Source organism: Novosphingobium sp. KN65.2 (genome assembly GCF_001368935.1).
In the GTDB taxonomy this organism is placed as follows: domain Bacteria; phylum Pseudomonadota; class Alphaproteobacteria; order Sphingomonadales; family Sphingomonadaceae; genus Novosphingobium; species Novosphingobium mathurense.
This window is the reverse complement of the sequence record NZ_CCBH010000143.1, coordinates 1-164,679: the sequence shown is the minus strand read 5'-3', so window position 1 is coordinate 164,679 and position 164,679 is coordinate 1. Positions and strand designations below refer to the sequence as shown.

General features: G+C 63.4%; 184 protein-coding genes, 2 tRNA genes, 1 pseudogene and 1 riboswitch. Of the genes and pseudogenes, 115 read left to right on the top strand and 72 right to left on the bottom strand.

Annotated elements, in window-relative coordinates; translation table 11 throughout:
- Positions 1-33: 33 nt before the first annotated feature.
- The gene (locus SPHV1_RS24935) at positions 34-696 is read left to right on the top strand and encodes a hypothetical protein (protein ID WP_156367295.1); all 663 of its coding nucleotides are present in this window, start codon (positions 34-36) and stop codon (positions 694-696) included.
- Here SPHV1_RS24935 and SPHV1_RS26135 read toward each other — a convergent pair.
- Positions 613-1,101 (bottom strand): biosynthetic peptidoglycan transglycosylase, encoded by a 489-nt coding sequence (locus SPHV1_RS26135; RefSeq protein WP_197277689.1) that lies wholly within the window; start codon positions 1,099-1,101, stop codon positions 613-615. The two genes, SPHV1_RS24935 and SPHV1_RS26135, sit on opposite strands and share 84 nt — an antisense overlap.
- Positions 1,102-1,475: 374 nt before the next feature.
- Here SPHV1_RS26135 and SPHV1_RS09145 point away from each other — a divergent pair, with 374 nt between their 5' ends.
- Positions 1,476-1,778 (top strand): lysozyme inhibitor LprI family protein, encoded by a 303-nt coding sequence (locus SPHV1_RS09145; protein ID WP_197277688.1) that lies wholly within the window; start codon positions 1,476-1,478, stop codon positions 1,776-1,778.
- Positions 1,779-2,848: 1,070 nt separating this feature from the next.
- On the opposite strand, the pseudogene SPHV1_RS09140 reads toward SPHV1_RS09145, so the two are convergent.
- Positions 2,849-3,866, bottom strand: a pseudogene (locus SPHV1_RS09140) (IS110 family transposase); the annotation flags it as partial.
- A gap of 903 nt (positions 3,867-4,769) precedes the next feature.
- Between SPHV1_RS09140 and SPHV1_RS09135 the strand changes: the two are divergent.
- The 6 genes from SPHV1_RS09135 (at position 4,770) to SPHV1_RS24375 (ending at position 9,695) form a co-directional block, all read left to right on the top strand.
- The gene (locus SPHV1_RS09135) at positions 4,770-5,378 is read left to right on the top strand and encodes a hypothetical protein (RefSeq protein WP_054945716.1); all 609 of its coding nucleotides are present in this window, start codon (positions 4,770-4,772) and stop codon (positions 5,376-5,378) included.
- Positions 5,365-5,859, top strand: coding sequence for a sigma factor-like helix-turn-helix DNA-binding protein (locus SPHV1_RS09130; protein WP_197277687.1), 495 nt, complete (start codon positions 5,365-5,367; stop codon positions 5,857-5,859). Before SPHV1_RS09135 ends, SPHV1_RS09130 begins: the two co-directional genes overlap by 14 nt.
- Before the next feature lie 100 nt (positions 5,860-5,959).
- Complete coding sequence (locus SPHV1_RS09125; RefSeq protein WP_054945714.1) at positions 5,960-6,181, top strand: hypothetical protein; 222 nt, start codon at positions 5,960-5,962, stop codon at positions 6,179-6,181.
- Between the two features lie 21 nt (positions 6,182-6,202).
- On the top strand, positions 6,203-7,924 hold the full coding sequence (locus SPHV1_RS09120; protein ID WP_082430918.1) for a recombinase family protein: 1,722 nt from the start codon (positions 6,203-6,205) through the stop codon (positions 7,922-7,924).
- 1,016 nt (positions 7,925-8,940) lie between these two features.
- Positions 8,941-9,231 carry a hypothetical protein gene (locus tag SPHV1_RS24380; RefSeq protein WP_082430926.1) on the top strand — a complete coding sequence of 97 codons (291 nt, stop codon included), beginning with the start codon at positions 8,941-8,943 and terminating at the stop codon, positions 9,229-9,231.
- On the top strand, positions 9,228-9,695 hold the full coding sequence (locus SPHV1_RS24375; protein WP_082430917.1) for a PIN domain-containing protein: 468 nt from the start codon (positions 9,228-9,230) through the stop codon (positions 9,693-9,695). The genes SPHV1_RS24380 and SPHV1_RS24375 overlap by 4 nt, the downstream gene beginning before the upstream one ends.
- Positions 9,696-9,785: 90 nt before the next feature.
- Here SPHV1_RS24375 and SPHV1_RS09115 read toward each other — a convergent pair whose 3' ends face one another.
- Together SPHV1_RS09115 and SPHV1_RS09110 are read right to left on the bottom strand one after the other, a co-directional pair.
- The gene (locus tag SPHV1_RS09115) at positions 9,786-10,826 is read right to left on the bottom strand and encodes a phage portal protein (RefSeq protein WP_197277686.1); all 1,041 of its coding nucleotides are present in this window, start codon (positions 10,824-10,826) and stop codon (positions 9,786-9,788) included.
- A 1-nt stretch (position 10,827) separates the two neighbouring features.
- Complete coding sequence (locus SPHV1_RS09110; protein ID WP_054945735.1) at positions 10,828-12,645, bottom strand: terminase large subunit domain-containing protein; 1,818 nt, start codon at positions 12,643-12,645, stop codon at positions 10,828-10,830.
- A 237-nt stretch (positions 12,646-12,882) separates the two neighbouring features.
- Between SPHV1_RS09110 and SPHV1_RS09105 the strand changes: the two genes are divergently transcribed.
- The 7 genes from SPHV1_RS09105 to SPHV1_RS09075 all read left to right on the top strand — a co-directional run bounded on the left by SPHV1_RS09105 (position 12,883) and on the right by SPHV1_RS09075 (position 17,742).
- Positions 12,883-13,761, top strand: coding sequence for a GPO family capsid scaffolding protein (locus SPHV1_RS09105; RefSeq protein WP_082430915.1), 879 nt, complete (start codon positions 12,883-12,885; stop codon positions 13,759-13,761).
- A gap of 54 nt (positions 13,762-13,815) precedes the next feature.
- Positions 13,816-14,844: a phage major capsid protein, P2 family gene (locus SPHV1_RS09100; protein ID WP_054945712.1), complete on the top strand. Its 1,029-nt coding sequence runs from the start codon at positions 13,816-13,818 to the stop codon at positions 14,842-14,844.
- A gap of 172 nt (positions 14,845-15,016) precedes the next feature.
- Positions 15,017-15,745, top strand: coding sequence for a phage terminase small subunit (gene gpM / locus SPHV1_RS09095; RefSeq protein ID WP_054945711.1), 729 nt, complete (start codon positions 15,017-15,019; stop codon positions 15,743-15,745).
- Positions 15,746-15,841: 96 nt separating this feature from the next.
- Positions 15,842-16,315 carry a head completion/stabilization protein gene (locus tag SPHV1_RS09090; RefSeq protein ID WP_197277685.1) on the top strand — a complete coding sequence of 158 codons (474 nt, stop codon included), beginning with the start codon at positions 15,842-15,844 and terminating at the stop codon, positions 16,313-16,315.
- 232 nt (positions 16,316-16,547) lie between these two features.
- Positions 16,548-16,766 (top strand): tail protein X, encoded by a 219-nt coding sequence (locus tag SPHV1_RS09085; protein WP_054945709.1) that lies wholly within the window; start codon positions 16,548-16,550, stop codon positions 16,764-16,766.
- Between the two features lie 4 nt (positions 16,767-16,770).
- Entirely contained in the window at positions 16,771-17,262 is a 492-nt protein-coding gene (locus SPHV1_RS09080; RefSeq protein WP_054945708.1) for a phage tail protein, read from the top strand.
- A 6-nt stretch (positions 17,263-17,268) separates the two neighbouring features.
- Complete coding sequence (locus SPHV1_RS09075; RefSeq protein WP_054945707.1) at positions 17,269-17,742, top strand: phage virion morphogenesis protein; 474 nt, start codon at positions 17,269-17,271, stop codon at positions 17,740-17,742.
- A 98-nt stretch (positions 17,743-17,840) separates the two neighbouring features.
- Here the strand turns inward: SPHV1_RS09075 and SPHV1_RS24930 are convergent, their stop codons facing one another.
- The 10 genes from SPHV1_RS24930 to SPHV1_RS09030 all read right to left on the bottom strand — a co-directional run bounded on the left by SPHV1_RS24930 (position 17,841) and on the right by SPHV1_RS09030 (position 24,854).
- The gene (locus SPHV1_RS24930; protein ID WP_156367294.1) at positions 17,841-18,695 is read right to left on the bottom strand and encodes a hypothetical protein; all 855 of its coding nucleotides are present in this window, start codon (positions 18,693-18,695) and stop codon (positions 17,841-17,843) included.
- A 401-nt stretch (positions 18,696-19,096) separates the two neighbouring features.
- Entirely contained in the window at positions 19,097-19,495 is a 399-nt protein-coding gene (locus tag SPHV1_RS09065; RefSeq protein ID WP_054945705.1) for a hypothetical protein, read from the bottom strand.
- Entirely contained in the window at positions 19,495-19,944 is a 450-nt protein-coding gene (locus SPHV1_RS09060) for a D-Ala-D-Ala carboxypeptidase family metallohydrolase (RefSeq protein ID WP_054945704.1), read from the bottom strand. Before SPHV1_RS09060 ends, SPHV1_RS09065 begins: the two co-directional genes overlap by 1 nt.
- Positions 19,945-19,948: 4 nt before the next feature.
- Entirely contained in the window at positions 19,949-20,110 is a 162-nt protein-coding gene (locus tag SPHV1_RS24925; RefSeq protein WP_156367293.1) for a hypothetical protein, read from the bottom strand.
- Positions 20,107-20,466 (bottom strand): hypothetical protein, encoded by a 360-nt coding sequence (locus SPHV1_RS09055; RefSeq protein WP_054945703.1) that lies wholly within the window; start codon positions 20,464-20,466, stop codon positions 20,107-20,109. Before SPHV1_RS09055 ends, SPHV1_RS24925 begins: the two co-directional genes overlap by 4 nt.
- Positions 20,467-20,477: 11 nt before the next feature.
- Entirely contained in the window at positions 20,478-20,804 is a 327-nt protein-coding gene (locus SPHV1_RS09050) for a hypothetical protein (protein ID WP_054945702.1), read from the bottom strand.
- A 14-nt stretch (positions 20,805-20,818) separates the two neighbouring features.
- The gene (locus SPHV1_RS09045) at positions 20,819-22,405 is read right to left on the bottom strand and encodes a hypothetical protein (protein WP_054945701.1); all 1,587 of its coding nucleotides are present in this window, start codon (positions 22,403-22,405) and stop codon (positions 20,819-20,821) included.
- A gap of 3 nt (positions 22,406-22,408) precedes the next feature.
- Complete coding sequence (locus SPHV1_RS09040; RefSeq protein WP_156367292.1) at positions 22,409-23,290, bottom strand: hypothetical protein; 882 nt, start codon at positions 23,288-23,290, stop codon at positions 22,409-22,411.
- A gap of 44 nt (positions 23,291-23,334) precedes the next feature.
- Positions 23,335-23,964, bottom strand: coding sequence for a phage tail protein I (locus SPHV1_RS09035; RefSeq protein WP_054945699.1), 630 nt, complete (start codon positions 23,962-23,964; stop codon positions 23,335-23,337).
- Positions 23,961-24,854, bottom strand: coding sequence for a baseplate J/gp47 family protein (locus SPHV1_RS09030; protein WP_054945698.1), 894 nt, complete (start codon positions 24,852-24,854; stop codon positions 23,961-23,963). Before SPHV1_RS09030 ends, SPHV1_RS09035 begins: the two co-directional genes overlap by 4 nt.
- Before the next feature lie 114 nt (positions 24,855-24,968).
- On the opposite strand from SPHV1_RS09030, the gene SPHV1_RS09025 reads away from it, so the two are divergent.
- The 9 genes from SPHV1_RS09025 (at position 24,969) to SPHV1_RS08990 (ending at position 31,210) form a co-directional block, all read left to right on the top strand.
- Entirely contained in the window at positions 24,969-25,505 is a 537-nt protein-coding gene (locus SPHV1_RS09025; protein ID WP_082430925.1) for a phage baseplate assembly protein V, read from the top strand.
- Positions 25,502-25,864: a GPW/gp25 family protein gene (locus tag SPHV1_RS09020; RefSeq protein ID WP_054945696.1), complete on the top strand. Its 363-nt coding sequence runs from the start codon at positions 25,502-25,504 to the stop codon at positions 25,862-25,864. The genes SPHV1_RS09025 and SPHV1_RS09020 overlap by 4 nt, the downstream gene beginning before the upstream one ends.
- Before the next feature lie 10 nt (positions 25,865-25,874).
- On the top strand, positions 25,875-26,999 hold the full coding sequence (locus SPHV1_RS09015; protein WP_054945695.1) for a phage tail sheath subtilisin-like domain-containing protein: 1,125 nt from the start codon (positions 25,875-25,877) through the stop codon (positions 26,997-26,999).
- 39 nt (positions 27,000-27,038) lie between these two features.
- Positions 27,039-27,548 (top strand): phage major tail tube protein, encoded by a 510-nt coding sequence (locus tag SPHV1_RS09010; protein ID WP_054945694.1) that lies wholly within the window; start codon positions 27,039-27,041, stop codon positions 27,546-27,548.
- Between the two features lie 83 nt (positions 27,549-27,631).
- On the top strand, positions 27,632-27,964 hold the full coding sequence (locus SPHV1_RS09005) for a phage tail assembly protein (protein ID WP_054945693.1): 333 nt from the start codon (positions 27,632-27,634) through the stop codon (positions 27,962-27,964).
- A complete protein-coding gene (locus SPHV1_RS25970) occupies positions 27,961-28,101 on the top strand; it encodes a GpE family phage tail protein (protein WP_369817887.1) in 141 nt (46 codons plus the stop codon). Before SPHV1_RS09005 ends, SPHV1_RS25970 begins: the two co-directional genes overlap by 4 nt.
- Before the next feature lie 6 nt (positions 28,102-28,107).
- Positions 28,108-29,814 (top strand): hypothetical protein, encoded by a 1,707-nt coding sequence (locus SPHV1_RS09000; protein WP_054945692.1) that lies wholly within the window; start codon positions 28,108-28,110, stop codon positions 29,812-29,814.
- Positions 29,814-30,188: a phage tail protein gene (locus SPHV1_RS08995; RefSeq protein ID WP_054945691.1), complete on the top strand. Its 375-nt coding sequence runs from the start codon at positions 29,814-29,816 to the stop codon at positions 30,186-30,188. The genes SPHV1_RS09000 and SPHV1_RS08995 overlap by 1 nt, the downstream gene beginning before the upstream one ends.
- Positions 30,188-31,210 (top strand): contractile injection system protein, VgrG/Pvc8 family, encoded by a 1,023-nt coding sequence (locus tag SPHV1_RS08990; protein ID WP_054945690.1) that lies wholly within the window; start codon positions 30,188-30,190, stop codon positions 31,208-31,210. The genes SPHV1_RS08995 and SPHV1_RS08990 overlap by 1 nt, the downstream gene beginning before the upstream one ends.
- Positions 31,211-31,375: 165 nt before the next feature.
- Here SPHV1_RS08990 and SPHV1_RS08985 read toward each other — a convergent pair whose 3' ends face one another.
- The 3 genes from SPHV1_RS08985 to SPHV1_RS08975 all read right to left on the bottom strand — a co-directional run bounded on the left by SPHV1_RS08985 (position 31,376) and on the right by SPHV1_RS08975 (position 33,402).
- Complete coding sequence (locus tag SPHV1_RS08985) at positions 31,376-32,077, bottom strand: class I SAM-dependent methyltransferase (protein ID WP_054945689.1); 702 nt, start codon at positions 32,075-32,077, stop codon at positions 31,376-31,378.
- Positions 32,078-32,306: 229 nt separating this feature from the next.
- Positions 32,307-32,726, bottom strand: coding sequence for an HIRAN domain-containing protein (locus SPHV1_RS08980; protein WP_156367291.1), 420 nt, complete (start codon positions 32,724-32,726; stop codon positions 32,307-32,309).
- Between the two features lie 4 nt (positions 32,727-32,730).
- Entirely contained in the window at positions 32,731-33,402 is a 672-nt protein-coding gene (locus tag SPHV1_RS08975) for a S24 family peptidase (RefSeq protein WP_054945687.1), read from the bottom strand.
- A gap of 83 nt (positions 33,403-33,485) precedes the next feature.
- On the opposite strand from SPHV1_RS08975, the gene SPHV1_RS24365 reads away from it, so the two are divergent.
- The 20 genes from SPHV1_RS24365 (at position 33,486) to SPHV1_RS08885 (ending at position 43,978) form a co-directional block, all read left to right on the top strand.
- Positions 33,486-33,833 (top strand): YdaS family helix-turn-helix protein, encoded by a 348-nt coding sequence (locus SPHV1_RS24365; RefSeq protein WP_082430914.1) that lies wholly within the window; start codon positions 33,486-33,488, stop codon positions 33,831-33,833.
- Positions 33,830-34,306, top strand: a complete 477-nt coding sequence (locus SPHV1_RS08965) for a hypothetical protein (RefSeq protein WP_054945685.1) — start codon at positions 33,830-33,832, stop codon at positions 34,304-34,306. The genes SPHV1_RS24365 and SPHV1_RS08965 overlap by 4 nt, the downstream gene beginning before the upstream one ends.
- A gap of 3 nt (positions 34,307-34,309) precedes the next feature.
- Entirely contained in the window at positions 34,310-34,702 is a 393-nt protein-coding gene (locus tag SPHV1_RS08960) for an ogr/Delta-like zinc finger family protein (RefSeq protein ID WP_082430913.1), read from the top strand.
- A gap of 92 nt (positions 34,703-34,794) precedes the next feature.
- Positions 34,795-37,518, top strand: a complete 2,724-nt coding sequence (locus tag SPHV1_RS08955; RefSeq protein WP_054945683.1) for a toprim domain-containing protein — start codon at positions 34,795-34,797, stop codon at positions 37,516-37,518.
- Positions 37,518-38,024: a hypothetical protein gene (locus SPHV1_RS08950; RefSeq protein ID WP_054945682.1), complete on the top strand. Its 507-nt coding sequence runs from the start codon at positions 37,518-37,520 to the stop codon at positions 38,022-38,024. The genes SPHV1_RS08955 and SPHV1_RS08950 overlap by 1 nt, the downstream gene beginning before the upstream one ends.
- Positions 38,024-38,215 carry a hypothetical protein gene (locus SPHV1_RS08945; protein ID WP_054945681.1) on the top strand — a complete coding sequence of 64 codons (192 nt, stop codon included), beginning with the start codon at positions 38,024-38,026 and terminating at the stop codon, positions 38,213-38,215. The genes SPHV1_RS08950 and SPHV1_RS08945 overlap by 1 nt, the downstream gene beginning before the upstream one ends.
- Positions 38,216-38,232: 17 nt before the next feature.
- Positions 38,233-38,442, top strand: coding sequence for a hypothetical protein (locus tag SPHV1_RS08940; protein WP_054945680.1), 210 nt, complete (start codon positions 38,233-38,235; stop codon positions 38,440-38,442).
- A complete protein-coding gene (locus tag SPHV1_RS08935) occupies positions 38,439-38,666 on the top strand; it encodes a hypothetical protein (protein WP_054945679.1) in 228 nt (75 codons plus the stop codon). Before SPHV1_RS08940 ends, SPHV1_RS08935 begins: the two co-directional genes overlap by 4 nt.
- On the top strand, positions 38,663-38,866 hold the full coding sequence (locus SPHV1_RS08930) for a hypothetical protein (RefSeq protein WP_054945678.1): 204 nt from the start codon (positions 38,663-38,665) through the stop codon (positions 38,864-38,866). The genes SPHV1_RS08935 and SPHV1_RS08930 overlap by 4 nt, the downstream gene beginning before the upstream one ends.
- A 5-nt stretch (positions 38,867-38,871) precedes the next feature.
- Positions 38,872-39,171 (top strand): hypothetical protein, encoded by a 300-nt coding sequence (locus SPHV1_RS08925; protein ID WP_054945677.1) that lies wholly within the window; start codon positions 38,872-38,874, stop codon positions 39,169-39,171.
- Positions 39,171-39,497 carry a hypothetical protein gene (locus SPHV1_RS08920; RefSeq protein ID WP_054945676.1) on the top strand — a complete coding sequence of 109 codons (327 nt, stop codon included), beginning with the start codon at positions 39,171-39,173 and terminating at the stop codon, positions 39,495-39,497. The genes SPHV1_RS08925 and SPHV1_RS08920 overlap by 1 nt, the downstream gene beginning before the upstream one ends.
- Entirely contained in the window at positions 39,494-39,745 is a 252-nt protein-coding gene (locus SPHV1_RS08915) for a hypothetical protein (RefSeq protein ID WP_054945675.1), read from the top strand. Before SPHV1_RS08920 ends, SPHV1_RS08915 begins: the two co-directional genes overlap by 4 nt.
- Complete coding sequence (locus SPHV1_RS08910; RefSeq protein WP_054945674.1) at positions 39,742-40,263, top strand: hypothetical protein; 522 nt, start codon at positions 39,742-39,744, stop codon at positions 40,261-40,263. Before SPHV1_RS08915 ends, SPHV1_RS08910 begins: the two co-directional genes overlap by 4 nt.
- A complete protein-coding gene (locus tag SPHV1_RS08905; protein WP_054945673.1) occupies positions 40,260-40,532 on the top strand; it encodes a hypothetical protein in 273 nt (90 codons plus the stop codon). Before SPHV1_RS08910 ends, SPHV1_RS08905 begins: the two co-directional genes overlap by 4 nt.
- Entirely contained in the window at positions 40,529-40,777 is a 249-nt protein-coding gene (locus SPHV1_RS24920) for a hypothetical protein (protein ID WP_156367290.1), read from the top strand. The genes SPHV1_RS08905 and SPHV1_RS24920 overlap by 4 nt, the downstream gene beginning before the upstream one ends.
- Positions 40,774-40,980 carry a hypothetical protein gene (locus SPHV1_RS08900; protein WP_054945672.1) on the top strand — a complete coding sequence of 69 codons (207 nt, stop codon included), beginning with the start codon at positions 40,774-40,776 and terminating at the stop codon, positions 40,978-40,980. Before SPHV1_RS24920 ends, SPHV1_RS08900 begins: the two co-directional genes overlap by 4 nt.
- Entirely contained in the window at positions 40,973-42,793 is a 1,821-nt protein-coding gene (locus SPHV1_RS08895) for a DNA cytosine methyltransferase (RefSeq protein WP_054945671.1), read from the top strand. The genes SPHV1_RS08900 and SPHV1_RS08895 overlap by 8 nt, the downstream gene beginning before the upstream one ends.
- Entirely contained in the window at positions 42,790-43,056 is a 267-nt protein-coding gene (locus SPHV1_RS24915; RefSeq protein ID WP_156367289.1) for a hypothetical protein, read from the top strand. The genes SPHV1_RS08895 and SPHV1_RS24915 overlap by 4 nt, the downstream gene beginning before the upstream one ends.
- Positions 43,044-43,793, top strand: coding sequence for a DNA methyltransferase (locus SPHV1_RS08890; RefSeq protein ID WP_231634598.1), 750 nt, complete (start codon positions 43,044-43,046; stop codon positions 43,791-43,793). The genes SPHV1_RS24915 and SPHV1_RS08890 overlap by 13 nt, the downstream gene beginning before the upstream one ends.
- Entirely contained in the window at positions 43,790-43,978 is a 189-nt protein-coding gene (locus SPHV1_RS08885; protein WP_054945670.1) for an AlpA family transcriptional regulator, read from the top strand. The genes SPHV1_RS08890 and SPHV1_RS08885 overlap by 4 nt, the downstream gene beginning before the upstream one ends.
- A gap of 3 nt (positions 43,979-43,981) precedes the next feature.
- Here SPHV1_RS08885 and SPHV1_RS08880 read toward each other — a convergent pair whose 3' ends face one another.
- Positions 43,982-45,355: an integrase arm-type DNA-binding domain-containing protein gene (locus SPHV1_RS08880; protein ID WP_054945669.1), complete on the bottom strand. Its 1,374-nt coding sequence runs from the start codon at positions 45,353-45,355 to the stop codon at positions 43,982-43,984.
- A 120-nt stretch (positions 45,356-45,475) separates the two neighbouring features.
- Positions 45,476-45,566: transfer RNA gene (locus tag SPHV1_RS08875), tRNA-Ser, on the bottom strand.
- Positions 45,567-45,642: 76 nt separating this feature from the next.
- Between SPHV1_RS08875 and SPHV1_RS08870 the strand changes: the two genes are divergently transcribed.
- The gene (locus SPHV1_RS08870; protein ID WP_054945668.1) at positions 45,643-46,569 is read left to right on the top strand and encodes a peptidylprolyl isomerase; all 927 of its coding nucleotides are present in this window, start codon (positions 45,643-45,645) and stop codon (positions 46,567-46,569) included.
- Positions 46,566-46,907 carry a DUF1905 domain-containing protein gene (locus SPHV1_RS08865; RefSeq protein WP_054945667.1) on the top strand — a complete coding sequence of 114 codons (342 nt, stop codon included), beginning with the start codon at positions 46,566-46,568 and terminating at the stop codon, positions 46,905-46,907. The genes SPHV1_RS08870 and SPHV1_RS08865 overlap by 4 nt, the downstream gene beginning before the upstream one ends.
- Positions 46,908-46,949: 42 nt before the next feature.
- Here the strand turns inward: SPHV1_RS08865 and SPHV1_RS08860 are convergent, their stop codons facing one another.
- Positions 46,950-49,043, bottom strand: a complete 2,094-nt coding sequence (locus tag SPHV1_RS08860) for a bifunctional (p)ppGpp synthetase/guanosine-3',5'-bis(diphosphate) 3'-pyrophosphohydrolase (RefSeq protein ID WP_054945666.1) — start codon at positions 49,041-49,043, stop codon at positions 46,950-46,952.
- A gap of 307 nt (positions 49,044-49,350) precedes the next feature.
- Between SPHV1_RS08860 and SPHV1_RS08855 the strand changes: the two genes are divergently transcribed.
- Positions 49,351-49,680: a PilZ domain-containing protein gene (locus tag SPHV1_RS08855; RefSeq protein ID WP_054945665.1), complete on the top strand. Its 330-nt coding sequence runs from the start codon at positions 49,351-49,353 to the stop codon at positions 49,678-49,680.
- 20 nt (positions 49,681-49,700) lie between these two features.
- On the opposite strand, the gene SPHV1_RS08850 is transcribed toward SPHV1_RS08855, so the two are convergent.
- On the bottom strand, positions 49,701-50,189 hold the full coding sequence (locus SPHV1_RS08850) for a MarR family winged helix-turn-helix transcriptional regulator (RefSeq protein ID WP_054945733.1): 489 nt from the start codon (positions 50,187-50,189) through the stop codon (positions 49,701-49,703).
- A gap of 310 nt (positions 50,190-50,499) precedes the next feature.
- Here SPHV1_RS08850 and SPHV1_RS08845 point away from each other — a divergent pair, with 310 nt between their 5' ends.
- Positions 50,500-51,747 carry an MFS transporter gene (locus SPHV1_RS08845; protein WP_054945664.1) on the top strand — a complete coding sequence of 416 codons (1,248 nt, stop codon included), beginning with the start codon at positions 50,500-50,502 and terminating at the stop codon, positions 51,745-51,747.
- Complete coding sequence (locus SPHV1_RS08840; RefSeq protein ID WP_054945663.1) at positions 51,747-53,066, top strand: MFS transporter; 1,320 nt, start codon at positions 51,747-51,749, stop codon at positions 53,064-53,066. The genes SPHV1_RS08845 and SPHV1_RS08840 overlap by 1 nt, the downstream gene beginning before the upstream one ends.
- 58 nt (positions 53,067-53,124) lie before the next feature.
- Here the strand turns inward: SPHV1_RS08840 and hemF are convergent, their stop codons facing one another.
- On the bottom strand, positions 53,125-53,991 hold the full coding sequence (hemF, locus tag SPHV1_RS08835) for an oxygen-dependent coproporphyrinogen oxidase (RefSeq protein ID WP_054945662.1): 867 nt from the start codon (positions 53,989-53,991) through the stop codon (positions 53,125-53,127).
- 59 nt (positions 53,992-54,050) lie between these two features.
- Between hemF and pdeM the strand changes: the two genes are divergently transcribed.
- The 3 genes from pdeM (at position 54,051) to SPHV1_RS08820 (ending at position 57,121) form a co-directional block, all read left to right on the top strand.
- Complete coding sequence (gene pdeM / locus SPHV1_RS08830) at positions 54,051-54,743, top strand: ligase-associated DNA damage response endonuclease PdeM (protein ID WP_054945661.1); 693 nt, start codon at positions 54,051-54,053, stop codon at positions 54,741-54,743.
- Positions 54,744-54,907: 164 nt separating this feature from the next.
- The gene (gene infC / locus SPHV1_RS08825) at positions 54,908-55,429 is read left to right on the top strand and encodes a translation initiation factor IF-3 (RefSeq protein ID WP_054945660.1); all 522 of its coding nucleotides are present in this window, start codon (positions 54,908-54,910) and stop codon (positions 55,427-55,429) included.
- A 276-nt stretch (positions 55,430-55,705) separates the two neighbouring features.
- Positions 55,706-57,121 carry a DASS family sodium-coupled anion symporter gene (locus SPHV1_RS08820; protein ID WP_054945659.1) on the top strand — a complete coding sequence of 472 codons (1,416 nt, stop codon included), beginning with the start codon at positions 55,706-55,708 and terminating at the stop codon, positions 57,119-57,121.
- A 116-nt stretch (positions 57,122-57,237) separates the two neighbouring features.
- On the opposite strand, the gene SPHV1_RS08815 is transcribed toward SPHV1_RS08820, so the two are convergent.
- The gene (locus SPHV1_RS08815; RefSeq protein ID WP_054945658.1) at positions 57,238-57,771 is read right to left on the bottom strand and encodes a J domain-containing protein; all 534 of its coding nucleotides are present in this window, start codon (positions 57,769-57,771) and stop codon (positions 57,238-57,240) included.
- A 140-nt stretch (positions 57,772-57,911) separates the two neighbouring features.
- On the opposite strand from SPHV1_RS08815, the gene SPHV1_RS08810 reads away from it, so the two are divergent.
- Positions 57,912-58,103 (top strand): hypothetical protein, encoded by a 192-nt coding sequence (locus SPHV1_RS08810; RefSeq protein ID WP_054945657.1) that lies wholly within the window; start codon positions 57,912-57,914, stop codon positions 58,101-58,103.
- 5 nt (positions 58,104-58,108) lie between these two features.
- Here the strand turns inward: SPHV1_RS08810 and pal are convergent, their stop codons facing one another.
- The 14 genes from pal to hisB all read right to left on the bottom strand — a co-directional run bounded on the left by pal (position 58,109) and on the right by hisB (position 66,974).
- Positions 58,109-58,597, bottom strand: coding sequence for a peptidoglycan-associated lipoprotein Pal (gene pal / locus SPHV1_RS08805; RefSeq protein WP_054945656.1), 489 nt, complete (start codon positions 58,595-58,597; stop codon positions 58,109-58,111).
- A 162-nt stretch (positions 58,598-58,759) separates the two neighbouring features.
- Positions 58,760-60,148 (bottom strand): Tol-Pal system beta propeller repeat protein TolB, encoded by a 1,389-nt coding sequence (gene tolB / locus SPHV1_RS08800; protein WP_054945655.1) that lies wholly within the window; start codon positions 60,146-60,148, stop codon positions 58,760-58,762.
- Positions 60,145-61,002 (bottom strand): hypothetical protein, encoded by an 858-nt coding sequence (locus tag SPHV1_RS08795; protein ID WP_054945654.1) that lies wholly within the window; start codon positions 61,000-61,002, stop codon positions 60,145-60,147. Before SPHV1_RS08795 ends, tolB begins: the two co-directional genes overlap by 4 nt.
- A 15-nt stretch (positions 61,003-61,017) precedes the next feature.
- Positions 61,018-61,473, bottom strand: a complete 456-nt coding sequence (locus tag SPHV1_RS08790) for a biopolymer transporter ExbD (protein ID WP_054945653.1) — start codon at positions 61,471-61,473, stop codon at positions 61,018-61,020.
- Positions 61,474-61,485: 12 nt separating this feature from the next.
- Complete coding sequence (gene tolQ / locus SPHV1_RS08785) at positions 61,486-62,196, bottom strand: protein TolQ (protein ID WP_054945652.1); 711 nt, start codon at positions 62,194-62,196, stop codon at positions 61,486-61,488.
- Complete coding sequence (locus SPHV1_RS08780) at positions 62,193-62,705, bottom strand: YbgC/FadM family acyl-CoA thioesterase (RefSeq protein ID WP_054945732.1); 513 nt, start codon at positions 62,703-62,705, stop codon at positions 62,193-62,195. Before SPHV1_RS08780 ends, tolQ begins: the two co-directional genes overlap by 4 nt.
- 122 nt (positions 62,706-62,827) lie before the next feature.
- A complete protein-coding gene (locus SPHV1_RS08775) occupies positions 62,828-63,205 on the bottom strand; it encodes a histidine triad nucleotide-binding protein (RefSeq protein WP_054945651.1) in 378 nt (125 codons plus the stop codon).
- Between the two features lie 44 nt (positions 63,206-63,249).
- Entirely contained in the window at positions 63,250-63,606 is a 357-nt protein-coding gene (locus SPHV1_RS08770) for a phosphoribosyl-ATP diphosphatase (protein ID WP_079731191.1), read from the bottom strand.
- Positions 63,607-63,655: 49 nt separating this feature from the next.
- Complete coding sequence (locus tag SPHV1_RS24360) at positions 63,656-63,829, bottom strand: PEP-CTERM sorting domain-containing protein (protein WP_231634596.1); 174 nt, start codon at positions 63,827-63,829, stop codon at positions 63,656-63,658.
- 133 nt (positions 63,830-63,962) lie between these two features.
- Complete coding sequence (hisF, locus tag SPHV1_RS08765) at positions 63,963-64,724, bottom strand: imidazole glycerol phosphate synthase subunit HisF (protein ID WP_054945650.1); 762 nt, start codon at positions 64,722-64,724, stop codon at positions 63,963-63,965.
- A gap of 4 nt (positions 64,725-64,728) precedes the next feature.
- Positions 64,729-65,457 carry a 1-(5-phosphoribosyl)-5-[(5-phosphoribosylamino)methylideneamino]imidazole-4-carboxamide isomerase gene (hisA, locus tag SPHV1_RS08760; RefSeq protein WP_054945649.1) on the bottom strand — a complete coding sequence of 243 codons (729 nt, stop codon included), beginning with the start codon at positions 65,455-65,457 and terminating at the stop codon, positions 64,729-64,731.
- Between the two features lies 1 nt (position 65,458).
- Positions 65,459-66,082 (bottom strand): imidazole glycerol phosphate synthase subunit HisH, encoded by a 624-nt coding sequence (gene hisH, locus SPHV1_RS08755; protein ID WP_054945648.1) that lies wholly within the window; start codon positions 66,080-66,082, stop codon positions 65,459-65,461.
- A complete protein-coding gene (locus SPHV1_RS08750; RefSeq protein ID WP_054945730.1) occupies positions 66,079-66,372 on the bottom strand; it encodes a YciI family protein in 294 nt (97 codons plus the stop codon). The genes hisH and SPHV1_RS08750 overlap by 4 nt, the downstream gene beginning before the upstream one ends.
- Positions 66,372-66,974, bottom strand: coding sequence for an imidazoleglycerol-phosphate dehydratase HisB (gene hisB, locus SPHV1_RS08745; RefSeq protein WP_054945647.1), 603 nt, complete (start codon positions 66,972-66,974; stop codon positions 66,372-66,374). Before hisB ends, SPHV1_RS08750 begins: the two co-directional genes overlap by 1 nt.
- Positions 66,975-67,150: 176 nt before the next feature.
- Here hisB and SPHV1_RS08740 point away from each other — a divergent pair, with 176 nt between their 5' ends.
- The 7 genes from SPHV1_RS08740 to SPHV1_RS08710 all read left to right on the top strand — a co-directional run bounded on the left by SPHV1_RS08740 (position 67,151) and on the right by SPHV1_RS08710 (position 71,026).
- Complete coding sequence (locus tag SPHV1_RS08740) at positions 67,151-67,654, top strand: SspB family protein (RefSeq protein WP_054945646.1); 504 nt, start codon at positions 67,151-67,153, stop codon at positions 67,652-67,654.
- Positions 67,655-67,687: 33 nt separating this feature from the next.
- The gene (locus SPHV1_RS08735; RefSeq protein ID WP_054945645.1) at positions 67,688-68,179 is read left to right on the top strand and encodes a hypothetical protein; all 492 of its coding nucleotides are present in this window, start codon (positions 67,688-67,690) and stop codon (positions 68,177-68,179) included.
- An 87-nt stretch (positions 68,180-68,266) separates the two neighbouring features.
- The gene (gmk, locus tag SPHV1_RS08730) at positions 68,267-68,935 is read left to right on the top strand and encodes a guanylate kinase (RefSeq protein ID WP_054945644.1); all 669 of its coding nucleotides are present in this window, start codon (positions 68,267-68,269) and stop codon (positions 68,933-68,935) included.
- A gap of 90 nt (positions 68,936-69,025) precedes the next feature.
- Positions 69,026-69,862 (top strand): 2,3,4,5-tetrahydropyridine-2,6-dicarboxylate N-succinyltransferase, encoded by an 837-nt coding sequence (gene dapD, locus SPHV1_RS08725; RefSeq protein WP_054945643.1) that lies wholly within the window; start codon positions 69,026-69,028, stop codon positions 69,860-69,862.
- Between the two features lie 105 nt (positions 69,863-69,967).
- Positions 69,968-70,183 carry a hypothetical protein gene (locus SPHV1_RS08720; protein ID WP_054945642.1) on the top strand — a complete coding sequence of 72 codons (216 nt, stop codon included), beginning with the start codon at positions 69,968-69,970 and terminating at the stop codon, positions 70,181-70,183.
- A gap of 91 nt (positions 70,184-70,274) precedes the next feature.
- Positions 70,275-70,694, top strand: a complete 420-nt coding sequence (locus tag SPHV1_RS08715; protein ID WP_054945729.1) for a DUF1810 domain-containing protein — start codon at positions 70,275-70,277, stop codon at positions 70,692-70,694.
- Positions 70,695-70,822: 128 nt separating this feature from the next.
- The gene (locus SPHV1_RS08710; protein ID WP_054945641.1) at positions 70,823-71,026 is read left to right on the top strand and encodes a hypothetical protein; all 204 of its coding nucleotides are present in this window, start codon (positions 70,823-70,825) and stop codon (positions 71,024-71,026) included.
- A gap of 52 nt (positions 71,027-71,078) precedes the next feature.
- Here SPHV1_RS08710 and SPHV1_RS08705 read toward each other — a convergent pair whose 3' ends face one another.
- Positions 71,079-72,347, bottom strand: coding sequence for a dipeptidase (locus SPHV1_RS08705; RefSeq protein WP_054945728.1), 1,269 nt, complete (start codon positions 72,345-72,347; stop codon positions 71,079-71,081).
- A 449-nt stretch (positions 72,348-72,796) separates the two neighbouring features.
- On the opposite strand from SPHV1_RS08705, the gene SPHV1_RS08700 reads away from it, so the two are divergent.
- The 3 genes from SPHV1_RS08700 (at position 72,797) to SPHV1_RS08690 (ending at position 76,010) form a co-directional block, all read left to right on the top strand.
- A complete protein-coding gene (locus SPHV1_RS08700; RefSeq protein WP_054945640.1) occupies positions 72,797-74,383 on the top strand; it encodes a GMC family oxidoreductase in 1,587 nt (528 codons plus the stop codon).
- An 18-nt stretch (positions 74,384-74,401) separates the two neighbouring features.
- Positions 74,402-74,842 carry a cupin domain-containing protein gene (locus SPHV1_RS08695; protein WP_054945639.1) on the top strand — a complete coding sequence of 147 codons (441 nt, stop codon included), beginning with the start codon at positions 74,402-74,404 and terminating at the stop codon, positions 74,840-74,842.
- Between the two features lie 67 nt (positions 74,843-74,909).
- Positions 74,910-76,010, top strand: coding sequence for a TrkA family potassium uptake protein (locus SPHV1_RS08690; protein WP_054945638.1), 1,101 nt, complete (start codon positions 74,910-74,912; stop codon positions 76,008-76,010).
- Between the two features lie 15 nt (positions 76,011-76,025).
- On the opposite strand, the gene SPHV1_RS08685 is transcribed toward SPHV1_RS08690, so the two are convergent.
- A complete protein-coding gene (locus SPHV1_RS08685; protein ID WP_054945637.1) occupies positions 76,026-76,232 on the bottom strand; it encodes a Rieske 2Fe-2S domain-containing protein in 207 nt (68 codons plus the stop codon).
- A gap of 954 nt (positions 76,233-77,186) precedes the next feature.
- Between SPHV1_RS08685 and SPHV1_RS08680 the strand changes: the two genes are divergently transcribed.
- Together SPHV1_RS08680 and SPHV1_RS08675 are read left to right on the top strand one after the other, a co-directional pair.
- Positions 77,187-77,615: an OsmC family protein gene (locus tag SPHV1_RS08680; RefSeq protein WP_054945636.1), complete on the top strand. Its 429-nt coding sequence runs from the start codon at positions 77,187-77,189 to the stop codon at positions 77,613-77,615.
- Positions 77,616-77,693: 78 nt separating this feature from the next.
- Positions 77,694-78,233 (top strand): hypothetical protein, encoded by a 540-nt coding sequence (locus tag SPHV1_RS08675; RefSeq protein WP_054945635.1) that lies wholly within the window; start codon positions 77,694-77,696, stop codon positions 78,231-78,233.
- Here SPHV1_RS08675 and SPHV1_RS08670 read toward each other — a convergent pair.
- A complete protein-coding gene (locus SPHV1_RS08670; protein WP_054945634.1) occupies positions 78,230-78,685 on the bottom strand; it encodes a COG3650 family protein in 456 nt (151 codons plus the stop codon). The genes SPHV1_RS08675 and SPHV1_RS08670 overlap by 4 nt on opposite strands.
- A 314-nt stretch (positions 78,686-78,999) precedes the next feature.
- On the opposite strand from SPHV1_RS08670, the gene SPHV1_RS08665 reads away from it, so the two are divergent.
- Positions 79,000-79,272 carry a hypothetical protein gene (locus tag SPHV1_RS08665; RefSeq protein ID WP_054945633.1) on the top strand — a complete coding sequence of 91 codons (273 nt, stop codon included), beginning with the start codon at positions 79,000-79,002 and terminating at the stop codon, positions 79,270-79,272.
- A 121-nt stretch (positions 79,273-79,393) separates the two neighbouring features.
- Here SPHV1_RS08665 and SPHV1_RS08660 read toward each other — a convergent pair whose 3' ends face one another.
- From SPHV1_RS08660 to SPHV1_RS08650, 3 genes are all read right to left on the bottom strand, one after another.
- A complete protein-coding gene (locus tag SPHV1_RS08660) occupies positions 79,394-79,795 on the bottom strand; it encodes a hypothetical protein (protein ID WP_054945632.1) in 402 nt (133 codons plus the stop codon).
- 112 nt (positions 79,796-79,907) lie between these two features.
- Entirely contained in the window at positions 79,908-80,309 is a 402-nt protein-coding gene (locus SPHV1_RS08655; RefSeq protein ID WP_054945727.1) for a DUF4440 domain-containing protein, read from the bottom strand.
- Positions 80,310-80,485: 176 nt separating this feature from the next.
- Entirely contained in the window at positions 80,486-80,872 is a 387-nt protein-coding gene (locus SPHV1_RS08650) for a DOPA 4,5-dioxygenase family protein (protein ID WP_231634594.1), read from the bottom strand.
- 126 nt (positions 80,873-80,998) lie between these two features.
- Between SPHV1_RS08650 and SPHV1_RS08645 the strand changes: the two genes are divergently transcribed.
- Entirely contained in the window at positions 80,999-82,021 is a 1,023-nt protein-coding gene (locus tag SPHV1_RS08645) for a sulfotransferase (RefSeq protein WP_054945630.1), read from the top strand.
- Between the two features lie 140 nt (positions 82,022-82,161).
- Here the strand turns inward: SPHV1_RS08645 and thiC are convergent, their stop codons facing one another.
- A complete protein-coding gene (gene thiC / locus SPHV1_RS08640) occupies positions 82,162-84,042 on the bottom strand; it encodes a phosphomethylpyrimidine synthase ThiC (protein ID WP_054945629.1) in 1,881 nt (626 codons plus the stop codon).
- A gap of 39 nt (positions 84,043-84,081) precedes the next feature.
- Positions 84,082-84,189: riboswitch (TPP riboswitch) on the bottom strand.
- A 45-nt stretch (positions 84,190-84,234) separates the two neighbouring features.
- On the opposite strand from thiC, the gene SPHV1_RS08635 reads away from it, so the two are divergent.
- Complete coding sequence (locus SPHV1_RS08635) at positions 84,235-84,861, top strand: SOS response-associated peptidase family protein (protein ID WP_231634593.1); 627 nt, start codon at positions 84,235-84,237, stop codon at positions 84,859-84,861.
- A gap of 6 nt (positions 84,862-84,867) precedes the next feature.
- Here the strand turns inward: SPHV1_RS08635 and SPHV1_RS08630 are convergent, their stop codons facing one another.
- Both SPHV1_RS08630 and SPHV1_RS08625 read right to left on the bottom strand, forming a co-directional pair.
- Entirely contained in the window at positions 84,868-85,266 is a 399-nt protein-coding gene (locus SPHV1_RS08630; RefSeq protein ID WP_054945628.1) for a hypothetical protein, read from the bottom strand.
- A gap of 144 nt (positions 85,267-85,410) precedes the next feature.
- Positions 85,411-87,051 (bottom strand): DUF4261 domain-containing protein, encoded by a 1,641-nt coding sequence (locus tag SPHV1_RS08625; protein ID WP_054945627.1) that lies wholly within the window; start codon positions 87,049-87,051, stop codon positions 85,411-85,413.
- Between the two features lie 126 nt (positions 87,052-87,177).
- Between SPHV1_RS08625 and SPHV1_RS08620 the strand changes: the two genes are divergently transcribed.
- Positions 87,178-87,765 (top strand): uracil-DNA glycosylase family protein, encoded by a 588-nt coding sequence (locus tag SPHV1_RS08620; RefSeq protein WP_054945626.1) that lies wholly within the window; start codon positions 87,178-87,180, stop codon positions 87,763-87,765.
- A 3-nt stretch (positions 87,766-87,768) separates the two neighbouring features.
- Here the strand turns inward: SPHV1_RS08620 and SPHV1_RS08615 are convergent, their stop codons facing one another.
- Positions 87,769-88,614, bottom strand: coding sequence for a MipA/OmpV family protein (locus SPHV1_RS08615; protein WP_054945625.1), 846 nt, complete (start codon positions 88,612-88,614; stop codon positions 87,769-87,771).
- Between the two features lie 84 nt (positions 88,615-88,698).
- Positions 88,699-89,256, bottom strand: a complete 558-nt coding sequence (locus tag SPHV1_RS08610) for a GNAT family N-acetyltransferase (protein WP_231634592.1) — start codon at positions 89,254-89,256, stop codon at positions 88,699-88,701.
- Between the two features lie 62 nt (positions 89,257-89,318).
- Here SPHV1_RS08610 and crtY point away from each other — a divergent pair, with 62 nt between their 5' ends.
- The 5 genes from crtY to SPHV1_RS08585 are packed head-to-tail and all read left to right on the top strand — an operon-like array spanning position 89,319 to position 94,028.
- The gene (crtY, locus tag SPHV1_RS08605; RefSeq protein WP_054945624.1) at positions 89,319-90,545 is read left to right on the top strand and encodes a lycopene beta-cyclase CrtY; all 1,227 of its coding nucleotides are present in this window, start codon (positions 89,319-89,321) and stop codon (positions 90,543-90,545) included.
- Entirely contained in the window at positions 90,542-92,020 is a 1,479-nt protein-coding gene (locus tag SPHV1_RS08600; RefSeq protein WP_054945623.1) for a phytoene desaturase, read from the top strand. Before crtY ends, SPHV1_RS08600 begins: the two co-directional genes overlap by 4 nt.
- Positions 92,021-92,028: 8 nt before the next feature.
- Positions 92,029-92,454, top strand: a complete 426-nt coding sequence (locus tag SPHV1_RS08595) for a T6SS immunity protein Tdi1 domain-containing protein (RefSeq protein ID WP_231634591.1) — start codon at positions 92,029-92,031, stop codon at positions 92,452-92,454.
- Between the two features lies 1 nt (position 92,455).
- Positions 92,456-93,037, top strand: coding sequence for a TIGR00730 family Rossman fold protein (locus SPHV1_RS08590; protein WP_054945621.1), 582 nt, complete (start codon positions 92,456-92,458; stop codon positions 93,035-93,037).
- Positions 93,038-93,074: 37 nt separating this feature from the next.
- Entirely contained in the window at positions 93,075-94,028 is a 954-nt protein-coding gene (locus tag SPHV1_RS08585; RefSeq protein ID WP_054945620.1) for a phytoene/squalene synthase family protein, read from the top strand.
- A 246-nt stretch (positions 94,029-94,274) separates the two neighbouring features.
- Here the strand turns inward: SPHV1_RS08585 and SPHV1_RS08580 are convergent, their stop codons facing one another.
- Entirely contained in the window at positions 94,275-95,549 is a 1,275-nt protein-coding gene (locus SPHV1_RS08580; protein WP_054945619.1) for a multidrug effflux MFS transporter, read from the bottom strand.
- Between the two features lie 80 nt (positions 95,550-95,629).
- Here SPHV1_RS08580 and dinB point away from each other — a divergent pair, with 80 nt between their 5' ends.
- The gene (dinB, locus tag SPHV1_RS08575) at positions 95,630-96,754 is read left to right on the top strand and encodes a DNA polymerase IV (RefSeq protein WP_054945618.1); all 1,125 of its coding nucleotides are present in this window, start codon (positions 95,630-95,632) and stop codon (positions 96,752-96,754) included.
- Between the two features lie 41 nt (positions 96,755-96,795).
- On the opposite strand, the gene SPHV1_RS08570 is transcribed toward dinB, so the two are convergent.
- The 7 genes from SPHV1_RS08570 to SPHV1_RS08540 all read right to left on the bottom strand — a co-directional run bounded on the left by SPHV1_RS08570 (position 96,796) and on the right by SPHV1_RS08540 (position 102,537).
- Complete coding sequence (locus tag SPHV1_RS08570) at positions 96,796-97,233, bottom strand: NUDIX domain-containing protein (protein WP_054945617.1); 438 nt, start codon at positions 97,231-97,233, stop codon at positions 96,796-96,798.
- 59 nt (positions 97,234-97,292) lie between these two features.
- Positions 97,293-97,913, bottom strand: a complete 621-nt coding sequence (locus SPHV1_RS08565) for a 6-phosphogluconolactonase (RefSeq protein WP_054945616.1) — start codon at positions 97,911-97,913, stop codon at positions 97,293-97,295.
- A gap of 116 nt (positions 97,914-98,029) precedes the next feature.
- Positions 98,030-98,488, bottom strand: coding sequence for a Dps family protein (locus SPHV1_RS08560; RefSeq protein ID WP_007011987.1), 459 nt, complete (start codon positions 98,486-98,488; stop codon positions 98,030-98,032).
- 83 nt (positions 98,489-98,571) lie between these two features.
- Positions 98,572-99,129 carry a hypothetical protein gene (locus SPHV1_RS08555; RefSeq protein ID WP_054945615.1) on the bottom strand — a complete coding sequence of 186 codons (558 nt, stop codon included), beginning with the start codon at positions 99,127-99,129 and terminating at the stop codon, positions 98,572-98,574.
- A 57-nt stretch (positions 99,130-99,186) separates the two neighbouring features.
- The gene (locus SPHV1_RS08550; protein ID WP_054945614.1) at positions 99,187-99,939 is read right to left on the bottom strand and encodes an HAD-IIB family hydrolase; all 753 of its coding nucleotides are present in this window, start codon (positions 99,937-99,939) and stop codon (positions 99,187-99,189) included.
- 118 nt (positions 99,940-100,057) lie between these two features.
- A complete protein-coding gene (locus SPHV1_RS08545) occupies positions 100,058-101,098 on the bottom strand; it encodes a mannose-1-phosphate guanylyltransferase (protein ID WP_054945613.1) in 1,041 nt (346 codons plus the stop codon).
- 140 nt (positions 101,099-101,238) lie between these two features.
- A complete protein-coding gene (locus SPHV1_RS08540; protein ID WP_054945724.1) occupies positions 101,239-102,537 on the bottom strand; it encodes a mechanosensitive ion channel family protein in 1,299 nt (432 codons plus the stop codon).
- Positions 102,538-102,711: 174 nt separating this feature from the next.
- On the opposite strand from SPHV1_RS08540, the gene otsB reads away from it, so the two are divergent.
- The 4 genes from otsB to SPHV1_RS08520 all read left to right on the top strand — a co-directional run bounded on the left by otsB (position 102,712) and on the right by SPHV1_RS08520 (position 107,318).
- A complete protein-coding gene (gene otsB, locus SPHV1_RS08535; protein ID WP_054945612.1) occupies positions 102,712-103,569 on the top strand; it encodes a trehalose-phosphatase in 858 nt (285 codons plus the stop codon).
- Positions 103,566-105,380 carry a glycoside hydrolase family 15 protein gene (locus SPHV1_RS08530; RefSeq protein ID WP_054945611.1) on the top strand — a complete coding sequence of 605 codons (1,815 nt, stop codon included), beginning with the start codon at positions 103,566-103,568 and terminating at the stop codon, positions 105,378-105,380. The genes otsB and SPHV1_RS08530 overlap by 4 nt, the downstream gene beginning before the upstream one ends.
- A 47-nt stretch (positions 105,381-105,427) precedes the next feature.
- On the top strand, positions 105,428-106,852 hold the full coding sequence (otsA, locus tag SPHV1_RS08525; RefSeq protein WP_054945610.1) for an alpha,alpha-trehalose-phosphate synthase (UDP-forming): 1,425 nt from the start codon (positions 105,428-105,430) through the stop codon (positions 106,850-106,852).
- A gap of 211 nt (positions 106,853-107,063) precedes the next feature.
- Positions 107,064-107,318: a hypothetical protein gene (locus SPHV1_RS08520; RefSeq protein WP_054945609.1), complete on the top strand. Its 255-nt coding sequence runs from the start codon at positions 107,064-107,066 to the stop codon at positions 107,316-107,318.
- 66 nt (positions 107,319-107,384) lie between these two features.
- Here SPHV1_RS08520 and SPHV1_RS08515 read toward each other — a convergent pair whose 3' ends face one another.
- Positions 107,385-108,398, bottom strand: a complete 1,014-nt coding sequence (locus SPHV1_RS08515) for an SDR family NAD(P)-dependent oxidoreductase (RefSeq protein WP_054945608.1) — start codon at positions 108,396-108,398, stop codon at positions 107,385-107,387.
- A gap of 200 nt (positions 108,399-108,598) precedes the next feature.
- On the opposite strand from SPHV1_RS08515, the gene galE (SPHV1_RS08510) reads away from it, so the two are divergent.
- Both galE (SPHV1_RS08510) and SPHV1_RS08505 read left to right on the top strand, forming a co-directional pair.
- On the top strand, positions 108,599-109,600 hold the full coding sequence (galE, locus tag SPHV1_RS08510) for a UDP-glucose 4-epimerase GalE (RefSeq protein WP_054945607.1): 1,002 nt from the start codon (positions 108,599-108,601) through the stop codon (positions 109,598-109,600).
- A gap of 612 nt (positions 109,601-110,212) precedes the next feature.
- Positions 110,213-110,288 (top strand) — tRNA-Thr (locus SPHV1_RS08505).
- 91 nt (positions 110,289-110,379) lie between these two features.
- Here SPHV1_RS08505 and SPHV1_RS26040 read toward each other — a convergent pair.
- Together SPHV1_RS26040 and SPHV1_RS08490 are read right to left on the bottom strand one after the other, a co-directional pair.
- Positions 110,380-110,952 (bottom strand): DnaJ domain-containing protein, encoded by a 573-nt coding sequence (locus tag SPHV1_RS26040; protein WP_054945606.1) that lies wholly within the window; start codon positions 110,950-110,952, stop codon positions 110,380-110,382.
- A 694-nt stretch (positions 110,953-111,646) separates the two neighbouring features.
- Positions 111,647-112,849, bottom strand: coding sequence for an AraC family transcriptional regulator (locus tag SPHV1_RS08490; protein ID WP_054945604.1), 1,203 nt, complete (start codon positions 112,847-112,849; stop codon positions 111,647-111,649).
- A 479-nt stretch (positions 112,850-113,328) separates the two neighbouring features.
- Between SPHV1_RS08490 and SPHV1_RS08485 the strand changes: the two genes are divergently transcribed.
- The 7 genes from SPHV1_RS08485 to SPHV1_RS08455 all read left to right on the top strand — a co-directional run bounded on the left by SPHV1_RS08485 (position 113,329) and on the right by SPHV1_RS08455 (position 117,573).
- Positions 113,329-114,357, top strand: coding sequence for a hypothetical protein (locus SPHV1_RS08485; protein WP_197277684.1), 1,029 nt, complete (start codon positions 113,329-113,331; stop codon positions 114,355-114,357).
- 95 nt (positions 114,358-114,452) lie between these two features.
- Complete coding sequence (locus SPHV1_RS08480) at positions 114,453-115,103, top strand: hypothetical protein (protein ID WP_054945603.1); 651 nt, start codon at positions 114,453-114,455, stop codon at positions 115,101-115,103.
- Between the two features lie 57 nt (positions 115,104-115,160).
- Positions 115,161-115,982: an META domain-containing protein gene (locus SPHV1_RS24355; RefSeq protein WP_156367288.1), complete on the top strand. Its 822-nt coding sequence runs from the start codon at positions 115,161-115,163 to the stop codon at positions 115,980-115,982.
- Between the two features lie 16 nt (positions 115,983-115,998).
- Positions 115,999-116,277: a hypothetical protein gene (locus tag SPHV1_RS08470; protein ID WP_054945602.1), complete on the top strand. Its 279-nt coding sequence runs from the start codon at positions 115,999-116,001 to the stop codon at positions 116,275-116,277.
- Positions 116,278-116,296: 19 nt separating this feature from the next.
- A complete protein-coding gene (locus SPHV1_RS08465; protein WP_054945601.1) occupies positions 116,297-116,839 on the top strand; it encodes a hypothetical protein in 543 nt (180 codons plus the stop codon).
- Positions 116,840-116,873: 34 nt separating this feature from the next.
- Entirely contained in the window at positions 116,874-117,137 is a 264-nt protein-coding gene (locus tag SPHV1_RS08460) for a GlsB/YeaQ/YmgE family stress response membrane protein (protein WP_054945600.1), read from the top strand.
- Between the two features lie 226 nt (positions 117,138-117,363).
- Positions 117,364-117,573 (top strand): hypothetical protein, encoded by a 210-nt coding sequence (locus SPHV1_RS08455; protein WP_054945599.1) that lies wholly within the window; start codon positions 117,364-117,366, stop codon positions 117,571-117,573.
- A gap of 8 nt (positions 117,574-117,581) precedes the next feature.
- Here the strand turns inward: SPHV1_RS08455 and SPHV1_RS08450 are convergent, their stop codons facing one another.
- The 3 genes from SPHV1_RS08450 to SPHV1_RS08440 form a co-directional block, all read right to left on the bottom strand.
- Complete coding sequence (locus SPHV1_RS08450; RefSeq protein ID WP_054945598.1) at positions 117,582-118,757, bottom strand: acyltransferase; 1,176 nt, start codon at positions 118,755-118,757, stop codon at positions 117,582-117,584.
- A gap of 193 nt (positions 118,758-118,950) precedes the next feature.
- Complete coding sequence (locus SPHV1_RS08445; protein ID WP_054945597.1) at positions 118,951-119,259, bottom strand: hypothetical protein; 309 nt, start codon at positions 119,257-119,259, stop codon at positions 118,951-118,953.
- Entirely contained in the window at positions 119,250-119,642 is a 393-nt protein-coding gene (locus tag SPHV1_RS08440) for a hypothetical protein (protein WP_231634590.1), read from the bottom strand. Before SPHV1_RS08440 ends, SPHV1_RS08445 begins: the two co-directional genes overlap by 10 nt.
- A gap of 320 nt (positions 119,643-119,962) precedes the next feature.
- Here SPHV1_RS08440 and SPHV1_RS08435 point away from each other — a divergent pair, with 320 nt between their 5' ends.
- The 10 genes from SPHV1_RS08435 (at position 119,963) to galE (SPHV1_RS08390) (ending at position 130,663) form a co-directional block, all read left to right on the top strand.
- The gene (locus tag SPHV1_RS08435) at positions 119,963-120,718 is read left to right on the top strand and encodes a methyltransferase domain-containing protein (RefSeq protein ID WP_054945595.1); all 756 of its coding nucleotides are present in this window, start codon (positions 119,963-119,965) and stop codon (positions 120,716-120,718) included.
- On the top strand, positions 120,718-121,710 hold the full coding sequence (locus SPHV1_RS08430) for an NAD(P)-dependent oxidoreductase (RefSeq protein ID WP_082430910.1): 993 nt from the start codon (positions 120,718-120,720) through the stop codon (positions 121,708-121,710). The genes SPHV1_RS08435 and SPHV1_RS08430 overlap by 1 nt, the downstream gene beginning before the upstream one ends.
- Positions 121,711-121,763: 53 nt before the next feature.
- Positions 121,764-122,972, top strand: a complete 1,209-nt coding sequence (locus tag SPHV1_RS08425; RefSeq protein WP_139384035.1) for a hypothetical protein — start codon at positions 121,764-121,766, stop codon at positions 122,970-122,972.
- Between the two features lie 492 nt (positions 122,973-123,464).
- A complete protein-coding gene (locus SPHV1_RS08420; protein ID WP_054945592.1) occupies positions 123,465-124,424 on the top strand; it encodes a glycosyltransferase family 2 protein in 960 nt (319 codons plus the stop codon).
- The gene (locus SPHV1_RS08415; protein ID WP_054945591.1) at positions 124,421-125,389 is read left to right on the top strand and encodes a glycosyltransferase; all 969 of its coding nucleotides are present in this window, start codon (positions 124,421-124,423) and stop codon (positions 125,387-125,389) included. The genes SPHV1_RS08420 and SPHV1_RS08415 overlap by 4 nt, the downstream gene beginning before the upstream one ends.
- The gene (locus SPHV1_RS08410; protein ID WP_054945590.1) at positions 125,389-126,525 is read left to right on the top strand and encodes an FAD-dependent oxidoreductase; all 1,137 of its coding nucleotides are present in this window, start codon (positions 125,389-125,391) and stop codon (positions 126,523-126,525) included. Before SPHV1_RS08415 ends, SPHV1_RS08410 begins: the two co-directional genes overlap by 1 nt.
- Positions 126,522-127,283 carry a hypothetical protein gene (locus SPHV1_RS08405; protein ID WP_231634589.1) on the top strand — a complete coding sequence of 254 codons (762 nt, stop codon included), beginning with the start codon at positions 126,522-126,524 and terminating at the stop codon, positions 127,281-127,283. Before SPHV1_RS08410 ends, SPHV1_RS08405 begins: the two co-directional genes overlap by 4 nt.
- The gene (locus SPHV1_RS08400) at positions 127,280-128,473 is read left to right on the top strand and encodes a glycosyltransferase family 4 protein (protein ID WP_054945589.1); all 1,194 of its coding nucleotides are present in this window, start codon (positions 127,280-127,282) and stop codon (positions 128,471-128,473) included. Before SPHV1_RS08405 ends, SPHV1_RS08400 begins: the two co-directional genes overlap by 4 nt.
- Before the next feature lie 187 nt (positions 128,474-128,660).
- Positions 128,661-129,638 carry a UDP-glucuronic acid decarboxylase family protein gene (locus SPHV1_RS08395; protein WP_054945588.1) on the top strand — a complete coding sequence of 326 codons (978 nt, stop codon included), beginning with the start codon at positions 128,661-128,663 and terminating at the stop codon, positions 129,636-129,638.
- The gene (gene galE / locus SPHV1_RS08390; RefSeq protein ID WP_054945587.1) at positions 129,635-130,663 is read left to right on the top strand and encodes a UDP-glucose 4-epimerase GalE; all 1,029 of its coding nucleotides are present in this window, start codon (positions 129,635-129,637) and stop codon (positions 130,661-130,663) included. Before SPHV1_RS08395 ends, galE (SPHV1_RS08390) begins: the two co-directional genes overlap by 4 nt.
- Here the strand turns inward: galE (SPHV1_RS08390) and SPHV1_RS08385 are convergent.
- Genes SPHV1_RS08385 through SPHV1_RS08375 form a run of 3 tightly spaced genes read right to left on the bottom strand, consistent with a single transcriptional unit; the run spans position 130,660 to position 135,606 of the window.
- The gene (locus tag SPHV1_RS08385) at positions 130,660-132,453 is read right to left on the bottom strand and encodes an ABC transporter ATP-binding protein (protein ID WP_054945586.1); all 1,794 of its coding nucleotides are present in this window, start codon (positions 132,451-132,453) and stop codon (positions 130,660-130,662) included. The genes galE (SPHV1_RS08390) and SPHV1_RS08385 overlap by 4 nt on opposite strands.
- Positions 132,437-134,455 (bottom strand): glycosyltransferase, encoded by a 2,019-nt coding sequence (locus tag SPHV1_RS24350; protein WP_082430909.1) that lies wholly within the window; start codon positions 134,453-134,455, stop codon positions 132,437-132,439. The genes SPHV1_RS08385 and SPHV1_RS24350 overlap by 17 nt, the downstream gene beginning before the upstream one ends.
- Positions 134,452-135,606 carry a glycosyltransferase family 2 protein gene (locus tag SPHV1_RS08375; RefSeq protein WP_054945585.1) on the bottom strand — a complete coding sequence of 385 codons (1,155 nt, stop codon included), beginning with the start codon at positions 135,604-135,606 and terminating at the stop codon, positions 134,452-134,454. The genes SPHV1_RS24350 and SPHV1_RS08375 overlap by 4 nt, the downstream gene beginning before the upstream one ends.
- Positions 135,607-135,757: 151 nt before the next feature.
- Here SPHV1_RS08375 and SPHV1_RS08370 point away from each other — a divergent pair, with 151 nt between their 5' ends.
- A complete protein-coding gene (locus SPHV1_RS08370; RefSeq protein WP_231634588.1) occupies positions 135,758-136,747 on the top strand; it encodes a glycosyltransferase family 2 protein in 990 nt (329 codons plus the stop codon).
- Here the strand turns inward: SPHV1_RS08370 and SPHV1_RS08365 are convergent.
- On the bottom strand, positions 136,708-138,036 hold the full coding sequence (locus SPHV1_RS08365) for a glycosyltransferase family 4 protein (protein WP_054945583.1): 1,329 nt from the start codon (positions 138,034-138,036) through the stop codon (positions 136,708-136,710). The two genes, SPHV1_RS08370 and SPHV1_RS08365, sit on opposite strands and share 40 nt — an antisense overlap.
- Before the next feature lie 332 nt (positions 138,037-138,368).
- On the opposite strand from SPHV1_RS08365, the gene SPHV1_RS08360 reads away from it, so the two are divergent.
- The 7 genes from SPHV1_RS08360 to SPHV1_RS08335 all read left to right on the top strand — a co-directional run bounded on the left by SPHV1_RS08360 (position 138,369) and on the right by SPHV1_RS08335 (position 145,454).
- Complete coding sequence (locus tag SPHV1_RS08360) at positions 138,369-139,679, top strand: UDP-glucose/GDP-mannose dehydrogenase family protein (protein ID WP_054945582.1); 1,311 nt, start codon at positions 138,369-138,371, stop codon at positions 139,677-139,679.
- A gap of 242 nt (positions 139,680-139,921) precedes the next feature.
- A complete protein-coding gene (locus SPHV1_RS24910) occupies positions 139,922-140,116 on the top strand; it encodes a hypothetical protein (protein ID WP_139384033.1) in 195 nt (64 codons plus the stop codon).
- 263 nt (positions 140,117-140,379) lie between these two features.
- The gene (locus SPHV1_RS08355) at positions 140,380-141,435 is read left to right on the top strand and encodes a hypothetical protein (protein ID WP_054945581.1); all 1,056 of its coding nucleotides are present in this window, start codon (positions 140,380-140,382) and stop codon (positions 141,433-141,435) included.
- Positions 141,436-141,803: 368 nt separating this feature from the next.
- Positions 141,804-142,958, top strand: a complete 1,155-nt coding sequence (locus SPHV1_RS08350) for a glycosyltransferase family 4 protein (protein WP_054945580.1) — start codon at positions 141,804-141,806, stop codon at positions 142,956-142,958.
- 41 nt (positions 142,959-142,999) lie between these two features.
- The gene (locus tag SPHV1_RS08345; protein WP_231634587.1) at positions 143,000-144,163 is read left to right on the top strand and encodes a glycosyltransferase; all 1,164 of its coding nucleotides are present in this window, start codon (positions 143,000-143,002) and stop codon (positions 144,161-144,163) included.
- 29 nt (positions 144,164-144,192) lie between these two features.
- Positions 144,193-144,768, top strand: coding sequence for a polysaccharide biosynthesis/export family protein (locus tag SPHV1_RS08340; protein ID WP_231634586.1), 576 nt, complete (start codon positions 144,193-144,195; stop codon positions 144,766-144,768).
- Between the two features lie 5 nt (positions 144,769-144,773).
- Complete coding sequence (locus tag SPHV1_RS08335; RefSeq protein ID WP_054945578.1) at positions 144,774-145,454, top strand: serine O-acetyltransferase; 681 nt, start codon at positions 144,774-144,776, stop codon at positions 145,452-145,454.
- Positions 145,455-145,512: 58 nt separating this feature from the next.
- On the opposite strand, the gene SPHV1_RS08330 is transcribed toward SPHV1_RS08335, so the two are convergent.
- Genes SPHV1_RS08330 through SPHV1_RS08320 form a run of 3 tightly spaced genes read right to left on the bottom strand, consistent with a single transcriptional unit; the run spans position 145,513 to position 148,756 of the window.
- The gene (locus SPHV1_RS08330; RefSeq protein ID WP_231634585.1) at positions 145,513-146,856 is read right to left on the bottom strand and encodes an outer membrane beta-barrel protein; all 1,344 of its coding nucleotides are present in this window, start codon (positions 146,854-146,856) and stop codon (positions 145,513-145,515) included.
- Complete coding sequence (locus tag SPHV1_RS08325) at positions 146,853-147,827, bottom strand: glycosyltransferase family A protein (RefSeq protein ID WP_054945576.1); 975 nt, start codon at positions 147,825-147,827, stop codon at positions 146,853-146,855. The genes SPHV1_RS08330 and SPHV1_RS08325 overlap by 4 nt, the downstream gene beginning before the upstream one ends.
- Positions 147,828-147,844: 17 nt before the next feature.
- Positions 147,845-148,756 carry a glycosyltransferase family 2 protein gene (locus SPHV1_RS08320; RefSeq protein ID WP_054945575.1) on the bottom strand — a complete coding sequence of 304 codons (912 nt, stop codon included), beginning with the start codon at positions 148,754-148,756 and terminating at the stop codon, positions 147,845-147,847.
- Between the two features lie 136 nt (positions 148,757-148,892).
- Between SPHV1_RS08320 and SPHV1_RS24905 the strand changes: the two genes are divergently transcribed.
- From SPHV1_RS24905 to SPHV1_RS08305, 4 genes are read left to right on the top strand one after another with little or no spacing between them, the layout of a single operon-like run.
- Complete coding sequence (locus SPHV1_RS24905; RefSeq protein WP_156367286.1) at positions 148,893-149,051, top strand: hypothetical protein; 159 nt, start codon at positions 148,893-148,895, stop codon at positions 149,049-149,051.
- A complete protein-coding gene (locus tag SPHV1_RS08315) occupies positions 149,044-149,793 on the top strand; it encodes a glycosyltransferase family 25 protein (RefSeq protein ID WP_054945574.1) in 750 nt (249 codons plus the stop codon). Before SPHV1_RS24905 ends, SPHV1_RS08315 begins: the two co-directional genes overlap by 8 nt.
- Positions 149,783-151,309: a lipopolysaccharide biosynthesis protein gene (locus SPHV1_RS08310; RefSeq protein WP_054945573.1), complete on the top strand. Its 1,527-nt coding sequence runs from the start codon at positions 149,783-149,785 to the stop codon at positions 151,307-151,309. The genes SPHV1_RS08315 and SPHV1_RS08310 overlap by 11 nt, the downstream gene beginning before the upstream one ends.
- Positions 151,306-152,313 carry a polysaccharide pyruvyl transferase family protein gene (locus SPHV1_RS08305; protein ID WP_054945572.1) on the top strand — a complete coding sequence of 336 codons (1,008 nt, stop codon included), beginning with the start codon at positions 151,306-151,308 and terminating at the stop codon, positions 152,311-152,313. Before SPHV1_RS08310 ends, SPHV1_RS08305 begins: the two co-directional genes overlap by 4 nt.
- Here the strand turns inward: SPHV1_RS08305 and SPHV1_RS08300 are convergent.
- The 3 genes from SPHV1_RS08300 to SPHV1_RS08290 all read right to left on the bottom strand — a co-directional run bounded on the left by SPHV1_RS08300 (position 152,306) and on the right by SPHV1_RS08290 (position 158,089).
- A complete protein-coding gene (locus SPHV1_RS08300) occupies positions 152,306-153,703 on the bottom strand; it encodes an O-antigen ligase family protein (protein WP_054945571.1) in 1,398 nt (465 codons plus the stop codon). The genes SPHV1_RS08305 and SPHV1_RS08300 overlap by 8 nt on opposite strands.
- A 32-nt stretch (positions 153,704-153,735) precedes the next feature.
- Positions 153,736-155,910, bottom strand: coding sequence for a polysaccharide biosynthesis tyrosine autokinase (locus tag SPHV1_RS08295; protein WP_054945570.1), 2,175 nt, complete (start codon positions 155,908-155,910; stop codon positions 153,736-153,738).
- 685 nt (positions 155,911-156,595) lie between these two features.
- The gene (locus SPHV1_RS08290; RefSeq protein ID WP_054945721.1) at positions 156,596-158,089 is read right to left on the bottom strand and encodes a globin-coupled sensor protein; all 1,494 of its coding nucleotides are present in this window, start codon (positions 158,087-158,089) and stop codon (positions 156,596-156,598) included.
- A gap of 597 nt (positions 158,090-158,686) precedes the next feature.
- On the opposite strand from SPHV1_RS08290, the gene SPHV1_RS08285 reads away from it, so the two are divergent.
- The 5 genes from SPHV1_RS08285 (at position 158,687) to SPHV1_RS08265 (ending at position 164,627) form a co-directional block, all read left to right on the top strand.
- A complete protein-coding gene (locus SPHV1_RS08285; protein WP_054945569.1) occupies positions 158,687-160,630 on the top strand; it encodes a PrkA family serine protein kinase in 1,944 nt (647 codons plus the stop codon).
- A 35-nt stretch (positions 160,631-160,665) separates the two neighbouring features.
- Complete coding sequence (locus SPHV1_RS08280) at positions 160,666-161,976, top strand: YeaH/YhbH family protein (RefSeq protein ID WP_054945568.1); 1,311 nt, start codon at positions 160,666-160,668, stop codon at positions 161,974-161,976.
- Positions 161,973-163,511, top strand: coding sequence for a SpoVR family protein (locus SPHV1_RS08275; RefSeq protein ID WP_054945567.1), 1,539 nt, complete (start codon positions 161,973-161,975; stop codon positions 163,509-163,511). The genes SPHV1_RS08280 and SPHV1_RS08275 overlap by 4 nt, the downstream gene beginning before the upstream one ends.
- 186 nt (positions 163,512-163,697) lie before the next feature.
- The gene (locus SPHV1_RS08270; RefSeq protein ID WP_054945566.1) at positions 163,698-163,916 is read left to right on the top strand and encodes a hypothetical protein; all 219 of its coding nucleotides are present in this window, start codon (positions 163,698-163,700) and stop codon (positions 163,914-163,916) included.
- Positions 163,917-164,102: 186 nt separating this feature from the next.
- Complete coding sequence (locus tag SPHV1_RS08265; protein WP_231634584.1) at positions 164,103-164,627, top strand: aminoacyl-tRNA deacylase; 525 nt, start codon at positions 164,103-164,105, stop codon at positions 164,625-164,627.
- The last annotated feature ends 52 nt before the right edge of the window (positions 164,628-164,679 follow it).

Genomic DNA, 164,679 nt, shown 5'->3' with positions numbered 1-164,679 from the left:
GGTGAATAAGGCGGGCTAGGAGGTAGGTATTTGATGGCAGCAATTGTGCCCGTCCTTGTAGGCGCTTTGGTGACAGCCATTGCTGGCAATTTCCTGGTTCAAAGATGGCAGATGCGCAACTGGCGCGAACAGCAGCGTCAGCTAGGTTACAAGGCTGAATTGGATGACCTCAGGAAGCTAATTGAGGAGATTTCTACCAAGTACGCCGATCGTCACAATGCGATGCGTAATGTGATTAGTTCCCTTGCCCCTAACTCTCATCTTGTTCTTGAGGAGGCCCTCGATGCCTATAGGGGGCAAGTTGTAATCTGGAACGGCGCCCTCAATTCATTTTATGTTCGGCTCCGAATTTCGATAGATTATGCAAGTGCTATTCGTCTTGAACACGATGTGCACGAACCATTTGCACTTGCGGGCAGAAAAATTGAGGCTGTGGTTCGCGCCAAGCGTCAGGGTGAAGAAATATCGTGGCGAGACTTGTCAGAGGCGAAGGAGCTCCTGAATAAGCTCCAAGGGACATCCTACGGTTTTTTAAGAGATTTAACTACTGATTACTCAGATCGACGTTCTGAAATATTTGAAGGAAGAAAAATATTTTACCGCGACGGTGTTCTAACTGAATATTCTACCTTCGATCTTATTAAAGCGATTTTCGCACTTCCAATAGACAAATTCTATATAATTAGAACGTCGTAGATGCTTCTTTTCCCATTCCGCGCTAGGGGTTCTTGGTTTTGGAAATACCAGCATCGCCGCCACCTGTGCGGCTTCATGCACTTCAAGCTCGCTACTACGTTTGCCAAACATTTCCATTGAGGCTTCTTCACATCCTTTTATTCCGGTCCCAAAATAAGCGATACTAAGATAAGATCTGAGGATTTCCAATTTAGAATATCTAAATTGAATCATATATGAGAGAAGAATTTCATAAGACTTTCGATATATATTTCTATTTCTGTATCCGGTTGCAGTGCGGACCAACTGCATATCAATTGTACTGGCGCCTCCGTGCTTTCGGAATGTCATGGCTTTAAATGCTTCACGAATTAGCCTGCGCCAATCGATGCCTACATGGTCAAAGAAACGCCGATCCTCAAGCACGAGAACGAGACGCTCAAACTGACTTAGTCGCTGAGGATATTGGGCATGGTGAGGCAGGATCGCCCAATGAATCTTTAGAAGATCGCTATGGAGCCGAATTAATGCTCGGCGAAGCGACGGCAGTCTAATTCTGGGTCCCTTCACTGATCCACCTTGTCATTCAACTTATGTGACGACTGCCCTGGAAGGAGATTGCGTAAGCCTTGCAAACCTGAAGCCAATCCTTCTGTTCGACCGGATGATTTTTACGCATTAATCGGCATTTCCTACAAGATGGCCGAGATGATAACGGTGGATTGGTCCTTCGTGATTGAAAAATCATGCGGGCCAAAAATCTTGGAATTCTCGGGAAGGTGAATCCTATGGCAGAGCCAATGACCAATTACGAAATGAAGGTGGCTCAGGGCGAGCAATTGGCCGTTGCCGAGACGCAGCTCCAGTCCGTCCTTACTGATCTTGAATCCGAACTTTCGTCACTGGAGATCGAAGCCTTGCGGCAAGTTCAATCACAATGGCGCGCTTACCGAGATGGTTTGCGCAATTTTGCCATGCGGCGATATGATGGGGGGACGAATGCATCACTTGCAGGCATTGCGGCTGCACTACAAGAAACGAGACGCCGGACGAACGAATTGCTTCAGGAAATATCAGATCGAACAATCGAGCGCAGGCCATAAAATCCTTCTTACATCCCATCCGAGGCGTCTTTGGTCCGTCAGGCTGTAGTCTGACGGACCAAATCAGCATCCGTTGCCGCATGAGCCCGCCTCAAGATCCCAGCGTCGTCAACTGGTCTTGCCTTCATGGTCGCCACCAAACTGAATCTTGGATGTCGAGTAGAACTCACGTTGCAAAGCATTGGCACGCCATCATCCGATTTTCTACCGGACTTGACCTCACCACGCTCAGTAAGGGACGGGGATGATATGTCTGTTGAGCCAAGCGAACCCAGCGAAGATGACATCATCCTGACACCCGAACTCTATCGCGTTGGGCGGCGGGACTACCACAAGTTAGTTGGTCATGTCGTTTCGCGATCGGTTGAAATTGGCGGCGCCCCGAGCGAGAACGGCCGGAGCTACTGGTGGACGAATCAGAGACCGCTGCGAACACCGGAACATGGCCTTGGACATGACAGAAAATGGGGCAAAAAAATGTGGCCATACGGATTTTCAGCGCAAGAAGGCCGCAATTAGGAAAGGCGTATGGCCGCACTAATCCGTGGCCATACGCGCAAAGCCAGCAAAACCAACCACTACGCGAGGCCCGGCTGGCCGCGCTTTTATCTCGCGCTCTTATTTGGGGTCGAGTTTCTGCCAGTCTTCGCCATCGTCGTTTCTCCTCCATAGCATGTAATCGTGCCCTATTCGACGCCAGCGTGCGAAGTAATGCGAAGCAGAAAAGGTCCGGTACGCCGCGCACTCTTCCGCGCTCATCGACGGCAGGTTGATGCTGCTCACGGGCAGCATGGCGGCCGTCGCGGCGCATGTCGCTATCGGATTGACGGGGCAACGTCACAGGCAATTCAGCGTGGTCCGGTCCGTTCTTTCGAACGGCCAGCCACACGCGAGATATCGTGCTTCCCGTTTTCCTGGACTGTACCATTCCATGTGCCGCTTTCGCGGACCTCCGTGTGCTGGTCGGCCGTCAATTGGCCGGTAAGAGAAAGGGGGCGGTCATGAGTTCGCGAGGCTCAGGCGCTGCACCTTGGCGGCGTTCCAGGCGGCGACATCCTGCGCCGAAGCATCGGGATCGCCGGTGTAGAAGGTTCCGTCGCGCCACATCGCGTGCATCACCACGGCCAGCTTGCGCGCCACCGCGACGCGCGCCTTGGCGTGGCACTTGGTCTTGGCCAGGCGCAGCCCCCATGCCTTGATCGTGTCATTGCCCTTGAAGCGGGTGAGCATGGCGGACGCCGCTTCGTAGAGCGCGCGGCGAACATCGGCGTCGCCCGCCTTGCTGATGCGCCCCTTCACGTCGATCGAGGTGCCCGACTGCCATCGCTTCGAGGTCAGGCCGAAGTAGGCAGCGACATCGCGCGAACGGCGGAAGCGCGTGGGATCGTCGATCGCGCTTCTGAAGCTGAGCGCGGCGATCGGGCCGATGCCCGGGATTTCCATGAAGCGGCGGCACAACTCGTCGCGCATCGCGATCTGGGTGACCAGCTTGTGCAGTGTCAGGTATTCCGCCCACAGCGCCGCCCGCGCACGCAGCATGCAATCCATCAGGCCTGCGGTCATCACGTCGTCGGCGACTGCTTCGCGCACGGCCTTCTCCATGCCGCCCCGGCTGACCTTGCCGAGGCGGATGCCGAACACGTTCAGGGAGTGCCGGATCGCGTTTTCAAGGTCGAGGAACTTGCGCTTCAGGTTGCGCCGCTGGACCAGCAGCAAGCGCAGCCGGTAGCAGTTCTCCGACTTGATGTGCGCCTCGCGGAACCAGCCCGTGCGCATGATATGGGCGATCCCGAGCGCATCGGCGGCGTCGGTCTTGTTGCGCTGGGCCGACAGCGCCGCGCGCACATGTCGCGTTTCCAGGCACACCGCAGGAACGCCCAGTGCGCGCAGGCCAGGGTGCAGCCAGGGCGACAGCGATCCCGCTTCATGGCCGACGCGGCGCAACCGCTCGGCGTAGCGCTCAAGCGCATTGGCGATCGCGGCGGGATCGGTTTCCACAGCGGTTTCCAGCACCACCTTGCCGTCGTCACCGACGACGCAGATGGCGGTTTCCTCGATCGAGACGTCCAGGCCGGCAAAGTATTCCATCACACGACTCCTGCGCTTGCGTTTGATGGAAGCGAGGGTCGCGCCGGACGCCGGTTCGCCGCAAGACAGGGGATTTGCGCCATCAGAAGGGACCGCTGATGCGGGCCGCAAGTGCTCGCCAAATACAGCGGCAATATCCCCGCTACCCCTTTCCGGCCACCGAAACACCCCCCTCAAAGCTCGCACCACCTCAGCCGCGAAACACACGCCGCCAAAGCGCAGCTGACTTGTAGCCGTGCTGCAATGCGGTTGCTGGAATGTTGCGGCGGTGGCACAGGCCGATGTCATGGATGACCGGACGAAAGAGATCATCGCGGCAACCGTTGCGCGCATGCCCGAGTGGATCAGGCACGATCTGGTTGCGAAGGATGCGCGCGGAGGAAACTTTGGCTGCAATGATTGCGAGCGCGCTGGAACCTGATGCGGAAGCCGAAGGCTGATCAGCGCGCTTTGCTTTCCAGCAGGGTAGGCGTTCGGTGCAGACGGAGTGAACGCGCGGCCAAGTTCCTCGACCTGCTCGCCCAGCCACTCCAGTTCTTCCTTCGTGATGCGGTGGTGCTGCAAGTAGCCTGATCTTGGCACGATGCGACCCCGCATTGCCCCAATCCAGTCAATAACTTGGCGCGAGGACTCCGGTCTGCTAATCTCTGCGGTGCGCCTGCGCAAACGGCAGCGCCGGGACTGGTAATCCCGAACGGTTGAAATCGCCTTCGAAAACAGATCGTTTTCGGGGTGTCGTCGCATATGTCCAGGCCCTCGGGCTAAAAGCGGCGGCGGGTGTACAACCGTTCACCTTACCAGCCCCGGGGCTCCCGCCCGCTCAGCGTGCGGGAGTTCGGGACCGTCTCCGCATCCGTCTCGCCTTCCGCGTCACCGCCTCAATGCGGAAACGGAAAGGTGCATATGGACCACATTGCCCCCAATCCCTCGCGCCGCGCGATCCTCGGCGCCTTGACCACCATCCCAACAGCGGCGCTCGCCATGCCCGCCGTGCTGCCGGGAAAGTCCGCGCTGGCAGCGCTCTGGAAAGTCTATGGCGACGAACCTGTTGCGCTACTGCGCACCCGCGAAGGCCGAAGTCTCAGCCGCGAACGCTATCATCGAGCGCGGGAGTTCTTGCCCCGGTTCTGGGGGGAGAGGCCCGGCAACTGGCCTGACTTCCTCTACCACGCCGGCATTACCGCCCAACTGGCTCTGTCTTCTCATCTTCTCGATGTCGGGTTTCCCGATCGCTGGTGCGCTCGCCACATCGGCCTGCAAGTCGCAAGGTCACTGACCTATGCCAACGCCACCGGCTTCGGGCACGAATGCCCCGACATGGCCCGGCTCGCCTTGGTGCTCACTCCTTACTGCAAGTGGAACCGCATCAGCCTGCTTGATGGGATGCCGCATGACGATGGCTTCACGCCGGAAGCCGTCACGGCGGTGCTGGATAACTTGCTTGTGCAGGTCGGGCAGGTCACGGGCCATGCCCTGCCGCGCGGCCGGACAGCGCGCCGTGTGCGCGGATAGGGCGCGCCTGCTGACAGCCTATGAAGCCGCTGTCCTGGCCCTGACGCCGCTGCCCCGCGCCGTGTTCCTGATGTGCCGGATCGACGGACTGACATATCCGCAGATCGCCGGGCGTCTGGCGATCCATGAAACGGTGGTTCCCTGCGCTCTGGCCCATGCGCTGAGTACGATCACGTGGTGCATGGAGGGCATGCGCCCCAACCGGCGCATGCCCTCCATGGTCATCGCGGCGGAAACCGAACTGTTCCGCCGCTACCAGATGCACTGCGTCCGGACGATCAGGGCGCTTGGACCGCTGCGGCGAGAACCACGCGGCGGTTCGAATGGGTATGGTCTGCATCAAAGGGTATGGCGCTGGCTCTGCGGGTGGTGGGGCCGATGGTCCCGTCGCAGGCCACGGCCCGCGCCTCCATCATTCGACGAATGGCTGAGGTCAGGAATGGGCCATTCATCCTGCGCGCAGATGGCCCAATGCCCGTGATCGAACGCCATGACCTGTCTTTCTGCGCCAGCGCGCGGTGCAAACTCTGGCGAAAACAAAGGCCGTTCTGCTCAGCGCTTCGTTCTGCGACTCTCGGCGCATGGCCCATCCACGCAAACAACGAGAGCCCAGCGTCTCCGAGCAGCTTGAAGCGCTGCTGGGTCATCCGTGGCCGACCGGGAGGCCGCCCAAGCATGACCTCTCGGCATGGTCCGTTACCGACGACTGGCCTGATCCAGTACCCGTCACCGACAGCGAAGTCGCCGCGTTCGAACGCTGGTTCGGCGACGTGTTCGATGACCTGTTCGGTCCCGACCCCTAATCCGATTACAAGGAACCTGCCATGACCATACCGCCCACAACCACCGGAGGGCGGGCAGCCCTGTACCTGCGCGTCTCGACCGCGCGGCAGGCCGAACACGATGTCTCCATTCCCGATCAGAAGCGGCAAGGCGAGGCCTATTGCGCTTCGCGCGGCTTCAAGCTGGTGGAGACCTATGTCGAACCCGGCGCTTCCGCCACCAACGACCGCCGCCCCGAGTTCCAGCGGATGATCGAGGCAGGCACCAGTAATCCCGCACCCTTCGATGTGGTCGTGGTCCATTCCTTCTCCCGCTTCTTCCGCGATCACTTCGAACTGGAGTTCTACGTCAGGAAGCTAGCCAAGAACGGGGTCAAGCTGCTCTCGATCACCCAGGAGATGGGTGATGATCCCATGCACGTCATGATGCGCCAGATCATGGCGCTGTTCGACGAGTACCAGTCCAAGGAAAACGCCAAGCACGTCATGCGCGCGCTTAAGGAGAATGCCCGTCAGGGCTTCTGGAACGGCTCGCTTCCCCCCATCGGCTACCGCGTGGTTGCCGCCGAGCAGCGCGGAGCCAAGACCAAGAAGAAGCTGGAAATCGATCCGCTGCACGCCGACACCGTGCGGCTGATCTACCGCCTTGCACTGGAAGGCGACGGCACCACCGGCCAGATGGGCGTCAAGAACATCGTCTCCTACCTCAATGTGCGGCGCATCTTCACCCGCGACGGCGGGCGCTGGGGCATCGGTCAGGTCCACCGCATCCTGACGCGCCGCACCTACATGGGCGAACATGAGTTCAACAAGCGGACCAAGACCAAGGAACTGAAGCCCGTCAGTGAAGTGGTCACCGTGCCGGTGCCGCCGATCATCGACACGGAAACCTTCGATGCCGTCCAGAAGCTCTTGAAGGCGCGCAACCCCAAGGTGATGCCCGCCCGTGTCGTCAGCGGGCCGACCATGCTTACCGGTCTCATTCACTGCGCCAAGTGCGGCGGGGCCATGACCATTCGCACCGGCAAGGGTGGACGCTATCGCTACTACGCCTGTTCGATGAAGGCGCGGCAGGGGCCGACTGCCTGTTCGGGCATGGCGGTGCCGATGGAAAAGCTCGACGACCTCGTTGCCGATCATCTGGAAAAGCGGCTGCTCCAGCCCGAACGCCTCGAAACCATTCTCGCGCATGTGCTCGACCGGCGTCAGGAGCAGAGCCAGCGCAAGCGCGACCACATCGCCGAACTGAGCAAGCGTGCTGTCGAATCGGACCTGCGGCTCAAGCGGCTATACGATGCCATCGAGGCGGGGATTGCTGATCTTGATGACCCGGCGCTCAAGGACCGCATCGACGGTCTCAAGGCCATCCGCGATTCCGCCAAAGCCGATGCCGAACGCGCGCAGGCCATGCTCGACAGTTCAGGGGCGAAAGCGATCACCCCGCAGATGGTGCGCACCTTCGCCAAGGCCGCACGGCAGCGCATTCGCATGGAAGGCGGCGGCTACCGCCGCGACCACTTGCGCGCGCTCGCACAGCGCGTCGAGGTCGCCGAAGGAGAAGTGCGGATAATTGGATCGAAGTCCCGGCTTCTCCAGACATTGCTGGGAAAACCGGGCGTAGGAGCAGTGCCCACTCAAGGACTGAACTGGCGGAGCGGGAGACCGTCGATTAGCCACCCTAACGTACTGATTCTAATAGTGGCAATGAGACCGAAGACGGTCACATGCCATAATTCATACCATATCCTGCAGCGCCTTCGGTAATCTGGCCTTCGCATTGGAAGGCTTGTGTGCGCGCATATTTAGCTCAGAGTTCATGGGGGGTGTCAGGGATCGCCTCACCTTCATTACATTGGCGGATTTCTGCGGGTTTGCGGCATTACTTTTCACCTTACCTATCCATTACCATGTAATCTCAATCTCTCATCACATTGAAGTGTCTAGAAAAGGCGGAATTCTGCCGTTTCTAAAAAAGGTAATGCCAGAGGTAATGAGAGGTAATGTTCGGCACATTACATTTTTAACATGCAAAATCAGTGAGTTATGATCGAATTTCGCGTGATGTAATGAAGGTAATGCGATCCCCGACACCCCCTGCTCCCTTAGGACTTGCAGCCCTAACGCTGCCACATATCCCGATCGCCGGTTCGTTCGCCAATTCGCGTCAGACGCCCACTTGGTTCGAATCCTGACATGTCCGCCATTTTTGGGGACTTCGGCATGCGTTTAGATCGCCGGGTCTGCGTAATTTCCATGCAGAGAGCGAGCAGGCGAGGCGTGGGGGCAAGCGCGGCGCGCGGGGGCTAGGTGGGGCAATCGGGAGATACGTGGATGCAAAAGGGGCCGGAGATCGCTCCCAGCCCCTCCGGACGGCCCCGCAGACCGGTCACCCCGCGATGGTCACCTCGCCCAAAGCCTGAGCCTTGCTGCTGCACCCTAACAAGCACCGAGCGGGCAATGCGTGACGCTTATCGATTAGCCGATCCAGTCCAGCGCCCAGCCATTCTCGGTTCCGCCATCGCACCGCCTCGCGCCAAAGACATCGACTAAGCAAGATTTCCATGCGGTGTTTGCCGCCTAGAAGAATGATCACAGCCTGGTCCACGGACAGGGGATAAGGATCCCTCGGCATCGAACCTTCACGCCTCATAAGATTGGGGCGAAAGGAATCGTCACAGCAAAGGGACAGGTAATCGAAGATCTTGGGGGAGAAGAGACCTTGTGCATCCGAGCATATGTGAGCAATGAAGCTTCTTCAACGCATGAGCTGGAGGTTGCGCATGGATGTTAAAGAAGCGATCTCAATCGCAAAGAGTTATATCGCTGATGTATTCGCAGACGAAGGCGTTTTTAACATTGGCTTGGAAGAAGTCGAATTCAACGGCCCAAAATGGGAAGTGACAATAGGTTTCTCCAGAAAATGGGACAAACCTCCGCGCAATCCATTTTCTTCTCTAGCGTCGGTCGAACAACCTGATTTACGCGCAATCAACCGCACTTACAAAATAGTTGAGGTAGATGACGAAACTAAAGAAGTCTTAGGAGTTCGGAACCGTGTAGGTCTAGTGTGAGCAGGATACTGATCGACGCCAACCTCTTATGCCTAATTGTTGCGGGGTTTAGCGCTCCAAAGGCCATTGGTCGGCATAAAAGGCTTAAAGCATATGGTGTCGAAGATTTTGAACGCGTTAGGGAGCTAATCACACCTTTCGACAAGGTCATCACTTGCCCTCATATTCTGACGGAAACGTCAAATCTGCTCGCAAATACCAACGACGTGGAAAAGCGCGATCTGTTGGAAGGGCTAAAGGTCCTGCTCCAAAATATGGAAGAGGTGAGGCCTCCATCTCTGTTGGCTTGCGATCATCAGGCCTATCATCGGCTCGGCCTAACCGACGCGGTATTGTTATCCATGGAACTGTCAGGAGCACCGCTATTAACAGCCGATCTAGATCTTATGCTAGCAGCCTCAAAAGAAGGGCGAAAAGCAATCAACTACAATTGGTATCGCGATGCTGGCAATCAAATCTATTAGATTCATTAAATCGATTCACAGTCACGTTACCCCAATCCTCATGGATTATTGGCGCGCCCCGGTCCCCCGCTAATCGACGGGGCAATTTCATCAACCGGCAGGCAGCTGCATCGCGATGGCCGGCCGTTCGAACTTCACCGCCTCCACGCCCAGCCAGTCGTTGACCTCGAGCATGCGCTGCTGGATCGGAATGATCTCCATCTCGTAGAAGACGGCCGCGGCGTCGGTGACGTTGCCGAAGCCGCCGGTGTTCTTCGGCACGATGCCGAGCAACTGAGGCGGCACGCGGTGCGCGGCGAGCAGATCCTGCGCGGTCACGTCCTTGATATTGAGGAACTCGTCCTTCGCGCCCACCTCGGCGATCGGGATCACCTTGACCCCGTTTTCCTTGCCCTTGGGGATATGCAGGTAGAGGTTGCGGAAGTTGCCCGGCCCCTTGGCATCGCGCATCGCCTTGCGGATCATGTCGCTGTCGGCGTTCTCCAGCATTTCCTCGGAGATATAGAGGATGAAGCCCGCATGGCTGCCGTTGAGGTAGTAGCGGCGGCGAAACAGGGTCGCGCTCTCGTTGAGCAGGCCCGACTGCAGCGCCGAGAGGTACTCGGGCATGCCGTAGATCTCCTGCATCGGATCCGGCTCGAGCAGCTGATGCACGCGCCCCGCCGCGAACTCCTTCGCATCGGACAACGACCAGGTCCTCGGCGCCCAGAAGTACTGCCCAGACTTGAGCCCCTTGCGCATGTAGGCGGCGGGCAGCGGCGTGATCGCCAGCGCCTTGCCGCCGATGCTGTCGAGCCGCTCGAGATAGGCATTGCCCATGATCAGCCAGTCAAGCGCCCAGCGCGCAAAGTCCGACCGGCTGAAAATCTTGCCCGGCACGAAGCTCGCCGCCAGCAGGTTGCGCTTGAACAGGATCGCGCTCTGGTGATGCGGCGCCATGCGGTAGGCCCGGCCGAGCCCGGCCAGCGAGATCGGCGGTTCGTACCACTTGCCGTTGTGCGCCACCTCGAACAGGTCGAAGATCTCGCGCCGGTCGATCACGCTTTCCGGATCGCCGAAGGTGAAGGCCTGCGCCGAGGGGACGGCCCCGCTGTCGTTCGCCGCCATCGGCAGCGTCGTCTGCTCGGTCATTTCAGGAAATCTCCACGGTAGAGCCCCCGCCGACAGGTTCGGTGATGTCGAGCGGTTCGAAGAAAAGGGCGTGCATGATCGCCCAGGCCAGATCGGCATGGCCAACGCCCCCGGCGCGGCTCGCCACGTATGTCACTTGCGTGCCGCCCTTGGTGATCTCGGGCCGGATCGCCATGAAGGCCTGCATCACGTCCAGCCATCCGGCGTCGAACTCCAGGCGGCCGGTGCTGATGACGTTCTTCGCCTTCAGCACCATGCTCGTCTTGGTCTGGACCGAGTAGGTGATCGCCTGCGCCATCGGGAACCACTTGGACACGAGCTGGTGGACGGCCTTGCCGGCGCCAGTCGTATCGATGCCGATGCGCGTGACATTGTACTTGGCGGCCATTTCCTTGATCGCGTCAGCCTGCCCCTGAAAGTCCCTGCCCTTCAGGCGCTTCTTCTCCAGCACGCGGAACTTGCCGCCGGGCCTGGTCGGCGCGGCGACGGCGACCAGCGCGGCATCGTCGCCCGTCCCGCTCTCGCTGGCGTTGGGATCGTAGCCGATCCACACCTCGCCCGCGTAGGGCCGCAGGGCATAGGGCTGGTAGTCCTTCCACACGTCCCAGCTGTCGACCATGCAGCGGCGCATGATCTGGAACGGGAACATGGACTGGCTGTCGTCCAGGAAGATGCAGCGGAACAGGTTGTCGAATTCATCGAGCGCGTACTCGAGCTGCAGCTCCTCCACGTCGACCAGGTCAAAGCCCCCGGCGATCGCGTCGAAGACGGTGACGATCTGGCGCCAGATCCCGTCCGTGCCCAGCGCGCCGCCCTTCAGCGCGTCATGCCCGACGTCGATCTTGATCCGGTCGGCCTTGGCGCGGCGGCGGTTGAACCGGTCGCCCGTCCACATCGGATAGGCCTCGTGCGCCAGCGTCGAGGGTGTCGAGAACAGCGTGCGCGTGTACTGCTTCTGGGTCGCCATCGCGCTGGCGACCTTGAACAGCTCCTCGAAGCCGTAGATCCAGAAGCACTCGTCGATGATGACGTCGCCGTGATAGCCCTGCGCCGTGCGGTAATTGGTGCCGAGGAAGTACAGCTCCACCGGCTCGAGGACTTCGCCCTCCTCGCCTTCGCCGCGCTGGATCACGATGGGATCGCCCTTCAGCGTGATCCCGCAGACCTTCTGCACCCACTGGACGATGTAGTTGCGGAAGATGTTCGCCTGGGCGCGGCTTGCCGAAATGAAGATCTGGTTCTTGCCGGCCTCAAGCGCGACCAGCAGGCGCTCGCGGGCAAAGTACCAGGTCGCGCCGATCTGGCGTGACTTCAGGATCATGCGCGTGCGCAGGCTGGTCGTGTTCAGCCAGACCGACTGATGCCCAAACAGCGAGCTGCGCATGTCCTCGCGTAGCTTGTCGGCCATCTCGGGCGTGATCAGGTTCTTGGTCTTCTCCTTCTTGGCGTTGGTCGCCTTGGCCCCGTTCGCCCGATCGGGATTGAGGTCAGCCTCGTTGCCGCCGTCGACGTACTTCGCGACCCGCGCGAGCCGCTCGAACTGGCGGCCAAGCAGGTCGATCTCCTTGAAGTCGCCGCCGGTTTTCCTGTCCTTGGCCAGAAGCTGCAGGTAGCGCTCGAGAGTACCCTCCTCGGCGCGCATGATCGCGGGGGCATCGTCCCACTTGTGCCGGGTCTTCCAACTCGAAACGGTCGAATAAGGCAGGTCCAGCTCTTCGGAGATCTGGCTTACCGTCCAGCCCCGCCAATAGAGCGATCGCGCTTTCGTGCGCTGCGCGACGATCGCGGGTACGCGCGCCTCATCGCCGCCGCCATCCATGCCGGCGCCGTCCTGGTCCTCGGTTTCGATCTCGGCCGCCAGCGTCATGACCGCCACGCTATGGGCGATCTGCCGCCCCGGCTAAGGGGCTGCGGTTGTAAGCCCCGCCCTTCACAACGCGCCCGCGTTGCGAAGAAGCCTGCATGCCTGTCCTTTGGCGTTCATCAAGTCGGTGCGTTCCCGCCAGGCGCAAGATCCGACCCGCAAGACGACAGACCCAAGGACCGGAGCTTACCAATGGCGAAGACGCGATTTTTCCGAGTGGCCCTCGAAGGCGCCACCACCGATGGGCGCCAGATCGAGCGCCAGTGGCTGACCGACGCCGCCGAGACGTACAACCCGGAAACCTACACGGCCCGGGTCAACATGGAGCACATCCGGGGCTTCAGTCCGGAAGCGCCCTTCAACGGTTACGGCAGCATCGTCGCGCTGAAGACCGAGGAAGTCACGGTCAAGCTTGGCGGCAAGGACGTGAAGCGCCTCGCCCTGTTCGCCCAGATCGACGCGAACGACCAGCTCGTCGCGATCAACCGCAAGGGCCAGAAGCTGTTCTCCTCGATCGAGATCGCGCCCGAATTCGCGGGCACCGGCAAGGCCTACCTCGTCGGCCTCGCCGTCACCGACAGCCCGGCCTCGCTCGGCACCGAAATGCTGCAGTTCGCGGCCAAGCAGGGCGACAATTCCCCGCTCGCCCACCGCAAGCAGGACAAGGCCAACCTCTTCACCGCCGCCGAGGAAGTCTCGATCGAGATCGAGGAAGCGAAATCGGTCGATCCCGACCCCACCGGCATCTTCGCCTCGATCAAGGGCATGCTCGACAAGATGACCGGCCAGAGCGGCGGCCAGCAGGCCCAGCAACACGCGCAGGAACAGCAGCAGGAAGAACCGAACGCACCGCAGGCGGACGGCAACGCCCTTGCCGCCTTCGGCGTCATGATCGGCCAGCTTTCCACCGCCGTGCAGGCATCGACCAGGGAAACCCGCGAACAGGTCACCAAGCTCACTGCCGACCTCGCCGCGCTGACCACCAAGGTCGAGGCAGCCCCGGCCGGCACCTTCACCCAACGCGAACTGGCGCTTGGCGGCGGCGAGAACGCCGTTCGCACCGACTGCTGATCCACCCTCCCATCGCCCGCGCATCCCAGCCCTCCCACATTTGAGGACCTACCCATGAAGAACAGCACCAGGGCCAAGTATCTCGGCTTCGTGTCGCAGATCGCGATGCTCAACAGCGTCGATCCGGCGATTGCGTCGAGCGCCAAGTTCACCGTCGATCCCTCGGTCCAGCAGAAGCTCGAAGAGCGCATGCAGGATACGAGCGAATTCCTGTCCAAGATCAACGTCGTGCCCGTCGACGAAATGTCGGGCGCCCTGCTCGGCCTCGGCGTTTCGGGCACCATCGCAGGCCGCGCCGACACCGCCAATGCCGAAGAGCGCAAGGGCATCGACCCCACTGCGCTCGACAGCCGCGAGTACACCTGCAAGCAGACCAACTTCGACGTCGCGCTCAGCTACGCCAAGCTGGACATGTGGGCGAAGTTCCCGAACTTCGAGACCATGTGGCGCGACGTGGTCCTCAAGCGCCAGGCCCTCGATCGCATCCTGATCGGCTTCAACGGCACCAGCGCTGCCGCTTCGACCAACCGGGCGACCAATCCGCTGCTGCAGGACGTCAACATTGGCTGGCTGCAGAAGATGCGCAGCGAAAACGCCGCGCGCGTCATGACCGAAGTGGTCGCTACCTCGGGCAAGGTCACCTACGGCGCTGGCGGCGATTACGAGACACTCGACGCGCTGGTCTGGGATGCCAAGGAATCGATGCTCGCCGAATGGGCGAAGAACGATACCGAGCTGGTCGTGATCGTCTCCGGCGATCTGCTGCACGACAAGTACTTCCCGATGATCAACAAGACGGAAGTACCGACCGAGCAGATCGCCCGTGACATCATCACGTCGACCAAGCGCCTCGGCGGCCTGCCCGCGATGCGCGTGCCGGGCTTCCCGAACGGCACGGTCTTCATCACCCGGCTCGATAACCTCTCGATCTACTACCAGGACGGCAAGCGCCGCCGCCTGCTGCTCGACGAGCCCAAGCTGGACCGCGTGACCGACTACAACTCGTCGAACGAGGCCTACGTGATCGAGGATCTCGAATACGCCTGCCTCGTCGAGAACATCGAGGAATACGTCGCCCCCTAACTGATACCCGAGAGGCTTTGACCGGGTGACCCGCCGGGACCGGCATCATCTGCGAGCCAAGAGAAAAAAGGCGGTTGGTCCCATGGCCGCCTTCCCTTCCCCCTCCCAAGGCGCCTGTGACGGGCCTGAAAAATGGGAGGGGGCAAGGTTCCCAACCTGAAGGAGCCCCGCCATGGTTTCACCCGCCCGAGCCAACTTCCAGCGCAAGCTCGCTGCCATGACCGCAGGCCGTCCCGCACAGGGCGCCCGCGCTATGCCAACCGATGGCCCGGTCGCCAGTGAGTACCAGCTGCTCCTCGCCGCCCTCGGCCAGGACCTGAACACGCTCAGCAACACCCAGTCGACCGAGCGCAAGATCGAGGCCAAGTGCGATATGATCGCGAACTACCGGCCATGGGTCGAAGGCGCGGCCGATGCCGGTGCCGGCGCGCAGGACGAAATCGTCTCGACCATGCTGGTCTGGGCGATCGACGTGCAGGACTGGCCGCTCACGCTCAAGCTCGCGCACTACGTCCTCGGCGCGGGCATCGAACTTCCCGAACGCTACAAGCGCACGCCTGCCACCCTCGTCGCTGAGGAAGTGGCCGAGATCGGCGTGAAGTCGCCCGGCACCGTCCCGCTCCATGTGCTGCAGGACGTCTCCCAGCTGGTGGTGGAAGCCGACATCTTCGACCAGGTGCGCGCCAAGCTGGAAAAGGCCCTCGGTCTCGATTTCAAGGCCAAGGCCGAGGCGTTCGAACCCGGCGCCGAGAATGCCGTGGCCGGCGGCAAGCCCGCCCTGCTCTCAGCCGCACTGACGCACTTCGAGCGCGCCCTCGCATTGCATGACAAGTGCGGCGTCAAGAAACTGATCGAAGGCATCGAGCGCGAGCTGAAGCAGCTTGCCGACGCTGCCGGATAACGAGCTGCGCCACCCGCGCCGGGGGGCGGAAAAGGACTGGAGGCATCTGCTGCAAGGTCCGTTTCCCCACCCCCCACTTGAATGAAGGAACCGACGATGTCGTTCATCGCCCTGCCGCCCGATCCCGCCTCGCCTGACGGGTCCACCGTGGAAGGCGATGGCTGGTACCCGGCGATCGACCGCAACAAGATGCGTGATGCCCTTCGCATCAGCACGATCGTCACCGACACGCGCCTGGTCGCGGCTATTATGGGCGGGCAGCTGACGATCGAGCGCGAACTGGTCAACTGGCGCGCGGCGCGCGAGGACGAAGGTGCAGCCGCCATGACCGAGGTGGAGCCGACCCGCACGGTCGGTGGCGAGCATCGCCTGTCCGTTCTCTACACCCGCGCCGTGCGCTTCGCCGCCGCTGCCGAACTGGCAGAGTTGCACCGCGACCTGACTGCGACCGAGGACGGCCAGGCACGCGCCGATACCGAGGCTACGACTGCGCAGGAGTATCACCGCCTCGCCACCAATGCCGTGCGCGATATCCTCGGCACCGGCCGCGTGGCCGTGGAGCTGATCTGATGAAGCTCTGCCGGGACTGTAATCATCGTTGGGGCCAAAACGGATGCTCGGCGGTTCGAGGCGTATCGATTGATGTCGTTACCGGCAGGATAAGGGCGAATTGGCCCGTAAACGCAACGGCAGAGCGCAGCGGACATCGAACGCTTCTCACGCGGCGATTGAAGTGTGGACCGGACGGGATGTTCTTTGAGCCGATCCCCAAACCAAAAGGTCCCGCTCCGATGGTGACGCGATGACCCGCACTGCCACCGCACAACAAGGCGACACGCTCGACGCGATCTGCTGGCGCGAACTGGGCACGACCGAAGGCAACGTGGTCGAAGACGCGCTCGCGCTGAATGAAGGCCTCGCCGCCGCCGGCACCGTCCTGGCCGAAGGCACCGTCGTCACCCTGCCGGATCCGCCATCGGCTGCCGCCGCGACACTCGAAACCGTGAACCTGTGGGACTGAGCCGATGAAGAAGCCCGCTTCCCTGCGCGCCGCGATCGCCGCCCTACTGCCCGACATAGCACGCGATCCGGACAAGCTTGCCATGTGGGTGGAGCGTGGCCGGGTGCGCGCACCGCAGACCGTCCAGCGCGGCTTCGCCTGGGAATATGAACTCACCCTCGTTGCCGAGGACTACACGCACGATCCGGCGGTAATCTTCTTCCTCGTTGTCGAATGGCTGCGCGACAACCAGCCTGATCTGCTGGCAGCCAACACCGATGGCTTCGCGTTCGAGGTCGACGTGATCGACGACAAGACGTTCGACGTGAAGATCACGCTGCCCCTGCGCGAAATTGTGACGGCGCAGCAGCTCGCCGAAGGCTGGCAGCTGGAAGTGCTGGCCGAACCCGTGCCCCACTTCCCAGACGCCGTCCCGCTGCGGGGCAATCAAGGTCCGATCACCTCGATCTGGGTCCAGTCCGACGAAGGCACCTTCCAGGTCGCCCCCGACGAGTAAACCGCCATGGCCGAAACCTTCGCCGAGATGGAGTCCTACTTCGCCGCCTATCTCAACCGGCTGAGTCTTGCCCAGCGCCGCAAAGTGTATCGCAAGATCGGTATGGAACTGCGCAAGGCGAACGCCAAGCGCATCGCCGCCAACGTCCAGCCAGATGGTTCACCGATGCAGGCGCGAAAAGCGCGCCCTCGCATGAAGGACGCCAAAGGCAGGATCCGCCGATCGGGCAAGATGTTCCGAAAGCTGCGCCAGGCGAAGAACCTGAAGGTCCGCACGGCGGCCGAGGGCGTGTCGGTCGGCTACGAAGGCTCTGTCGCGCACACCGCCCGCATCCATCAATATGGTTTACGGGGTTTTGTGGGGCGTACTATCGACGACAGGATTGTGCGCGCCAAGTACCCGGCCCGTGTCTTGCTTGGCTTCGGTCCGGACGAGCTGGAACAGATCACCGACCTCGCGCTCGGCCTCCTTCATAAGTGATGGATGCTGGATAATATGGCAAGCACACGCACGCGCGATGAACTCCGATCCAACGCGGTGGAAAATACCATCACTCTTGTGAGGTGGATAGGTTGGACTCAACTTTCAATGGCATCAGTGATCCGCGCCATTTTAACTTCGATTAGGCGTGAAGCGCCATTCCCGCTGGGATAAAACTTTACCGATCTAAATTGATCTGAGACTCTCTCAATCTTATTAAATACAGTTCGGTAAGTTCCGTTCATATCGACCAAGATGGTGACATCACCTCTGGAAATGGCGTCTTCATAACCAGCGAACGATAATTCACGGAAGTGCGCATGGGCACCCGCTTTATCACTCGGATCGATTCTGACTGCTCCGCATTCCTCATTGGCATGAAAAAGGGTGCTGAAAATGACTTCCCCACTACGCAGAGTGGCCAACAACCTATATTCGACCTCAAAATCAAAAGCAGGCGTGTTCCCCACGTTTCTCCAGTCACAATTGATAATTGCGGAAAATGGAGGGTTACTAGCGGCACTCAATTCCAGTCTTATGCCATCATTGGCAAGGTAGGCTTTGGTCTGAGCTTCTCCCATCCGTCGGGAAATATTATTGGCCTGGTAAGTCAAACCGATGGCGGCAAATACACCAACAAGGCTCAAAGTGCCCACGACGCCACTAACCCATGCCCACGTCGCGCTTACGGATGCCGCATCGGCGGCTTTCCATTGAGCGCACAAATCGGAATACCTGCGATCATCGCCAGGCTCGCATGGCTCTGTCTGCCTGTCGGGGCTGTGCGATCGTTCAGCTTCTTGGCGATACGTGGCCGCGATACTTTCAAGCCTGTCGGCTATTTCAGCCTGAGCCTCAGCCTGTTTACGTTCACTGGCAAGATTGGGGTGATCTGCGCCAACTAGGATTAGTCCTGCAAGTGCACAGAAGAACAGCCGATAAACTCTAGACATTTTATTCGCAACACCGACGTAAGTTAGTCCCAGCCCATCTTTTTCATGATATTCTGATAGGAGTCCATCATGCCGACATGCGCCGGCGATCTTAATATGGCCGGCCTAGGTGACGGATCGGCTTTTCGGCTCGCCTTTGAGCATCCCGGCTACAGAAATCCCTATTTCATGATTCTCGAACGGACCCGGCTCAGGGGAGGTCGTGCAGGCGTGCGTACCGCTCAGAAGACGTTTCGCCGCATGAAAATTTTCCGCCGCGCTCGTTCATCCAGCGGCAGGAGCGCACGGCCGCATCGTGGACCCGGTCGCCCCATGCCTCGACTTCGATGTTGTAGGCTTCTCGCGCGATCTCATCGGTCGCGATCTCGGTGGTCGGGCGGGGCTTTGCCTGCTGAGACTGCTCAACGTCCGCCGCAGGCGGGAATTGCGGTCGTATCCTGCCCGTCGTGACGCAGCCGCTCACAAGCAAGGCGCACGCCAGCATCGTCGCTGTCCCCGGGAGCCGGGCGTTCCACTGCATCATGGTAGTCGTCCTCCTGGGCGCGCTGCGCCCGGTCATCCTTGAGCCGCTGATCGGCCGCACGGGCGTCGGCCTTGGCCTGTCCTTGGAGCGCCTCGAGGTCAGAGGCTGCGCGATCCTTCTTCACGGCATCCGCCCGGATCGCGCTGACAGCCAGCGTGAAAACGGCAACAACGAGCAGGCAGAGCGCGAAGCCCGCGATCCATGGAGCGGCCTTTGTGCCTGCGCTTCGGGAAAGCCCCAGGCCAACAAGGCAGCGAGCGATCCAAGCGAACAGCATCAGGCCGCGAGGCCCGGCAAATACTGCACCCGCCCACCGCGCCGAACGGCAGTCAGCTCCATGTTACGCTGGCGGTGCGCGTTGAAGCTGGCATGGATCCAGCCATTCTCGCCGAATTCATAGATGAGCTGATCGTAATCTAGATTGTGCCAGATCCACTTGAACACGATGATGTTTGACTGGCCAAGAACCCGAAAGTCCGCCGCCTCGCCATTACAGTGCTGGCTCGTCTTGGATCCGCCGATCGCAATGTTGAGCTGCGGGCAGCGGTAGCCGCTGCTCACGATCACCGGGCTGTTGAAGTGCGCCCGCACCGGTTCGAGGACATGGACGCACAGTGCCTTGAGGTTAGCCACGACTTCAGGCGACGGGCTATTGTCGATGCCGACGCGGGCAGCAGTTTGCGAGCGGACCATCTCCTCGAGCGTGAAGTGTTCTGACAGTTGCATCGGGTCAGTCCTTTCGGGTGGGCCGTCGCGTGTAGGCATGGGTGCGCAGCAGCGGGCAGTGCGGGTCGATCTCGCGGGCGCGGGCATGAAAGTGAAGCGCACGCCAATAACCAAATGCAGCGCCAGCGCAGGAAACCAAGACGATCAGGACGAATGGCCAGGTCATGCGGCACCGTCCTTGCCATCTTCCCTCAACCCGAGACGGCGACGGAAGACGGTCTGAAGGGCATCGAGGGCGAAAGCGAACCCCAGCGCACCCAGAACCATGGTGAAGATAACTACGCCCCAGTCAGGCCAACCCTTGAGCCTCCCGACTCCCACCGCGATGGTTGCAAACGCCGGCAGGGCCGAGAATTCAGAGAATATCAGCCAGCGCCGCTTGCGTTCCCACAGGCCCAGCGCGGCCGGGTCTGCCGGTGGTTCCGGCGCCACGCCATAGAGCAGCCAGCCCAAGCGGGCGCCCACCATGGCCATGCTAGCCAAAAGCGAGCAGATCCAGAGAACGACGTCTTCAAGTTTCATGGCAGCACCGATCAGATTTCATTGCCCGCGTCAGGCATCGAAAGAGCTTCCGCGAGAAGCTGCCTTGCATATTCTTCGGTGTCCGGAGCCGGGATACGCTCCCCCTCCTCATCCACCTGGTCTTCAGGCAGGAACTGCGGCAGCGCCACCATCTGGCCCTCAATCGACCAGAGCCGCTCGTCCATCTTCCGAGTGGGATGAAATTCATGCCGCCCTTCGTGCATCTGCGTCAGCAGCACGTTGAGCACGTCGACATCAGAGTGATCCGGGTCCGGCATGACGACTTTGTACATGCCGCCAACACGATATTCGTTCTCGCCCGTCTGTTCGATTTTCATGCTAAACCCCTTGCCTAGCCGTTTCGCGACTTGTTGAAGAAACTGATGGTTTTCGCGGCACCCAGCCTGTTCTCGAAATAGATCTTCCCATCGGACCCCACGAATACGTTCATCTTGTCTACGGGGCCGGTCGCGCCCGTGGGGATGCCTGTCTGGAAGCTGATTGCGGAGAGAACAGTCGTGCGCGGTGTGCACAGCGGCGACGCGTTTGCCCGATAGTTGAAGTCGCCAGACGCCTGCGCCGTCAGTTCGACCCAGACGTCCATGTTGCCCGTCGGGTTCGGGGGCGTGAAAGACCAAACCGTGTCATTCGCGAGCGTAACGGCCCCCGAGCAAGCCGACTTGACCAGCATTCGCGCTAGGCGATCAACGATGAAGGCAAATGTCAGATCAGTGTTCGACACATAGCCCGCGAACATATGGCCGGTACCGCCACCGTGTGCCTGATACTGCGCTACGGTGGGCTTGGCCGGTTGCCCGGTCCCGGTGCGCACGCTGTAGGCGAAAAAGACCGTACATTCCTCGCCCGCCTTCGCACCCGCCGCCTGGAACATCCCGGTGCATCCGGCATCTGCGTGGCCGCGCACGCCAAAGCTGTCGCCGTTAGTGTTGGAGTTCCCGCTGTTCTTGTAAGCGGTGCCGATAACACCAGTCAGTGAGCCATCGTGGTCACTTCCATCAATGCTTTCGGCGAAACCGTAAATCGCGCGATAATTGCCATCTCCTCCGTTCCCAGCGACACGTCCCTTCATCCCGCGAACAACATCGACGATCGAGCCTTGGTTGGAAACTAGATCGAAGGAATAGGCGCGCGCTTCGAGTTCAGCCGGCGACCCGGGAACGTGTTCAAGGTAGCCTTCGATATGGATCGCGTATTGGCGAGTGCTCGCCGTGGCGGCAATGTTGCCCATCTTGCGATAATCATGCACCCGCACAGTCCGGTTGGACTGGACCGAAGATTCTGGCAGGCTGACCGTGCCAGAGGTCAGGACTACCCCAGGCATACCCGCCGGAAGCACAATTGCCCCGTCGCGCCGCCAGCTTACCGCTTTCGAACCGACCGAAAGACTGTCCGCGACGAGATTGGAATAATCGCCATCCGGAACGACAACAGTCCCTCCGATCGAGGGAAGCTCATCGATCGCCGCCTGAAACGCCGCCAGTAGGTTCCCCGCCGTGTCGCCGCTCACCGCGCCCTTGTCACAAACAGAGAGCGATTCCTTCAACTTCGCTTCGACGGTCCTGCCAACGTATCCGATGCGGCCGGCGCCTTGCTCCGCTGCCAATGCCTCGCCGCTAAGGACAGTCCTGACGAAGTCCGATCCGGATGCTGTGCGCAGGTAGACCTCGACAATGCCCGGCGTGACGGTCGAAACGGCGAAACCCTGACCTTCCGCAGTCGCGGCTTCGCCCTCCGCCTGACTGGCAAAGGCGGTCAGAGCCGCGGCGGCCTCGGACAGGGCGACGTAAGGCCCCGCAAGCTTGTCGACGAAGGGCGCAGCTGCGGTGCGCCGGGTCACGCCACCCTTGACCACAGGCATGGTCTCGGTGCCGTCCACGTCCTCAGTCGCGAGGGGATCAAGATTCGTAATCTTTGCCATGCGCTATGATGCCAATCCGATTGCAATCCAGTGGAGAGTGAGAACGCCCGAGGTTCCGTTTGTAAGGTTGCACTCAATGAGCGATGCGGCACCAGCAGCCGGATAAGCGCGGATCGTTTCGGACGAATTCACGTCCGTTGTCCCGCCGCCCTGGAAGACGCCGTAGCAGATCGAAAATGGAGCCTCGAAACTGTCGGTGGTCGCCGTCTTCGCCGCGACATCCTTCTTTCCCCAGTTCACGCGGAAAGTCTGGCCCAATGCGGGAACCGGGATGTCGAGATGACCCTTCGCGGCGAACGTCGCGGTACTGGCCTGGGCGTCGATCGCGTCCGACAAGGTGCTGTCATCCGCTTCCCTCGTGACCGCTTCGGCGGCAATGGCGGCGCTGATCGGGGCAAGCAGGGCATCAAGCCGCACGCCCAGTTTGGCCGGGGTGACGATCTTTTCATCATCCGCCTGAGCATCGACTTCATCCTGGGTGGCGATCTCGGCTACGCCTCGGGTCTCCTCCGTGGCGGGTGGCCATGTGAATATCGCGTCGCCGAAAGCGATGCTGCCGGCGAAGTCCGACGCAAAGACGATATCTTGCACAAATAGCGCGAAGGCCAGACCAGCCTTTGTCTGAACCGGCGTTTCCTGCGTGTAGGCAGCAAAGAGCGTACCGTCATCCAGGTACAGCGCGAAGCCGGTAGCTTCCCACACCTCAGCAGAGGTGTCGTAAGCGGTCAGATGAACAATGTTCGGTGCAGCGGCAAGACCGGACTGGATATCCAAACGCTTGAATTCGCCTGGCAGGGCCGTGAGCGTGGGCGCAAAGTCGAAGGGCGTAGCCGTCAGCCCCAGCTCAGCGATGACGGTAGGGTCGGATCCGGATGCGGCCTGCACGGCAGCGAGGCCCGCGTCGGTAAGCTGCAGGACAAGCGGGTCCATCAGGCAGTCTCCAGGTAATCGGCCCCGTCCTCGGTCAGGATCGGCTCACCGTCTTCGGTCTGCAGGACGAGCGACCAGTCCCGGCTTGTGTCATGTTCTGCGTGGTAGTCAGCGCGGTGAAGCGATCCGGCCATTCCGCCGGCGGCCATGTAGATCTTTGCCTGCGCTTCCAGGGACTGCACGAAATCGAAGTGCGCGCGTAGCGGCTTGGCCGCGGCGACGTCGCGAATGATGGCGTCAGCCGTCTCCGGTGTCAGAAAATCGACAGGAATCTCGAGCGAATTCGCACGTACCTCGAACGTGTGTGGTTCGCGGGCCGGGCTTGTCTCCCACCATTCGACAATGGAGAGCAGTGGATGGAACCGGGCGAGAACCTGCTCGACCGCAGCGCGCGTACCCTTGATCTGGTGAAAGGGGATCGCCCCGGCCACGGCAGCACGCTTTTCCGCTTCCGTCCAGGTCGTGTCCCAATGGCTGATTGCCAATCCCCACGCGAGGAAGGGCAGGTCTTGGGCAGGGCAGGTTGCCGGATCCCAGCTCCTGCCGACCTTCGACAGATCGATCTTCGCGAGCATGGCCTCTTCAAGCGCACGCTCAGCCGCCGTGGCGTTGGTGGGAAGCAGGCTCACAGTTCGGTCCCCGCGATCGAGACGGTGACGGACGTCGGATTGCCGACCTGCGAGGAGGAAATCGGTATATCGGCCAGAGGCTGGATCAGTTCGACGCGCTGGACGTTGCCGACGTGAAGCGCGGCGATCAGCGCCGAGCGGGCGATGTCGCGGTCCAGTTTGCGTACCTCAGCCAGATGCGCGTCAAGCGCATCCTGCGCGGTCTGCAGGATCAGCGCCTGGTCGGGACCGGCAAAGACGTAGAGCTGCGCCTCGATCGGGAAGTCAACCAGCTCGGCCGCCTGCACCGTGACATGGTCGGTAAGCGGGCGGACGTCGCCCTGCAGCACGGTATCCACCGCCTCGAGCACCTCGGCCGAGGGGACGCCATCACCGCTGCGCGCCATCACGGTCACGACCACTTCGCCAGGCGTGGGCGAAACGGCAGTGGCATCGCCCACGTCGCCATGGGCCGAACGGGCATGATAGACGTAGGCCAGTTCGGGACCGGCCACCGAGAAGCTATGCGGGGCAAGCTGGATGCGCTGGCGAAAGGCACTGTCGCTTTCCATGACGGCGGCCTCGGTCTCGGTCGCCTCAGTGATCGTGAGGCGCGGGACATCGTAAAGCGCTGCCAGCTGATCGAGGTTGCTGCCCTTGGCAAACGCCAGCAGCATCCCGCGCGCGGCATCGTTGCAGGCCTGGGCCAGCACCAGCTCATCGTAGCTGTCCGCCTCGAGCAACTTCATCGCCGGGTCGCTCTCCAACAGTGCGGAGAACGCCGGGTACTGCGCTATCAGGCTCGCCAGCTTGGCGGCAAAGCGCGTCTCGAAGCTGGGCTGATCGACCAGCGTCGGCGCGGGCAGCACCGATAGATCGACGGCGGGGGAGGAAGCGATGGATCCGACCATGGGGCAAGCTATCGGCCAGCCCACGGCTATTCTGCCACCCGTGCGCGTTGTGAAAGCGGCGTCCTACAACCCCAGCGGGTGGCGGGTTTTCTCGGCATCGGCATTTTCGCTGCCATGCGAACCCCACAGGACACGCCTACCGATCCCGACGCGCTGCTGCGCTATGTGACGATCGCCTCGGTCGACCTTGCCGCCGCGCGCTGCACGGTCACGATCGATGAAGGCGTGGAAAGCCCTCCCCTGCCCTGGCTGGCGCCGCGCATGGGCGAGATCAGCGCCTGGCTGCCGCCGAGCGTGGGCGAGCAGGCCCTCCTGCTCTGCCCCGGCGGCGAGATCGGCGCGGGCATCATCGTGGGCGCCCTGCCCAGCACTGCCAACCCTGCGCCGATCGACGAACCGGTCGCTTTGATCCGCTTCAAGGACGGCGCGAGCCTCTCCTACGATCCCGATGCGCACGAGCTGCTGCTGCAGCTGCCTTCGGGCGCCACCACTGTCCTCGCCTCCGATGGAGGGATCGACGTGATCGGCGACATCAATCTCACCGGCAAGCTCACCGCCAGCGATGATGTAGTCGCGGGCGGGATAAGCCTGACCGGCCACAAGCACGCCGGAGTCCAGTCGGGCGCCAGCCAGTCCGGAACGCCAGTATGAGCGGCGAAAGTCTGACCGGCATGGCCCGCGATACAGGCGCTGCGCTTTCGGGCGACGAGCACCTGGTGCAGTCGATCGGCGACATTCTCACGACCCCGATCGGCAGCCGCGCGATGCGCCGCGACTATGGCTGCCTGCTCTTCGACCTGCTCGACCGACCTACCAACCGCGCCACCCTGCTCCTTTGCACCATGGCGATCGCCACCGCCCTTTCCCGCTGGGAACCACGCATCGCGGTCAAGCAGGTCACCTTCGACGGCGACCTCTTCTCCGGACAGGCCAATGTCCTGATCACCGGCAACCGCACTGACGTTGCCGGAAACGCTCTCACCCGCCTGACCATCCCGCTCACCCGATAGGAGCCGCACCATGCACGGCATCAAGACCAACATCCTTACCACCGGCACCCGCGCGATCGCGGCCCTCGCCAGCGGCGTGATCGGCCTCATCGCCACCGCCGACGACGCGGACGCCGTGACCTTCCCGCTCGACACACCGGTCCTCATCACCGACCTGCGCGCTGCACTGGCGAAAGCCGGGACCACCGGCACGCTGCTCGCCGCGCTGGAAGCGATCTACGACCAGGTCAGCCCGTACATGATCGTCGTGCGCGTGGCCGAGGACGATCTCGACCAGGACACGGCCGTCATCGGCAACGCCGGAACCTACACCGGCCTCTATGCCCTGCTCGCGGCCGAAGCTCAGACCGGCTATCGCCCACGCGTGATCGGCGCGCCCGGCCTCGATACGCAGGCCGTCACCACCGCGCTTGCCACGGTCGCAAAGAAGCTGCGCGGCCGCGTATATGCCGCAGGCGTCGGCGATGCGATTGCGGATGTCGTCACCTACCGCGAGAACTTCGCGGCCCGGGAACTGACCCTGATCTGGCCGAACTGGTCGAACGCCTTTGCGGGCGATGCCGTCGCCCGCGCGCTCGGCCTGCGCGCCCAGATCGACGAGGATACGGGCTGGCACAAGTCGCTCAGCAACGTCGCGGTGAACGGCGTCACCGGGATTTCGGAGAGCCTGTTCTTCGATATCCAGGACGAGACCACCGACGTCGCCGCGCTCAATGATGCTGACATCGTCACGCTGGTCCGCTCGCCCGCCGGTGGCTTCGTTTACTGGGGCAACCGCACCTGTTCGGACGAACCGCTCTTCGCCTTCGAGCCTGCCGTGCGCACCTCGCAGATCCTGCAGGACGAGATCGCCCAGGGCCTCGTCTGGGCCAGCGACAAGCCGCTGACCAAGTTCCTGGTCAAGGACGTGATCGACACGATCAACGCGCGCGTCCGCAGCCTGGTCACCGCCGGGCGCCTGATCGGCGGCAGGGCATGGTTCGATCCGGCCCTCAACTCCGACGCCGATCTCGCTGCCGGCAAGCTGGTGATCGACTACGAGTTCACCCCTGCCGCTCCGCTGGAGGGCCTGACGCTCAATCAGCGCATCACCGACAAGTACTACGCCGACCTCGCCGCCGAACTGGCTGCCTGATCGCCCCCCGCCTGAAGACGGATCCGCAGGAGAAAGACAATGGGTTTCCCCTCCAAGCTCAAGAACATGAACCTCTTCGGCAATGGCGAGAGCTATCTCGGCGTTGCAGGCGAAGTGACTCTCCCCAAGCTCACCTTGAAGCTCGAGGAATGGCGAGGCGGCGGCATGCTCGGCCCGGCGCCGATCGACCAGGGCCTCGACAAGCTCGAGCTGGAATTCAAGGTCGGCGGCATCCTTGCCGGTGCCTTCCGCCAGTTCGGCGCGCCGGGCTATGCCGCCCAGCAGAACCGCTTTGCCGGGGCCTACCAGGACGACAACACCGGAGCCGTGGTCGCCCTCGAAACGGTCACGCGCGGCAAGATCTCCGAGATCGACATGGGCACCGCGAAGCCGGGTGACGACACCGAGCATACCTTCAAGGTCACCTGCACTTACTACAAGCTGACCGTCGATGGCGTGGACTGGATCGAGATCGACTTCGTCGCCGGTGTCTTCACCGTCTTCGGGGTCGACCGCTACGCCGAGATCCGTGCCGCCATCGGCACGTAAGCCCTCTTCCTCCCGGTGGTCTGGCGGGCACACCGGGAGGAAGAACCCCTGCCCGCACCCACTGATAAATAAGGACGCCCGCCATGGCTGAGACCGATATCCCCGAACCGAAAACGCCCCAGACCGTCACCATCACGCTCTCCGAACCGATCTCCCGTAAGGGCGGCGACATTACCGAGCTGACCCTGCGCAAGCCCAGGACTGGCGAACTGCGCGGCCTTAAGGTCGAGGATCTCTTCGCTACCGACGTCAACGCGCTGATGCTTCTCATTCCGCGCATCAGCAGCCCTGCCCTGATCGGCGACGAAGTCGGCCAGCTCGAGACCGAGGACCTGATCGAGGTCGCAGGCACGGTGAAGGGTTTTTTTATGACGGCGGCGATGAAGGCGGCGGTGGCCAAAGCGTTCGGGGGCTGACGGAAGAGCTGATCGCGAACGTTGCTGCGATCTTCCATTGGCCGCTCTCCGAGCTGCTCGCGATGGATCTTGAAGAACTGATCATGTGGAGCGGCCTCGCGATCGAGCGCTGGAACACGATGAACCGCGTGGAGTGACACGACATGGCCGACAACAAGCTCAACCTCTTCGTGAAGTTCACGGGCGTCGACAAGCTCTCAGGGTCGATCAAGAACATCATCGGCACCAGCAAAGGGGCCACGCGCTCAATGCGCGACATGCGCAAGGAAGTGAAGGAGAACGAGAAGGAGCTGGCGCGCGTGCGCAAGCTGCTCTCGTCAGGCTCCACCAGCTACGGCCTTGTCATTGCTGAGCGCTCGCTGTCCGACGCGATCGCCAATACCAATCGGGAGATCGACAAGCAGAAGGCCAAGCTCGAGCGGATCAGCAATATCCAGACCCGCGCCTCGAAGGTCGCATCGGCCGCGGGCAAGGCTGGTGCGATCATGTCAGTCGGCATCACCGCGCCAGTCGTCGCGCTCACCGGCTCGATCGGCAATCTCGCCCAGCGATCGAAGGAACTGCAGAACGCGGCCGCCGTCGCCGGCACCACCTTCGACGCCTTCCAGCGCGGTGCCTACGCGGCCCGCACGGTCGGCATCGAGTTCGACAAGTACGGCGACATCCTCAAGGACACGCAGGACAAGATCGGCGACTTCAAGGCGACGGGCGGCGGCGAAGTCGCGGACTTCTTCAAGAACATCGCGCCCAAGGTAGGCGTAACCACAGACAGCTTCGCCAAGCTCTCCGGAGCGCAATCGCTGCAGCTCTACTACGATTCCTTGGTGAAGGCCGGGGTCAGCCAGAAGGAAATGGTCTTCTATCTTGAAGCCATCGGCGATGAGGCCAGCGCCCTTGCACCGCTTCTGGCGAACAACGGCGCGGCGATGAAGGAGATGGGCGCGAACGCGGCCGTCATCAGCGAAGGCGACGCAGCCGGCCTCAAGGAATATGCCGATGCGCAGATCCAGCTCGGCAACGCGACCCAGAAGCTGCAGATCGCGCTCGCCAAATCCGGCTTGCTGGATGTGATGATCATGCTGGCCGAAAAGGGCACGGCGGCGGCCCAGTGGTTCGGTTCGCTATCGCCCGGGGTCCAGAAGTTCACCGTCGTGCTAGGCATGATCGCTGCCGTCGCAGGCCCGGTCCTGATCTTCTTCGGTGCCATCGCCTCGGCAATCGCCACCCTTGCCCCCATTCTCGGTGTCGTGGCCGGTGCCTTCGCGGCCGTACCCATCGCGATCGCGCTGGGCGTCGCCGCGATCGCCGCGCTCGGCTACCAGATCTACGCCCACTGGGACACGATCGTGCAGAAGTTCGACGAAGGCGTGGCAAACGTCAAAGGCATCTTCAACGCCTTGCCCGACTGGCTGAAGAACGTCGGATCGATGATGATGCAGGGCCTGCTCATGTCGCTCAACCCTGCCCTCCTGGTCGCCAAGCTGATCGGCATCGCCAAATCGGGTGTCACAGCGTTCAAGAACTACTTTGGCATCAAGAGCCCTTCGCGCCTGTTCATGGAAATGGGCGGGCACATCAACGACGGGCTCGGCATCGGTATAGAGCGCGGTCAGGGCAGGCCCATGCGGGCGGTGGGCAAGATGGCCGGTGCAGTGGCGGGTGCGGGCGCCCTCGCCTTCTCGCCCCCCGCCTCGGCCCGCACGCCAGCCCCTGCCGCCACAGGGAAGGTCGAGATCCATGTCCACCAGCAACCCGGCGAAGACTCCGAGGCGCTCGCCCGGCGCCTCCTCGACCTGGTCGAAAGGGCCAAGGCGCAAAAGGACCTGCGCAGCTACGGGGATGAATTCTGATGCTCGCCGCACTTGGCATGTTCGTCTTCGAAACCAACTCGCTGCTGCCCGATCGTATCGGCCGCGATCGTGACTGGCGCCATGAACGCACGCCGCGCTTCGGCGCGCGCGCGGCCAGCCAATTCACCGGCCCGGGTGAGGACCGGATCACCCTTGCCGGCATGCTCGTGCCGGAAATCGCGGGATCCTACTCGGCAATCGAGAAGATTGCGGAAATGGCCGACGCGGGAGAGGCCTGGCAGCTCGCCGACGGCAGCGGCAAGATCTACGGCACCTACACAATCGAGCGGCTGAGCGAGGACAAATCCAACCTGATCGACGACGGCCGCCCGCGCCAAACCGGCTTCACGATCGAACTCTCGCTGGTCAGCTGATGGCCGGATCCAGCTACATGCAGGCCAAGGCCGCGTGGAAGGTTACGCTCTCCGGCGAAGACCTGACCGACAAGCTCTCCCCGCGTCTGATCTCGCTGCGCCTGTCGGAACGGAACGGCGAAGAGGCTGATGAGCTGGAGATCGTTCTGCACGACACGGACGGCAAGGTCGCTATCCCGCCCGAAGGGGCGGTCCTGCGGGTCCAGCTGGGCTGGGAGCGCGGCAGCGAAGTGACGCCGGGCCTCGTCGAAAAGGGCAGCTTCACCGTCGATGAGGTAAACTGCAGCGGCCCTCCCGATATCATCTCGATCCGCGCACGCTCGGCCGACCTGAAGAACAGCTTCCGTAACCGGCGCAACAAGACCTGGGCGGACACGACGATCGGCGTCATCGTCACCGAGATTGCCGGGAGGCACAGCCTCACCCCCCGCTGCCATGCGGACCTGTCAGGCAAAGCGATCGTGGCGGCCGAGCAGGGCAACAAGAGCGACATGCAGTTCCTGCGCGACCTTGCCCGTCGCCATGATGCGACCGCCACTGTGAAAGCCGGCGCGCTCATCTTCACCCCGATCGGCGCGGCGACCACGGCCACGGGGGCAACGATCCCCGCATCGACAATCACCCGGGGGCAATGCTCGAGCCACTCCTGGCGTCGGGCCGCGCGCGAAAAGGAACAAGACGGCGTCGAAGCCCAGTGGCATGACAAGGACGGCGCAACGCGTAGGACGGTCAGTACCGGCGGACCGAACCGAAAGCGGCTCAAAAAGGTGTACGGCAGTGAGGCTGACGCCAAAGCCGCAGCAGAAGCCGAATCGAAGCGTCTCAAGCGCGCGGCCGCGAATCTGGATCTGACGCTCGCCTATGGCGATCCCCGCTTGGCACCGGGCGTGAAGATCACAGTGTCGGGCTTCAAGGCAGGGATTGATGGCACGCAATGGCTTATCACTAGTGCCGATCACGACATGGGCGATCGCGGCCTAATGACTAGAATTTCAATGGAAACAGCCGGCAAGGCTGAATGACACCGCCGGGGGAGGGATCCAACAGCACCCCCCCTGGGGCCGGGGTAAAAATCCATCAACTCAACGTCGGCTAGGCTGGAAAAATCGACATATTCCTGCGCATCGACTTCTCGAATTGAGGGCCTTTCACCCCTGCCTTGAGCACGCGAAATTTGACTACGCCGCCTAAGCCGCGGGCGGAAAAGCTGCATCTGCGGAGTCTGGCGTTAGCACTTCGCGATTTTTGTACTTGGCCTTTAGTCGAAGCATCCAGGCTTTCTTGCAATCGTCTATAACGAGGTTTTTTTCGCCCCAGAAATACACACTGTCATACACAATGGGCTTGGTCCATTTCTCCGTCAGCCTTTCAAGGCTGACCTCGCCGCGTTTGATCAGCACGTCTGGCGCTTTGGCCCGAGCATGAGCATATGCGGTTTGAGCAAAGGCTGAAAACCAACGCTGCGCACCCGCTGAAATGCCACTACTGATTTCGGTGAAATCTTGCATCAAAATGCGAATACCTTCTCGCGTCCAACGCTGGAAGTCGAAAGGATGCCCGTGCTCGCTCTGCAAGAACGGCACTTCGACCCATATATTGCCGCCGGGTTTTAAAACTCGGTGCATTTCGAAAACGGCCAGGTCGGGATAAGGAACATGTTCCAGAACCGCGTTGCAGACGATGCAATCAACTGTCCCGTCATCAAGCGGCAGATCCATAATATCCCAGTTATGATCAATAATCGTAGATTTATCGAATAAATCTATCGCGATCCAATCTGGACCAAACTTTGCGCCGCGCGCCCCAACTTGAATTTTTACGTCGTTTTGCTTTGTAATATGCCCGAACTTAGTTCGCTCGATGTCTCGCAATCTCTTGAAATCTTGCATGCCTAATCTTTGCACTCCTTACGAGCCTAATCCGATCTTAATATTCGCTATGCATTTGGCGGGCTTTACCTGTGAACACACCACAACCGCCAAGAATTTCCGCTACGGCAAGAGCAGAAGTGGTCGCAATTGGAAGTCTCAAGCTAATCCCTCCAGAATGGGTTTGCGCGACCCTCGTTTGGAGACGCAGAACATCGCAGTTAAATTCCTGCAAGGCTGGTCCGCTATCTCAATCGTCTGGCCAGACTTCATCGGGATAGAAGTCAGGATCGGCATCGACCCCTCCCGGTTCATTCCTGTCTGAGACGTCAACCGGCTCCTCGACCGAAACAATGGGAACCTCACCGTCAAAAGCTATGCGGATCCAAGCTCCGAATTGCGCCTGGCGTTGGAACACGGCCTGCACCTCCCGGCCTTCCCGGATTAGTTGGCCGATGCGCCCACAGCGCTCGGCTGTCAGATAACCGATCTGGACGCCCCGGCAGGAAAACACTGCGACCGCCCGCTGGTCGAATGTATTTGTCGGTTCGGGGATCAGGTCGATCGGCTCGCCGGGTTCGCACATCAGGATTTCGAACTGACGGTTCGAATTGTCGGCGTTGAGGTGCCGCGCGCCGACAACGGCGAGGGACATGGCAGGCAAACTCACTTGCTTACATCCTGCGCCCGATCCAGATCACACGACCGATCACGCGCAGCTCGTCTTCGTAGGCCTCGATCGGCGACACATTCACATTGTCGCTCAAAAGCTGGAACACTCCGCTTGCAAGTCGGCGCACACGCTTGATCGAGACCAGGTCACCATAACCCAGCGCCCAGATGCGATCCTGCTTCGTGATGATACGGTCTGCCCGGTTCACGACGACATCGTCGTCGTCAAGGATCGTCGGCATCATCGAATCGCCGTCGCCACGCGTCAGAAACACGTCTGCAGGAGCAGGAGATCCGCGTGTGATACGATCGAGCCAGTCGGTTCGATATGGCACGAGGCTGGACGTGACATGGCCATCCACGAAACTCCCGCCGCCCAGCGCAAAGTGCAGGTCTATCTCGGGAATCAGCGTCATGCCGAGCTGTTCGGCGATCATCTGTGGCGTTGGAGCTGGCAGCGCGCCTTCAGAGGGATCGTCAGTCTCCCCCGTCAGGTAGGCCGCTGTTGTTCCGAGTTCCTTCGCAATCTTGTGAAGATGGCTAGAACCACCGGATCCACGCTTAATCAAGTTGCTGATCGCTGGCTGCGTGATCCCAACGCGGCGCGCAAGCTCGGTTTGCGACAGGCCCGTCGCTTCAAGTCGTTCGAGAATGCGAATGCCGAGTTCAGCCACGGCGGGACCCTATAACCAAAGGAATAACTGTCCACCAAAGTTTCGTGATTGACCAACTATAACATTGGTGATACTTCGCTGTTATGGACACAGCACCAACACCGTTCGAAGCTCTCCAAAAAGCCGTAGAGGCCGCAGGATCACAATCCGAACTCGCGCGAATCTGCGGCGTTTCTCAGCCAGCCATCTGGAAATGGCTGCAGAGTTCAAAGCGCATGCCCGCTGAATTTGTCCTGCGTGTCGAGGCCGCAATCGGCATTTCCCGTCATGATCTCCGCCCCGACATTTACCCAATTGACCTGCCCCCTGCACCTCAATCGCGTTGGTCCGGCGTCGATCATCGCGCCGCCCCCCGGTTCGTAGGGGCCGACCGCCGCCCCCGATACGGCAATCAACATTCTGATTTGGACAGCGCGGGAGCAGCCCGATGACCAAGATTCGTCGCCCCCTTACTCCGTACCGCGCCCTCTCCCGGATCGCCGATCTCTTGGGATGGGACGGCTGCGCAGAGGTGATCGAGAAGTCCGAATGGTCCGTCCGCAAGTTCAGCGACCCGGATGCGGGTCGCGAAATCAGCCTGCAGGATGCCATTCGCCTCGACGCTGCCTTTCGCCGCGCCGGCGGCAAAGGCGCGCCCTTGTTCGAGTGCTATGCCGCGCGCCTGGAGCTGATGACCGATTCCAACGTCGATCATGCGGCGCTGCTGCTCGATTTCTCAGGTAAGGCCGCGAAGGAAACGGGCGAGGCCATTTCGGCAGCGCTTGAGGCCGCCGCAAACTCCAGGAACCCCGCCACCCGCATGCGTGCCATCACGGAGGTCGAGGAAGGCATGGAGGCCCTCCAGGCGCTTCACGTTCGCCTTAGCATGATGGGCACGGCAAACGGCGCTGCAGAGGAAGCCTGATCGATGCCTTTGGGGGGAAACTTGCAGGCTCAGCCACCAAATACGCAGCCGATCGTCGCCGATGGCGATGCCGGCCGCTTCGCTCCGCTCTACTGCCCGCACTGCACGGCGCGTGGCCTGATCCGCTCCAGCAAGCAGGTCACCGGCCAGCACCGCGACATGTACTACCAGTGCAGCAACATTGCCTGCGGTCATACCTGGCATGCCTCGCTGTCATACGATTACGGGATCGTCCCCAGCGCGATCCCCGACCCCCGCGTGAACCTGCCGCTGCGGCAAATGACCCGCCAGCAGGCCCTAGACGCCATGCGCGAACGGGATCCGGATCAACCGGACATGTTCGACGCCAATCCGGATCCGCCACCAGAAGCGAACAACGAGAATATCGCAGGCTGACCTAGCCCGCCCTCAATGCCCGCCAGCACCGAACCCGAAGCCGGACGCGATTCCGGACGCGCCCCCCCTTTGCCTGAAAGCTCTCATTTTCCATGCGTGACGACATCCGCTCAGAGGTCCTGACCAACATCAAGCGCGACTACGGCTTCGGCGAGCCGCGCGGTGATTGGCTACAGAAGGGCCGCTGCCCCCAGTGCAACAAGAAGGAGCTGTTCACCTCGGCCAGCAAGCCGTGGGTGCTGCGCTGCGGCCGCGCCAACCGCTGCGGATGGGAAGGCGAGGTCAAGGAACTCTACCCCGAGATTTTCGACAACTGGTCGAACCGGCATCAGGTCACCGAACAGAACCCTAACGCTGCCGCCGATGCCTACCTCTCCCATGCGCGCGGACTTGACCTGCGCCTGCTGCGCGGCAGCTACACGCAGGAGAACTACTTCGATCGCCAGCGCAGCATCGGCAGCGCAACGGTCCGCTTCGATCTGCCCGGCGGCAGCTGGTGGGAACGCCTGATCGACCAGCCCGGCCGGTTCGACAAGAAGGCCCGCTTCAAGTTCGGTGCGTCCTATTCCGGCCAGGTCTGGCAGCACCCCGCAAACTCGATCGACGAGCTGGCCGCCGCCAAAGAAATCTGGATCGCCGAGGGCATCTTCGATGCTTGCGCCCTTGCGCAGGCCTTCCGGGGCGATGAGCTGAAGGACGCAGGCCTAGCCGCTGTGTCGGCGATGTCGGTCAACAACTATCCCGACAAGTTCCTCGATGCCCTGCGCAAGGCCATCGCCAATGGCGCGTACCCGACGCACCAGCCCCGCCTGATCTTCGCCTTCGATGTGGGCAAGGCCGGGACCGACTACACCCGCAAGTACGTGAAGCGGGCGCGCGACGAAGGCTGGACAGCATCGGCAGCGCAGCCCCGGCCCGAGGGAGAGGACGACAAGCTCGACTGGAACAACCTGCTCGTGCGCGAGCGGCTGACCGCCAAGCACCTCGACGACTATCGCAGCCACGGCAAGATTCTGGTCGCAGGAGACGCCTTCGAAAAGGCGTGGATGCTCTGGCAGCGCAAGCAGTCCAACAGCTTTCCCCTTACCTTCAACTCGGAAATTTACTGGGCCACCTTCAGCCCGAAGAAGCTGGACGAGATCGTCGCCGAGCTTCGCGAAAATCAGGAATGGTCCGACCGCCCCATGGAGGAGCTTCGGGCCGAAGCAGCCGAGCAGGCTGGCGCCATAGAGCGGATCTGCAATGCCAGCTTCCGCACTCTCTATTTCCAGCGCAACCCCGCGACCAACGAGAACGCCTATTACTTGCGCGTCGACTTCCCGGTCGATCGCCCGGCGGTGAAAGCCGATTTCAGCGGCGGCACGATGACCTCGGCCGGTGACTTCAAGAAGCGCATGATGTCGGTCGCCGCAGGCGCGCTGTGGCGCGGAACGACCGATCAGCTGGACCGCCTGGTCGAACAGCAGACCCGTCGCATCAAGACGGTCGAGACGCTCGAATTCACCGGCTACGACCGCAAGCGCGACGTCTATGTCCTGGGCGACTTCGCTGTGCGCCGTGGCCGCGTCATCCGGCTCAACGACGAGGACTTCTTCGACTTCGGCGACTGCGCCCTGAAGCTCGCCACGACCGAACGCCTGCTCGAGATCGAATACGACGCGCAAGTCGTGCCGACCGATTGGTTCCCGATCGTGATCGAGGCCTTCGACATGAATGGCCTGGTCGTGGTCGCCTACTGGATGATGACGCTCTTCGCCGAGCAGATCCGCGCCGAGACCAAAAGCTTCCCCTTCCTCGAAGGCACCGGCCTGCCCGGCACCGGCAAGTCCACCCTCCTCGAATTCATGTGGAAGGCCTCGGGACGCGAGAACTACGAAGGCTTCGACCCTACCAAGGCGACCACCGCCGCGATCGCACGCAACTTCGGCAAGGTGTCCAACCTGCCGGTCGTCCTGATCGAGGGCGACCGCGCCGAAGGCGTCCCTCACTCCAAGCGCTTCGAATGGGAAGAGCTGAAGAGCCTCTACAATGGCCGCGCCACCCGCAGCCGGGGCGTGAAGAACGGCGGCATGGAGACATTCGAGCCGCTCTTCCGTGGCTCGATCATCATCGCCCAGAACGATCCCGTCAGCGCCAGCCCGGCAGTGCTGGAACGCATCATGTCGCTCCACTTCGACAAGTCGCGCTTCTCACCCGAAACGCGCGCGGCGGCAGAGAAGCTTGAACGCTGGCCGGTTGAAGAACTCTCGGGCTTCCTGCTCCACGCCCTGCGCCGCGAAGCCGATTTTCTGAAGATCTGGCGCGAGTGTTATAGCCGCTACTTCGACGAGCTGCAGAACGCCACCGGCGTCAACAACATCCGCCTGCTGCGCAATCATGCCCAGCTCGCGGCAGCGCTCACCGCGATGCGCTGCATCCTGCCTGTCAGCGACGGTCTGCACCGCGCTGGCCTCGAATACATCGCCGAGATGACCAAGACGCGCCAGCGCCTCGTTTCCAGCGAGCATCCGGTGGTCGAGAAGTTCTGGCAGATCTTCGACTACCTGCAGGAAACGGAAACCGAATCGCAGGCCACGGATCGTCCGATCAACAACAGCCGCAAGCCGGAAACCGAGATCGCGATCAGCCTGCCGCAGTTCTTCGAGCGGTGCCGCGAACGCGGCCAGACCCCGCCTACCGAGGACGAGCTGCGCCGCCATCTGAAGACGAGCAAGACACGCAAGTTCGTCGCGCAGAAGACGGTCAACAACCCGAAGGGCAAGCACCTCTATTGCTGGGTCTTCACGCGCCCTGTCACCGAACAGGCGGTGATCTGATGCGCGCGCATGATCCCTTCGAACCCGTTGTCATCTGGCAAAGCCCCGACTGGCGGCCAGATGGCAGCGAGGACGCACCGGCCTCCCGTCATGACTGGGACGAACTGCTCGAGCAGTGCCGCTCTGCCGTGGCTCGCCGCGAACGGGCCTATCCGCAGCTCGTGCGCGACGGTCGCATGGAAGCTGCCGACGCGCGCCGCGATCTCGACGCGTGGCTCCAGCTCGCCGCTGAATGGCACTGGATCATCAGCGGCGAAGGCGAAGCCCCCGGCCTACATACCCTCGCCAACCGCATCGCTGCCGTTCGCCTCGCAACAGAACGCCTCGAGGGCGAACTGGCGCGCGGCCGGCGCACCGAAGCCAACCTCTACCAGCACCAGCTGCTACGCGCCCTCGCCTGGCACCTTGGCGACGGCACCGCGCAGCCGGCCATCCACCACACCGCCCGTCTCAACCACGCCTGGCGCGCCGATCAGGCCGCCAGCGCCATGAGGAGTGCCGCCTGATGTCCAAGATCATCATCCACCCCCAGCACTGTAGCTGCGAATGCTGCGCGCCCAACCACCCGGACAGGCCCCGCTACCCCGGCGCCTTCAGCTTCGCAGTCCTGGTCGCGATCGCGACGGCCGGATGGATCGCCCTTTTCTGGGCCGCCAGCGCGCTGCCCGACCTCCTCACCACCTGGACGGCCATCTGACGGCCCGGAGACTATCCATGCGCACCGAAAAGCAAACCCGCACCAAAGGCCCGACGATCAAGCCGTTCGCCACTCCGTTCACCTTCCAGTGCACCGCATGCGGCGCTGTCGAGCATCGCCGCACCCCTGCCCTCCCGGAAGGCTGGGCGACCGAACAGATCGGCGATGACATCTACGCTTACTGCCCCGACGACGCGATCGACCTTCCTCAGGAGTCGGTGCAGTGAGTGCGCCCTTCCCGATTGAGGATCTGCGCACGCTGCAGGCGCAGTGGGATGCAGAGGCCGAGGCGCAAGGCGAAGCAGGCGTCCCTGCCATGATGGACGAAGCAGCCCTGCGCCTGTTTGCCCGTCGCACCGAGCGCGTCTTTCTGCCTATCCTGCTTGGCACCGCCGCCACGCTTGGCGCGGTCTGCGTCATCGCCCAGGTTGTGAAGTGGATCGGCGCATGATCAGCAAGCCGACCCGCCGCCCCCATCGCCGCATCCCCCTTCCCGACCAGCTGCGCCGACGCCGGGAACTGGACGACATTCGCATGAGGCGCGCCCTCACTGCCGAGGAACGCGCCGAAGACGATGATCTGGCTGAGCGCGCCTACCAGCGGGCCTATCGACAGTCTTTCGCGCCCAGTCGCGTCTCGGCCTCACGGTAGCCGCCATGGTGCAGGTCCTCGTCTCCGATCTCGCCGTAGATCGCTTCTGCGAATGCCTCGGCGGAACCCCGGCCAAGGCTTTCGAAGTCCTGTCCGGTCCCGCCGTCCGCTGCGCGGCCGACTTCGGCGCGCGCGTCATTCGGATGGGGAGAGCCCGCGCCCTGCTCAAGTTCGCGCCCAACGGCGCTGTCGTCGTCACCGTCATGACGCTCGAGCGCCTGCCTTTCCAGCTCATCCCCGAGACTTGGGGCGGTCCGCCGCCGTCCCGCGTCGACTACGCCCTCATGCAAAAGGAACCGTGCTGATGGACATCCAGATCCCGGCGCTAACCGAAGTTCCCGCATCGGTCCTTGCCGTTCTGGCAGAGCGCCTGCGCCAACATACGCGCTACGGCCACACCCCCGATGCGGACGACGCGGCGCCGCCCGCCCACCTGATGCGCCGCGCCCACGTCCTGGCGCTCGATGCAGCCGACATCCGCTGCCGCTCGAGCAACCCGGCCGACCTCGAGCGCGCCCGCCGCAAAGCCATCCAGACCGCCGCCCTCTGCCTCGCCGAGATCGAACGCATCGACCGCGAGCTGAAGCCGGCCGCCGATCAGTCTTTCAACCAAGGAGTGCCCCGCCAATGACCCATGCCGCCATTCAGGCAAAACACCGCGAAAAGATGAACGCGATCGCCAATACCTTGGACGGGACGTTCAACCTGCCCGGACTGCCCAAGCGCATCGGCTTCGTCTTGCTCATCGCCGAATTCGGCCAGATCGACAACGGTCGCGTCAACTACATCTCCAACGGAGAGCGCGCCGACATGCTTGCCATGATGAAAGAATTCATCGCGCGAGCCGAAGGCCGCTACACGGAAGGTGGTGCAGCATGAAGTCGCCCAGCATCTTTCCGGAAAATGGTCGCCTCTTCGGGATTAACTGGCAGGCTGCCGACGAAGTTTCCGTCGCCTCTTGCGGACACCGGGACAAGCCAAATGGGCGCATGAAACGCTCCGTACTTTTGCGTTTGGCCAACAGCGCTACCGAAACCGGCCTCAACATGTCGATAAGCCGGATTAGGGCTCGCCAAATCGCCATCGCACTCGCGCAGGCATCTGGCATGGAATTTCAGCGCCCGGCGCCGTTTCGTCGCCTCCCCAAGCGTCTCTCGCGTCTGTTGACTGAACACACCTCGGTGGAAAACCGATCAGATCTGGTTCTCATCTGGTCGGGCGAACACCATGCATACTGGCGGCCAGAGGCTTCAGGCTACACCTCCCGCGCCACGAAAGCCGGTATTTATACCCGAGAAGTGGCCATCTCGCTCACCAGCCATTGCGGGCCGGAAAAGCGAATTGAACTGGAACCCCTGCCGTCTGATTGGCTCACCCACAAAGGCGGTGCGGCATGAAGACCTTCCAGATCGAGATCGTCCAGGTCGTCACCGTAAAGCTCGACGAGACGAAGTTCGACGAAACATTCATGTCCGAGTTTCGCGACAGCTTCTTCCAGTTCGACAGCATCGAAGAGCATGCCGAACACATCGCCCAGCTCGAGGCACGCGGCCTGATAGCCGACTATAAGCCCTTCATCGAAGGCTATGGCCCTGCCGAAGACATGGGCATCACGACCAAGGTCGAGACCGTCGACACGGACATCATTCGGGGAGGTGGCGCATGATCCGCTGTCGCTTCCAGCAACCGGTCGACGATCCTCGGCCAGTCAAGTGGCCGATAAAACACCCGTATTGGGTGTCGGGCGAGGGCGACGACTATCACATCATTGTCGCTTACGCTGATAATGAGGCCGAGATTCTCACCAATTGGCCCGAAGCGAGGCAACTCGATTCTGAGCAAGCGGTTGAATATCGCTTTAGCGATCGCTTCCCGAAGCCGGACTGGTTCGATCAGGGAGGCAAGGCATGAAACCCTTCCTCCTGCAGCAGGCCACGGACTGGGCGAACCAGACGCACGAGGAGCGCCTGCTCCTCTGCCTCGAGGCCGCCTACACGCATGACCTGATCAACGAGAAAACCTTCAACCAGGCGACGGCCAAGCTACGCGCCCGCGCCGATATCCAGCGCGAGCAGCTCGCTTCATCCAACAACAAGGAAACCGACCATGGCTAATGGCCTCATCGTCGATAACTTCGCCGGCGGCGGCGGTGCATCCACCGGCATCGAAGCCGCGCTCGGCCGCGCCGTGGACATTGCCATCAACCACGATCCCGAAGCGGTCGCGATGCACGTCGCCAATCACCCTGAGACGAAGCACTTCTGCCAGTCGATTTGGGCGGTCGATTGCCGGGATGCCTGCACCGTAGACGGCGAGTTGATGAAGATCGACCTCGCTTGGTTCTCGCCGGACTGCAAGCATCACTCCAAGGCCAAGGGCGGGAAGCCCCGAGACAAGGGCATTCGCGACCTCGCCTGGGTGGTCGTGGAATGGATTGAGCGCCTGCAAAAGGAATGGGAGCGGCGCGGGCACGATCCGAAGACCGCGATCCGTGTCATTGCGCTGGAGAACGTCGAGGAGTTCCGCAAGTGGGGGCCGCTCGACGAGCATGGCAAACCCATCAAGGACCGCGAGGGCGAAGAGTTCGACCTGTTCGTGCGCCGCATCAAGCGCCGCGGCGCCCGTCTCGAGTACAAGGAACTGATCGCCTACGAGTATGGCGTCCCCACGATCCGCAAGCGCCTCTACATGGTCATCCGCTTCGATGGCCTTCCTATCGTGTGGCCTGAAAAGACCCACGGCAAACCCAGCACGCCCGAGGTCGAGAACGGCACGCTCAAGCGTTGGCGCACGGCGGGAGAGTGCCTTGACTGGTCGATTCCCTGCCCGTCGATCTTCGACCGACCGCGCCAGCTCAAGGACGCGACGATGCGCCGGATCGCACACGGCACCATGCGCTATGTCGTAAATGCCGAGAAGCGGTTCTTCGTCCCGGTTACGAACAGTGGGTGGAATCCGGAGCGAGCATGGTCCAGCGATGAACCGCTGCGCACCATCACGACTGCCAAGGGAGGGGAGTTCGCTGCGGTAGAGGCGCAGATCGTCCCGCACATCACGAAGTTTCGCGGCGGCGCCATCGGGAGCGATGCCGGACACCCGATGCCTACGATCACTGCAAACGGCAACCCGGCGCGTCCAGCAGGCGCACAGCCGCTCGCCCTTGCCAGCGCTACACTAGTGCAAACCGGATATGGCGAACGCAAGGGGCAGGCTCCGCGCGCGGTCGATCCTGACGCGCCTCTCGGCACGATAGTCGCGGGTGGCGGCAAGCACGCCGACGTTGCCGCGTTTCTCTCGCAGTTTAGAGGCAGCAACCGCACCGGCAGCGGCGGCGATACCGACGTGCCGGCCAAGGTCATCACGGCAGGCGGTCAGCACCAAGCGGTCGTGTACGCGCATATCGAGCAGGCGAATGGGGGGCCACGGAACGACAATCTCGCCGGCCGCAGCGCCGATGCGCCGCTCTCGACCGTCACCGTCTCAGGCTCTCAGCAGCGTATCGTGCAGACCACGCTTCTCGAGGAAGGCGACCTGCCGCCCGAATTGATGGAGAAGGCAACGCGTGTCGCAGCTTTCCTCATAAAATACTATGGGGCAGCGCAGCATGGTCAGTCGCTCGACGAGCCGCTGCACTCGGTCACGGCTTTACCGCGCTTCGCTGTCGTCACGGTGACGATCGATGCCAAGACCTACGTGATCGTCGACATAGGAATGCGGATGCTCACGCCGCGCGAGCTGGCCCGGTGCCAGGGCTTCCCCGATGACTATGTGCTCGATCCCATCGGACCCAGCGGCAAGCCGCTTAGCAAGGCCGCACAGATCCGCATGATCGGCAACAGCGTATGCCCGGGCGTAGCCGAGGCAATCGTGCGCGCGAACCTGCCGGAGTTTTTCGAACAGCGGGAAAGTGAGGTCCAGGCAGCATGACCTATTTGGCCCAAAAATACACGCGCCGATCGTTCCCGGGGCTTTCACTTCGCGATGCGATGATCTGCCGCACTCACTGGCTCAAGATCGATGTTCGGGTGCGGCTGAGACTATACGCGTTTCACCCCGACAATGACCGCGAACTGCGCCTCTGGTGGAACAAATCGCTACGCTCTCCGCGTGAACGCCTGCTTCGAAAGAAGCGGGAAAACCTCGCCGCCGAGCGCGCGCATGAAAGAAAGTACGGCCCGTGGCCATTCTGACACCGCAACAACCACTCTTCGTCGGCATCGACTGCGGCGCCCCCAGCGGCGACGTCGGCATGGTCCAGATCGGTCCTCACACGCTCTACCATGCCGACGCCTACCATCTCCGCCCAAAACTCGGCTTCTTCGAAGCCGAGTTCATGGATCCGCCGTACCGCTTCGACAACAGCGGCGGCGGAGCCTTCCGTAAGGCACGCGGCGCCAGCGACCAGATCGTCCAGGAGGAACTCGATCAGGGTTTCGACATGGGTATCATCAACCCGCTACTCGCGGGCGCCCTGGTAGTATTCTGCCACAACGACCAGCTGCCGGAGCTGCTCGACTACATCAACCGGCGCTACCAGCGGTTTTGCCTGCTGGGCTGGATCAAGAAGAACCCCAGCCCCATGCGGAACAAGCATTACCTTGCAGACGTGGAACCCTACATTCACGCTTGGAACAAGGGTTATCATCCCATCGGCGATCACCACGACATGCATCGGTGGGTTTCGTCGGGGACGATGCCGGCAAAGGTCTTCGGCCATCCGACCGTCAAGCCGCTCGACGTGATGGACAAGATCCTGCGCAACCTGACCGGCCGCACCGTTATCGATCCCTTCATGGGAACCGGCAGCACCGGCGTCGCCGCGATCCGCAACGGCAAGATATTCACTGGCATCGAACGCAACCCAAAACACTTCGCCACCGCTGTCGAGCGCGTCACGGCCGCGTGGAAAGATCAGGAGAACATATGAGCGCGAAACAAGCAGAACGCCTGCTCAAGATTGGCGAGGTCATCGAGCGCACATCGCTCTCGCGATCGCACATTTACGCTCTCATCGAGCGGGGCGATTTCCCCGCGCAAAGGAAGCTCGGCTACAAATGCTCGCGCTGGGTCGAGCGTGAAGTCGATGCCTGGCTGGAAAAAGCCGCGGCTTGAATCTCAACGACCGGGCTTCCCCGGCCCGGTCGCCGCCCACCTGATGGGCTGCCCGATATGCACTTCCGGCGGCCACATCGATCCGACCAGAAGGTCGGCCCAGTCATTGGCGATCTCCCTACGTCGAGGCATGTACGCCGCCCGATTGTAGGCCCCTTCGACCTTGTTCTCCGGAACATGAGCCAGCATCAGGTCGATGATTGCCCGGTCCGGTGACGCTCCCTCGTGCCCAGCTGCTCGCCATTGGCGCTCGACCCGTTCATTCATGATCGTCGAGAACGCGGATCGGAAACCGTGCGGGACATGCCGCTGATAATACCCGGCTCTGATAAGCAGCGCTCGCAGCGTGTTCTCGCTCATTGGACGATGGACGTGCCGATCGGAGGGAAAGACAAGCGGCAGGTCGCCAGTCAATGACTGCATCGCCTTGATTATTGCCACAGACTGGGGCGCCAACGGCACCAGGTGATCGCCGTCATCCTCAGCCTTGCGATCAAGATCACCTTTCATGCGCGTTGCCGGAATGCGCCATAGCGGTTCGTCCCCGTCCAGATCCTCGAACTCGCTCCAACGGGCGCAATGCAATTCATTCGGCCGCAAAGCCGTCAGAGCGAGAAGCCGCAAGGCCAACTTGGTCGGCGCACGGCAACGCTCGGCTTCGCAAAGCACAATCATCTGCCTGAGTTCGTCAATCGCTGTGATCGCTGGCTGTGGCTTCGCCTTCGGCTTCTTCGGCAGCGCGACCGCCAGACTGGCCGCCGGATCGCGGGACGCCTCGCCTTTCGCGATACCATAGACAAAGATCGCGCTGATCCTCTGCCTGGTACGGTGTGCCGTTTCGATCGCTCCACGCTCCACAATACCTTGCAGTAACGTCAGGACTTCAGGAGCCTGTATGTCTTCGATTGCTTTGCTTCCCAAAGGAGGAAAGACGTCTGTTTCCAGATTTTCGAGAACGTCCTTGGCATGGACGGTCGACCAACGGTTCTTTTGCAACCCATGCCACGCCAATGCCACCGACTTGAACGTAGCCCGATTGTCGACCGGCGCGATCGCGCGCTCGAACAGATCTGCAGGCTTGGGCTCGATTCCTTTGGCGAGCATAGCCTTGGCAACGTCCCGGGCTTCCCGTGCATCTTTCAACGATATCGCCGGGTAAGCGCCGATCGTCAGCGTTTTTTGCCGGGGCTTGCCCTTATCGTTACGCCCGAACTGATAGTTCATGCGCCAGATTCGCCCACCAGCCGGTGAAATGTGAAGGTAGAGCTGCTCGCCGTCAGAGAGCTTGTAGGCCTTTTCGGCAGCTTTTGCCGTCCGCACCTTGGTGTCCGTCAGCGCCCCCATACCATAGCCCCCGAATCGCATACCATAGATCATGCCATATGGCAGACCGGCAGCATGAGAACAAATCAGGACAATTGAGGACGAATGAAGCGCGAGGAAATGCCGGAAAACCGGGCGTTTCCGGACTTTTGAGGTGAAATCAGGATAGATGAATGGCGGAGCGGGAGGGATTCGAACCCTCGATACGGGGTTACCGTATACACACTTTCCAGGCGTGCGCCTTCGACCACTCGGCCACCGCTCCGCATCGCTGGTGAGCGGGCGCCCTAGCGTGGGTTCACGGGTTTCGCAAGACGTCAGGTGATGGCATTAGGCACTTCATGCGCAAATACTTGCTGGCCGGCATCGCGGCCCTCATCCTGCCCGCTTCCGCATTCGGCCGAGATGCCGAAGTTCCGGCCACGCCCAATGGCATCGTCGATGCCGCGCCCGCGGCGGATTGGATCGCGATCGCCCCGCGCGATCTGCTGGTCATGGACCTTGCGCCCGGTTCGTCAGGCATCGCCAGGCGCGTCGTGATCCAGCTTGTCGGGGCGACTTATGCGCAAGAATGGGTGAGCAATATCCGGACGCTTGCAGCGCAGCACTGGTACGACGGCCTCGCCATAGTGCGCACCCAGGACAACTACGTCGTGCAATGGGGCGATCCGGATGGGGAGAACCGGCACAAAGCCAAGCCCCTGCCCGAGGGGCTGCGAATCATGACCGAGGGCGACTATGCCGTGCCAGCCGCCGCCACAGACATCGGCAAAGGCACGAGGCTGCTCGCCGATGCCTATGCCAGCGGAGCCGGCTTCGACCGCGGCTGGCCGGTGGCGAGCGACGGCTCGAGCGTATGGCCGGTGCACTGCTACGGCTCCGTCGGGGTCGGGCGCAACCTGTCGCCCGATACCGGCACGGGCGGCGAACTCTACGCCGTCATCGGACAGGCCCCGCGCCAGCTGGACCGCAACATCGCCATTGTCGGCCGGGTGATCGAGGGGATGGAATACCTATCCGCCCTGCCCCGCGGCACCGGCCCCATGGGCTTCTATGCCACGCCGCAGGAGCGCACGCCCATCGCCTCCGTGCGCACGGGCGAAGCCGTCACCGACCTTGCGCGCTACGAGTACCTTTCCACCACCAGCGCCAGCTTCGCCGCCTATCTCGACAAGCGCGCCAATCGCCGGGACGCCTTCTACATCCACCCCGCCGGCGGCGTGGACGTGTGCAATGTGCCCGTGCCGGTCAGGCGGGCAGCGCAGTGAAGGAGCGCAACACCGTCCCGCTCGTCGAAACCCTGACGCATGTCGCGCAACTATGGCGCTGGACCGGTGCATCGGGCGCCGGCACCTGGCATTTCCTGACGATCGACGGCGAGGCCGGCGACGCACTCTCGGGCACGGCGGTCATGCGCAAGCTGGAAGGCACGGCGCGCGGGTTCGGCTCGCTCAAGGTCAAGGCCCGTATCGGGGCGAGCGAGTTCGCGACCTCGGTCTTCCCGTCGAAGAGCGACGGCGGCTGGCTGCTGCCGATCAAGGCAGCCGTGCGCAAGGCAGAGGGCCTTGCCGAAGGCGACAGCGTCGAGGTGATGCTGGAGTACTAGGCGCAGGTGCAGCGCGTCACGCTGCCCCTGCCCATGACGGCTCTAGATGCGCTCGGCTTCGGCGACTGCCTGACTGGCGCGCAGGGTGCCGATGATGCGGGTCAGGTGCGCAAGATCGGCCACTTCGAGATCGACCTCGTAGGTGCCGAATGGCTCGTCGCGGTGGATCATCTGGATATTGACGACGTTGGCGCGGTTGGTCGCGAACGTCTGGGTCACATCGGCCAGTGTGCCCGGCCGGTTGTAAAGCACGAGCCGCAGGCGACCGACCGCACCGGTAGTTCGCGATCCCCACGAGAGGTCGAGCCAGTCCGCATCCACGCCATTGGCGAGCGTGAGGCAGTCGATGGTGTGGACTTCGACCTTATGGTCGGGACGGCGCAGGCCGACGATACGGTCGCCAGGAACCGGGTGACAGCAATCGGCCAGTTCGAAGCCCATGCCCGGCGTCAGGCCCTTGATCGAAATGGAGACCTCGCTGCGGGACCATTCCGAATCGTCGGGGAGTTCGGCGGTACTGCCGGGGACGAGCGCTTCCATCACCTCGCGGTCGGACAGGCGCGCCGAGCCGATCGCGAACATCAGGTCTTCCTCGTCGCGCAGCTCCAGCCGGCGCACCGCCGCCTCGATTGCCTTCTTGCCGATGCGCGTGGGCAACTGCCCGGCGATCGCATCGAACAGCTTGGAGCCGATCGTGGCGATTTCCTGGTGTTCCTTGGCGCGCACCGCACGGCGGATCGCGGCCCGGGCCTTGCCGGTAACGACGAAGCCCAGCCAGGACAGCTGCGGTTCGGAAGACGTGCTCTTGATCACTTCGACCACGTCGCCATTGGCCAGCTGGGTGCGCAGCGGCACGTGGCGGCCATTGATCTTGGCACCGACCGCGGCATTGCCGAGATCGGTGTGGACGGCATAGGCGAAGTCGACCGCGGTCGATCCCTTGGGCAGCTGGTGAAGCCGTCCCTTCGGGGTGAAGGCGAAGATGCGATCCTGGTAGATCGCCAGCTTCGTATGCTCGAGCAGTTCTTCGGCATCGTGGCTGGCATCGACGATCTCGATCAGGTCGCGCAACCAGCCGACCTGCCCGTCCGGCCGCGTGCCACCCTGCTTGTAGGCCCAGTGCGCGGCAAGGCCGAACTCGTTGAGGCGGTGCATCTCGCGGGTGCGGATCTGCACTTCCATGCGCATCGAGTTTTCATAGATCAGCGCGGTGTGCAGCGACTGATAACCGTTCGACTTGGGCGTCGAGATGTAGTCCTTGAAGCGGCCCGGGATCATCTGCCAGTGCTGGTGCAGCACGCCGAGCGCGCGGTAGCAGTCGTCCGGCGTCTCGGTCAGGACGCGGAAAGCCATGATGTCGGTGATCTGCTCGAAAGTGACGTGGCGTTCGGCCATCTTGCGCCAGATCGAGTAGGGATGCTTTTCGCGGCCGGTCACTTCGACCTGGATGTCCGCCTCGGCGAGCGCCTGCTTGATGGCCAGGGCGATGGCATCGACCTGCCCACCCTCCTGGCTGCGGATCTGCGCGAGGCGGCCTGTGATCGTGGCATAGCCCTCGGGCTCGAGCTGCTCGAACGCCAGCAGCTGCATCTCGCGCATGTACTCGTACATGCCCACGCGCTCGGCGAGCGGGGCATAGATGTCCATCGTCTCGCGGGCGATGCGCTTGCGCTTGTCCGGGTTCTTGATGAAGTGGAGCGTGCGCATGTTGTGCAGCCGGTCGGCCAGCTTGACGAGCAGGACGCGCAGGTCTTCGCTCATCGCCAGCAGGAACTTGCGCAGGTTCTCCGCCGCGCGCTCGTTCTCGGTCATCACCTCGATCTTGGAGAGCTTGGTGACGCCGTCGACCAGCCGGGCGATGTCGGCCCCGAACAGCTTTTCGATCTCGTCGATCGTGGCCAGCGTGTCCTCGACCGTGTCGTGCAGGAGCGCAGTGATGATCGCCTGCTGGTCGAGCTTGAGCTCGGTCATCAGGCCTGCAACTTCGACCGGATGGCTGAAATAGGGGTCGCCGCTTGCCCGCTTCTGCGTACCGTGTTTCTGCACGGTATAGACATAGGCGCGATTGAGCAGGGCCTCGTCGGCCTCCGGTGCGTATTCCTTTACGCGTTCAACGAGTTCATACTGACGCAACATGCCGGAGGATCCTTGTCAGGATTTTGTGTGCTGCGGCAAGTGCCTCGTTAACTTGATGCAATCTTTGCAAGTGATAACTGCGGGTAAACCATGGCAAACAGGCGAGTGTCCGACGCACCGGTGCAGATCGGGCTCTCCTGTCAGGCCCTGATTTTCCGCGATGCAATGCCCGGCACCGACAATTTCGGAAATGGCGCAATTCAATCGATGACATGCGGCTTCCCACGGGTCGCGCGTTAAGATCTCGGCAACTTCGCTTCCGCACAATCCTCGATAGCGTACCTCGGCCCACCGGGAGGCGATTTCGATGAGCATGCATACCCCCCTGCACGGCGCGGAATTTGCGCCTCGCTCGAAAGTAGAACGTGAACCGCGCCTGCGCACACTGATCGGCGCCAGCATGGATTGTGCCGGCCTGCCCGATCAGGATGTGTTCGTGCGCAATATCTCCGAACACGGCATGGGCCTTGTTTCCCATGCGATGACGCCCCGCTGCGGCGAGGTCGTGCACCTCAGGCTGCGGGGCAGCCATGTCTTGCGCGCGCAAGTGCGCTGGGCCGAGGGTGACGACTTCGGCGTCCTGCTGGCCGATCCGCTGGACATGGCCATGCTGGGCCTGTCCGGAGAGCCGCACTAGGTACGCTCGGACAAGGGGCTTCAGCCCTGCAACTTGCGATCGATCGGCCCCACGTCCAGCAAGGGCGCGGCATCGATGTCCGATGCATCCAGCAGATGACAGAGCCGCTCCAGCCCGGCGAGGATCATCGCCTGCTCCCAAGCCGGCAACTGCGAATAACGGTCGCGGAAGCGTTCCTGCAGCATGTCCGGCGCGCGTGACATGACAAGACGGCCATCCTCGGTGATCCGCAGGAGCACCTGACGCTTGTCGCGATCGCTGCGCTGGCGGGTCACCAACCCCAGCACGACGAGACGGTCGACCAGCGTCGTGATCGTTGCCTGGCTGAACTGGAGGGCACTGGCGACCGCGCTGGGAATGGCTTCGCCGCGCCGCTCGATCTCCTGAAGGACGAGCAATTGCGATGTCGTCAGGCCGGTCGCGGCGGCGAGCTGCCTGCCGCCGCGTTCCGTGGCGCGCTGAAGGCGCCGGAGCGAACGCAGGGTTGGATTCATGAAATCGGTGTCCACGGCCAATTCCTACTTTCTGATGACGGCCTCGACAATGGATTTTCTCTTCGTAAATCGAAGTATATCTTGAGACGCCTTTGACTGACCGCACCACTGAACAGCCCCATTCGGGTTGATAAATCAGCGATAATGCGCAAATACCCTGCCCTCACGCTCAGGCACACCCGCACGAGCGCCGGAAACTTTCCTTTGGGAGGCGAATTATTTCCAATCAGGCGACCGAAGCGATCTTCCGGGCGCAAGCGCAAACCTCGACGGCCTGCCCGCAGCGCTGCGTGGCGGCCTGACGACAAGGCTGGAGAAGCGTCACATGCTCACCGCGATCCTTCCGGTCCGCAGCCTGCTGGCCGCCATCTTCGTCCTGATGGCCGGAAGCGGGTTCCTGTCCACCCTGATCAGCATCCGGCTGGAACGCGCCGGAGAAGGCACCCTGCTGATCGGCCTCGTCGCCACCGCCTATTTCGCGGGGCTGGCGATCGGCGCCCTGCGCGCCGGTCCGCTGGTGCGCCGGGTCGGCCACATTCGCGCCTTCGCCGCCTTCGTTTCGGTCTTTTCCGCCAGCACGCTGGCCTACGCCTTCTGGCAGCAACCGCTGTTCTGGGCGCTCCTGCGCCTTGCCGACGGCTTCTGCGTCGCAGGCGTCTACGTCTGCATCGAAAGCTGGCTCAACGAACGGGCGGAGCCGCAGACGCGCGGCAGCGTCCTTGCCGGGTACATGATCTGCCTCTACCTCGGGCAGGCCGCCGGGCAGTACCTGCTCAACCTCGACGATACCCGCCCCTCGATCCCGTTCCTCGCCTCCTCGGTGCTGGTCTCCCTGGCCTCTATCCCGGTCCTGCTGACCCATATCGCCGCGCCGGAAACCGGCGATGCCCCGCCCTTCTCGCTTCGCCGCCTCTACGACACTTCGCCGCTCGGCGTGATCGGCTCGATCCTGACCGGCATGATGCTGGGGGCGTTCTACGGCCTTGCCGCGGTGAGCGTGCGGCGCATCGGCCTCGACATGGGCGCAACTGCAATGTTCATGTCCGCGGTGATCCTTGGCGGCGTCGCGCTGCAATGGCCTCTCGGCCAGTTATCCGACCGCTATGACCGCCGCCGCGTGATCGTCCTGACATTCGCCGGGGCAACACTGGTCTGTGCCGGACTGACCGGCACCCAGCACAACGGCATCCAGCTCCTCGGCCTGGGCGCCCTGTTCGGCGGCTTGACCTTCGCGCTCTATCCGCTGTGCGTGGCGCACACCAACGACCGCCTCGAAGCCGACGAACGCGTCGGCGCGACCGGCGGACTGGTCCTGCTCTATTCGGCGGGCGCCGCGCTCGGCCCGATCCTCGGCTCGGCAGCGATGACCCTGCCCTTCGAGAGCGGCCTCTTCGCGTTCATCACGCTTTGCGCCGGCGGCGCACTTGCCTTCGGCCTGTGGCGCCAGACCGCCACTCCGCCCGTTCCTTCAGAAACGCAGCACGCCTACCAGATCCTGCCGCGCACCACCCCGGTTGCTGCCATGCTCGATCCGCTCGGCCCCGATGACATTCCAGCCACGGAAGATTCCTGATGCAGACAGACCCAGCAACCCTGCGCCGCGCCATTGCCGCTTCGGCGATCGGCAACGCCACCGAATGGTTCGACTACGGAATCTATTCCTACGGCGTCACGTATATTTCGGCAGCGCTGTTCCCCGGCAACACCGAGGAAGCCGTGCTTTTCGCGCTGGCGACGTTCGCCATCTCGTTCCTGGTGCGTCCGCTGGGCGGAATCTTCTGGGGGCCGCTGGGAGACCGGCTGGGCCGCAAGTCGGTGCTGGCGATCACCATTGTCGTCATGTCGGGGGCGACCTTCTGCGTCGGCCTCTTGCCATCCTATGCCACCGCCGGGTTCTGGGCGCCGCTGCTGCTGATCGTGCTGCGCATGATCCAGGGCTTCTCCACCGGCGGCGAGTACGGCGGTGCGGCGACCTTCATGGCCGAATACGCACCGGACGAGAAGCGCGGCTTCTGCGGCAGCTTCCTCGAATTCGGCACGCTGGCCGGCTTTTCGCTCGGCGCGCTGCTGATGCTGGGCTTCTCGCTGCTGCTGGGAGAGGCGGCGATGCACGACTGGGGCTGGCGCATCCCCTTCCTCGTCGCCGGACCGCTCGGCGCCGTGGGTGTCTACTTGCGTTCGCACATGGAGGACACGCCGGTCTTTCGCGAGGAACACGAGAAGGCCGAGCGCGTCTCGCACGGCCTGCCCTATCTCATGGCCCATTACTGGCGGCCGATGCTGGTGATGGGCGGCATGGTGATCGCGCTCAACGTCGTGAACTACACGCTGCTCAGCTACATGCCCACCTACCTGCAGCGCCGCCTCGGCCTGACCGCCGACGAAGCGCTGGTCGTGCCGATCCTGGGCATGCTGTTCATGATGGTCCTGCTGCCGATCACCGGAGCGCTGTCCGACAGGATCGGGCGCAAGCCGCTCTGGTGGTTCTCGCTGATCGGTCTCTTCATCGGCGTGGTGCCGCTCTACATGCTGATGGGCACGGGCCTGTCCGGGGCCGTGATCGGCTTCCTGGTCCTCGGCCTGCTCTACGTCCCCCAGCTGGCGACGATTTCCGCGACCTTCCCGGCCCTGTTCCCGACCGCGGTGCGCTTTGCCGGCTTCGCGATCTCCTACAACGTGGCAACCTCGATCTTCGGCGGCACGGCACCGGCAATCGGCAGCGGACTGATCTCGGCCACCGGCGACCCGCTGATGCCCGCCTACTACATGATGGCCGCCTGCGCGGTGGGCGCAGTCGCGCTGCACTTCATGAAGGAAACGGCCGGCCAGCCCCTGTCCGACGCCCCTCCGGTCAAGGGCGCTTCGCGAGGCGTGAAAGTCGAAGCGATCTAAGGACCACTGACGCCTCCCGATAGCTGCTCAATTTCCAGGCGCGCACTTTGCCCACAGCCTAGCTCCAGGTCGCCTCGGGCGGCAGGCTCATCAGGATCGCGTCGATGTTGCCGCCGGTCTTGAGGCCGAACAGCGTGCCGCGGTCATAGACGAGGTTGAATTCGGCATAGCGGCCGCGCCATTCGAGTTGCTGCGCCTTGTCGGCGGGCGTGAAGTCCATGCCCATGCGACGGCGCACGAGGCGCGGAAACACGGCCAGGAACGCTTCGCCAACCGCCATGGTGTAGGCGAAGTTCGCTTCCCACGCAGCCTCGTCCGCGCACTCCAGGTGGTCGTAGAAGATCCCGCCGACACCGCGGTGGACATTGCGGTGGGGGATGAAGAAGTACTCGTCCGCCCAGGCCTTGTAGCGCTCGTAATAGTCGGCGCCGTGGGCATCGCAGGCGGCCTTGAGTTCCGCGTGGAATTCCGCGGTATCCTCGTCGTAGGGCAGCGGCGGATTGAGGTCTGCGCCACCGCCGAACCACGCCTTGGTCGTCGTCAGGAAGCGGGTATTCATGTGCACGGCGGGCACATGCGGATTGGCCATGTGCGCAACAAGGCTGATGCCGGTTGCGGAAAAGGCGTTCTGTTCGGCCGAGGCCCCGTTGATCGAGGCGGCGAAGTCCCTGGACAGCGAGCCGACCACGGTCGAAACGTTGACGCCGACCTTCTCGAAGACCTTGCCCTTCATCAGGCCGCGCGTGCCGCCGCCCGTCTCGCCTTCGGCCCCGCCTTCGACCGCCGAGCGCTTCCACGGGGTATAATCGAAGGCAGCCGACGAGCCGGCCTCGCGTTCGATCGCCTCGAATTCGGCGCAGATCCTGTCACGCAGGGTCTCGAACCAGGTGCGGGCGCGCAGGGTGTAAGGGGTCCAGTCGGTCATGCCTAATCCTTGTTTGCGCGCCGCTTGCCAAATCGAGCCGCCTGCGGCAAGGAAAAGCCATGGTTCCCTTTTCGTTCCAGTCCGAGGAAATGCACCTCGTCGGCGCTGCCGGAACGCGGGGCAGCGCGATCTACTGGCCGCGCGAACAGGCCCTGCTGGTCGCCGATCTCCACCTCGAGAAAGCCAGCTACTACGCGCAGGGGGGCCAGATGCTGCCCCCCTACGACAGCCGCGAAACGCTGGAGCGGCTCGCCCATGCGGTGCGGCAGACAGGTGCCCGGCGCGTCTTCGCGCTGGGCGACAATTTTCACGACAGCGAAGGGACCGGACGGCTCGATCCCCATGCCCGGGGCATGCTCGATGCCCTTACCCGCGCGCTCGACTGGGTGTGGATCATGGGAAATCACGATCCTGAGCTTGGCGCCGAAGCCGGGGGCACCCGCCTTGCGGAAGTCGAAATCGCCGGGCTGGTGCTGCGCCACAAGGCGCAGGGAGCGACGCACCTTCCCGAACTGTCCGGGCACTATCACCCGCGCCTGATCGTGTCCGCACGGGGCCGCAGGATCGCCCGCCCTTGCGCGGTGCGCAGCGACAACCGATTGATTTTGCCTGCTTTCGGCGCCCTCACCGGCGGCATGGACGCAGCCCATCCGGCGATCCTTGCGGCGATGCAACCAGCCTCTGCGATCGATGCGCTGGTGCCCGCCACAGGGCGATTGATTGCATATCCCCTCTGGCGCGCGGCGGCCTGAAGGCCCATATAAGCGGGCATAAGCCGTGCATTCGGCTGGGGCTCTATGTTAATCTTGCGAATTCCCGCTTTGCTTGGCGGGTCAAATCGCACTATTGAGCGCCCCATTCGCACGTAAATCGAAGACGACTCAGGAGAACGCTTATAGCACCCCCACCCCGGCGCATGATGACGCCACCGGTCAAGAGCGGACCGCGCTACAACAATTTCATCCAAGCCGACAAGGTCCGCGTGATCGACGAGAACGGCGAGAACATTGGCGTCATGTACACCCGTGAGGCTATCGAGCAGGCGGCCGAAGTCGGCCTTGACCTGGTAGAAGTCTCGCCCAACGCAGACCCGCCGGTGTGCAAGTTCCTCGACGTCGGCAAGTATCGCTACGAGGCCCAGAAAAAGGCCAATGCAGCGCGCAAGACGCAGAAGACGCAGGAGATCAAAGAGATCAAGATGCGTCCGAACATCGACGATCACGACTACGACGTGAAGATGCGCAACGTGCAGCGCTTCATCGGCGATGGCGACAAGGTGAAGGTCACCCTGCGCTTCCGTGGCCGCGAACTGTCGCACCAGCAGTTGGGCATGGACCTGCTGCGCCGCGTGCAGGCCGATGTGGAAGAGATCGCGAAGATCGAAGCCTATCCGCGCATGGAAGGCCGCCAGATGCTGATGGTGCTGGCGCCCAAGTAAGCGCTGACCGGCATTGCCAAAGAAAAAGGGCGTACCCGCCGGGTGCGCCCTTTTTCTTTGCTGGCAAAAGCGTGTGCTGTCAGTCCTTGGGCACGCGACTGCCTGCCACAGGCCGCCATCCCGAACTTGATCCGGGGTCCACGCGCTCCGGTGATAACCCGAAGCAAATGCGCCGGGTTAACCGCCAGGAAGTACGCCAACCTGCTTCTCCCCCTCGCATCATCCTGAGATTTGTGGCTTAAGTCCCTCAAACGGGAATGGGGGGATGACATCGGCATGGATGCCAAGCGGATCGGATTGATCGCGGGACTGGTGCTGTTCGGGGCAACGCTGATCCTGCCCGAACCGGCAGGAATGCCGCCGCAGGCATGGACCGTCGCGGGCCTCGTCGCCCTGATGGCCTGCTGGTGGATGACCGAGGCCCTGCCGCTGACCGCGACCGCGCTGGCCCCTTTCCTCGTCCTGCCATTTGCCGGGGTCATGACGGCGGGCGAGACGGCCTCCAGCTACTATTCCCCCACCCTGTTCCTGATCCTGGGCGGCGCCTTCATCGCCCTTGCCATCGAGCGCACCGGACTGCACCGGCGATTGGCTCTGTCCCTGCTCGACGGGCTGGGTTCCAAGGGCGGCGCGGGTCGCCTGCTGTTCGCCTTCATGATGGCTGCGGCGATCCTGTCGATGGCAATTTCCAATACGTCCACGGCGCTGATCATGATGCCCATGGCCCTTGCCGTGATCGAGGCCGGCGGCATCGCGGACGACGAACGCCAGGGCCTGGCCGGCGCCCTGCCCATGGGCATCGCTTTTGCCGCATCGATCGGCGGCCTCGGCACGATCGTCGGCTCGCCGACCAATGCCATCGCGGTTGCCCTGCTCGATTCGATGATCGGCCTGCACATCAGCTTTGCCCGGTGGAGCCTTATCGGCATTCCCCTCGTCCTGGTGGGCATTCCACTGGCTGCTTTCATCGTTGCCCGCATGCAGGCGGTCGCCACGCATCCTTTCGACGTTCGCGCCGCGCGCGAGGCGATTGCCGTCCATCACAAGTGGACCGAGCCGGAACGCCGTCTCGTCCCGCTCGTCGCAGTGGCCTTCGCGCTGTGGATGCTGACGCCGTTGATCGCACCGCTTCTGCCCAAGGGTTCGCTGACCGACGGCACGATCGCGGTGGGCGTCGGCCTGCTGCTCTTCGTGGTGCCGGACGGAACCGGACGCCCCCTGCTCAACTGGGATGAAGCCAATCGCGCGCCCTGGGGCGTCATCATGATGTTCGGCGGCGGCCTTGCGCTGGCCGAAGGCATGGGCGCCTCGGGGCTCGCCGACTGGCTGGGCCGGTCGCTCCTGCCGCTGTCCGCCGTCCCATTGCCCGTCGTCGCGCTTGCGATCACCGCCATGGTCATCGTCATCACCGAGTTCGCCAGCAACGTCGCGACGGCCAGCGGCATCATGCCGGTCGTCGCCAGCCTGGCGGTCGCGCTGGGTGCCGATCCGATCCTGCTGGCCATGCCCGCAGCGCTCGCCGCAAGCTGGGGCTTCATGCTGCCCGCAGGCACCGGACCCAACGCCATCGCCTGGGCAACCGGGCGCATCGAACTGCCGCGCATGATCAAGTCGGGCCTGCTGCTCGACATCGCGGGCGCACCGCTGATCGTCGGCGTGGTCTGGCTGGTCTCGCTGCTGATCGGGAGATAGCGGGCCGGACATAGGGGAGTGCCCCCGCCGCCGCCTCAGGCCCCTTCCGCACCTTTCGTCATCGCCGCACAGGCGGGGCTGACGCTTGCTCTACGCGCAAATCAGTAGGGACACGATCAACCGTGCCATTCGCGCCGCTCTTCGGCGGCACGCAGGACTTCGTAGGCAAGCTGGTAGGTCTGGAATGCCTTGGCAGCCTCGGCATCGCCCGGCCGGACGTCGGGATGCACTTCCTTGGCTTTCGTGCGCCAGGCCTTGCGCACTGCGTCGAAGTCCGCATCGGGTTCGAGGCCAAGGGCTTCGAGCGCGCGCAGTTCATCGCCGCTGCGGCTGCCGTCACCCGACCCGGCCCAGCCGTAGTGCGCCGATTCCTGGTAGCCTTCGTGGGTCTGGCGCTCCTTCTTTTCACGCGCCGCGGCCTCTTCCTTGGTGAGGCCGGCGAAATAGTCCCAGCCGGCATTGTACTCGGCCGCGTGCTTCTGACAGAAGTACCAGCGGTCCGGGCTGCTGGGGCTTTTCGGCGCGGGGCAATCGCCCGGTTCGGAGCAGCCATGGCGATCGCACAGGCGGACCTGCGCGGCTTCGCGCGCGGACTCGTAGCCGCGCCAGCGCGGGAATCCCCAGTCCATGGATCTGCGTACGCGGCTCATTGACTTAGCGATACGCTGCGACTCGAAATGGATGCAAGTCTTGTAAATCGCAGGAAACCGCCTAACGCTCCCGCCGTCGTTGCATTGCAGCAGTAGCCCGAAGCAATTATACTAACCTGGCTTAGTATTGTGAGGCGCCCATGAGCAAACGGCTGGCCCTATCCGCATGCTTCTCCATCCTGATGATGGCGATCTACGTGCTGTTCGGCGAAAACGTCGCGCGCGAGCCGTTGGGACCGCCCCGGTTCATGACGGGACAGGGCTACGGAGCCAGCGTGAAAACGCCCGAGCTGCTGGGCAGCCCGGGCGATCTTCTCAAGTTTGGTCAGTAAGCCGATCAGTCGATCGTGACAGTGACCGCGCGGCGGTTCTGCGCCCAGGCCTGCTCGTTCGAACCGAGCGCAACCGGGCGTTCCTTGCCATAGCTGACGGTCGAAATACGCGCAGCATCCACGCCGAGGCTCACGAGATAGTTCATCGCGGCATTGGCGCGGCGTTCACCCAGCGCAAGGTTGTACTCGCGCGTGCCGCGCTCGTCGCAGTGGCCTTCGATGGTGGCGCGCTTGTTGGGATACTGGAGCAGCCATTGCGCCTGCTTGGCCAGCGCGTCCTGATCCATCGCGTCGATGTCGTACTTGTCGGTGTCGAAGTAGATCGTGTCCGACCCGCTCATCTTGGCAAGGAAGTCGGCCTGGCTACCCGGAGTCGGGCCAAGATCGGCGGGCGGAGCCTGCGTCGTGGTGGCCGGGCCGGGCTCGGGCGGAAGTTCCTTGGGCGCCTTGGAAGCGCAAGCCGAAATGGCCAATGCCCCGGCAAGGAGAAGCATCGTCGAAGCGGACTTCGAGAAGCGAGGAGTCTGTAAGGTAGAAGACATGGGGCAATCTCCTGTGCTGCACAGCCAAATGAAATGGCTGGCATCGGCTATAGTTCCGATCATTACTTAACAAAGGTTTCCTGAGTGCGCACCCGTAAACGGTGCAAATTACACTCAGGGTCGGACCGGACCCCACGCAGGGTCCGACGCGCCCACTGGCGTGGGCAATTTACGTTCGTTCCGGCCCGTCAGGTCAACTTGCCAGATCGAAGTAATTCCGGAGTTCTTCTCGGTGCGGAAGAACTGGACGATGCGACCGTTGGGAGACCATGTCGGCGCTTCGTCCTGCCACGAATCGGTGAGATAGCGCATGCCCCGCCCGTCCGGGCTCATGACCGCGATACGCAGGTTTCCGGCAATGTGGGTGAAGGCGATCTGGTCGCCGCGCGGGCTCCATTCCGGCGTTGCCGCACGGCCGCCGAAGAAGCTGATGCGGTGCTGGTTGGAACCGTCGGCGTTCATCACGTAGACCTGCTGGCTGCCCGAACGGTCGCTCTCGAACACGATCCGGCTGCCGTCGGGCGAGTAGCTGCCGCCGATGTTGATGCCCGGACCGTTGGTCAGGCGCTGCGGCGTGCCACCCCCTGCCGAGGAAATGCGGTAGATGTCGGTGCGGCCGCCCGTCGACATAGAATAGAGCACCCACTTTCCGTCCGGCGACCAGCGCGGCGCCATCGTCGGATTGCCGGTACGCACGATCAGCTTCTGGCTGTTGGTCGCCAGATCGTAGGAATAGATGCTCGGCTGGCCGTTGAGGTACGAGAGGTAGAGGATCTTGGAATAGTCGGGCGAATAGCGCGGGGTCAGCGCGGTCGCCTGCCCACTCGTCAGATAGCGGTGGTTGGCGCCGTCCGAATCCATCACCGCCAGCCGCTTGATGCGGCGGTCCTTGGGTCCGGTCTCGGCGATGTAGGCGATCTTCGAATCGAAGAACGGGCTTTCGCCCGAAAGGCGCGAATAGACCATGTCGGCGCACTTGTGCGCGGCGCGGCGCCAGTCGGCCGGGCCGACCTGCCAGCCGCCCTTGGCCAGCTGCTGCTTGAGCGCGACGTCGTAAAGGTAGCAGCCCACGGTAAGCTGCCCGCTCGCCGCGGCGCGGACATAGCCCTGCACCAGCATGTCGGTACTGCGGACCGACCAGATCGGGAAGTTGGGCGTCTGCACTTCGGAGAAAGCCGGCTGCGGCAGGCCCGCCGGGCCCGAGGGCTTGAACAGGCCGTTGTTCTTGAGGTCCGCCGCGACAACCTGCGACAGGGCCCGGCCCAGCGCCGCGGTGGAGCCTGCATTCGTCTGCGTGGGAACGTCCGCGTCGGTGGCGAACGTGGTGATCGCGATGCCCAGGTCCTGCCAGTCGCTGTCGTCGGAGACCGAACCGGTCAGGCCGCCGTCGTCCGAGACGAGCCCGCCCCCGGCATCCGGGACAGGCGCGGTGTCCTGCGCGGCGAGAGGGGCTGCCGCGCAAAGCGCAAGAACCGAGACGAGCGAAAGTATCCGGGGGGTCATTGCGATAGCCTCTTGTCGAACTTGAACGACGATACGCGTTTCCACGCATCGTAGTAATCCGCGGGAAGATTGAAAGGCGCAGCCAGCTGCACCGCCCTGATCGCCTGTTCGGCGTGGCGCGGGGCCTGGTTGCGGTTGACGTCGGTAATGCCGGTCTGGCGCACCACGGTGGGGCGACCGTCGAGCGTTCCGTCCTTGTTGAGGTTGAAGGCAAGGTAAGTCACAAGATCCTCCGCCTCCGGCCCCTGCGGGGCCTGCCAGTGGGGCTTGAGCTGGCGCGTGATCGCCGCGGAAAGCGCGGAACGCACCGCCGGGCCGATCTCGGCCGCGGGCGCGCCCTTCCCCTGCGTCGCTTGCGCGCCGCTCACGCCTTCGAGAAAGTTCGAGCCGACACGGCTGCCGCCGGTTTTCTTCGTGGTGGTCGCGCTCGCCTTCGATGGGGAACTACTCGGGCTGGAGACGATCTTGTCGATCGCGCTGCTCTTGCGGCTGGGCGGAGACTTGGTCTCGGTTTTCTTCTTTTCCGGCGCCTTCTTGGTCTCTACCGGCTTGGCCTTGGGTTCGGGCGGCAGCGGCGAAGGCGAGGGCTGGATTTCGGGAACCGGAGCAGGAGCCGGCGCGGGCGCTGCCTCACCGATGGTCGGAGCCACATCGGCCGCGGCCTGGCTGTTGGGATCGGGCGAAGTCGATGTCAGTCCGTAGTCATCGCTGATATTCACTTCGATCCGTTCGGGCGGACGGACGACCTGATCGGTATGCGGGTCGAGAAACATCGCGCCCAGAACCGCGGCATGAAGCGCGATTGCCAGTGCAAGTCCGTATTTCTCATCCCTGCGCAGCCCGAGGATTGCCATGATGCGAACCCTAGCTCAGCCGCCTGAACGGCTGCTGACGCCGGTCACCAGCGAGATCGAGGTGAAGCCGGCATGGTTGAGTTCGCCCATCACGCCCATGACGGTGCCGTAATCGAGCGCCTTGTCCGCGCGCAGGGTCACGAGCGGCTTCTTGCCATCGGGGCCCGGCGTCACTGCGGCGAGGCGATCGGCCAGTTCTCCCGGAGCGAGCGCCTCTTCCTCGAAATAGATCACGCCGTCACGCTTGATGCTCAGCGTAATCTGCGCGGCTTCCTCCGACATCGCCTTGGCCCGGCTGTCGGGCAGCTCGATCGGCACGGCGGCCTTTAGCAAGGGCGCCGTCACCATGAAGATGATGAGCAGGACGAGCATGACGTCGACCAGCGGCGTGACGTTGATGTCCGCCATCGGCGCACGGGTCCCGCGTCCCCGCCGATTGCGACCACCGCCTCCTGACAGTCCCATTGCCATGTCCGGGCTCCGTCAGCGCTGTTCGAGCTGGCGCGTGAGCGCCGCGTGAAGCTGGTCGGCAAAGCGCTGCATGCGCGCTTCGAACGAATTCACCCGGTGCGAGAAGCGGTTGTAGGCGATGACTGCCGGGATCGCCGCGAACAGGCCGATCGCGGTGGCGAACAGCGCTTCGGAAATGCCGGGCGCGACGACCGCCAGCGAGGAGTTCTGCTGCTGGCCGATCTGGAAGAAGCTGTTCATGATGCCCCAGACGGTACCGAACAGGCCGACGAAGGGCGCGACCGAACCGACGGTGGCGAGGAAGTTGAGACGATCCGAAAGGGCGTCCGCCTCTTCGCCGAGCGAAGATGTCATGGCGAGCGCAATGCGCTGGCGCGCACCTTCGTGGTCCACGTTGCGCGCCTGGGCATTGCGGCGCCATTCGGCCAGCCCGGCTCCGGCCACCTTGCCCAGCGGCACGTTCCGGCGCGCGCGGTCCTTCTGGAACGTCTCAAAGTTCTCGGCCTCCCAGAAGCCGTCCTCGTACTCGTCGCAGCGGCGCTGGATGCCGCCCATGCGCATGGTGAAGGTGATGATGATCATCCAGACCCAGATGCTCGCCAGCAGCAGGCCGAACATGATGGCCTGAACGACGATGTCCGCGTCAAGGAACAGCTTGATCGGGTTGAGCCGATCGGATTCGCCGCTGATCGCTACGGCAGAAGCAAGCAGGTCGAGAGTCATTCTAGTCCTTCCGGGCCGGATTCAAGGCCAGAAACAGGGCCTGTGGCGGGAGATTGAGAAAGCATGCGCCCGTCAACGAGCGAATCGAACGCATGTTGCCAGGCGGCAGGTTGTTTGCGCGGTCGTCCATCAGGACCGATGAACCCTACCTTGACGATGGCTTCGCACAGCCGCGTTTCACCGCGCCGGGCCACCTGCCTGAGCGTGCAGGCGACGCGGCCGACCGTCTCGGGAAATGTCTCGATGACGACGGCATCGCCCAGTCGGGCCGGAGCGCGGTAGCGCAGCGAAGCCTCGGCCACGGTGTAGAGCCCCTCTCCCGATTCCAGCGCGGCGCGCTGGTCGATCCCGAGCAACTCGAGAAGGTCGGAACGGGCGCGCTCGAACCAGCGCAGGTAATTGGCATGGTACACGATCCCGCCCGCGTCGGTGTCTTCATAGTACACGCGCAGGGCATAGCGGTGGACACCGAGGTCGATCGCGCCGCAACTGGGTTCGGGAATGGCCATCATGCAGCGCGGATGTGTAGCGGGGCCTTCCCCCACTGCAAAGGGACAGACGGCAGCTTACCGCCCGTCAGCCACGCCACATCGGCCCGATGGGTGTGGATATCTCTCCGTCAGGCGCCGGTTCAGTCGCAGATCATGTGGAAGAACTGGCGGCCGCCGAAAATGTGGACGTGCAGGTGCGGCACTTCCTGATGGCCGTTGTTGCCCATGTTGACCATCAGGCGATAGCCCGGCCCGTCCAGCTCGAGCTGGCGCGTGACATTGCCGACCGCGCGCATGAAGGCGGCGATCTCGGCATCGTCGGCCTTGGCGGTAAAGTCGTCCCAGGAGACATAGGCGCCCTTGGGGATCACCAGAACATGGATCGGCGCCTGCGGACGGATGTCGTTGAAGGCCAGCGCGTGGTCATCCTCGTAGACCTTCGTGCAGGGCAGCTCGCCGCGCAGGATCTTCGCGAAGATGTTGTTCTCGTCGTAGGGCTGCTTGGGATCGATGGGCATTCTCAGGGCTCCCGCGGAAGGCGTTGATCGTCTTGAGGGAAAGGTCAGTCCTTGGGGCGCGATGCCTTTTCGGCGATGCCCGAGACGCCTTCGCGGCGGTCGAGTTCTGCCAGGACATCGGCGAAGGGTACGCCCTTGGCGCCGAGCAGGACCATGAGGTGGAACAGCAGGTCGGCGGATTCGCCGATCAGTTCCTTGGGGCCCTGCGCCAGTGCGGCGATGATCGTCTCGGTCGCCTCTTCGCCCAGCTTCTGGGACATCTTGCCCAGCCCGCTGGCATTGAGTTTTGCGACATAGCTGGATTCGGGATCGGCCGCGCGGCGCGCCGCGATCGTGGCTTCGAGGCGGGACAGCGTGTCCCCGCTCTGGGATTGCGGACTCGTCATGATGCGCCAAGCCATGCGGCGCGGCGCCTTCGCGGTCAAGCCGCCGTGAAAGTTCCGGGCAAATTCAGTCCCTGGACCGGCGCGATGACAGGCGCCGCCCCAGGGCCAGGCCGGCAAGGCCGATGCCCAGCAGGGCCAGTCCGCTCGGCTCCGGCAACGGCACGCTGGTCGCGGCGAAGACGGGGACCGGAAGGACAATCAGTATGGCAAGCGAAATGCAGTGACCGGTGTAACGCACGGGGGGAAGAGCCTCACGGAGTCGAAGTGTCCTGCGCCCATCCGATCATCCGGAGGGGGCAGCAAGCACCTATCGGCGCCTGTCCCGATGTGGATCACTGCCGGCGCGAAAGCTCAACGCGCGAAGGCCGGTGTCAGGCCCGTGCCGGAAGTCCCGCAGAGCGCAGCGCAGCGTGCGCCTCGGCGATCGAATGCTTGCCGAAGTGGAAGATCGAGGCGGCCAGCACGGCGCTCGCATGGCCGCGCGTCACACCCTGAACAAGGTGATCGAGCGTGCCCACGCCGCCGCTGGCGATGACCGGGACCGAGACCGAGTCGGCAATCGCGCGCGTAAGTTCGAGGTCGTAGCCGCTCTGCGTTCCATCCCCGTCCATCGAGGTGACGAGCAGTTCGCCCGCGCCGAGGTCCGCCAGCTTCAGCGCGTGCTCCAGCGCATCGATGCCGGTCGGGCGGCGACCGCCGTGGGTGAAGATTTCCCAGCGCCCCTCGCCCACCTTGCGCGCATCGACAGAGGCAACGATGCACTGCGAGCCGAACTTGTGGGCGATATCGGCGACCACTTCGGGCCGCGAAACGGCTGCGGAGTTCACTGCAACCTTGTCGGCACCCGCCAGCAGCAGCGCGCGCGCATCCTCGGCGGTGCGTACGCCGCCGCCCACGGTCAGCGGCATGAAGCAGACTTCCGCGGTACGCTGGACGATGTCGAGCAGCGTGCCGCGTCCTTCATGGCTGGCCGAAATGTCGAGGAAGCACAGCTCGTCCGCACCGGCCGCGTCATAGGCACGCGCCTGTTCGACCGGATCGCCCGCGTCCTTCAGGTCGACGAAGTTGACGCCCTTGACCACGCGGCCATCGGCGACGTCGAGGCAGGGAATGACGCGGACGCGCACGGTCATGGCTTCAGCCTTTCTGCGCCATCTGGATCGCGGTGGCGAGATCGAGGCGGCCGTCATAGAGCGCGCGCCCGGTGATGACGCCCTCGATGCCGTCCTTCTCGTGCAAGGTGAGCATGCGGATGTCGTCGAGGCCCTTGACACCGCCCGATGCGATCACCGGAAGGTCGGTCTGGCGCGCGAGATCGACGGTCGCCTGCACATTGCAGCCCTTGAGCAGGCCATCGCGGCCGATATCGGTGAACAGCAGCGAGGCGACGCCGGCGTCCTCGAACCGGCGGGCCATGTCGACGATCGAGACGTCGGAAACTTCGGCCCAGCCCTCGGTCGCGACCATGCCGTCGCGCGCGTCTACGGCCACGACGATGCCGCCCGGGTATTCCTTCGCCATGTCCTTGACGAACTGCGGGTCCTTGAGCGCGGCAGTGCCCATGACGACGCGGCTGACGCCCAGCTCGAACCAGCCCGCGACCGCCTCGGGCGTGCGGATGCCGCCGCCGAGCTGCACGTGGCCGGGGAATGCTTCGAGAATCGCCTCGACCGCTTCGCGGTTTTCAGCCTTGCCCGCGAAGGATCCGTCGAGATCGACGACATGGAGGAACTGCGAGCCTGCATCGGCGAAGAGCATCGCCTGCGCGGCCGGGTTGTCGCCATAAACGGTCGCGCGCGCCATGTCGCCTTCGGCGAGACGGACGACCTGGCCCTGCTTGAGGTCGATGGCGGGGAATACGATCATTTCAGGGCTTCCAATCGAGGAAACGGGAAAGCAGCGCGAGGCCGAATGCCTGGCTCTTTTCGGGGTGGAACTGCACGCCCACGACATTGTCGCGGGCAACGGCAGCGACAAGTCCGCCGCCATGGTCGGTCATCGCCGCCACGTCTTGCCCTTCATCGGGCACGAAGTGATAGGAGTGCAGGAAGTAGGCCTCGCCCGCCTCGACCAGCCCGTGCGCCGGGTCCTTGCGGCCGAGCGAGACGTCGTTCCAGCCCATGTGCGGGATCTTGATCGCCGGATCGGTGCGCTCGATCAGGCGAACTTCGCCCGCAATCCAGCCCAGCCCCTTGGTGGAGCCATGTTCCAGACCGCGGGTGGCGAGAAGCTGCATGCCTACGCAAATGCCCAGGAACGGCGCGCCACCGACGTGCACCCTCTCGTTCATCGCTTCGACCATGCCGGGGATCGCCCAGAGCCCCTTGGCGCAGGCCTTGAATGAGCCCACGCCAGGCAGGACGATGCGGTCCGCAGCACGAACGACGGCGGGATCGGCAGTGGTCTTGACGTCTTCGGCCCCGGCCGCGCGCAGGGCATTGGCTACCGAATGGAGATTGCCCGCACCGTAATCGATCAGGGCCAGCGTCATGCGGCCAGTCCCTCGAGCCCGGCCGACAGGAAGGTGGGCGCCCATTCTATCACGTCGACTTCGGCAACGCCGCCTTTGACGAAGGGATCGTCCTGGGCCAGCGCAACAATGGACTCGCGGCTTTCGCCCCTTGCGAGAATGACGCCGCCTTCGCGCGGGACCTTGCGGCCCCAGCCGATCAGGTGGCCGGCTTCATGCCCCGCCTTGAGCCAGTCGATATGGTCGGCCAGCAGCGCATCCACGGCCTCGACCGGGGCGATGTAGCGCAGCGAGAGAATGAAGCTCGCCATCACAGCGTGTCCTGTCCGAGGATCCCCTTCGTCGACGGAATCGCCCCGCCCTTGCGCGGGTCCAGTTCCACCGCGGTGCGCATGGCGCGGGCGAAGCCCTTGAACAGCCCCTCGCAGATGTGGTGGTTGTTGGTGCCGTAGAGCAGTTCCATGTGCAGGGTGATACCAACCGCCTGCGAGATCGAGTGGAACCAGTGCTCGACCAGCTCGGTATCGAACTCGCCCAGCTTTTCCTGCGTGAAAGCGGCCTTCCACACGAAATAGGGACGCCCGGAGATGTCGAGCGAAACGCGGCACAGCGCCTCGTCCATCGGCGAGTGAACGTCGCCGTAGCGGCCGATCCCGGCCTTATCGCCCATGGCGCTGGCAATCGCCTGGCCGATCGCGATGGCGCTGTCTTCCGTGGTGTGGTGCTGATCGACGTGCAGATCGCCCGCGATCTTGCAGGTGATGTCGATCAGCGAATGGCGCGAAAACTGCTCGATCATGTGATCGAGAAAGCCAATGCCGGTCGAAACGTCGTAGGAGCCCGTACCGTCGAGGTTCACTTCGACGGCGATGTCGGTCTCGTGAGTCTTGCGATTGATCGAAGCTGTGCGCATGGGATGCGCCTATAGACCTGTATCTGCGGGAATCAATCACGCGCGAACACTCAGGGGCGAGTCCGCAAGATTTCCCTGTGGCGCAGACGGTTTACCTTGGAATAAGTGCGCCGAACAGTTAAAAAGGCGTGTCAACATGCTTGACCGCAAGATGAACGATGCGCACGTAGGGCGCGATGAACGATACGCCACCAGACAGCATGATCCCATACGACGAGATCGTACAGGAAGCCCTGCGCGCCGTAGTCGGACGCGTTCTGGGCCAAGTGGAAGCCTCCAACGGCGTTCTGCCGGGCAGCCATCATTTCTACATCACGTTCAAGACGACAGCCCCCGGCGTCAGCATTCCCGACGACCTGCGCGCGCGTTTTCCGGACGAGATGACGATCGTCCTCCAGAACAAGTTCTGGGACCTGGGCGTGCGCGAAGACGGCTTCACGGTGAGCCTGAGCTTCAACCAGCTTCCCGCGAAGCTGGACATTCCCTTCTCGGCGATCACCGCCTTCGTCGACCCGGCAGTCGATTTCGGCCTGCAGTTCCAGGCCATGGCCGACGACGAGGAAGAAGACGTCCCGGGCATGGCCGGTAACGACGCCGCGGAACGCGACGTCGCCTCGCGCATTACTCCCAGCGAGGATGGATCGAACGTCGTTTCGGTCGATTTCGGCAAGAAGAAGTAAGCGGGGCCAGCGGGCCCCGGGAAAGCAGGCTCGATGGTCACGAAGACTGGGCAGGACGAAGGCGAGGCGGTCATCGAAGCTGCTGATGCCCCTGTCGTGCCCGCTGCCACCGCTCCTGCCGGTCCCGACGAAGCCGCCGCCAGCGGGAAGAAGCGCAAGCGCAAGCTGCGCCCTTCCCCGCGCGAACTCGTCGGCCCGAGCCCCAACGACCATACCAACCTGGCCATTGCCGACATCGCCCTGCGCGGTGGCACCTTCCTGGCGCGACGCGCAGTGGAGAAAGCCCTGCTCGGCAAGAAGTATGCGCCCAGCAAGGCCAGTGCGATCCTCAAGGGGCGCACGATGGGCGAAACCATGCTCCACCGCACGCTCGCCCGGGTGGCCATGACCTCGGTCCCCGGCGCGATTCTCGTGGGCGGCGGACTGATCGCCAAGACGCTCTACGATCGCAGCAAGGCGCGCACCGCGAAGGCCGCAGGCGACGAAAAGCTCGCAGACATGGCCAAGGACGGCGAAGAGTCCTGATTGCACCGGACGCGCCGCCGGCCCGAGCAACCCGCCGCAAATGCGCAGCCCTCTTGATTTGCAGCGTCGCGCCCGCCATCGGGGGGCATGGACAGCGCATCCCATCCCATCCAAGACGCGGCCGCCGGCGGATCCCTCGCCAGGCGCGGCCTCATGTTCATCATGTCTTCGCCCTCGGGCGCAGGCAAGACGACGATTTCGCGCATGCTGCTCGAACGCGACGCGCACATCTGCATGTCGGTTTCCTGCACGACCCGCCCGCCGCGCCCCGGCGAAGTGGATGGAAAGGACTATCACTTCGTCAGCCAGGCCGAGTTCGACCGCATGGTCGCCGACGAGGAATTCCTCGAATGGGCGACGGTGTTCGGCAACAGCTACGGCACCCCCAAGGCGCAGGTGAAGGCGGGGCTGAAGGAAGGACAGGACTACCTGTTCGACATCGACTGGCAGGGCACCCAGCAGCTTTACCAGAAGCTTGAGCGCGACGTCGTGCGCGTGTTCCTGCTGCCGCCCAGTATCGACGAACTGCGCCGCCGCCTGACCGGGCGCGGCACCGACAGCGAAGACGTGATCGCCGCACGCATGGAACGCGCCCGGTCCGAGATCAGCCACTGGGACGGCTACGACTATGTCGTCGTCAACGACGATATCGACGCCTGCTTCGACAAGGTGCGCGAGATCCTCGCCGCCGAGCGGATGCGCCGCGCCCGCCAGACCGGCCTGATCGGCTTCGTGCGCGAGTTGATGACGCCCTGACGACCCACTTTCCGCGCCTCAATCGACTTGTCCTGCGCGCGCGCAGGCTCTAGGCGCGCCTCGAACGTACCCTTGCCGGAGAATACCACGATGTCCGAACTCGAATCCGCGATCGAAGCCGCCTGGGAAGCGCGCGACACCGTCACCCCCAAGAGCGACGACGTTCGCAAGATCGTCGACGAAGCGCTCGGCCTGATCGAATCGGGCGCAGCCCGCGTGGCAGAACCCGACGGCCAGGGCGGCTGGAAGGTCAACCAGTGGCTGAAGAAGGCCGTGCTCCTGAGCTTCCGCCTCAACGACAATGCCCCGGTTCCCGGTGGCGCCGCCGGTTCGCCCGCCTTCGACAAGGTGCCGGTAAAGTTCGACGGATGGGATGAAGCCAGGTTCCGCGAAGCCGGCTTCCGCGTCGTCCCCGGCGCCGTCGCCCGCCGCGGCACCTACATCTCGAAGAACGTCGTGCTCATGCCGAGCTTCGTCAACATCGGCGCCTACGTCGGTGAAGGCACGATGGTCGACACCTGGGCGACCGTCGGTTCATGCGCCCAGATCGGCAAGAACGTCCACATCTCGGGCGGCGTCGGCATCGGCGGCGTGCTCGAGCCGCTGCAGGCCGGCCCGGTCATCATCGAGGACAACGCCTTCATCGGCGCGCGTTCGGAAGTGGCCGAAGGCGTCATCGTCGGCGAAGGCGCAGTGCTCTCCATGGGTGTGTTCCTGGGCGCCTCGACCAAGATCATCGACCGTGCCACCGGCGAAGTCCACATCGGCAAGGTCCCGCCCTACGCCGTCGTCGTGCCCGGCTCGCTGCCCGGCAAGCCGCTGCCCGATGGCACCCCCGGACCGTCGCTTTACTGCGCCGTGATCGTCAAGACCGTCGACGCCCAGACCCGCTCGAAGACCGGCATCAACGAGCTGCTGCGCGACTGATCCACGCCCCCGGCGCGACAATCGCGCCGGAACGGTGTTCGCCATGGTGCGTTGCCTAGGGAAAGGGCCTCAGGAAAGGCCCCGACCCGATACAGGAGACGCACCGTGGAAACCCGTGGCGAAGAAATTCATATCGACAAGGACGAAGCCCGCGCCGGCGATACGCCGAACATCGTGCGCTACGTCCTGCTCATCAGCCTGGCCCTGGCGATCGTCGCACTCTCGGCGATCTGGATTACCGGCGCGCTGACCGACGACAATCCCGAAGGCAACAGCAGCGCAACGGCAGCAGCCTCCGTACAGGGCGACAGCATGAGCTGACATCGCCCGCGACAGATCGGTCCCGATTCAGTATCATGCCCCCGGCTCCCGCGCCCCGTACAAGCGGCGGAGCCATGATGGGGAGATGTGCGTGGCCGACCTTGAACGCTTCGTCGATGCCCAGCGGGCCTTCTATGCCCAGGCGCTCAGTGAATTGCAGAACGGCACCAAGTTGAGCCACTGGATGTGGTTCATCTTCCCCCAGATCGACGGTTTGGGCACCAGCCAGACCGCCCGGCTCTACGCCATATCCGGGATTACAGAGGCCCGCGCCTATCTGGCGCACGAGATTCTCGGCCCGCGGCTCGCCACCTGCACCGAAGCGATGCTGACGTGGGCCGGAAAGCGCAGCGCGACTTCGATTCTTGGCGAAGTCGACGCGATGAAATTCTGCAGTTGCATGACCCTGTTCGAAGCAGCCGGCGGCGGCGAATGCTTCGCCCATGCGCTCGACGCCTTCTGCCAGGGCCGCCGCGACGATCGCACGCTGGAATTGCTGAACCTGCGATAGACGCCCCGCCCCGGGACCCGCCCGATTCGCGCCTTGCGGGAACAGGCCTGCAGGCCTACATTCCAGTAGTAGGCCCGATATCCATAAGCGGCGCCAGACAGTCGCCGGGCCTGCGGGAGAGAGCGACTATGCAACGCATTGGCGATGAAGTTCATCTGGACACCGAGGAAGCGCGGGGCGGTTCCACGCCCCATATCGTGCGCTACGTGCTGCTTGCCAGCCTGGCCCTGGCAATCCTGGCCATGTCGGCGATCTGGATCACCCGCGCCGTATCCGAACGCCCCGATCAGGGCTGGCCGGTTACGGCCGAACAGCACGCGCTGGGCGGATAAGTCCGGCACGCGTCCGGCGGACGAGGCCTCGCCCGCCGGATCGCAGGCGCAATCAGAACGTCGTCGGCGATTCGATGGCCGGATCGTCGCGGTGGGCTGACGCGTAAGCTTCGGCTTCCTTCATCACCCGCATCATGTTGCCGCTGGCAATTTTTTCCAGTTCCGCTTTCGACAGGCCCCGCCGCGCCAGTTCGGTGAACAGCGCGGGATAGGTCGAGACGTCTTCCATCCCCTCGACCGTGACGTCGACTCCGTCGAAATCGCCGCCCAGCCCGACATAGTCGATCCCGGCGACCCTGACGATATGCACGATGTGGTCGGCAACGTCGTTCAATGAACCGTGCGGCATCGGGTTTTGCTGTTCCCATGCCTTCAGAGCCGCCTCCGCGCCCGCAGGATCGCCCGGATGCAGGGATTCCTGACGCGCCTTCTCGCCTGCCTGCGCCGCCAGCCACTGACGGGTGGGCTCGACCACGTAAGTCGGGAACACATTGACCATGACGATCCCGCCGTTCTTCGCCAGCAGTCCGAGAACGCCCTCCGGGACATTGCGGGTATGGCCATTGATCGCCCGCGCGTTGGAATGGCTGAACATCACCGGCGCGCGCGCCACTTCGAGCGCATCGCGCATCGTCGCCTCGCTCACGTGGCTGAGATCGACGAGCATTCCGATACGCTGCATCTCACGCACGACATCACGGCCGAAGTCGGTAAGGCCGTCATGCTCGGGCTTGTCGGTGGCGCTGTCGGCCCAGGCGGTGTTCCTGAAATGGGTGAGCGTCATGTAGCGCGCGCCCAGCGCATACATCTGCCGCAATACGCCCAGCGATCCGCCGATCGAATGGCCGCCCTCCATCCCCAGCAACGAGGCCACCTTGCCCGCCTTCATCGCCCGCGCGACGTCGGCGCTGCTTGTCGCGAACATCAGATCCTTGGGATAGGCGGCGATCAGGCGCCTGGCGACGTCGATCTGCTCCAGCGTCGCCTGCACGGCATGCTGGTCGTCCAGCCTGGCCGAAACGTAGACCGACCAGAACTGCGCGCCGACATGTCCCTTGCGCAGGCGGGTAATGTCGGTCTGCATTGCCTGCAGTTTGCGCTCGGGATCGACGGTAGCGCTCGTGTCGGTAAAGTCGAAACCGCCAAGGATGTCCTTGCGCCTTTCACGCAACTGCTCGGGCACGTCGTTGTGCCCGTCCCACACCGGGGCTTCGCGCAGGGCCGAAAGCGCGACCTGCCGCGGATCGGGCGCGGCCATGGCAACGACGGGCGACAGGGCCAGTGCAAGGAGCAGGCTTGTGCGCAAGGCTTTGTATCGCATGGCTTCCCTCATTCGACCGACGAATGCGCCGAACAGACGCGATCGCGCCGCAAAGCACAAGGCCCCGGCGGAAATTGCAGTCCCGATGTCTGTAAACGGTTGACGAAGAAGCCGCCGGCGGAGGCGGATGCCGAACGCGACCTTACCGGTCGCGATCCCCCCCGACCAAGCTTCGCCCCCGAGCGCCGGCGGCTTCTGTCAAAAATGGCGACAGAGCCGCCATCCCCCTGATGGCTGAAGGATTAGGTACAACCCATTGCTAAAGTGTTAACAAAACCGAAAGTCGAAGAAATGCGCGGGCTTCATGCTTAACATCGACCGCATACTGTTAGTTTTCGCACGGCGTAAAGAATTCCGACAGCATCGGGCCGGCCTGCATCGACCGAATTGGCGGTGCCTACTCACTTTGCTGGTAGATTGCGGCGATCGGGCGGCTTAACTGCATTGTCATGGGAGAGTTCGACTACATCATCGTCGGCGGCGGCAGCGCCGGTTGCGTGCTTGCCAATCGCCTGAGCGCAGACCCGGGAAACCGGGTCCTCCTGCTCGAGGCAGGCGGCAAGGACGACTACATCTGGATCCGCGTGCCGGTGGGCTACCTCTACTGTATCGGCAATCCGCGAACCGACTGGTGCATGTCGACGCAGGCGGAGGCGGGCCTGAACGGGCGCGCGCTGAAATACCCGCGCGGGCGTGTGCTGGGCGGCTGCTCCTCGATCAACGGCATGATCTACATGCGCGGGCAGGCGGCCGACTATGACGGCTGGCGACAGGCCGGAAACCCCGGCTGGGGCTGGGACGACGTACTGCCCTACTTCAAGCAGGCCGAAGACCACTTCGAAGGTTCGAGCGGCTTTCACGGCAGCGGCGGGGAAATCCGCGTGGAGAAGCAACGCCTGCGCTGGGAAATCCTCGAGGCGTTCCGGCAGGCCTGCAGCGAATACGGGATCGCTGCCGTGGACGACTTCAACCGGGGCGACAATGAAGGGACAAGCTTCTTTCAGGTCACCCAGCGCAAGGGATGGCGCTGGAGCGCCGCCGATGCCTTCCTGCGCCCGGTCCGCTCACGCGCGAACCTGAAGATAGAGACCGGCGCTCTCGTCGACAAGGTGATCGTCGAGGACGGGCGCGCGGTCGGCATTGCCTATTGCGTCGGCGGCGAGCAGCGCACCGCCAGGGCATGCGGCGAAGTCTTGCTGGCGGCGGGTGCAATCGGCTCACCCGCGATTCTCGAACGCAGCGGAATCGGCGACGCGGCTCACCTGTCGTCGCTGGGCATCGCCCCGCTCGTGAACCGCCCGGAAGTGGGCGGCAACCTGCAGGACCACCTGCAACTGCGCTGCGCCTGGAAAGTCTCGGGCGTGGCCACGCTCAACCAGCGCGCCGCCAACCTGTTCGGCAAGGCGCTGATCGGGCTGGAATATGTCCTGCGCCGCACCGGGCCCATGGCAATGGCTCCCAGCCAGTTGGGCGTCTTCACGAGAAGCGACGCCCGCTATGCCACGGCCAACCTGGAATATCACGTCCAGCCGCTCAGCCTCGAAGCCTTCGGCGGCGCGCTGGACCCCTTCCCCGCCTTCACCGCCAGCGTATGCAACCTGCGACCGGAGAGCCGCGGCACTACGCGCATCGCCAGCGCCGGTCCAGCTCAGGCGCCGGACATCCGCCCCAACTACCTCTCCGCCGAGGAAGACCGCCGCGTGGCAGCCCAGGCCATCCGCGTGACCCGCAGCATCGTCGCCCAGCCCGCCCTCGCCCGCTACGACCCGCAGGAAGTGCGCCCCGGCGCCGCCTATCAGAGCGAGGAAGACCTGCAGCGCGCGGCAGGCGACATCGGCACGACCATCTTCCACCCGGTCGGTACGGCGGCGATGGGCTCGGTCGTCGATGCCGGGTTGCGCGTAATCGGACTTGATCGCCTGCGGGTGATCGATGCATCGGTCATGCCCACGATCACATCGGGCAACACCAATGCGCCCACGATGATGATTGCCGAAAAGGGCGCCGCCATGATCCTTGCCTCCGCGCGGGCCTGATCGAGGGGAGCACGACAGATGAGTGACGCCGGTAGCGCCGCAGGGCAGATCATCGCACGCCTCGGCCTCGAGCCGCACCCCGAGGGCGGATGGTACCGCGAGACCTGGCGCGCCGACGCCGCGCCCGGGACGCGCGCCTGCGCCACTGCCATCCATTTCCTGCTCGAGCCCGGCCAGCGCTCGCACTGGCACCGCGTCGATGCCGCCGAACTGTGGCTGTGGCATGCCGGAGCCCCGCTGACGCTGGAGATCGCGACCGATCAAGCCGGTCCGGTCAGCCTGACCGTGCTGGGCGGGGATGTCCTGTCAGGCGAAGCCCCGCAGGTGCTGGTGCCACCGGGACACTGGCAGGCCGCGGCCCCGATCGGCGGATGGACACTGGTAAGCTGCGTGGTCGCCCCCGGGTTCGAGTTCTCCGGTTTCGAACTGGCCCCGCCCGACTGGTCGCCGCGCAGCTGACGGGCGCTGGACAAGTCCGGCCCGCTCGCGCAGTCTCCCATCCGGGGAATATCGGGGGTCTGGCCGCATGGCAGGCGAGTATGACAGCATCGACGAAGCCGCTCGCCGCGTGCTCGGTTCGCCGCTTCAGAACCTCGTTCGCGCGGCGATCTTCGTGCTCGCCGTCTTCGTGCTTGCCACCGCGGGCTTCGTCGCGTCCGGATGGAGCTTCGGCGACGCCGCCTACATGGTCATCCTCACGATCTTCTCGGTCGGATACGGCGAAGTCCACCCGATCGACACCGGCTGGCTGCGCGCGCTCGATATCGCGACGATCGTGCTGGGCTGTACCGGCATGATCGTGCTGACCGGCGCCCTCGTCCAGGTCTTCGCGCATTACCAGATACGCAACATTCTCGGGATCGACCGCATGCAAAGCCAGATCGACCGCCTCACGAACCACGCCATCGTCTGCGGTTACGGCCGCATCGGCAAGCAGCTTGCCATCGAGCTGCAACGCGCGCGAACCCCGTTCATCGTCGTCGACCGCAATCCGGCCAAGATCGCCGAGGCCGAAGCGGCCGGCCACCTGACGCTCAAAGCCGACGCCACCGATGAAGCCTCGCTCAAGACCGCCGGGATCGAGCGCGCCCGGGTGCTGGCGACCGTACTGCCCGACGATGCCCTCAACGTGTTCATCACCCTTTCGGCCCGCAACCTCAACCCGCGGCTGGAGATCATCGCGCGCGGCGAATATCCCACGACCGAAGGCAAACTGATCCACGCCGGGGCCAACAAGGTGGTGCTGCCCACCCACATCGGGGCCGAGCGGATCGCCGAGATGATCGTCTACCCCACGACTTCGCGGTTCCTGGGCGAAGCCCCACAGGTGCGCGACCTCAAGCGCGGCCTGCATGAATTCGGGCTGGAGATCGAAGCGGTAACGGTGCCGGAAAAGTCGGCGCTGGCAGGGGCAACGGTCGGAGAAGCCGAACGCCGGGCCTGCGGCGCGTTCTTCCTTGTGCAGATCGACCGCCCCAATGGGCAGAGCTACGTCCACCCCGCCGAGGATACGCGGATCGAGGCCGGTGACACGGTCGTCCTCGTTCTGCGCGGCACACGGATGACGGCAGGCTCGATCTTCACCGAACCACGGCAGCCCTTCAAGATGGGGCGGGGTTACGTCTGACGGCAAGCACCGCGATCAGGCGCGGTGCAATTCGCAAGTGAGCTTGCCGTGCTCAAAATTGCCGCGACAGACCCCGAACCCAAGATGCGGGCACTTGCGCTGCGCGCCAAAGCGGCTGCCCCGCGACTTCGCCACAGTCAGGCCAAGACCATGCGCCCCCTTGCCTGCAACCGCTGGGCTGCCATGTCCCTGCCCGCTTTCCATCATCGTCACGAATGCCATCGCCACCCCCCTGATCGGCTGAAGACCGCCATGTCCGGCCCATCCCGATTTCAACACCGGTATCGGAACAGGCGCCGGAAAACTTTGCGCTAGCGCAACAAGGCGCGGCAGTTTCCTGCCACGCCTTGCGCTTCTCCCCGTTCCTTCGGCCTACGGCGCGACCCGAATGGCTCTGCGGGTTTTCGATCGAACCAGCGTTACCTGCTTGTATCCGACCTATGCATCTGGACTCCCGGTACTCCGCCGCTATGCGCGCGCTGGACTGCCCGATCGACGATCCGCCCCGCCCCCGACGCAAGGGCCGACCGCTGCCTGCCGGTCTGCAATCCGGCAGGTGCGCAAAATGGCCTTGTCGAGAGCAGGACCAGATCGTCTGCTCGGGGAACCGATATGTCGCTGGTAGAAATGGTGCCTGTCATCGTAGCAGGCTCGCTCCCTCAGGCGCCAAGCCGGACACGATGGCCCGAACGCCAGCGCCTGGAGCGAAGCCTTTTTGCCGATCCGTCAAGAATTGCTTCAAGACAACATCCTCTTCCCCGGCAATGCCGTCCTAAGCGGCCTGCCTTATTGGTAAAGATGCACATACCATTGCAATAGGCAATTCCAAAGTCCCCAATGGTATTAAGGCCAGTCCAACCGCGTTTTTGCACTGCAAAGCACCGGATTGACGCTGGGAGACGCCGTTACTGTCCTGACGCAAGCCCCGCCGACCGCAGCAACGCCGCCGATCTTGTGCCGGTTATGGCTCGATTCTCTGGGCTTGCAGGCAAGAGCGCCCTTGCAGCCGGTCACCCGCCCGCCTCCATCGGGCTTTGCAAGCCGGAGCGCCGTTGCGGGGCGATGCTGCGTCGCGCAATGCATTGCAGTGGCCGTTTTCGGGATTTTGCACGGGAACATCCACAGGTTTGTCAACGTTACGTGCCCGTACTTTCCACCCGAACGAAAGGTCCGGCTATGACCACCAACTCCGCATCCGCGCGCTACGAAGGCTTCGGCAAGAACGGCATGGGCGCCATCAGCACCCGTTCCGGGGTCCTGAGCGACCAGCCTTATGGATTCGGCACCCGTTTCGAAGGCCAGCCGGGTACCAATCCCGAAGAACTCATCGCCGCCGCCCATGCCGCCTGCTTCACCATGGCGACGAGTTTCGCGCTGGCATCGGCAGGCCACAGCGACGGCACGCTGGAGACCGACTGCGTGGTCACGCTCGACAAGGAAGATGCCGGATTCAAGGTGACCAAGTCCGCACTCTCGCTGACCGCGACGATCCCCGGCATCAGCGAGGAGGACTTCGCCAGGATCGCCGACGATGCCAAGGCCAACTGCCCGATCTCCAAACTGCTCAATTGCGAAGTGACGCTGGAGAAATCGCTGGCAGGCTAAGCGCGCAGGCCATTGCGCCGGAACGCTCCGGGCAATGGCGCGTTATGGCATTCCGAGGGGGCATCCGGAGTCAGCGAGTTGCCTGGTACGACACAGATCCTTGGCGCCCTGTTCGGCGCCGTCACCTTGGGAACGCTGGCAGGCGCCTCGATCCCCACGACGATGAAGCCGGCCTTCGGCCCTGACTGGCGCGAACGCTACGGCGTGCGCTTCAACCCGTCCGCAGCGACATACTACGTCGAGCCGGGGCCACAGGACCTCAGCCCCCCGTCCGACACCACGCCGCGCTGGGCCGTTTCCTATTACCCGCCGATCCCCGATTCGATGAATGACGATCGCGACTGGCTCGAAGGCCCCGGCGCCGATTTCCTGCAATATGCCTCATATACCCGCGATCCGGCTGCGGATTACCGCGATGCCGTCTCCTACGCCGATGAACCGGCACCGCAGGACAGCCCGACCCTGGCCGACATCGCAGGAGCACGCGTCATCGAGCCGGTGCGCGCCGCCGTGCGCGAACTCAAGGTAGACACCAAGGCCGAAGCAGCCGTCGCCGCTGCCGTTCGCGCAGCCAGCGTTTCGGCAATCCCCATGCCGCGCGCGAGCGAGGGGCTCTAACCCTGCTCACCGCCTGTCCTGGGATTACCCTTGGTCCAGGCGCAGCCCTGACGGACTTCATTGCCTATGCGCAAGGTCACGCCATAGGGATAGGCAGCGTCGGACATGCCGTCGCTGCATTCGCCCGGTGTGATGGCGAGCGTCATTTCGCCGCCGGACAGATTGCCGCTGAACGAAAGACCGCCGCGACCGGCAAAGCGCGAAACCGTGATCGTTTCGCCTTCCGGATTTTCCGGCGTCGTATAGGTCAGGAGAGTTCCTTCGGCATGGCCGCCCCAAAACGGTTCCGTCCCGAGGAAATGGACGACTTCGTCCTTGCCAATACCGCTCCATGGCTTGTGATCGTTGCTGTCGCCCGGAACGTTGGAAGCTCCCGACTGGCATCCGGCGAGAAGCAACGATGCGAGAAGGAAAGCCCGGCGGGCGACGAACGGGGCAAGTGAACCGACCATGACCCGCGCCTACGCTGACCGTCGCGGTCTAGCAAGCGCCTGCAGCACGACTGATTCGACGCAGAACGTTCGCACCCGCAGCATTCATTTACTCGCCTGGCGAACATTTTGGCCGACTCGTAAAGCGCCTCGATCTTCGGCGATCTGCGAATGATCGCTGCTTTTCAGCCTCTTTTCGGGTAATTGCAAATAGTGCAACTACGGCTGCAGCAATCGAATTTGCCAACCTGAAACCGCCTCGACATGCTGCAATGCAACAGAACACAAGGGTGCCCGAGGCAAACTCCTGCACTCCGACGAATAAGGACTTTGCCATGTTCAAGACTGTTTTCACTGCCGCTGCCGTTCTCCTCGCCGTTCCGGCTGCCGCTCACGCCGAAGATGCCCGCAACTTCTCGCACGAAGGCGTCGACTACGCCTACACCGCCGAGCAGAAGGGCGACGTCACCGTGATCAAGGGCACCGCTTCGGGCGGCGTGCCGTTCCGTCTTTACGTTTCGGGCGACCGCGTGACCGGCACCTACAACTACCGCAACGTGAACTTCAAGGTCACCGACGCCGACCAGGCTCTCGCCAAGTTCAAGTAAGGCCTTACGGCCGGCCGCAAGGCCTGCACCACAAGCACGAAAAAGGGCGCCATCCTTCGGGATCGGCGCCCTTTCTATTGGCAGCGGGATGATCGGTGCCCCCCGGCATGGAGGACGAAGGTCAGTGCAGCCGGCGCGTACCGCCCTGCCCTTGCACGAGCCGCACCTCGATTGTGCCTGCTGCTTCCTCGACTTCATGCTTCTCGCAGATATCCGCCAGGAGACCCGCGACCTCCTCGTCGCTGGCGTCACGATCGATGGGATAGCGGGCGATCACCATGTCATCGATGACGTCGACGACGCTGAAGTGGCGGTTGCGGCCAGCCTCGGCAAGGGCATCGAGGTCGAAGCCATCGGCAAGATCCCAGGTCTTGCCACCGCGCGACTTGATCGGCCGCTGGCAATAGCGGCAGGTACAGTGAAGAACCCCGTCTTCCTCGCGATGCTTGCGACCTGCCGGTACGTGTTTGCGCAAGTACCAGCACTGGGCGAGTGGGACCGAAGCGTTCATCTTGCTGAGCATTGCCGTACCTGTTTTCGCGATCTTCAACCTGGCACAGCAGCCCTGCAGAGCTGCCGTCCTGAAGATAAAAACGGTCGTTAGCTGTCGAAGTTAAGCGGCTCTGTCCGCGGCATCAGGCGAGGGTAACGTAGATCTCCGCCACGATAACCCACTCGCCCAGGACCTCGCGCCATTTTGCGGTGTAGTTGCCGCTGCCCAACGACTTGCCGGAACGGTCCTCCACGCCTTGCCAGCGCCCGTACTCCAGTGCGATCGGCTCGACGGCGGAAACGACCACCCGATCAGGCGTGCGCGTGTAGATCGCCCGGGCCGGACTGGCGAATTCGCGCTTCCAGACCTTGAGCTGGGCATTGCGGCCGGAGACCACGGCGCTGTCCGATCCTGTCACCATCACGCAGTCCCGCCCGAGGATGGGCGAAATGGCGGCCAGGTCGCCATTCTCGATCGCATGATTGAAGGCGGCGCGGCGCGTGCGCACGGCAAGTTCGGCGGCGGAATTGGCAAACTGGTTCATGACATCCCTTTGCGGCCCGCTGCGATGCATAACGGTTTGCGCGGCGGGCGCAATTTGCCGCGCGCTGCCTATCCGCGTCTTTTTGCCACCCATGTTGCATGGCCAAGCCCGGAATTCGGCCGCAGCCGTAGGCTGCATGCCATTGCGCGCAGACGGTCCCGAAGGATTCGCCTGCCTTACCTGAACTGCGAAAGGTTCAGTTCCTCGGACGGGCCGAACCAGATCACGTGGCCGGTGTGATCTATCAGATCGTTGCCGGTTTCGGCATGACCGAATATGGTCAGCGCACCGCGGTTGACGGCGGCCCAAGTGGTGAAGTCGCCGAATATCTCTCCCGGAACGGTCAACTGGCAACTGCCGCGCGGATGCGGCCCAACCGGACGCAGGTGGAAGCGTCCGACCCTGACGCCGAAACGCGCGCGGACGCGCTCGGCAAGCGCCTGGGCCTGCTCCAGTTCGGCAGGATCGAAGTAGATATGGGCGTGAAACACATCGGGCCGGTTCATCGCGCGAAGCTGGGCACTGTATATCCTCCGGTCAAGAGCCGGCCGCATACCGTCCATGCCATTTCGGCCCCGCCCCGGCCGGTCCGCCTGTCCCCGACCGGGACGCACCCCAAGGGATTAATCCGGCCACACCGTTGAAACAGCCGAACTTTCCCGCGAACCTGATAATTTCCCGCATCATCCATGCGGCAAGGGAGGAAGGCCATCAATTCCGAAGCACCGATCCTCATTTTCGGCGCCCCACGCTCGGGTACATCCCTTCTCAGCCGGTTGATCGACGCCCATTCGCGCATTTCCATCCCCTTCGAATCCCACCTGTTCAACCAGTGGCTGCCGAGGCTGGAAAGTTATGGCGACCTGTCCGATCCCGCGCGTCAGAAGCGCCTCGTTTCGGACATCGTGCGCCTCGGCGTCGTGCGGGACTGGAGCCCCCGCCCAACGCCGGAAGACGTTGCCAGGCACGTCACCGGACCGGGCTTCGGCGCGGTCGCCCATGCCGTCATGGAATGGGCAGCCAGGACGGCCGGCAAACCGCGCTGGGGGGAAAAGACGCCGCAGCACACGATGCTGCACGACGAAGTGCTCTCCACCTGGCCCAAGGCCCAGGTCATCATGATCGAGCGCGATCCGCGGGCGGTCGCCATGTCTTGGAAGCAGGCACGGTTCCACGGCAATCACGTGCTGCCCTTCGCCAAGGCCTGGGTACGCCATTCGCAGGCGCTCGACGCAGTCGAACGCAAGCTACCGCCGCACCGGCGCATCCGGGTCAGCTACGAGGCTCTCGTCCGCGATCCCGAAACCGAACTTCGCCGACTCATGGACTTTCTCGGCGAGGACTTCGAAGCGCAGCAGCTGGAATTCCACCGCAAGGACAGCAGCTACGACACCGACCAGCGCAACCTAAAGCGCCTCAAGACCCCGGTGTCGGCCGACAGCATCGACCGCTGGAAATCGGGTCTTTCGAAATACGAGATCCGGCTGGTTGAAACGATCTGCGGCGAGACGATGGCGCAGCGCGGCTACGATCCCAGCCCGATCGGCGCCAAACCCGTATCCGAAGCCCGCCTCAGTTTTGCACGCCGGGTGGAAGTGCCGGCGCAGCGGGTTGCCGGCGCGTTCAAGAACCTCAAGGGCTTCGTCTATCTCAGCCGCGACCTGCAGTGGACGGTCGAGCAGCTGCTCTCCGGAGTCTTCCCAGAACTCTAGAGCTGGGCGCAAATACGCTTCCGCCGGGATGCAGGCATCGAAAAAGGGGCACGGACTGCGCGCCCATGCCCCTTGTTTCATGACTTGGCCATCTCCAGATCGCGCTGCCGGCAGCACGGACGGGACGCTGTCCGGGCCGATTACTCCGCCGGGTCGGCGGCCCCTTCGGCGGGCAGGTACAGTTCGTTGCCCTTTTCCCTGTAGACCTTGGACATCTCTTCCATGCCCTTTTCCGCTTCGTCGGCCGCGAGGAAGCCGGTACTCGGCTGGTTCTGCTTGGCGGCGAAGTCGCGCACTTCCTGGCTGATCTTCATCGAGCAGAACTTCGGGCCGCACATCGAGCAGAAGTGGGCGGTCTTCGCGCCTTCGGCCGGCAGCGTCTGGTCGTGGTACTGCTCTGCCGTGTCCGGATCGAGACTGAGGTTGAACTGGTCGCGCCAGCGGAACTCGAAACGGGCCTTCGACAGGGCATCGTCGCGCACTTGCGCGGCCGGATGGCCCTTGGCGAGGTCGGCCGCGTGGGCCGCCAGCTTGTAGGTGACAACACCGACCTTCACGTCATCGCGGTCAGGCAGGCCGAGGTGCTCCTTGGGCGTGACATAGCAGAGCATTGCCGTGCCGTACCAGCCGATCTGGGCGGCACCGATGCCGCTGGTGATGTGGTCGTAGCCCGGCGCGATGTCGGTGGTGAGCGGCCCGAGCGTGTAGAACGGAGCTTCGCCGCAGCTTTCCAGCTGCTTTTCCATGTTCTCCTTGATCTTGTGCATCGGCACGTGGCCGGGGCCCTCGATCATGACCTGAACGTCCTGCTCCCAGGCCTTCTTGGTCAGTTCGCCCAGCGTATAGAGCTCGGCGAACTGCGCCTCGTCGTTGGCGTCGTAGATCGAGCCGGGACGCAGGCCATCACCCAGCGAGTAGGCAATGTCGTAGGCCTTCATGATCTCTGTGATCTCGTCGAAGTTCTCGTAAAGGAACGACTCCTTGTGGTGGGCAAGGCACCACTTGGCCATGATCGAACCGCCGCGGCTGACGATGCCGGTCATGCGCTTGGCCGCCAACGGGATATAGGGCAGGCGCACGCCGGCGTGGATGGTGAAGTAGTCGACGCCCTGCTCGGCCTGTTCGATCAGCGTGTCGCGGAAGATCTCCCAGGTCAGTTCCTCGGCAATGCCGCCGACCTTTTCCAGCGCCTGGTAGATCGGCACGGTGCCGATCGGAACCGGGCTGTTGCGGATGATCCATTCGCGCGTGTCGTGGATGTTGCGGCCCGTGGAGAGATCCATCACGGTGTCCGCGCCCCAGCGGATCGACCAGACCATCTTGTCGACTTCGCTGGCAACGTCCGAAGCCACCGCCGAATTGCCGATGTTGGCGTTGATCTTGACGAGGAAGTTGCGGCCGATCGCCATCGGCTCGCTTTCCGGGTGGTTGACGTTCGAAGGGATGATCGCACGGCCGCGCGCCACTTCGTCACGCACGAATTCGGGCGTCACGTAGTCGGGGATCGAGGCACCGAAGCTCTCGCCAGAGCGGTTGTACTCGGCAAGGCGCGCCCGGCCCAGGTTCTCGCGCTCGGCGACGTATTCCATCTCGGGCGTGATGATGCCCTGGCGGGCGTAGTGCATCTGCGAGAGGTTCTTGCCGGCCTTGGCGCGCAGCGGCCTGCGCAGCGCGGTCGGGAACGGGGGCACGCCGCCCGAACGGTCAGGACCGAGCTGGCCGTTGTCTTCCGGCTTCACTTCGCGCGGTTCGTATTCCTCCACGTCGCCGCGGGCGAGCTGCCATTCGCGGCGAAGGGCGGGAAGACCGGCGGCAATGTCGATCACCGCATCGGGATCGGTGTAGGGACCGGACGTGTCGTAAACACGCACCGGTGGCTCGCCGCTCGACGGTTCGAGGTATATCTCGCGCATGGCGACCCTGACCGAAGGGTTCGACTGAGCCGGGACGTAGATCTTCTTCGAGCCGCGGATGGGCCCGGTGGTTACGCCGATTTCCAGTTTGGAATTGATGTCGGCCATAAACGCTTCTCTCCAGTAAGCGGATAGGTCGCGGATGTGCCGATGCGGCTGTCCACTCCCTCCGCCCGTGCTAACGGGTTCAGGTTCAACGGGTCTTGTGGAGCATACCCACAACTCTCAGCCTTGCTGGCTCCCCGGGGGTAGTTGGACAATAGACGGGTGCGGTGCGCCCGTCTAGGGACCGATCGACCGATGCCCATGCTTTATCGTCTCGACGCGCCTGCCCAGGCGGTTGCGCGCCAGTTCGGCGCCCGCGCGAACGACGACCCCTGGGCGGGCGGCCATGTAGCGCCCGGCCAGTTCGCGCCGGTCATCACCGCCGGGCGGGAAACGATCGCCGGGCCGCGCCCTTCGGGCAGGCAGCCACGCCGCATGGTGCCGCGCCTGTGGGGCGTACCGCCCCCGCCTTCGGTCCACGACGCCCCGCGCTACGGCATCCTGTCGGTGCGCAATCCGGAAAGCCCGTTCTGGATCGGCAATCTCGGGAACAGCGAATTTCGCTGCGTCGTTCCCTGCACCGCATTCATGGAATGGGGCAGCACGCGTGACCGCGAAGGCAAGCGCCGCCAGTGCTGGTTCGCCCTGGAGGATCAGCCGATCTTCGCGATGGGAGCTGTTTGGAAGGACAGCGAGATTCCCGGCTTTGCGCTGCTCACCTGCGAGCCCAATGCAGCGCTGCGTTTCGCAGGGCGCGATTCGATGCCGGTGATCCTGCCACCCGACCCGGCCGCCCTCGACCTGTGGCTCAACGGCAGCTGGGACCGGGCAAGGGAACTGGTCGCGCCCTACTCGTCCTCGCTCATGCGCGAACGCGGCTAGTCCGGCTCAGAAGTGTGGAATCGCCACAGCGATTGCCGCGACGCCAATGAGGATCGAGAGCCAGGCCCACAGTTTGGACAGCGGCCCGAACCGCCGCAGCCAGAAGGCCATGTAGACATCCGAGAACGCCAGCACGACAAGGGCCTCGATGATCATCAGCCCGCCCAGCACGCTCATCGCACCGGACAGCCAGTCCGCCGAAGCCCAGGGATTGACGATGTAGATGGCCGCGCCGAGGAACAGTTCCAGCAGCGCCGCGATCAGCTGGAGTGCGGGCGAAGCGCCGATTTCCTCGAGCATCTTCTGCCAGTGGCCGGCCTGCCGCAGCTCACCGATTCCGGCGAAAAGCGCGAACAGCCCCAGGAACAGCGCAGTCCATGCCGGCGCAAGCGATAGATCGGTCATTCAAATCCTCCATCCCAAAAGCCGATCCCGCCAGCACGATGGACCTCGACCGGGGCACAGTAAAGGCATCAATGACTTGGCCTGTTCCGGCTGGCCCCGGGACGCGTAACCGACGAGGCCGAAACCGCCGCCAGCGGAGGGGCTTCAAAGGCCCTTGCGACCGAAACCGCCGGGCACCCGGCGCGGCGCGGCGAAGCCGATGGGTGGCTGGCGACTGTGGAGGGCTGTGGCGGGCCATGTGCCGGGTACGGCGTCGGGATGGGGCGCATCCGAGACCGGTGGGCCTGCCAGTTCCATCAACAGCACCGGCACCGGATTCTGGCGCGAAGGCTCCCCGCTTTCATCGTGCCAGATCCGCACCGACAGGTCGCCCGCATCGTCGCCAAAAGTATCGCCGTGGCGGATCACCGGCCCCTCGAGCAGCAGGTAGCGCATGACCTCGTTCAGCTTTCCGGCGACGAAATCGAGCGTTCCCGGCGCGTTCCATGCTTCCACTTCACGACCGACAAAAGGCAGCATTCCCGCCGTCGAGAGGGACACGGCATCCGGCTCGGTCGAATGAAAGGCGGTCCAGAGGAACAGGCGAATCGGCACTTCGTCGCTTGCCAGCGGGCTGACGAGAGTCGGCAGGTCACCGAAGGTGTAGGCGCACGAATGAGCCGGCAGATAGACGCCGCAAAAGGCATCCTGCGCCAATGCCCCTTGCGCGACGACAGCCAGCACCATCGCCATGACCTTGGCGCTCTGCCGGATGTCGACGAATTCGCCGATCTCGGTGTCGAGGTCGCAGGCGATGACGCCATGGCCGGCATGGCGGCGCAAGGTTCGCAGCCCCTCGCCCGGCTCGCACCAGAAACTGCGATAGAGCGCACGCTCCACCATCCATGCAGGCAGCGGCACCGATGTGTGCGACACCGATATCGTACAGCCACGACCGGCGATCCGGCCGCGATCCGGGCCTTCCGGAAGGACCTGCCACGCGCCCTCGTCGTCGATCGAGGCGACGCCCTCGGCCAGCACGTCCCAGTCGATATCCAGACCCTGCGCAGCGAAGAGCGGGACAATCGTCGGCAGGCGGTCACGCCGGGGCAATTCGCGGAAGAACGGGGGCGGCAGCGACTGGTCGAGCAGGCGCGCCAGGTGCTCGGACGGATCGCCCGACATCGCCTCGGCGATCCCCGCCTCGATCTCGGCCAGCCCGATGATGTCGAACCCGAGCCGTTCCGAACGCTGATAGGGCAGCAAATCGTCATAGGGAAGATCGGCAAGGTCCGCTCTGCCCGCAGCAGCAAGCGCGTCACCGGAGGACGGAGGCCGGCACGGCATGGCAAGGGCTGTGGCCGCCACGGCGATTGCCTGTCCTTCATGTACCTTCCGGTCGAGCCGCGCGATTCCTTCGGCGTCGAGCCAGGGCATGCCTTCACCGAAGCGGGCGACGGCGGTATCGGCCTCGGTCTCGACAAGGGCCAGGGCCACTGCGCAGACGATTCGCTCGCACAGCGCCTGATCCTCGCTCGTCGGCGTTCCGATCATGATGGCACAGCCCTGTCGCGGGGCGCCGGGAATCGGCTCATCGCCGAGCAGGCGCAGCGGCACGATCACGACTTCTCCGGCGCTGCGGCCGATCAGCAGGACTTCGCGTCCGAAGGCGGTCGAGCAATGGGCGCTGCCGTCGTCGTGATCGCCGCAGGTCCAGCCGAACCGGGGCGCGGCCCGCATGAGCTGCGTGCGCAACTCGCCCGCGGGGAGGCTGGGTCGGGCGCTCAGGATGACCGTGACCGTCATGCCGCTCCCTTTCTTCCTGACGTGTCCAGACGGCGAGTCCTACGCCGCATTGGTTAAGACCGGGTACCGCAAATCGACCGGGAAAAATATTGCGCCGCTGCGCAACTCGTCCCATCCCTGTGGGAAATGTCGCAAGCGCTCACAGATCTCCTGTCCGAAATCGCCGCCTGTCGCGTCTGCGAAAAGGCCCTGAACCACGAACCGCGCCCGGTGGTGCAAGCCGGGGAAAGCGCGCGCATCGTGGTGATCGGGCAGGCACCGGGCAGCAAGGTCCACGCCAGCGGCCGGCCATGGGACGACGAGAGCGGCGACCGCCTGCGCGACTGGACGGGGATGACGCGCGAGGTCTTCTACGACCCGGCATGGGTCGCGCACATGCCTTCCGGCTTCTGTTATCCGGGCAAGGCCAGCGGCGGCGACAAGCCCCCGCGTCCGGAGTGCGCGCCGCTATGGCATGCCCGCCTGCTGGCCCGATTGCCGCAGGTGCGCATCATGCTGCTCGTCGGCCAGTACGCGCAGAAGCTCTATCTGCCGCGCGGCTTCGCGCCCAACATGACCGAAGCGGTGCGCCGGTGGCATGACGCCCCGACCGGCGTGTTCCCCTTGCCCCACCCGGCCTGGCGCAGCCGGCTGTGGATGGCGATGCACCCCTGGTTCGAGGATCAGGTCCTGCCGGACCTGCGCCGCCGGATCAGCGACGCCCTTGCCGGCTGAGCATCAGAAACTGTAGGCGACGCCCAGACCCAAGAGCCACTGGTCGGCATCGCCGCGCAGCGAGGTATAGGGCGTATCCTTCGAATCGTTGACCATGCGCGAGTAGCTGGCGATCGAGAACAGCGCGAAGCCGCCATCGCGCAAGTCGCCGGACAGGTCATAACCGACCAGCATCGTCGCGCTCACGCTTTCCCAGCCGCCCTTGGCCTGGAACTGCGGCAGGCCGCTGGCATCGGACTGGGTCGGGCTGACCGAATAGTAATAGTCGGCATAATCGTCGTCGATGTGCTTGGCGCTGAGCGCCAGCGTCACCAGCGCCGCCTTGCTGACCGGCGTCATGTAGGTGATCGAAGGTGCCCAGGTCATGCCGCCATAGGCGCCTGCCACATCCCACTTCACGTCGGCGCTCAGGCTCAGCGAGTCATAGGGATTGAGCAGGCGATAGGCCGAAACGCCCCCGCTGGCCCCCAGTTCAACCGCTGTATCGAGCTTGCCTGCCGCACGCACGACCGGGTCCTTGATCTGGTTGACGCGGTTGCGCGAGATCGTTGCCACCGGGCCGAGCGCGAAGCCGATCCTGGCATCGGGCGCATCGGGAATGAGGTCGAGCGCAAGGCCCGCCGGACGCGGCGAGATGGTGATGCCCTTCACGCGCCCCTGCACGATCGGGATTGGCGAGACGACATAGTCGTCCGAACCATCGTAGCTCGGCCCGTAGATGGCGCCGACGCCCACCGTGATACGGTCGCGCGTCATGGCATCCCGGTCCTGCGCCTCATCGGCGAAGGCAGGCGTCGCAGGCAGAACGGCGGCGGTGGCCAGAAGCGCGAGGCTTCGCGAAATACTCATGGGTTTCCCTCCAATTTCGCTTTCGCAACGCATAGTTACGCCCGATGTTTCATCCGGGCGTCGATCATGCATCCGAAACCGATGTTACTCTGGCGGGATCTCACCGGGAAGGCTGTCCGCCCCCTCGCCAAGCTGTCGCTGCATCACGAAGACATCGAGCCACTGCCCGTGCTTCCAGCCGGCACCCGCCAGTGTTCCCACCGGCCGATAGCCCGCCCGGGCATGAAGGACAACCGAAGCCGGTTCACTCTCGGCGATAACCGCGAAGGCTTGCCTGAAGCCGCGCCTTTCGCATTCCTCGACAAGCGCGCTCAGCATCCGCCCGCCGACGCCGCGGCCCAGACTGTCAGGGCGCACGAAGATGGTGGTCTCCACACTGTAGCGATAGCCGACGCGCGGCCCGTAGCGGTGGGCGTAACCGACACCCAGTACGCGCCCGGCCGCATCGCGACTGACTAGCACCGGATAGCCGGCATCGACGATCTCTGAGAGACGACGCGCGATCTCGACCTCGTCGGGAGGGTCGGTTTCGAAGGTCGCAGTGCTTTCCAGCACATAGTGCGCATAGATCTCTGCTATGCCCGCGGCGTCGGCCGGCGTCGCTTCGCAGACGTTCAGTTCGTCGTCCATCATGCTGAACATGACGCAAAGCAGCATTCATGCCAAGTTGCGGAAAAGACACGCTGTGCCTAAACGTGCCAGCGATGCAGCAAAGCTCCAGCCATCCGACCGACTGCGATCTGGCGATTCTCGGCGGGGGCCTGGCCGGGGGCCTGATCGCCATGGCCATGGCCGAAAAGCGCCCGGACTTGCGCGTGATCCTGATCGAACAGGGCGAAAGGCTGGGCGGCGCGCACGTATGGTCGTTCTTTTCCAGTGACATAGCCCCGGCGCACGATTTGCTGGTGGAACCGCTGATCGCCGCCAGCTGGCAAGGGTATTCGGTCCATTTCCCGAACCGCTCGCGCAATCTCGGCACGGGGTACAACAGCATTACCAGTGCGAAGCTGGACGCAGCGGTGCGTGCAGCGCTGCCGCCCGAGGCGATCCTGACCGGCACACCCGTACGCGCCGCGGGCCCCGAAATCGTGGAAATGCAGGACGGCCGCACGATTGCCGCAGGCGCGGTGATCGACGCGCGCGGTGCCTCGGGCATGGCGCACCTCGCCGGCGGCTGGCAGAAATTCATGGGTCAGCGCCTGCGCCTGCGCCATCCGCACGGGCTTGACCGGCCGATCGTGATGGACGCGCGGGTGGAGCAGTTCGACGGCTATCGTTTCGTCTATTGCCTGCCCTTCTCCGATACCGAGGTCTTCGTCGAGGATACCTACTATTCCGACACGCCGAACCTAGACCTGCCCTTGCTCCGCGGCCGCATTGCCGACTATGCGGCATCCCAAGGCTGGGAAACGGCCGCTGTCGCTTACGAGGAAACCGGTGTTCTGCCGGTGATCGCAAAGGGGAATTTCGAGGCGTTCTGGCGCGAAAACGAAAGCGGATCGGCACCGGACATCGCCCGCGCCGGCGCCCGTGCCGCCCTTGTCCACCCGCTCACTTCGTATTCCGTTCCCGATGCTGTAGACTTCGCCATGTATCTTACGACACTCGACAATCTCTCCGGCCTGCGCCTAGGAAGGGTCAGTCATGCATGGGCAGCACAGCACTGGCGCAAAGGACGCTTCTACCGGATGTTGACACGCATGCTTTTCGGCGCGGCGCGGCCGCATGAGCGCTGGCGAATGCTGGAGCGCTTCTACGGCCTGCCCGAAAGCCTGGTCGAGCGCTTCTACGCCGGGCGCTCCACGCCCGCGGACATGATCCGCATACTGGCCGGCAAGCCGCCGGTTCCCATCGGCGCGGCGATCGCCAGCCTTGCCGGTGCCGGACGCCCGCTGGCCGACCTTTCCCCCCGTGATGGAGCGCAAGCATGAAGAAAGCCTGCGTTATCGGCGCCGGGTTCGGCGGCCTGGCCCTTGCCGTTCGCCTGCAGAGCGCGGGGATCGAGACGACACTGGTCGAAGGCCGCGACAAGGTAGGCGGCCGCGCCTACGTCTGGGAACGCGAAGGCTTCACGTTCGATGCCGGCCCGACGGTCGTGACCGACCCCGACTGCCTGCGCGAACTGTGGGCGCTGTCGGGCAGCGACATGGCCGACGACGTCGAGCTGATGCCGGTGATGCCCTTCTACCGCCTCAACTGGACCGACGGGACGGTGTTCGACTATTCGAACGACGAAGTGGCCCTGCGCCGCGAGATCGCCCGCGTCTCGCCCCATGACCTGAGCGGCTACGAGGAATTCCTGCGCTACGCCGCAGGCGTCTACCAGGAAGGCTACGTCAGGCTGGGGCACGAGGCATTCCTCGACTTCTCCAGCATGATCAAGGCCGCCCCCGCGCTGGCCCGCTACCAGGCGTGGCGTTCGGTCTATTCGATGGTTTCGGCCTACGTGAAGGACGAACACCTGCGTCAGGCGCTTTCGTTCCACACCCTGCTCGTCGGTGGCAACCCCATGACCACCTCGGCGATCTACGCCCTGATCCACAAGCTGGAGAAGGACGGCGGCGTCTGGTGGACGCGGGGCGGCACCAACAAGCTGGCCCAGGGCATGACGCGACTTTTCGAGCGGCTGGGCGGCAAGGTGCGACTGGGCGACAAGGTCGTGCAGGTCCTGACCGTCGGTGACCAGGCCACTGAAGTCATCACCGAAAGCGGCTGGAAGGAACACTTCGACGCGGTCGCCTCGAACGGCGACATCATGCACACCTACCGCGAGTTGCTGTCCGATTCCATGCGCGGCAAGACCATGGCAAAGAAGCTGTCTACGAAGCGCTTCTCGCCCAGCCTGTTCGTCGTCCATTTCGGGCTCGAGGGGACATGGCCAGGCATTCCGCACCACACGATTCTGTTCGGACCGCGCTACCGCGAACTCCTCGCCGACATCTACGAACACGGCGTGCTGCCGCGCGATTTCTCGATCTACCTGCACCACCCGACCGTCACCGATCCCTCGATGGCGCCCGCGGGCAAGAGCACGTTCTACGCGCTGGTGCCGGTCGCGCACATGGGCAAGCTGCCGATCGACTGGGACGAAGTGGGCCCGATCCTCGAACGCCGCATCCTCGACGAAGTCGGCCGCCGCCTGATCCCGGACATCGACGACCGCATCGTCACCAAGTTCCATTATGCGCCCAAGAACTTCGAAACAGACCTTTCCGCGTTCCACGGCAGCGCCTTCAGCCTTGAGCCGATCCTGACCCAGAGCGCGTGGTTCCGCGGCCACAACCGCGACGACCAGCTCAAGAACTTCTATCTCGTCGGCGCCGGAACCCATCCCGGTGCGGGCATTCCCGGCGTCGTCGGCTCTGCCAAGGCGACGGCCAAGCTGATGATCGAGGACCTGCGATGAATCGCGTGATGAACGCCCTGCGCGGAGACTGGGGATGGACCGGCGTCGATTTCGCCGAGATCATCGCCGTCAGCCGCATGGGGCACCTGCTGTTGTCCGACACCTCGGGCACGATCCACTACCTCGACCCGGAAACCCGCGAACTGATCTGTCTGGGCGGCGAGGAACAGGCGCGCCAGTACCTGGCCGATCCCGAAGTCTCGCTGGTCTGGCAGGCAGAGAAACTGGTGCAGGCAGCGCAGGAACGTCTGGGGCCGCCGGAAGCCGAGGAAGTCTATACCCTCACGCCCGATGCGCTGCTGGCCGGAGACTACGACGTCGAGAACCTGACCGTGATGCCGCTGGCCGAGTTGATCTCCTTCGCCGGACAAGTGGCATGGCAGACCCGCGACATGCCGGACAACACCGCGATCAAGCTGAAGAGCAACGACTGACATGCAACGCCTTGCCGTTTACTGCGGCTCCGCTTCCCCCTCCGATCCGCGCTATCTCGCCCTCGCCCACAGCGTCGGCGAGGACCTTGCCCGCCGCGGCATCGGCGTCGTCTATGGCGGCGGGCGGCTCGGCCTGATGGGCGCGCTTGCCTCTTCCGCGCTGGCGGCGGGCGGCGAAGTCATCGGCGTGATCCCCGAGGCGCTCGTCAGCGGCGAAGTCGCGAACTACGACTGCACCGAGCTGCAGGTGGTTTCCACCATGCACGAACGCAAGGCGGCCTTCACCCGCCTGTCCGACGGCTTCCTCGTCCTGCCCGGCGGCGTAGGCACCATGGACGAGTTGTGGGAAGCGGTGAGCTGGGCCCAGCTCGGCTATCATGGCAAGCCGGTCGGCGTGCTCAATGCCTTCGGTTTCTACGACGGCTTGCTCGCCTTCAACCGCCACATGGCCGAAGTCGGCTTCGTGCGGCCCGCGCATCAGGGCATCATCATGGCCGAGAGCGAGCTCGACCTGCTGCTGGAACGCATGCACGCGCATGAGCCGATCACGCCCATCACCAAGATGCACCCGGATACGCTGTGACCTGCGCTCCGACCGACAACGCCGCCGCCATCCCGGCATGACCGCCACGCGCAGCGAACTCGTCGCGGCGGCGCGCAAGTCGATCCGCAAGGGCTCGAAAAGCTTTGCGGCCGCCAGCCGCCTGTTCGACCGCACCACGCGCGAACGCGTCTGGCTGCTCTACGCCTGGTGCCGCGCCTGCGACGACATTGCCGATAATCAGGACCACGGTCACGCGACTGTCGCCGGCGCCTCCCGGCTCGATCCCGATGCGCGGCTGGCGACGATCCGGACCCTGACCGAACTGGCCATCGCCGGGGAGGAAACCGGCAGCATGCCTTTCGACGCGCTGGCCCAGCTCCTGCGCGAAGTGCCCCTCACCCGCACGATGATCGAGGATGTCATCGCCGGCTTTGCGCTCGACGCAGCCGAATGGCGGCCGCGCAGCGAAGCCGACATGCTGCGCTACTGCTATCACGTTGCGGGCGCCGTCGGGGTGCTGATGGCCGCCGTCATGGGCGTCGCTCCCGATGACGACGACACGCTGGATCGCGCCTGCGACCTGGGAATTGCCTTTCAGCTCGCCAATATCGTGCGCGATGTCTGGGAAGACGATGCCGCCGGGCGCTGCTACCTGCCGGTCGAATGGCTGGCCGAGGCCGACATTCCGCCCGGAGAAGTCACCAAGCCGCACTACCGTCATGCCCTCGTGCCGATGGTTGCACGGGCCTGCAAGCTCGCTCGCGGCTACGAGGCATCGGCCCGCGTCGGCGCTGCCCGCCTCGCCTTTCGCCAACGCTGGGCGGTACTGTCCGCGACCAACATCTATGGCGGGATCGCGCGCAAGGTGGAAGCGCTGGGCGCGCACGCCTGGGACCACCGGGTCACGACTACGCGACCGGAAAAGCTGGGGATGTTGCTCAAGGCGCTCGGCGAAGCGCGGCGCGCTCCGGTTCCAGCCGAGAACCCTGCGCTTTCGCGCAGGGAACTGGCCGCACTGGCACGACGCTAGATCGGCGCGCACCGGTAGCCGTGTACTCGTCGAAGCGTGTACCCTAACGTCCCATCGACCCGTGCCGCCACAAGGTAGCGGAGGGGATTCTTTAAAGGACGAACCCGAAGGGCCGCAGCGCGATTTGCAAAGGGGCAATTCGCAATTGCAGGTGGACAGTGCCTGCCCCGAAGCGGGCCAGCAACCGTGTTGCTGTCGAGCGCTCCTCGTGTGCGATGACCTGCGAGGGCTATCCCAAGGCGCCTGTCAGGGGCGCTTGCCCGGAGAGTAGTAGCCCGGCGGATAGTTGAGCCGGCGGAACAGCTTTCCGCGTTCCGAATAGAGAACGGCCGCGAAGGACACGATGCCGGCCACCAGCATCGAGGCGAAGATCGGCCTCGCCGTCCCGTCGTATGCCTGACCGATCAGGGAGCCGAGCGAGGCACCGACCAGCAGGCGGATGAAGGACATGATCGATGATGCTGCCCCGGCAGTGCGGGCGAAGGGCTGCAGGCTGATCGACTGGAAGTTGGCGCCGATGAACGACATCATGCAGATGCTGAAGGTCATCAGCGGTACGAAGACCCACAAGGTATCCGAGCCGCTCATCGCAATACCTAGGTGAACCGCCGCGGCGACGATGTAGGCAATCAGCGCGGACTGCGAGACGCGCCGTGCACCGAAACGTTCGACGATGCGGGAATTCGCAAAGTTCGCCACGGCCATCACCAGCGCCATGCCGCCAAAGATCATCGGAAACATCAGGCCTGCCCCGAAATGCTCGCCGACCAACTGTTGGGCGCTGTTGATGTAGCCGAACATCGCCGACTGGACGAGCGCCATGCCAATGACATAGCCGATCGATTCGCGCACGGTCAGTGCCGAGCCCATGTTGCGCAGGATGACGACGGGGCGCAGTTCCTGCCGATGCGCAGGATCGAGCGTCTCGGGCAGGCGCAGCAGCATCCAGATCATCACGGCCGTACCCAGCACCGCCATGATTCCGAAGATCCAGCGCCACCCGGCGAAGATCATGACCGTCTGGCCCAGCATCGGCGCGATCATCGGGATGACCATGAAGGTCATGGCCACCAGCGACTGCATTCGCGCCATCTGGTCGCCTTCGAAGCGGTCGCGGATGATCGTCATCGGCATGACCATCAGGGCAGCGCTCAAGGCGCCCATGAGACCGCGCGCGACCAGCAGCATCGTGAAGTCCGATGCTACCGCACAAGCGAGCGATGCCAGAACGTAGGCGCACAGGGAAAAGGCAAGCACCGGCTTGCGGCCGTAACGGTCGGCCATCGAGCCGGGAATCAGCGAACCCAGGCCGCTGCAAATGAGAAACACGCCGACGATGAGCTGGCGATCGTTGGGATCGGTCAGCTTGAGATCGGAGGAAATCGCCCCGAGCGCCGGCAGCATGACGTCGATCGCAAGCCCCTGCAGCGCCTGAAAGGAGGCGAGCAGCACCACGAATTCCACGCCGGAGATCGGGACCTGATCCGATTTTGCCTTGGGGGTCGACATAGCATTGCGCATTGCAGCAAGAATTTTCTCCTTGCCAGCAAATTCTAACGGACGATGGCATCCTGCCCGTTATCGGGCCTATATCGTCCCCCATGTCATCGCATGAAGGAGAATCGGCAGACGGCGAGGAAGAGGCCGACGGGCTTCGCAAGATCATCCACGTCGACATGGATGCCTTCTATGCCAGCGTCGAACAGCGCGACGACCCGGATCTGCGCGGCAAGCCGGTCGCGGTCGGCGGTTCCTCCGGACGCGGCGTGGTGGCGGCGGCCAGTTACGAGGCCCGCAAGTTCGGGGTACGCTCCGCCATGCCCTCAGCGCGGGCGGCAAGGCAATGCCCCGGCCTGATCTTCCGCAAACCCCGCTTCGAGGTCTATCGCGCGGTAAGCCAGCAGATCCGGGCGATTTTTCACGAGTACACGCCGCATGTCGAACCGCTCTCGCTCGACGAGGCCTATCTGGACGTCACTGCCGACCTCAAGGGCCTGGGCTCGGCCACGCGCATCGCCGAGGAAATCCGCCGCCGCATCAAGGCCGAAACCGGACTGACTGCCAGCGCCGGGGTTTCCTACAACAAGTTCCTCGCCAAGCTCGCCAGCGACCAGAACAAGCCCGACGGCCTGTGCGTGATCCGTCCCGGCGAAGGTGCCGCCTTCGTCGCCATGCTGCCAGTGCGGCGCTTCCATGGCGTGGGGCCGCGCGGGGCCGAGAAGATGGCGCGACTGGGCATCGAAACCGGTGCAGACTTGCGCGAAAAGGACATCCACTTCCTGCGCCAGCATTTCGGCAGCTTTGCCGAATACCTCTACCGCGCCGCCCGCGGCGTCGACCTGCGGCAGGTTCGCGCAAATCGCCCGCGCAAGTCGGTCGGCGGCGAACGCACCTTTTTCGAGGACATAGCCCGGTCTGATGCGCTGCGCGAGACGATGGATTCGATCATCGACATCGTCTGGGATCGCATCGAACGGGCCGAGGCGCGCGGACGCACGGTGACCCTGAAGCTGCGCTACGCGGATTTCCGGACGATCACCCGCGCCCGATCACTGCCCCATTTCGTGACCGGAAAGGAAGAGTTCGGACAGATCGGTCGCGCCCTGCTGGAAGACCTCATGCCCCTGCCCCAGCCGATCCGGCTGATGGGCCTGACCCTCTCCGCCCTCGAACGCGAAGAAGCCGTCGCGAAGGAAGCGAAAGACGGGCAGTTGTCATTTCTCTGAAATCCCGAGGCTGACCCTCTTACCCCGGCCCATCCGGGGAATTACTTTAAGGTCGGTGTGCCCTGACCGGATGCCCGCCTGTAGGTTTCCATCCAGACCTGCAGGCCCTGCCGCAGGTCCTGCGTCATCGGCTCGGGCAGTGCATCGAGGGGGAAGAAACCCGCCTCGATGACTTCGCGACCGTCGGGCACAGGCGTGCTGTCGGTTCGCCCGATCACGACATGGACGATATTCGTGGCGCCGAACAGGTCCTCGACCACCGTCTGGATCTCCCGCGCACCGGTGAGCCTGCAGCCGGTTTCCTCACGAAGCTCTCGTTCGGATGCGGCAAGGGGATGCTCACCCCTGTCCATGCCGCCGCCGGGGAACATCCAGTCGTCCGAGCCATACGAGTGGCGCTGCATCAGCAGGTGCCCCTGGGCATTGAACGCCAGCACGCGAACACCCTCCACCGTCGGTCGGCGAAGCGTCCAGAGCATGCGCCGCACGCCATGCGCCAGCCGGTATAGTCCGCGGTGCAGCGGCGCCGGCAATCGCGTCAGCAAAAGCAGGTCACCTTGTGACGGGCAGCACCCAACAGGCGAGCGACCGGAAGATCGTGCTCCCCCTTTATCGCGCCGTCGAGGACCGCTCGCTTGTCGGCACCGCGGATGACGAACATGATCTCATCGCTGTCGAGCAGCGCGGGGATCGTCAGGCTCACACGATCGAACGGGGCTTCGGGCGGAAGCGGGTCGGGCGTCAGGCGGCGAACGGCATGGCGATCGTTCACCTGCGGATCGGTGTTCGGAAACAGCGAGGCGATATGCCCGTCACCGCCCATGCCAAGCCAGGCGATGGCGAAATGCGGCGGCTGGGCGTCTTCGGTCAGCGGCACGATCTGCGCCCCGACCGGTTCGAGACGGGCGCGGATCTTGCCGATATTCGAAGCGGGGTGTTCCTCCTCGACGATACGGTCGTCCCCCGGCCAAACGGCGATGCGGTGCCAGGGCAGGTCCATCTTCGCCAGCAGGTCGAAGATCGGAAACGGCGTCGATCCGCCCGGCACGGTGATGGCGATTTCATCGGAGGTGAGCGACAGTGCCGCCAGCAGGCGCTGCGCGAACCACTCGGCAATCGCCTTGTCGTCGGCGTTCTCGATAATCTGGATCTTGGGCATGGACGCGCTCTAGCAGCGCGCGAGTAATTTGTCGTGGGGGTAGAAGGAGCTTTTGTGCTTCCCGGAAAAGGACTGCCTGCGGGCGGCGACCTGGAGCGCCGCCCGCCAGCGTTCCGTCAGGCGAGGATTTCGCGCAGGAACCAGGCGCGTTGCTCGGCCTGATCGGTCCAGTCGTCGACGATGCCGTCGGTGGCATTGTCGCCCGCTTCGCCGGCAGCGGCCTTCACTTCGCGCAGTCGCTCGACATAGGCGAGATTGTCGTCACGCAGTTCCCTGACCATCGCCATCGCGTCGAGGTCGGTCGAATCCTGCGGCTTGATGCGGGTCTTTGCCGAGATCGCATCGGGACTGGTCAGGGTCTTGCCGCCCTGCTTGCGCACGCGTTCGGCCACGAGGTCGGTCAGCGCGAAGATTTCCGTCGCATGTTCGTCGAACAGCAGATGCAGGTCGCGGAACTGGGGACCCTTCACATGCCAGTGGAAGTTCTTGGTCTTCACGTAGAGCGCGAAAGTATCCGCCAGCAGCCCGTTGAGGCTGTCGATGAGAGCGGCCTGTACGTTGTCCTTGGAAGTCATGGTTGTCCCTCGTGCTGGTATGTTGGACACAATGTATAATCCAAAACGCGTATTAAAAGACTTGGTTCAATCGGATATTCCGATCACAGTAGCCCGAATTCCCTCAGGAAAACGACAAGGGCAACAAGCACCAGAACGGCTCCGACTATACGGCGCCCGCGCATCGCCAGTGGTCGATCGAGGACGCCGGGCGCCGCCCATGCAAGGATGGACAGGACAAGGCCGCCAAGCAGGCCGCCGGAGCCTGCCGCCAAGGGGGCGCCCAAGCCTACGGCGAGGCCGAATATCAGGAACCGAACCGCGTCCGTCACTTGCGCAGCGGCCAGCACAAGGCCGAGCGCACCGAGCGAATTGGTCGGTTCTTTCGGCTTGCGACGCGGCGACAGGATCATCGATTCCAGACCGGCGAGACCGATCGCGATCCCCGCAAAGATCGCGCGCGCCGGCGGCGGCAGGACGGGAAGCGTCTTCGAAGCCGCCCATGCCGCCAATGCCGAAGTCAGGCCGGTGCAAACCAGGGTGACCAGCAGGACACCCGGACGTTGCCCCTGCCGTGCCGTGAGCCCGGCGATCGTGACCTGGTCCCGCGCACCGAACCCCGCGAGGAGAACACCCAGGAATGTCAGGTAGAATGCCGGCATCGGGCCTCCGCGTTCACGGCCGCAGCCGCCCTTGACCGGTCATCCTGCCCGGCGCTGTCAGATCGCCTTCTGGCAGGACACGATGGCGGCAATGACATTGGCGGTATCGGCCGGATCACGCACGCAGATCGTGTCGAGCCCCATGGCCTTGGCCGGATAGTCGTTGCCGCCCGGGAAGATGGCATCGCCGATGAAGAGGATGTCGCGCTCCTCAACGCCGCTATGTTCCGACAGGCGCCGCAGGCCCCAGGCCTTGTCGACGCCCGGCTGGGTTACGTCGACGGATGTCGCGCCGCCGAGATTGATCGAAACGCCGGGCAGGCGTTGGATCAGGTCGGCCTGGATCACCTTGCGCTTGGCGAAATCGGGATCCCAGACTTCCTTGGCCTCTAGCGGAGCCTGCTGGCCGAGCGCGGAAAAGGTAATCTGGCTGCCGCGATCCTCGATCCGCTCACCCCAGGTCTGTTCGGGCACGAATCCGGTCGCTTCGAGTGAGGCATCGAAGGCATCAAGGATGGCCTGCTTCTGCTCGTCGCTGAAGAGTTCGGCATAGACTGCGTTCCAGCCACCTTCGCGATGGACATAGAGCTTGGCACCGCTCGTCGGCAGCATCCACAGGCGCGAGAGGTCGGCATGACCGGGCAGGCGGCTGGCCACCTGCTTGTCGAACTGCGGCCAGTCACCGCCCGAAATCACCGCAACCTGGGCGACCTCGAGAAGATCGGCCATGGCCTGCGCCATCTCGTCGGTAAGCGGCTGCTTGCTGAGGGCCAGAGTCCCGTCGAGATCGAAAGCCACGATTTTCTTCATCTCAAACCTTTCATGGTCCGGCCTTCGCGCAGGCGCGATTGAACGCCATGCCGGAACAGGGTGTCATGTGCATGGCGCAGCGCGATTGCGTCCGCAAGCGCACCATGGGAGTACTCGACTATTGGTTGACCGCGCCCGAAAGCTTGCCGACTTTCTGCACGCCTGCGGCCGTCGTGATCACGATGTCGTCGCCATCGACGACGACGATCACATCCTCGAGCCCGATGACCGAGACCCGCGGGCCATCGCTGTCCACCAGGACATTGCGGCAATCGACCAGTTCGGCAACGGCGCCGCGCACGGTGTTGCCGTTGCCGTCACGCTCCAGCGCATCGTGCAGGGCCTGCCAGTTGCCGATGTCCGACCACTCCATGTCGGCCGGGACCATGGCCGCACGGTCGGTGTTTTCCATCACCGCGTAGTCGACGGAATCGCTTTGCGTCGCAGCGAACGTTTCGGCGTCGGGGTGGAAGCGTGCCCCCTCTTCCCGGCCCTTGGCGACGGATTCGCGCACTGTCTGCGCGATCTGCGGGCGATGCGCCGCCAGTTCGGCGAGGAAATCACTCACCCGGAAGGCAAAGATGCCTCCATTCCAGGCGTAACTGCCGTCTGCCAGGAAGGCCTTGGCCCGCTCCAGATCCGGCTTTTCGACGAACTGCGCTGTCCTGAAGCCCCTCTCGTCGATCGGTTCGCCCCGCTTCAGATAGCCGAAGCCGGTTTCCGGCGCGGTCGCCTCGATCCCGAAGGAGACCAGCCAGCCCTCTTCCGCCAGCGCCGCGGCCTTGAGCGCCGCTTCGGCAAAGACCTGCGGCCTGCCGATATGATGGTCGCTGGGGCATACCAGCATGATCGCGTCCTGCGGCAGGCGATGGGCCGCGAGCGCGATGGCCGCAGCCGTGTTGCGCGCCGCCGGCTCGACGATGACCCGGGCATCGGCGCGCCCACCGAGCTGCGCCTCGACATGATCGAGGTGCTTCACGCCGGTGACGACGATAGGCCCGGCGAAACCGGCGGCTGCGGGGCATCGCGCGACCGTGGCTTCGAACAGGGTCTGCTCGCCTACCAGCGGCAGGAACGGCTTGGGCTTGGCGGCACGGCTGCGCGGCCACAGTCGCGTACCGCTGCCTCCGCACAAAATGACTGGAACGATCGTGGGCATGGGCCTCTGAAATGACGGAAAAGCGTGTGTCGCGAGTAAAGCCGGTCCTAGCAAGGTTGCAACCGGCGCATTGGAATTACACTTGCACCTTGCGCAGGGAAAGATCCGGTAAACTACTCAGCGGCACACTCAAGCGTCATTTATTCCATCGATAATGGCGCCATCCGTTCCCGCAACGGCTCTCCCAGCCCGGCGAGGTCCCGGCCGCTCGGATGCTGGAACAGGCGCAGGCCGAATTGCGGCAGGATTGCAAGGAGATGGTCGAAGATGTCGCCCTGGATGCCTTCGTACTCCGCCCAGTCGACGGTGTCGGTGAAGCAGTAAATTTCCAGCGGCAGGCCCTTCTCGGTCGGCGCGAGCTGACGAACCATCGTCGTCCCCCGCCTGGCAATGCGCGGGTGGGCTTCGAGATAGGCGAGCATATAGGCACGAAAGGTACCGACATTGGTCGGGCGGCGGCGGTTGACCGGGCGGTCATCCTCCCCATCGCGTACGGCATTCTGCGCGTTCCATTCGGCCAGCTCCCTGTCCTTGGCGGCCATGTAGGGCTCGAGCAGCATGAAGCAGCGCAAGTCCTCCCACTGCTCGCGACCGAGGAAATCGATGGTCGTCTGGTCGATCAGCAGGGAACGCATGATCCGCCGCCCGCCCCATTCGCGCATGAAACGCCAGTTGCGGTAGGAGTCGGAAATCAGCTTGTGCGTCGGGATCGTCGTGACGGTCTTGTCGAAGTTCTGCACCTTTACGGTGTGCAGCGCGATGTCGATCACGTCGCCGTCGGCATTGAGCTGCGGCATCTCTATCCAGTCGCCCACGCGCAGCATGTCGTTCGAACGCAACTGCACCGAGGCGACGAGCGAGAGGATCGTGTCGCGGAAAATCAACATGATCACGGCGGCTAGCGCGCCAAGACCGGACAGCAGCAGCAGTGGCGACTGGCCGATCAGCGCCGCGACGATCAGGATCGAGGCAGCGGCATAGATCAGGATCTTGGCGACCTGCAGATAGCCCTTGATCGGCCGGCTCGCCGCCTCTGGCTTCAGTTCATAGGCATCGTTGGCCAGTTCCAGCAGATCGCACAGCGCCCGCGCCAGGGTGAAGATGATGAAGGCTTGCGACAGGACCTGCACCAGCACGACTGCCTGCTCCGGCAGGCCCGCGATGACCGCGATTCCCTGATGCAGGATGACGGCCGGCACGACGTTCGCGAGGTGGGTGACGAGCTTGCGCACGTCGTTTGCCTCGTTGCGCAGCGGGGTGCGCGCTATCATGATCGTCACCGGCCGCACGACCAGCTTCTTGGCCAGCCAGTTGGCGAACCAAGCGACAAGAAGCAGTCCGGCCAGCGAGACGAGAGCATAGGCGGCCGGCTGGCCTGCAAAGAACGTACTGATGGTCTCGAGCGTCTGGATCGGTGCCTCCCCGCGTGTCTTTGGCATGAATGGACAGAAGAACCGGATCGGCGCCGCCCGGTTCGCAGCGCGCGGACAATGGCGACCGCGACCGGGCATTTCAACCGGGGAACCGGCCTTTCGCCCGATCGTTGCTGCAAAGCGGCATTTTTGAGGAGCTGGGGGTTGGCCTGTGTGCCAGATGATGCAAAGGTCATAGCGATGACAGACGAAAGCGACAGCCTGAAGCTGGCGCTGCGCGGATCGTCGCCCGACGACCTGTCCCAGCCGCCCCCCTTGCGCCTTTCCTCGAAGGCCGCCCTTTTCCTCGATTTCGACGGAACCCTCGTCGATATCGCTGCCCATCCCGACCATGTCGAGATCGCCAAGGCCCTGCCCACCCTGATCGAGACGCTGGGCGAGAAACTCGAAGGCCGCCTGGCCCTCGTCAGCGGCCGTGCGCTCGAGGCGCTGGACCGCCTGCTGGGCCCGGTCGACGTCGCCATGGCCGGCTCCCACGGCGGCGAGTTCCGTCCTTGCCGCAGTGCCGAAATCCACCCGCTTGCCGATCCGCTGCCCGAAACGATCGCCCGCCCGCTCGGCGCTTTCGCCCGCGACAACGGCGAACTGCTCGTCGAGCGCAAGCCCTTCTCGATGGCTGTGCACTATCGCGGGCGGTCCGATATGCGCACCCCGCTTCTCGCCCTGGCGCGCGAGCTTGCCGAAGCCCATGGCGCCGACGTCAAGGACGGCAAGATGGTCGTCGAAGTGGTCATGCCCGGATCGGACAAGGGCAGCGCCGTCGCCCGCTTCATGGAAATGCCGCGCTTTGCCGGCGCGACGCCCTATTTCATCGGCGACGACGTTACCGATGAAGATGCCTTCAGGGCCGTCACCGCAATGGGCGGCGAAGGCATCCTGGTCGGCCCGATGCGCGAAACGGCGGCCAGTTGGCGGCTCGAGAGCGTAGAGCAGGTCCACGCGTGGCTCACCCGCGCCCTCGCCGAAGGTCCGGCCGGCACAGCCGGAATGACACCCGATGCCGAAAATGCAGGAAAAGCAGGAGAACGCCCCGCATGAGCTCGCTGGAACTGTGGCCGATCGGCAATTGCCAGGTCAGCGGTCTGATCGACGAATCCGGCGCCATCGTCTGGGGCTGCGTCCCGCGGGTCGACGGCGACCCGACCTTCTGCGCGCTCCTGCGCGGTGACGAGGGGCAGGACGCGGGCACCTGGCGTTTCGAACTGGAGGAACAGGTCTCCATCAGCCAGCACTACATGCGCAATACGCCGATACTGGTGACCCGGCTGGAGGACGTTCACGGCGGCGTCGTCGATGTGATCGACTTCTGCCCGCGGTTCCAGCGCTCCGGGCGCACCTACCGCCCGGTGGCCTATGCCCGCATCGTGCGTCCGGTCCACGGCTCCCCGCGCATCAAGGTCGTGCTCACGCCGATGAGCGGCTATGGTGCCCAGCTGGCCCAGATCACCCATGGCTCCAACCACATCCGCTATCTGGTCGAACGCAACACCCTGCGCCTCACCACGGATGCGCCGATCGGCTACGTCCTCGACGAACGCTACTTCCGCCTCGAACGGCCGATGCACTTCTTCCTCGGCCCGGACGAACCCTTTGCCGGGAACGTCCAGCACGAGCTGGAAACCATGTGCCAGCTGACCGAGGCCTACTGGGCCAACTGGGTGCGCGGCCTTGCCACCCCGATGGACTGGCAGGATGCGGTGATCCGCGCCGCGATCACCCTCAAGCTGTGCCAGCACGAGGAAACCGGTGCGATCGTCGCGGCTCTCACCACCTCGATCCCCGAAGCGCCGAACAGCCAGCGCAACTGGGACTACCGCTATTGCTGGATCCGCGACGCCTACTACACCGTGCAGGCGCTCAACCACCTGGGCGCGCTCGACGTGCTGGAAAAGTACCTCGCCTACTTGCGCAACATCGTCGACGACGCCGAGGGAGGTGCGATCCAGCCGCTCTATGCCGTGAGCGGCGCCAAGGAAATCATCGAGTGGGAGGCCAAGGACCTCTCCGGCTATCGCGGCATGGGCCCGGTGCGCGTCGGCAACGCCGCCTACTACCAGATCCAGAACGACTGCTACGGCCAGATCGTCCTGCCATCCATCCAGGCCTTCTCCGACCGCCGCCTGCTGCGCATGGCGAACATGGACGATTTCGAAAGCCTCGAGGAAGTGGGCGAGATGGCGTGGAAGACCCACGACCAGCCCGACGCGGGCCTGTGGGAGCTACGCACCCGCACCGCAGTCCATACCTATTCGAGCGTGATGAGCTGGGCCGCCTGCGACCGCCTTGCCAATGCCGCCCAGCACCTTGGACTCGATGAACGGCACAAGCTCTGGCGCGAACGGGCCGACACGATCCGCAAGAACATCGACGAAGGCGCGTGGTACAGGCTGGAAGGCCCCGACCTCGACGATGGCGGCGCGGGTGGGTACTATGTCGCCAGTTTCGGCGGCGACCAGCTCGACGCCAGCCTGTTGCAGATGGTCGAACTGCGCTTCGTGCATGCCAACGACCCCAGGTTCCAGTCGACGCTGCAGGCGGTCCAGAAGTCCCTGCGCCGGGGCGAACACATGTTGCGCTACGCCAACGAGGACGACTTCGGCCTGCCCGAGACGGCGTTCAACATCTGCACGTTCTGGCTGATCGAGGCCCTGCACCGCAGCGGCCAGGACGAGGAAGCCCGGCGCCTGTTCGAGGCCATGCTCGGCCATCGCACCAAGTCGGGCCTTCTGTCGGAGGACATGGATTTCGAGACGAGCGAGCTCTGGGGGAACTTCCCGCAGACCTATTCGCTTGTCGGTATCATAAACTGCGCCGGGCAACTGTCGCGGTCATGGCGGGACTGGCGCTGACGCGTCGCGACCGATCGGCGCCCGGGGGCGTCACAGGGGACTGAAGTATGAGCAGGCTGATTGTCGTATCGAACCGGGTTTCGGTGCCCAAGGCGGCAGGTGCTGCGGGCGCCCAGGGCGGGCTTGCCGTGGCGCTCAATTCGGCGCTGCGCGAACATCGCGGCATCTGGTTCGGCTGGTCCGGGCAGGAGACCGAGGAATTCACCGGTCACCTCAACATGCAGCGGATCAGCGATGTCACGACCGCGACCATCGACCTCGAAACGCAGGACATCGACGAATACTACAACGGCTACGCCAACCGCACGCTCTGGCCCCTGTTCCACTACCGCATCGACCTGACCGAGTACGACCGCAGCTTCGGCGAGGGCTATGAGCGCGTCAACGCCCGCTTCGCCACCAGCGTCTTGCCCCTCATCGAACCGGACGACCTCGTCTGGGTCCATGACTACCACCTGCTCCCGCTCGGCTCGATGCTGCGCCGCAAGGGCATCCGGAACCGCATGGGCCTGTTCCTGCACACGCCTTGGCCGCCCACGCGCCTGCTGGTCTCGCTCCCGTTCCATGAGCGGCTCGTCGCCTCGATGCTCGAGTATGACGTGATCGGCTTCCAGACCCAGGAATGGCTGGAAAGCTTCATGCATTACGTTAGCAAGGAGATGGGTCTGCCGATCACCGACGATGGCACGGTCGAGTACCAGGGCCGCAAGATCATCGCCAAGGCGTTCCCGATCGGCGTCGACTACGACGAATTCGTCGAAGGGGCCCGCAGCGCCGAAGCACAGGAGGCCTACGAGCGCCTCAAGGCCAGCATTCGCGGCCGCAAGCTGATGATCGGCGTGGACCGGCTCGACTACTCCAAGGGGCTGGGCGAGAGGTTCGAAAGCTTCGGTCGCTTCCTGACGGATCACCCGGACCAGGCCGGCAATGTCGTGCTGCTGCAGATCGCCCCGCCCTCGCGCGGGGATGTCGCCAGCTACCAGCAGATTCGCGAGGATCTGGAGCGCAAGACCGGGCACATCAACGGCGCCCATGCCGATGTCGCCTTCGTGCCGATCCGCTACGTCAACCGCGGCTATCCGCGCAGCCACCTGGCCGGGTTCTACCGCGCTGCCGACATCGGTCTCGTCACGCCGCTTCGCGATGGCATGAACCTTGTCGCCAAGGAATACGTCGCGGCTCAGGACCCCGAAGACCCGGGCGTCCTGATCCTCTCGCAGTTCGCCGGCGCGGCCCAGCAGCTTACCGAGGCACTGCTGGTCAATCCGCATTCGATCGAACACGTCAGCGAGGCGATCAAGCGCGCGCTCGACATGCCGCTGAGCGAGCGCAAACAGCGCCATGCCGCGCTGCTCGCTTCGGTCCGCGACGAGGACGTCCTTCGCTGGCGCGAGGATTTCGTCACGGCCCTGTTCGGCCAGATCGGCGGCAACGGCACGAACGGCGACAAGGTGCACGACAAGGCCGCCTGACCGCAGACGATCGTAAAGCGGCGGGCTTCGACTTCAGCCTGCCGCCCGCACTGCGGTGCCCATCACGATTTCGACACACCAGTGAAACCGAACTGACCTCAAAAGCGATTATCCTCTCGCAACATCGATGACGGGAATCGGGCAGGCCCAAGCGCCTGACCCGTGACCGGTTTGAAACGAGAGGGCCCGGCTGACGGGCAGAGTGCAGGCAATGAATACGGTTGTTTACGGCGAATGCGTTCACTCTGGCGCATGCGCAAGCGTGCGGATCTCCAGCCTCGCCGATTCGGGCTGCGACCTCGAAATCGACGCTCCCGCGGCCCTGAACGATGGCGATTGCTCCCTGTGGATCGGCGCCATCGGCCCCTTCCCCGCGACCGCCATCCGCAAGACCGCCCGCCAGTTGTTCCTGCGCTTCAAGGAACCGCTGGACCGCAAGATCGTCGCGCACTTCAACTGCGCCTGAGGCACGCGAACACCCCGGAGGGGAATTCCCCGCCGGGGCGTGAGCCTTCGCCCAATGCGCCTGTGATCAGGCGCCCACATACCCCCGATACCACTCCACGAAGCGCGGCACGCCGATTTCGATCGGCGTTGTCGGCGCGTAGCCGGTGTCGCGGGTCAGGGCGTCGATGTTGGCGTATGTAGCGGGGACGTCGCCCGGTTGCATCGGCAGGAGGTTGAGTTCGGCCTTCACGCCGCAGGCATCTTCCAGAACCTCGATCAGGCGCATAAGGCGTTCGCTGCGGTTGTTGCCGATGTTGTAGAGGGCGTGCGGCTTCACGCTGCCGCCGGCCTTTGCCTGCCCGTCGTCGGCAGGCGGACGATCGAGGCAGGCGAGGACGCCGCCGACGATATCGTCGATATAGGTGAAGTCACGCTGCATCTCTCCATGGTTGTAGACGTCGATCGGGCGTCCGGAGAGCATGCGCTCGGTGAACTTCCACATGGCCATGTCGGGCCGACCCCATGGACCGTACACGGTGAAGAAACGCAGGCCGGTCAGCGGAATGCGGAACAGGTGGGCGTAAGTCTCGCTCATCAGCTCGTCGGCCTTCTTGGTCGCGGCGTAGAGCGAAACCGGATGATCCGCGCGGTCTTCCACTGCGAAGGGCAGCTTCTCGTTGCCGCCGTAGACCGAACTGGAGCTGGCATAGACCATGTGCCCGACCTGCCGGGCGCGCGCGATCTCGAGCATGTTGACATGGCCGGCGAGGTTCGAGGCGACGTAGGCCTGCGGGTTTTCCAGCGAGTAGCGCACGCCTGCCTGGGCGCCCAGATGGACGATCGCGCCGAAATCGTGAGGCGCCAGCGCGGCCAGCGTCGCTGCCATGTCGGCGAAGTCGAGCTTGCAGAAGGTGAAGAGATTGCCGAACCGGGCGACAAGGCGATCGCGGCGGGCCTCCTTGAGCGAGACCGGATAGTAGTCGTTCATGGAATCGATGCCGATCACCGGCTGCCCGCGCGCCATCAGCGCTTCCGCGACGGCGGCGCCAATGAAGCCAGCCGCACCGGTGACGAGGACCGTCGGGTATTGCGAAACCATGCTTGCTCCCATTTTGAAAAGCGCAACGGCGCCGGGCCGAGACCTGATCGGGGTGGATGACCGGGACGGAATGCCCCGAAGTGGACGCTTCACTATCTGGAGGTTTGACGCGTTGCAACATGGACCATATGCCATGGCCCGCAAGCCATAAAGTTCAATCTCATCGTCTCGACCGACGCCAATCTCCGGACAGCCTGAACATGACCCAGAAACTCCCCGTCCTCGTCACCGGCGGCGCTGGCTACATCGGCAGCCATGCCGTGCTCGCCCTTGTCGATGCAGGCTGGCCGGTGGCCGTGATCGACAACCTGACGACGGGTTTCCGCTTCGCCATTCCCGAGGGGGTGGCCTTCTATGAAGGGGATATCGAGGACAGCGAACTGCTTGCCCGAATCTTCGCCGAGCAGGGCACGAAGGCGATCATGCATTTCGCCGGATCGATCATCGTGCCGGAATCGGTCGAAAATCCGCTCAAGTACTATCACAACAACACAGCCAAGAGCCGCGCACTGATGGATGCGGCGGTCAAGGCCGGCGTACCGCACTTCATCTTCAGCTCCACTGCGGCCACCTATGGGATCCCTGAAGTCTCGCCGGTAACCGAGGACAGCCCCAAGGCGCCGATCAATCCCTACGGCACGTCCAAGCTGATGACCGAGATCATGTTGGGCGATGTCGCCAAGGCGCACCCGTTCAACTACTGCGCGCTGCGTTACTTCAACGTGGCGGGCGCCGATCCGCAGGCCCGCACCGGCCAGTCGACCGCCGGGGCCACGCACCTCATCAAGGTCGCCGTCGAAGCCGCGCTCGGCAAGCGCAGCCACGTCGCCGTCTTCGGGACCGATTTCGACACGCCAGACGGTACGGGCGTGCGCGACTACATTCACGTGTCGGACCTTGCCAATGCCCATGTCCTTGCGCTCGAGGCGCTGATCGCGCAGCCCGGACGCTCGCTGACGATGAACTGCGGCTACGGCAAGGGTTTCTCCGTGCTCGACGTGCTCGATGCCGTCGACCGCGTGACCAACCGGACGATCGAGCGGCGCCTGGAAGGCCGCCGCGCCGGCGATCCGGACTCCCTCATTTCGGACAACCGGCGGATCAAGGCCACCCTGCCCTGGCAGCCGCGCTACGCCGACCTGCCCACCATCGTCGAGCACGCCCTCGCCTGGGAACGCCGCCTGACCGAGATCCGCGGCTAACAATTCAGTCTCCCAACGGCCGGTCCGGCCCCGGCCGATGAAGCGGCCATACCGAACAAGCCCGCCCCGCAGACGGTTGTGCGCCCGGACATTTCCATCGGCGAGCATAAGCACCTCGCCGATCCAGTAGTCCTGCATATCATCCGGCTTGGTTAAGAAGGCTCGATCAGTTCCACGGGCTTTGGCCAAGACCGGTCTCGGAACTGTAATATTTCAGTTGTACTTGCCGCCCGAGCAATACTATTACGCGCGACATCGGCGCCCGGGCAGATTCGTTCCTGACCGGGCCCTCCGGGTTCCTGCCCGCGAGATATGTCATTCACGAGGTGACCGTTCCCGTCACTCATCCTGCCGCAAGGCAGGACGCAGAGACGGGAACGCGGAACGGGAACGGGAGGGAAGTGTCCCTCTCTCCCGGTCCCGTTCCGCAATCCATCGCCTCGTCTGGCCGGCCCTTCAGTTCCGGCAGCTAACAGTCGTGACAGGCCCCCGTTCGCGCGCTGCAAAGGCAGATGGCAAAACGATATCGCAAACCCTCTTGCACGAACCCATTCGCCCCGGTAAAGGCCGCCCCCTGTCCTCGGTCCGAACCATGATCGGACCGCCAGGCACGCCGCAGTAGCTCAGCTGGTAGAGCACGACATTCGTAATGTTGGGGTCGGGGGTTCGAGTCCCTTCTGCGGCACCATTTTCCCGAAAAGACAGCTTCCACAGGAAGCACACCGACTTCCTACCGGAAAGAGCTGCCCTTTGGTCGCACCACGGATGGCGGCGATGCTTCAGCTGTCTCGATCGCTGGCTGGCGCCATCAGATACTTTTCTGACGGTCGGGGTTGGTGCAGGGATATGACGTGGTCGATGCCTTCCACGGTAATGACCAGCATCCCCTGCTCGTTCATGTTTATGAACCCCTTCGCCTTGAGGTACCAGATATGGAAGTCCAGAAGATCGTCGCATAACCCGAACGACGTTTGGATATGGAACCCATAAACCCCGCAGTCGAGAGCGCTGCTTCGTCTTCTCTTGTACAGCAGCAACAAGATATTACGCTGCATCTCCGCGTCGGATAGCGCCACTTTCTCATCGATGCCGATATCAAGGCGCTGGTGTGCCGTCGGAGATCCGACATTGGCCTGGTACACAACATCGTATTCGGCCCGTTTATCGGGTCTTTTCAGGACATTGTAGGCTTCGACAATTTGCTTGAACAAAGCCGCATTTGCGGTTTTCGGATGGTCCGGGTGATACTTCTTGGCCAAGTGCCGGTAGGAAAGAGAGATGACTTCGACGTCACAGCCCGCATCGACTTGCAGCAGCTGATAATAGTCGATGAAATCACCCACATCCTGCATACCTTACCCCCATTTCGGAACGCGAATTAAGCCAAAGCCCATCCTCTAAGGATGCAAGCAAAGCAACGGCATTGCGATTGTGGAGGAACCGGAAAACCTTGTCATGCCTATTCAGCGAAGATCGACCAAGTTTCTCGTCAGCACCGAACCGCCGATTGCGAGAAGCATAAGCCGATCCGGCAGTCCCGATAGCTTACCTTCGCAAGCCGCAAACCAACCTCGCGTCAGCGAAACGGTCAAAAGCAACAGCCCGGGCAATTCTCGGCGCCCCAAGTGATCGTGCACCTGCGAATAAATTCCGATCCGATGCCATTCGTAATCGAAATCACGACAGGCCATGCAACAAGCATCTTCACCCTGGACTTTTCCCCATATCTGCGGGGGCATAGGGCCCCTTTGATCGGACAGTCCCGGGTCGGAACACCTTGACGGAACAGCCCACACGTAATGCCATCGGCGATGGGTATGTAAACATTACCGCAATTGCGAAATTAAATTACCAATAAAATCAAATATCTTTTTCTTTATTGCTAAGGTTAACCCGTGATGTTAACAAGCGGGCTATCCAAAGGGATCGACCCCGCAGTCAGAATCCCAGTTCCGCAGGCCCGGACATCCTCGCCCTACCCCCCCGCAAGGATTGCCCGGGCCTTTGGCGTTTTCAGAACGCAGGACGCCGCCGCATTCAGCGAAGTCAGAACAGGTTCAGTGCCGGCTCGTAGATGGGCAGCAAGAGGCTGCACGCGGCGGCGGAGTGGGACACCCGCACTGCCTTCATCGCGGCACGTTCGCGCAAGTGGCCCGGGGGCGTGCCGAACCACTTGCGGAAGGCCCGACCGAAGCTGGACTTGTCGCTGAAGCCCAGCTTGGTCGCCACTGTATCGAGGCTCAGCAAGGGATTGGCGATCAGTTCGGCGGCCAGCTTGCGCCGTTCCTGTTCGACAAGGTCGAAGAATGTCGTCCCCTCGTCCGACAGCGCCCGGATGATCGTTCGTGAGGACAGACCCTGTTCCGCCGCGATCTGTTTGAGGCGCGGCGCCTGCCCTTCGTGGGCCAGCAGGTGCATCACCCGCTTGCGAACGCGGACCGTGAGGGAGCCGCCGGGGTGCGCCTGCGCCTGATGGCGAAAGTTTTCCTGCGCGAGCAACCACATGGTCGGATCGGATTCGGGATTGGGCAGATCGGCCAGTTCCGCCGGAATGCGCAGTCTATTCACCGCCGATCCTGCCGATACCCTGCACCGTATGTTCGACCAGAACGCGGGCGGCACACAGGTGGCGCCAAGGCTCGTGCGCAATTCGACCGCCTCCATCCTTTCCGACGCGATGGATTCCACGACCTTGCAGAGCGTCAACGCGGCCAGCGGCATCAGGAAATCGGCAAGACGCCCCATGTCGACCTTCGGTTCGACATGAACGTCAAGGCCGCGCTGCCCTCGAACGATCTCCAAGTGCATGTACGGATGGTTGGTATTGCTGGCGCAGCACATACCCGCGAGCGCCTCACCCAGATTGGGGGCGCTGACGTATAGCAACGCTGCACGCGGGCCCAGCGCCGGCCTTGCATGCTCGATCACGCGCCGAAGCGGGTCGGCCATTCCCATGCGTTCGACAACATTGGCGGCAACCAGCAGATCGTCCGCTGCGGAAATGGCGGGCGGCAGGCCATCGCGTCCCGTCAGGGTGGTCCCTTCGGTCAACCAGCAGGGCCAGCCTATCCAATGGCCGAGGTGGAGCCAGACCCCGGTCGAGACCAGTGTCCCGGCCGCAGGCCCCATCGTCGCAATTGCGCGGTGCGCATCTTCGTGGAACGGCCTGTCGCGCGCATCGGCATCATCGACCCGATCGCCAGACGATCCATCCGCGCCGGATCCGACCTGTGCCTTCGCCTCGAGCATACGACAACCTCATGCTTGCGGGCAAAGGCCCCGGCACATGACGGAACTTTGCAGCAACTCGTCCTTCACGGCTCTCAACTTGATGGTGAAAAGACAAGACTACGTAATGTCACCATTTGCACATGCAGTGTCAATATATGTCGATGGCTCAGGACGAGAACTTCCTTCATCCTGTACAACAACGAAAATCTGAAGCTGGGAGATCGGGCGGAGCGATCATTTTCGAGTTTCACAGAAAATCCGGCTGACCGGATCGACCGATCTTGAACGGCATCAGCCTGCATTGTGCAAATGGCCCTCCTCGACTTGTCGAAGGATCGAATGCTCCGGGTCGGCAATGTTCAGTGGAATCAGATGGAGGCGGGATCCCGCCCGAATTCACGACGGTTGGGCCGCTTGCTCCTCCAACCTTCCCGCCACGCCCCAGGGCCAAGAGCAGGAAGTCACGGGCGATAACGGAAAATGGAAAGGGTGCCATCATGAAGACCTCATTGTCCTACTTCCTGGCGACGGCCATCACTGCATCATCGATCCTGGGCTCCGCCCCTGCCTTCGCAGAGAAGGCTGACAAGCTGCTGTCGATCAACGGAAAGGATGCCTGGGGGGCGGAACAGGCGCTGAAAGACCGAGGCTTCAAGAGCGTCAGCAGCCACAAGAACTCGCAGGGCTACGTCTACAGCTACTGGTGGAACAAGCATGACGACAACTGCGTGCGCGTGGAAGTCTACAACGACACGGTGGAGACGATCACCGACGCGAAAGACAGCGATTGCGGCCATTCGGGAGGAAGTTCGGCAGCCGCTGTCGGGGCTGTTGCCGGGCTGGCAATCCTGGGCGCCGCCCTTGCCAGCAAGTCGCATCATCACGGCGACAAAAATTACTCGCAGCAGGAGCAGGCGGAATTCGACCGGGGCTACAAGGACGGCCTCTACAATGCGAGTTATCACAACTACAATCGTTCGGACCCCTACTCCCGTGGCTATGAAGTGGGCGTGGACGAGCGCAAGGCCAACCTGAGCCACCACCACAATCGCGGTGGCTACAGCCAGGTGGCGCAGTTCCAGGACCTCCAGGGCGCGCGGGCGGCGGGCGCGATGGACGAACTGGGGCGACGCGGCTTCCAACAGGTCGACAATTTCACCTCCGGCAATGGCCGCTACAGCATCCAGTGGCGTGAGCAGTCGAACCAGTGTCTCCAGGTGATTGTCGCCGATGGCCGTATCGAGGATATCCGCGACATCCAGACTCATCCCAAGTGCCGTTCCGGCCACCTGAGCGGCTCCGACGGCAAGACCTGGTACCAGCGCCTCGTCGGCGCAGCGGGCGACGGCGCGGAGAACCAGCTTGGCATCAACGGCTTCAGCAAGGTCGACACATTCGATTCCGGCCGGAACGGCTACGGTACGGTCTGGTACAACCGCTCCAAGCGCCAATGCCTTCAGGTTATTACCGTCAACGGACGCGTGGACTCTGCTTCCGACATCGTTTCGCATCCCCGGTGCCGCTGACGGCATCCGGCCCCCATGTCCTGCACCGGGCGACCACCGGGCGGTGCAGGACATGGGAAACCTCCCAATTCGTGCGAACTTATCGGAGCGATACCATGAGCCTGACGAACAAGACTGCCCTGAAAACGTCCCTGGCACTCTGCATGACCCTGCCCCTGCTGGCCTGCGGATCATCCGCGGACTCGCCGGAGGCGACCGCCAGCGCCGAGACCCCTGCACCGGCGAGTGAGGTGGCCGTCGTCTTCCCCGACAGCCTCGTCGTCATCGGTGACGGCTACCCCGCCAGCGGCGCACCCTGTCGGCGTCTTGGCGAGAGCGCCGTGACCTCCAACTGGCTGGACGACAGCGCAATCCTCGTCGGTTGCCCCAGCGAGAGCGACGCGAAAGTCCTTGGCGGCAAGATCGCCGGTTCGGTCGGTGCCATCACCATCGTCTCGGTTCCGACCGGCAATGCCAACGCGGGCATGGGTGAGAACGGTCCGGTCGAAAAGACCGTGGCTGCCGCAGCGCCCAAGACCCTGAAGGACCCGATCCGCTCACCCGGCGGCATGGAATCGAAGTGCCTTGCCCGCGTCAACGAGATGACCGGCGGCAAGGTGATCGGCTCGCGCCGCATCGACGAAGCGGAATCGGGCGTGATGATCTATGTCAACGTCGAAGGGGCGCAGGCCCCATGGCAATGCTTCGGCAGCAAGGACGGCAAGATCAGCGAAGTCTACTACGGCGGCGACGAAGGCGCCCTGTAACGGTGATGTGTGGCGGTGCCGTGCGGCAACCGCCACGGCGGCGAAGGAGACCCATTCATGCCTGCCCGCATATCAATTGCCGCAAGTATGGCAGCCTGCACTCTCGCCTCATGCGCCCCGGTTTCCATGCCGGATGCCGATGCCGGTAATGTCCTGGCCGGAACGTCGTGGAGGCTCGTCTCGATCGATCGCGGCAATGCCGGACGGGCTGCACTGACTTCCGCACTACAGGCCCGCCATACACTCTCCTTCAATCGCGACGGCAGCTTGAGCCTGACGCTCGACTGCAACAGGGGCAATGCCAACTGGTCCGCCGGGCCCCTGCAGTCGGGCAACGGCAGCCTGACGATCGGGCCCGTTGCGGCCACGAGAGCGCTATGCCCTGCTCCCAGCTTTGGAGAGGAAATGGCGGCGGCTCTGCCCGCCGCGAAGGGTTTCACGCTGCTTCCCGGGGGCAAGGGACTGACCATCATGACCGGGACCGCCGTCTTCGCATTCGTCGCCGGATCCTCGGGACCGCCTTCACCCCAACCCACGACCCTGCCCGGCACGGAAGATGCACTGGTCCCGGGGACCGACTACCATGCCACCGCACAAGTCCCGTGCGGCATGGCGGGTAAGCCCCCGAATTCACGCTGCTTTGCGGGCGTGAAACGCCATTGGGGACCGGACGGTACACACCTCGTCGAGGTCACCAGGCCTGATGGCAGGAAGCGCGCCATCTTCTTTCGGGGGACCACGCCTTATGGCGCCGACAGCGCCGAGGCGGATGGCTCTGCCGGCTGGCAATTCACTGTCACGCGGAACGGTGACCGGAACACAATCCAGTTCGGCCCGGAGAGTTATGTGATCGTCGATGCACTCGTCGAGGGAGGTTAGACAAAATGGGCAACCGATGCCGATGGGCAAGCAGGAGCGATCAGGCGTGAGATGGGCATCACGTATTTTCCTGGCACTTTATGCCTTTGCACTGCTGATTTTCCTGATCGGTACTTTCGGCTGGTTCGGCCAGGAGACCGACCCGCTCTCCGGCGTGTTCCTGATCCCATTGGGCTTGCCGTGGAACCTGCTTGGCGATCGATTGGGCCTCGCCGGGGTTGCCGTCGGACTGCTTTCCCCTGCCATAAACGCAGGCATTCTCATATGGCTTGCCAAGCGAAGACGCGCCACATGACGTCAAGCTCGCACAACCGATGAGCCGCCTTCCCCTCCCGGGCCGAACCCGCCAATTCGCGCTTGCCGCGGCAGCAGTCCTGTCTGTCGTTCCGGCTTCGTCAGCGCTTGCCAAGACCACATCCGCGAAAGGCGCCGGGAACCCGAACTGGGACATCGTCGCATTCGAAGTAAATTCCTGGGGCCAGGCCCGATCCTCGTGGACCATCGGGCGTGACGGCACCGGCAACTGGGCTGAACCCGTCGAGACCCCGAGCGAGACCGGCGCTCCAACGCATACGGCCTATCACCTGATCGAGGCAGGAAGTTCCGGTTTCGCCCGCATCGCCGCGATCCTGTCGAACCTTCCCGATCCGGCGCCCGATTCCCGGGACTGCGAACAGTTCATGCCGGACATGGCCTATGGCACCGTGCGCCTGACAAAAGGCGCCACCACCACCGAAATCGCCTGGAACGCGGGCTGCATGGACGAAAGATACCGATCGTTCATGGCAACCTTGCAGCAAGCCGACGAGTTAATGCGCGAATGGGGCAAGGCGGGCAAGATCGTGCGCCGGGAATGATGATCCCCTAAATTGAAACTGACAGGAGGTTCATATGGGATGGATTATAGCACTGATCGTTGGCGGTATTGCCGGCTGGCTGGCCAGCAAGGTCATGAACCGCGATGCCTCGATGGGCATTTTCTGGAACATCGTGGTCGGCTGTGTCGGTTCGGTCATCGGCAATCTCGTTGCCAACCAGTTCGGGATCGTCGGCAGCGTCCAGCAATTCTCGATCGTCGGCCTGCTCGTCGCCTTCGTCGGCGCGGTGATCCTGCTCGGCATCGTCAACCTCATCCAGCGCGGGAAAGTGCGCTAAGCAAGGTCCGGATCCCTGCGGACGGCCGGGCGAAGTCACTCAATAGCTTCGCAATGCCGTCCGTTCAGGCCGAGATGCACCCCTCCGGCTGCGAGAGGGGAACTGCGCAGATTTGAACATAACCACGCAGTCATCCGCATGATTTCTTGCGCGCAATTTTCTTCGGACGCGTCGCAATTGAAGAGAAGACTCCACAAGCGAACGATCCTGAGCATATTACAGAGCGATGGAAGAGATTCGCGATGCGATCTATTACGAACAACTCGCCCGCTATGCGCGCCAGCTGGCCGCCCGCCACGAGGACGCCCTGGCGGCACGCCATCTTCGCGAAACGGCGCTGAAACACGAACGCAAGGCCCGAAAATTGCGCCGCGCCGAAGCCAAGGCGCTCGAAGGCAAACGCCCCCGGTACCGCTGGGCCTTCTGGCGCGATTGAGCCTCCTCCTAGACCGGAAGCCGCAGCCTTTGCCGGAAATGCCGCAAGGCGCGCTCCAGTATTGCACCCAAGGCCGACTGTAGCCGTCGCTCGATTCCGAAGCTGAACGCCCCGGCCAGCAGGTTGCACAAAACGATGGCCGCACCGACTGCAAGCACCGGGCTGTGGGTCGCGCGCTCGATCACACCGAACAGGTAGCCCCCGGTGATCTGGTTCACGAGATAGAGCGGGTAGGTCAGCAGGCCCATGGCCTTGGCCGCACCTGCCCACCGGCGCGTCGTCCAGACGGGGAGCATCACACCGGCACTTGCCACGAGGATCGCTGCTGCCCAGACGATCGAGGCGACGTGCGCGTTCTGGCCGTACTCGACCACGCCAACGCTGGCCCGGGCGAAGAAGTAGACGACAACCATCCCGATCAGGAAATTGATCGCGTAGATAGCCAGGTTGCGCGCGACGTCCTTGCCCGCATGGACCTGGTAGAGCGCTATGCCGACAAGGAAGAAGCAGTTCGTCGTCACCAGCGTGACGCTCAGCCGATAGGATGCGGCAAGGTCCGCGATGGCCTGTGCATCCAGCCCGACAAGGCCCGATGCGGCGAGCAATATGCCGCTCCAGAATACGAGGTTGAAACCGGTGATTGCCGAAGTCAGCGCGGTCATGTGCGCCAGCAACCGAAACCTGATGGCGGCAATTATCAAGGCGTAGAACATGGCTTCAGCCACCAGCGTCCATATCGCCCCGTCGATCCACGGCCCGAAGGGGAAAAGCACCATGGAGCGCATCATGCGCCGCATGGCTTCGACCGGCGCCAGTACCCCCGCCATCAGCACCACTGCGGCAGACAGGAGGGAAAAGGTCCATAGCCCGGGAAGAATGCGCTTGGCCCGCCCGATAGCGAATTGGCCTGGGGTCTTGTCGCCGCACGACATGAATATGACGAAGCCGGAAATTACGAAGAAGACCGGTACGCCCAGCCATCCGAGGCTCGCCCACGCGATGGCGGCTTCGAAGCGTGTCCCCGATCGCGTTACCGCACCGATGCCCCCGGCCGCAGGCGCTTCCACCCAGGACAGGAACAGCAGATGATAGAAAACCACAGCCTGCGCCGCCACAAACCGGAGCAGGTCCAGGGTCGCAAATTCACGAGGACGGGATGAACTCGAAGTATCGCCTGGCCCCATGTGTCTTGCGTGTCCCTTGCAGCATCAAGACTGCAAAGGATCGAGCTGCAGCCAGGCTCGCCCGGGCCCCATAACGGATGGCACCGAACTCAACCGACCAAGACTATGCAATCTTTCCCGCGCCTTGAACGTCAATTCGGTATGAGCCGGAAAGCCATTCGATACCGGTCCGACTGACCCGTTCGGCTTGCAACTAAGGGGTATGAACGGGCTTTTCGCGCGCTTCGGGAGTCGGTGCCGGACCGCAGGTAACGGCCTCGCCCAGATCCTTGTAGAACCGGCACAGGCGCAGGCCGGCGGCGTGGATGCGATCGCCCCATGCCTCCACCTCGTGGTTGTACAGGTCGTTGGCCTTGGGATCGGTCAGGATCGCTGCCGTCGGCTTCGGCTTTGCCTGCGCCACGGCTTCGATATCGAGATGCGAAGGAAGAACCTTCGGCGGCTCGGTCGTCTTGCAGGCAGTCAGGAAAAACAGGGCAATGACAATGCTCTTCAGAGGCATAATTGCTGGAATTCCTTCATGCCCTTCAGTTCTTCGGGCGAATAGGCGTCGCGAAGCCGCGAGCAATTCAGCTTCAGTGTCGTGTCCGGAAGGCGCTCAACTTTCCTGGCGGCACCGGCCACCTGCGGTTTAGGAGCGGCCTTCGGCGGGTCCGGCTGACGCTCTTCGATGATCTTCGTAATCACCTGATTGGCGCGATCCTCAGCCGTTTGCTCCACGGGATCGAGGGGCACCACGGTCTTCGTGGGCACCGGCGCAGGCGCGCTGCTCAGCGTGAGGATCGCCCATGCACTTGCCGCGAATGCGATCAGGACCACTCCAATGGCGATCCCTGCAGCAACCCTGGTAAGCAACGTGGACCATCCCTCCTTGGTCTGCGACATGCAGAGCATCACAGCTATCAATTCCTCTTCGGACTCAATGCGCTTGTGCAGGAGCGAATAACCTCAAACAGCTTGCGACGAAACCGTTTTCCCGTCCGGCGTCAGCATGATTTCGACGAACCGCGCCGAAGCGGCCTGCCGCGACCTGGCCCGGTCCCACCGCAATTGCCGACGACTATTGCTTGCAAATCCGTTGCTTGTACCCAAACGTAGTACCGCGTGTTGCAAGATTGCCAATCCGCGAGCCGTCTGATTGAATGCCCTCGCGCATGGGTCGCCAAGATCGCAGGTCTTCTCTCCCGCAATCGGATAACACCGTGATGAACAAGGCAGTTGCAGGTCTCGTTGCCCATGTCGGCGAGCCGCCCGACATCGAGACCTCCTCCGATGGCTATGCCTCCCGGTTCCGCGGCAAGGTGGGCGAATACCTGCTCGGCGTACAGGAACGGGGCCTCTTTTCGCTACTGGAACAGCCGCCCGTTCCGCCCGCATCGACCGTCCTCGACGTTGGCGGCGGCCATGCCCAACTGGCTCCTCCACTGGCATGCGCCGGATATCGCGTAACGGTCGCGGGAAGCGATGCCAGCTGCGGGATGCGGCTCGCACGCCATGACGGCGCGCCCGCCATCGATTTCGTGGCCTGCGACCTGCTGCAGATGCCCTTCGCGGACCGGAAGTTCGATGTCGTCACGAGCGTGCGGCTGATGGCCCATATCGACGACTGGCCGCGCCTCGTCGCCGAGCTTTGCCGGGTCGCAGACAAGACGGTGATCATCGATTTTCCGGTCTATTCCAGCGTCAACGCGCTATCGCTGCTCACCTTTCCGCTGAAGAAGCGGATCGAGAAGAACACACGCACCTACCGCAGCTTCTTCGGGGGAGAGGTGCGCAAGGCCTTTGCCAGCCATGGCTTCAGGCAGACCCGTGAGTGGCGGCAGTTCGTCCTGCCCATGGCCCTGCACCGCGCCCTGCCCAAGGCGGCGTTGACGCAGCAGGCCGAAGGTCTGATGCGAAAGGCGGGCCTGACCGGCCTCGTCGGCAATCCGGTGCTCGCCCGGTTCGATCGCGAGGATTGATGAGCGATCCCCGTACCGTCGCCGTCACTGGCGCAACCGGCTTCACCGGCAAGGCACTCGCCCTGCGCCTCGCTCGGGACGGCCTGCGGGTGCGCGCCCTTGCGCGGCCCGGCTCCACCCTGCCCGACCATCCCGGAATCCTGCGCATCGAAGGCGACCTGCAGGATGAAACCGCGCTCGCCCGCCTTGTCGAGGGCTGCGACACGGTCTTTCACATTGCCGCCATGTACCGCAAGGAAGGCAGCCCGGAGGAATTCGTCGCCGTCAATTTCGAAGGCACCAGGTCCCTGGTCGCAGCCTGTCGGGCCGCCGGCGTGCGCCGGTTCGTCGATTGCTCGACCATCGGCGTGCATGGCAGTGTCGATGACAGTCCCTCGGACGAAACCGCGCCGTTCAGCCCGCGCGACCCGTACCAGGAAAGCAAGCTGCTGTCCGAAGCCTTCTGCCGCGAGGAAATGGGGCGCGGCGGGTTGGAAATCGTGATCATCCGACCCTGCGGCATCTACGGCCCGGGCGATACGCGCATGCTCAAGATGTTCCGGATGGTCCAGCGCGGGACCTTCTTCTTCGTCGGCGACGGGTCGGCCAACTTTCACCCGGTCTACATCGATGACCTCGTCGAAGGTTTCGTCCTTGCCATGGACAGCGAGCAGGCCCCGGGCGAGACTTTCATCATCGGCGGTCCGCGCTTCTTGCCTTTGCGCGACTACGTGGGAGCGGCGGCGCGGGCGATTGGACGCAAGCCTCCTGCCCTGCACATTCCCTACAAGGCCATGCACCAACTGGCCCGACTGGTAGAAGCAATCTGCACGCCGCTGGGCGTCGAGCCACCGCTCCATCGCCGCCGCCTGACCTTCTTCAAGCACAACCGCGCCTTCACCAGCGCCAAGGCGGAACGCCTCATGGGTTACCGGCCCCAGATCGACATCGACGAGGGCTTCAGGCGCACGGTTGCATGGTACCGGGAGACCGGGCTTCTGCCCCCGCGATGACGATCCCGAACGAAGGTCCTGCTCCCCGCTCCGGCCATGCACGGGCGCGCGGAATGATCCATTCGCTGCTGCGCTCCCGGTCTCTGCTCGCCAGTCTCGGCTTCGCCTTCGCCGGGGCCGCATTCACTTTCGGCAACCTGTTGTTGGCAGGCGTCCTGCCCCCTGCCGCGTTCGGACAGCTCTCCCTGTCGATCGCGGTCTACAACGTGTTCATCTGGCTTGCTCCGCTCGGGCTGGATCAGGTGCTGCTGCGCCGCCGGCTGGATCCGGGCGCTCGCCTGCTGTTGCGCGCATTCCTTTCATGCAGCGGCATTGCCGCGATTGCCACGATCGGCACCGTGCAGTTCTATGACCTCCCGGCCCTGTCCGGATTACTGCTGGGCGCGGCGATCGTGGGCGGGGGCCTCGCAATGGCGGCCAGCATGGGTCTGCGCCGTCACGACTGGACCGCCGTTCCGCTCGTGGCCACGAACGTCGCCAGTTGGGCGCTGCTGCTGGCCGGCGGGCTGGGCCTTGTCCTTAGGCTGGGATCGGACCTGCCGGTCCTGCTGATCCTTGCCGCAGGCTGCGCCTTGGCGGCGGCCCTGAGCTGGTACGCCTTCATTCGCTTTTGCGGCCTTGGCGACGAGAAGCCCGACCGGGTGCCGCGCGGCGAAGCCTTTTCGCTGATGGTGACGGCCGGAGCGGGATCGGTTCTCGTCCAGATCGAGCGCTTCGTCATCCCGCAGGCGCTGGACTACCGCGCGCTCGCCATGTTCGCAGTGGTCGCATCGGTCGCGATTTTCCCGTTCCGCCTGCTGCGATCCGGATCCAGCTTTGCCCTGACGCCCCGACTGCGCGCCGCATCGCAGCGGGCAGACCGCTTTGCATTATTCGCACAGGAAACCCGGTCGCTGGGGGTGACCATGGTGCTCGCCACCATTGTCGTAGTCATGCTTGCGCCCCTCGTCGCCACCATCTTCACCGGCGGGCGCTATGAACTTGATCGACTGCTGGTTCTCATGGCCTGCCTCAACGGTGCCGCGAAGCTGATCGAGGGCCTGCCGCGCGCGGCCGTGGTCGCCTGCGGCACCGCCGAGGAAATCCGCAAGCTAAGCTGGATGAACTGGCTGACGATTGCCACTTGCCTGCTGGGCGCCTGGATCGGGGCGCAATGGGGCCTCGCCGGCCTGATCAGCGGAAGCGCGGCCGGCTGCCTCCTCAGCACGATTGCGCCGGCATTGCTGGCCCGGCGAGCGTTGACGCGCGGTTTCGTCGAGTAGGGATCTGCACTGGCCGGCGGCGAGGCCGAGCCTGCAAGAATTCCCCGGTGCCAACCGCCACGGCCACCATTCCTGCGACCGGAGTTGGCTAATTGATGAATGCGTTGATCCTCACTCCGGGCATAATCTTCGCATGCCCGGATCGACCCTCGTCGGGCAATTTCGAGACGCCGACATAGCCTTGTGGATTAATTGACAGGACTAAAATTCCTACGATATAGAATGACTTCACATCATCAGCGATCATACCGAAACCGTTCTTTATAAAATCGCTAGATCACGATTAATTATATAATGTTAATACTACGCTTTGCACAATCAACATACCTCGCAAGCATAGAATAACCCGAATATGGCTAATACATCTCTCAGGGTATATATCGTTACGTAGGTTTGAAGAAGTCAGAACAACACAATTGTTCGTTAGCCATACGCAAATACCAACTCGGGTCGCAAGTTATTCGCTGTTTCGAGTATTGGTGGGGGTAACGCATGGCTCTAATCTCCGTCATCGTGCCGGTGTACGACGAAGAGGAGAACGTCGAACCGCTCTATCGGGCGGTCGATCACGCATTGAGCGGCCGGGATTTCGATTTCGAGCTGGTGTTGGTCGACGACGGCAGCAAGGACCGGACATACGAACGCGCCGCCGCTCTGGTTGAGCGCGACCCGCGCGTGCGCGTCGTCAAGTTCCGTCGCAACTACGGCCAGACCGCCGCCATGGCAGCGGGCGTCGAAGTCGCGCGCGGGGACGTGCTGGTGACGATGGACGGCGACCTCCAGAACGATCCCGAAGACATCCCCCGCCTGCTCGAAAGGATCGAGGAAGGCTACGACATCGCGATCGGCTGGCGGCGCAAGCGCAAGGACGGTGGCGCCCGCGTCTTCATTTCCAAGATCGCCAATCGCATCATGACCTACATCATGGGCATCGCCGTGCGTGACAGCGGCTGCTCGCTCAAGGCCTACAGGGCGGAGCTGATCAAGGGCATTCCCATGTATGGCGAGATGCACCGCTTCATTCCAGCCCTTTCACAACTCGCGGGCGCGCGCCTGGTAGAGCTGGAAGTGAACCACCGCCCGCGGCAATTCGGTGTTTCGAAGTACGGCTTCTCGCGCATCCAGAAAGTGATGCTGGACATCGTCACGATCCGCGTACTGCTCAGCTACGCCCGTGCGCCGCTGACCTGGCACCTGAAAGTCGTGGGCCTGTCGTTGCTGCTCGACCTGCTGGCCTTCGGCTACGTGATATTCGGCCAGCCGAAGAGCCTTGTCGTGGCCGGCGGCATCGCCATGGTGCTCTTCTCGCTCACCCTGTTCCTTGTCGTCTGGGGCCTGGCCGGAGGGCTTTTCGCCGCAGTCGAACCCAACGTGGGCAGATATGCCGTGATCGCAGCCAAACTCTCGTCGCGGCTCAAGCTGCTCAACCCTGCCCCGCAGGAGGAACTATGAACACGATGGCCCCGCCCGATCTCACCATCGACATCTCCGTCATCATCCCGGTGATCGACCGCACGGAACCGGCCGAGGCCGTATGGCGGGCTTATCACGACGTGCTGATGCGGACGAACAAGTCGTTCGAGTTCATCTACGTCCTCGACGGCCCCTTCGAGGACTATGCCGAGGAACTGGCCGCGGTCGGCGATCGCGGGTTCCCGCTCAACATCGTGCGCTTCAACCGGCCCTTCGGCCAGGTCGCCTGCCTGCTGGAAGGAGTGCGCCACGCCCGCGGCGAGACCATCCTGATCCTGCCGGCGTACCTGCAGACCGCGCCTGAAAGCCTGCCGACCCTGCTCGACAAGCTGGAGAACGCGGACGTCGTCTCAGCCTATCGCGACCGCAGCACCGACAACGTGCTCAGCCGCCTGCGCGGCTGGAGCTTCGAAGCCCTCGCCCGCATGGCCGGATCGCGCTTCAAGGATCCCGGCTGCGTCGTGCGCGCATTCCGCCGCCGCGTCTTCGACGACCTGCAGGTGCACCATGAGCAGCACCCGTTCCTGCCGCTGCTGGCCGAAGGCTTGGGCTACAAGGTCGAACAGGTCTGCATGCCCCAGTCGCGTTCGGACCAGAAGATCCGCATGCACCGCGCGATCACCTATTTCAGCGTGTTTCTCGATCTCATCGCGCTGGGCTTCCTGACCCGCTTCATGCGCAAGCCGTTCCGCTTCTTCGGATCGGTAGGCGCGGGATGCATCGCCATCGGCGTCGCCATGGGCATCTACATCCTCATCCAGCGGCAGACCGCAGGCATGGAACTGGCCGACCGCCCGGCCCTGCTGCTCACCGTGCTGATGATCGTGCTCGGCATCCAGATCGCGGCCGTTGGCCTGATCGCCGAAATCATCATCTTCACTCGCAATCCCAGCCGCAGCGCCTACAAGATAGAGAAGATCGTGACCCACCCGGACGAGGCTTGATGCATCAACCCGATGTCGTGATTGTCGGAGCCGGAATGCAGGGAGCAACGATGGCGCTTGCCGCCGCGCGTTCCGGGCTGACGCCGCTCGTGGTGGAACGCGGCAAGGTTGGCAGCGGTGCGACGGGCAACAGCTACGGCATCATCCATGGCGGCCTGCGCTACCTGCAGGGCCTTAGCATCGGGCGCTGGCGACGCTCCCGGCAGGCGCAGGCGTGGTTTCTCGACAATTACCCCGATCACGTCCGTCCGCTGGCCTGTGCAATGCCGCTCTATCGCCATACCATGCGCTCACCGATGGCATTTCGCGCCGCGTCGGCGCTGGAAGCCTGCCTCTATCGCGGCACCGGCCTTGCGCGCCGACTGCCCGGGCTGCAGCTTCTCGGGGCAGAGGAGATCGCCAGGGCCTATGACCTGCCCCGACGCCATCTCGTGGGTGCGGCCTTGTGGCACGATCTGGTGACGGACGACATGGAAACGCTGCTGCGCACGATCCTTGCCGATGCCGGCGCCAGCGGGGCGTCGCTGCTGGAGGAGACCGAGGCGGGCGACCTGATCGTTGCCGACAACCGCATTGCGGGCCTCAAGGTCACCCGCGCCGATGGGACCGTGCAGGAAATCGCAACGCCCCGCGTGGCGATCTGCGCCGGATCGTGGTCCTCGCGCTGGCCGCAGGAGCCACAGGCCGCCAGCACGGCGGCGCTCGCCTTCAATCTCGTGCTCGACATGCCCTTCCCGGGCGATGCCGCGCTGGCGGTATCCGAAACGCCGGGCAAGGGCCGCAGCTATTTCCTGCGTCCGTACGAGGGCGGCACCTTTGCCGGCACTTACTATCGCCCAGCCCCCGGCGCGCGCGAACCGGAAGTCATGCCTGCCGATATCGACGCCTTCCTCGAAGTGCTGGACAGGGCGCTGCCGGGCTACGGCATTACCGAAGCAGGCGTGCGCGCGGTGATGCCCGGACTGCTCCCCGATACCGACGGGACCGGCCGGACCCTGAGCGCCGCCGACACGATCTCGGCGCCGGGCCCAGCAGGCCTGTGCCATGTCCTCGGCTCGAAGCTCACGACCGCGCCCCTGCTCAGCATCGATGCCGCACAGCGGCTCTGGCCGGAAGAGGCGCGGCGCGCGGCATGACCCGACCATCGGCGCCCCATCGCATCGCCGTGGACGCCCACGTCCACCTCCATGACGAGGGGGATGCCCTCTCCACGCTCGAAGCCGCCGCGCGGAACTTCGCACAGGCGGCACCGCAAGCGCAGACGGGCGTATGCATGCTGGTCGAGCGCGAGGGCTTCGCCGTATTCCGGCACTTGCGGGGCAGGCTGGTGCAGACCGGGGAAGCGCATTCGCTCTGGCTCGACGATGGCCGCCGCCTGCTTGTCGTCGCCGGGCGGCAGATCGTCAGTGCCGAGGGGCTGGAAGTTCTCGGCCTGGGCTTCTCTTCCGCCATGGCGCTGGAACGCAAACCTGCGGGCGAGATCGTCGCGGCCATCCATGCCGCACGGGCCTTACCGGTCCTGCCCTGGGGCGTGGGCAAGTGGCTCGGCGCGCGCGGCGGCCTCGTCGATCGCCTGCTACAGGACGACCCCGCGCTCCTGCTCGGCGACAACGGCGGACGTCCCGGCTTCTGGAGGGTTGCGCGCTTTTCCGGAAAGAGGCGCGTACTCGCCGGGTCCGACCCCCTCCCCCTGCCAGGATCGAGCGGGACCATCGGGCGCTTCGGCTTCCTCCTCGACGGCACCCTTCCGGCCGAACGCCCGGCAGAGGCATTGCTGGAGGCCCTGCGCGATCCCGCGACGGAGCTGACGCCTTACGGCAGCCTCGCCTCCCCCATGCGGTTCCTGCGTGACCAGACACGCCTGCGCCTCGCCCCCCGCAAGGCAGCGCGATGAGGATCCTGTTCCTCGCACCCCACCCCTTCTTTGTCGAACGCGGCACGCCGATCGCCGTGCGCCAGGCCGTCACCGTCCTGTGCGAACAGGGGCATGAGGTCGACCTCCTGACCTACCACGAGGGCGCCGAAGTGGAGATCCCCGGCGCGCGGATCCTGCGCATCCGGCCCGGCTTCGGCATCAGCAATGTGCCCATCGGCTTCTCCGCCAAGAAGCTGGTTTGCGATGCGTGGCTGGCGGCAGCGGCCCTGCGACAGGTGCGGCAAGGCGACTACGATGTCGTCCATGCCGTGGAAGAGGCCGTGTTCATCGCCCTTGCCTGCCGCGCGGCCGGCAAGTTCAGGGTCGTCTACGACATGGACTCGCTGATGCCCGACCAGATCGCGGAAAAGTGGCCAGCCGCCCGCGTCCTGCTACCGCCGCTGCAGTGGTTCGAGCGCCAGGCGATCCGCCGCGCCGATCTCATCCTGCCGGTCTGTCAGGCCATTGCCGAGCGGGCCGAGAAGGCGACCTCCGCGGCAAAAGTCCACCTCCTCCCCGACGTCGCCTTTGCGCCGGACGCGCCGGATGGGTGCGAGATCGAGGACCTGCGCACCCTATTCGTTACGCCTGCCCCCCTCGCGCTCTACGTCGGCAATCTGGAGCGCTATCAGGGGATCGACCTGCTGCTGGAAGCCTTTCGTCGGCTGCCCCCCGAGGAAGCCTGCAACCTGGCGGTCATCGGCGGCACGCCGGAAATGGTCTCAGGCTACCGTGCGAAGACGAGCGGCCTGAAGATTGCCGAGCGCGTGCGATTCCTCGGTCAGCGCAACCTCGACGCGCTGGGAGCTTATCTCGCGCAGGCCGACATCCTGTGCTCGCCGCGTCTCAAGGGCGTCAACACGCCAATGAAGGTCTATGGCTACATGGCATCGGGCCGGGCCATTCTGGCCACCGATATCCTCAGCCACAGTCAGGTTCTCGACTCCGAGTGCGCCGTGCTCGCCCGGCCCGATCCGCAGGCCATTTGCGATGGATTGCGTGTCCTGATCCGGGACGGTGGGCTTCGCGCACGACTGGGTACGAATGCCGCGACACGGGCCCGCGAGCTCTATGGCCCGGCGGCCTTCGCCCGGCGCCTTGAACGTGCCTACGCCACAATTTCGCCGGTTCCGGCAACAAGCGTTCCGGATGCGGCTGCGCTCCAATAGTCGCGCGCAGGCTTCGTTCTGTCGGAGTACCCCCAAGTAACTTGTCTAAGCGCCCGTCATTTAACTTAATTTCACAACCACTTGTCGGGTTGGGCAACATCAGGCGACATCTCTCGTTAAACAGTTGCCCAGCTTGACCTGAGCGGTTCAAATTTGACGCACGCCCGGCGGGCGACGACGGAGGTACATGGCGAAACGTCATTTGGCGCGCAGGAAGCGGGTTCTCGTAACCGGCGGCGCCGGGTTCCTGGGATCTTTCCTGTGCGAGAGGCTTCTGTCGCTCGACCATGAAGTCGTGTGCGTGGACAACTTCTTCACCGGCACGCGCGACAACATCGCCCGGATGTTCGGCAACCACCGCTTCGAGATCCTGCGGCACGACGTCACCTTCCCGCTCTACGTGGAAGTGGACGAGATCTACAATCTCGCCTGCCCGGCCAGTCCGATCCACTACCAGCACGATCCCGTCCAGACGACCAAGACCAGCGTGCACGGCGCAATCAACATGCTTGGCCTCGCCAAGCGCACGGGGGCACGGATCCTCCAGGCTTCGACCTCGGAGATCTACGGTGATCCCGAAGTCCATCCCCAGCGGGAAGATTACTGGGGCCGCGTCAATCCGATCGGCCCGCGCTCCTGCTACGACGAGGGCAAGCGCTGCGCCGAGACGCTGTTCTTCGATTACCGGCGCCAGCACCAGTTGCCGATCAAGGTCGCGCGCATCTTCAACACCTATGGCCCCCGCATGCAGCCCGACGACGGCCGCGTGGTCTCGAACTTCATCCTGCAGGCACTGCGCGACGAGCCGATCACCATCTACGGCGACGGAAAGCAGACGCGCTCGTTCTGCTTCGTCGACGACCTGATCGACGGGTTGATTGCGCTGATGGACACGCCCGACGATTTCACCGGCCCGGTCAATCTGGGCAACCCGGTCGAGTTCACGATGCTCGAACTGGCGCAAAACGTGATCGAGCTGACCGGCAGCGCCTCCGCGCTCGAGTATCGCCCGTTGCCGCAGGACGATCCGCGCCAGCGCCAGCCTGACATCACGGTCGCCCGCGAGAAACTGGGGTGGCAACCATCGGTGCCGCTCCGGGAGGGCCTCGGCCGCACCATCGACTATTTCCGCGAACTCATGGAAGCAGGACTGATACCGGCATGATCACCGGCAAGCCCCCCGCACAACGCACGATCCTCGTCACCGGCGGTGCCGGCTATGTCGGCTCCCATTGCTGCAAGGCTTTTGCCGAGGCGGGTTGGCGGGTCGTGACATACGACAACCTCTCGCGCGGCCATGCCGATGCGGTCCGCTGGGGGCCACTGGTCGTCGGCGACATTCTGGATGGGGATGCGCTCGACGCCGCCTTCGCGCAGTACAAGCCCGATCTGGTCGGCCACTTCGCCGCCTTCGCCTATGTCGAGGAATCGGTCAGGAAGCCCGAACTTTACTATCACAACAACAGCATCGGCAGCTTCACCCTGCTGGACCGGATGCGCGCGGCGGGGATCGACAAGCTGATCTTCTCCAGCACTTGCGCAAGCTATGGCGTGCCGACCCGGGTGCCGATCGACGAATCCCACCCGCAGTCCCCGATCAACCCTTACGGCTGGTCGAAGTTCATGGTCGAACGGATGCTGTCCGACTACGCCTCGGCCCATGGGCTCGACAGTGTTGCGCTGCGCTACTTCAACGCCGCCGGCTGCGATCCCGATGGCGAGATCGGTGAGTGCCACGATCCGGAGACCCACGCGATCCCGCTGGCGATCGAGGGCGCACTGGCGGTGGATCGGCCCTTCACCGTTTTCGGCACCGACTTCGACACACGCGATGGCAGCGCGGTGCGCGACTACATCCACGTCTCCGATCTGGCGTCGGCCCACGTGCTGGCCGGCGAATGGATCATGGACCGCAAGGGCTTCCATCCCTTCAACCTGGGCACCGGCAATGGCACGACCGTGCTGGAAATCGCCGAAGCCGTGGCGCGCATCTGCGGGGTCGACCGCCCCGCGCAACTCGGCCCGCGCCGCGCTGGCGATCCGCCGGTGCTGATCGCCAATGCCGCCAAGGCGCGCGAGGAACTGGGCTGGATTCCCCGGCGCTCGGACATCGACACGATCGTGAGCACGGCCGTCGCCTGGTACCGCAAGTGTGCCGATACGGCGGTCCGGGAGAAAGCTCCGGCCTAGCCCAGCGCGGCAACCGAACCGTCCGCGTGGGGGCCGAAGACTTCGGCAGGCGGCCCCTCGGCCAGAACCCGGCCATTGCCGATACGCACCACGTGATCGACATTGCGAACCGTTTCGAGCCGGTGAGTGATGATCAGCACGGTCCGCCCGGCAAAGCGCTGCTCGAGGCAAGTGCGCACTCGCGCTTCGAGCGCCGTGTCCAGCGCGCTGGTCGCCTCGTCGAGGATCAGGATGCCCGGATCGCGCAGAATGGCGCGGGCAAGGCCAACGCGCTGGCGCTCGCCGCCCGAGAGGTTGAGGCCCTGCTGGCCGATCCAGTCGCGGTCTCCGTACTCCAGCCCTGCCAGCATGTCTGCGAGGCCCGACAGCGCGTAGGCATCGGCCAGTGCTGCACGGTTCGCATCCGAGCGGGCCATCAGCACATTGTCGCGCACCGTGCCTTCGACGAGATCGATGTCCTGCCCGGCCACGGCAATCGCGCGCAGCCATTCTTCGCGCCGGATCGTCGCGATGTCGGTATCGTCGAGCAGGATCTGCCCGGCTTCGGGCCGGTAGAGACGCAAGAGCAGGTTGACGATCGTCGTCTTGCCCGAACCGCTGGCGCCGACCAGCGCCGTCGTGCGGCCGGCAGGAATGGAGAAGCTGACGCGGTCCAGCGCCTCCTTCTCCTCGTAGCCGAACACGACATCGCGAAAGGCGATGGATCGAAACGTCTCGGGCATCGGCCGCATGCCCGGATCGGGGTAGGTCTTGCCCTCCGGCCCGATCATGCGCCGCACCGATTGCAGCTGCGGCGCCGACTGGGCAAGGAAAAGAGAGTTGCTGGCGAATTCCTGCAAGTGCGGCTGGAGGCGGTAGAGCAGCGCGACAATGGTCAGCGTTGCGTGGAAATCGACCTTGAGCGCGCCTGCCCCGCCCACGATCAGGCAGATGATCGCAAGATAGCCGATTTCGGTTGCCGGGCGGATCGCCGCGGACAGCCGTTCCATGCGTGCCAGGCTCTCACGCGCCGAGGCCGAGGATTTGACGAAGGCGGCGTCCTGCGCTTTCTCACGGCCATAGGCGCGAATCGCGCGCATGCCTTGCAGGGTCATCAGCATCAGCCCGCCCATCGACTGGTGCTCTGCCTTCACCGATGCACCCAGCTGCGTCACCGGCCGCGACAGGCGTTCGAGAAAGAACGAGACGGCGCCTGCGCAGATGAAGGCGATCAGGGTGATCCGCCAGGACAGCATGAACAGGAAAAAGGCGAAAACCGCGGTCGCGCAGATGTTGATGATGAGCCGGGTGAAGGCATTGTAGGCCGCGGCAATGCCCCAGCTGTCGGTCCCGAGCACTTCCATCAGCTCGGCCTGTTCATGGCGACGGATGAAGTCGTAGGAGACGCCGAGGTATTCGCCGTGGATCGCGTTGCGGGCTTTTTCGCTGATCCGCGCACCCAAACCTTGCGCGATCCGGTTGTAGAAATAGGCGAGGACGCCGCGCATCACGATCAGCGCGAAGATCGCCGTGGCAAGCTCGGCCGGCCCGCCCAGCCATTCGAGGATCGAGGCAGCCGCCTGCCCGAAATCGCGGGCTACCGTACCGGTATCGTCGAGCTGGCCGAACGCGGCGTAGAGAAACACGATGATCAGGCTGATGCCAGCCGTCTCCGCCAGCGAGGCGACCAGCCCCATGATGACGAGCAGGGGCGCGGCCCGCTTCGCCGCAGGGGCAATGGCGAGGAGCGCGTTGAGATCCCTGAGAGCGGCAATCCTGCCGCCGGCCCCGGTGTCAGCTTCCTTGCCCATAGCTCTCCTCGTAGGAGCCGATCGTAAAACGAACCGGACCATGGCCTTGCCTGCGCCGGGGCCGTCCTGCGATCCGCTGACGCAGGCCGCGCACAAGCGCGCGCGGCACTCTCGCCAATAGCACGCCCAGCGCCGCGAAGGGAGCTTGCGCCGCGAATTCTGGCAACAATTTCAGCATGGAGCGAAAGTCGCCCCGCTCTGCCGCCGCCAACAGGCTCCATTCGAGATAGAACCTGCGCCCCGTGCGGATCTCCTTGCGGTACTGCGGGTGCCGCGCGACCATTTCGGCCGCGACCAGATCGAAGGAACGCAACATGCGCATCATGTCGCTCGACATATTACCGTCCATGACGCGGTAACCGGTCAGCGGCTCGGGCACGAGCGCGAAGCGGAACTTCTCGGCGATGCGGAAATAGATCGAGAGATCCTCGCAGCCTTGCGCGCCGCGTTCGTGCAACGAGGAATCGAAGCCGCCGACATGTTCCAGCGCCTCTCGGGTCATCAGCGCGGCGCTGCCGTTGCCCACGAAATTGCCGTGCATGATCGCGTGGAGCACGTCCCCTTCCGCATGCGGCCGGTGGCTGAGGCTGGTGACACAACTCTCCCCGTCGATCCGGGCATACCAGGTATAGGCGAGACCAGCCCTCCTTCCCGCTGCCTTGAGCGCCGCGAGCTGCCGCTCGATCTTGGTCGGCGCCCACAGGTCGTCGGCATCGACGAAGGCGATCAGGTCCGAAGCCGCAGCCTGCCACCCGCGATTGCGCGCGGCGGCGACCCCGGCATTGTCCTGCTGCATGAGTGCGATGCGCGGATCCTCGGCCGCGACCTTCAGTACCTGCGCCGCCGTGGAGTCGGGCGAACCGTCATCGACGACCACGATCTCCAGCGCCCGGTGGCTCTGCGTCTGGACGCTCTGCAGGGTCTCCGCGATGAGGCCGTCAGCCTTGTAAGCCGGGATGACGACACTCACGAGTTCGGCATCCCGGCCCGGTACGATGCCCAACATCCGCGCGATGGCATCGACGACAGCGCGTTGCGACTGCGCGGCAATCCTGCCCTCCAGCATGTGCGCCAGATTGGCCGATACCTGCGGCCAGTGCGGCACCAGTTCACCCGGCGTACGGCAGGCACCACTGCAGAAGGCTTCGAGGATCATCCTCGCGGCGGTCGCCACGTCTTCCGGTCCGACCGCAATCTGCGGCAAGTCATGCAGGTCGTTGCGCCAGGCGCGGTCCTGTCCGGCGGCAACGGCAGCGCACCATAGCTCGAACCATGCGAAACCGGTGGAGGCATCCTCGGCAGCTGCTCCCGCTTCGAAGCAGCCCCTGGCGATCACCCTTTGCGCATCGCCGAAAAGCTGCACGAGATCGGTCGAGAGCGAACCGGGCCGAAGGCGATAGCGCGCGTGGAGGTCGCGGATCGGCACGAAGGCGCTGCCGGCCAGGGCCAGCCTTTGCCACATGTCCCAATCCTCGCAGGTTCTGAACGCCGTATCGAAGCCGCCCAGGCTTTCCACCGGGTCGCGCCGGAGCAGCACCGCATGCGGGGCCAGCGGATTGCGGTGGGCGAACGTCCCCACCGGATCGGCCGCGATAGCGGGATCGAAGCGGGGCATGAACCCCTTCCCCCGGGGTGTGACCCGCAGATAACCGCAGTAACTGGCATCGGCCGCAGCATCGCCCGCGAGACCGATGGAAAGCCACTTGAGGTGATCGGGCGCAATCCAGTCATCGGAATCGATGAAGAACAGCGACCTGCCGCGCGCATGGCGCAGTCCTTCATTGCGCGCGGCGGCCAGGCCCAGCCCCCCCGCCTCGACCATGGCGAACCGGGGGTCGCTATTGCAATAGCGCCCGGCAATCGCAGCGGTCGCATCGCTCGAACCGTCGTTGACGATCACCGCGTGCCAATCGTGCATTTCCTGTACGAGCAGGCTGTCGAGCGTTCGGGCCAGCGTGGCCTCGGCGTCGCGGGCAGGAATGATGACGGATATATCGCTCACGGCTGCGGCGCCTTGCGGTGGCGCCAGTAGTAGATCAGCCCCGCAACATAGCCGGATATCTCCTGGCGCAGAAACCGGTTGTCCGGTCGCTGCCCCCGAACCACTCGGTGCAGGGCGCGCCCGGCGTAATAGCGCGGCATGATCGCGAAGGCCCGGCGCAGGTTGCCGCGATTGCCGGTGCGCTCATGCTGGACCATCAGGGCCGCCGCATGACCGCGCATGTAGTGGTATATCTGCGAGGCAAGCCCGGCGATCTCCCGACGGTGGACATGGAAGGCCACTGCAGCCGGATCGTAGACGCATACGCCGCCATGGCTGAGAACCCGGTGCCAATATTCGGAATCGCCCGAGCAGCCCGCCGCGCCGACATCGAGGCGCTCGTCGAAGTAACCGGCGATCTCGAAGGCGCGCCGGTGAAAGGCCATGCTGGCCCCGGCGCCGATCTTCCAGACTTCGCTGCCGGTATGGCGGTCCACCGCGAAGAAGCTCTCGTCGAAGCGGCGGGGCATATAGCCCTGTCCGAAACTCCAGTGCGTCTCGAACAGGATCTGCGCCTCCGTTTCCAGTTCGGCCGGGAGCACGAGCCCGGTTACGGCCATGGCATCGCCGGCTTCCAGCGCGAGCGTCAGGCGTTCCAGCCAGCGCGGATGAAGCCGCACGTCATCGTCGGTATAGGCGATGACCGTCGAACGTGCCCGGCGTGCGCCGCTGTTGCGGGCGATGTCGAGCCCGGGCCGGTCCTCGCGCACATAGACGACACCCGCCTCTTCTGCGACGTGCCGGGTGCGATCGTCCACCGAGGCATTGTCGACGACGATGACCTCGGCGGGCCGGTAAGTCTGGTGCACCAGCGAGGCGAGGCATTCGCGCAGGACATCGGGCCGGTCGCGGGTGCAGATCACCACCGAAGCATCGAGAGTCGGGTGACGGTGATCGCCGACCACCTCCCGCGCACGTGCGAGGGCGGGCGAAGAGGTGAAAGCCTGCCAGTGGCGCTGCAGGTCGATGGGCTCGCCGGGGCGCCCTTCGTCGATGACCTGCCCCACCGGCACGTCCTGCCACCAGAACACGACGAGCGTTCGTGCCGTCTCGCGGACGGGCGCAGGCGGCATGGCCGATGCGTCTATGTGCTCTATGGCGATGCGGGACATTTCAGGCGGACTTTCTGCTGCAATGCGGCGACAATGCTGAAACGCTTCGATCAGACAATCCCGCGAAGCGCCCGCTGGTTCCGAAATCGGGCCGGACAGTGCTTTCGCCCACGAAGATGTTCGGGCAGACTGGCTTTCGAAGCCAATGGAGATGTGCTTGGAACCTGCCGGCAGCGAAACCGTATCCGTCATCGTACCGGCCTATAACGCGGCCCGGACGATCGACGAGACGCTGCGCAGCGTCGCGGCCCAGACCCATCGCGAACTCGAAATCGTGGTCGTCGACGACGGATCGGTGGACGACACGCCCGCCATCGTGCGGGGACTTGCGGCGCAGGATCCGCGCATCCGTCTTGTGCGCCAGGCCAATGCCGGTGTCGCCGCAGCCCGCAACGCCGGGATCACGGCCTCGACCGGCCGGTTCATCGCCCCGATCGACGCGGACGACCTGTGGCATCCGGCCAAGATCGAACGACAACTGGCCGTGTTTCGCCAGGGCGGTGAGCGGCTGGGGCTCGTCTACACCTGGTTTGCGCTGATCGACGGCAAATCGCAGGTCGTGCAGCTGCGCCACCAGCCGCGCCACGAAGGTGACGTGCTGGCCCGCCTCGCCTTTCACAACTTCATCGGCAATGGCAGCTCTGCGCTGTTCCGGCGCTCCGCGTTCGACAGGACCGGCGGCTACGATCCGACCCTGCGCGCTCGTGGCGGGCAAGGGTGCGAGGACTGGAAGCTCTATTTCGAGATCGCCGAGCATCACTGCTTCGGCTTCGTGCCCGAACCGCTCACCGGCTATCGCGACCTTCCCGACAACATGTCGAGCGACGTCCTGCAGATGCTGCGCTCGCGCGACTTGTGCACGGCGGACCTGCTGCCGCGCCACCCGGAGCTTGCAAAGGCATTCCGGTCGGGCCGCAATCGCCTGAGCCGCCTGCTGTTTCACCGCGCCATTCGCCTTGGCCGCACGAAAGACGTCATGCGACTGGCGGTGTCGATCGGCCGCTACGATCCGGCTTTCCTTGCCGTCGTCATCGGTTCTCTGCCGCTCTCCGCCGCGAAAGGCGTGCTCGGACGCCTGCTGCCCGGAGGAGGATACCAGGGTCATTCCAGCACGGCCTTCGCCCTGCTCGACCCACTCTGAAGCGATGCAAGGTCGCGGCCCTGCGCGATCACTTCGGCGAACAGGTCGGTCAGGAGTTCGAGGTGCCTTTCGGCAGAATACTGCGCTTTGGCCTTGAGCGGCCCCGCGGTGCGCAACCGCCGGTCGAGCCCCGGATCTGCCGCGAGGCGCGCGATGCATTCAGCCAGCGCCGTCGCATTGCCGGTCTCGAACAGCAGGCCGTCCTCGCCATCGGTGATCGCTGCCGATAGCGAACCCAGATCGGAGGCGATCACCGGCACCCCCGCACTGATGCTTTCCAGATAGAAGTTCGGCAGGTTTTCGAACCAGACCGAGGGGATGATCGAAGCCGTTGCATTGCCCAGCAGGCCCGCGACATCCTCGGCCGCGACCGGGCGTTCGAAACGGATGCAATCGGCAAGGCCGGCACGCTCGACACGCCGCACCAGCGCCTTTTGATAATCCTCGTATTGCGCTCCGCCGACGATGCGCAGTTTCGGGGGATCGCCCGGACGCCGCTTCAATATCGCCATCGCCTCGATCAGTGTTTCCAGGCCCTTCGACGGGTCGAGGCGTCCGGCATAGAGAAGGTACTTTCCGGGACCGCCCGCGCCCGCCGCAAAGATCTCCTCGTCGGCGAATGTGGGAATGCAGGCCAGCCGCGCGGGATCGAAGCCACCGCGGACCATGAAATCGGTCAGGAACGGGTTGGTCGTGACGAACCGGTCGATCAGGTCGAAATAGCCCTGCCGGCGATGATACCATGTCGCTGCCGCATCGAGAGCCGAGATGACGCGACTGCCATGCACGCAGCCATGCACGACGCCGGGCAGAAGACGGCCACCAAGGCATTGCGTGCAGCTCTCCCCGTTGCGCAGGAAATGGTGCTCGGCACACAGGTACCCATAGTCGGAGACGCGCACCACGATCGGTACCCCGGCGTTGTGCAGCGCGACAAGAACGGACGGCGACAGCTTGCGCAAGAACAGGATCAGGTAGGCAGCGTCGGGCCGGAAATCCTCGATCAGCCGGGCAAGATCCCGTTCCACCTCGCGCGAATAGAACAGGCGGCCAAGGCTGCGCCCGAGCGATCCGGGATCGGAGCGATGCTCGTCGAAGTAGACCTGGTCAGCCTTGCCGATCGGCTTGGTGAAATAAGAAGACCAGGGGCTGCTGCGGTTCTGTTCGTAATCGATCGAAAAGACCGCGGTCTCATGCCCCGCGCGTTGCAGAACCCTCTCGATGTTGAACAGGTAACGCTCCGCCCCGCTTGCCACGAAATAGCGGTGATTGATCAGCAGCAGCCGCAAGTCTTGATCCCAGGCACGACCACGCAGGAGCGATCCTTAACGTAGTGCAAATTACAGTTAACAATACCGAAACCGTGCCTTCGGCAATCCCCCAAAAGGCGGAGGCCGGACACGACCAGCCCCCTTGTCCCAGGTCGGAACAGCAGGGCTGACAATATGTTAACGCATGTTTTGACCCGCCGCGCCTGCGTTCGCCGTTGCTTTGCAACAGGTCGTCCATTCTTTTTCGCAGTTGCGAATTCAGAGGTGGAAATTGCTCGCAGACTTCGCGTAGATAATTAGCGAAGGGTTCACCCCCGATCTCCCGAAAATTTGCAAATGGTGGCACTGACATGAAGATTGCGATGGTTGGATCCGGCTATGTCGGTCTGGTTTCCGGCGCCTGCTTCGCCGATTTCGGACACGACGTGGTCTGCATCGACAAGGATCAGTCGAAGATCGACCGGCTCCATGCCGGTGTCATGCCCATCTATGAGCCGGGCCTCGACGCGCTGGTCGAGAACAACGTGAAGGCAGGCCGCCTCTCCTTCACCACTGACCTGGCCGAGGGGATCAAGGGCGCCAGCGCGATCTTCATCGCCGTCGGCACGCCGTCGCGTCGCGGTGACGGCCATGCCGATCTCTCCTTCGTCTATGCGGTCGCGCGCGAAGTGGGTGAGAGCCTGTCGAACGATGCCGTGATCGTCACCAAGTCGACCGTACCCGTCGGCACCGGTGACGAAGTCGAACGCATTCTCAGGGAGAGCGGCACCACGCACCGCGTCGCTGTCGTCTCCAACCCGGAATTCCTGCGCGAAGGCGCCGCCATCGGCGATTTCAAGCGCCCCGACCGCATCGTCATCGGTGCCGAGGACGATTTCGGCCGTGAGGTCATGCAGGAAGTCTATCGCCCGCTGTTCCTCAACGAATCGCCGATCCTGTTCGTCAGCCGCCGCTCGGCGGAGATCACCAAATACGCCGCCAACGCGTTCCTCGCGACCAAGATCACCTTCATCAACGAGATCGCCGATCTGTGCGAGAAGGTGGGTGGCAACGTTCAGGACGTCGCCCGCGGCATCGGCCTAGACAACCGCATCGGCTCCAAGTTCCTGCATGCCGGCCCCGGCTACGGCGGCTCGTGTTTCCCGAAGGACACCCTCGCACTGCTCAAGACCGCGGAGGACTACGACAGCCCCCTGCGCATCGTGGAAGCAGTCGCCAAGGTCAACGACAGCCGCAAGCGGGCGATGGGCCGCAAGGTCATCGAAGCGCTCGGCGGGCTCGACGCCGCGCGCGGCAAGCGCGTCGCGATGCTCGGCCTGACCTTCAAGCCGAACACCGACGACATGCGCGACAGTCCTTCGATCGCAATAGCCCAGACACTCGCCGATTCCGGGGTCACCGTTACCGCCTACGACCCCGAGGGCATGGAACTGGCCAAGCCGCTGATGCCCGAAGTGCAGATGGTCGACAATTCCTACGAAGCCATCGAAGGCGCCGACGCGGTCGTGATCGTGACCGAATGGGATGCATTCCGCGCGCTTGACCTCAACCGGGTGAAACAGCTCGCCAAGGCCCCGGTGCTGGTCGACCTGCGCAACATCTACAAGCCGGACTTCGCCCAAGCCGCCGGTTTCACGTACTATTCGATCGGCCGGGCCTGATCACCGGAGGGGGCGAGAGCCCCGCAACTTTGAACTGTTTCGGGCACGGTGCGCTGAAGGGCGTGCTGTGCCCGAAGTGCATTGCACCCATGGAAACAGCCGGATCCAACCAGAAAATTCTTGATATCTCCCTCCTTCGGATAGTCCAATGCTAAGAACGTGTTAAGAAGATGAAGGTAGTCCGTTCCCGAGTAAGGCTGAACTGAAGCCTGAACGAGATCACAGGATTGCGGAGGGTCGCGATGAGCAAAGGAACAGGATTGACGAAGGTCAATGGCTCGAAGACGACCGAACAGGTCGTCGGCGAAGCCTTGCACCTGGCAGGATCCGCTGTCGTAACCGCAGGTGTCGCCGCTGCGCTGGTTCTCGTAGCCGTTCCCGCGACTCTCGGCGTGGGCATCGCCGCCGGCTGGAAGGCTCTGCGCAAACGCCGCTGACAAACCCGAAACTTTGCGATCCGGCTCCGTCAGGGAAGGCAATCCTGCCCAATCGCACCTGAACTGACGGCCCGAAGCCCACATCTGGCCGCGCCCCTGCTTCAACTGGTCAGTTTTTAACGTATCTCAACGTAACCCGGGTTGCGCTCCCGGCACGCTATCGTCACTTTCCCGGCTGCACGAGGTCGGGCCCGCAGGTATTGCCTGCACTGCACACGAGCCCCCGGCCTCTCCATCCATCCTTGGCTGCCGGGAAACTGACGATGCAATCGAAGCTCACGCGCCGCTATGTCATCACCACCGCTCTTACCGCCTCCACGGGACTCTCTGCCCTCGTCCTTTCGCGGTCGTTATCGGCCGGGGACACGACCTCAATCAGGAGCAAGACCTTCAAGGGCAATCGCACCGTTGAGGGCGTGAAAGGCGATGGCGGTGAAGGCCTCCTCGCCCAATCGAACTCCCTTATCCAGAACTGCAAGTTCCTCGACGTAGGCAATGGCGCCGTGCGCGTGCGCGCACCCATCGACAATCTCAGGATCGAGAACTGCGAAGCGAACAATCTCTACCGCTTTTTGGAAGTAACCAGTTCGGACAAGAAGGTCCCGGCCGACCTCACCCATTTCGTCGTGCGCCAGGTCACCGCGCGCGAGGTCGACCGAACCATGACCCGCATCCGCTATGGATCGCACAGCGGCACGATCGAGGACGTGAAAGCCTTCGGCAGTTCCCGGTGCGATCTTTACTGCGTGGGCTACCAGCTCGACGGCACCGCCCATGACATTACCTACACCCGGGTGGAGGCCCACGATTTCCGCGAAGCCTCGCGTCCCAAGGACAAGTACTGGAACGGCGATGGCTTCTCAGACGAGCGCGGCAACCACGGCATCCGCTATATCTCGTGCGTCGCCACCGGCTGCAGCGACGGCGGGTTCGACCTCAAATCGGCGGATGTGCGCCTTGAAAACTGCATCGCACGTGCGAACAAGCGCAACTATCGCCTCTGGAACAGTGGCGAACTTTTACGCTGCACCAGCGTTGATCCGCACCATTACGGTGGCACCGGCGGCAAGTCGCACTTCTCCTTCCACGGCGGCGTCAAGCGCTACATCATCGACCAGCCGGTAGTGAAAGCATCGCCGGGAAACTCCGCGCCGGTCTTCTTCTTCGCGACCAAGGAACCGATGCACCTCGAGATCCGCAATGCGATGATCGACGCACCCGATGCTCCTCTCATTCGGGTCGAGGGGCCCGAGCCGGTGATCACCTGGGTCCCGGAGCGGGATGCACAAAAGATAAGGGTGAAGCGGAACCGCGCCTGAAATCGATTGTTATATAATCCGGCAAACCGGGCGGCCGGGCGTCACCCGTTATCGCCTGTTAGCTACCTTGTGAAATTACCTTAACTCGGACGTCATACGATATAGCGAGGCGAAAACCCGACGAGAAGACTGCTGCAGTGCACAATAGGCGTTCAAGTACCCATTGGGGCAGGCTATCATTCGATTCAACGGACAGCTATCGTCTGCTTAGTATTGAAGCACTTGATACTGAGTCGATCAGAATAAACGTGGAACAATGTCGTCGCATCGGATTGGCCTACCCCTTTCGGGGTAAGTCTTTTGTCTGAGGCTCTAGATTATTGGCAATAGAGCGATGGCGGCGTACGCACTCGAACAGGGCAAGCGCCATGAAGATATTCGTTACCGGCCTTCGAGGGATGCCTCGTGTCATGGGCGGGATTGAGAGTCACTGCGAGGAATTGTTGCCGCGCATCAAATCGGCCAACAATGACTTGGACATCAATGTCCTGTGCCGGGCGCCCTATGTCGACCCGGAGCGGCGCACATTCGAGAGTATCGCGCTCACACCGCTCCCTGCTCCGCGCTCGCGTTCGTTCGAAGCGATCGTCGCCACTTTCGTCGCAACGCTTTACGCCTGGTTTAACAAGGCTAATGTCCTGCACATCCATGGCATCGGCCCGGCGCTCATGACACCGCTTGCGCGCCTCCTCGGCCTCAAGGTGATCGTGACCCACCATGGCGCCGACTACGAGCGCGCGAAGTGGGGCAAGATGGCCAAGATGATCCTGCGCGTCGGCGAACGGTCGGGCCTGATCTGGGCCGATCGCGTAATCGCGATCTCGCCATCCCTGGCTGATCACTTGCGCGAGATCTTTCCATCGCAGGCGCACAAGGTTTCCTACATCCCCAATGGCACGCCCAAACTGCCTTCCGATGGCGTCGATGTGGCCGAAATTCATGCCGCCCTCGGTCTGACCGGCAAGAAGTATGCTGTCGCCGTCGGTCGCCTTGTCCCCGAAAAGGGCCTTCACGACCTGATCAAGGCGTTCCAGTCGGCGGAACTGGGCGATGACTGGGTCCTGGCGATTGCCGGCGACGCAGACCACGATTCCGAATACGCCCGGGAACTGCGTTCGCATGAAAGTGAGCGGATCCGATTCCTCGGTTTCCAGACGCGCCCGGTGCTCAAATGCCTCTACGACAATTGTGCCCTGTTCGTGATGCCCTCCTACCATGAAGGCCTGCCGATCGCGGCGCTGGAAGCCGCGTCCTGCGAAGCGCCCATGCTGCTCAGCGACATCCAGGCCAATCGAGACCTGGGCCTGGGCGATGACTGCTATTTCCCGGTTGGGGATGTCGAGCGGCTTTCGAACCTGCTGGCAACCAATCACAAGGCGCGGAGTTCTGACTCGCGAACAGTCAAGAAGCGGTTCGACTGGGATGCCGCAGCGTTCAAGACCGCTGCGCTCTATCGGTCGGTCGCGGCAATTCCCAACGGTGCAGTAAGCATCGCTCGATCGGCTTCGCGTTCCGCCAAATAATGATGATGTCAGGTTCCGCAAGAAAGAAGAAGGCCGTCTTCGTGATCAATTCCCTCGCCGGTGGCGGGGCGGAGAGGATCATGACGACCCTGCTGCGCGCTTCCGCCCCCTGGCGGGAGCGTTACGATATTACGCTGGTTCTCCTCGACAGGGAGCCGGATGCCTATGCCGTGCCCGACTGGATCGAGGTGATCCAGCTTGACTGCAAGGGCAAGTTCTTGCCCAGCATCGTGGCGCTGCGCCGCCTCTATGCGCGCATAAATCCGGATGTGACGCTCAGCTTCCTGTCGCGAGCCAACGTCGGCAACATCCTCGCCACGCGGGGCCTGCGCACGGCCTGCATTATCAGCGAGCGCGTGAACAGCACCGCCCATTTCGGGGGACACCTGCGCTCGCTGGCCAGCAAGCTGCTGCTGCGCCTTACCTATCCTTCGGCCGATCACGTCATCGCCGTATCCGATGGCGTGGCGCAGGACCTGCACGACAATTTCGCGGTTCCGCAGGACCGGGTGTCGATCGTCTTCAACCCCGTCGACCACGATCTGATCGAGGATCTGGGCGCGGGCGAACCGGCGATCGCCGTCGGGGGCGAATATATCGCTGCGACCGGCCGCCTCGTACCCAACAAGAATTTCTCGATGCTGATCGATGCCTTCGCGCAGTCCGCACTGCCTTGCTCGCTCGTCATCCTGGGCGAAGGCCCGGAACGCGAGAAGCTGGAAGCGCAGGTTGCCGAACTCGGCCTGCAGGACCGCGTCCACCTGCCCGGTTTCATCGACAATCCCTTCGCCGTACTCAAACGGGCAACGCTGTTCGCGCTGCCTTCGAACGCGGAAGGCTTCCCCAATGGTATGGTCGAGGCCATGGCCTGCGGCCTGCCCGTCGTGACCACGAACTGTCCTTCCGGTCCATCGGAGATCCTCCTCAATAGACCGCGAGACGAAAACGAAGGCATGGTACAGTGCGATGCCGGCGTGGTCGTTCCGACCAATGACGCGTCGGCATTCGCCCAGGCCCTGCGCCTGGTTTACGATCCGGCCACGCGCGATGCGAAGGGCGCAACCGCGACATCCATTACACACAAGTTCGATATTATGCAGACCACGGGCAGATATTGGGAGATCATCGACAGGTTGGCCGCCACCCGGCGCAAATCCGTCACGGCGCACCGCCCCAAGATCGCGGCAAGTGGTCAGACTTCATGAAAAACGGCGTAAACGGCAGAAGACAGAAAATGAGGCGAACGATGGCCAAGAAATGGTTTCAGGCTTTGACACTCACTCTCGCGCTGACCGCTGTCAGTGCACCGCACCCCGTCCTTGCGGGCGAGAAGCCACGCGAAAGCAGGAACGTGGAACTTCAGCTCGCGCCCGGAGATACGATCAAGGTTACCACTTACGGGCTACCGGCCCTGAGCGGCGACTTCGTGATCTCGTCCGAGGGAACCATTGCCTTCCCGCTCGTCGGCAACATCAAGGCCGCAGGCGTCAAGCCATCGGCCATCCAGGAAACGATCACGGCCGGGCTGGCCAGCGGCTACGTGACCGAGCCGAGCGTTGCCGTCGAGGTAGGCAGCTATCGCCCGATCTATATCCTGGGTGAAGTCGGCAAGCCGGGTGAATACCCTTACTCCTTGGGATTAACCATTAGGGATGCTGTCGCGAAGGCCGGTGGCTTCACCTACCGCGCCAATGAAAAGCGCGTCTACATCAAGGGCGCCGGCGAGGATGACGAACATCCCTACAAGTTGACCGCGGGCATTCCCGTGGCACCGGGCGACACGATCCGCATCGGGGAGCGCTACTTTTGAATGATATGTCTCGACTGCAACCGGCAAAGCTGAGTGAGAACCACCAGCGCGGTTGCGCCCGGACGTTCAGGGAACTGCGCCTGCTGCTGACGGCAGACCTCTATCGCTACGGCGGGCGCACCGATGCGAAGGCATTCTGGCGCCATTTTCTGTTTACGCCGGGCTACAAGTACACTGTGCACATGCGCACCTGTGGCTACCTGAAGACACGGCGGTTCAAGGCCTTCGGTCTCTATCCCCTATCCAAGTGGATGCTGCTGCGCTGTCGCTACAAATACGGCATCGCCATTCCCGAATACACGGTGATCGGCCCCGGCCTGTTCATCAACAGATTCGGCGGCATCTACATCAACGGCGATGCCGTGATTGGTGCCAATGCCAACCTGACCCACGGCATGATGCTCGGCCAGGCCAACCGTGGATCGCGCGCAGGATCGCCGGTTCTGGGCGACCGCGTCTTCATTGGCGCAGGGGCGAAGATCATCGGCCATATCCATCTGGGCGACGACTGCGCCATCGGCGCGAATGCCGTGGTCACCAAGACCGTGCCCGAAAAGGGCGTGGTCGGTGGCAATCCGGGCAAGTTAATTTCGGAAAAGGGATCGGAAGGCTACGTCAACCGACTGGTGCCCGAAGACCTCCTCCGGCGCTGCCGCGAAGCTTCTGCCGCAAAATCGCAAGGCTGACCTGCACGGGACCGCCGCCAACCGGTGGCGGTCCGTTCGGGCAGCTCCGCAGTTTTGCCTAGAGCCCCTTGAAGAGGACGCTGACGAAAGCGCGGTTTTCGCTGAAATCCCGTCCGCTCGAAACGCCCGAACTGTCCTGGCCGCGATGACTGAAGCCGGCCTGGAGCGACCAGCGCGGGCTCAACAGCCAGGTCGCCTTGACCTGCCCGGTGAAGCGATTGTCGGTACGATCGATACCGTTGTAATTGCGGTTTTCGTTGCCCGCCTCGAGATGGAAGATCAGGTTGCGCTTCAATTCGTAATCGGCCTGGAGCGTTGCCGTCGTCTTTACGTACCCCCCCGCCTGCCGCACGCCGGTGTCGCTCGCCGTCCGATCGATCTTGGCCGTCAGTGTCACCAGCGGCGTGACGTAATAGGCCAGTTCCCCGCGCAGCAGCAGACCCTTGTTGTCACTGAAGGTCGGGTCTTTGTAGTTCTGCCGCAAGTAGCCGGCACGCAGCGTTCCGCGCATCAGGTGCCCCACCGCAAAGTTCGCGCCCAGCGCCAGTTCGTATCCGGTGGAATCGCGCGCCGGCACCGGGCCGATCCGTGTCCGGTAATCACGCTTGTTAGCCGAGCCGGCGGCAAATATGGCGAAGCTTGGGCTCATCGTATACTGGGCGATCAAGCCGCCCGTATAGACCTGGCGATCACGAAAACTCTGATCGACCACTTCGCCGAGGTTGTTGAAATTGTCGCGATAGGTCAGTCGCTGGTAATCGGCCGTCGCCTGCAAGCTGACACGGTTGAAGCTGTGCCGGATGTCGGCATAGCCTTCGGTCAGCTTGAAACGGTTCGGCCGAATGATCCCGGTCGGGGAGTCAGGCGAGGAACGTTGCTCCGAATTGCGCGAATGCAGGACGTTGGCCTGGAAGGTGGTCGTGCTTCCGACCTGGTATTGCAAGCCGCCCTTGAAGGCGTAGTCATTGGTGTTTTCGGAAGTCAGCTTGAAAAAACGTGTGGCCTCGTATTCGCCCGCCAGCGACCAAGCAAAGCCTTCCGATGGCCGCGAGATCGAGAGGCGTGGACGGACAGTGACGTTTACGTCGCTGGTTCGATTGTTCTCCTGCGCATAAACGTTGTCTTCGAATTCGGAGCTTACCGAAACCTGCGGCATGATCTGAAGCGAACCTGCCTGAATCGGGACCGTTGCATATTCGGGCCGCGAGCGCCCGGTCACGCTTTCCGGTTGATCTTCGTCCAGCGGATTGCCGCTGGCGCCCAAGGTTCCGAGCTTGCTGAAGGGGTCATACCTCTGTGCCATGGCCGGTACGGTCGTGACCCCGAAGGCGACCATGGGAATACACGCCCCCGAAATCGCCCGCGCGATCATGTAGGTCGCGGACATCGATGTCCTGTTCATACGGTTTGCCCTGCCCCGATATGTTTCGCACGAACTGATTTGATCAACTGATAGGCCGACTTGCGCCAGGACGCTGGCGTCCAGCGCGTGACGGCCAGCAATGCCAGAGTGCCCCAGCCTTCCGGCAGGGCGACATCGCTCAAGGGAATGCGGATACGATTGTCCAGCTTGAGCGAATAGCGCGCATAATGCGCGATTTCCTGGTTGATGAGGAGGCGCAACAGGTGCTTCTCCCGCGGCCCCGCGCCGGAAAGCATCGCCCGCGCCGTATCGATCAGGCAGGGTGTCGAAAGCGTGTTCGTCGACTTGCTGACCTTGTTCGTGGAATCGCGACTGAAGTCGGCGGTAAACCGGGAATCGTAGGTGAACACCGAATGCCGCATGGCCCTGAGCCAGAGGTCCTTGTCACCGCCGCGCACGGCCCGCCCCTCAGGAAAGAGGCCGGCTTCGAGCAACAGGTCTCGCCGCAAGGCGATCGCACCGGTCCACATCGGGCATTCGCGCACTTCCAGCCAGGCTTCGAGAAACTGCGCAAAGTCGAGCACGGCACCGTTTTCAAGGCGCCGGGCGATGCGTTGGGGCTGGCTATGGGTATCGAATACGTGGTTGAAGCGGGTCGCCGCGACACCGGCCGCAGGCGCCTTGGCGATGGCACCCGCCAGTATCTCCAGATGATCATCGTGCCAGAAATCGTCGGCATCGAGGAACGCGATCCAGTCACCCCGCGCTTCGCGAATGGCGAGGTTTCGCGCGGCATAGCCGCCAGGCCCGGGCTGATCCCGGTCAAAAATGCGCACGCGTTCGTCATCGATGGCCGCCACGATTTCGCGGCTGCCATCGGTTGAGCAGTCGTTGACCACGATCACTTCGAGGGCAGGCAAGCTCTGCTTCAGCGCGCTCTCGATCGAGGCCGCGACATGATCGGCCTTGTTGTAGAGCGGCAATACCACAGAGAACTTGGGAAACGTCATTCAGAACCCCGATCAATTCACTGTCTTGCGGATCGGCGGCCAAGAAATAGCCGCCAGTATTCACGAGTAGCAACGACCGAAAGGTCCATAGTGAGGCGCATCAACGCAACCTTGCGGCCAATAGTGAGACCGGGCGTCATCCATACGCGTCTTATTCGTCTTGCTGTGTCATATAACGTGACTCCCAGAACTCTTGCAAGTCTTCCCGATGGTTGCGTCCTGTCCCATCGGCCACCGCTGAGCCTGCGACGTTTTCGGATTAATTCTTCACGGGTAGCACGAACGGGGTGCCCAACGATCATTTCGGGCACATATACGAGCGGATATCCGGCCCCGCGAATACGCAGCGCCATGGCCCTGTCACCACCCGACTTGAGGTTTTCGTCGAAACCGCCGAGCTTGTCGAAGATCTCGCGCCGGCTCATCCAGTTGGCCGTCGCGCAGTTGCCGCGGCGGGCGAGTGCCTGCGGAAAGCTGAAAAGGCGCTCGTAATCGCTGAACAGGGCGCTGGAGAAATCTCCTTCCTCGAACAGGCCGATCTGCCCCGCCAGGACACCGGCCCTGGGGTTGCGCTCAGCCGCTTCCAGCGCCTTTTCCAGCCATTTCGGATCAGGTCGGCAATCGGCATCGGTAAAGGCGATATAATGTCCGCGCGCATGTCTGAGACCGCGGTTTCGCGCGGCGTAGGAGCCGGGGCGATCTTCGGTATAGACCACGACTTCCGGGAAGGTGCACGCCAGTTTGACCGTATTGTCCGTCGACCCGTTGTCGACCACGATAACCTCGAACTGCCCGGCTGGCATCGTCTGTTCGCGCAGCGCGGTCAGGCACCGGCCGATCACGTCGCTGCCGTTCCAGACCGGAATGATTACGCTGATCAATGGTGGAGACATCGTTACCCCTGAAGCAGGACCGGTATTGGCATTCATGAACGCGGACAACGCTTGCCCAGTCACTCCAAGGGGTCAAGCGCATCCCGCAATTGCGAAGACGAACCGGTCCTAATGCTGGCCGAGGCGTGCAAAATAGCGATTCGCAGCAACTTAACCGCTAAATTGGCTCACCATGGCGCGTCAGGCTGACTTTGACGGCCTGATGCTGTTGCGTTGCAGCGTGAAATCCGGTTTGCTTCGTCGCGACACCCCCAATGCGCAACTGGACGATGCCCGCCACGGCCAGTTAAATGCGATCCAGCGGATTATCGTGCCTAACCAGAATGGCTGAAAACGCATCACCCTGCCCGGTTATCGTCATTTCGATGACCGATGACCATCGACGCCGCAATGCGTTCTCGACGCGCGCGCGCGACGCGAAAGTGCCATGGCGCTTTTTCGATGCCCGCACCGAACTGGTCGACGGCCTGATCTATGACGAACAGGCGGTGGAGCGCAACAAGGGCCGACAGCTCACGAAGGGCGAGCGCGGCTGCTATTCCAGCCACTTCGCGGTGTGGCAGGAGATGGTGCGCAACGGCACACGGCAATGCATCGTCCTGGAAGACGACGTCATCGTCGACTGGGCCTTTCTCGAACAGCTGTGCGCAACCGATCTGGAAACCCATTCGATCCCCTATCTGCGCCTCTATGCCAAGGTGCCCACCTTCAACCGCGTGGTGCGGCGCAATTTCCTGCAGCATTCGCGCTCGGTGGTGGAACTGGTGGGCCATCCTTACGGCACGCAGGGCTATGCGATCACACTGGAAGGCGCGCGGCGTTTTCTGGAAGCCTGCGCCACCGTCCGCCGACCGATCGACGACCAGATGGACCGCTCGTGGGATCACGGGGTGCGCAACTACGCCCTGTTTCCAGCCCCGATCGTGGAGGAATTCGTGCCTTCAGGCATTGGCACGGAGCGTTTCAGCGTCGGGCGCGGCGCTGCCTACCATGCCCCGCGCCAGCGCCTTGCGCGCTGGATCGACCGTCAACGCATTCGTGCCAAGAAGCTGAGCGTCCTGCGTGGCAACTGAATCCCTCGCGAAAGATCCCTACGCCTCCTCGCAAGGGGCGCGGTTCGACACGCAGCTGCGCAAGCAGAGCAAGCATTCGATCGGCTGGTCGATCCTGCGCTTCGCATCCGACCAGGTCTTCTCCTTCATCGTCTTCGTGCTGCTGGCGCGTCTGCTCACGCGCGCCGACATCGGCGCCTTCGCGCTCATGGCGATCTTCGCCGAAGTGTTCCGCACCATCAGCATGGCCGGCCTGACCCAAACGGTGGCCCGCGAATCGGAACTGACCGACGCCTTCACGGACACCGTCTATCGCAGCCACATGGGCTTTTCGCTGGCGACGAGCGCCATCATCATCGCGCTGGCCCAGCCCTTCGCCGCCTTCATGAACGCGCCGCAGATCGCGCTGCCGCTTCAGGTGCTGAGCGTGGTCCTGCCCATTTCCGCGCTGGGCCAGACGCACATGGCGCTGCGCCTGCGCGAATTCGGGCACAAGACCACGGCGCTGCGCTCGGTCGCCAGCGGCATCGGCGGCGGTGGCACGGCCATCGTTGCCGCCCTGCTCGGCTTCGGGCTGTGGGCACTGGTGATCCAGCGCATCGTTACCGAGATCATCAGCACCGTCCTGTCCCGTCATGCCTATCGCTGGAGGCCGGGCTGGAACTGGCACTGGAATATCCTCAAGCGCAATCTGGGCATCAACGGCAGCCTTACTGCGGTGCAGCTCGTCTATATCGCCACAACGCGCCTGCAGGAGCTGGTCATCGGCAACGTCATCGGCGTCGTCGCGGTCGGTATCTACCGGACGGCCTGGCGCACCGTGGATATCATCTCCAACGGCGCGATCCGTCCCTTCACCACGGTGGCAATGCAGACGCTGGCGCGGGTCAAGGACGACCGGGTCGAGCTGGCGCGCGCCTATCAGTGGATGATCTCGAAGGCCGCGATCATATCCTTCCCCGCACTGGTAGGCTTCGGCGTGCTGGCGCCGCTGGCAATCCCCACCGTCTTCGGCGACAAGTGGGCCGCGGCCGGCGACCTGGCGCAAGTCTTCGCCTTCATGGCCATCCCCTTCACGCTCAACCAGTTCGCTTCGCCGTCGCTGGGCGCGCTGGGGGCAAGCAGGAGCCTGCTGGCAATCTCGCTGACCCAGCTCGGCCTCACCGCGCTCTTCACGCTCATCGCCGCACCCTATGGGGTCTTCGCGGTAGCCTGCGCCTATGTTGTGCGCTCGTACCTGACGCTGCCGCTGCAGATCTTCCTGCTGGCACGCGTGTCCGGGATCGGCCTGCGCCATACCTGGGGCGCGATCTGGCAGCCGCTGACGGCTTCGGTGCTGATGGGGCTGGTCCTCCACTTCACCATGCCCGCCACCCGCGCGCTCGTCGCCCACCCCAAGATGCCGGAACTGGCGGGATCGTGGCTGGTTCTCCTCCTCAACATGCTGATCGGAGTGCTGGTCTATGGCGTCGCCGTGATCGCACTCAGCCCGGTCTGGCGAGGACTTGCCCTCAAGACCCTCGGAAAGTTTCGATGAACGAGTTTTCCCGCATGCAGCAAAGGCTCTCCGCCCACGCCCTCATCCGCGCACTCGGTGCGGAACTGGACGATGTCTTCTCGCAGACGATACCGGCCGGGGCCCTCGCGCTGGTGGACTTTCCCGATCACTCCAATGTCGGGGATTCGGCCATCTGGCTCGGCGAGATGGCGTGGCTGCACGCAAGGAACCGGACGCCTGCCTACACCGCCGCGCTGAACAACCTGCATGTCGATGACCTGCGCCAGACCTGCCCCGAAGGGCCGATCCTGATCCACGGCGGCGGCAATTTCGGCACGAGCTGGATGAAGCACGAGGAACTGCGACTGCACCTGCTGGAAAGCTTCCCGGGCCGTCCGATCGTCCAGCTGCCGCAATCGATCCACTATAACGACGAGGCGGCGGCGGCGAAGATGGCGCGTGCGATCGAGGCCCATGGCGCCTTCACATTGCTGACGCGCGATGCCGCTTCGTTCGAATTCGCCCGGCGCCAGTTCGACTGCGACGTTCGGCTCGCACCCGACAGCGCCCTGATGATGGGACCGCAAAGGCGCCGCGCCTCGCAGGAGCCGATCCTGGCCCTGCTGCGCACCGATCACGAGCGTACCGCAGACCCATCGCCGGTTCCGGCCGGGGTGGAACAAGTGGACTGGCTTCATGAGGACGGACGCGAGAAGCTCCAACTCAGGGCCCGGGCGAAGCTGGCCCGCCTGCTGGGACGAGGCGAACAGGACAAGCGCCTGCGCCGCTACCAAACCCTCGCCGAGCGGCGCGTACAGCGCGGTCTTGCCATGCTTTCGCGCGGCCGCGTGGTCGTGACCGACCGGCTCCACGCGCACATCCTGTCGGTACTGCTCGACATTCCGCATGTCGCGCTCGACAACAATTACGGCAAGGTCAGCGGCTTCGCTCGTCAGTGGACCGGCGTCTACGAGGGATACCGAAGCGCGACGACCCGCGCCGAGGCTTTCGAGATCGCCTGCGCAGAGCTGGGCGCTAGCTGAAGCGGTAGGGGCGTCCGTACCGCTCCTCAGCCACCGGGAAGTGCACCGTCACCGGCTCCTCTTCCTCGGCATGGGGATCGGACCAGTCGTAGATCCGCGCGCGGGCGCTGAACAGCGTATAGCCGCACAGCACGGCATAGAGTGCCAGACCTTCCAGCTGCCAGAACGGCATCGTGCCCATGTTCAGGATCAGGAAGCTGAGATGGGCCGCGATCAGCATCGGCAGGTCGTGGCGGCGCGCGCGCAGCGCCGTTACCGCCATCGTTGCCCAGAAAAGCAGCATGGCGAACACGCCGACGGCGCCCAGTTCATAGAGCGTGCCGATGATCGTGTTGTGCGGATAGACATCGAAGCCCCTGGACCATGATTCCGGACCGAAGCCGAACAGGTGCTGCAGCGACGTGCCGTCCTTGTAGGCGAAGATGTATTCGCTCCAGATCAGCGGGCGGGCCGAGAGGATCTGCCGTTCGACCTGCGTGAATTCCCGGGGCGGCTTGATCAGCGCATCGGGATTACTGAGGAAAGTGCCGAGGTCGATGAAGCGGTCGTAATTGATTACCGCCATGCCCAGAACTGCCACGAAAGCCACGACCAGTGCCGTTGCCGCGACGACACGGCGCTGGGTCGGGCTGACGTATTGGGTGATCGAGGCCCAGAACACCGTCGCCACCAGCGGAACCGAGGCCATCAGCGTCGTGCGGTAACCGGCAAGGAAGATACCGATGGCGACCAGGGCCAGGTAGCCCAACCGGATAAACGGGTTCAGACGGTGTGCGAAACAGCCCACGAGGAACGCCAGCAAAAGCGACACCGAGAAGGCGGCTTCGTGATTGTAGCCACCGATCCACACCAAGCCGTCCCCCATTTCCGATCCCTTGGGCAAGTGGAGTGCGACCGACAGCCACTGGAACAGCAACAATGGCGAAAAGGCCCAGATCATCAGCGGCATCAGCATCTCGTCACGGTCCTGCCGCAGGGCCTCGAACGTCGCGATCAGCAGCACGACGAAGTAGCCGTACTTGACCGTCACCGTCATTACGCCCGGCATGTCGGAATTGAGCGCACCGCTGATCGCCACAAGAAACATGATCAGGTAGGTCGGCACCAGCACCTTGAGCGCCAGGTGCGATGCCCGGATCACGAGGAAGGCCAGCCCGGTGATGATGATCGAAACCAGCGCATTGCCCGACATTCCTGCGAACATCGGCTTGAACATGTAGACGTGATAGGCGCCCAGGATCATGCGCAGCCAGATGGCCAGGAACAGGAAGCGTCCCGGCAGGCCCTCTATGCGACGGCCCGCCAGAAGCGCGATGATCACCAGTACCAGCGTTGCCGGCACCAGAATGGGCAGTCCGAAATGCGGACCGGTGGCGCCCAGTTCATCCATGCCAATTCACTTCTTTTCGAACCCGATCAGGCTCACGCGTAGTAGGTCTTGTACGCGCCGTAATAGTAGCTGGCATCCTCGTAGCCGATGCTCGCCTGCGCTGAAATGTCGACCATCGACAGGCTTGCGCCGATCACGTTGGCGCCCACCGTCTCGAGCTGGCGCAGGGCCAGTTCGGCGGCGCGGATCGGCGTCTTGCGCCAGCGGACCATCAGGATCGTGCTGTCTGCCTTGGCCGCGATCGAACGGCTGTCGTCGATCGTGAGGACGGGCGGCGTGTCGAGGACGATGAAATCGAACTGCGCGCGCAGGGCTGCGATGATGTTTGCGAATTCCTGCGTATCGGCAAAGGGCTGTATATGCTGCTCGTCATTGCGGCGCGGCAGGATGAACAGGCCCGTTTCCGGATCGACGTAGAGCGCCTGATTGAGCTCTCCCTCGTTTGCCAGCAATGCGCGCAGGCCGATCGAGCCCTCGAAGCCGGAACCCGGGTTGGATACCCGGCGCCGCAAGTCGCAATCGACGAGGACCGCCCGCTTGCCCGACATGGCTGCGGAACGCGCCAGCGATAGCGCAACGGTCGTCTTGCCCTCGCTGGGCAGCGCGGACGTCACGGCGACGACCACCGGCCCACGCTTGGGCTGGTTGATCTGGATCGAGGTCTGCAACCAGCGGAAGGCTTCCGCGAACGATGATTGCGGACGCTCGACCACCAGCTGGGTCGGGTGAATCGGCTCGCTCAGATCCGCCAGTTCGGGCAGGTGCTTGGTGTCCGGGATGGAATTGAGGACGGTGACGCCCAGCCGCTTTTCGAGATTGCTTGTCGTTTCCACGCCGCGGTCGAGCAGCTGCATCACGGCCACGACGACAGTCGAGGTGGCGACGGCGCCGATCAGGCCGATCAGGGCGAAAACGATGACGTTCGGGAATGCCGGCATGCCCGGGATGCGTGCCAGGGCGACGATGTAGGAATTGCTGCGCTCCAGCCCCTTTTGCGCCTGGGTCTGCTTGTAGCGGTCCAGCAGCGAGAGATAGAGGGTCCGCGCGGATTCGGCCTTGCGCTCCAGCTCAGACAGGCCGACCGAGGCGGCATTGTCGCTCGCCAGTGTGCCTTCCGCACGGCCGAGGGAGCCCTGGATCGATGCCGTGCGCTGATGCGCAGCATTGGCCTCGTTGCTGAGATTCGCAACGATGCGCCTGACCTCGGATTCGATCTGCTCGTCGATATCGGCGAGTTCCTGCTTGGCTGCGGCTAGTTCGGGATACTTCGGACCGAATTGCTGGCGCAGGGACGCGACGCGTCCGCTCAGCTTGGCGCGCTGCGCGCGCAGGTTGCTGACGACCGGGGAATCGAGGGACTCACCCAGTTCCTGTCCGTTGCTGCCGCGGGCAAGCTGGGCCCGGGCGGTCGACAGGCGCGCATCGGCCTCGGCCTGATCGGCACGCAGCTGCGCCAGCTGGCCGTTGAGGCTGGAAAGTTCCGCCTGCGTCACGCTGCTGTTCTGACCGATGTCGAACAGTCCGTGCTGCGCGCGATAGCGGGCAACGTCGGCCTCGGCGCTCTGCACCTGGCCGCGCAGGTTCTCGAGCTGCGTTTCAAGGAAGCTGCTGGCCCGGCTTGTCGCGCCAGCCTTCGATTCCTTCTGGTTGTCGATGTAGGTCTGCGCCAGCGTATTGGCGACCTTGGCCGCGGTGCCCGGCGATTCCGACTGGTAGTCGATGTCGATGGCGTAGGAGAAACCGTTGCGCTTCACGCCCAGGTTGCCGAGCAGATGGGCAATCGCCCAGTTGCGCTGCGTCTCGACCGGCGCATCCTCGCCATCGCGCAAGGCCGGATTGAATTCCGGATCTCTGGTGAGCTGAAGCTTGTCAACGACCTCGCCTGCAAGTTCGGGCGACTTGAGCACTTCCACTTCGGTATCGACCGCTGCGGAGTCCGGAGCCACATTGGGCACGACCTGATCGACCTTGAGGACCTGTTCGGACCCACGCTCGAGCGCCACGGTCGTGGTCGCCACGTAGCGCGGCGGGATCATGAAGTAGATGGCCGCGACGATCGCGAAGACGATCAGGCTGACGATCATGACCAGCTTCTTGCGCCGCCGCAGGACCTGCATGAAGGCGCGCAAATCGATCAATGCACCCTGGTCTACAGGCGCATCGGGGCGAGGCTGATATTTGGCAAGTGGCTGTGGTCTGGCGTACATCAGAGCATTCCCGGGGTCATGCGCAACAGAAAAGTCAAATCTCACGAAGAGGCGAATGGTTCCGCCCCTTCGAAGCTGCAATCTTTGGCTAGTCTGATCGCTTAAGTGCTGGCTGTTTTAAGCGACCCGGCAACGCATTGCCTGACGGCATTAAATCAGCAATTCTGCAGTGCAGCAAGCCGGTGCTCGTTGGGGCGTGCGAAACGCGCGGCCTGCAGTAGGGGCAGGTCCACTCCGTGCTGTGCAGGCTCTAACCCCAAAGGAACATGCAGCCCGGAAGCGACGTCAGGGGCCTTCCATGCGGGTACGGGATGCGCGCGCCGGCAAAGGCGCGCTGGGCAGCGCGCGACACCGGCGATGGCAACTATCCGATATATAACCTACGAAAATATGACAGGAATCCGGGACTGCCTGCGAAGAGTATCCAGCTTCGCGATGGAGCGGGATATGCTTATGACGGCCCGTGCGGCGCAGCCATTGCTGCGCGGGATCGGTCCCGGCCCGGATGCCTCGGGCCATGCTCCAGGAGGTCGCGGCCGATTGGGCACTAAGGCCCTAGGATACCCCGATTAATCCCGATGCTTCGTGCCCCAGCCCCTCGGGGTAATACCGAATTGTCCAGCCACGCACCCTGCCCTCGACTGACGTTAGCGAAGGGCCTTTGAGCGGCGCGTGGCCGATGACATCAGCCGTAGCGACGATGCAGGGCAAGATCCTCGTTCTCGGCGTGCTCCGGCCGTGCGAAAGCCTGCACGGCACTATCGCTTTCATCGCGGACCTTGTTGCGCCTCTCGAGCCGGAAGCGGCCGACGATCTCGGTCAGGCGGCTGGCCTCCTGCGAAAGCGTGCGGGTGGCGGCGTTGGATTCCTCGACCATCGCCGCATTCTGCTGCGTCGAGGTCTCCATGCGCTGCACTTCGTCGTTGATTTCCTGCAGGCTGTCGGCCTGGGTGGAGGCGCTCGTGGCGATGTCGCGGGCCTCGCTACGGGCAACCGCAAGGCGCGAGATGATGACTTCCAGCGCGGACTTGGTCTGCGCCACCAGATCGACGCCGGCCAGAACGTCGCCGTTCGACTTGGAGATGAGTTCCTTGATGCTCTTGGCGGAATCGCTGGTGCGATGCGCAAGGGCGCCGACTTCGCTGGCAACGACCGCAAAGCCCTTGCCGGCTTCTCCGGCGCGCGCTGCCTCGACCCGGGCATTAAGCGCCAGCAGGTTGATCTGGAACGCGATGTTCTCGATCACTTCGCTGATCTGGCCGATCTCTTCCGAGGAATGCTTGATCTTGTCCATAGCGTCGATCGCGTCGGTGACGATTTCTCCACCGGCCGCGGCCTGATTGTCGACCTCGGCAATGGAATCGTTGACGCGTTTCACGCTCGCAACGGTCGACTGGATGCCGAGATTGACCTCGCTCATCACTTCCGCCGTGCGGGAGATGCCAGCGGCAGAACGCTCCGTGCGGTCGGCCAGGTCGTTGGCGGCCGCGCTGATCTCGCGCGAGCCGGTCTCGATGTTGCCGGCCGCATCCGAGATATCGACGATGATCGAGCTCAGCTCCCGCCGCATCTCATGGAAATCGTGGGTGATTTCCTTGTATTCCTCGGGAAGGTCGGAAAGCTGCGCCTGCAGGTTGCCGTCCTTCATCGCCTGCAGGGCCTCGCCCATCGACGCGATGACGGCGCGGCGGGCGCGTTCTTCCTCACGGAAATAGGCCGACATCGCGGCTTCCATGTCGACCAGCGCCACTTTCACGAAAGTGGCGATCATCTTGCCGGTCTTGCGCGCGCTGAGCGGGTTATGCAATCCGGAGGATAGTGCCCGCTCGATCATCTCTTCGAGAACGAGAGCGTAGCCGCCAATGTAGAACGAGGGATCGAGGCCGACTTCGGAGTGAACGCGGCCGATCTTCTCGGAGCGTTGCACCTGCTCGTCGTCGAAGCGGTGCGAGAAAAGCGCGTTCCAGTGCGCAAGCTGGGCACGGGCCGCATGATCGCGGATCTGCTGGGTCGGCAGCAGGCTGCTGGCATGATCGTCCGCCGCGATGCGCGCATAGAGCTTGTCGAGCGCCTTGGGCCCATGCTTCTCCACGATCGTCTTTATCGCAGGGTAGCTCGCGTAGTTCTCGCTATCGAGCTGTGCGAAGTCACGGCACTTGTAAGCCTTCTCGTTCGCCATGGCAAAAGCATCTCCAGTCATCGCTGCGGCACGGTGTCGCGCATCTCGGATGCTTTCCTTGGCGTACATTCGTTAGCATCGCATTGCGCGACCCCCGAGCAATTGACCAGATATGGGCCACGCCAATGCTGAACGCGGGGGACCACCGAGCGCGCCCAATACGCTGTAGCGCTTGGGAAAAAGCCTGCCCGAACGTGGTTAAGGAATTCTTCGCAGTAGCCTGAGTGGCAACCGATATCATGGCCTTGGCGTCGCCATTCCCGGTTGTCGAAGCGAGCCTATGAGCGACTCAGCGGCACCTCGCCGCCATTCCGGAGCGACATCTGCCAGCAAGGTGATTCGGTGCGAAAACCGTGCTGATTACATCGGCAGAAGATGTATTTGCAGGCCCGTAAAATAGTTTCCACAACTATTTAGACCGTCAAGAATACCCCCGGCTGCCCGCGGGAATGGCCGAGTTTCACTGGCTTGCACCGCCCCCCGAAGGCAGCTCCGCCCCCGCACCGACACCCCGGCACCGCATCTAATTACTGGTAGGCAAAGGCTAAATTTGTTACTCTTCGATTCTGAAAAGCAGAGGCAGGCGAGGTATTCTCGATGGCCACGAACGATCTCTTTTCGAAGTTCATGCGCTCATACGAAGCACACCGGGAAACCGAGTGGACGCTGGAGCAGTACCTGAGCAAGTGTCGCGATGACAGCATGCTCTATGCAGGTGCGGCAGAACGCCTGCTGGCTGCAATCGGCGAACCGGAACTCGTCGATACCGCAAAGGATGCAAGGCTCGGCCGCATCTTCATGAACCGGACGATCCGGGTCTATCCCAGCTTCTCCGAATTCTACGGCATGGAAGACACGATAGAGCGCATCGTCTCGTTCTTCCGCCATGCCTCGCAGGGGCTCGAGGAGCAGAAGCAGATCCTCTACCTGCTCGGCCCCGTCGGCGGCGGCAAGTCCTCCATCGCGGAACGGATCAAGGCGCTGATGGAAGCCCATCCGATCTACGTACTCAAGGCCGGAGACGACGTAAGCCCGGTGTTCGAAAGCCCGCTGGCGATCTTCGATCCCGACGTCGACGGCCCGGAGATCGAGGAAACCTACGGCATTCCGCGCCGCTACCTCTCCCGTCTGATGAGCCCGTGGGCGCGCAAGCGGCTCGACGAGTTCGGCGGGGACGTCTCTCGCTTCACGGTGGCGAAGATGCAACCCTCGCGGGTGCGGCAGATCGCCATTTCCAAGACCGAGCCGGGCGACGAGAACAACCAGGACATTTCGTCGCTGGTCGGCAAGGTCGATATCCGCAAGCTCGAACTACTCTCGCAGAACGATCCGGACGCCTACAGCTACTCGGGCGGCCTCAATCGCGCCAACCAGGGCGTTCTCGAATTCGTCGAGATGTTCAAGGCGCCGATCAAGATGCTGCACCCGTTGCTGACGGCAACGCAGGAAGGCAACTACATCGGCACCGAAAATATCGGCGCTATCCCCTTCTCCGGCGTGATCCTCGCCCACTCGAACGAGGCCGAGTGGCAGAATTTCAAGAACAATCGCAATAACGAAGCCTTCATCGACCGCATCTACGTGATCCAGGTTCCCTACTGCCTGCGCATCGATGAAGAGCGGAAGATCTACGAAAAGCTGCTCAACAACTCGCAGTTGGCCGAAGCGCCCTGTGCGCCCGGCACGCTCGACATGCTGGCCCGTTTCTCGGTGCTGACCCGGCTCAAGGCGCCGGAGAACAGCAGCATCTATTCGAAGATGCGCATCTACAACGGCGAGATGCTGCGCGACATCGATCCGCACGCCAAGACGATGCAGGAGTACAAGGACAACGCCGGTGTCAACGAAGGCATGAACGGCATGTCCACGCGCTTTGCCTTCAAGGCGCTGGCGGCTACCTTCAACCACGACACCGAAGAGATCGCGGCCGATCCCGTGCACCTGATGTACGTGCTGGAATCGATGGTGCGGCAAGAGCAGCTCCCGGCCGAAACCGAGGCGCAGTACCTGGAATTCATCAAGGGTGAACTGGCACCGCGCTTCGCCGAATTCATCGGCAACGAAATCCAGAAAGCCTATCTGGAATCCTACGAGGACTACGGCCAGAACCTGTTCGACCGCTACGTCGCCTATGCCGATGCGTGGATCGAGGATCTCGACTTCAAGGATCCGGACACTGGCCAGATGCTCGACCGCGATGTCATCAACCAGGAACTGACGCGGATCGAGAAGCCAGCCGGGATCGCCAATCCCAAGGACTTCCGCAACGAAGTGGTCAAGTTCGCGCTGCGCATGCGGGCGAACAACAATGGCCGCAATCCGAAGTGGAATTCCTACGAGAAGATCCGCGAGGTCATCGAGAAGCGCATGTTCAGCCAGGTCGAGGACCTGCTGCCGGTCATCGGCTTCTCGTCCAAGCGGGACAGCGAGACGGAACGCAAGCACGACGAGTTCGTCACCCGGCTCGTCGACCGCGGCTACACGCCCCGCCAGGTCCGGCGCCTCGTCGAATGGTACATGCGCGTCAAGCAGGCGGAATAGCAGCAGCGGGAGCGAAGGAGGTGTGCTGACCCGACATGCATATTATAGACAGACGCCTCAACCCACGCGGCAAGAGCCTGGTCAATCGCCAGCGTTTCCTGCGCCGCGCGCGAGATACCGTGCGCGGTGCGGTCCGGGATTCGCTGACATCGCGCAAGATCCGCGAGATTGAGAGCGAAGGCGAAGTCAGCATCAAGACCGGCGGCATCAACGAACCGACCTTCCGCCGGGACAGCCACAGCGGCAATCGCGATCACGTTCTTCCCGGCAACCGGGTCTTCCGCACCGGCGACAGGATCAAGCGCCCCCCGGGCGGCAGCGGTGGCGGCGGCGACGAGGCGGGCACCGGCGAAGGCGAAGACGAGTTCCGCTTCGTGCTCAGCCGCGAGGAATTCCTCGACCTGTTCCTGGAGGACTTGGAACTCCCCGATCTTGCCAAGCGGCGGCTGACCGGCAGCGATTCCTTCGACATCCGCCGGGCCGGCTACACGACTTCGGGCTCCCCCTCCTCGCTCTCGGTTCCGCGCACCATGCGCAACGCGATGTCGCGCCGGCTGGCCCTGCGCCGCCCGACCACTGCTGAGATCGAGGAACTGGAAAAGGAAATCGCCAGGCTGGAGGCCAAGCCCCGCCCGACCGAAAAGGACCGCGCCACGCTCGATGCCCTGCGCGAACGGTTAGTGGTGCTCAACCGGCGCCGCACGCTGATCTCCTACATCGACCCGATCGACTTGCGCTATCGCCGCTTCGAGCAGGAACGCAGGCCGATTTCCCAGGCCGTCATCTTCTGCCTGATGGACGTCTCGGGATCGATGAACGAGCACATGAAGGAACTGGCGAAGATCTTCTTCATCCTCCTCTACCTCTTCGTCACGCGCTGCTACCGCCACGTCGAGATCGTCTTCATCCGCCATACGGATTCGGCGCAGGAAGTGGATGAGGAGACCTTCTTCTACAGCACCGAAACCGGCGGCACGCGGGTTTCTTCCGCGCTCGAGGAGATGCTGGCCGTGGTGAAGGACCGCTATTCGCCGCTCGACTGGAACATCTATCTTGCCCAGGCCTCGGACGGGGACAACTTCACGCGCGACAACCCCCAGACCACGGCCCTGATGCGCAACGAAATCCTGCCGATCGTGCAGTACGCGGCCTATCTCGAGGTTTCCAACCCGCCGTCGGGCGGCGTCACGGGCGAAGAACGGGCCACCAACCTGTGGCAGGCCTATTCCGAAATCGGCGATGCCGGTGGCAAGTTCGCCATGCGCCGGGTCCACTCGCGCAAGGACATCTACCCGGTGTTCCGCGACCTGTTCAGCCGGCGCGGCGTCACGGCGCGCACCTCATGAACGCGCCAGCTTCCACCCTTCTCTACTCCGGCAGCGACTGGAACTTCGACACGCTCCAGCGCATCTACGAAGCCTGCGAGAACATCGCCATCGGCGAGCTGGACCTCAACGTCTATCCCAACCGCATCGAGGTCATCACCTCGGAGCAAATGCTCGATGCCTATGCCTCCACCGGCATGCCGATCTTCTACAAGCACTGGTCGTTCGGAAAGCAGTTTCTCGCCAACGACCTGCTCTACCGCAAGGGTCTGCGCGGGCTGGCATACGAGCTGGTGATCAACTCCGACCCGTGCATCAGCTACGTCATGGAAGAGAACAGCGCGACGATGCAGACGCTCGTGATCGCCCATGCCGCCTTCGGCCACAATCATTTCTTCAAGAACAACTACGTCTTCCGGCAATGGACCGATGCCGAAGGCATTCTCGACTACCTGGAGTTTGCCCGGCACTACATCGCCCGCTGCGAGGAACGCCATGGCCAGGCCGAAGTCGAACGCGTTCTCGATTCCGCCCATGCCCTGATGCAGCAGGGCATCCACCGCTATCCGCGTGCGGCACCGCTCAATCTCAACGCCGAAAGGAGGCGCGAGGAAGAACGGCGCGCCCATGAGGAATCGACCTACAACACCTTGTGGCGCACCCTGCCCAACAAGAAGCCGGCCCAACGCGAATCGCGCGACATGCGCCAGAAGTCACTGGGCCTGCCGCAGGAAAACGTGCTCTATTTCCTGGAGAAAAGCGCACCTCGCCTGCGCGGCTGGCAGCGGGAAATCCTGCGCATCGTCCGCCTGATCGCGCAGTACTTTTACCCCCAGCGCCAGACCAAGGTGATGAACGAGGGTTGCGCGGTCTGGGTCCATTACCGCATCCTCAAGCGGCTCCACGAAACCGGTCAGATTACCGAGGGCGCCTTCCTCGAATTCCTGCACTCGCATTCGAACGTGCTCTATCAGCCGACTTACGATTCGGGGCACTATTCCGGCCACAATCCCTATGCGTTGGGGTTCGGGATCATGGAGGACATAGAGCGGATCTGCCGGGATCCTTCGGACGAGGACCGCAGGTGGTTCGCGGATTTCGCGGGCTGCGGCGATCCGCTGGACGTTCTCAAGGACGCCTGGGCCAATTACCGGGACGAAAGCTTCATCGCCCAGTTCCTCAGCCCGCACCTGATCCGCAAGTGGCGCCTGTTCAAGCTCGACGACCGCGAAAAGGACGACGAAGTGCAAGTCGCCGCCATTCATGACGAACAGGGCTATCAGGAAATCCGGCGCACCCTGGCGCGGCACCACGACGTCGCCAGCATCGATCCGGACATCCAGATCGTCGACGTCGATTTCGACAGCGATCGCAAGCTGATGCTGGAACACAACGTGCGTGACCGCGTCCTGCTCCAGCGGGAGGAAGCGCGACAGGTCCTGCAGCACCTTGCCGACTTGTGGGGGTATCAGGTGATCCTGACCGAAGTCGACGCCACGGACAGAAAGACACTAAACAGTTATGCAATCGACCCCCGTCCTGGAATATTCTACTAGGTGCGACTTAGAAGCGGTCAAATGCAGCACCAGCGGTTTCCATCGGGGCAATTGTGGCGTAACTTGCCTTTTTTAAGTTGCCGGAAAGATCGGGCAGGCGTAATGCCGCTTGAGTTCCGGCGTGTCCGCCCTCGCTTGACTTGCGAGCGACGCCCGGGCGGCAATGATGGATCCGGAGGATGACGAATGGAAAGTAATCTTTCGTCGGCCGAATATATTGAGCGCGCGCAGATGCATGACGGTCTCGCCAACTCCACGGCAGACCCTGAAGCCCGCCAGATGCACCGCGCCATGGCAGCTGCCTATCGACGCAAGGCTGAACGTTCCGGGATCGATATGGCCGAGACGCCAATCGCGCGCGGCCCCGTTCTCGAAGCGGCGATACCCGTCGGCGCGCGCGCCTGAAGCGCAAGGCCGAAATGCACACATGACCTGACGCCGGCCCGGCCATTGCGACCGGGCTGGCGTGTGCCGTTTTCACGCCGGGCTTCGATTGGCAGAATCGGCGGGCTCTGGTATCGTGCGCCATGGAATGCGCTGGTTCGACCTGGCGCTCCGTACGGCCCCCTGCCCCCGATTGCCGTACCAGCAATGAACAGGCCGCCCCCGCGCTTCCGCGACACGCAGGAGGACGCCATGGCCATTTCACCCAACTTACGCAAATATCTCAGGTCTTGCGGCACGAGCTACGACGAGATCCCCCATTCGCGCACGTTCGCTGCCGCCAGGGCCGCCCATGCAGCCCACGTTTCGGGCAAGAACGTGGCCAAAGGCGTAATGATGCGTGCCGGCGACGATTACGTGCTCGCGGTGCTGCCGTCCTCGCGCCATGTCGATCTCGCCCGCCTTGGCGCCAGCCTCGGTTGCGACGTCAGGCTGCTGAGTGAAGCCGAAGCGGCGATGAGTTTCCCGGACTGCGAGTTCGGCGCGATCCCACCGCTGGGCGAAGCCTATGGGCTGGATTTCGTGGTCGATGACGACCTGCTCGACAGCCGGCTGCATGACGATGACGAGATCTATTTCGAAGGCGGCGACCACCGCACCCTCATCGCCATCGAGGCCACAGACTGGCGCCGCATGATGAGCGACGCACGGCACTGCGCCTTCGCCGTCTGAACCGAAGCCAGGCCTGTAAAGCGGCGAGGTTACACCGCAAACGAAACGCCCC

Coding starts and splice junctions, on each gene's coding strand:
- tolQ (WP_054945652.1), bottom strand. CDS start 62,196: ATGACTCTCGACCTGCTTGCTTCTGCCGTAGCGATCAGCGGCGAATCC.
- SPHV1_RS08615 (WP_054945625.1), bottom strand. CDS start 88,614: ATGAGTATTTCGCGAAGCCTCGCGCTTCTGGCCACCGCCGCCGTTCTG.
- SPHV1_RS08950 (WP_054945682.1), top strand. CDS start 37,518: ATGCGCGCGCATGATCCCTTCGAACCCGTTGTCATCTGGCAAAGCCCC.
- SPHV1_RS08350 (WP_054945580.1), top strand. CDS start 141,804: ATGAAGATATTCGTTACCGGCCTTCGAGGGATGCCTCGTGTCATGGGC.
- SPHV1_RS08650 (WP_231634594.1), bottom strand. CDS start 80,872: ATGGACGGTATGCGGCCGGCTCTTGACCGGAGGATATACAGTGCCCAG.
- SPHV1_RS08325 (WP_054945576.1), bottom strand. CDS start 147,827: ATGACGTTTCCCAAGTTCTCTGTGGTATTGCCGCTCTACAACAAGGCC.
- SPHV1_RS08370 (WP_231634588.1), top strand. CDS start 135,758: ATGTGCTTGGAACCTGCCGGCAGCGAAACCGTATCCGTCATCGTACCG.
- SPHV1_RS08665 (WP_054945633.1), top strand. CDS start 79,000: ATGTTCAAGACTGTTTTCACTGCCGCTGCCGTTCTCCTCGCCGTTCCG.
- SPHV1_RS08265 (WP_231634584.1), top strand. CDS start 164,103: ATGAACAGGCCGCCCCCGCGCTTCCGCGACACGCAGGAGGACGCCATG.
- SPHV1_RS08770 (WP_079731191.1), bottom strand. CDS start 63,606: ATGGCTTGGCGCATCATGACGAGTCCGCAATCCCAGAGCGGGGACACG.
- SPHV1_RS09110 (WP_054945735.1), bottom strand. CDS start 12,645: ATGGATGGCGGCGGCGATGAGGCGCGCGTACCCGCGATCGTCGCGCAG.
- SPHV1_RS08645 (WP_054945630.1), top strand. CDS start 80,999: ATGCGGCAAGGGAGGAAGGCCATCAATTCCGAAGCACCGATCCTCATT.
- SPHV1_RS08585 (WP_054945620.1), top strand. CDS start 93,075: ATGACCGCCACGCGCAGCGAACTCGTCGCGGCGGCGCGCAAGTCGATC.
- SPHV1_RS08410 (WP_054945590.1), top strand. CDS start 125,389: ATGCATCAACCCGATGTCGTGATTGTCGGAGCCGGAATGCAGGGAGCA.
- SPHV1_RS08885 (WP_054945670.1), top strand. CDS start 43,790: ATGAGCGCGAAACAAGCAGAACGCCTGCTCAAGATTGGCGAGGTCATC.
- SPHV1_RS08290 (WP_054945721.1), bottom strand. CDS start 158,089: ATGGCGAACGAGAAGGCTTACAAGTGCCGTGACTTCGCACAGCTCGAT.
- SPHV1_RS09010 (WP_054945694.1), top strand. CDS start 27,039: ATGGGTTTCCCCTCCAAGCTCAAGAACATGAACCTCTTCGGCAATGGC.
- SPHV1_RS08775 (WP_054945651.1), bottom strand. CDS start 63,205: ATGCCCATCGATCCCAAGCAGCCCTACGACGAGAACAACATCTTCGCG.
- SPHV1_RS08420 (WP_054945592.1), top strand. CDS start 123,465: ATGGCTCTAATCTCCGTCATCGTGCCGGTGTACGACGAAGAGGAGAAC.
- SPHV1_RS08655 (WP_054945727.1), bottom strand. CDS start 80,309: ATGAACCAGTTTGCCAATTCCGCCGCCGAACTTGCCGTGCGCACGCGC.
- hisB (WP_054945647.1), bottom strand. CDS start 66,974: ATGCGCACAGCTTCGATCAATCGCAAGACTCACGAGACCGACATCGCC.
- SPHV1_RS09020 (WP_054945696.1), top strand. CDS start 25,502: ATGAGCGGCGAAAGTCTGACCGGCATGGCCCGCGATACAGGCGCTGCG.
- SPHV1_RS08985 (WP_054945689.1), bottom strand. CDS start 32,077: ATGCAAGATTTCAAGAGATTGCGAGACATCGAGCGAACTAAGTTCGGG.
- galE (WP_054945607.1), top strand. CDS start 108,599: ATGACCCAGAAACTCCCCGTCCTCGTCACCGGCGGCGCTGGCTACATC.
- dapD (WP_054945643.1), top strand. CDS start 69,026: ATGTCCGAACTCGAATCCGCGATCGAAGCCGCCTGGGAAGCGCGCGAC.
- SPHV1_RS08385 (WP_054945586.1), bottom strand. CDS start 132,453: ATGGGCAAGGAAGCTGACACCGGGGCCGGCGGCAGGATTGCCGCTCTC.
- SPHV1_RS08355 (WP_054945581.1), top strand. CDS start 140,380: ATGCAATCGAAGCTCACGCGCCGCTATGTCATCACCACCGCTCTTACC.
- SPHV1_RS08780 (WP_054945732.1), bottom strand. CDS start 62,705: ATGGCCATTCCCGAACCCAGTTGCGGCGCGATCGACCTCGGTGTCCAC.
- SPHV1_RS08740 (WP_054945646.1), top strand. CDS start 67,151: ATGAACGATACGCCACCAGACAGCATGATCCCATACGACGAGATCGTA.
- SPHV1_RS24355 (WP_156367288.1), top strand. CDS start 115,161: ATGCCTGCCCGCATATCAATTGCCGCAAGTATGGCAGCCTGCACTCTC.
- SPHV1_RS08960 (WP_082430913.1), top strand. CDS start 34,310: ATGCCTTTGGGGGGAAACTTGCAGGCTCAGCCACCAAATACGCAGCCG.
- SPHV1_RS09005 (WP_054945693.1), top strand. CDS start 27,632: ATGGCTGAGACCGATATCCCCGAACCGAAAACGCCCCAGACCGTCACC.
- SPHV1_RS08660 (WP_054945632.1), bottom strand. CDS start 79,795: ATGCTCAGCAAGATGAACGCTTCGGTCCCACTCGCCCAGTGCTGGTAC.
- SPHV1_RS09050 (WP_054945702.1), bottom strand. CDS start 20,804: ATGAAAATCGAACAGACGGGCGAGAACGAATATCGTGTTGGCGGCATG.
- pal (WP_054945656.1), bottom strand. CDS start 58,597: ATGCTTCTCCTTGCCGGGGCATTGGCCATTTCGGCTTGCGCTTCCAAG.
- SPHV1_RS08635 (WP_231634593.1), top strand. CDS start 84,235: ATGCCCATGCTTTATCGTCTCGACGCGCCTGCCCAGGCGGTTGCGCGC.
- SPHV1_RS08910 (WP_054945674.1), top strand. CDS start 39,742: ATGAAGTCGCCCAGCATCTTTCCGGAAAATGGTCGCCTCTTCGGGATT.
- SPHV1_RS08670 (WP_054945634.1), bottom strand. CDS start 78,685: ATGGTCGGTTCACTTGCCCCGTTCGTCGCCCGCCGGGCTTTCCTTCTC.
- SPHV1_RS08795 (WP_054945654.1), bottom strand. CDS start 61,002: ATGGCAATCCTCGGGCTGCGCAGGGATGAGAAATACGGACTTGCACTG.
- SPHV1_RS08400 (WP_054945589.1), top strand. CDS start 127,280: ATGAGGATCCTGTTCCTCGCACCCCACCCCTTCTTTGTCGAACGCGGC.
- SPHV1_RS08790 (WP_054945653.1), bottom strand. CDS start 61,473: ATGGCAATGGGACTGTCAGGAGGCGGTGGTCGCAATCGGCGGGGACGC.
- SPHV1_RS24380 (WP_082430926.1), top strand. CDS start 8,941: ATGGATGTTAAAGAAGCGATCTCAATCGCAAAGAGTTATATCGCTGAT.
- SPHV1_RS08425 (WP_139384035.1), top strand. CDS start 121,764: ATGATCCATTCGCTGCTGCGCTCCCGGTCTCTGCTCGCCAGTCTCGGC.
- SPHV1_RS09145 (WP_197277688.1), top strand. CDS start 1,476: ATGACCAATTACGAAATGAAGGTGGCTCAGGGCGAGCAATTGGCCGTT.
- SPHV1_RS09125 (WP_054945714.1), top strand. CDS start 5,960: ATGGCCCATCCACGCAAACAACGAGAGCCCAGCGTCTCCGAGCAGCTT.
- SPHV1_RS08270 (WP_054945566.1), top strand. CDS start 163,698: ATGGAAAGTAATCTTTCGTCGGCCGAATATATTGAGCGCGCGCAGATG.
- SPHV1_RS08705 (WP_054945728.1), bottom strand. CDS start 72,347: ATGCGATACAAAGCCTTGCGCACAAGCCTGCTCCTTGCACTGGCCCTG.
- SPHV1_RS08485 (WP_197277684.1), top strand. CDS start 113,329: ATGAAGACCTCATTGTCCTACTTCCTGGCGACGGCCATCACTGCATCA.
- SPHV1_RS08905 (WP_054945673.1), top strand. CDS start 40,260: ATGAAGACCTTCCAGATCGAGATCGTCCAGGTCGTCACCGTAAAGCTC.
- SPHV1_RS08945 (WP_054945681.1), top strand. CDS start 38,024: ATGTCCAAGATCATCATCCACCCCCAGCACTGTAGCTGCGAATGCTGC.
- SPHV1_RS08815 (WP_054945658.1), bottom strand. CDS start 57,771: ATGAGCCGCGTACGCAGATCCATGGACTGGGGATTCCCGCGCTGGCGC.
- SPHV1_RS08680 (WP_054945636.1), top strand. CDS start 77,187: ATGACCACCAACTCCGCATCCGCGCGCTACGAAGGCTTCGGCAAGAAC.
- SPHV1_RS08570 (WP_054945617.1), bottom strand. CDS start 97,233: ATGCTCTGGACGCTTCGCCGACCGACGGTGGAGGGTGTTCGCGTGCTG.
- SPHV1_RS08915 (WP_054945675.1), top strand. CDS start 39,494: ATGACCCATGCCGCCATTCAGGCAAAACACCGCGAAAAGATGAACGCG.
- tolB (WP_054945655.1), bottom strand. CDS start 60,148: ATGACCCCCCGGATACTTTCGCTCGTCTCGGTTCTTGCGCTTTGCGCG.
- SPHV1_RS08545 (WP_054945613.1), bottom strand. CDS start 101,098: ATGCCCACGATCGTTCCAGTCATTTTGTGCGGAGGCAGCGGTACGCGA.
- SPHV1_RS08610 (WP_231634592.1), bottom strand. CDS start 89,256: ATGTTCAGCATGATGGACGACGAACTGAACGTCTGCGAAGCGACGCCG.
- SPHV1_RS08840 (WP_054945663.1), top strand. CDS start 51,747: ATGCAGACAGACCCAGCAACCCTGCGCCGCGCCATTGCCGCTTCGGCG.
- SPHV1_RS08955 (WP_054945683.1), top strand. CDS start 34,795: ATGCGTGACGACATCCGCTCAGAGGTCCTGACCAACATCAAGCGCGAC.
- SPHV1_RS09105 (WP_082430915.1), top strand. CDS start 12,883: ATGGCGAAGACGCGATTTTTCCGAGTGGCCCTCGAAGGCGCCACCACC.
- SPHV1_RS08925 (WP_054945677.1), top strand. CDS start 38,872: ATGGTGCAGGTCCTCGTCTCCGATCTCGCCGTAGATCGCTTCTGCGAA.
- SPHV1_RS08415 (WP_054945591.1), top strand. CDS start 124,421: ATGAACACGATGGCCCCGCCCGATCTCACCATCGACATCTCCGTCATC.
- SPHV1_RS09015 (WP_054945695.1), top strand. CDS start 25,875: ATGCACGGCATCAAGACCAACATCCTTACCACCGGCACCCGCGCGATC.
- SPHV1_RS08540 (WP_054945724.1), bottom strand. CDS start 102,537: ATGCCAAAGACACGCGGGGAGGCACCGATCCAGACGCTCGAGACCATC.
- SPHV1_RS08940 (WP_054945680.1), top strand. CDS start 38,233: ATGCGCACCGAAAAGCAAACCCGCACCAAAGGCCCGACGATCAAGCCG.
- SPHV1_RS08275 (WP_054945567.1), top strand. CDS start 161,973: ATGAACGCGCCAGCTTCCACCCTTCTCTACTCCGGCAGCGACTGGAAC.
- otsB (WP_054945612.1), top strand. CDS start 102,712: ATGACAGACGAAAGCGACAGCCTGAAGCTGGCGCTGCGCGGATCGTCG.
- SPHV1_RS09075 (WP_054945707.1), top strand. CDS start 17,269: ATGGCCGAAACCTTCGCCGAGATGGAGTCCTACTTCGCCGCCTATCTC.
- SPHV1_RS08565 (WP_054945616.1), bottom strand. CDS start 97,913: ATGCCCAAGATCCAGATTATCGAGAACGCCGACGACAAGGCGATTGCC.
- SPHV1_RS09120 (WP_082430918.1), top strand. CDS start 6,203: ATGACCATACCGCCCACAACCACCGGAGGGCGGGCAGCCCTGTACCTG.
- SPHV1_RS08470 (WP_054945602.1), top strand. CDS start 115,999: ATGCCGATGGGCAAGCAGGAGCGATCAGGCGTGAGATGGGCATCACGT.
- SPHV1_RS08295 (WP_054945570.1), bottom strand. CDS start 155,910: ATGTACGCCAGACCACAGCCACTTGCCAAATATCAGCCTCGCCCCGAT.
- hisA (WP_054945649.1), bottom strand. CDS start 65,457: ATGATCGTATTCCCCGCCATCGACCTCAAGCAGGGCCAGGTCGTCCGT.
- SPHV1_RS09100 (WP_054945712.1), top strand. CDS start 13,816: ATGAAGAACAGCACCAGGGCCAAGTATCTCGGCTTCGTGTCGCAGATC.
- SPHV1_RS08710 (WP_054945641.1), top strand. CDS start 70,823: ATGCAACGCATTGGCGATGAAGTTCATCTGGACACCGAGGAAGCGCGG.
- SPHV1_RS08340 (WP_231634586.1), top strand. CDS start 144,193: ATGAGGCGAACGATGGCCAAGAAATGGTTTCAGGCTTTGACACTCACT.
- SPHV1_RS09055 (WP_054945703.1), bottom strand. CDS start 20,466: ATGAAACTTGAAGACGTCGTTCTCTGGATCTGCTCGCTTTTGGCTAGC.
- SPHV1_RS24915 (WP_156367289.1), top strand. CDS start 42,790: ATGACCTATTTGGCCCAAAAATACACGCGCCGATCGTTCCCGGGGCTT.
- SPHV1_RS09115 (WP_197277686.1), bottom strand. CDS start 10,826: ATGACCGAGCAGACGACGCTGCCGATGGCGGCGAACGACAGCGGGGCC.
- SPHV1_RS08455 (WP_054945599.1), top strand. CDS start 117,364: ATGGAAGAGATTCGCGATGCGATCTATTACGAACAACTCGCCCGCTAT.
- SPHV1_RS08920 (WP_054945676.1), top strand. CDS start 39,171: ATGGACATCCAGATCCCGGCGCTAACCGAAGTTCCCGCATCGGTCCTT.
- SPHV1_RS24920 (WP_156367290.1), top strand. CDS start 40,529: ATGATCCGCTGTCGCTTCCAGCAACCGGTCGACGATCCTCGGCCAGTC.
- SPHV1_RS08405 (WP_231634589.1), top strand. CDS start 126,522: ATGACCCGACCATCGGCGCCCCATCGCATCGCCGTGGACGCCCACGTC.
- dinB (WP_054945618.1), top strand. CDS start 95,630: ATGTCATCGCATGAAGGAGAATCGGCAGACGGCGAGGAAGAGGCCGAC.
- SPHV1_RS24925 (WP_156367293.1), bottom strand. CDS start 20,110: ATGACCTGGCCATTCGTCCTGATCGTCTTGGTTTCCTGCGCTGGCGCT.
- SPHV1_RS08555 (WP_054945615.1), bottom strand. CDS start 99,129: ATGCCGGCATTCTACCTGACATTCCTGGGTGTTCTCCTCGCGGGGTTC.
- SPHV1_RS08440 (WP_231634590.1), bottom strand. CDS start 119,642: ATGTCGCAGACCAAGGAGGGATGGTCCACGTTGCTTACCAGGGTTGCT.
- SPHV1_RS08280 (WP_054945568.1), top strand. CDS start 160,666: ATGCATATTATAGACAGACGCCTCAACCCACGCGGCAAGAGCCTGGTC.
- SPHV1_RS08560 (WP_007011987.1), bottom strand. CDS start 98,488: ATGACTTCCAAGGACAACGTACAGGCCGCTCTCATCGACAGCCTCAAC.
- gmk (WP_054945644.1), top strand. CDS start 68,267: ATGGACAGCGCATCCCATCCCATCCAAGACGCGGCCGCCGGCGGATCC.
- SPHV1_RS09060 (WP_054945704.1), bottom strand. CDS start 19,944: ATGCAACTGTCAGAACACTTCACGCTCGAGGAGATGGTCCGCTCGCAA.
- SPHV1_RS24905 (WP_156367286.1), top strand. CDS start 148,893: ATGGCGCGTCAGGCTGACTTTGACGGCCTGATGCTGTTGCGTTGCAGC.
- SPHV1_RS09135 (WP_054945716.1), top strand. CDS start 4,770: ATGGACCACATTGCCCCCAATCCCTCGCGCCGCGCGATCCTCGGCGCC.
- SPHV1_RS08855 (WP_054945665.1), top strand. CDS start 49,351: ATGAGCATGCATACCCCCCTGCACGGCGCGGAATTTGCGCCTCGCTCG.
- SPHV1_RS24365 (WP_082430914.1), top strand. CDS start 33,486: ATGGACACAGCACCAACACCGTTCGAAGCTCTCCAAAAAGCCGTAGAG.
- SPHV1_RS09000 (WP_054945692.1), top strand. CDS start 28,108: ATGGCCGACAACAAGCTCAACCTCTTCGTGAAGTTCACGGGCGTCGAC.
- SPHV1_RS08625 (WP_054945627.1), bottom strand. CDS start 87,051: ATGACGGTCACGGTCATCCTGAGCGCCCGACCCAGCCTCCCCGCGGGC.
- SPHV1_RS08320 (WP_054945575.1), bottom strand. CDS start 148,756: ATGAATGCCAATACCGGTCCTGCTTCAGGGGTAACGATGTCTCCACCA.
- pdeM (WP_054945661.1), top strand. CDS start 54,051: ATGGTTCCCTTTTCGTTCCAGTCCGAGGAAATGCACCTCGTCGGCGCT.
- SPHV1_RS08315 (WP_054945574.1), top strand. CDS start 149,044: ATGGCTGAAAACGCATCACCCTGCCCGGTTATCGTCATTTCGATGACC.
- hisH (WP_054945648.1), bottom strand. CDS start 66,082: ATGACGCTGGCCCTGATCGATTACGGTGCGGGCAATCTCCATTCGGTA.
- SPHV1_RS08870 (WP_054945668.1), top strand. CDS start 45,643: ATGCGCAAATACTTGCTGGCCGGCATCGCGGCCCTCATCCTGCCCGCT.
- SPHV1_RS09080 (WP_054945708.1), top strand. CDS start 16,771: ATGAAGAAGCCCGCTTCCCTGCGCGCCGCGATCGCCGCCCTACTGCCC.
- SPHV1_RS08810 (WP_054945657.1), top strand. CDS start 57,912: ATGAGCAAACGGCTGGCCCTATCCGCATGCTTCTCCATCCTGATGATG.
- SPHV1_RS08695 (WP_054945639.1), top strand. CDS start 74,402: ATGAGTGACGCCGGTAGCGCCGCAGGGCAGATCATCGCACGCCTCGGC.
- SPHV1_RS09085 (WP_054945709.1), top strand. CDS start 16,548: ATGACCCGCACTGCCACCGCACAACAAGGCGACACGCTCGACGCGATC.
- SPHV1_RS08450 (WP_054945598.1), bottom strand. CDS start 118,757: ATGGGGCCAGGCGATACTTCGAGTTCATCCCGTCCTCGTGAATTTGCG.
- SPHV1_RS08690 (WP_054945638.1), top strand. CDS start 74,910: ATGGCAGGCGAGTATGACAGCATCGACGAAGCCGCTCGCCGCGTGCTC.
- SPHV1_RS08685 (WP_054945637.1), bottom strand. CDS start 76,232: ATGGCATTCGTGACGATGATGGAAAGCGGGCAGGGACATGGCAGCCCA.
- SPHV1_RS09025 (WP_082430925.1), top strand. CDS start 24,969: ATGCGAACCCCACAGGACACGCCTACCGATCCCGACGCGCTGCTGCGC.
- SPHV1_RS08700 (WP_054945640.1), top strand. CDS start 72,797: ATGGGAGAGTTCGACTACATCATCGTCGGCGGCGGCAGCGCCGGTTGC.
- SPHV1_RS08580 (WP_054945619.1), bottom strand. CDS start 95,549: ATGCGCAATGCTATGTCGACCCCCAAGGCAAAATCGGATCAGGTCCCG.
- hisF (WP_054945650.1), bottom strand. CDS start 64,724: ATGACCGTGCGCGTCCGCGTCATTCCCTGCCTCGACGTCGCCGATGGC.
- otsA (WP_054945610.1), top strand. CDS start 105,428: ATGAGCAGGCTGATTGTCGTATCGAACCGGGTTTCGGTGCCCAAGGCG.
- SPHV1_RS24930 (WP_156367294.1), bottom strand. CDS start 18,695: ATGTCTAGAGTTTATCGGCTGTTCTTCTGTGCACTTGCAGGACTAATC.
- SPHV1_RS09045 (WP_054945701.1), bottom strand. CDS start 22,405: ATGGCAAAGATTACGAATCTTGATCCCCTCGCGACTGAGGACGTGGAC.
- SPHV1_RS08620 (WP_054945626.1), top strand. CDS start 87,178: ATGTCGCAAGCGCTCACAGATCTCCTGTCCGAAATCGCCGCCTGTCGC.
- SPHV1_RS08435 (WP_054945595.1), top strand. CDS start 119,963: ATGAACAAGGCAGTTGCAGGTCTCGTTGCCCATGTCGGCGAGCCGCCC.
- SPHV1_RS08600 (WP_054945623.1), top strand. CDS start 90,542: ATGAAGAAAGCCTGCGTTATCGGCGCCGGGTTCGGCGGCCTGGCCCTT.
- SPHV1_RS08375 (WP_054945585.1), bottom strand. CDS start 135,606: ATGTCCCGCATCGCCATAGAGCACATAGACGCATCGGCCATGCCGCCT.
- SPHV1_RS08305 (WP_054945572.1), top strand. CDS start 151,306: ATGAACGAGTTTTCCCGCATGCAGCAAAGGCTCTCCGCCCACGCCCTC.
- SPHV1_RS09065 (WP_054945705.1), bottom strand. CDS start 19,495: ATGCTGTTCGCTTGGATCGCTCGCTGCCTTGTTGGCCTGGGGCTTTCC.
- SPHV1_RS08480 (WP_054945603.1), top strand. CDS start 114,453: ATGAGCCTGACGAACAAGACTGCCCTGAAAACGTCCCTGGCACTCTGC.
- SPHV1_RS24910 (WP_139384033.1), top strand. CDS start 139,922: ATGAGCAAAGGAACAGGATTGACGAAGGTCAATGGCTCGAAGACGACC.
- crtY (WP_054945624.1), top strand. CDS start 89,319: ATGCAGCAAAGCTCCAGCCATCCGACCGACTGCGATCTGGCGATTCTC.
- SPHV1_RS08335 (WP_054945578.1), top strand. CDS start 144,774: ATGTCTCGACTGCAACCGGCAAAGCTGAGTGAGAACCACCAGCGCGGT.
- SPHV1_RS08395 (WP_054945588.1), top strand. CDS start 128,661: ATGGCGAAACGTCATTTGGCGCGCAGGAAGCGGGTTCTCGTAACCGGC.
- SPHV1_RS08520 (WP_054945609.1), top strand. CDS start 107,064: ATGAATACGGTTGTTTACGGCGAATGCGTTCACTCTGGCGCATGCGCA.
- hemF (WP_054945662.1), bottom strand. CDS start 53,991: ATGACCGACTGGACCCCTTACACCCTGCGCGCCCGCACCTGGTTCGAG.
- SPHV1_RS08530 (WP_054945611.1), top strand. CDS start 103,566: ATGAGCTCGCTGGAACTGTGGCCGATCGGCAATTGCCAGGTCAGCGGT.
- SPHV1_RS08860 (WP_054945666.1), bottom strand. CDS start 49,043: ATGTTGCGTCAGTATGAACTCGTTGAACGCGTAAAGGAATACGCACCG.
- SPHV1_RS08965 (WP_054945685.1), top strand. CDS start 33,830: ATGACCAAGATTCGTCGCCCCCTTACTCCGTACCGCGCCCTCTCCCGG.
- SPHV1_RS08990 (WP_054945690.1), top strand. CDS start 30,188: ATGGCCGGATCCAGCTACATGCAGGCCAAGGCCGCGTGGAAGGTTACG.
- SPHV1_RS08590 (WP_054945621.1), top strand. CDS start 92,456: ATGCAACGCCTTGCCGTTTACTGCGGCTCCGCTTCCCCCTCCGATCCG.
- SPHV1_RS08330 (WP_231634585.1), bottom strand. CDS start 146,856: ATGAACAGGACATCGATGTCCGCGACCTACATGATCGCGCGGGCGATT.
- SPHV1_RS08995 (WP_054945691.1), top strand. CDS start 29,814: ATGCTCGCCGCACTTGGCATGTTCGTCTTCGAAACCAACTCGCTGCTG.
- SPHV1_RS08900 (WP_054945672.1), top strand. CDS start 40,774: ATGAAACCCTTCCTCCTGCAGCAGGCCACGGACTGGGCGAACCAGACG.
- SPHV1_RS08880 (WP_054945669.1), bottom strand. CDS start 45,355: ATGATCTATGGTATGCGATTCGGGGGCTATGGTATGGGGGCGCTGACG.
- SPHV1_RS08430 (WP_082430910.1), top strand. CDS start 120,718: ATGAGCGATCCCCGTACCGTCGCCGTCACTGGCGCAACCGGCTTCACC.
- SPHV1_RS08630 (WP_054945628.1), bottom strand. CDS start 85,266: ATGACCGATCTATCGCTTGCGCCGGCATGGACTGCGCTGTTCCTGGGG.
- SPHV1_RS08595 (WP_231634591.1), top strand. CDS start 92,029: ATGAACGCCCTGCGCGGAGACTGGGGATGGACCGGCGTCGATTTCGCC.
- SPHV1_RS09030 (WP_054945698.1), bottom strand. CDS start 24,854: ATGGTCGGATCCATCGCTTCCTCCCCCGCCGTCGATCTATCGGTGCTG.
- SPHV1_RS08360 (WP_054945582.1), top strand. CDS start 138,369: ATGAAGATTGCGATGGTTGGATCCGGCTATGTCGGTCTGGTTTCCGGC.
- SPHV1_RS08930 (WP_054945678.1), top strand. CDS start 38,663: ATGATCAGCAAGCCGACCCGCCGCCCCCATCGCCGCATCCCCCTTCCC.
- SPHV1_RS08735 (WP_054945645.1), top strand. CDS start 67,688: ATGGTCACGAAGACTGGGCAGGACGAAGGCGAGGCGGTCATCGAAGCT.
- SPHV1_RS08820 (WP_054945659.1), top strand. CDS start 55,706: ATGGATGCCAAGCGGATCGGATTGATCGCGGGACTGGTGCTGTTCGGG.
- thiC (WP_054945629.1), bottom strand. CDS start 84,042: ATGGCCGACATCAATTCCAAACTGGAAATCGGCGTAACCACCGGGCCC.
- SPHV1_RS08550 (WP_054945614.1), bottom strand. CDS start 99,939: ATGAAGAAAATCGTGGCTTTCGATCTCGACGGGACTCTGGCCCTCAGC.
- SPHV1_RS08460 (WP_054945600.1), top strand. CDS start 116,874: ATGGGATGGATTATAGCACTGATCGTTGGCGGTATTGCCGGCTGGCTG.
- SPHV1_RS26040 (WP_054945606.1), bottom strand. CDS start 110,952: ATGCAGGATGTGGGTGATTTCATCGACTATTATCAGCTGCTGCAAGTC.
- SPHV1_RS08300 (WP_054945571.1), bottom strand. CDS start 153,703: ATGGATGAACTGGGCGCCACCGGTCCGCATTTCGGACTGCCCATTCTG.
- galE (WP_054945587.1), top strand. CDS start 129,635: ATGATCACCGGCAAGCCCCCCGCACAACGCACGATCCTCGTCACCGGC.
- gpM (WP_054945711.1), top strand. CDS start 15,017: ATGGTTTCACCCGCCCGAGCCAACTTCCAGCGCAAGCTCGCTGCCATG.
- SPHV1_RS08490 (WP_054945604.1), bottom strand. CDS start 112,849: ATGCTCGAGGCGAAGGCACAGGTCGGATCCGGCGCGGATGGATCGTCT.
- SPHV1_RS08845 (WP_054945664.1), top strand. CDS start 50,500: ATGCTCACCGCGATCCTTCCGGTCCGCAGCCTGCTGGCCGCCATCTTC.
- SPHV1_RS08750 (WP_054945730.1), bottom strand. CDS start 66,372: ATGGCGAGCTTCATTCTCTCGCTGCGCTACATCGCCCCGGTCGAGGCC.
- SPHV1_RS08285 (WP_054945569.1), top strand. CDS start 158,687: ATGGCCACGAACGATCTCTTTTCGAAGTTCATGCGCTCATACGAAGCA.
- SPHV1_RS08445 (WP_054945597.1), bottom strand. CDS start 119,259: ATGCCTCTGAAGAGCATTGTCATTGCCCTGTTTTTCCTGACTGCCTGC.
- SPHV1_RS08465 (WP_054945601.1), top strand. CDS start 116,297: ATGAGCCGCCTTCCCCTCCCGGGCCGAACCCGCCAATTCGCGCTTGCC.
- infC (WP_054945660.1), top strand. CDS start 54,908: ATGATGACGCCACCGGTCAAGAGCGGACCGCGCTACAACAATTTCATC.
- SPHV1_RS08515 (WP_054945608.1), bottom strand. CDS start 108,398: ATGGTTTCGCAATACCCGACGGTCCTCGTCACCGGTGCGGCTGGCTTC.
- SPHV1_RS08895 (WP_054945671.1), top strand. CDS start 40,973: ATGGCTAATGGCCTCATCGTCGATAACTTCGCCGGCGGCGGCGGTGCA.
- SPHV1_RS24935 (WP_156367295.1), top strand. CDS start 34: ATGGCAGCAATTGTGCCCGTCCTTGTAGGCGCTTTGGTGACAGCCATT.
- SPHV1_RS09090 (WP_197277685.1), top strand. CDS start 15,842: ATGTCGTTCATCGCCCTGCCGCCCGATCCCGCCTCGCCTGACGGGTCC.